The sequence below is a fragment of the Devosia sp. LjRoot3 genome, assembly GCF_964252865.1.
Taxonomy (GTDB): Bacteria; Pseudomonadota; Alphaproteobacteria; order Rhizobiales; family Devosiaceae; genus Devosia.
In genome coordinates this window covers 112,727-332,489 of record NZ_CAXUPK020000002.1, presented here as the reverse complement: position 1 = coordinate 332,489, position 219,763 = coordinate 112,727, and the positions used below count along the sequence as shown (strand labels likewise).

General features: G+C 62.3%; 226 protein-coding genes, 2 tRNA genes, 1 other RNA gene, 2 pseudogenes and 1 riboswitch (1 of these 232 only partly in view). Of the genes and pseudogenes, 114 read left to right on the top strand and 117 right to left on the bottom strand.

All coding sequences use genetic code 11. The annotated features are described in order from the left end of the window. Positions 1 to 122: 122 nt before the first annotated feature. A complete protein-coding gene (locus ACSQ2A_RS08725; RefSeq protein WP_436071883.1) occupies positions 123 to 443 on the top strand; it encodes a putative quinol monooxygenase in 321 nt (106 codons plus the stop codon). 188 nt (positions 444 to 631) lie between these two features. Here the strand turns inward: ACSQ2A_RS08725 and ACSQ2A_RS08720 are convergent, their stop codons facing one another. Continuing rightward, a complete protein-coding gene (locus ACSQ2A_RS08720) occupies positions 632 to 757 on the bottom strand; it encodes a hypothetical protein (RefSeq protein WP_295415574.1) in 126 nt (41 codons plus the stop codon). Positions 758 to 960: 203 nt separating this feature from the next. Here ACSQ2A_RS08720 and ACSQ2A_RS08715 point away from each other — a divergent pair, with 203 nt between their 5' ends. Continuing rightward, a complete protein-coding gene (locus ACSQ2A_RS08715; protein ID WP_436071882.1) occupies positions 961 to 1,911 on the top strand; it encodes a ring-cleaving dioxygenase in 951 nt (316 codons plus the stop codon). 48 nt (positions 1,912 to 1,959) lie between these two features. Here the strand turns inward: ACSQ2A_RS08715 and ACSQ2A_RS08710 are convergent, their stop codons facing one another. Together ACSQ2A_RS08710 and ACSQ2A_RS08705 are read right to left on the bottom strand one after the other, a co-directional pair. Beyond that, a complete protein-coding gene (locus ACSQ2A_RS08710) occupies positions 1,960 to 4,005 on the bottom strand; it encodes a vWA domain-containing protein (protein WP_436071881.1) in 2,046 nt (681 codons plus the stop codon). Further along, on the bottom strand, positions 4,002 to 4,523 hold the full coding sequence (locus ACSQ2A_RS08705) for an RNA polymerase sigma factor (RefSeq protein WP_436072273.1): 522 nt from the start codon (positions 4,521 to 4,523) through the stop codon (positions 4,002 to 4,004). The genes ACSQ2A_RS08710 and ACSQ2A_RS08705 overlap by 4 nt, the downstream gene beginning before the upstream one ends. 140 nt (positions 4,524 to 4,663) lie before the next feature. Here ACSQ2A_RS08705 and ACSQ2A_RS08700 point away from each other — a divergent pair, with 140 nt between their 5' ends. Continuing rightward, positions 4,664 to 4,837: a hypothetical protein gene (locus tag ACSQ2A_RS08700; RefSeq protein WP_436071880.1), complete on the top strand. Its 174-nt coding sequence runs from the start codon at positions 4,664 to 4,666 to the stop codon at positions 4,835 to 4,837. 98 nt (positions 4,838 to 4,935) lie between these two features. Here the strand turns inward: ACSQ2A_RS08700 and mnmA are convergent, their stop codons facing one another. Next, the gene (gene mnmA, locus ACSQ2A_RS08695) at positions 4,936 to 6,087 is read right to left on the bottom strand and encodes a tRNA 2-thiouridine(34) synthase MnmA (RefSeq protein ID WP_295415582.1); all 1,152 of its coding nucleotides are present in this window, start codon (positions 6,085 to 6,087) and stop codon (positions 4,936 to 4,938) included. A 282-nt stretch (positions 6,088 to 6,369) separates the two neighbouring features. Between mnmA and ACSQ2A_RS08690 the strand changes: the two genes are divergently transcribed. The 3 genes from ACSQ2A_RS08690 (at position 6,370) to sciP (ending at position 8,962) form a co-directional block, all read left to right on the top strand. After that, positions 6,370 to 7,788, top strand: a complete 1,419-nt coding sequence (locus tag ACSQ2A_RS08690; RefSeq protein WP_436071879.1) for a flagellar hook-length control protein FliK — start codon at positions 6,370 to 6,372, stop codon at positions 7,786 to 7,788. Between the two features lie 12 nt (positions 7,789 to 7,800). Next, entirely contained in the window at positions 7,801 to 8,496 is a 696-nt protein-coding gene (locus ACSQ2A_RS08685) for a flagellar hook assembly protein FlgD (protein ID WP_295415586.1), read from the top strand. Positions 8,497 to 8,683: 187 nt separating this feature from the next. After that, complete coding sequence (gene sciP, locus ACSQ2A_RS08680; RefSeq protein WP_035085775.1) at positions 8,684 to 8,962, top strand: CtrA inhibitor SciP; 279 nt, start codon at positions 8,684 to 8,686, stop codon at positions 8,960 to 8,962. Between the two features lie 243 nt (positions 8,963 to 9,205). Here sciP and ACSQ2A_RS08675 read toward each other — a convergent pair whose 3' ends face one another. After that, a complete protein-coding gene (locus ACSQ2A_RS08675) occupies positions 9,206 to 9,826 on the bottom strand; it encodes a glutathione S-transferase family protein (RefSeq protein ID WP_436071878.1) in 621 nt (206 codons plus the stop codon). Between the two features lie 150 nt (positions 9,827 to 9,976). On the opposite strand from ACSQ2A_RS08675, the gene fliF reads away from it, so the two are divergent. From fliF to flhA, 6 genes are all read left to right on the top strand, one after another. Next, complete coding sequence (gene fliF, locus ACSQ2A_RS08670; protein ID WP_436071877.1) at positions 9,977 to 11,626, top strand: flagellar basal-body MS-ring/collar protein FliF; 1,650 nt, start codon at positions 9,977 to 9,979, stop codon at positions 11,624 to 11,626. Between the two features lie 6 nt (positions 11,627 to 11,632). After that, a complete protein-coding gene (gene fliG / locus ACSQ2A_RS08665) occupies positions 11,633 to 12,712 on the top strand; it encodes a flagellar motor switch protein FliG (protein ID WP_436071876.1) in 1,080 nt (359 codons plus the stop codon). Positions 12,713 to 12,716: 4 nt separating this feature from the next. After that, the gene (locus ACSQ2A_RS08660) at positions 12,717 to 13,400 is read left to right on the top strand and encodes a hypothetical protein (protein WP_436071875.1); all 684 of its coding nucleotides are present in this window, start codon (positions 12,717 to 12,719) and stop codon (positions 13,398 to 13,400) included. Positions 13,401 to 13,456: 56 nt separating this feature from the next. After that, complete coding sequence (gene fliN, locus ACSQ2A_RS08655) at positions 13,457 to 13,747, top strand: flagellar motor switch protein FliN (protein WP_295416240.1); 291 nt, start codon at positions 13,457 to 13,459, stop codon at positions 13,745 to 13,747. A 20-nt stretch (positions 13,748 to 13,767) separates the two neighbouring features. Then, positions 13,768 to 15,135, top strand: coding sequence for a sigma-54-dependent transcriptional regulator FlbD (gene flbD, locus ACSQ2A_RS08650; RefSeq protein ID WP_436071874.1), 1,368 nt, complete (start codon positions 13,768 to 13,770; stop codon positions 15,133 to 15,135). 92 nt (positions 15,136 to 15,227) lie between these two features. After that, positions 15,228 to 17,381, top strand: coding sequence for a flagellar biosynthesis protein FlhA (gene flhA, locus ACSQ2A_RS08645; protein WP_295415601.1), 2,154 nt, complete (start codon positions 15,228 to 15,230; stop codon positions 17,379 to 17,381). A gap of 61 nt (positions 17,382 to 17,442) precedes the next feature. Here flhA and ACSQ2A_RS08640 read toward each other — a convergent pair whose 3' ends face one another. Beyond that, complete coding sequence (locus ACSQ2A_RS08640) at positions 17,443 to 17,640, bottom strand: DUF2934 domain-containing protein (protein ID WP_295415604.1); 198 nt, start codon at positions 17,638 to 17,640, stop codon at positions 17,443 to 17,445. 80 nt (positions 17,641 to 17,720) lie between these two features. Further along, entirely contained in the window at positions 17,721 to 18,332 is a 612-nt protein-coding gene (locus tag ACSQ2A_RS08635) for a LysE family translocator (protein ID WP_436071873.1), read from the bottom strand. Positions 18,333 to 18,427: 95 nt separating this feature from the next. On the opposite strand from ACSQ2A_RS08635, the gene ACSQ2A_RS08630 reads away from it, so the two are divergent. The 3 genes from ACSQ2A_RS08630 to ACSQ2A_RS08620 all read left to right on the top strand — a co-directional run bounded on the left by ACSQ2A_RS08630 (position 18,428) and on the right by ACSQ2A_RS08620 (position 21,010). Then, positions 18,428 to 19,519 (top strand): zinc-binding metallopeptidase family protein, encoded by a 1,092-nt coding sequence (locus ACSQ2A_RS08630; RefSeq protein ID WP_436071872.1) that lies wholly within the window; start codon positions 18,428 to 18,430, stop codon positions 19,517 to 19,519. Positions 19,520 to 19,560: 41 nt separating this feature from the next. Then, positions 19,561 to 20,019: a GNAT family N-acetyltransferase gene (locus ACSQ2A_RS08625; protein ID WP_436071871.1), complete on the top strand. Its 459-nt coding sequence runs from the start codon at positions 19,561 to 19,563 to the stop codon at positions 20,017 to 20,019. A 403-nt stretch (positions 20,020 to 20,422) separates the two neighbouring features. Beyond that, complete coding sequence (locus ACSQ2A_RS08620) at positions 20,423 to 21,010, top strand: PRC-barrel domain-containing protein (RefSeq protein ID WP_436071870.1); 588 nt, start codon at positions 20,423 to 20,425, stop codon at positions 21,008 to 21,010. 98 nt (positions 21,011 to 21,108) lie between these two features. On the opposite strand, the gene fliJ is transcribed toward ACSQ2A_RS08620, so the two are convergent. Further along, entirely contained in the window at positions 21,109 to 21,522 is a 414-nt protein-coding gene (gene fliJ, locus ACSQ2A_RS08615) for a flagellar export protein FliJ (RefSeq protein ID WP_295415613.1), read from the bottom strand. A 58-nt stretch (positions 21,523 to 21,580) separates the two neighbouring features. Continuing rightward, positions 21,581 to 22,909, bottom strand: coding sequence for a flagellar protein export ATPase FliI (gene fliI, locus ACSQ2A_RS08610; protein ID WP_436071869.1), 1,329 nt, complete (start codon positions 22,907 to 22,909; stop codon positions 21,581 to 21,583). 430 nt (positions 22,910 to 23,339) lie between these two features. Here fliI and ctrA point away from each other — a divergent pair, with 430 nt between their 5' ends. Then, positions 23,340 to 24,047: a response regulator transcription factor CtrA gene (gene ctrA / locus ACSQ2A_RS08605; protein ID WP_035085763.1), complete on the top strand. Its 708-nt coding sequence runs from the start codon at positions 23,340 to 23,342 to the stop codon at positions 24,045 to 24,047. A 60-nt stretch (positions 24,048 to 24,107) separates the two neighbouring features. Here ctrA and ACSQ2A_RS08600 read toward each other — a convergent pair whose 3' ends face one another. Next, complete coding sequence (locus ACSQ2A_RS08600) at positions 24,108 to 24,731, bottom strand: hypothetical protein (RefSeq protein ID WP_436071868.1); 624 nt, start codon at positions 24,729 to 24,731, stop codon at positions 24,108 to 24,110. Between the two features lie 162 nt (positions 24,732 to 24,893). On the opposite strand from ACSQ2A_RS08600, the gene ACSQ2A_RS08595 reads away from it, so the two are divergent. Both ACSQ2A_RS08595 and ACSQ2A_RS08590 read left to right on the top strand, forming a co-directional pair. Then, positions 24,894 to 25,760 (top strand): alpha/beta fold hydrolase, encoded by an 867-nt coding sequence (locus ACSQ2A_RS08595; protein WP_436071867.1) that lies wholly within the window; start codon positions 24,894 to 24,896, stop codon positions 25,758 to 25,760. A gap of 81 nt (positions 25,761 to 25,841) precedes the next feature. Then, positions 25,842 to 27,107 carry an RNA polymerase sigma factor gene (locus ACSQ2A_RS08590; RefSeq protein WP_436071866.1) on the top strand — a complete coding sequence of 422 codons (1,266 nt, stop codon included), beginning with the start codon at positions 25,842 to 25,844 and terminating at the stop codon, positions 27,105 to 27,107. Here the strand turns inward: ACSQ2A_RS08590 and ACSQ2A_RS08585 are convergent. The 3 genes from ACSQ2A_RS08585 to ACSQ2A_RS08575 all read right to left on the bottom strand — a co-directional run bounded on the left by ACSQ2A_RS08585 (position 27,104) and on the right by ACSQ2A_RS08575 (position 28,836). Continuing rightward, positions 27,104 to 27,475: a response regulator gene (locus ACSQ2A_RS08585; RefSeq protein ID WP_295415621.1), complete on the bottom strand. Its 372-nt coding sequence runs from the start codon at positions 27,473 to 27,475 to the stop codon at positions 27,104 to 27,106. The two genes, ACSQ2A_RS08590 and ACSQ2A_RS08585, sit on opposite strands and share 4 nt — an antisense overlap. Before the next feature lie 83 nt (positions 27,476 to 27,558). Then, complete coding sequence (gene chpT / locus ACSQ2A_RS08580) at positions 27,559 to 28,269, bottom strand: histidine phosphotransferase ChpT (RefSeq protein ID WP_295415623.1); 711 nt, start codon at positions 28,267 to 28,269, stop codon at positions 27,559 to 27,561. Positions 28,270 to 28,338: 69 nt separating this feature from the next. Further along, positions 28,339 to 28,836: a YHS domain-containing (seleno)protein gene (locus ACSQ2A_RS08575; protein ID WP_436071865.1), complete on the bottom strand. Its 498-nt coding sequence runs from the start codon at positions 28,834 to 28,836 to the stop codon at positions 28,339 to 28,341. Between the two features lie 97 nt (positions 28,837 to 28,933). On the opposite strand from ACSQ2A_RS08575, the gene ACSQ2A_RS08570 reads away from it, so the two are divergent. Beyond that, positions 28,934 to 29,506 (top strand): DUF1134 domain-containing protein, encoded by a 573-nt coding sequence (locus ACSQ2A_RS08570; RefSeq protein WP_295415627.1) that lies wholly within the window; start codon positions 28,934 to 28,936, stop codon positions 29,504 to 29,506. Between the two features lie 184 nt (positions 29,507 to 29,690). Then, a complete protein-coding gene (locus tag ACSQ2A_RS08565; RefSeq protein ID WP_436071864.1) occupies positions 29,691 to 30,860 on the top strand; it encodes a hypothetical protein in 1,170 nt (389 codons plus the stop codon). Positions 30,861 to 30,877: 17 nt separating this feature from the next. Here ACSQ2A_RS08565 and ACSQ2A_RS08560 read toward each other — a convergent pair whose 3' ends face one another. Then, positions 30,878 to 31,231: a DUF6476 family protein gene (locus ACSQ2A_RS08560; RefSeq protein ID WP_295415631.1), complete on the bottom strand. Its 354-nt coding sequence runs from the start codon at positions 31,229 to 31,231 to the stop codon at positions 30,878 to 30,880. Between ACSQ2A_RS08560 and ACSQ2A_RS08555 the strand changes: the two genes are divergently transcribed. Together ACSQ2A_RS08555 and rpoH are read left to right on the top strand one after the other, a co-directional pair. Beyond that, on the top strand, positions 31,230 to 32,258 hold the full coding sequence (locus ACSQ2A_RS08555) for an RluA family pseudouridine synthase (protein ID WP_436071863.1): 1,029 nt from the start codon (positions 31,230 to 31,232) through the stop codon (positions 32,256 to 32,258). The genes ACSQ2A_RS08560 and ACSQ2A_RS08555 overlap by 2 nt on opposite strands. A 232-nt stretch (positions 32,259 to 32,490) precedes the next feature. Next, complete coding sequence (gene rpoH / locus ACSQ2A_RS08550; RefSeq protein WP_295415635.1) at positions 32,491 to 33,357, top strand: RNA polymerase sigma factor RpoH; 867 nt, start codon at positions 32,491 to 32,493, stop codon at positions 33,355 to 33,357. Positions 33,358 to 33,403: 46 nt separating this feature from the next. On the opposite strand, the gene ACSQ2A_RS08545 is transcribed toward rpoH, so the two are convergent. Then, a complete protein-coding gene (locus ACSQ2A_RS08545; RefSeq protein WP_436071862.1) occupies positions 33,404 to 34,402 on the bottom strand; it encodes a helix-turn-helix transcriptional regulator in 999 nt (332 codons plus the stop codon). Positions 34,403 to 34,619: 217 nt separating this feature from the next. Between ACSQ2A_RS08545 and ACSQ2A_RS08540 the strand changes: the two genes are divergently transcribed. Beyond that, on the top strand, positions 34,620 to 37,172 hold the full coding sequence (locus ACSQ2A_RS08540) for an autotransporter outer membrane beta-barrel domain-containing protein (protein WP_436071861.1): 2,553 nt from the start codon (positions 34,620 to 34,622) through the stop codon (positions 37,170 to 37,172). 3 nt (positions 37,173 to 37,175) lie between these two features. On the opposite strand, the gene ACSQ2A_RS08535 is transcribed toward ACSQ2A_RS08540, so the two are convergent. Further along, positions 37,176 to 37,856 carry a thiamine diphosphokinase gene (locus tag ACSQ2A_RS08535; RefSeq protein ID WP_436071860.1) on the bottom strand — a complete coding sequence of 227 codons (681 nt, stop codon included), beginning with the start codon at positions 37,854 to 37,856 and terminating at the stop codon, positions 37,176 to 37,178. A 33-nt stretch (positions 37,857 to 37,889) separates the two neighbouring features. Continuing rightward, positions 37,890 to 37,991, top strand: a riboswitch (TPP riboswitch). Positions 37,992 to 38,059: 68 nt separating this feature from the next. Here ACSQ2A_RS08535 and thiB point away from each other — a divergent pair. The 3 genes from thiB to ACSQ2A_RS08520 all read left to right on the top strand — a co-directional run bounded on the left by thiB (position 38,060) and on the right by ACSQ2A_RS08520 (position 41,434). Next, a complete protein-coding gene (gene thiB, locus ACSQ2A_RS08530) occupies positions 38,060 to 39,064 on the top strand; it encodes a thiamine ABC transporter substrate binding subunit (RefSeq protein WP_436071859.1) in 1,005 nt (334 codons plus the stop codon). Positions 39,065 to 39,219: 155 nt separating this feature from the next. Continuing rightward, positions 39,220 to 40,809, top strand: coding sequence for a thiamine/thiamine pyrophosphate ABC transporter permease ThiP (locus tag ACSQ2A_RS08525; RefSeq protein WP_436071858.1), 1,590 nt, complete (start codon positions 39,220 to 39,222; stop codon positions 40,807 to 40,809). Continuing rightward, positions 40,796 to 41,434, top strand: coding sequence for an ATP-binding cassette domain-containing protein (locus ACSQ2A_RS08520; protein WP_436071857.1), 639 nt, complete (start codon positions 40,796 to 40,798; stop codon positions 41,432 to 41,434). Before ACSQ2A_RS08525 ends, ACSQ2A_RS08520 begins: the two co-directional genes overlap by 14 nt. On the opposite strand, the gene ACSQ2A_RS08515 is transcribed toward ACSQ2A_RS08520, so the two are convergent. Next, on the bottom strand, positions 41,435 to 43,471 hold the full coding sequence (locus ACSQ2A_RS08515; protein ID WP_436071856.1) for a hypothetical protein: 2,037 nt from the start codon (positions 43,469 to 43,471) through the stop codon (positions 41,435 to 41,437). Positions 43,472 to 43,519: 48 nt separating this feature from the next. Then, positions 43,520 to 44,809, bottom strand: coding sequence for an adenylosuccinate synthase (locus ACSQ2A_RS08510; protein ID WP_436071855.1), 1,290 nt, complete (start codon positions 44,807 to 44,809; stop codon positions 43,520 to 43,522). Between the two features lie 178 nt (positions 44,810 to 44,987). Here ACSQ2A_RS08510 and ACSQ2A_RS08505 point away from each other — a divergent pair, with 178 nt between their 5' ends. Beyond that, on the top strand, positions 44,988 to 45,935 hold the full coding sequence (locus ACSQ2A_RS08505) for a DMT family transporter (protein ID WP_436071854.1): 948 nt from the start codon (positions 44,988 to 44,990) through the stop codon (positions 45,933 to 45,935). A gap of 7 nt (positions 45,936 to 45,942) precedes the next feature. Here ACSQ2A_RS08505 and ACSQ2A_RS08500 read toward each other — a convergent pair whose 3' ends face one another. The 6 genes from ACSQ2A_RS08500 to ACSQ2A_RS08475 form a co-directional block, all read right to left on the bottom strand. Further along, positions 45,943 to 46,872: an aldo/keto reductase gene (locus ACSQ2A_RS08500; protein WP_436071853.1), complete on the bottom strand. Its 930-nt coding sequence runs from the start codon at positions 46,870 to 46,872 to the stop codon at positions 45,943 to 45,945. 135 nt (positions 46,873 to 47,007) lie between these two features. Further along, positions 47,008 to 48,591, bottom strand: a complete 1,584-nt coding sequence (gene serA / locus ACSQ2A_RS08495) for a phosphoglycerate dehydrogenase (RefSeq protein ID WP_295415652.1) — start codon at positions 48,589 to 48,591, stop codon at positions 47,008 to 47,010. Between the two features lie 183 nt (positions 48,592 to 48,774). Further along, on the bottom strand, positions 48,775 to 49,956 hold the full coding sequence (locus ACSQ2A_RS08490) for a phosphoserine transaminase (protein ID WP_436071852.1): 1,182 nt from the start codon (positions 49,954 to 49,956) through the stop codon (positions 48,775 to 48,777). Between the two features lie 158 nt (positions 49,957 to 50,114). Then, positions 50,115 to 50,534, bottom strand: coding sequence for a DUF1284 domain-containing protein (locus ACSQ2A_RS08485; protein WP_436071851.1), 420 nt, complete (start codon positions 50,532 to 50,534; stop codon positions 50,115 to 50,117). After that, on the bottom strand, positions 50,531 to 51,109 hold the full coding sequence (locus ACSQ2A_RS08480) for a biotin transporter BioY (protein ID WP_436071850.1): 579 nt from the start codon (positions 51,107 to 51,109) through the stop codon (positions 50,531 to 50,533). The genes ACSQ2A_RS08485 and ACSQ2A_RS08480 overlap by 4 nt, the downstream gene beginning before the upstream one ends. A 112-nt stretch (positions 51,110 to 51,221) precedes the next feature. Then, positions 51,222 to 51,839 (bottom strand): GntR family transcriptional regulator, encoded by a 618-nt coding sequence (locus tag ACSQ2A_RS08475; RefSeq protein ID WP_295415660.1) that lies wholly within the window; start codon positions 51,837 to 51,839, stop codon positions 51,222 to 51,224. Positions 51,840 to 52,098: 259 nt separating this feature from the next. Here ACSQ2A_RS08475 and ACSQ2A_RS08470 point away from each other — a divergent pair, with 259 nt between their 5' ends. Further along, positions 52,099 to 53,328, top strand: a complete 1,230-nt coding sequence (locus tag ACSQ2A_RS08470; protein ID WP_436071849.1) for a PQQ-dependent sugar dehydrogenase — start codon at positions 52,099 to 52,101, stop codon at positions 53,326 to 53,328. A gap of 48 nt (positions 53,329 to 53,376) precedes the next feature. Here the strand turns inward: ACSQ2A_RS08470 and ACSQ2A_RS08465 are convergent, their stop codons facing one another. Further along, positions 53,377 to 54,555 carry a GAF domain-containing sensor histidine kinase gene (locus tag ACSQ2A_RS08465; protein WP_295415665.1) on the bottom strand — a complete coding sequence of 393 codons (1,179 nt, stop codon included), beginning with the start codon at positions 54,553 to 54,555 and terminating at the stop codon, positions 53,377 to 53,379. 159 nt (positions 54,556 to 54,714) lie between these two features. Here ACSQ2A_RS08465 and ACSQ2A_RS08460 point away from each other — a divergent pair, with 159 nt between their 5' ends. Together ACSQ2A_RS08460 and ACSQ2A_RS08455 are read left to right on the top strand one after the other, a co-directional pair. Next, positions 54,715 to 55,077: a response regulator gene (locus ACSQ2A_RS08460; protein WP_436071848.1), complete on the top strand. Its 363-nt coding sequence runs from the start codon at positions 54,715 to 54,717 to the stop codon at positions 55,075 to 55,077. A 154-nt stretch (positions 55,078 to 55,231) separates the two neighbouring features. After that, positions 55,232 to 55,525 (top strand): hypothetical protein, encoded by a 294-nt coding sequence (locus tag ACSQ2A_RS08455; RefSeq protein ID WP_436071847.1) that lies wholly within the window; start codon positions 55,232 to 55,234, stop codon positions 55,523 to 55,525. A gap of 71 nt (positions 55,526 to 55,596) precedes the next feature. Here ACSQ2A_RS08455 and ACSQ2A_RS08450 read toward each other — a convergent pair whose 3' ends face one another. The 23 genes from ACSQ2A_RS08450 to ruvC all read right to left on the bottom strand — a co-directional run bounded on the left by ACSQ2A_RS08450 (position 55,597) and on the right by ruvC (position 76,529). Continuing rightward, positions 55,597 to 56,145, bottom strand: a complete 549-nt coding sequence (locus tag ACSQ2A_RS08450) for an ATP-dependent Clp protease proteolytic subunit (protein ID WP_436071846.1) — start codon at positions 56,143 to 56,145, stop codon at positions 55,597 to 55,599. 81 nt (positions 56,146 to 56,226) lie between these two features. Continuing rightward, positions 56,227 to 56,931 carry a DnaJ domain-containing protein gene (locus ACSQ2A_RS08445; RefSeq protein ID WP_436071845.1) on the bottom strand — a complete coding sequence of 235 codons (705 nt, stop codon included), beginning with the start codon at positions 56,929 to 56,931 and terminating at the stop codon, positions 56,227 to 56,229. Continuing rightward, on the bottom strand, positions 56,928 to 57,443 hold the full coding sequence (locus tag ACSQ2A_RS08440) for a VWA domain-containing protein (RefSeq protein ID WP_436071844.1): 516 nt from the start codon (positions 57,441 to 57,443) through the stop codon (positions 56,928 to 56,930). Before ACSQ2A_RS08440 ends, ACSQ2A_RS08445 begins: the two co-directional genes overlap by 4 nt. 351 nt (positions 57,444 to 57,794) lie before the next feature. Then, the gene (murB, locus tag ACSQ2A_RS08435; protein ID WP_436071843.1) at positions 57,795 to 58,850 is read right to left on the bottom strand and encodes a UDP-N-acetylmuramate dehydrogenase; all 1,056 of its coding nucleotides are present in this window, start codon (positions 58,848 to 58,850) and stop codon (positions 57,795 to 57,797) included. Between the two features lie 4 nt (positions 58,851 to 58,854). Next, positions 58,855 to 59,838: a D-erythronate dehydrogenase gene (gene denD, locus ACSQ2A_RS08430; protein WP_436071842.1), complete on the bottom strand. Its 984-nt coding sequence runs from the start codon at positions 59,836 to 59,838 to the stop codon at positions 58,855 to 58,857. A gap of 115 nt (positions 59,839 to 59,953) precedes the next feature. Continuing rightward, positions 59,954 to 60,682, bottom strand: a complete 729-nt coding sequence (locus ACSQ2A_RS08425) for an outer membrane protein (protein WP_436071841.1) — start codon at positions 60,680 to 60,682, stop codon at positions 59,954 to 59,956. 103 nt (positions 60,683 to 60,785) lie between these two features. Further along, the gene (gene glmM, locus ACSQ2A_RS08420) at positions 60,786 to 62,129 is read right to left on the bottom strand and encodes a phosphoglucosamine mutase (RefSeq protein ID WP_436071840.1); all 1,344 of its coding nucleotides are present in this window, start codon (positions 62,127 to 62,129) and stop codon (positions 60,786 to 60,788) included. 114 nt (positions 62,130 to 62,243) lie between these two features. Then, positions 62,244 to 64,175 (bottom strand): ATP-dependent zinc metalloprotease FtsH, encoded by a 1,932-nt coding sequence (gene ftsH / locus ACSQ2A_RS08415; protein ID WP_295415686.1) that lies wholly within the window; start codon positions 64,173 to 64,175, stop codon positions 62,244 to 62,246. 627 nt (positions 64,176 to 64,802) lie between these two features. Then, a complete protein-coding gene (gene tilS, locus ACSQ2A_RS08410; protein WP_436071839.1) occupies positions 64,803 to 66,077 on the bottom strand; it encodes a tRNA lysidine(34) synthetase TilS in 1,275 nt (424 codons plus the stop codon). Further along, entirely contained in the window at positions 66,062 to 67,096 is a 1,035-nt protein-coding gene (ybgF, locus tag ACSQ2A_RS08405) for a tol-pal system protein YbgF (RefSeq protein WP_436071838.1), read from the bottom strand. The genes tilS and ybgF overlap by 16 nt, the downstream gene beginning before the upstream one ends. Before the next feature lie 148 nt (positions 67,097 to 67,244). Beyond that, positions 67,245 to 67,745 (bottom strand): peptidoglycan-associated lipoprotein Pal, encoded by a 501-nt coding sequence (gene pal, locus ACSQ2A_RS08400; RefSeq protein WP_436071837.1) that lies wholly within the window; start codon positions 67,743 to 67,745, stop codon positions 67,245 to 67,247. Between the two features lie 229 nt (positions 67,746 to 67,974). Beyond that, a complete protein-coding gene (tolB, locus tag ACSQ2A_RS08395) occupies positions 67,975 to 69,285 on the bottom strand; it encodes a Tol-Pal system beta propeller repeat protein TolB (protein ID WP_295415693.1) in 1,311 nt (436 codons plus the stop codon). Positions 69,286 to 69,349: 64 nt separating this feature from the next. Beyond that, positions 69,350 to 70,540, bottom strand: coding sequence for a hypothetical protein (locus tag ACSQ2A_RS08390; protein WP_436071836.1), 1,191 nt, complete (start codon positions 70,538 to 70,540; stop codon positions 69,350 to 69,352). A 9-nt stretch (positions 70,541 to 70,549) separates the two neighbouring features. Then, positions 70,550 to 70,987, bottom strand: coding sequence for a protein TolR (gene tolR, locus ACSQ2A_RS08385; protein ID WP_436071835.1), 438 nt, complete (start codon positions 70,985 to 70,987; stop codon positions 70,550 to 70,552). 1 nt (position 70,988) lies between these two features. Beyond that, entirely contained in the window at positions 70,989 to 71,690 is a 702-nt protein-coding gene (tolQ, locus tag ACSQ2A_RS08380; protein ID WP_436072272.1) for a protein TolQ, read from the bottom strand. A gap of 196 nt (positions 71,691 to 71,886) precedes the next feature. Beyond that, positions 71,887 to 72,285, bottom strand: a complete 399-nt coding sequence (ybgC, locus tag ACSQ2A_RS08375) for a tol-pal system-associated acyl-CoA thioesterase (protein WP_295415698.1) — start codon at positions 72,283 to 72,285, stop codon at positions 71,887 to 71,889. Beyond that, on the bottom strand, positions 72,282 to 72,779 hold the full coding sequence (locus tag ACSQ2A_RS08370) for an NUDIX hydrolase (protein WP_436071834.1): 498 nt from the start codon (positions 72,777 to 72,779) through the stop codon (positions 72,282 to 72,284). The genes ybgC and ACSQ2A_RS08370 overlap by 4 nt, the downstream gene beginning before the upstream one ends. After that, on the bottom strand, positions 72,776 to 73,630 hold the full coding sequence (locus tag ACSQ2A_RS08365; protein WP_436071833.1) for a metallophosphoesterase: 855 nt from the start codon (positions 73,628 to 73,630) through the stop codon (positions 72,776 to 72,778). The genes ACSQ2A_RS08370 and ACSQ2A_RS08365 overlap by 4 nt, the downstream gene beginning before the upstream one ends. A 2-nt stretch (positions 73,631 to 73,632) precedes the next feature. Then, positions 73,633 to 74,676: a Holliday junction branch migration DNA helicase RuvB gene (gene ruvB / locus ACSQ2A_RS08360; protein WP_295415705.1), complete on the bottom strand. Its 1,044-nt coding sequence runs from the start codon at positions 74,674 to 74,676 to the stop codon at positions 73,633 to 73,635. Continuing rightward, entirely contained in the window at positions 74,673 to 75,074 is a 402-nt protein-coding gene (locus ACSQ2A_RS08355) for a PIN domain-containing protein (protein ID WP_436071832.1), read from the bottom strand. The genes ruvB and ACSQ2A_RS08355 overlap by 4 nt, the downstream gene beginning before the upstream one ends. Then, a complete protein-coding gene (locus tag ACSQ2A_RS08350; protein WP_436071831.1) occupies positions 75,071 to 75,349 on the bottom strand; it encodes an AbrB/MazE/SpoVT family DNA-binding domain-containing protein in 279 nt (92 codons plus the stop codon). Before ACSQ2A_RS08350 ends, ACSQ2A_RS08355 begins: the two co-directional genes overlap by 4 nt. 59 nt (positions 75,350 to 75,408) lie before the next feature. Next, on the bottom strand, positions 75,409 to 76,026 hold the full coding sequence (ruvA, locus tag ACSQ2A_RS08345; RefSeq protein WP_295415712.1) for a Holliday junction branch migration protein RuvA: 618 nt from the start codon (positions 76,024 to 76,026) through the stop codon (positions 75,409 to 75,411). Then, positions 76,023 to 76,529: a crossover junction endodeoxyribonuclease RuvC gene (gene ruvC, locus ACSQ2A_RS08340; protein WP_436071830.1), complete on the bottom strand. Its 507-nt coding sequence runs from the start codon at positions 76,527 to 76,529 to the stop codon at positions 76,023 to 76,025. The genes ruvA and ruvC overlap by 4 nt, the downstream gene beginning before the upstream one ends. A 167-nt stretch (positions 76,530 to 76,696) precedes the next feature. Here ruvC and ACSQ2A_RS08335 point away from each other — a divergent pair, with 167 nt between their 5' ends. Both ACSQ2A_RS08335 and ACSQ2A_RS08330 read left to right on the top strand, forming a co-directional pair. Further along, the gene (locus ACSQ2A_RS08335) at positions 76,697 to 77,440 is read left to right on the top strand and encodes a GGDEF domain-containing protein (protein ID WP_436071829.1); all 744 of its coding nucleotides are present in this window, start codon (positions 76,697 to 76,699) and stop codon (positions 77,438 to 77,440) included. Positions 77,441 to 77,493: 53 nt separating this feature from the next. Then, positions 77,494 to 78,276 (top strand): GGDEF domain-containing protein, encoded by a 783-nt coding sequence (locus ACSQ2A_RS08330; protein ID WP_295415721.1) that lies wholly within the window; start codon positions 77,494 to 77,496, stop codon positions 78,274 to 78,276. Positions 78,277 to 78,547: 271 nt separating this feature from the next. Here ACSQ2A_RS08330 and ACSQ2A_RS08325 read toward each other — a convergent pair whose 3' ends face one another. The 9 genes from ACSQ2A_RS08325 to ACSQ2A_RS08285 form a co-directional block, all read right to left on the bottom strand. Further along, positions 78,548 to 79,294 (bottom strand): YebC/PmpR family DNA-binding transcriptional regulator, encoded by a 747-nt coding sequence (locus tag ACSQ2A_RS08325; RefSeq protein WP_295415723.1) that lies wholly within the window; start codon positions 79,292 to 79,294, stop codon positions 78,548 to 78,550. Between the two features lie 240 nt (positions 79,295 to 79,534). Continuing rightward, positions 79,535 to 80,350: a TIGR00282 family metallophosphoesterase gene (locus tag ACSQ2A_RS08320; protein ID WP_436071828.1), complete on the bottom strand. Its 816-nt coding sequence runs from the start codon at positions 80,348 to 80,350 to the stop codon at positions 79,535 to 79,537. After that, positions 80,347 to 80,934, bottom strand: a complete 588-nt coding sequence (locus ACSQ2A_RS08315) for a 5-formyltetrahydrofolate cyclo-ligase (RefSeq protein ID WP_295415726.1) — start codon at positions 80,932 to 80,934, stop codon at positions 80,347 to 80,349. The genes ACSQ2A_RS08320 and ACSQ2A_RS08315 overlap by 4 nt, the downstream gene beginning before the upstream one ends. Before the next feature lie 29 nt (positions 80,935 to 80,963). Next, positions 80,964 to 81,121: non-coding RNA, 6S RNA (gene ssrS / locus ACSQ2A_RS08310), on the bottom strand. 68 nt (positions 81,122 to 81,189) lie between these two features. Further along, positions 81,190 to 81,663, bottom strand: a complete 474-nt coding sequence (locus tag ACSQ2A_RS08305; RefSeq protein WP_436071827.1) for an SRPBCC domain-containing protein — start codon at positions 81,661 to 81,663, stop codon at positions 81,190 to 81,192. Continuing rightward, positions 81,653 to 81,994 (bottom strand): ArsR/SmtB family transcription factor, encoded by a 342-nt coding sequence (locus ACSQ2A_RS08300; protein WP_436071826.1) that lies wholly within the window; start codon positions 81,992 to 81,994, stop codon positions 81,653 to 81,655. Before ACSQ2A_RS08300 ends, ACSQ2A_RS08305 begins: the two co-directional genes overlap by 11 nt. Beyond that, positions 81,994 to 82,677, bottom strand: a complete 684-nt coding sequence (locus ACSQ2A_RS08295; RefSeq protein WP_436071825.1) for a glutathione S-transferase family protein — start codon at positions 82,675 to 82,677, stop codon at positions 81,994 to 81,996. Before ACSQ2A_RS08295 ends, ACSQ2A_RS08300 begins: the two co-directional genes overlap by 1 nt. Positions 82,678 to 82,760: 83 nt before the next feature. Continuing rightward, positions 82,761 to 83,963 carry a phosphoglycerate kinase gene (locus ACSQ2A_RS08290; RefSeq protein WP_436071824.1) on the bottom strand — a complete coding sequence of 401 codons (1,203 nt, stop codon included), beginning with the start codon at positions 83,961 to 83,963 and terminating at the stop codon, positions 82,761 to 82,763. 83 nt (positions 83,964 to 84,046) lie between these two features. Further along, on the bottom strand, positions 84,047 to 84,337 hold the full coding sequence (locus tag ACSQ2A_RS08285) for a hypothetical protein (protein ID WP_436071823.1): 291 nt from the start codon (positions 84,335 to 84,337) through the stop codon (positions 84,047 to 84,049). Positions 84,338 to 84,462: 125 nt separating this feature from the next. Here ACSQ2A_RS08285 and ACSQ2A_RS08280 point away from each other — a divergent pair, with 125 nt between their 5' ends. Further along, a complete protein-coding gene (locus ACSQ2A_RS08280; RefSeq protein ID WP_436071822.1) occupies positions 84,463 to 85,434 on the top strand; it encodes a MerR family transcriptional regulator in 972 nt (323 codons plus the stop codon). A gap of 101 nt (positions 85,435 to 85,535) precedes the next feature. Here the strand turns inward: ACSQ2A_RS08280 and ACSQ2A_RS08275 are convergent, their stop codons facing one another. From ACSQ2A_RS08275 to tkt, 4 genes are all read right to left on the bottom strand, one after another. Next, positions 85,536 to 86,066, bottom strand: a complete 531-nt coding sequence (locus tag ACSQ2A_RS08275) for a putative glycolipid-binding domain-containing protein (protein WP_436071821.1) — start codon at positions 86,064 to 86,066, stop codon at positions 85,536 to 85,538. 62 nt (positions 86,067 to 86,128) lie between these two features. Continuing rightward, positions 86,129 to 86,677 (bottom strand): hypothetical protein, encoded by a 549-nt coding sequence (locus ACSQ2A_RS08270; RefSeq protein WP_436071820.1) that lies wholly within the window; start codon positions 86,675 to 86,677, stop codon positions 86,129 to 86,131. 133 nt (positions 86,678 to 86,810) lie between these two features. Further along, complete coding sequence (gene gap / locus ACSQ2A_RS08265) at positions 86,811 to 87,818, bottom strand: type I glyceraldehyde-3-phosphate dehydrogenase (RefSeq protein WP_295415745.1); 1,008 nt, start codon at positions 87,816 to 87,818, stop codon at positions 86,811 to 86,813. A gap of 49 nt (positions 87,819 to 87,867) precedes the next feature. Next, positions 87,868 to 89,844 (bottom strand): transketolase, encoded by a 1,977-nt coding sequence (gene tkt / locus ACSQ2A_RS08260; RefSeq protein ID WP_436071819.1) that lies wholly within the window; start codon positions 89,842 to 89,844, stop codon positions 87,868 to 87,870. A gap of 238 nt (positions 89,845 to 90,082) precedes the next feature. Here tkt and ACSQ2A_RS08255 point away from each other — a divergent pair, with 238 nt between their 5' ends. Beyond that, positions 90,083 to 90,370: a DUF4164 family protein gene (locus ACSQ2A_RS08255; RefSeq protein ID WP_295415748.1), complete on the top strand. Its 288-nt coding sequence runs from the start codon at positions 90,083 to 90,085 to the stop codon at positions 90,368 to 90,370. Between the two features lie 3 nt (positions 90,371 to 90,373). Further along, positions 90,374 to 90,748 carry a cell division protein ZapA gene (locus ACSQ2A_RS08250; protein WP_436071818.1) on the top strand — a complete coding sequence of 125 codons (375 nt, stop codon included), beginning with the start codon at positions 90,374 to 90,376 and terminating at the stop codon, positions 90,746 to 90,748. Between the two features lie 115 nt (positions 90,749 to 90,863). Here ACSQ2A_RS08250 and ACSQ2A_RS08245 read toward each other — a convergent pair whose 3' ends face one another. Beyond that, positions 90,864 to 91,694, bottom strand: coding sequence for an aldo/keto reductase (locus tag ACSQ2A_RS08245; protein ID WP_436071817.1), 831 nt, complete (start codon positions 91,692 to 91,694; stop codon positions 90,864 to 90,866). 206 nt (positions 91,695 to 91,900) lie between these two features. Between ACSQ2A_RS08245 and ACSQ2A_RS08240 the strand changes: the two genes are divergently transcribed. The 4 genes from ACSQ2A_RS08240 to ACSQ2A_RS08225 all read left to right on the top strand — a co-directional run bounded on the left by ACSQ2A_RS08240 (position 91,901) and on the right by ACSQ2A_RS08225 (position 95,846). After that, positions 91,901 to 92,929 (top strand): class I fructose-bisphosphate aldolase, encoded by a 1,029-nt coding sequence (locus ACSQ2A_RS08240; RefSeq protein WP_295415752.1) that lies wholly within the window; start codon positions 91,901 to 91,903, stop codon positions 92,927 to 92,929. A gap of 178 nt (positions 92,930 to 93,107) precedes the next feature. Beyond that, a complete protein-coding gene (locus ACSQ2A_RS08235; protein WP_436071816.1) occupies positions 93,108 to 93,713 on the top strand; it encodes a thiamine phosphate synthase in 606 nt (201 codons plus the stop codon). Next, positions 93,710 to 94,918 (top strand): tetratricopeptide repeat protein, encoded by a 1,209-nt coding sequence (locus ACSQ2A_RS08230; RefSeq protein WP_436071815.1) that lies wholly within the window; start codon positions 93,710 to 93,712, stop codon positions 94,916 to 94,918. Before ACSQ2A_RS08235 ends, ACSQ2A_RS08230 begins: the two co-directional genes overlap by 4 nt. A gap of 133 nt (positions 94,919 to 95,051) precedes the next feature. Beyond that, positions 95,052 to 95,846: an inositol monophosphatase family protein gene (locus ACSQ2A_RS08225; protein WP_295415760.1), complete on the top strand. Its 795-nt coding sequence runs from the start codon at positions 95,052 to 95,054 to the stop codon at positions 95,844 to 95,846. Here ACSQ2A_RS08225 and ACSQ2A_RS08220 read toward each other — a convergent pair. Then, the gene (locus ACSQ2A_RS08220; protein ID WP_436071814.1) at positions 95,821 to 96,561 is read right to left on the bottom strand and encodes a DUF1868 domain-containing protein; all 741 of its coding nucleotides are present in this window, start codon (positions 96,559 to 96,561) and stop codon (positions 95,821 to 95,823) included. The two genes, ACSQ2A_RS08225 and ACSQ2A_RS08220, sit on opposite strands and share 26 nt — an antisense overlap. Positions 96,562 to 96,727: 166 nt before the next feature. Here ACSQ2A_RS08220 and ACSQ2A_RS08215 point away from each other — a divergent pair, with 166 nt between their 5' ends. Continuing rightward, the gene (locus ACSQ2A_RS08215) at positions 96,728 to 97,717 is read left to right on the top strand and encodes a flagellar motor protein MotA (RefSeq protein WP_436071813.1); all 990 of its coding nucleotides are present in this window, start codon (positions 96,728 to 96,730) and stop codon (positions 97,715 to 97,717) included. 3 nt (positions 97,718 to 97,720) lie between these two features. Next, entirely contained in the window at positions 97,721 to 98,746 is a 1,026-nt protein-coding gene (locus ACSQ2A_RS08210) for a peptidoglycan -binding protein (protein WP_436071812.1), read from the top strand. 147 nt (positions 98,747 to 98,893) lie between these two features. On the opposite strand, the gene ACSQ2A_RS08205 is transcribed toward ACSQ2A_RS08210, so the two are convergent. Then, positions 98,894 to 100,711 carry an ABC transporter transmembrane domain-containing protein gene (locus ACSQ2A_RS08205; protein WP_436071811.1) on the bottom strand — a complete coding sequence of 606 codons (1,818 nt, stop codon included), beginning with the start codon at positions 100,709 to 100,711 and terminating at the stop codon, positions 98,894 to 98,896. 210 nt (positions 100,712 to 100,921) lie between these two features. On the opposite strand from ACSQ2A_RS08205, the gene rpmE reads away from it, so the two are divergent. Further along, the gene (gene rpmE / locus ACSQ2A_RS08200; RefSeq protein ID WP_035086754.1) at positions 100,922 to 101,143 is read left to right on the top strand and encodes a 50S ribosomal protein L31; all 222 of its coding nucleotides are present in this window, start codon (positions 100,922 to 100,924) and stop codon (positions 101,141 to 101,143) included. Between the two features lie 134 nt (positions 101,144 to 101,277). Further along, positions 101,278 to 101,562, top strand: coding sequence for a YciI family protein (locus ACSQ2A_RS08195; protein WP_436071810.1), 285 nt, complete (start codon positions 101,278 to 101,280; stop codon positions 101,560 to 101,562). A gap of 65 nt (positions 101,563 to 101,627) precedes the next feature. Here the strand turns inward: ACSQ2A_RS08195 and ACSQ2A_RS08190 are convergent, their stop codons facing one another. The 3 genes from ACSQ2A_RS08190 to ACSQ2A_RS08180 all read right to left on the bottom strand — a co-directional run bounded on the left by ACSQ2A_RS08190 (position 101,628) and on the right by ACSQ2A_RS08180 (position 103,858). Then, positions 101,628 to 102,581, bottom strand: a complete 954-nt coding sequence (locus tag ACSQ2A_RS08190) for an acetyl-CoA carboxylase carboxyltransferase subunit alpha (protein WP_436071809.1) — start codon at positions 102,579 to 102,581, stop codon at positions 101,628 to 101,630. Positions 102,582 to 102,737: 156 nt separating this feature from the next. Beyond that, positions 102,738 to 103,643 carry a site-specific tyrosine recombinase XerD gene (locus ACSQ2A_RS08185; protein WP_436071808.1) on the bottom strand — a complete coding sequence of 302 codons (906 nt, stop codon included), beginning with the start codon at positions 103,641 to 103,643 and terminating at the stop codon, positions 102,738 to 102,740. Then, complete coding sequence (locus ACSQ2A_RS08180) at positions 103,640 to 103,858, bottom strand: hypothetical protein (protein WP_436071807.1); 219 nt, start codon at positions 103,856 to 103,858, stop codon at positions 103,640 to 103,642. The genes ACSQ2A_RS08185 and ACSQ2A_RS08180 overlap by 4 nt, the downstream gene beginning before the upstream one ends. 129 nt (positions 103,859 to 103,987) lie before the next feature. Between ACSQ2A_RS08180 and ACSQ2A_RS08175 the strand changes: the two genes are divergently transcribed. Both ACSQ2A_RS08175 and aroB read left to right on the top strand, forming a co-directional pair. After that, the gene (locus ACSQ2A_RS08175; protein WP_295415776.1) at positions 103,988 to 104,563 is read left to right on the top strand and encodes a shikimate kinase; all 576 of its coding nucleotides are present in this window, start codon (positions 103,988 to 103,990) and stop codon (positions 104,561 to 104,563) included. Positions 104,564 to 104,574: 11 nt separating this feature from the next. Next, positions 104,575 to 105,687, top strand: a complete 1,113-nt coding sequence (gene aroB / locus ACSQ2A_RS08170) for a 3-dehydroquinate synthase (protein ID WP_436071806.1) — start codon at positions 104,575 to 104,577, stop codon at positions 105,685 to 105,687. 102 nt (positions 105,688 to 105,789) lie between these two features. Here the strand turns inward: aroB and ACSQ2A_RS08165 are convergent, their stop codons facing one another. Next, entirely contained in the window at positions 105,790 to 106,053 is a 264-nt protein-coding gene (locus tag ACSQ2A_RS08165; RefSeq protein WP_291420770.1) for a BolA family protein, read from the bottom strand. 43 nt (positions 106,054 to 106,096) lie between these two features. Between ACSQ2A_RS08165 and ACSQ2A_RS08160 the strand changes: the two genes are divergently transcribed. The 5 genes from ACSQ2A_RS08160 (at position 106,097) to ACSQ2A_RS08140 (ending at position 111,567) form a co-directional block, all read left to right on the top strand. Beyond that, positions 106,097 to 106,723 (top strand): J domain-containing protein, encoded by a 627-nt coding sequence (locus ACSQ2A_RS08160; RefSeq protein WP_436071805.1) that lies wholly within the window; start codon positions 106,097 to 106,099, stop codon positions 106,721 to 106,723. A gap of 107 nt (positions 106,724 to 106,830) precedes the next feature. Beyond that, positions 106,831 to 107,814, top strand: coding sequence for a cobaltochelatase subunit CobS (cobS, locus tag ACSQ2A_RS08155; RefSeq protein WP_295415782.1), 984 nt, complete (start codon positions 106,831 to 106,833; stop codon positions 107,812 to 107,814). Positions 107,815 to 107,936: 122 nt separating this feature from the next. After that, complete coding sequence (locus ACSQ2A_RS08150; protein WP_436071804.1) at positions 107,937 to 108,689, top strand: class I SAM-dependent methyltransferase; 753 nt, start codon at positions 107,937 to 107,939, stop codon at positions 108,687 to 108,689. A 2-nt stretch (positions 108,690 to 108,691) separates the two neighbouring features. Beyond that, positions 108,692 to 110,578: a cobaltochelatase subunit CobT gene (cobT, locus tag ACSQ2A_RS08145; RefSeq protein WP_295415785.1), complete on the top strand. Its 1,887-nt coding sequence runs from the start codon at positions 108,692 to 108,694 to the stop codon at positions 110,576 to 110,578. Then, the gene (locus ACSQ2A_RS08140) at positions 110,578 to 111,567 is read left to right on the top strand and encodes an esterase-like activity of phytase family protein (protein ID WP_436071803.1); all 990 of its coding nucleotides are present in this window, start codon (positions 110,578 to 110,580) and stop codon (positions 111,565 to 111,567) included. Before cobT ends, ACSQ2A_RS08140 begins: the two co-directional genes overlap by 1 nt. Positions 111,568 to 111,739: 172 nt before the next feature. On the opposite strand, the gene secA is transcribed toward ACSQ2A_RS08140, so the two are convergent. Further along, positions 111,740 to 114,451, bottom strand: coding sequence for a preprotein translocase subunit SecA (gene secA / locus ACSQ2A_RS08135; RefSeq protein ID WP_436071802.1), 2,712 nt, complete (start codon positions 114,449 to 114,451; stop codon positions 111,740 to 111,742). Between the two features lie 431 nt (positions 114,452 to 114,882). Here secA and ACSQ2A_RS08130 point away from each other — a divergent pair, with 431 nt between their 5' ends. Beyond that, positions 114,883 to 115,815, top strand: coding sequence for a peptidylprolyl isomerase (locus ACSQ2A_RS08130; protein ID WP_436071801.1), 933 nt, complete (start codon positions 114,883 to 114,885; stop codon positions 115,813 to 115,815). A gap of 170 nt (positions 115,816 to 115,985) precedes the next feature. Here ACSQ2A_RS08130 and ACSQ2A_RS08125 read toward each other — a convergent pair whose 3' ends face one another. After that, positions 115,986 to 116,627: a TetR/AcrR family transcriptional regulator gene (locus tag ACSQ2A_RS08125; protein ID WP_436071800.1), complete on the bottom strand. Its 642-nt coding sequence runs from the start codon at positions 116,625 to 116,627 to the stop codon at positions 115,986 to 115,988. Between the two features lie 79 nt (positions 116,628 to 116,706). Between ACSQ2A_RS08125 and ACSQ2A_RS08120 the strand changes: the two genes are divergently transcribed. The 4 genes from ACSQ2A_RS08120 (at position 116,707) to mutT (ending at position 119,602) form a co-directional block, all read left to right on the top strand. Beyond that, on the top strand, positions 116,707 to 116,937 hold the full coding sequence (locus ACSQ2A_RS08120) for a hypothetical protein (RefSeq protein ID WP_436071799.1): 231 nt from the start codon (positions 116,707 to 116,709) through the stop codon (positions 116,935 to 116,937). 146 nt (positions 116,938 to 117,083) lie between these two features. Then, positions 117,084 to 118,319 carry a bifunctional glutamate N-acetyltransferase/amino-acid acetyltransferase ArgJ gene (argJ, locus tag ACSQ2A_RS08115; RefSeq protein WP_436071798.1) on the top strand — a complete coding sequence of 412 codons (1,236 nt, stop codon included), beginning with the start codon at positions 117,084 to 117,086 and terminating at the stop codon, positions 118,317 to 118,319. 117 nt (positions 118,320 to 118,436) lie between these two features. Next, complete coding sequence (locus ACSQ2A_RS08110) at positions 118,437 to 119,195, top strand: GNAT family N-acetyltransferase (RefSeq protein ID WP_436071797.1); 759 nt, start codon at positions 118,437 to 118,439, stop codon at positions 119,193 to 119,195. Beyond that, positions 119,192 to 119,602 (top strand): 8-oxo-dGTP diphosphatase MutT, encoded by a 411-nt coding sequence (mutT, locus tag ACSQ2A_RS08105; protein WP_295415801.1) that lies wholly within the window; start codon positions 119,192 to 119,194, stop codon positions 119,600 to 119,602. Before ACSQ2A_RS08110 ends, mutT begins: the two co-directional genes overlap by 4 nt. Before the next feature lie 107 nt (positions 119,603 to 119,709). Here mutT and ACSQ2A_RS08100 read toward each other — a convergent pair whose 3' ends face one another. After that, on the bottom strand, positions 119,710 to 121,188 hold the full coding sequence (locus ACSQ2A_RS08100) for a M48 family metalloprotease (RefSeq protein WP_295415803.1): 1,479 nt from the start codon (positions 121,186 to 121,188) through the stop codon (positions 119,710 to 119,712). Continuing rightward, the gene (locus tag ACSQ2A_RS08095; RefSeq protein WP_436071796.1) at positions 121,185 to 121,985 is read right to left on the bottom strand and encodes a thermonuclease family protein; all 801 of its coding nucleotides are present in this window, start codon (positions 121,983 to 121,985) and stop codon (positions 121,185 to 121,187) included. Before ACSQ2A_RS08095 ends, ACSQ2A_RS08100 begins: the two co-directional genes overlap by 4 nt. Before the next feature lie 144 nt (positions 121,986 to 122,129). Here ACSQ2A_RS08095 and ACSQ2A_RS08090 point away from each other — a divergent pair, with 144 nt between their 5' ends. Further along, positions 122,130 to 122,957, top strand: a complete 828-nt coding sequence (locus ACSQ2A_RS08090; protein WP_436071795.1) for a DUF72 domain-containing protein — start codon at positions 122,130 to 122,132, stop codon at positions 122,955 to 122,957. Positions 122,958 to 123,037: 80 nt separating this feature from the next. Continuing rightward, positions 123,038 to 123,541: a disulfide bond formation protein B gene (locus ACSQ2A_RS08085; protein ID WP_436071794.1), complete on the top strand. Its 504-nt coding sequence runs from the start codon at positions 123,038 to 123,040 to the stop codon at positions 123,539 to 123,541. Between the two features lie 6 nt (positions 123,542 to 123,547). On the opposite strand, the pseudogene ACSQ2A_RS08080 reads toward ACSQ2A_RS08085, so the two are convergent. The 5 genes and pseudogenes from ACSQ2A_RS08080 to ACSQ2A_RS08060 form a co-directional block, all read right to left on the bottom strand. Then, positions 123,548 to 123,763 (bottom strand): annotated as a pseudogene (locus ACSQ2A_RS08080) (type II toxin-antitoxin system RelE/ParE family toxin); the annotation flags it as partial. A gap of 76 nt (positions 123,764 to 123,839) precedes the next feature. Next, positions 123,840 to 124,088 (bottom strand): type II toxin-antitoxin system ParD family antitoxin, encoded by a 249-nt coding sequence (locus ACSQ2A_RS08075; RefSeq protein WP_436071793.1) that lies wholly within the window; start codon positions 124,086 to 124,088, stop codon positions 123,840 to 123,842. A gap of 77 nt (positions 124,089 to 124,165) precedes the next feature. Beyond that, on the bottom strand, positions 124,166 to 124,723 hold the full coding sequence (locus ACSQ2A_RS08070; protein ID WP_295415815.1) for an HNH endonuclease: 558 nt from the start codon (positions 124,721 to 124,723) through the stop codon (positions 124,166 to 124,168). 89 nt (positions 124,724 to 124,812) lie between these two features. Continuing rightward, entirely contained in the window at positions 124,813 to 125,466 is a 654-nt protein-coding gene (locus ACSQ2A_RS08065; RefSeq protein WP_436071792.1) for an alpha/beta hydrolase, read from the bottom strand. After that, positions 125,463 to 126,134 carry a DNA-3-methyladenine glycosylase family protein gene (locus tag ACSQ2A_RS08060; protein WP_436071791.1) on the bottom strand — a complete coding sequence of 224 codons (672 nt, stop codon included), beginning with the start codon at positions 126,132 to 126,134 and terminating at the stop codon, positions 125,463 to 125,465. Before ACSQ2A_RS08060 ends, ACSQ2A_RS08065 begins: the two co-directional genes overlap by 4 nt. Positions 126,135 to 126,138: 4 nt before the next feature. Here ACSQ2A_RS08060 and gluQRS point away from each other — a divergent pair, with 4 nt between their 5' ends. Beyond that, positions 126,139 to 126,987, top strand: coding sequence for a tRNA glutamyl-Q(34) synthetase GluQRS (gene gluQRS, locus ACSQ2A_RS08055; protein WP_436071790.1), 849 nt, complete (start codon positions 126,139 to 126,141; stop codon positions 126,985 to 126,987). On the opposite strand, the gene ACSQ2A_RS08050 is transcribed toward gluQRS, so the two are convergent. After that, entirely contained in the window at positions 126,984 to 127,934 is a 951-nt protein-coding gene (locus ACSQ2A_RS08050) for an NAD-dependent epimerase/dehydratase family protein (RefSeq protein WP_436071789.1), read from the bottom strand. The two genes, gluQRS and ACSQ2A_RS08050, sit on opposite strands and share 4 nt — an antisense overlap. Before the next feature lie 88 nt (positions 127,935 to 128,022). Here ACSQ2A_RS08050 and ACSQ2A_RS08045 point away from each other — a divergent pair, with 88 nt between their 5' ends. The 5 genes from ACSQ2A_RS08045 to ACSQ2A_RS08025 all read left to right on the top strand — a co-directional run bounded on the left by ACSQ2A_RS08045 (position 128,023) and on the right by ACSQ2A_RS08025 (position 130,357). Continuing rightward, a complete protein-coding gene (locus tag ACSQ2A_RS08045; RefSeq protein WP_436071788.1) occupies positions 128,023 to 128,913 on the top strand; it encodes a LysR family transcriptional regulator in 891 nt (296 codons plus the stop codon). Between the two features lie 21 nt (positions 128,914 to 128,934). Beyond that, positions 128,935 to 129,135, top strand: a complete 201-nt coding sequence (locus ACSQ2A_RS08040; RefSeq protein WP_035086799.1) for a twin transmembrane helix small protein — start codon at positions 128,935 to 128,937, stop codon at positions 129,133 to 129,135. 148 nt (positions 129,136 to 129,283) lie between these two features. Beyond that, the gene (locus ACSQ2A_RS08035; protein ID WP_436071787.1) at positions 129,284 to 129,883 is read left to right on the top strand and encodes a rhomboid family intramembrane serine protease; all 600 of its coding nucleotides are present in this window, start codon (positions 129,284 to 129,286) and stop codon (positions 129,881 to 129,883) included. Between the two features lie 77 nt (positions 129,884 to 129,960). Continuing rightward, positions 129,961 to 130,143 (top strand): putative motility protein, encoded by a 183-nt coding sequence (locus tag ACSQ2A_RS08030; protein WP_295415827.1) that lies wholly within the window; start codon positions 129,961 to 129,963, stop codon positions 130,141 to 130,143. A 10-nt stretch (positions 130,144 to 130,153) separates the two neighbouring features. Beyond that, positions 130,154 to 130,357, top strand: a complete 204-nt coding sequence (locus ACSQ2A_RS08025) for a hypothetical protein (protein ID WP_436071786.1) — start codon at positions 130,154 to 130,156, stop codon at positions 130,355 to 130,357. A 117-nt stretch (positions 130,358 to 130,474) separates the two neighbouring features. Here ACSQ2A_RS08025 and ACSQ2A_RS08020 read toward each other — a convergent pair whose 3' ends face one another. Beyond that, positions 130,475 to 131,134, bottom strand: a complete 660-nt coding sequence (locus tag ACSQ2A_RS08020) for a TlpA disulfide reductase family protein (RefSeq protein WP_436071785.1) — start codon at positions 131,132 to 131,134, stop codon at positions 130,475 to 130,477. Between the two features lie 23 nt (positions 131,135 to 131,157). Between ACSQ2A_RS08020 and argH the strand changes: the two genes are divergently transcribed. The 3 genes from argH (at position 131,158) to lysA (ending at position 134,812) form a co-directional block, all read left to right on the top strand. Next, the gene (argH, locus tag ACSQ2A_RS08015) at positions 131,158 to 132,606 is read left to right on the top strand and encodes an argininosuccinate lyase (protein ID WP_436071784.1); all 1,449 of its coding nucleotides are present in this window, start codon (positions 131,158 to 131,160) and stop codon (positions 132,604 to 132,606) included. 143 nt (positions 132,607 to 132,749) lie between these two features. Further along, a complete protein-coding gene (locus tag ACSQ2A_RS08010) occupies positions 132,750 to 133,466 on the top strand; it encodes a gamma-glutamylcyclotransferase (protein ID WP_436071783.1) in 717 nt (238 codons plus the stop codon). An 86-nt stretch (positions 133,467 to 133,552) separates the two neighbouring features. After that, positions 133,553 to 134,812 (top strand): diaminopimelate decarboxylase, encoded by a 1,260-nt coding sequence (lysA, locus tag ACSQ2A_RS08005; protein ID WP_436071782.1) that lies wholly within the window; start codon positions 133,553 to 133,555, stop codon positions 134,810 to 134,812. 202 nt (positions 134,813 to 135,014) lie between these two features. Here lysA and ACSQ2A_RS08000 read toward each other — a convergent pair whose 3' ends face one another. Both ACSQ2A_RS08000 and ACSQ2A_RS07995 read right to left on the bottom strand, forming a co-directional pair. Continuing rightward, a complete protein-coding gene (locus ACSQ2A_RS08000) occupies positions 135,015 to 135,425 on the bottom strand; it encodes a response regulator (protein WP_291420801.1) in 411 nt (136 codons plus the stop codon). A gap of 103 nt (positions 135,426 to 135,528) precedes the next feature. Next, positions 135,529 to 136,545 carry a zinc-ribbon domain-containing protein gene (locus tag ACSQ2A_RS07995; RefSeq protein ID WP_436071781.1) on the bottom strand — a complete coding sequence of 339 codons (1,017 nt, stop codon included), beginning with the start codon at positions 136,543 to 136,545 and terminating at the stop codon, positions 135,529 to 135,531. A 209-nt stretch (positions 136,546 to 136,754) separates the two neighbouring features. Here ACSQ2A_RS07995 and ACSQ2A_RS07990 point away from each other — a divergent pair, with 209 nt between their 5' ends. The 4 genes from ACSQ2A_RS07990 (at position 136,755) to ACSQ2A_RS07975 (ending at position 139,693) form a co-directional block, all read left to right on the top strand. Beyond that, a complete protein-coding gene (locus ACSQ2A_RS07990; protein ID WP_295415842.1) occupies positions 136,755 to 137,417 on the top strand; it encodes a cell division ATP-binding protein FtsE in 663 nt (220 codons plus the stop codon). Beyond that, on the top strand, positions 137,410 to 138,357 hold the full coding sequence (locus tag ACSQ2A_RS07985) for a cell division protein FtsX (RefSeq protein WP_295415845.1): 948 nt from the start codon (positions 137,410 to 137,412) through the stop codon (positions 138,355 to 138,357). The genes ACSQ2A_RS07990 and ACSQ2A_RS07985 overlap by 8 nt, the downstream gene beginning before the upstream one ends. Before the next feature lie 84 nt (positions 138,358 to 138,441). Then, entirely contained in the window at positions 138,442 to 139,242 is an 801-nt protein-coding gene (locus ACSQ2A_RS07980; protein ID WP_436072271.1) for a lysophospholipid acyltransferase family protein, read from the top strand. A 103-nt stretch (positions 139,243 to 139,345) separates the two neighbouring features. Beyond that, entirely contained in the window at positions 139,346 to 139,693 is a 348-nt protein-coding gene (locus ACSQ2A_RS07975) for a hypothetical protein (RefSeq protein WP_436071780.1), read from the top strand. On the opposite strand, the gene ACSQ2A_RS07970 is transcribed toward ACSQ2A_RS07975, so the two are convergent. After that, positions 139,681 to 140,229 carry a gamma-glutamylcyclotransferase gene (locus ACSQ2A_RS07970; protein WP_436071779.1) on the bottom strand — a complete coding sequence of 183 codons (549 nt, stop codon included), beginning with the start codon at positions 140,227 to 140,229 and terminating at the stop codon, positions 139,681 to 139,683. The genes ACSQ2A_RS07975 and ACSQ2A_RS07970 overlap by 13 nt on opposite strands. Positions 140,230 to 140,385: 156 nt before the next feature. Between ACSQ2A_RS07970 and ACSQ2A_RS07965 the strand changes: the two genes are divergently transcribed. Then, the gene (locus ACSQ2A_RS07965; RefSeq protein ID WP_436071778.1) at positions 140,386 to 141,357 is read left to right on the top strand and encodes a DUF2125 domain-containing protein; all 972 of its coding nucleotides are present in this window, start codon (positions 140,386 to 140,388) and stop codon (positions 141,355 to 141,357) included. 51 nt (positions 141,358 to 141,408) lie between these two features. Here the strand turns inward: ACSQ2A_RS07965 and ACSQ2A_RS07960 are convergent, their stop codons facing one another. Continuing rightward, on the bottom strand, positions 141,409 to 142,173 hold the full coding sequence (locus ACSQ2A_RS07960) for an SDR family NAD(P)-dependent oxidoreductase (protein ID WP_436071777.1): 765 nt from the start codon (positions 142,171 to 142,173) through the stop codon (positions 141,409 to 141,411). A 393-nt stretch (positions 142,174 to 142,566) separates the two neighbouring features. Here ACSQ2A_RS07960 and rpmF point away from each other — a divergent pair, with 393 nt between their 5' ends. The 3 genes from rpmF to ACSQ2A_RS07945 all read left to right on the top strand — a co-directional run bounded on the left by rpmF (position 142,567) and on the right by ACSQ2A_RS07945 (position 145,233). Next, a complete protein-coding gene (gene rpmF / locus ACSQ2A_RS07955) occupies positions 142,567 to 142,746 on the top strand; it encodes a 50S ribosomal protein L32 (protein ID WP_061908829.1) in 180 nt (59 codons plus the stop codon). A gap of 130 nt (positions 142,747 to 142,876) precedes the next feature. Then, a complete protein-coding gene (fumC, locus tag ACSQ2A_RS07950; protein ID WP_436071776.1) occupies positions 142,877 to 144,277 on the top strand; it encodes a class II fumarate hydratase in 1,401 nt (466 codons plus the stop codon). 134 nt (positions 144,278 to 144,411) lie between these two features. Then, positions 144,412 to 145,233, top strand: a complete 822-nt coding sequence (locus ACSQ2A_RS07945; protein ID WP_436071775.1) for a sugar phosphate isomerase/epimerase family protein — start codon at positions 144,412 to 144,414, stop codon at positions 145,231 to 145,233. Between the two features lie 114 nt (positions 145,234 to 145,347). Here ACSQ2A_RS07945 and ACSQ2A_RS07940 read toward each other — a convergent pair whose 3' ends face one another. Next, a complete protein-coding gene (locus ACSQ2A_RS07940; protein ID WP_436071774.1) occupies positions 145,348 to 146,232 on the bottom strand; it encodes a sugar phosphate isomerase/epimerase family protein in 885 nt (294 codons plus the stop codon). A gap of 110 nt (positions 146,233 to 146,342) precedes the next feature. Here ACSQ2A_RS07940 and ACSQ2A_RS07935 point away from each other — a divergent pair, with 110 nt between their 5' ends. The 4 genes from ACSQ2A_RS07935 (at position 146,343) to ACSQ2A_RS07920 (ending at position 150,523) form a co-directional block, all read left to right on the top strand. Beyond that, positions 146,343 to 147,827, top strand: a complete 1,485-nt coding sequence (locus tag ACSQ2A_RS07935) for a GMC oxidoreductase (protein WP_436071773.1) — start codon at positions 146,343 to 146,345, stop codon at positions 147,825 to 147,827. 17 nt (positions 147,828 to 147,844) lie between these two features. Beyond that, positions 147,845 to 148,903, top strand: a complete 1,059-nt coding sequence (locus tag ACSQ2A_RS07930; RefSeq protein WP_436071772.1) for a Gfo/Idh/MocA family protein — start codon at positions 147,845 to 147,847, stop codon at positions 148,901 to 148,903. A gap of 212 nt (positions 148,904 to 149,115) precedes the next feature. Beyond that, positions 149,116 to 150,015: a 2-dehydropantoate 2-reductase gene (locus ACSQ2A_RS07925; RefSeq protein WP_436071771.1), complete on the top strand. Its 900-nt coding sequence runs from the start codon at positions 149,116 to 149,118 to the stop codon at positions 150,013 to 150,015. Positions 150,016 to 150,073: 58 nt separating this feature from the next. Then, positions 150,074 to 150,523 carry a hypothetical protein gene (locus ACSQ2A_RS07920; protein ID WP_295415878.1) on the top strand — a complete coding sequence of 150 codons (450 nt, stop codon included), beginning with the start codon at positions 150,074 to 150,076 and terminating at the stop codon, positions 150,521 to 150,523. Between the two features lie 55 nt (positions 150,524 to 150,578). Here the strand turns inward: ACSQ2A_RS07920 and ACSQ2A_RS07915 are convergent, their stop codons facing one another. Both ACSQ2A_RS07915 and gloB read right to left on the bottom strand, forming a co-directional pair. Next, positions 150,579 to 150,830 carry a hypothetical protein gene (locus ACSQ2A_RS07915; protein ID WP_353919556.1) on the bottom strand — a complete coding sequence of 84 codons (252 nt, stop codon included), beginning with the start codon at positions 150,828 to 150,830 and terminating at the stop codon, positions 150,579 to 150,581. Positions 150,831 to 150,971: 141 nt separating this feature from the next. Continuing rightward, positions 150,972 to 151,739, bottom strand: coding sequence for a hydroxyacylglutathione hydrolase (gene gloB / locus ACSQ2A_RS07910; RefSeq protein WP_436071770.1), 768 nt, complete (start codon positions 151,737 to 151,739; stop codon positions 150,972 to 150,974). 84 nt (positions 151,740 to 151,823) lie between these two features. Between gloB and ACSQ2A_RS07905 the strand changes: the two genes are divergently transcribed. From ACSQ2A_RS07905 to ACSQ2A_RS07895, 3 genes are all read left to right on the top strand, one after another. Beyond that, positions 151,824 to 152,555: a class I SAM-dependent methyltransferase gene (locus tag ACSQ2A_RS07905; protein ID WP_436071769.1), complete on the top strand. Its 732-nt coding sequence runs from the start codon at positions 151,824 to 151,826 to the stop codon at positions 152,553 to 152,555. A gap of 73 nt (positions 152,556 to 152,628) precedes the next feature. Beyond that, positions 152,629 to 153,723 carry a histidinol-phosphate transaminase gene (gene hisC, locus ACSQ2A_RS07900; protein WP_436071768.1) on the top strand — a complete coding sequence of 365 codons (1,095 nt, stop codon included), beginning with the start codon at positions 152,629 to 152,631 and terminating at the stop codon, positions 153,721 to 153,723. Beyond that, a complete protein-coding gene (locus ACSQ2A_RS07895) occupies positions 153,720 to 154,691 on the top strand; it encodes a prephenate/arogenate dehydrogenase family protein (protein WP_436071767.1) in 972 nt (323 codons plus the stop codon). The genes hisC and ACSQ2A_RS07895 overlap by 4 nt, the downstream gene beginning before the upstream one ends. A gap of 130 nt (positions 154,692 to 154,821) precedes the next feature. Here ACSQ2A_RS07895 and ACSQ2A_RS07890 read toward each other — a convergent pair whose 3' ends face one another. Beyond that, the gene (locus ACSQ2A_RS07890; protein ID WP_436071766.1) at positions 154,822 to 155,535 is read right to left on the bottom strand and encodes a biosynthetic peptidoglycan transglycosylase; all 714 of its coding nucleotides are present in this window, start codon (positions 155,533 to 155,535) and stop codon (positions 154,822 to 154,824) included. A gap of 84 nt (positions 155,536 to 155,619) precedes the next feature. Between ACSQ2A_RS07890 and ACSQ2A_RS07885 the strand changes: the two genes are divergently transcribed. From ACSQ2A_RS07885 to ACSQ2A_RS07860, 6 genes are all read left to right on the top strand, one after another. Continuing rightward, on the top strand, positions 155,620 to 156,522 hold the full coding sequence (locus tag ACSQ2A_RS07885) for a polyprenyl synthetase family protein (protein WP_436071765.1): 903 nt from the start codon (positions 155,620 to 155,622) through the stop codon (positions 156,520 to 156,522). A 1-nt stretch (position 156,523) separates the two neighbouring features. After that, positions 156,524 to 157,156 (top strand): MOSC domain-containing protein, encoded by a 633-nt coding sequence (locus tag ACSQ2A_RS07880; RefSeq protein ID WP_436071764.1) that lies wholly within the window; start codon positions 156,524 to 156,526, stop codon positions 157,154 to 157,156. A gap of 11 nt (positions 157,157 to 157,167) precedes the next feature. Beyond that, a complete protein-coding gene (locus tag ACSQ2A_RS07875; protein ID WP_436071763.1) occupies positions 157,168 to 157,635 on the top strand; it encodes a YbaK/EbsC family protein in 468 nt (155 codons plus the stop codon). After that, complete coding sequence (locus tag ACSQ2A_RS07870) at positions 157,617 to 158,273, top strand: class I SAM-dependent methyltransferase (RefSeq protein ID WP_436071762.1); 657 nt, start codon at positions 157,617 to 157,619, stop codon at positions 158,271 to 158,273. Before ACSQ2A_RS07875 ends, ACSQ2A_RS07870 begins: the two co-directional genes overlap by 19 nt. Positions 158,274 to 158,380: 107 nt before the next feature. After that, positions 158,381 to 158,815: a PACE efflux transporter gene (locus ACSQ2A_RS07865; protein ID WP_436071761.1), complete on the top strand. Its 435-nt coding sequence runs from the start codon at positions 158,381 to 158,383 to the stop codon at positions 158,813 to 158,815. Between the two features lie 110 nt (positions 158,816 to 158,925). Then, the gene (locus ACSQ2A_RS07860; protein WP_436071760.1) at positions 158,926 to 159,525 is read left to right on the top strand and encodes a glutathione S-transferase N-terminal domain-containing protein; all 600 of its coding nucleotides are present in this window, start codon (positions 158,926 to 158,928) and stop codon (positions 159,523 to 159,525) included. Positions 159,526 to 159,642: 117 nt separating this feature from the next. Here the strand turns inward: ACSQ2A_RS07860 and ispG are convergent, their stop codons facing one another. After that, positions 159,643 to 160,884, bottom strand: a complete 1,242-nt coding sequence (gene ispG / locus ACSQ2A_RS07855; RefSeq protein WP_436071759.1) for a flavodoxin-dependent (E)-4-hydroxy-3-methylbut-2-enyl-diphosphate synthase — start codon at positions 160,882 to 160,884, stop codon at positions 159,643 to 159,645. Between the two features lie 142 nt (positions 160,885 to 161,026). Here ispG and ACSQ2A_RS07850 point away from each other — a divergent pair, with 142 nt between their 5' ends. Together ACSQ2A_RS07850 and ACSQ2A_RS07845 are read left to right on the top strand one after the other, a co-directional pair. Continuing rightward, positions 161,027 to 161,239: a DUF4287 domain-containing protein gene (locus ACSQ2A_RS07850; protein WP_436071758.1), complete on the top strand. Its 213-nt coding sequence runs from the start codon at positions 161,027 to 161,029 to the stop codon at positions 161,237 to 161,239. 63 nt (positions 161,240 to 161,302) lie between these two features. Further along, on the top strand, positions 161,303 to 161,602 hold the full coding sequence (locus tag ACSQ2A_RS07845) for a YkvA family protein (protein WP_436071757.1): 300 nt from the start codon (positions 161,303 to 161,305) through the stop codon (positions 161,600 to 161,602). Positions 161,603 to 161,657: 55 nt separating this feature from the next. On the opposite strand, the gene rcdA is transcribed toward ACSQ2A_RS07845, so the two are convergent. From rcdA to ACSQ2A_RS07830, 3 genes are all read right to left on the bottom strand, one after another. Beyond that, complete coding sequence (gene rcdA / locus ACSQ2A_RS07840; protein ID WP_436071756.1) at positions 161,658 to 162,173, bottom strand: protease adaptor protein RcdA; 516 nt, start codon at positions 162,171 to 162,173, stop codon at positions 161,658 to 161,660. Between the two features lie 336 nt (positions 162,174 to 162,509). Continuing rightward, positions 162,510 to 162,731, bottom strand: coding sequence for a hypothetical protein (locus tag ACSQ2A_RS07835; protein WP_436071755.1), 222 nt, complete (start codon positions 162,729 to 162,731; stop codon positions 162,510 to 162,512). Positions 162,732 to 162,826: 95 nt separating this feature from the next. Then, positions 162,827 to 163,018, bottom strand: coding sequence for a DUF1192 domain-containing protein (locus ACSQ2A_RS07830; protein WP_367178656.1), 192 nt, complete (start codon positions 163,016 to 163,018; stop codon positions 162,827 to 162,829). A gap of 80 nt (positions 163,019 to 163,098) precedes the next feature. On the opposite strand from ACSQ2A_RS07830, the gene ACSQ2A_RS07825 reads away from it, so the two are divergent. From ACSQ2A_RS07825 to ACSQ2A_RS07790, 8 genes and pseudogenes are all read left to right on the top strand, one after another. Continuing rightward, positions 163,099 to 164,133: an NAD(P)H-quinone oxidoreductase gene (locus tag ACSQ2A_RS07825; RefSeq protein WP_436071754.1), complete on the top strand. Its 1,035-nt coding sequence runs from the start codon at positions 163,099 to 163,101 to the stop codon at positions 164,131 to 164,133. 138 nt (positions 164,134 to 164,271) lie between these two features. After that, the gene (locus tag ACSQ2A_RS07820; RefSeq protein WP_295415928.1) at positions 164,272 to 164,994 is read left to right on the top strand and encodes a DUF1013 domain-containing protein; all 723 of its coding nucleotides are present in this window, start codon (positions 164,272 to 164,274) and stop codon (positions 164,992 to 164,994) included. A 209-nt stretch (positions 164,995 to 165,203) separates the two neighbouring features. Further along, positions 165,204 to 165,962: a sulfite exporter TauE/SafE family protein gene (locus ACSQ2A_RS07815; protein WP_436071753.1), complete on the top strand. Its 759-nt coding sequence runs from the start codon at positions 165,204 to 165,206 to the stop codon at positions 165,960 to 165,962. Positions 165,963 to 166,021: 59 nt separating this feature from the next. Next, on the top strand, positions 166,022 to 167,824 hold the full coding sequence (locus ACSQ2A_RS07810) for a M3 family oligoendopeptidase (RefSeq protein WP_436071752.1): 1,803 nt from the start codon (positions 166,022 to 166,024) through the stop codon (positions 167,822 to 167,824). Positions 167,825 to 167,915: 91 nt separating this feature from the next. Continuing rightward, positions 167,916 to 168,029, top strand: a complete 114-nt coding sequence (locus ACSQ2A_RS07805) for an aa3-type cytochrome c oxidase subunit IV (RefSeq protein ID WP_295415937.1) — start codon at positions 167,916 to 167,918, stop codon at positions 168,027 to 168,029. A 57-nt stretch (positions 168,030 to 168,086) separates the two neighbouring features. Next, positions 168,087 to 169,334 (top strand): annotated as a pseudogene (locus ACSQ2A_RS07800) (Re/Si-specific NAD(P)(+) transhydrogenase subunit alpha); the annotation flags it as partial. Positions 169,335 to 169,707: 373 nt separating this feature from the next. Continuing rightward, positions 169,708 to 170,070 carry a proton-translocating transhydrogenase family protein gene (locus ACSQ2A_RS07795; RefSeq protein ID WP_295415939.1) on the top strand — a complete coding sequence of 121 codons (363 nt, stop codon included), beginning with the start codon at positions 169,708 to 169,710 and terminating at the stop codon, positions 170,068 to 170,070. 8 nt (positions 170,071 to 170,078) lie between these two features. Continuing rightward, positions 170,079 to 171,482 carry an NAD(P)(+) transhydrogenase (Re/Si-specific) subunit beta gene (locus ACSQ2A_RS07790; protein WP_436072270.1) on the top strand — a complete coding sequence of 468 codons (1,404 nt, stop codon included), beginning with the start codon at positions 170,079 to 170,081 and terminating at the stop codon, positions 171,480 to 171,482. Positions 171,483 to 171,564: 82 nt separating this feature from the next. On the opposite strand, the gene ACSQ2A_RS07785 is transcribed toward ACSQ2A_RS07790, so the two are convergent. The 5 genes from ACSQ2A_RS07785 to ACSQ2A_RS07765 form a co-directional block, all read right to left on the bottom strand. After that, entirely contained in the window at positions 171,565 to 174,474 is a 2,910-nt protein-coding gene (locus ACSQ2A_RS07785; RefSeq protein ID WP_436071751.1) for an insulinase family protein, read from the bottom strand. Between the two features lie 70 nt (positions 174,475 to 174,544). Then, entirely contained in the window at positions 174,545 to 175,519 is a 975-nt protein-coding gene (locus ACSQ2A_RS07780; protein ID WP_436071750.1) for an aldo/keto reductase, read from the bottom strand. Continuing rightward, positions 175,516 to 177,204: an ABC transporter ATP-binding protein gene (locus ACSQ2A_RS07775; protein WP_436071749.1), complete on the bottom strand. Its 1,689-nt coding sequence runs from the start codon at positions 177,202 to 177,204 to the stop codon at positions 175,516 to 175,518. Before ACSQ2A_RS07775 ends, ACSQ2A_RS07780 begins: the two co-directional genes overlap by 4 nt. Positions 177,205 to 177,304: 100 nt before the next feature. Further along, positions 177,305 to 177,982: a GntR family transcriptional regulator gene (locus ACSQ2A_RS07770; RefSeq protein WP_436071748.1), complete on the bottom strand. Its 678-nt coding sequence runs from the start codon at positions 177,980 to 177,982 to the stop codon at positions 177,305 to 177,307. Positions 177,983 to 178,119: 137 nt separating this feature from the next. Beyond that, on the bottom strand, positions 178,120 to 179,025 hold the full coding sequence (locus ACSQ2A_RS07765; RefSeq protein ID WP_436071747.1) for a LysR family transcriptional regulator: 906 nt from the start codon (positions 179,023 to 179,025) through the stop codon (positions 178,120 to 178,122). A 95-nt stretch (positions 179,026 to 179,120) separates the two neighbouring features. On the opposite strand from ACSQ2A_RS07765, the gene ACSQ2A_RS07760 reads away from it, so the two are divergent. Both ACSQ2A_RS07760 and ACSQ2A_RS07755 read left to right on the top strand, forming a co-directional pair. Continuing rightward, positions 179,121 to 179,744: a class I SAM-dependent methyltransferase gene (locus ACSQ2A_RS07760; RefSeq protein ID WP_436071746.1), complete on the top strand. Its 624-nt coding sequence runs from the start codon at positions 179,121 to 179,123 to the stop codon at positions 179,742 to 179,744. A 90-nt stretch (positions 179,745 to 179,834) separates the two neighbouring features. Then, positions 179,835 to 181,346, top strand: coding sequence for a helicase HerA domain-containing protein (locus tag ACSQ2A_RS07755; protein WP_436071745.1), 1,512 nt, complete (start codon positions 179,835 to 179,837; stop codon positions 181,344 to 181,346). Positions 181,347 to 181,479: 133 nt separating this feature from the next. Here the strand turns inward: ACSQ2A_RS07755 and ACSQ2A_RS07750 are convergent, their stop codons facing one another. Then, a complete protein-coding gene (locus tag ACSQ2A_RS07750; RefSeq protein WP_436071744.1) occupies positions 181,480 to 182,346 on the bottom strand; it encodes an aldose 1-epimerase family protein in 867 nt (288 codons plus the stop codon). Positions 182,347 to 182,549: 203 nt separating this feature from the next. On the opposite strand from ACSQ2A_RS07750, the gene hrpB reads away from it, so the two are divergent. After that, positions 182,550 to 184,994 carry an ATP-dependent helicase HrpB gene (gene hrpB, locus ACSQ2A_RS07745; protein WP_436071743.1) on the top strand — a complete coding sequence of 815 codons (2,445 nt, stop codon included), beginning with the start codon at positions 182,550 to 182,552 and terminating at the stop codon, positions 184,992 to 184,994. A 163-nt stretch (positions 184,995 to 185,157) separates the two neighbouring features. Here the strand turns inward: hrpB and msrB are convergent, their stop codons facing one another. After that, positions 185,158 to 185,559: a peptide-methionine (R)-S-oxide reductase MsrB gene (msrB, locus tag ACSQ2A_RS07740; RefSeq protein ID WP_436071742.1), complete on the bottom strand. Its 402-nt coding sequence runs from the start codon at positions 185,557 to 185,559 to the stop codon at positions 185,158 to 185,160. Between the two features lie 124 nt (positions 185,560 to 185,683). Here msrB and ACSQ2A_RS07735 point away from each other — a divergent pair, with 124 nt between their 5' ends. Beyond that, positions 185,684 to 186,304 carry a pyridoxamine 5'-phosphate oxidase family protein gene (locus tag ACSQ2A_RS07735; RefSeq protein WP_436071741.1) on the top strand — a complete coding sequence of 207 codons (621 nt, stop codon included), beginning with the start codon at positions 185,684 to 185,686 and terminating at the stop codon, positions 186,302 to 186,304. 39 nt (positions 186,305 to 186,343) lie between these two features. On the opposite strand, the gene ACSQ2A_RS07730 is transcribed toward ACSQ2A_RS07735, so the two are convergent. Beyond that, positions 186,344 to 187,609: a hypothetical protein gene (locus ACSQ2A_RS07730; protein WP_436071740.1), complete on the bottom strand. Its 1,266-nt coding sequence runs from the start codon at positions 187,607 to 187,609 to the stop codon at positions 186,344 to 186,346. 329 nt (positions 187,610 to 187,938) lie between these two features. Between ACSQ2A_RS07730 and ACSQ2A_RS07725 the strand changes: the two genes are divergently transcribed. After that, complete coding sequence (locus ACSQ2A_RS07725; protein ID WP_295415972.1) at positions 187,939 to 188,364, top strand: OsmC family peroxiredoxin; 426 nt, start codon at positions 187,939 to 187,941, stop codon at positions 188,362 to 188,364. A 27-nt stretch (positions 188,365 to 188,391) separates the two neighbouring features. On the opposite strand, the gene xth is transcribed toward ACSQ2A_RS07725, so the two are convergent. The 9 genes from xth to cpdR all read right to left on the bottom strand — a co-directional run bounded on the left by xth (position 188,392) and on the right by cpdR (position 196,047). Next, positions 188,392 to 189,159: an exodeoxyribonuclease III gene (gene xth, locus ACSQ2A_RS07720; RefSeq protein WP_436071739.1), complete on the bottom strand. Its 768-nt coding sequence runs from the start codon at positions 189,157 to 189,159 to the stop codon at positions 188,392 to 188,394. Continuing rightward, on the bottom strand, positions 189,156 to 189,800 hold the full coding sequence (locus tag ACSQ2A_RS07715) for an alpha/beta hydrolase family protein (RefSeq protein ID WP_295415976.1): 645 nt from the start codon (positions 189,798 to 189,800) through the stop codon (positions 189,156 to 189,158). Before ACSQ2A_RS07715 ends, xth begins: the two co-directional genes overlap by 4 nt. Then, entirely contained in the window at positions 189,797 to 190,873 is a 1,077-nt protein-coding gene (locus ACSQ2A_RS07710) for a tetratricopeptide repeat protein (protein WP_436071738.1), read from the bottom strand. The genes ACSQ2A_RS07715 and ACSQ2A_RS07710 overlap by 4 nt, the downstream gene beginning before the upstream one ends. Positions 190,874 to 190,879: 6 nt before the next feature. Next, a complete protein-coding gene (locus tag ACSQ2A_RS07705; RefSeq protein ID WP_295415980.1) occupies positions 190,880 to 191,782 on the bottom strand; it encodes a Ku protein in 903 nt (300 codons plus the stop codon). Positions 191,783 to 191,815: 33 nt separating this feature from the next. Further along, on the bottom strand, positions 191,816 to 194,251 hold the full coding sequence (gene ligD / locus ACSQ2A_RS07700; protein ID WP_436071737.1) for a DNA ligase D: 2,436 nt from the start codon (positions 194,249 to 194,251) through the stop codon (positions 191,816 to 191,818). Positions 194,252 to 194,365: 114 nt separating this feature from the next. Beyond that, positions 194,366 to 195,070: a VIT1/CCC1 transporter family protein gene (locus ACSQ2A_RS07695; protein WP_436071736.1), complete on the bottom strand. Its 705-nt coding sequence runs from the start codon at positions 195,068 to 195,070 to the stop codon at positions 194,366 to 194,368. A gap of 278 nt (positions 195,071 to 195,348) precedes the next feature. Next, positions 195,349 to 195,423, bottom strand: a tRNA-Val gene (locus ACSQ2A_RS07690). Between the two features lie 29 nt (positions 195,424 to 195,452). Next, a tRNA-Val gene (locus ACSQ2A_RS07685) sits at positions 195,453 to 195,527 on the bottom strand. Positions 195,528 to 195,687: 160 nt separating this feature from the next. Continuing rightward, a complete protein-coding gene (gene cpdR / locus ACSQ2A_RS07680; RefSeq protein WP_035086991.1) occupies positions 195,688 to 196,047 on the bottom strand; it encodes a cell cycle two-component system response regulator CpdR in 360 nt (119 codons plus the stop codon). A 263-nt stretch (positions 196,048 to 196,310) separates the two neighbouring features. Between cpdR and ACSQ2A_RS07675 the strand changes: the two genes are divergently transcribed. The 5 genes from ACSQ2A_RS07675 to ACSQ2A_RS07655 all read left to right on the top strand — a co-directional run bounded on the left by ACSQ2A_RS07675 (position 196,311) and on the right by ACSQ2A_RS07655 (position 200,525). Continuing rightward, entirely contained in the window at positions 196,311 to 197,153 is an 843-nt protein-coding gene (locus ACSQ2A_RS07675; RefSeq protein ID WP_295414497.1) for an N-formylglutamate amidohydrolase, read from the top strand. A gap of 359 nt (positions 197,154 to 197,512) precedes the next feature. Continuing rightward, complete coding sequence (gene hisN, locus ACSQ2A_RS07670; protein ID WP_436071735.1) at positions 197,513 to 198,307, top strand: histidinol-phosphatase; 795 nt, start codon at positions 197,513 to 197,515, stop codon at positions 198,305 to 198,307. 111 nt (positions 198,308 to 198,418) lie between these two features. Beyond that, positions 198,419 to 199,675 (top strand): TadE/TadG family type IV pilus assembly protein, encoded by a 1,257-nt coding sequence (locus ACSQ2A_RS07665; protein WP_436071734.1) that lies wholly within the window; start codon positions 198,419 to 198,421, stop codon positions 199,673 to 199,675. Then, complete coding sequence (locus ACSQ2A_RS07660; protein ID WP_436071733.1) at positions 199,672 to 200,115, top strand: TadE/TadG family type IV pilus assembly protein; 444 nt, start codon at positions 199,672 to 199,674, stop codon at positions 200,113 to 200,115. The genes ACSQ2A_RS07665 and ACSQ2A_RS07660 overlap by 4 nt, the downstream gene beginning before the upstream one ends. Continuing rightward, on the top strand, positions 200,112 to 200,525 hold the full coding sequence (locus ACSQ2A_RS07655) for a TadE/TadG family type IV pilus assembly protein (RefSeq protein ID WP_436071732.1): 414 nt from the start codon (positions 200,112 to 200,114) through the stop codon (positions 200,523 to 200,525). The genes ACSQ2A_RS07660 and ACSQ2A_RS07655 overlap by 4 nt, the downstream gene beginning before the upstream one ends. A 14-nt stretch (positions 200,526 to 200,539) precedes the next feature. On the opposite strand, the gene ACSQ2A_RS07650 is transcribed toward ACSQ2A_RS07655, so the two are convergent. Next, on the bottom strand, positions 200,540 to 201,514 hold the full coding sequence (locus tag ACSQ2A_RS07650; protein WP_295414505.1) for an alpha/beta fold hydrolase: 975 nt from the start codon (positions 201,512 to 201,514) through the stop codon (positions 200,540 to 200,542). 386 nt (positions 201,515 to 201,900) lie between these two features. On the opposite strand from ACSQ2A_RS07650, the gene ACSQ2A_RS07645 reads away from it, so the two are divergent. From ACSQ2A_RS07645 to ACSQ2A_RS07615, 7 genes are all read left to right on the top strand, one after another. Next, entirely contained in the window at positions 201,901 to 202,356 is a 456-nt protein-coding gene (locus ACSQ2A_RS07645) for an Hsp20 family protein (RefSeq protein WP_295414506.1), read from the top strand. A gap of 704 nt (positions 202,357 to 203,060) precedes the next feature. Further along, a complete protein-coding gene (gltB, locus tag ACSQ2A_RS07640) occupies positions 203,061 to 207,797 on the top strand; it encodes a glutamate synthase large subunit (protein ID WP_436071731.1) in 4,737 nt (1,578 codons plus the stop codon). An 11-nt stretch (positions 207,798 to 207,808) separates the two neighbouring features. Continuing rightward, positions 207,809 to 209,236 carry a glutamate synthase subunit beta gene (locus ACSQ2A_RS07635; protein ID WP_436071730.1) on the top strand — a complete coding sequence of 476 codons (1,428 nt, stop codon included), beginning with the start codon at positions 207,809 to 207,811 and terminating at the stop codon, positions 209,234 to 209,236. A gap of 176 nt (positions 209,237 to 209,412) precedes the next feature. Beyond that, the gene (gene hpt, locus ACSQ2A_RS07630) at positions 209,413 to 209,961 is read left to right on the top strand and encodes a hypoxanthine phosphoribosyltransferase (RefSeq protein WP_436071729.1); all 549 of its coding nucleotides are present in this window, start codon (positions 209,413 to 209,415) and stop codon (positions 209,959 to 209,961) included. Positions 209,962 to 210,039: 78 nt separating this feature from the next. Then, positions 210,040 to 210,432, top strand: a complete 393-nt coding sequence (locus ACSQ2A_RS07625; RefSeq protein ID WP_436071728.1) for a COG4315 family predicted lipoprotein — start codon at positions 210,040 to 210,042, stop codon at positions 210,430 to 210,432. A 13-nt stretch (positions 210,433 to 210,445) separates the two neighbouring features. Continuing rightward, a complete protein-coding gene (locus ACSQ2A_RS07620) occupies positions 210,446 to 210,952 on the top strand; it encodes a sigma-70 family RNA polymerase sigma factor (RefSeq protein ID WP_436071727.1) in 507 nt (168 codons plus the stop codon). Then, positions 210,949 to 211,740, top strand: coding sequence for an anti-sigma factor family protein (locus tag ACSQ2A_RS07615; RefSeq protein WP_436071726.1), 792 nt, complete (start codon positions 210,949 to 210,951; stop codon positions 211,738 to 211,740). The genes ACSQ2A_RS07620 and ACSQ2A_RS07615 overlap by 4 nt, the downstream gene beginning before the upstream one ends. 37 nt (positions 211,741 to 211,777) lie before the next feature. Here ACSQ2A_RS07615 and ACSQ2A_RS07610 read toward each other — a convergent pair whose 3' ends face one another. The 8 genes from ACSQ2A_RS07610 to ACSQ2A_RS07575 form a co-directional block, all read right to left on the bottom strand. Then, positions 211,778 to 212,647: an ABC transporter ATP-binding protein gene (locus tag ACSQ2A_RS07610; RefSeq protein WP_295414519.1), complete on the bottom strand. Its 870-nt coding sequence runs from the start codon at positions 212,645 to 212,647 to the stop codon at positions 211,778 to 211,780. Beyond that, complete coding sequence (locus ACSQ2A_RS07605) at positions 212,644 to 213,486, bottom strand: ATP-binding cassette domain-containing protein (RefSeq protein WP_295414521.1); 843 nt, start codon at positions 213,484 to 213,486, stop codon at positions 212,644 to 212,646. The genes ACSQ2A_RS07610 and ACSQ2A_RS07605 overlap by 4 nt, the downstream gene beginning before the upstream one ends. A gap of 12 nt (positions 213,487 to 213,498) precedes the next feature. After that, positions 213,499 to 214,419, bottom strand: a complete 921-nt coding sequence (locus ACSQ2A_RS07600; protein ID WP_295414523.1) for an ABC transporter permease — start codon at positions 214,417 to 214,419, stop codon at positions 213,499 to 213,501. Next, positions 214,419 to 215,342 carry an ABC transporter permease subunit gene (locus ACSQ2A_RS07595; RefSeq protein ID WP_295414526.1) on the bottom strand — a complete coding sequence of 308 codons (924 nt, stop codon included), beginning with the start codon at positions 215,340 to 215,342 and terminating at the stop codon, positions 214,419 to 214,421. The genes ACSQ2A_RS07600 and ACSQ2A_RS07595 overlap by 1 nt, the downstream gene beginning before the upstream one ends. A 106-nt stretch (positions 215,343 to 215,448) precedes the next feature. After that, entirely contained in the window at positions 215,449 to 217,065 is a 1,617-nt protein-coding gene (locus tag ACSQ2A_RS07590; RefSeq protein ID WP_436071725.1) for a peptide ABC transporter substrate-binding protein, read from the bottom strand. Between the two features lie 325 nt (positions 217,066 to 217,390). After that, on the bottom strand, positions 217,391 to 217,552 hold the full coding sequence (locus ACSQ2A_RS07585) for a hypothetical protein (RefSeq protein WP_295414529.1): 162 nt from the start codon (positions 217,550 to 217,552) through the stop codon (positions 217,391 to 217,393). After that, entirely contained in the window at positions 217,549 to 218,835 is a 1,287-nt protein-coding gene (locus ACSQ2A_RS07580) for an acetyl-CoA C-acetyltransferase (protein WP_436071724.1), read from the bottom strand. The genes ACSQ2A_RS07585 and ACSQ2A_RS07580 overlap by 4 nt, the downstream gene beginning before the upstream one ends. Before the next feature lie 14 nt (positions 218,836 to 218,849). Beyond that, positions 218,850 to 219,763 carry the final stretch of a 3-hydroxyacyl-CoA dehydrogenase NAD-binding domain-containing protein gene (locus ACSQ2A_RS07575; RefSeq protein ID WP_436071723.1) on the bottom strand. 1,048 nt of this gene lie beyond the right edge of the window, so 914 of the gene's 1,962 nt are visible here — the last part of the coding sequence; its start codon lies off the right edge, out of view — the gene reads right to left on this strand; its stop codon occupies positions 218,850 to 218,852.

Below are 219,763 nucleotides of genomic sequence, written 5' to 3'. Positions count from 1 at the left end.
CGCAGATCGGAACATGTTCTGCATTAAACTTGGGGTCCGTCGCGCCCGTCCGAGGACGATTCATCTCCAATGATGTACCTTCCCGCCAAAGGCCGGATTGGGAGTCATACGCGATGAAAATATTGAGCGATTTGCTCCCGGGAACGCCGGTTTCCCTGATTGCCGAATTTACCGCCCTGCCGAACCGTGAAGACGCAATTGCCGAGCTCTTGGCTGACCTTGCGGTAAAGGTGCGCGCCGAGGCGGGCAATGTCGTCTTCGACTGCTATCGACGATTGGAAAACCCCGCGAAATTCGTGGTCTACGAAATCTACCGAGACAAGGCAGCGTTCGAAGTTCACATCGCAGCCAGCTATGGAGCCGAGTTCAACGCCAAGCTGGGAGAGCTGATCGTCGAACCCAACTCCATTCTGACGTTCCTTACGCCGCTCGGCGCAAGCTGAGACATCAAACGGCTTCTAGTCAGGCGCGGGCCGCTGGCGGAAGAGATTCGGACGTGACTTCTCGCTCTTGGCCTTTTCGGCGTCGCGAGCCCGCTCTTCCATTTCAACCGTTTCGTGCGGGCGACCATCTGGTCCCCGCCTGGTCATGGGTTGGTTCTGCTGGCTTTTCGGGTCGGATTTCATCGAGGTCACACCCGTGCGACGCCCAGCATAACCACGGCGAAAAGTATGGCGGCGCCACCTATCCACAATGCCAGGGCGAGCAGCGAAAAGCCTTCAATGAATTCAAGACCGGTTTTGTCATGCTCGTACATGAAAACACTCCTCCTCTTTACTCATAGAACGCGGCGGCCGAGAACGAGTTGCGGGGCCCCTAGAAGTACTAGGACATTTCGGAGAGACCGTTCAATAATCGACACCAGTGCGTTGCAATTGTATCGCTATGAACGACTGGCGGCGTCGCTTACATTCCTACTCGAACACGGCGGAAGACGCCGCGATATTGGGAGTTTTGGAAATGACCCTGGAACTTGGCGGCATCCACCATCTGACGGCCGTGACTGCAGATGCACCGCGCAATCTCAAATTCTACACCGAAACCTTGGGCATGCGCCTCATCAAGAAGACGGTGAACCAGGACGACACGTCGGCCTATCACCTCTTTTACGGTGACGGCGTCGCTTCGCCCGGTGCCGACCTGACCTTCTTCGATTTCCCCACCATGCGCGAACAGCGTGGCAATCACACGGTTGGCCGCACGGGTCTGCGCGTCGATAGCGAGGAAACGCTGCAGTGGTGGAAGGAGCATCTCGAGGCCAACAAGGTTTCAACCAGCGGCATCAAGGAACGCTTCGGGCATGTCTCGATGGACTTTGAGGATTTTGAAGGCCAGCGCTTCCGGTTTGTCGTCGACGGCCGCAACAAGGTGATCCCCTGGGCCAAGTCGCCGGTGCCGGCAGACAAGCAGATTGTCGGCCTTGGCCCGATCACCCTGTCTGTGCCCAAGCTCGAGCCGACCGACGCCATGCTGACCCGCGTGATGAACATGCGGCAGGTGCGGCACTATCCGGCCCGTGAACGCGGCGCCGAAACCTTCGTCTATGAAATGGGTCCGGGCGGCCCGGCCGCGGAACTGCATGTCTCGGTCGATCCGAGCCTGCCGCGGGCTCGCCCCGGTGCCGGTGGCGTCCACCACGTCGCCTTCCGCACGCCGGACGAGAATAGCCTGCGCGAATGGATCGAACGGGTGAACAGTTTTGGCATTCGCTCCTCGGGAGAGGTGGAACGGTTCTACTTCACCTCACTCTACTTCAGGGAGCCGAATGGGGTTCTGTTCGAAATCGCTACCGACGTTCCCGGCTTTGCCGCCGACGAGCCGATGGAAACGCTGGGCGAAAGCCTGTCGCTGCCGCCGTTCCTCGAAAGCCAGCGGGCCCAGATCGAGGCTGGTTTGAAGCCTCTGGTCTAAAGCCGAACTCAGAGGGCCGCCCGGTGTCGCCGGGCGGCCTTCTTTGATTCAGCGGGTGGCGTCGGGTTCGAGCAAGGCGGCGTCCTGAACGAGGCGGATGAACTCGGCGCGGTAGCCACCCTCGTCTTCGCCGCGGCCGGCTTTGGCGAGGGCTTCGATCTCGGCCCAGGTCATGTCCGTGCCATAGACGCTGTCTTTCAGCTTCTGGCCGAAGGCGGCGACGGCGGTGGCGAACTGGGCGTCACTGCCGGCAAGGGTGATATCGTCATAGACGACCTCGGGGGTGACGGGCTGTTCCATAAGCTGGCTGACGCTTTCGCCGGGCAGCTTGTAGCGCATCTTGAGGAAGGCGATTTCTTCGTTGCCGCCAGTGGTGGCCGTGTCGCTGCCATAGCGCAGGGAATCGACCTGACCGGCGCCGACTGGGGTGATTTCATAAAGCGCGGTGACCGTGTGGCCTGCGCCGACATCGCCGGCATCCACCGCGTCATTGTTGAAATCCTCGCGTTCGAGGTGGCGAGTTTCGTAGCCGATGAGGCGATATTCCGACACGAGGGCCGGGTTGAATTCGACCTGGATTTTGACGTCCTGGGCAATGGTGTGGAGCGTGCCGCCCACTTCCTCGACCAACACCTTCTTGGCTTCGGCGAAGTTGGAAATGTAGCTGGCATTGCCGTTGCCGTTCTGGGCCAGCGCCTGCATGGTCGCATCGTCGAGATTGCCGCGGCCGAAGCCGAGCACCGAGAGGCTGATGCCGGACTGGCGCTTCTTGGCGATGAACTGTTTTAGCGCATCGGGATCATCGATACCGACATTGAAGTCACCATCGGTGGCGAGGATGACGCGATTGGTACCGTTCGTCTTGCCCTCTTCGGCGAGGCGATAGGCGAGTTCGATGCCGTCGGCGCCGGCCGTCGAGCCCCCTGCCCCGAGTTCGTCGAGACCCGAAAGGATCTTTGCCTTTTCGCTGGCGGCGGTCGGTTCGAGCACCACGCCTGCCGAACCGGCATAGGCGACGATGGAGACCGTGTCCTTTTCCGAAAGCTGATCGAGCAGCAGCGCGAAGGAGCGTTTCAGCAGCGGCAGCTTGTCGGGCTCGTCCATCGAACCGGAGGTGTCGATGAGGAAGACGAGATTGCTCGGCGCAATGGCTTCGGCGGGCGGTTCATAGCCGCGGATGCCGATGGACAGAATCTGAGTCTTGTCGTTCCACGGCGTCGGGAAGACCCTTAGCGTCGGCTGGAACGGCACCTCGGCGCTGGGCGCGGCCGGGTAGTCATAGGGGAAATAGTTGATCAGCTCCTCGATGCGCACGGCATCGGGCTCGGGGACATAGCCGTCTTCGAGCATGCGGCGGGCATAGGAGTAGCTCGCCGTGTCGACATCGATGGAGAAGGTCGAGACCGGGTCTTCGGCGGCGACCTTCAGGCGCTGTTCGTCAAAGCTGGTGAATTCATCGCCACTCGGGAGTGGCGCCATACGGCCGGCTTCGTCGGCAAAGACGCTCTGCTTGGCGAGGCCACCGACAGGTGCGCCGCCATAAGCTTCGGTCTGGACGGCGGACAGCGAGGGCGAGATCGCCGGAGCGGGCATACTCTGCGGAGCAACCATGCGCATGTCCGGGGCGGCTTCGCTTTCGAGCAGCATGGGTTCGGGCGCCGCCAAGGCATCGCTATCGGCTGCGGCGTCGGCGGATCCCTGCTGCACGGCGATGTCGGCCACCTCTTCGCGGGCGGGCGGTGGCACCGGCTCGGCGGCGGGCGCCGTGATCTGCGGGCGCGGCGGCGCCTGGACCGAGGTCATCGCGGTCGTGGAATAGAGCTGGTAGCCGAGCGGCAGGAGCAGCAGGGCCACGGCGGTCGTGCCGAGCGGAATGCGGATGTCCATGATCGAAAGTCCCTTCAGGATTTCTTTGATGGACATGTGACGGCGGCCGCGATCCGATCCTTGGGTCGAGGTCGCGTTTTTTTTGGTTTCGGCCTCGGCATAGGCGGCGCGTGCGGCGGCAAGCGCGGCGGCCTTGGCAGAGGCACGCGGCGGCGGCACGGGCGACTGGCCCAAATTTTCGAACGGATCGGGGCGGTGATCGGTCATAGGAGCCCCCTCAATGTCTTGCGGGCTTCGTGAACGTGGAAAGAAACGGTGGCCTCCTTGATCCCCATGATCTCGGCGGCCTGGCAGTGGCTCATTTCTTCGGCATAAACGAGCAGCACGGCATCGCGCTGCTTTTCGGGAAGGTTTCGGACGGCGGCCCAAAGCTGGCTGCTGGTCGTCGCGTCTTCCTGGTTTGGCGCTTCTTCGGTCGGCGCGATCTCGGCATAGGCGTCGACATGCGCGCCGCGGCGGCGGCCGGCACGCTGCCAGTCGCGCACCATATTGAGCGTGATGCGATAGACCCAGCTCGAAAAAGCGCTGCGTCCATCGAAAGATTGCAGCGCCGCCCCGAGGCGTACGCAGACATCCTGGGCTATGTCTTCAGCGTCATGCGCATTGCCGCACCAGCGCCAGGCAGTGCGATAAATCCGGTCGTATTGATCCTCGATCAATTCGGCAAAGGCCTCGGCATCGCCATTCTGGGCGCGCCGAACCAGCGCCTCGGTGAAGGCGGCCATTGGATCGGGTATGGATGCGGCAGTCAGTCCCACCAATCGTGCCTGCACAGAAAGCCTCTTTGCAGCTAGTTTAGTCGTAAGACGCCGGTACCGCCGCAATCCTTTGGTCGTCGCCGAAATTTTTCTGTATGGAGACGAGCATGTCCGAAAGCCCCTTCAAGCTGAACCGCACGCGCATCTTCATCCTCGCCATGGGCGCGGTCGTAGTGCTGATTGCCATATCGATGATGATGGGCGGGCTAGGGCAGTATCAGGCGCTGCGGGAAGCGGCCAATGCGGCGAAGGAGCCGACTACGGAGCAGGTGGCGCAGTAACGCGCCGGATGAGGGGGGCGGCGCGAGCTGAGAGCACCCCCTCACCGACTCGGCTGCGCCGAGCCACCTCTCCCCGAGGGGGAGAGGAATAAGACAGACTAAGCCACCAAAGCCTGCGGCACGGCTTCGGCGATAAACCCACCGCCCAGCACTTCCGCTGTTTGGCTGTCGTCGGCGTAGAAGACGCAGGCCTGGCCGGGCGAAATGCCGTATTCGCCAGTGACGAGCGTCACAAAGACCTCGCCGCCCTGCATCTGGATGACGGCGGGCTGCGGGCCGCGGGTCGAGCGGACTTTTACTTCAACCGGGGCGCCATTGCCGGCGCTGGCTTCGGCGAGGGGGATTGCACCAAGCCAATTGACGTCGCGGAGGCGCACCGTGTGCGTCTTGAGCGCTTCGCGCGGGCCGACGATGACGCGGCCGGCGCGATGGTCGAGCTTGACCACATAGAGCGGTTCGCCAGCAGCGACGCCGAGGCCTTTACGCTGGCCGATGGTGTAATTGACGATGCCTTCATGCGTGCCGAGCACGCGACCGTCGAGATGCACGATCTCGCCCTGGGCCAGCGCCTCGGGATGCATCTTGCGGATGATATCGGCATACTTGCCCTGCGGCACGAAGCAGATGTCCTGGCTGTCGTGCTTTTCCGCGATTTCGAGGCCGAACTCGCGGGCAAGCTCACGAACGGCGGGCTTGCTCAGGCCGCCGAGTGGGAAGCGCAGAAAATCGAGCTGCTGCTGGGTGGTCGCGAAGAGAAAATAGGTCTGGTCCCTGTCGCTGTCGACCGGGCGGAAAAGCTGGCGACGACCGTCTTCGAGAAGACGCGTCTGCACATAGTGGCCGGTGGCGAGGACGTCGGCACCGAGGTCGCGGGCGACGGTCATCAGGTCGACGAATTTTACCGACTGGTTGCAGGCAATGCAGGGCACCGGGGTTTCGCCCTGCTGATAGGCATTGGCGAAAGGCTCGATCACCGAGGCTTTGAAGCGCTCTTCATAGTCGAGCACATAATGGGGAATACCGAGCTTGGCAGCGACGCGGCGGGCGTCGTGAATGTCCTGGCCGGCGCAGCATGCGCCCTTCCGATGCGTGGCTTCACCGTGATCGTAAAGCTGCAGGGTGACGCCAATGACTTCATAGCCCTCTCGGGCGAGTACACCGGCAACGACGGAGGAGTCGACGCCCCCGGACATGGCGACAACAACGCGCGTGTCCTCGGGACGCTTGGCGATATCAAGCGAATTCAACATGTCTTTCCAATCCGGATGGGTTCAAGGGCCAACGGATAAGTGTGAGGCCGCGTCATACCGCCATTGCGCAATTCTGGCAATTGCCCCGCCCGGCAGGAATTGCCGGGTTGAGGGCGAAACTGACCCAAAGAGCATTGGCGATCAGACGGACGGCGTGGAGGCAGGCAGGGCGAGTGGCTCCTTAGAAGACTGAAAACAAAGGCATTTCAAAGAGTGGAGGCGAGTTGGCAAGGCTCTTGCTTTGTCCGTCAGGAGTTCTTTCGTGTTCGAAGAGGCGCAATCGTGGCTTCACAACTGGCAAATCTTTTGGTCTCGGCTATCGGCTCCGCCGCAAAGCCGATGCAGCCGCCCGTCAAATCCAACAATGACGACCAGTTCGCGCGCCTTCTCGACGCTCCGGCGACCCCGCCCAAGCGCAATGATGCGCCGGCAGCGCCAAGCAGTGATGCCCAGCCGGCACCGGCCGAGGCTGCGCCCGCCGATAAGCCCGAGACCACGGAAGCCGCTGCAGCGGCTGCGCCGGCCGACGAAAACACCGACAAGGAAGCCGGCGACGAAACCAGCACCACATCGCTGGCCGACTCGCTGCTGGCGGCGCTTGCCGCGCTCGGCCTGACGACCGAAGGCGCGACGGATGGCGAAGCGGGCGAAGGCGATCTTGTCGACCCGGCTGCACTTGAAGATATCAAGGACGCGATCGGCGAACTTTCGCAATTGTTGGGCATGGACGTCGCAACGCTCATGCAGCAGTTGGCCGCGCTCGCCAAGAATGTTGCTGCCGAGGGCGGCGGGGAGGCCGAACTGACGGCCAAGCTCAATGGCTGGCTGGGCGAGCGCCTCCGCGCGGCCGGGCTGACGCTTGACGCCAATGCCGAGGCAAGCCTTGCCAAGCTGATGGACGGGCTCGGCGACTTCGCCAAGGCCATTCCGGCGGAACCGGAGCTGGCTTCGGCCCAGCTCAAGATGCCCGAGCCGGTACTGGCGGCAAAGACCGCAGCCACCGAGCCGAAGCTGGAAGTGAGCGAACCCGAGCTCAAGGTCGAGCCGGAAAGCCTCGAGCGCAAGGCCGAGACCAAATCGGCCGAGCCGGCGGAAGCCAACCAGAACAAGGGCCCGAACAACCAGGCCCAGGCGGCCCGCCCCAATGGCGGCCAGGACAATAATCTCAATCTGACCCCGACCGCGCCCGCCGCGGCGCAGGCCGATGCCCCCCAGCAGCTCGATGCTGCAACGACGCCGCGCGTGGTGCAGACCGGCTACCAGACGAGCCAGCAGCAATTGAACCTGCCGCAGATCGCCTTCGAGCTGTCGCGCCAGGTGACGGATGGCAATACCCGCTTCCAGATCCGGCTCGATCCGGCAGAACTGGGGCGTATCGACGTCAAGCTCGACATCGACAGCAATGGCCAGGTGCATGCGCGGCTGACAGTCGAAAAGGCCGAAACGCTCGACCTGATGCAGCGCGACCAGCGCGCGCTGGAAAAAGCGCTGCAGCAGGCCGGTCTCGATCAGAGCAAAACCAATCTCGAATTCTCGCTCAAGCAAAACCCGTTTGCCGGTGATCAGAACCAGCGTTCGGGCGATGAGCGAAGCGGGTCGGGCCAGGGCCAGGATAGCCAAGAGGAGACAGAAGTCTCCGCCCCCGCCATCACCCTTTATCGCGGCGCGCTCCAGGCGAGCGGCCTCAATATCCTGGCATAAGGACGTTTCACCATGGTCGACGGCGTTTCCGGTTCGTCCTCAGCAAATAACAGCTCGCTCGCCGGCTCCCGCCAGACGATCGCGCAGAATTTCGACACTTTCCTGTCGATCCTGACCACGCAGCTCAAGAACCAGAACCCGCTCGACCCGCTGGATACCAATCAGTTCACCCAGCAACTCGTGCAGTTCACCGGCGTCGAGCAGCAGCTCAAGACCAATACTTTCCTTGAAAGCCTGCTCGCTTCGACCCAGACGGCCGGCCGCATGGACGCGGTGGGCTATATCGGCAAGCAGGTGACGATCACCGGCAAGACCACGCAGCTGAGCGGCACCCATGCCATGTGGGGTTATAAGGCCGAGGCGAACGTCGCCAATGCCAATATCACGATCAAGAACGCTTCGGGCGACGTGGTCTATACGCAAAACGGCTCGCTCAACATGGGCGACGGCGTCTTCACCTGGGATGGCATCTCTACCGACGGCCAGCCGCAGCCTGATGGCCTCTATACAATGACTATCGAAGGCACGAACCTGTCGGGCAAGGCGGTCAAGGTCACGACTTCCGCCATCGGCATTGTCAGCGCCGTCGACTTCTCGAGCGGCCAGCCCATGGTCACCGTCGGCGCCGCAAAGGTACCGCTGAGCGATGTTTCGGAAGTCCGCATTCCCGAAGCGCCATCGACCGGCGACGGCGATACCGACGCATAGTAGGGAAATGCGCGGCGGGTGACGGCGCGGCAACTGCCTCCGCCCGTCACCACATGAAGTCCCCATGACGGATCAATTGATTGATTTTCCGTCGTATTCTTAACCGGTTGTAAGTTTCCCTTTAGCGGTATCTTAAGGTCACCGTCCTACTCTCTTGGTCATATGGTCAGGTTGAGTAGAGAGTAAAATGACCGTACAGATGCGTCCTCGCGTAAAGTACGTTATCGGTCCGGACGGCAGCCCGCTCACCATTGCGGATCTGCCTCCCGCCAATACCCGTCGTTGGGTAATTCGCCGCAAGGCAGAAGTCGTTGCCGCGGTGCGTGGCGGCCTTCTGAGCCTCGAAGAGGCTTGTGAACGCTACACGCTCAGCGTCGACGAATTTCTCAACTGGCAGGCTGCCATCGACAAGCATGGCCTTGCCGGATTGCGGACAACCTGGATTCAGCACTACCGCGAAGGCTGAGTTTCGGGTCAGGACTAATGCGTAGCCCCCACGGCCCGAGGCCCTGGGGGTTTTGCGCGTTTTGGGGTGAGTACCCTGGCTAAGGACCCAAGTGTTTTCCACCCTCACCCCGTCATCCCCGCGAAAAAGCGGAAGTCCGCTTTTCACGGCGAAAGCGGGAATCTCGTTTCAAAACAGGGATTCCCGCTTTCGCGGGAATGACACTGTGGGTTGGGTGACCCTGAGCGCAAAAAAGCCCAAAAACTAGACCATATCGTCGGGCATCCAGCGGGCGCCGGCGGGGCGCTGCTTCAGGCGCTCGTAATAGGCCTGCGCATGCGGCATGGGCTTGTGGTCGAACGGCACGATGAACCAGCGATGGATCGAGAGGCCGAGGACGATATCGGCAATGGAAAAATCGTCGCCGGCAATGAAGGGCCTGCCTCGCGCCAGTTCGGCCTCGAGAATATCCATCTTGGCTGTCCAGCGCGCGGTTGATTCGGCAATTTTTGCCGGGTCGTCATAGCCGGGTGTTTTGCGCACCAGCGCATGCAGGGCATACATCCAGGGCGGATTGAGTTCGGTCGCCTGCCAGCTCATCCATTGCAAGGCCCGCGCGAGCGCGTGATGTTCGGAAAACAGCAGTCCGCCGCGGGTATGGGCGAGATAGGTGATGACCGCATTGCTCTCCCAGAGCACGAACCCATCGTCGTCCACAAAGACCGGTACGCTGCCATTGGGGTTAAGGGCCAGGTATTCCGGCACTTTGGGGTCGCGCAGCGGCAGGCCCCAATCCTCGCGTTCATAGGAAATCCCCAATTCGTCCAGTGCCCACAATACCTTGCGCACATTGATCGAGGTTACGCGGCCGAGCACCCGAACCATTTTTAACTCCAGAATCGACTAGGCAGTTTTTGCCTGATTTTTCGAATTGGTTCGAGTGGTTAAGAGATTGTTTACCATCTGATGGGTAATTTTTGCCCAGCGGTCGACGGGGGCTCCGACGATTGCACTTGACCAAACTCGAGTGGCAGCGTGGAAAGTCTAACTACTCTCATCAACCGCATCGGCATGCCGCGCATCGCCGCCATGGCGACGGTGGCCGTCCTGATCATGGGCTTCTTCGTCTTCCTGATGATGCGGGCCCAGACGCCGAACCTGTCCCCGCTCTATAGCGGGCTCAGCCTCGAAGACTCTTCGGCCATCATCTCCCAGCTCGAAACGGCCAATGTGCCCTACGAACTGCGCGGCGACGGCGACACCATTCTCGTGCCGCGCGACCAGATCACGACGCTGCGCATGAACCTTGCCGGCGAGGGCCTGCCCACGCGCGGCCAGGTCGGCTACGAAATCTTCGACCAGCAATCGACGCTCGGTGCCACGAGCTTTGTCCAGAACATCAATAATGTTCGCGCCCTCGAAGGCGAACTGGCCCGCACTATTTCCTCGCTCTCGCGCATCAAGGGCGCGCGTGTTCACCTCGTCCTGCCCGAGCGCGAACTTTTCCGCCGCGAGCGCAAGGACCCCTCGGCCTCCATCGTTCTTTCCGTGCGCGGCGCGCTCTCGAACGGGGAAATCCGCGCCATCCAGCACCTCGTGGCTTCAGCCATCGAGGGCCTGAGCCCCCAGCGCGTGTCGATCGTCGATGATGCCGGCAATCTTCTTGCCTCCGGAACCGAAGACGATGGTCTCGGCGCCATGTCGGGCCAGGCCGAAGAGCGTTCGCTCGCCTTTGAAAACCGCATCCGCACCCGTGTCGAGGACATGCTGGCCAATGTGGTCGGCGCCGGCCGGGCCCGCGTCGAAATCTCGGCCGAGATGGATTTCAACCGCTCGACCGTGACCGAAGAAACCTTCGACCCCGAAGGTCAGGTCGTCCGTTCGACCCAGACCCGCGAAGCCCAGAACCAGTCCGGCGCTGCTGCGGGCCAAGTGACCGTGGCCAACGAACTGCCGGGCGCCAGCGGCAATGGCGCCAGCAATGGCAATACCGAGCAGGGCAATTCGACCGAGGAAGTCGTCAACTACGAGATTTCCAAGAAAACCCAGACGGCCGTGACCGAAGCCGGCGCCCTCAAGCGCCTGTCGGTGGCTGTGGTTGTCGACGGCACCTATGCCGACGATGGCGCCGGCAACATGACCTATACCGCCCGTTCCGCCGACGAGATCGCCCAGATCCTGACGCTGGTTCGCTCGGCCGTCGGCTACTCGGCCGAACGCGGCGACACGGTTGAAGTCGTCAACATGCAGTTTGCCGAACGTCCGGAACTGGCGCCGCCCGGCACCGACCAGCAGGGTGGCCTTCTCGACTTCACCCGCGACGACCTGATGAACGGCGCGGAAATGGCCGTGACCCTGCTGATCGCGCTGGCCCTCCTGTTCTTCGTGCTGCGTCCGCTGCTGAAGAAGGTGATCAGCCCCGAACCCGAGCCGCTGGCTTTGCCGGCCGCCGTGGAACTGGGCCAGGGCACGACGCTCGACGCGGAAGGCAATGTCATCACCTCGATCGGCGAACCGATGAGCGACGCGGCCCGCGCGGCGCTTGCCAACCACGACTGGATCGAAGACGCCAAGGCCCTCGGCGAGCAGCAGCTTCAGCAGCTGAAGTCCGTCGGGTCCCTGGTCGAAGAAAACCCCAAGCAGGCAGCGCTGATCGTGCGCGGCTGGCTCTCCAACGCAGCGTGATCTGACATGGCCCTAGTCGCTCAAGCCGTTGAAACCCCGGAAGCCCGCTCTGGCGGCCCCCAGCTCAAGATCGGCGGTGCCTCGAACTATCGCGCCCTCAAGGGCGACGAGAAGGCCGCGGCCCTGATGCTGGCGCTCGGCCCCGATCACGGCAAGCCGATCTTTGAAGAACTCGACGAACACGAGATCAAGACGCTCTCGCGCGCCATGGTCAAACTGGGCCCGATCACCCCGGCCATGCTCGACGAGCTGATGGCCGAATTTGTCACCAACATTGCCTCGAACGGCAATGTGGCGGGCAATTCGGACTCGACCGAACGCCTCCTCCTGAGCTTCCTGCCCCAGGATCGCGTCGATGCGATCATGGAAGAAATCCGTGGTCCGGCCGGTCGCAACATGTGGGAAAAGCTCTCCAACGTTCAGGCCGACGTTCTCGCCGCTTACCTCAAGAACGAATATCCGCAGACCGTGGCTGTGATCCTCTCCAAGATCGCGCCGGAACACGCTTCCGACGTGCTCGCTTCGCTGCCCGAGGAACTGGCCATGGAAGTCGTCCAGCGCATGCTCGGCCTCGACGTGGTGCAGAAGGACATTCTCGAAAAGGTCGAGCAGACGCTGCGCACCGAATTCATCTCGACGCTCAATACCTCCAAGCGCCGCGACAGCCATGAACTGATGGCTGAAATCTTCAACACCTTCGATCGCCAGACCGAAGCGCGCTTCATCACGAGCCTTGAAGAAAAGAGCCGCGAAGATGCCGAGCGCATCAAGTCGCTCATGTTCACCTTCGAGGATCTGGCCAAGCTTGACATGTCGGCGATCCAGACCCTGCTCTCTCGCGTCGACAAGCGCGAACTGGCGCTCTGCCTCAAGGGCGCCAACGACGAGATCAAGGATTTCTTCCTGAAAAACATGTCGAGCCGTGCGGCCAAGCTGATGCAGGACGACATGATGGCCATGGGCCCGGTGCGTCTCAAAGACGTGGACGAAGCCCAGGCCCGCATGGTGTCGGTTGCCAAGGACCTTGCAGCGAAGGGGGAAATCCTCATCGTCAAGTCCAAGGGCGACGACCAGATGATCGGTTGACGCCATGGCCGCCCTTGCCCGTTTCACCTTCGATCTCGATCTGGCCGACCACCCGGTCCTGCCCCAGAGCATCATGCCCGAACTGCCGCCCGAGCCTGTCGGCATCGCCGAGGAAGTCGTCGAGCGTCTGGTGCGCGAAGCGCGCGAAGAAGGCTATGCCGAGGGTCTTGTGGCGGGCGAAAGCAACGCCACCTCGATGTCGAGCCAGACCATCGCTGCCGCGGCAGGAACCCTGGCAGCCCATGCCGCAAGCATGACCGCGGCGCTCGATGAGGCACGCGCCGAAAGCCACAAGGAAGCCGTGGGCCTTGCCGTCAGCGTCGGCCGGAAGCTCGCTTTCCATCTCGTCGGCCGCGAGCCGACTGCGGAACTCGAAGCGTTGATCGCCGAATGCATGCCCAGCCTTACCGGCGTACCGCATCTGGTGATCCGCTGCCACGAAGACCTGGCCGACCAGATCCGCGACATCGCGACTGCCCAGATCGCTACCTCGGGCTATGCCGGCCGCCTGGTGGTCATGGGCGAACCCGACATCCGCCTTGGCGACGGCCGGCTCGAATGGGTCGATGGCGGCCTTATCAGAGACGCCGACGGGCTCGACGCCGAGATCGATGAGACAATTGCCGCCTACCTCGCCGCCAAGGCGAACAAGGCTGGATCACATATAGCCAAGGAGAGCGGTGAATGAACCCGACCGATCCTCAGACCGACGCCGCTGAAATGGAAGACTTTGGCGCGGGCGACATGCCCAGCCCCGGGTCCGATAACCGCGCCGAGGCCTATGTCGAGCGTACCGCTGACGACCTCGAAGCCGTGTTCGACGTGCCCGTGCGGGTATCGGTCGTGCTCGGCCGCACCAAGATGCCGGTCGCGAGCCTCTTGAAGCTTAATACCGGCACTGTGGTCGAACTCGACCGCCAGGTCGGTGAAGCCGTCGAAATCTACGTCAACGACCGCCTCGTGGCGCGTGGCGAAATCGTGCTGGTGGAAAACAGGCTCGGCGTCACCATGACCGAGATCATCAAGCCCCAATAAGAAGAACGGGAGTGACTGCTATGCGTCTCCTCATCGTCGGAGCCCTCGAAGGTCAACTGAGCCAGGCCACCAAAATGGCCATGGATGGCGGCGCCAAGGTCGCTCACGCCCCCGGTATCGACATCGCCATGGCCGCGCTTCGCACGGGCCGCGGCGCCGACCTGCTGCTTGTCGACGTGATGATGGACATTGCCGGCCTCATCGCCGCTCTCGAAGCCGAACGCATCGCCATTCCCGTCGTCGCCTGCGGCGTCGAGACCAATGCCGCCGCCGCCGTCAACGCCATCCGCGCCGGCGCCAAGGAATATATCCCCCTGCCCCCCGACGCGACGCTGATCGCCGCCGTCATCCAGGCCGTCTCGCGCGACAGCGAAGACTTCCTGTTCCGCGATCCGGCCATGCAGCGCGTCGTCAAAATGGCCGAGCAGGTCGCGGCCTCCGAGGCCTCCATCCTGATCACCGGCGAAAGCGGCACCGGCAAGGAAGTCGTCGCCCGTTTCGTGCATTCGCGCTCCAAGCGCGCCAACAAGCCCTTCATCTCGGTCAACTGCGCCGCTATTCCCGAAGCCCTGCTGGAATCGGAACTCTTCGGCCACGAGAAGGGTGCCTTCACCGGCGCCATCGCCCGCCGGGTGGGAAAATTCGAGGAAGCGTCAGGCGGCACCCTGCTGCTCGACGAAATTTCGGAAATGGATGTACGCCTGCAGGCAAAGCTGCTGCGCGCCATCCAGGAACGCGTCATCGACCGCGTTGGCGGCACCAAGCCCGTACCGGTCGATATCCGCATTCTCGCCACCTCGAACCGCAACCTGACGGAAGCGGTGCGCGAAGGCTCGTTCCGCGAAGATCTGCTGTTCCGCCTCAACGTCGTAAACCTCAAGCTCCCGGCCCTGCGCGAGCGCCCCGGCGACATCGTGGCCCTGGCCGATCACTTCGTGGCCAAATATGCCAAGGCCAATGGCCTGCCCAAGCGCGAGCTTTCCGAGGATGCCCGCACTGCCCTGCTCCACGCGCCCTGGCCGGGCAACGTCCGTGAACTCGAAAACACGCTGCATCGCGCGGTGCTTCTCGCCACCGGCACCATGATCGGTTCGGAAGCCATCGTGCTGCCCGACGGCATGGGCCTCAACGAAGCCGCCCGCGCAAATTCGCCGGCTCACCTGCTGGCTGAAACCGCCGAAGCCATGTCCCGTGCCCTTGTCGGCCGGACCGTGGCCGATGTGGAGCGCGAGCTGATCCTCGATACCCTCGACCACACCTGGGGCAACCGCACCCATGCGGCCAATATCCTCGGCATTTCGATCCGCACGCTGCGCAACAAGCTCAATCAATATTCCGACGAAGGGCTCGCCATTCCCGAGCCCGGCGAACGGCGGAACGTGGCTTGAGCGCCCGCCTCGATCCCCGCGACCTCTCTTCCCCTTCTCCCATCCTGGGAGAGGGGTTTTCGACTTTGGCCTGAGGCCATAGGACCGGCACGATGACCGATATTTCTTCTTCGCCTTCCCGCTTCGCGTTCAAGCTACCCACGCCCAAATCGGTGATGGACCTGCTGCGTTCGGGCGACATCGCACTCGCCACCGGTGTGATGGGGCTGATCGTCATCCTGATCGTGCCGCTGCCGGCACTGCTGGTCGACGGACTTCTCGCCATCTCGATCGTCTTCTCGGTGATGATCCTGATGACGGCGCTGTTTATTCAGAAGCCGCTGGAATTCTCGTCCTTTCCCACTGTGTTGCTCATCGCCACCATGCTGCGGCTTGGCCTCAACTTGGCGACCACCCGTCTCATCCTCTCGGAAGGCCATAACGGCACCCACGCTGCCGGCCACGTCATCGAGGCCTTCGGCAATTTCGTGACGCGCGGCAACTTCATCATTGGTATCGTGATCTTCATCATCCTCGTGATCGTGAACTTCATCGTCATCACCAAGGGTTCCGGCCGTATCGCCGAAGTCGCGGCGCGCTTCAGCTTGGACGCCATGCCCGGCAAGCAGATGGCCATCGACGCCGACCTTTCGGCAGGCCTGATCGACGAAGACACCGCCAAGAAGCGCCGTGCGGAACTGGAAGGCGAAAGCGCCTTCTTCGGTAACATGGACGGTGCCTCCAAATTCGTGCGCGGCGACGCCATTGCCGGCTTGATCATCACCTTCATCAACGTCTCGGCCGGTATCGCCATCGGCGTGATGCAGGAAGGCCTGACGATCCAGGAAGCAGGCAACGTCTATACGCTCCTGACCATCGGCGACGGCCTTGTCAGCCAGATCCCGGCGCTGATCGTGTCGACCGCAGCCGGTATCCTCGTTTCCAAGTCGGGTGTTGCTGGCGCTGCCGACAAGGCTCTGACCGCCCAGTTTGGTGGTTACCCCAAGGCCCTGGGCATGGCATCGGCCGTGATGGCCGCCCTTGCCCTGCTGCCCGGCATGCCGCTGCTTCCCTTCCTTGCGCTGTCAGGTGGCGTCGGCTACGCCGCCTTCCGCGCCTCGCGCGGCAAGGCCGCCCGTGAAGTGGTCGAGCGTGCCAAGACCGTGGCGGAAGCCGCAGCCAAGGCTCCTGGTGCACCCGGCCAGCCCGGTGCCGCGCCCGCCGGCGAACCGCCGATCAGCGACAGCCTCAAGATCGACGATCTCAAGCTCGAACTCGGCTATGGCCTGCTCGGCCTCGTCAAGGAAGACGAAACGGGCACCGATCGTCTCACGGAGCAAATCAAAGCCCTGCGCCGCCAGCTGGCGCTGGAACTGGGCTTTGTCATGCCGCCGGTCCGCATTCTCGACAACATGCAGCTCGAGCCCAATGACTACAAGGTTCGCATCAAGGAAGTGGAAGCTGCCCACGGCCAGATCCATGCCAACCTGCTGATGGTCATGGACCCCTATGGCAATCCGATCGACCTGCCGGGCCACCAGACGACCGAGCCGACCTTTGGCCTGCCGGCAACCTGGATCGATCCGGCGCTGCGCGACGAAGCCGAACTCCGCGGCCTTTCGATCATCGATCCGTCAACCGTGATCTCGACCCACCTGACCGAAGTGCTCAAGGCCAACGTCGCCGAACTTCTGAGCTATGCCAATGTGCAGACCCTGCTCTCGGGCCTGCCCAAGGATCAGCAGAAGCTGGTGGAAGACATCATTCCGAGCCAGATTTCGGTCTCGGGCGTCCAGCGCGTGCTGCAGGCGCTGCTCACCGAACGCATCTCGATCCGCGACCTCTCGACCATCCTCGAAGGCATTGCCGAAGTGGCAGCGCCCGGCCGCTCGATCCAGGCGATCACCGAGCATGTGCGCAGCCGTCTTGCCCGCCAGATCTGCGCCGCCAATCTCGGCCAGGACGGCAACCTGCCGCTCCTCACGCTCTCCCCACAATGGGAACGCGACTTTGCCGAAGCCATGGTGGGCGAAGGCGAACACCGGCACCTCGCCATGGCACCGAGCCGCTTGCAGCAGTTCATCGTCTCGGTCGGCCAGGCCTTCGAAAAGGCGGCGCAGCAGGGCGAACTGCCGGTGATGATCACCTCGCCATCGATCCGCCCGCATGTGCGCGCCATCATCGAGCGCTTCCGCCCGCAGACGGTGGTGATGAGCCAGAACGAGGTTCACCCCCGCGTCCGCCTCAAGACGGTGGGTGCCATCTAGGCGCTTCCGGCAGGATCAGAACAACGAAAGGGCGAACCACTGGTTCGCCCTTTCTATTTGGTCAGTTCGCGAGATTGCCAGCGGTCAGCGGCGGCAGGTTGATCACCGAGGCTTCGCGGGAGGTATCGACCTCTTCCTCTTCGGCCAGCTCTCGCTCGGCCTGGTACCAGAATTCCTGTTCACGATCCTCAGGCTGGCCGGCCTCGTCCCAAAGCTGGTAGGCGCGATCCCGAACCTTGTATTCCTCGACATGCGGCATGGTGCTCTCCTCGTTACGCATGAATGCAGAACGCGAGCCTGACCTAGCAGTTGCCGACGACGCGGCCGTGACGAGAGATTTTACCGACTGGTCAGTGCCAGTTTGGCGCCGAGTGCCACGAAAGCGGCCGCAAAGGAGCGGCGCATCCAGGTCATGATCGCCGGCTTTGAGATGACATGGCCGCGAATGGCGGCGGCAAAGAGCCCGTAAAGCGCAAAGACCACGAAGGTCATGAGCATGAAGACAAGGCTCAGCTGCAGCATCTGCGGCACCGCGCCCGGCGCATCGGCCGGCACGAATTGCGGCAGGAAGGCGAAGAAGAAGATCGAGAGCTTTGGATTGAGGAGGTTAATCAGCACAACCTCGACGGCCATGTCTTTGAGACTCTTGGGTTCGGCATTGGCCGAGACCGAGAGCGAGCCGGTTTCGCGCAGTGTCGCCCAGGCCATATAGAGGAGATACGCAACACCGAGATATTTGATGATTTCGAAGGCAAGCGCGCTGGCATGGAGAATGGCGGCAAGACCGGTGATGGCGGCGATCATATGCGGCACGATGCCGATGGTGCAGAAGAAGGCCGCCCAGACGCTGGCCTTGCTGCCGCGGCCGAGGCCGGCGGCGATGGTGTAGAGCGCCCCGGCGCCCGGGGAGACGACGACGATCAGGGTCGTGATGAGAAATTCAACGCTCATGGCGGTCCTCCGGGCGGTTTTTCGGACAGTTTCTCTTTTCGCGCGGAACGGCAAGTCCTGCATGACATTATCCCCGTCACCAACAGGGGACCGGCATGCGCCTCTTCGTCTGCGATCATTGCGGCAATACCGTCTATTTCGAGAACAGCCGCTGCGAGCATTGCGGCCACGCGCTGGGCTATCTGCCTGAGGAGAATGCGCTCATTTCGCTCGATGAGGCGGCGGGGAGCTGGCTGGCGCCGGCCTTTCCGGGGCAAGCGTACATCTATTGCGACAATGCCCGGCATGGGGCCTGCAACTGGCTGATTGCGGCCGAAACGGGCGGGCCGGTGCTTTGCGCGGCTTGCCTCCACAACGAAACCATTCCCGCGCTCGACAATCCCGACAATCTGTTGCGCTGGCAGGTTATGGAACGCGCCAAGAAGCGCCTGGTCTATTCGCTATTGCGCCTGGCCTTGCCGCTGAAAGCACGGGACGAGGACCCCGAGCACGGCCTCGCCTTCCGCTTTCTCGCCGATGCCGGCAGCGCCCCGCATGTGATGACGGGGCATGAAAGCGGCGTCATCACCATCGCGCTGGCGGAAGCCGACGACGCCGAGCGGGAGCGCCGCCGCACCGGCATGGGCGAACCCTATCGCACCCTGCTCGGACATTTCCGGCACGAGATCGGGCACCACTATTGGGATCTGCTCGTGGATGGGCAGCCGCCGGAACAGCAGTTTCGCGCCCTTTTCGGCGACGAACGGGCCGATTATGGCGCGGCGCTGCAGGCCTATTACGCCAATGGCGCGCCTGCAGGATGGCCGCAAACCCATATATCGGCCTATGCCACGGCCCATCCCTGGGAGGATTTCGCCGAAACGTTTGCGCACTACCTCCACATCATCGACACGGTGGAGATGGCAGCCGCGTTCGGCGTCAGGGCAAGGCCCCGGACTGGCGACGAGAGCCTGACCATGCCGCCAGTGCACTTCGATCCCTATATGGCGCCGGACATGGCAGGGATCATCGACAACTGGATCCCGCTCGCTTCGCTACTCAACAATCTCAATCGCGCCATGGGACAGACCGATGCCTATCCCTTCGTGCTGACGCCGGCGGTGATCGAAAAGCTGGGTTTTGTGAACGATCTGGTGCACCAAGCGCCAGCATTGGGGCATCTGGCGGCGCTTGAGGTCGAAGGCTGACGGACTTCCAGCATCAGGCGCTTGCTGGTAAACCCTCGTTTATGTCCGACATCATCATTCTTCGCGTCCCCGTTTTTTCGACCCTTTCCAATGCCGCCTTCGCCCTGCGCAAGGAGGTGTTCGTCTGGGAGCAGAAAGTGCCCGAGGAGGAAGAGCTCGATAGCTACGACCTCACCGCGATCCACTATGTCGCTGTGGCCGAGGGCAATGTGGTTGCGACGCTGCGGCTGATCGAGCAGCCCGAGCACATGAAGATCGGCCGGGTGGCCGTGCACCAGGCCTGGCGCGGCAAGGGCGTGGCGCGAAAGCTGATCGAAAAGGCCATGGCGGATGCGCGGGCCAAGGGAAGCGAACGCTTTTACCTTACTGCACAATCGGACAAGCTGGGGCTTTACGAGAAGCTCGGCTTCGTCGCTTTCGGCCCCGAATTCATGGATGGCGGCATGCCACATCGGGCCATGCGCGACTATGACAAGGCCAGCGCAGCCTTAATCGATTAATTCAAATTTAACGCATTAACCCGGCCGAGGGACTCCTGCCCTCAAACCTGCGTTATTGTGGGCTTGTCGCTCATAGAGCGCGTCCTGCCGGGCGGCAACCAGGTGTGGTGCTACTTAAGGCAAGAACGCGAATTCTTGTCTTTTCGCAGGACGCGACCAACCGCCAGGGAGGCGGAAAAGGGCCGGCACCGCCTCGCGCGGGAGCCGGCCTTTTCAATGGTTTCTTAAAGACCGTTCAACGTTTGCGAAGCAAATCGTTCAATGGTTCCACAATTCCTTGGGAAATTGATGGGGAACGCCATGGGGATAGAGGCGTTCATCAATCAACGGGCCACACGGCACTCTACCGGCAAGTTTTGCGCCGCATGGCCCTGTTCAAACAACTGAACCATTGGAGCCTACAATGATCCGCACTCTCTTGACCACCACGACCGTTGCCATGCTCATGGGTACTGCTGCTTTCGCACAGGCGACGCCCGCCCCCGCCCCGACCGATGCTCCGGCGACGACGACTGAAGCCCCCGCCGCCGAAGTTCCGGCTGCACCGCTTGATACGGGCGCTGCGCAGACCACCGATGTCAACGAGCCCTGGGATATGTCGGCCGGCTATGTCGCTGCCGATACGGACAATCTCGGTACGCGCCTGATTGGCCAGCCGGTCTTTTCGACCGCCGGTGACGATGCAGAAGAAATCGGCTCGATCAGCGATCTCGTCTTTTCTGAAGGAGGCCAGATCGAAGCCGTGGTGATCGGCGTCGGTGGTTTCTTGGGCATTGGCGAAAAGAGCGTTGCCGTCGACTTCGACGCGCTTGAATTCACCCTCGCCGCTGACAATACCGAACGCTGGGTGCTGCCGACTACGGCTGAGGCCCTGACCACTGCGCCTGACTTCGTCTGGGCCGAAGATGAGCCGGTTGACGTTCCGGCCGCCGATGGCATGGCTCCGGCCGCGCCTGACGCCATGGCCCCGGCTCCCGTTACTACGCAGTAATATCTCAGGAATCTTTCCTGAGGGCCTTTGCTCACTGGAGGCTCAAGGAAAGGAAAAGGCCCGCTTCGGCGGGCCTTTTTTCATTCTGAATTCTCGATTCAGCGGTTACGAAAACGCTGACGGGCCACTTCGTCGAATTCGGCCTGCTCGATCTTGTTCTGCTCGTCGCGCTCGCGCTGATGTTCGCGTTGGTCCAGCAGTTCGACCTTTTTCAGGTCTTCGAGGGCTTCGGCCAGCTGGTCCTGCGCCGTCTCGAGCTTGCCGCGCATATCGGTGGCGGAGGCCAGGAGATTGTCGCGGCGCTGCAGAGCGGCCTTGGCAAAGGTGGAATAGGCGAAATGGGCCACGTCGGAAATGCCGGTCTTGGTCTGCTCGATCTCGATCTGCTGGTCGAGTTCGGAAGCCATGCGCTCGAAGTCCGCGACCATCATTTCGATCTGCATGACCTGCCGGCGCTTTTCGTCGACATTGAACTTCTTGAGCCGAATGAGGCTCTCACTGCGCGATTTCAAGACCTGTACTCCTTACACATCAAGTCAGTCTCCGAAAGAGGCCCCAAGCACACTCCCGTCAGACCTGCGCATCCGCCTCGGCGATGATCTCCGCAAGGCGTTCATAGCCCTCGGCGATCGTCGACGTTTCCTCCCGCTGCTGGTTCAAGAACCCTTCCAGCTTGGGATTCACCGCGATAGCGCGGTCCACATTCGGATCTGACCCTTTGCGGTAAGCCCCCAGCCGGATCAGTTCCTCCATGTCCGAAAATATGGACATGAGCTCTCGCGCCCTTGCCAGAACCGGCCGAACCTCGGCCGGTACGCACCCTGGCATGGTGCGCGAAATGGACCGGAGCACGTTGACGGCGGGATAACGCCCCCGCTCGGCAATGCCGCGCTCCATCACGATGTGCCCATCGAGAATACCGCGAACGGCATCAGCAATGGGCTCATTGTGATCATCACCTTCCACCAAAACGGTAAATAGTCCGGTAATAGAACCGGTAGAAGGCGTTCCAGGGCCTGCACGTTCGAGCAAACGCGGCAATTCGGTGAAGACGGTCGGTGGATAACCCTTTGCCGTGGGTGGCTCGCCTATGGAAAGACCGATCTCGCGCTGCGCCATGGCAAAGCGGGTGAGCGAGTCCATCATGCACAGGACCCGCAACCCTTCGTCGCGCAGATATTCGGAAAGCGCCAGCGAGATATAGGCGGCCTGCCGGCGCATGAGCGCGGCTTCGTCCGAGGTCGCGACCACGACGATGGCGCGCTTGAGGCCCTCCTCGCCGAGATATTCCTGGATGAACTCGTGCACTTCGCGGCCGCGCTCGCCGATGAGGCCGATGACCGAGACGTCGACATTGGTATTGCGCGCCAGCATCGACATGAGCACGGACTTGCCAACGCCCGAGCCGGCAAAGATGCCCATGCGCTGGCCTTCGCAGAGCGTGGTGAAGGTGTTGAGGGTGCGCACGCCGAGATCAAGGGGATCGCCGACGCGCACGCGATCATGCGCTGCAAGCGGCGACTGGCGCAGCGGATAGGATTTTGCGCCGCGCGCCAGAGGCCCCATGCCGTCAATGGGTTCACCATTGGCATTGATGACGCGGCCGAGCCAGGCCATGGAGGGGTTGACCGAGCCGTCGTGGCGCTTGAACACCGCCTTGCAGCCCATGCGCACGCCACTCAACTCGCCGAAGGGAAGGCAAAGAGCGTGGCCATCGCGAAAGCCGATGATCTCGGCGGCGAGGTGTCCGCCGTCGCTACCCTCGATCATGACGCGACCGCCCACGCGCAGTTCACGCACCGGGCCGACCACCTCGATCAGCAGCCCCTGAACCGATTTGACGCGCCCGAACACCTCGACATCGTCGATGGCATCGATGGCCGATATGAGCGCCTTCATGCTTGGTTCGGGCCTTTTGCTGACACAAATATGGTTTACGTCCCGCCTCCGAATCGGGGCCGGCGCGAATCGCAAGATAACCGAACATTAACTTAAATTCGCTATTGGCTGAGCGTTCGGGCCGCTGGCGTAGATGGCGGAGCTTTGTGCCCAAATCACTCCCACATCACGGAATGCACGAGTCGCCTGAATCGCTTGTAGGCACTTCTTAACGTACTACCTTAAGAAATTTTCATCTATTTTTCTTAACAATTTCAAACACTTAAATTAAAATCACCTTACCAGTGTTTGCGTATTGCCGAAGCGAATTAAACTTTGTTAACTATTTGGGCTTAGGCTTCAGTCATATCCAGTAGGGTTGGAGCGTGGTGGTTGGACTTGTCATCCCATCACGCGGGTTCCAGCAGGAACGAATGACAAGGGGAATATAATGCGGGTACTCCTCATCGAGGACGATAGCGCCACGGCGCAGAGCATCGAACTGATGCTCAAGTCCGAAAGCTTCAACGTCTACACCACCGATCTCGGTGAGGAAGGCGTCGATCTCGGCAAACTTTACGACTACGATATTATCCTGCTGGATCTCAATCTGCCCGATATGAGCGGCTATGAGGTTCTGCGGACATTGCGCGTCGCCAAGGTGCAGACGCCGATCCTTATTCTCTCGGGCCTTGCCGGCATCGAAGACAAGGTCCGTGGTCTCGGCTTTGGTGCCGACGACTACATGACCAAGCCGTTCCACAAGGACGAACTCGTGGCTCGCATCCACGCCATTGTTCGTCGCTCCAAGGGCCATGCCCAGTCGGTCATCTCGACGGGCGACCTCATGGTCAATCTCGACACCAAGACCGTCGAAGTGCAGGGCGCCCGCGTCCATCTAACGGGCAAGGAATACCAGATGCTGGAGCTGCTTTCGCTCCGCAAGGGTACGACGCTCACCAAGGAAATGTTCCTCAACCACCTCTATGGTGGCATGGACGAGCCGGAACTGAAGATCATCGACGTCTTCATCTGCAAGCTGCGCAAGAAGCTCAGCGTTGCCACCGGCGGCAAGAATTACATCGAAACCGTCTGGGGCCGCGGCTATGTGCTGCGCGAGCCCGATGAGGCCGATGTCTATAGCGAAAACGTCGCCTGATCTTCCGGCGATAGAAATGCAAAAGCCCCGCAACCGCTGCGGGGCTTTTTGTTTTTGGGTTTAGTCACCGGTTTCCTGCATGACGGCCATGGCATCCACCGTGCCATCGGCATTGGCGCGGAAGGTCAGTTCCTGCCAGATCTTGCCCGGCGGGGTGGCGGCGTCGGTCAGATTGGTGCTGCGGAACCAGCCATAGTCATCGGGCTGGCCGGTCAAGTAGTTGGCGGCAATGACATCGGCGGGCAGGCCGATGCCCATCATGCCGAGATCGACCTTGAGGTCGGCGGGCCAGGTGCCGCAATTGGCCGAGGCGGGAGCCGGATCACGCACATCGATGGCCACGCCGGTCACCGCACCACCGCCCATTTCACCATCCGAATAGAGCCAGAGCGTTTCCGCATTGCGCGAGAGGCACGCCCAGGTGGTGGCCTCCCCCGCCTCGCCCCAGTTCTGCGCTGCAGCGCCGAGGCTGGCCGCGAGGTCTGCAATTGAGGTTTCTTCGAGAACGACAGGCTGGTCGCCGATGGTGACGTTATAGACCTGTTTGACTTCGCCCCATGGCTCGGGTGAAGCCGGGCCGGAGCGAGACACTGAATCGATCCAGGTATTGGTGATGGGCGAGGCCTCTGCCTTGAGCGAAATGGCGAGGCAGGCAATGAAGACAAGCACGGACGCAGTGCGCATGAAAAGTTTCCCCTCGGAAAGTGTGGGCGTGCCTCTAGCGCTGCCAAGCTGAACCGAAGCTGAGCGGGCCATGCAGAAAAATCGCGGGCCATGTAGAAACCAATGCAACTGGTTCGTCGTCTTATCGAAATGCCCTGAAGGGCCACTATCGAGGAGACGAAAATGCTGCGCCTTGCCCCCATCGCCGCCCTGCTGCTGGCTGTGAGCCCGGCCCTCGCCCAGACCGAACCCGTCGGCAAGACCGTCGAGGTCAATGGCATGGACCTCTACTATGAAGTCTCCGGCTCCGGCGATCCGATCGTCGTGCTGCACGGCGCTTATATGAACATTCCCACCATGGGTGGCATCATTCCGGCGCTGGCGGAAAGCCACACGGTCTATGCCATCGAGTTCCAGGGCCATGGGCGGACGGAGGACATCGACCGGCCCATCACCTATCCCAACCTCTCCAGTGACGTTGCCGCCTTCATGGATGCGGTCGGCTTGGAAAAGGCCGATATCTTTGGCTATTCCATGGGCGCCGCGGCGGGCCTGCGGCTTGCCATCGACCACCCCGAAAAGGTCGACCAGCTCGTCGCCGCCTCGGTCAGCTACGACATGGCGGGCTCGCAGCCAGCTTTTCTCCAGATGATCCCGACCATGACCCCGGAAATGTTCATCGGCTCGCCGATGGAAGACGCCTGGAAACAATATGCACCCAATCCCGAGGGCTTCCGGCCCTTTGTCGAGCGCATGATCGCGCTGGAACATGAACCGCTAGCATGGGGCGATGAGGTCAAGGAATTGAAGGCGCCCGTGCTGATCATTGCCGGCGATGCCGACATGATGACGCTCGAGCATATCGTGAGCATGTTCCGCCTGCTCGGCGGCGGCGAGCCGGGCGACATGGGCCAGCCTCTCGGCGCCTCGCGCCTTGCCATCCTGCCGGCGACCTCGCACACGGCGGTGATCAATCAGGTCGACCTGCTGATGGGCTTTGTCGGACCCTTCCTCAAGGGCGAAACCCCCAAAGGCATGTTCGATCAATGATCACACCTGCCGGTATCGGCCACTCCAGTCTTTTCCTCGCGCCACTTCGCTGGCAACCTTGTCAGCGATTTGGAGGGGTCAATGAGCAATCGCCAAGAAACCGACCGGGCAATTGCCACGGTCTGGCGCGTCGAACAGGCGCGGCTGATCGCGGGCCTTACACGTCTGGTGCGCGACATCTCGCTGGCCGAGGAACTGGCGCAGGACGCCCTGATGGCGGCGCTAAAACATTGGCCGGAAACCGGGGTGCCGCGCAATCCTGGTGCCTGGCTGATGCAGGCGGGCAAGCGCAAGGCCATCGACTATTTCCGCCACCGCAAGATGGCGCAGGGAAAGCTCGAAGAAGTCGGCCGCATCATGGAGGACGAGGTGCCGGACGCCGAAACCGCCATCCATGATAGTATGGACGACGACGTCGGCGACGATCTCCTGCGCCTCATTTTCACATCTTGCCACCCCATCCTGCCTGCCGAAAGCCGCGTCGCCCTGACGCTGCGGCTGATCGGCGGGTTGACGACGGAAGAGATCGCTCGCGCCTTTCTGGCCAATGACACGACCATCGGCCAGCGCATCGTTCGGGCCAAGCGCACTATTGCCGATGCTGGCGTGCCCTTTGAAGTTCCACGCGGCGAGGAGCGGGTCGAGCGGCTGCAATCCGTGCTGGGCGTGCTTTATCTCATCTTCAACGAGGGCTATTCGGCAACGGCCGGCGAGGACTGGATGCGGCCGCAGCTCTGCGAAGAAGCTATGCGCATGGGGCGCATTCTCGCCCGGCTGATGCCCGAGGAATCCGAAGTGCATGGCCTCCTAGCCCTGATGGAAATCCAGCATAGCCGCTTCCACGCCCGCACCAATGCCAAGGGCGAACCGATCCTGCTACCGGACCAGAACCGGGCGCTTTGGGACCAGCTGATGATCCGGCGCGGCCTTGCCGGGCTCGATCGCGTCAATGCGCTCAATGGTGTGGCCGGCCCCTATGCGCTGCAGGCGGCCATCGCGGCCTGTCACGCAAGGGCGCGGAAATCCGCCGATACGGACTGGCGCCGGATCGCTTCACTTTACGCCGTGCTCGTGGAAATCATGCCCTCGCCGGTGGTTGAACTCAACCGGGCCGTAGCTGTGTCCATGGCCGAAGGGCCGGCGGCTGCCCTCCCCCTGGTGGAGGCCATTCGAGAAGGTGGGATGCTCGAGAACTATCACCTGCTCTATGGCGTTCGCGGCGACCTCCTGCGAAAACTCGAGCGGCATACCGAGGCCAATCTCGATTTCCGGCACGCCGCGGAACTGACGCGGAACGAGCGCGAGAAGGCGTATCTGCTGGGCAGGGCGGCGGAAGTCGCCGGCTAGACCGTTTCGAACCGGCTGAGGTCGAATTTTGCTTCGAGGCTCTGCCGGTCGAAAGGCTTCATCATATAGTCGTCGGCGCCTTCCTTGCGGGCCATGGCGATGGCGCCGATGTCGTGCTCGACCGTGCAATAGACGATATGCGGCTTTTCCCCGCCAATGAAGGCGCGCAGCAATTTCAGGAATTCGAGCCCGCTCATGATCGGCATGTTCCAATCGAGCAGGATCGCGTCCGGCATGTCGGCCTTGCACTTCTCGAAGGCTTCCTGGCCGTCCTCGGCTTCTTCGACCGTGAAATCGAGATCCTCGAGAATGCGGCGAGCAACCTTGCGCACGACGGTGGAGTCGTCAACGATCAGGCAAGTGGGCATGGCGGAGCTCCGGGCAGGCAGGCGCTGCCCGGACTATGCGCGGCAAGTGGTTTGGGAATGGTTAGCGAAAAAGAAACTCTTCGCTATTCGCCTGACGTCTCGACCTTGGCTTCCTCGGCGACAACCTCTTCCTTGGCCTTGGGGATGGCCGTGAAGAAGAAGATGTCGGCCTCGATGCCTATATCGATCTCCATATCGGTCATGCGGGCGAGAAGGCCGGTATAGAAGGGCTGGATACCCCGGGCGTCGACCGAACCTTCCTCCGGCATGCCCGAGAGAAGGCCAGCCGAACCCGATGGGATCAGCGTCTTCTGGCGCTTTTCAGGATCGCTCTTGGAGTTGAATTCGAACTTCTCTTCGCCGGCAGGACCTGTGACCTTGACCGTGACGAGGCCACCGCGCGGCACGGAACCCGCTGCGATCAGCAGCATGTTCATGAGGAGCTTGGCCTTGTGCTTGGGCAGCAAGATCAGCGGCACCTGCCAGTCGAGATCTGCCTTTTCGATATCGAAGAGAATGCGTGCAACGCGCTCGCATTCGCGCGTGTCGATATCGGTGCCGGCGGTCGAGGAGGCGCCATAGGCGAGGCGGGCGAATTCGAGTTTTGCCCGGCTCTGCTTGGCGGCGCTGGCGATGAGATCGCGCGCGCCTTCCGACATTTCGGCCTGCGAGGGATCGGCGAGAACTTCGAGCCCGTTGCCGATGGCGCCGATGGGGTTGATCAGGTCATGGCAAACCCGCGAGCACAGCATTGCGGCGAGGTCCGTTGCCTTGAGCTCAATGATATCGGTCATCTTAGGTCTCCATGCCCGCCGAAGCGGTGAATCAGTCTTGGGAAGGATAAAGGGACGCGCGGCCCAGCACTACTGCGTCGATAGCGTTTTGGACAATGCTGGCCAGTTTGCGGCGCCCTGACGGGCGGCAGCATCGGGCGCAAGCAGGAATGCCTCGCGATTGGCTGCCGAATAAAAGAGGAAAAGGCGGTCCTTGAACACGGTGTAGAGGCGCGGATCTGAATCCGAGACAAAGCCGCGCGCCATGCTCATGGCGCCGTGGCCACCATATTGGGGTGCATAGATTTCCGGGTGGCGCTTGAAGATTTCGAAATTGGCTTCATTGGCAAAGTGCCAGGGCGCGCCCATCCAGTAGAATTCGAATTCCGCCTTGCCCTGCTGCGGAGCCTTTTCGGTGAAATAGGAAACCGGGTCCATGCCGCCTATGGCGATGCCGGTGAGTGGATCGGCGGTGATGTAGCTGACGACGGACTGGGCGATCGCGGGGGTAAAATGGGCAGAAAACGGCCCAAAAAGCGGCAGCACCACGGCGAACATGGTTAAGATTTGTTTAGAGGTTTGCTGCATGATCGAAATCCAGGATCGGCACGTCGTCGGCGGTAAATTTGCCGCAAAGACCTTAATGTCTTCGTAACCACGCTGAGCCGCCCAAGGGAGATGATCCATGTTCAAACGCCTGGCCAAAATCGGTGCCCTGTTGCTGGCGCTCGCACTGCCGGCATCTGCACCCGCCCTGGCACAGGGTTCGCTGAGCGACACCTATTCGGGTGAGGAGCTGGTTGAAAGCGGACACCAGTTCTTCGGCTCTGCCAGCCAGGGCCTTGCCTCTGTGGTCGAAAAGGCCGTGAGCCAGTTCGGCCTGCCCAATGGCTATATCCTCGGCGAGGAAGCCGGCGGCGCCCTGTTTGTCGGCGCCAAATATGGCGAGGGCAAACTCTATACCCGCAATGCCGGGGAATATTCGATCTTCTGGCAGGGTCCGAGCATCGGCTTCGACGTTGGCGGCGACGGCTCGAAGGTGATGATGCTGGTCTATAACCTGCAAACCATCCAGGAGATTCTGGGCCGCTATCCCGGCGTCGATGGCTCGGCCTATGTGATCGGTGGCCTGGGCATGACCGTGACCAAGCGCGGCAATGTCGTCGTCGTGCCGATCCGCTCCGGCGTCGGCGCCCGTCTCGGCATCAATGTCGGCTATCTCAACTTCACCAATGAGCCCACCTGGAACCCCTTCTGAGGCCCATGGCTTCGCCGAACAATCTTCACAAGCCGGGGCTTTGTCCCCGGCTTTTTCGTGACTCGTGTCCCGGGGCCGTTAGGGTTAATCTTCTGTGGAGATGGCCAGGGTAAAACCGGGGCGCTAAATCGGAATATGGACGAGCCGGCTGTGCCGGGGCTGCCTTGCGGCCGGAGTATGCGCGATGCTGATCGAGAACATGATGTATTTTGCACTGGGCCTGCTGGTGGCAGGACTGGTTGCGCTGATCATCATGCCGGCCGTGTGGAAGCGGGCGGTACGCCTGACCAAGCGCCGCATCGAGGCCGCAACGCCCATTACCCTCTCCGAATTCCGCGCTGACAAGGATCAATTGCGCGCCGAATTCGCGCTTTCGACGCGCCGGCTCGAAATGAATGTCGAGACGCTGCGCAAGCGCCTTGCCGAGCAATTGAGCGATGTGAACCAGAAGCGCACCGATCTCGGTGCGCTGAAAGCCGAGCGCGAACAGCACATGGCCGTGGTTTCCGAGCTCGAGACAAGGCAGGTCGATCTGCGGGCCCGCGTGCTCGAACTCGAAAAGGAAGGCACGGACCTGGCGCAACGGCTGCGCATGCGCGACCGCGACGTGGAAGTGCGCCAGGACGAGATCGAAAACCTGCGCGGAAGCCTGCGCGAGGGTTTCCCTGAGCCGACCGGCTCGGAAAACCTCAGCGGCGACTATGATCAGGATATCGACCGGCTGACGGCGCTGCTGGCCATCGAGCGCAAGCGCGCAAGTTTCCTTGAAGATCAGGCCCGCAGCCTTATCAACCGGCTGGAAAACTCTGATCGCCGCTCGTCCGAGGCCACGGCCGCCATCGCCCAGATGCGCGATGCCCTTGCCCGGCGCGATGCCCGCGAAGACGAAAACGCCGAGGCGCTCGTCACCGCGGAAGCCCGTATCGCCAGCGCCGAAAACCGACTCAACGCGCTCCTTGCCGAATCCAGCGAAGCCGTTGCCGAAAGCCATGGCCGGGTCGAGCAATTGCTCGCCGACAAGCTCGGTCTTGAAGACGAAGTGGAGCGGCTGCGCTCCAAGGTCGCCAATGTGGAATCCTCGATCCTGGCGGATTGGGAAACCGAGCGCTTCGAAGAGGCGCACTTGCGCGAAAAACTCAATGACATTGCCGCCAGCGTCAGCCGGCTGGTCTATGCCGTCGACCACGATACCCCGCTCAACGACAATCCCGAGGAAAGCCTCTTCGAACGCGTGCAACGCTTTGCCGATGATGGGGAGTCGATGGGGACGCTGGAGCCGCCGACCAGCGATGGCCCGCGCCGGGGTTCGGTGTCGGATCGCCTCGCGGCATTGCGGGAAATTCAGGGGCGGTAACCCGCCCCTCGCCGCATTTACTGCGCCGCGATTTCCGTGCTTTGACGCAATTCGCCGGTCTTGGAATCGAACACGGACAGCATGACCGCGCCGCCAGCGCGGTAGGTGACCTGAATGGTCCCATCCAATGTCACGGCCGAAACGACCTCGGCCCCGGCCGGAACGGCCACGCTTGCGGCAATGGTTGGAGGTGGCGCATCGCGCATGAGGCGATAGACAACCGCCACGCCAATCGCCATAAAGCCCAGCAACATGATGCCCATGGCGAAACCCGCCGAGCGGCGTGCTTTTCCAATAGCGGCGGCAGCCTCGGGCGAGACTTCGGTTTCGGCGGGGGCGGGCTTATTGCCGGACTTGTCAGGATCACTCATGGCGGACGATACCGATCTAGAATTCGAGGGCGAGCCGATCGAGCTTGTCGTCGATGAAGCCAACGCCGGAGGCAGGCTCGATGCCGTGCTCGCTAGAGAACACGACGTCCTGAGCCGCAGCCGGATCAAGGATCTGATCCTTGCTGGCGCCGTCACCATCGACGGTAAGCCCGTCAGCGAACCCAAGTATCGCTTGAAGGCCGGGGAGACAATCGTCCTTCTTGCCCCACCCCCGGAAGATCCGGAGCCGCAGGGCGAGGATATTGCGCTCGACATCCTCTATGAGGATGACGAGCTGATCGTCATCAACAAGCCTGTCGGCATGGTGGTGCACCCTGCCCCCGGCTCGCCCAATGGCACGCTGGTCAATGCGCTGATCTTCCATTGCGGGGAGAGTCTGAAAGGCATTGGCGGGGTGAAGCGCCCCGGCATCGTGCATCGCCTCGATCGCGACACGTCGGGCGTCATGGTGGCGGCCAAGACGGAAAAAACGCACAAACACCTCTCAAAGCAGTTCGCCGATCATGGGCGCACCGGACCGCTTCATCGCGCCTATACCGCCTTTGCCTGGGGGACGACCCAGAGTGCTCTTGGCTCGGTCGATGCACCGCTCGGTCGCGACCCCGGCAATCGCCTGAAGCAGGCCGTGCGCAAGGATGGGCGCGAGGCCATTACCCACTATTCGGTCGAGGCGCGCTATGGTGACCAAGGCTGGGATATTACCCGCATCCAGTGCCAGCTCGAAACCGGCCGCACCCACCAGATCCGCGTGCACATGGCTCATATCGGCCATCCGCTCGTTGCCGACCAGGTCTATGCCTCGGGCTATGTCACCAAGGTCAACCGCCTGCCCGAGGAACTGGCCAATGCCGTTCGCGCGCTCGGGCGCCAGGCGCTGCACGCCGCCGAACTCGGCTTCGAGCATCCGGTAACAGGCGAAGAAATGATGTTCGAGGCAGACCTGCCCGACGATCTGCAGGCGCTGCAGGATGCGCTTGAGCCCTTCGACAAGGCCTTTGCGCGCTGACGGCATCACTCAAGGGTGATCGAACCGAAAGGCCCGCTGGCACGTAGTGTTTGAGGCACATCAAAAATGCCAGCGGGAACCTTATCCAAATTGTAACGTTGGATCGGGTTTCTGCCTCTTAAAATCGACAAACTGCCGCCTATATTAGGCGGTGCGTCTTCGCCTGTGCCGTACGGACAGGGGAAGATTCTTCCGCCCGCGCAATGCGGGGGATACGAAAGGGGGTGCGTCCATGGCCCAAACCAATCTGCCCGTCCTCTCCTCTGAAGGCGGTCTCAGCCGCTATCTGCAGGAAATCCGCAAGTTCCCCATGTTGGAACCGGATGAAGAATACATGCTCGCCAAGCGCTACAAGGAACATGCCGATCCAGGCGCGGCCCAGAAGCTGATCACAAGCCATCTGCGCCTCGTCGCCAAGATCGCCATGGGTTATCGTGGCTATGGCCTGCCGATCTCTGAAGTCATTTCCGAAGGCAATGTCGGCCTCATGCATGCGGTCAAGCGCTTCGAACCCGAAAAGGGTTTCAGGCTTGCGACCTATGCCATGTGGTGGATCCGTGCCGCCATCCAGGAATATGTGCTGCGTTCGTGGAGCCTCGTGAAGATCGGCACCACCGCCGCGCAAAAGCGTCTGTTCTTCAACCTCAGGAAGGTAAAGGGACAGATCGCAGCCCTGGACGATGGCAGCCTCCATCCCGACCAGATCAAGCAGATCGCCACGACGCTCAAGGTGACCGAAGACGACGTTGTGTCGATGAATGCGCGCCTCTCCGGCGACGCTTCGCTCAATTCGCCCATGCGGGCAGACGAAGGCTCATCGGAATGGCAGGATTGGCTGGTCGATGACACGCCGGACCAGGAAACGAGCCTGGGTGAAACCCAGGAATTCGACGAGCGCATGACCCTGCTCAACCAGGCCATGGACGTGCTCAACGAACGCGAACGCGCCATCTTCCAGGCCCGCCGCCTGCAGGATAATCCCGCGACGCTTGAAGAACTGGCCCAGCAATATGACGTCAGCCGCGAGCGCATCCGCCAGATCGAAGTCCGCGCCTTTGAAAAGGTACAGGAAGCCGTGCAGCAAGCTGCGCAGCACTAAGCCCGACCAACATTGATCCGAAGGCCGGCCATTTTGGCCGGCCTTTTCATTTGTGCCTGAGCGATAGCGCTGCGACGCGCGCATCGGTCGGCGTCATGCCATAGGCGCGCCGAAAGCTTCGATTGAGCGACGAGGCTTCGGGAAAACCGCATTCGAGCGCAATACTGACGACGGAGCGCGAGGCCAATCGCGGATCTTCGAGCATCTGCCGTGCCTTGCCGAGGCGGCTACTCCCAACAAAGTCGGAAAAGCTGGTGCCGCGCTGCGCTAGAAGTCGCTGCAGATGGCGTGGCGAAAGGCCGTGTCGCGCCGCGACCCAGTTCAGATTCAGATTGGTGTTGCCGAGATTACCCACGATATCAGCTTCAATCGCGGCAAGACGGGCCGGCGCCACCGCTTCCTGTTCGATATGCCGTGCCAGATCGGGCGCTGTCCCGACGGCCAGTGCCAGCATCTGCAGAAGCTGGCGCGCCACAAACGCCTGCTCCATCGGATCAGCAAGCGGCTCTGCATCGAGCAATTGCCCATAGCGTCGCAAGAGCGACAGCATGGGCGTGTTCTGCCGCAAGACCGTGAGCGGTGCCGCGCCAAGCCCAGGCACAAGGGCCGCGAGATCGCGATGCGGCACACGCAGCGCCCAATTGTGCTGGAAGCTCGGCACGATGATCTGGGATTCGCGCTGATGCGACAGCAGCATTGCCTCGCCGGCCGCTATGACCAGATCGTCTTTGCCTGGGCTTTGCAGGACCATTTTTGCACCCGGCATGACCAGCATGACATGATCCTGATCGTCTTTGAGCAGCTGCCGCGTGCGCCTTGTGACGATAGCCGAAGAGCGGGCGCTGCCCCAACTGGCGCCCTGTACGACGCGCAGCTGTGCCTCGTAGCGAAACGGTGTGTCCTCGTCGGGCAAGTGAACTTCGGTGCGCATCAGTTCGACGAGGAAATCGGCCATGGCCGACGCCCGTCTATCGATAGGCGCGGCGCTGATCGAAAAGCGCAGCGTTGGCGCCGGAGAAGCGAACGATTGCCCCAGTATCGTCATTGCCGAAATGCTCCGCGGAGACCGCGACTATTGGATCACCGCAAGGGCACGTCAAGCCGACAACACCCTGATAAGGCGGCATTTTCGACACATCGGCGGATCCACAACAGGCGATGTCGTATGGCGCCAAGCCATCTGTCGTGCAGCGTCAAGACGAGGCAGGCCGAATGTGATGTCTCTGCGTCAAGCGCCCGGAGCGCGTCCATTCGAGGCATAGATGACCCCAGTACACCCTGCTACACAGCTTTGGCAGAAGACAGCGCTTCAACAGCATAAGGGCCTTATACTACGCTCCATCGCCATCTGCCTCCTGGCGACAACCACACTGGCTATCATCGCGATTCCTGCTTTGGGGCAAACGAGTTGGAGCGGTGCCAACAGCGCCGACTGGAGCGACGCCGGCAACTGGGATAGCGGCGTACCGACCGCAGGCGACGTGACCACCGTCGAGACCAACACGCCCCATGGACCGCAACTCGACGGCATAGTCGGCAATACAGGTGCTGTCAGGATCGGTACCGGCACCGGAAACGGCGTTCTCCAGATTCTTAACGGCGGCACCCTGAACGCGGGCGCGTTGAACCTCGGCTTGGATGTCGGCAGCATTGGCAACCTGCTGATTTCCGGCGCAGGGACCGCATTGACCAGCAGCTCCGGCATGACTGCCGGCGTGACAGGGGAAAGCGCGGTTGCCATCTCGGGCGGGGCGACGGCCGCAATGACCTACCTTGTGGCCGGTCAAGCACTGGGATCGAAGGGCACGATCACGGTGTCGGACACCGGAACCTTGCTGACGACGTCTTTGGGCATTGCGATCGGACAGAATGGCGAAGGTGGACTGCTTGTCCACAACGGCGCACTTCTGGAGGCAAGCCAGATTTCGATCGGACAGGCATCGTCGGGGGTCGGCACGATCGCTGTCAGCGGCAGCGGCTCGACCCTTGCCGCACTCGGCAATCTCGTGGTCGGCGAGGACGGTAGCGGTACGCTGACCGTATGGGATGGTGGTATCGCCGCATCTGCGGCGACAATCCAGATCGCCCAACATGCCACGAGCACAGGCACCATCAATATCGGGTCGGCACTTGGGCAGACTGCACGGGCGGCAGGCACCTTGTCGGCGACTGGCCCCATCCAGTTTGGGGCGGGCAATGGCACGCTAAACTTCAACCACACCGACACCGCCTACAGCCTTATCCGACAAATCCAGGGCAACGGCACCATCAACCATGTCTCTGGCGCCACGACACTCACCGCGGATTCCCAGGGCTTCACCGGCACGACCAATGTGACGGGCGGCAAGCTGATCATCGTCGACAAGCTGGGCGGCACGCTCAATGTGTCAGGCAGCGGCAGCGTTGGGGGTACAGGGCAGCTTGGTACCATCGCAGTCGGAGCAGGCGGCACCGTGGCGCCCGGCAATTCCATCGGAACGGTGCTAGCGACCGATGTCACCTTCAATGCGGGTTCCTTCTACGATGTCGAGGTCGATTCGGCGGGCCAGTCGGACCTCATTATCGCCAATACCGCGACGCTCAACGGCGGCACGGTTCGGGTCTCTGCATCGCCCGACTATCTGGTGGGCAATAGCTACAACATCATCCATGCGTCCATGGGACTGACGGGCACCTTTACCAATGCCACGACGAACCTGGCCTTCATAACACCGGTGCTGAGCTATGACGGGCAAAATGCCTTCGTGACGCTCTTCCAAAGCTCCAACTTCGTCGTGGGCGCGGAGACGCCGAACCAGCAGGCCGTGGCCAAGGCACTCGATACGTTGGCGACCAACAATCCCGTCGTCCAGTCCATGCTCACCCTGACGGTGCCCGCGGCGCGGCAGGCGCTCGACAACCTCTCGGGCGAAGCTCATGCCTCGGTTCGCTCGGTGCTGCTCGAAAAATCCCGCTTGCCACGAGAGGCGGCCTTCGATCGCCTCGCCCATGATGAGGAAGGAATGTGGGCACTGGTCGAGGCCAGCGATGTTTCGCTTGCGTCCGACGGCAATGCTGCAGCGGTCGGGGCCGGCGGCTTCGATCTCGCCGCAGGCGCCGATGCCTATCTTGGCGAATGGCTGGCGGGCCTCCTGGTCCACGGCGGTACAGCGGGGCTCTCCATTCCCGACCGCTCGACCACTGGAACGATCAATACCATTGGGCTTGGTGCCTATGCCGGCACCGAATGGGGCGCCACGGCTCTCGATCTGGGGCTGGATCTCGCCCTGCACAGTATCGATACCCAGCGAAAGTTCGACATGGGGCGGCGCTTCTCCGCCACCCTGACCGGCAATTCTGGCGCGACGACCACGCAGGCCTTCGGACGTCTTTCCCACGATTTCGTTCTGCCCGCCTTCGTGCTGCGTCCCTATGGCGAGGGCGCCTATGTGGTGGCGACCAGCGGCGGTTTTACCGAGGCGGGCGGGCCGGCAGCGTTGAATGTGGCCAATGGGGTGAGCGCGGCGCTGTTCACCACGCTCGGCCTCGATATCGAGCGCGAACTGGTGCTCGAAGACGGCTCGACAGTGAGCTTTGGTGGCGGCCTCGGCTGGCGGCATGCCTTCGCCGATACGCCAAAATCCACCCATGCCTTTGCCAGCGGCGACAATTTTACCGTCGCCGGTGCACCCCTGGCGACTGACGCATTGGTCCTCGAAGCCGGGTTGGGCTGGAAGACGGTCAAGGAGATGGAGTTCGACCTAAGCTATGACGGCATCCTGTCGAATGCCGGCCAGAGCCACGTGTTCAAGGCGACGCTGGCCGGACACTATTGACACTCAAACCGCGCCGATCAGATCCCAGAGGCGTTCCTTTGCGAGAATGAGAAGCCACGGCGTCTCATCCTCGGGGAGGACTTCAACGGGTCCACCCGTCCCCTCGTTCGACGTGCCGATGAGGCCGCCAGGCTCCAGCAGCAGGCCATCCATGGGATAGAAAAGTCCCGTCGAGCTGCGGAAGCGGATGGGCACCAGCGGGTGGATCGAGACGCGCTCGCGCTTGCCCGCTTCAAAGGCAATGGGCCCGGTAACGGCGAGCGCCACATCGACCTCGTCGACCAGCATGAGCCGGCGGCTTGGTGCATATTGCAGCACGGCGCTGAGGGCGGCGAGGGTGTGGTCGAGGCGCTTGCCGGTCATGCCGAGCGCAAGGGTGACAGGCGCCTCGGTTGAATAGAGGGCCTTCTGGAAATCGGTGGTGATTTGTTCGGGGATGTGGATGACGCGCGTGCGGCTTTCCCAGCCGGCGCGGTTCGTCAGCGAATCGAGATCGCCGATGATGGCATCGGGCAAAAGGCCCGCCGCATCGATCGTGTCGGCGCCGCCATCGGCCCCGATCAACACCACCCCTTTTTCGGCCAATTCGCGAAGCAAAGCGCCGTCCACCGTGCCGCCGCCGACAATGGCGAGGGGGCGATCAAAGACCAGCGGCGACCCATTGGGCTCGCGTTCTGAAGTCACTTGCACTGTCACATTTCTCTCAATAAGGTCCGACCCGTCTCGCTGGGGTGTTCCGGATAGCTGCCGGAGCTGAGAGTTACCCATTGAACCTGAACCAGGTCATGCTGGCGGAGGAAGTTCGAGATGGCAAGGGTGCCTTTTCGTGCTCTTCCCATTGACACATACCCTTCTCCCATGGCCGCAACCGTTGAAGGGATGACCAAATGGTCAAGTCCACCTCCATGGCGCTTGCGGTCCTTATTGGATTGTCTGCTGTTTCTGCACATGCGCAGGACGTGCCCACGCTCACCATCTACACCTATGACGGCTTTGCCGCCGAGTGGGGCCCCGGGCCGCAGCTTTCGGCCGCGTTCGAGCCGGTCTGCGGCTGCAAGCTGAACTGGGTCGCTGCCGATAGTTCCATCGGTACGCTGCGCCGCGTGCAGCTCGAAGGCGCGACGACGGAAGCCGATCTCATCGTTGGTCTCGATACCGCCATTGCTGGGGAAGCGCGCGCGACCGGGCTCTTCGCCGACCACGGCCTGACGCTCGATAGGCTGGCGCTGCCCGAAGCCTGGACCGATGCGCAATTCGTGCCGTTCGATTACTCGCACTTTGCCTTCATGTACGACACGGACCGGACGGCAACGCCGCCAAAGTCGTTCGAAGAGCTGATCGCCATGCCGGAAGATTTCAAGATCGTGGTGCAGGATCCGCGTTCGGCGACGCCCGGTCTCGGGCTCGTGCTCTGGATCAAGGCCGCCTATGGCGATCGCGCCTCTGAAATCTGGGCCGGCCTCAAGCCGCACATCCTCACCGTGACGCGCGAATGGAGCGAGAGCTATTCGCTCTTCCTCGATGGCGAAGCCGATATGGCGCTCTCCTACACGACCTCGCCCGGCTATCACATCATCGAAGACAAGGATGAGACCATCAAGGCGGCGCTGTTCGAAGAGGGGCACTATCCGCAGATCGAAGTAGCCGGCGTTTTGAAGTCTTCGGACCAGCAGGAACTGGCCAAGCAATTCCTCGCCTGGTTCGCCTCGCCCGAGGGCCAGAAGATCATCCCGACGACCAACTGGATGTTCCCGGTTGTTGATCTCGGTGCCGATCTCAATCCCGCCTTTGCCACCCTGCCGCAGCCGGAAAAGACCCTGCGCCTGAGCGATGAGGATATTTTGGCTAATTCCTCCGCCTGGATCGACGAGATGCTGGCGGCGGTTCAGTAGGCAAAGATGCAGGCCACAAGCACGATGCAGCACCTCCCCCTTGACGGGGGAGGTTGGGAGGGGGTGGCGGCAAGCACGGCACCATCGTGGCTCCCGTCCCCCTCCCCAGCCCTCCCCGCAAGGGGGAGGGTGCCCGCCGGCGCGTGCGACCAGAAATGCTGACCCTTCCGCCCCGCCGCGCCCGCATTGTCGTTTCAAGCGTTCTCGCCATCGCCATTGCCGGCCTGATCGCGGCAGTGCTCTGGGCGATTCTCGATGCCGCCACCGAACCCAGTTCGGTTTCCCGCGTGGACATCCCTCATCTCCTGCGCATGACCGCCATTCAGGCGGGACTGACGACCGTGCTGTCGCTCACCGTCGGCACTGCGCTGGCCTGGGCGCTGAACCGGTTGCGCTTTCCCGGTCGTGATCTCGTCGTCGGGCTCTTTGCCGCCGCCATCGTCACACCCGGCATGGTTGTGGCCTTTGGCCTCCTCTCCATCTGGGGGCGCAATGGCTGGATCAATCAGACAAGTGAGGCCCTGTTCGGCTTTTCGCTCGGCAATCCCGCCTTCGGGCTTTCGGGCATTCTGCTCGCCCACGTCATTCTCGATGGCGCCTTTGCCGCGCGTATTCTTTTGGCGCGGCTCGATGCCATTCCGGCGACGCGATTGAAGGTCGGGCAATCTCTTGCGCTCTCGGCAACGCAACGCTTTGCCCTCATCGACTGGCCCGCCATGCGTTCGAGCCTGCCGGGGCTTGGCGCCATCATCTTTCTTCTCGCTTTCACCAGCTTTCCCATCGTCCTGCTGCTCGGCGGCGGGCCGGCCAATCAGACGCTGGAAGTCGCCATCTATTCTGCCGTTCGGCTCGATTTCGATCTCGTCGGCGCCGTGCGTCTGGCACTGACCCAGATCGCGGTATGCGCCGTGGTCATCCTGCTGGCCTCGGCCAGCACGCCCGTCGTCAGCGTGCATGGCCGCTCGGTCGCGCCGAGCTGGCGGGATGCGGTCCCGGCGCAGGCGCTGCAATGGTTGGTTCTGTTGCTGGCCACGGTGGGCTTTGCCCTGCCCCTACTCTCGGTGCTGATCGACGGCATTGTCTCCGGTTTTGGCCGGGTTCTGGCGCAATCGACATTCTGGTGGGCGCTGGGAACGAGCCTCCTCATCGGTAGCACTTCGGCCGTACTGACCCTGCTGCTCGCACTTGCTCTGACACTGGGGCGTGCGGCGAGCGCGGCAAGGCCGGTGCGCATTCTGCTCGGCACGCCGAGCTTTGCCTATCTCGCCGTGCCCGCCGTGGTGCTCTCGCTCGGCTTCTTCCTCATCGTGCGCAATCTGGGGGTGGCGCCAGCACAAGCCGCGCCAGTTGTGGTGATCATAGCCAATAGCCTCCTTGCTTTGCCCTTTGCCGTCGCAACGCTCGGCCCGCCGCTCGATGCCATGGTACGCGCGCGCGGAAAACTCATTCGCTCGCTGGGACTTTCCGGCTGGCAGCAGTTCTGGCGGGTCGAATATCCGCTGCTCGGCAAAGACATCGGGCTCATGCTCGCGCTCGCCTTCTGCTTCTCGCTCGGTGATCTTGGGGTGATAGCCCTATTCGGAACGCAGGATTTCCAGACCCTGCCGCTGATGATGTTCCGCGCCCTCGGTGCCTATCGCAGCAATGACGCCGCTGCCATCGCCGCCATTTTGCTGATCGGCACCATTCTCGCCTTTGTCGGCCTGCCGCGCCTCTTTGAAAGGATCGCCCATGCTTCGCGCTGAGCACCTCGCCTTCGCCTATGGAAAAGGGGCGCAGACCTATGACTTCTCCTTCGAGGCCGAGGCTGGCTCCATCACGGCCATTTCCGGGGCGAGCGGCTCGGGCAAGTCGACACTGCTCGACCTCATCGCCGGTTTTTTGACGCCGAAGAGCGGCACGCTGACGCTCGACGGCGTCGACCTGCTGCCGCTGCCACCGGAAACGCGGCCACTGTCGCTGCTGCTGCAATCGGACAATCTTTTCGACCATCTGAGCGCGCGCGAGAACGTCGCCCTTGGCCTGCCAAAGGGCACGGCCAAGGCCGAAGGCCGGCAACGCGTCGAAGAGGTTTTGGCGCGCGTCGGGCTGGAAGGTCTTGCCGATCAGACCGCGGCAACGCTTTCGGGCGGACAAAAGCAGCGCGTGGCTTTGGCTCGCACGCTACTGCGCCACCGCGCCATCCTGCTGCTGGACGAACCTTTTTCAGCGCTCGATGACGACACGCGAAAAGTTATTCGCGCGCTGGTGGGCGAACTGACGCAGAGCGAAGGCTGGCACACCATCCTCGTGAGCCATCACGAGGACGATATAGCGGCGCTTGCAACGCGCCGCTATCGCTTGGCGGAAGGCCGGCTCACGCCGGCCTGATCACTGCGCCCAGGCGGCAAAAACTTCGTTGAACAGTGCCTGCGCATCGGAATCCTTTTCGAGCGTCAGGATGGCGTTGCGGCCCGTGCCATAGACAATGGCAAGATCGAGCCAGCGGCGCGATTCCAGAAGCTGCGAATTGGTCGTCTGATCATCGGGCGAGGCCGACAGTGCGAAGAGGAAGCTATTGCCCATGACGCGGGCCGAGGCGCCGACCAGCGGCGTGCCCGGCACAAGTTCTTCATTCTTGAGCAGCACGCCCGGCAGGCTCGAAATCGCGCCACCGACAAAGGTGTCGTTGACGTCGAAATTGACTTCCATCAGGTGGCTGGCCGGCAGGCTCGGATCGCCATTCTTGCGGATCGTGACTGAGACATTGAGATTGCGCGCCGGAATGCTGGCCTCGCCGATCAGCGTCGGCAGGCCAAGCTCATCCTCACCCTTGGTCCATTCGACCGTGCCCGAGAAGGGCACGGCGCCGGTACGGCCATCAGCCGAAGCCTCGAGCAGCAGCGACTGGCTGCCGGCGAGCACTGCCGGGTCGACACTATTGGCCGGATCATTGGTCGCCGCGATGCTGGTATCGGCGCCCGAAAGGCGCTCCTCGGTCTTGTTCTCTCCCCCATTGATCGAGGGCAGCACGGTCTCGGTGCCGCTCGGCGTCACCGCCTCCGGCGTCGGCTCCAGCCGTTCGTCAAGATCGATACCTTCGATGGCCGTGGTCGGCTCGCTGGTCGTGGTGGTCGCCGTATTGCCCGGGCCGGTCGTGGTGTCAGGCGCGGCCGGCGCATCGAGCGTCGGTGTCGTGGGGGTGGGCGCGTCTGCGGTTTCGGTCACGGCCGCTTCGGTACGACCGAACATCTGGTCGAGATCGACATAGCCCTCGCGCCAGGCCCAGAAGCCTGCGCCACCGGCACCGACGAGGAGAAGAGCAAAGACGATAAGGAAAATCGTCATGCCGGCGCCGGAGCGGCGATCGCTTTCGGCTGTGTCGAAAGCGCTGGGGTCAGCGTTCTCGTCAGCAAGATTTTCTTGAATAGGCGCCCGAGTTTCGCGCTCGGGCAACATTTCAGTCGGCTCGCCGCGGGCTTCGCGATCGAGCGTTTCTATGGCCCGTTCGATGGCGCCTTCGGCTTCACGCGTGTCGTCGGGCTCGACCTCGACTTCCCTAACGCTCGACAGGGCGGTTTCGACCTGCGGTTCGACGACGCTAATTTCGGGCTCGACGACAGTCTGACGGGCCAGTGCAGAAGCCGACCCCATGGAGGGTTCGACACGCGCCATGACCGGCTGCGCGTTAAAACCGCCATTGGCGGCGGTGCTGACAACAGCAGCGGCGTCGCGACGGGGCAGGATGCTCGGGCGCTTGAGCGGAACCGGCGCATTGGCGCTGGGAGAGGGGACCTCTTCCACGGCAACCGGCGCCACCGGCTTGGCAATGGCTTCGTCTTTGACGACGAGCGGAGCCACGACCGGCTCCACCTGGGCACCGCTGACGCTTGCAGCCTGACCGATGATCTCTTCGATCGAGAGCGGGCCTTCGTCGTCTTCGACCGCTTCGGTCGGGACGACATCAGCAGGCAATTCGTCCGATTCAGGCTCTGCTTCGGCTTCAACTACCTGCGGCGCAGGCTGTTCGATCGGCCTGGGCGCCACAACCTGAACAGGTTCGGGAACAACGGGCTGAGGTTCCACCGCCGGCGCGGACTGGATTTCCACCGCGGGCACCGGTTCGGGCGCGCGCGGAGGCGGGGCCGATGGGGCGGGTGCAGCGGCGACCGGTGGACGCGACGCAAACAATGCATCGCGCCCCAAGCTGATCACGGCTTCGCTGGCTTCCTGTTCGACCTGGCGGATACAATCTTCGAGCTGCAGCCGGTGCTGCGTAATCTCGCGAGCAGGCAAAGGGGGCTGGATAGCCCGCAATTGACCGACGAGAGCCGCGCGCGCCTTTTCGTAAACTGCGCGCCGCGCAGCCCCATTGTTCTCCGGCAGCGCCGAGATCGCTCGGCGCAACAGCTCCTTATAGTCCGCCATAGGCTACTGGGTACTCACAATTGCAGCGACGTCTTTTAGCAAAGTTTATCAATCTTGGAACGGGTCAACCACCAAGATGGTATCCGCGCGTTCCGGGCTGGTAGACAGAAGCGCGACCGGGGCCCCGATCAGCTCTTCGATATAGCGAACATACTTCACGGCCTGGGCCGGCAGCTCGGCCCAGGAGCGCGCTCCGGCCGTCGTTTCCGACCAGCCTTCGAGTGTCTCATAGATCGGCTTAACGCGAGCTTGCGCCCCCATTGAGGCAGGCAAATAATCAACCCGTGATCCATCAAGCTCATAGCCGACGCAGACCTTGATCTCTTTCAGACCATCGAGCACGTCGAGTTTAGTCAGCGCGATGCCGGTAATGCCAGAGGTTTTCACCGTCTGACGCACCAACACGGCGTCGAACCAACCGCAGCGGCGGGGGCGACCGGTATTGACGCCGACTTCCTTGCCGACGGTCGCCAGATGCCTGCCGATCTCATCATCGAGTTCGCAGGGGAACGGGCCTTCGCCAACGCGGGTCGTATAGGCCTTGGTGATCCCCAGCACATAGCCAATGGCCGTGGGGCCAAGGCCCGAACCGGCTGCTGCCTGGCCGGCAACGGTATTGGACGAGGTCACGAAGGGATAGGTGCCGTGATCGTTGTCGAGGAGCGCACCCTGTGCGCCTTCGAAAAGAATGCGGGCGCCTTCACGGCGCTTATCGTCGAGCACGCGCCAGACCTGGTCCATGAAGGGCAGGATTTCGCCGGCGATGGAGGTCAACTCGTCATAGATCGTCTGCGCTTCGATCTCGGCAAGGCCGATGCCGCGGCGCAGCGCATTGTGATGGCTGAGGAGACGCTCGATCTTGGGCATGAGCGTATCGGGTTCACTGAGGTCGATGAGACGGATGGCGCGACGGCCAACCTTGTCTTCATAGGCCGGGCCAATGCCGCGGCGCGTCGTCCCGATCTTGAGACCGGAATTGGCGTCTTCGCGGATACCGTCGAGTTCGCGATGCAGCGACAAGATCAGGGGAGCATTGTCGGCGATGCGCAGGATTTCGGGGGTGATCTTCACGCCCTGGCCGCGCAGCTTGGCCATTTCCTGAACGAAGTGATGGGGGTCGACGACCACGCCATTGCCGATGACCGACAGCTTGCCCTGTACCAGGCCCGAGGGCAGCAGCGCGAGCTTGTAGCTCACCCCATCGATGACCAGCGTATGGCCGGCGTTGTGACCACCATGGAAACGCACGACGACGTCGGCGCGCTCCGAGAGCCAATCCACGATCTTGCCCTTGCCCTCGTCGCCCCATTGAGAGCCGACGACAACCACATTCGCCATAGTCCAGTCTTCCTTAGCTGAGGCGCGCCGAAGCCCGGCACGACAAAATCGGGCCGGCCCAAAAGGCTGCACCCTTACCCAAGTTGCGGACATCCGCCCTTTCGACCGCGCCCGTGTCGGGTTTGATTGCAGCCGAATAACTGATAAGTCCGATTGTCCTTACATCACCCAAGCGCCGATGACAAAGCCGCAGACCACCGAAAAGCGCGGCATTTCCGCCGGTATTCTCGATCAGCCCTATCTTTTGCTCGTGCTGGCGCCGCTTTTCTGGGGCGGCAATGTCGTCGCGGCAAAACTGGTCGTGGGCGAAATCAGCCCATTCCTGCTGCTGGCCTGCCGCTGCGTGCTGGCGACACTGTTCATTTTGCCCTTTTCATACAGGCACTTGCGCAACGACTGGGCAGAGGTGAAGCGCACCTGGCCGGTGCTCATGGCTTTCGGCATCGTGGGCTATGCGCTGTTCAATGCCTTTTTGTATATCGGCCTGACCATGACCACCGCGGTCAACTCAGCCATCGAGCAAGCCTCGCTGCCGATGCTGATTCTCGGTGCAAATTTTCTGTTTTTCCGGGTGCGCGCCAATCTCCTGCAAATATCAGGCGTGCTGCTGGCAATCTTTGGCGTAGTCCTGACCGCAACGCATGGCGATCCGTTGCGTCTCCTGCGGATGGACGTCAATCTCGGCGACGGTTTTGTCATTCTCGCCTGCCTCGCCTATACCGGCTACACGCTGGCTCTGCGCTTCCGGCCCAAGGTGCATATGTTCAGCTTCATGGCCGTTTCGTTTTTCGGGGCGGCGACGGCAGCAGTGGCCATGCTGGCGCTGTTCGGCGGCGGGCTGGGTTCGGTCAGCACGCTGGCCCATGTGTCGCCCACCGTTTGGCTGGTGATCGCCTATGTCGCGACCTTCCCCTCGATGTTCAGCCAGATCGCCTATGCGCGCGGCGTGGAACTGGTCGGCGCCAATCGAGCGGCGCCAAGCCACAATCTCATCCCGGTTTTTGGCACGTTAGGCTCGGTGCTGATCCTTGGCGAAAGCCTTGAAGGTTATCATTTTCTCGCCGCCGGCATCATCATCGCGGGGATCATTCTGGCGGAATGGGCGGCGCGCAGGCGCGCCGCCTGAGGTCAATTTACGGCAGCGTGTGGCCGGCGGTGCGGAAGAGGCGATACCACTCTTCGCGCGTCAGTGGTACGGAGGAGCCGGCAGCACATTCGTCGACACGCGACGGCTTTGTCGTGCCGAGAACGACCTGCACATTGGCCGGATGGCGAGTGATCCAGGCGACGGCGATGCCGGTCGGCGTTACGCCGTACTTTTCCGCCAGCTCATCCAGTGCATTGTTGAGTTCCGGGAATTCCTCGCGATCGCCGACAAAGACGCCATCGAAAAAACCCTTCTGGAACGGCGACCAGGCCTGCAGCATCATGCCCTGCACACGCGAATAGTCGAGCAGGCCATTGTCGCGGCTGATCGACTGGTCGAGCCCGTTCATATTGGCCGCCACACCCTGCGCGAACAGGTTGGCATGGGTGATGCTGAGCTGAACCTGGTTGAACAACAGCGGCTGCTTGACCGCAGTCTTCAGCACCTCGATCTGGCCGGGCGTGTGGTTGGAAACACCGAAATGGCGAACCTTGCCGGAGGCGGCGAGCTTGTCGAAGGCCGCGGCGACGTCCTCAGGCTCGACCAGAGTATCGGGCCGATGCAGCAGCAGCACGTCGAGATAGTCGGTGCGGAGCGCGGCGAGGGATTCATCGACCGTTTGCAAAATGTGCTCGGACGAGAAATCGAAAAAGCCCTTGCGGATACCGACCTTGCTCTGGATCAGGATCTTTTCGCGCTCGACGGCGGAAAGCGTGATGGCCTCGCCGAACCGTTCTTCGCAGCGATGGCGCTCGCCGCCATAAATATCGGCATGGTCGAAGACGGTAACGCCGGCATCGACGGCCGCCCCGAACAGGGACTGGATTTCGGCATTGCTCATCTTGGCGATGCGCATGAGCCCAAGCACAACGCTCGACACAGTGAGATCGGTGTGGGGCACCTTGAAGGTCTTCATCGAAACCTCGGAAATTTGGGGATGGCGCCGAAACAACGGCGCAGGGGGAACGCGGCGAAACTAGCCCGTGCTGCCCCCAAAAAGAAAGCCCCACCGGTGCGAACCGGCGGGGCAATTGTCGATAATTTTGCAATCCTAGAAGCGGACGGCCTTGGCCTGCTTGACACCTTCAAGCGCAGCGATCTCAGCCAACTGCTCTTCCGTGAGAGTGCCATCGATGGAGACGAGGGCGATGGCATCGCCCCCCACTTCGGCACGGCCAAGGTTGAAATTGGCGATATTGATGCCCAGCGTGCCGAGCAGCGTACCGAGGCGGCCGATATGGCCCGGCTTGTCCTCATTGGTGACATAAAGCATGGATGGCGACAGCTCGGCTTCCATGTTGATGTCCTTGACCTGGATGATCCGCGACTTGCCATTGGCAAAGATCGTGCCCGCAACGCCGCGCGTCTGGCGCTCGGTGGTGATGGTCAGACGGATATAGCCCTCATAGGCGCCCTGCTGGTCGCGGGTCGTGGTTTCGACGGTGATGCCGCGATCCTTGGCGATCTGCGGGGCCGAGACCATGTTGACGTCACCCAGCGAGGGTTTCAGCACGCCATTGATGGCTGCCGCGATCATCGGCTTGACATTGAGCCCGGCCGGAGTGCCCTCGAACTCGATGTGAATGCCCTTGATACCCGTTTCGGTGAGTTGGCCAGCGAAGGAGCCGAGCGCTTCCGACAGCTTCACCCAGGGGGTGATGATCGGAGCTTCTTCCGCCGAAATCGACGGGAAGTTGAGCGCATTGGTGATTTCGCCGGTCATGAGGTAAGCCGAAATCTGCTCGGCGACCTGCAGGGCGACGTTTTCCTGCGCTTCGGTGGTCGAAGCGCCAAGGTGCGGGGTACAGATGACGTTGGGCAGATCGAACAGCGGATTGTTCTCGGCCGGTTCGACGAGGAACACGTCGAGCGCGGCGCCGGCCACATGGCCCGACTTCAGGGCATTGTAGAGCGCTTCTTCGTCGATAAGACCGCCGCGGGCGCAATTGACGATGCGCACGCCCTTCTTGGTCTTGGCAAGGTTTTCAGCATTGAGAATATTGCGGGTGGCATCGATCAGCGGCGTGTGCAGCGTGATGAAATCGGCGCGGGCGAGCAGGTCATCAAGCTCGACCTTTTCGACGCCCAGCGTCTGGGCGCGTTCGGGGGTCAGGAACGGGTCGAAGGCGATGACCTTCATACGCAGACCAATGGCGCGATCAGCAACGATCGAGCCGATATTGCCGGCACCGATCAGGCCCAAGGTCTTGTTGGTGACTTCGACACCCATGAAGCGGTTCTTTTCCCACTTGCTGGCACGGGTCGAAGCATCGGCCTCCGGCAGCTGGCGGGCGAGCGCAAACATCATGGCGATGGCGTGCTCGGCCGTCGTGATCGAATTGCCGAAGGGCGTGTTCATCACGATGATGCCCTTCTTGGTCGCAGCGGGAATATCGACATTGTCGACACCGATACCGGCGCGGCCGATGACCTTCAGATTGGTCGCGGCGGCGATGATCTTCTCGGTGACCTTCGAAGCCGAGCGGATGGCGAGACCATCATACTGGCCGATGGCTTCAAGGAACTTTTCCTTGTCCTTGCCGAGATCGGGCAGGTAATCCACCTCGACACCATTGTCCTTGAATATCTGGACGGCGGTCGGGCTGAGCTTATCCGAAACGAGTACTTTTGGCATTTTGGGCTTTTCCAATTTGCTTGCAGGATCAGGACTTGGGCCTGTGATCCGCATGAATGGGTGGTTTGCCGAGGGCCCTCTGTTTCGTCGTCACCACCGGGCTTGTCCCGGTGGTCCATGGATTGCCAGGCAAGCCCGGCAATGACGGCAAACTAAGGGCTCGGCGAGTGCCGAATCGAGAACTTAAGCAGCAGCCTTGAGCGCGGCCTTTTCCTGGGCGAAAGCCCAGTCGAGCCACGGGGTCAACGCCGCAAGGTCGGATGCTTCCACCGTCGAGCCAGCCCAGATGCGCAGGCCCGCCGGAGCGTCCTTGTAGGAGCCGAAATCATAGCCAACGCCGAGCTTGTCGAGACGGGCAACGATGGCCTTGGCAAAAGCCGCCTGGCCTTCATCATCGAGCGCCACGATGTCTGGATCAGTGATCGAGAGGCAAACCGAAGTATTCGAACGCTGTTCGGCATTCTTGGCGAGGAAATCGACCCACGCGGTCTTTTCCACCCAGTCAGCCAGCACCTTGAAATTGGCATCGGCACGCGCCTGCATCGCCTGCAAACCGCCAACTTGCAGGCCCCACTGCATGGCATCGATCGCGTCTTCGATGCAGATCATCGAGACGGTATTGATCGTCTCGGCCTTGAAGATGCCTTCGATGAGCTTGCCGCCCTTGGTCATGCGGAAAATCTTCGGCAGCGGACGGTCAGGCTTGAACGTTTCGAGACGTTCAACAGCGCGCGGCGAAAGGATCAGAATGCCGTGTGCAGCTTCACCGCCGAGCGCCTTCTGCCAGGAGAAGGTGACTACGTCGAGTTTGGAAAAATCAAGCTTCTGCGCGAAAGCGGCCGAGGTCGCGTCGCAAATAGTCAGACCTTCGCGGTTCGCCGGGATCCAGTCGGCATTGGGCACGCGCACACCCGAGGTCGTGCCGTTCCAGGTGAAAACCACGTCCCGGTTGAAATCGACCTGGGTGAGGTCCGGCAGTTCGCCATAGGGAGCTTCGAGCACGCGGACGTCAGGCAACTTGAGTTGCTTCTGCACGTCGGTCACCCAGCCGGCACCGAACGATTCCCAGGCGAGCATGTCGACGCCCCGAGCGCCCAGCGCGCTCCAGAGGAACATTTCGACAGCACCCGTGTCGGAAGCGGGGACGATGCCGATGCGATAATCGGCGGGAACTTCGAGGAGTTCGCGGGTCAGGTCGATAGCCTGCTGAATGCGCGCCTTGGCAGGCTTGGCGCGGTGCGAACGACCGGTGAGTGCGCCAGCAAGCGCTTCAACCGTCCAGCCTGGACGTTTGGCACAAGGACCCGACGAAAAATTGGGGTTAGCCGGTTTTACCGCCGGTGCGGTCAGGGGCGTATCAGCCATCTCAAGCGGCCCTCCCAGGCCTATGCGCCTCGCGTTAGGGCGAGGTGTCCTGAGGCCGGAGATACTCCTTAGCCGAAGACGCGTCAATGGGCGACGAGAGTTCAACCCTTGCAAGTTCCGTCAGAAACCGAGTCCTGCCGACTAAAACGGCCAGACGATTAAGTGACCCGGGTTCCGACGAAACCGGACGAAGCGATCGCGCTGCATAACTCGTTCCATTCGCACCCGGAGCAAGCAGCGCGCGTATGCCCCCGGCCAAAGGCCGCTCGCAAGACCCCAAGGCGTTCACCGGTAATCTCCAAGGTGAGCCCCGCCCTTATGGTCGCCTTCACCAGCCGGCCGACATCGTCGGCCGCCGCTCTGTCGCGTTCGATGACGCTCTCGCGCCGGCAATGAGCATCAGCATCGGCCAGCAGAGGCGCGCAGATATCGTCGGGCCCATCGACAATCAGGATGCTTTCGCCCTGCGACAAGCGCCGGGCGATTGCGTCATAATTCTGCGTGAAGCCCGCGGAGTAACCTTTGCCTGCATAGGTCAGCAGGCAAAGGAGATGGTGCGGGCGAAGCCGAACGGTCATTCGGACTTGGGGCTTTTCCGACGGGAGAGAGCGTACAGGAGCGAGGCGCCCAAGGCCGACTTGAGAAGCCCCCCGGCAAGGAACGGCACAACGCCGAAGGTCCAGGCGTCTTGAGGGCCGATGACAACGGCGAGCCACATGCCGCCAAGAACAAGGCAGACGGCATTGCCAAGCGCCATGCTCAGAAAGGCCAGGACGGGGCGCTGGCCGCTCCAGCCGCGTTCAGCAAGCCATCCGGTCAATGCGGCAACGAGCGGGAAGGCGAAAAGATACCCCGCGGTCGGCCCGACAAAATGATGCGCTCCTGCTGCGCCGCCCGAAAGAACAGGCATGCCCAAGGCCGCTTCCACCAGCCAGGCGATTACGGTCAAGGCACCGAGGCGCCAGCCATAGACAGCGCCGATCAAGGTCACGGCGAGCGTCTGCATATTGACCGGCACCGGGACCAGCGGCACCTCAACATAGGAGGCCGCGGCGAGGAAGACGGTGCCCGCAAGCACGGCACCAACCTGCCATAGGAGGGGTTTGTCCTGGATGTTGCCCAGGGCAGACGCGACGGACTTATCAGTGACCATGTGTGGCTCCTTCAAAAATTATAGATAATTTCTCTTACCTATCGCTAAAGGAATCCATAGATAGATCGCCCCTGCAAGGGCGATCTTTATGCGACCACAAATAAGCTGCGAGTTAGCGGGGAGAGCGCCCGCCCAACAATACGTGTCGCCTCAGAATCGCCCCCGCATGCTCCACCTGCCCGGCTCGCAGAGCGACAAGGATCGCGCTGTGATCGCGGTCGGTCGGCGCTTCCCATTCGGCGCTCCAACCCGAGAAGAGGAAGCGAGCGCTTGCCGCCTGCAGGTCATCAATGGCTTTGAGCAGTCGCGGCATCCCGCAGGGCGCCAGGAGTGTCCGATGGAACTTGCGGTTTGCCTGCTCCCAGGCCTGCACATCGGGGGCATTGTCGCCCTCGTTGTTGATTTCTTCGGCCTGGTCGAGAATTGCCCGCGTCAGATGGGGCGCGGCATTTTGCAGTGCCAGGACCTCAAGAGCCGCCCGCATTTCAGCGACTTCCCGCACCTCCGCACGAGAAAAACCTGCCACCCGCACGCCACGCCTTGGCTCGCTCACGGCCAGTCCTTGCGCCTCGAGGCGTCGGAAGGCCTCGCGCACAGGCACGTGGCTTGCTCCGAACTCCTCGGCAACGTGGTCCTGCCTTAGTGGCGTGCCCGGCTCGACGCGCCCGGAGATAATGCGTTCGGCGAGCGTTTTGGCGATCTGGTTGGCGAGAGTGTCGTCTTTGGCCATGTGTTCCGAAGAGGTGAGCTGACATCGCGCGAATGGATGCCGTTTTCTCATACACCGGCCGGAAATCGCATGCACGCCGTGATCTCGTGAGAGGCTTTTGGCGCACCCGGCGGGCCGCTGACACCGGCATGTGATCCTCCCCCATGCAACGCTCGCTCCGAACAGGCCTTCTAGTGACAGGCAATCCTGCCCGACAACCGACGAACGCACCTTGTTTTGCGTCCTGCGTTCGCGCGTCAGCCGTAAAAGGAGACCCCTGATGCGCCCCATACCCTCATTGCTCGCAAGCACGGCCCTCTGTGCCGTGCTGCTCCCCGCCCTGGCCGCAGGCCAGGAGAGCGGCTCTGTTGCAACCCAGGCCCCAAATGCGACCGACCAGCAACCGGCCTTTGAAGGTCAGACACGAGCGCCACAACCAGCGGAAATGCCCAAGGTCGAAACAACGGTGGTCGCCGAGGACCTGCCGCAGCTCTGGTCGCTTGAATTCCTGCCCGATGGCCGCATGCTGGTGACCACCAAGGCTGGCGATATGCATATCGTCACCCCCGAAGGCGAAGCCGGCGCGCCGATCGAAGGACTGCCCGAGGTGGATGATCGCGGTCAGGGCGGACTACTCGACGTCGCCCTGGCACCCGATTTCGAAAATTCGGGCCTCGTCTACTTCTCCTTCTCGGAACCACGCGATGGCGGCAACGGCACTAGTGTCGCTTCCGCCATACTCTCCGCCGACGACGCCAATAGCGGCACGCTCGAAGACCTCAAGGTGATCTTCCAGCAAACCCCGACCTATAACGGCGACAAGCATTTTGGCTCTCGCCTGGTCTTTGCCCCCGATGGCGCCTTGTTCGTCACTGTTGGCGAGCGATCCGATGTCGAAACCCGCAATCAGGCGCAAGATATTTCCAGTGGCCTCGGCAAGGTGTTCCGCATCGACAGCAGCGGCGAGGCCTTGCCGGACAATCCCTTCATCGCAACCGAGAACGCCCTACCCGAAATCTGGAGCCTCGGTCATCGCAACATGCAAGCAGCAACGCTCGACGGCGAAGGCCGCCTCTGGACCGTCGAACACGGCCCCATGGGCGGCGACGAACTCAACAGGCCAGAAGCCGGCACCAATTATGGCTGGCCCGAAGTAACCTATGGGCTCGACTATAGCGGCGAACCGATCGGCGAAGGCATCACGGCCAAGGAAGGCACCACACAACCTGTCTACTACTGGGACCCTGTCATCGCCCCCTCGGGCATGGCCTTCTACGAGGGCAGCGAATTCCCCGAATGGCAGGGAGCCTTCCTCATCGGTGGTCTGGTCGCCGAAGGCGTTGTCGTTGTTCATCTCGATGGCGACAAGGTCGTCTATGAAGAGCGCGTGCCGCTCCAGGCGCGGGTGCGCGATGTCAAAATCGGGCCTGATGGCGCCGTCTATGCCGTAACGGAGAACCCGGACGCCGGGACTTCCACCATAGTTCGTCTGAGCAAGGCGAGTACCTGACAAGGTCATGTGGCGAGGCAGTTTTCGCCTCGCCCCACCGATGTCGACCTAGGGGACCAGCGGCATCCGGAACGTAAAGCGGGTTTCGGCGGCGTCCGAGGTCATCTCGATCGTGCCACCATGAGCCTCGGCGATTTGCGAGGCAATGTAGAGCCCCAATCCCAGGCCCTGCAGGCTCGTTTCGGCGCCACCGCGATGGAACGGCTGGAACAGGCGTTCCATGGCGGAAGCCGGGATTGGCTGTCCACCATTGGCGACCGCAAGCAGGAGATGGCCATCGGCGATTACCGCCTCGACGATGATGGGCTGGTCCTCGGCGCCATGCGTGATCGCATTGCCCATCAGGTTCGAGAACATTTGGCCGATACGGGCTTGATCGACATTGACCCCCTGCGAGAGGTCGAACCGCATTTCTATCTCGCGCTCGGGGTGGCCGGCCTTGATCTCGTTGACGATCTGGGCAAGCAGCGGCTCAAGCCGTTGATCTGCCGTGCGCTGCAAGCCAATGCCGCCACCCAGGCGCCCGCGGGCAAAGTCCATGAGATTGTCGATCAGGCCGCTCATGCGAGCAACGCTTTCCCCCATAAGCCGAAGAATGCGAACCGACTTGGGATCGTCATGCATGGTCGACAGCATCCGCCGCCCACCTTCAAGCCCCGCCAGGGGATTGCGCAGGTCGTGGCCCAAAACGGCAATGAACTGCTCGCGAAGGTCGGACATGGCCAATCCGTCGACCACCTTGGTTTCGGCGACAAGGATCCGGTCCTCGGCGTCGAGATGGTGGGCGATCAGTTCGGCAAAGAGCGTGAACGTGCCGATGATCTGCGGGTTGTTGACCTTGTGTGGATTGGGATCGATGGCGCAAAGCGTTCCGAAGAACCGCCCATCGGGCAGCGTGATCGGCACCGAAATGTAGCTTTGCAGGCCATAGAGTTGCGGTGTGTGGTGGTTCTGATAGGTCGCATCTTCAGCGACATTGTCTATCGCCACCACCTGCCGGTGCTGCCTGATCTCATGGCAGAGCGTTGTTTCGACCTTCAACTCACCACCCGGCGGCAGGCCAAAATGGATGTTGTCGAGAACCTGGCACGCTATCCAGCGGTCCTCGGTAACGCGCGCGACGGCCGCAAAACCCATGCCAGTGGCCCGGCAGGCGACGTCGAGAATCGTAGGCACCGCCGCAATTCTCTGCACGGCATTGATGTCATTCTGAAAATCGTGCGGCATGGTCGCGCTTTGATCGAGATATCAACCCATCGTAATCAGTCCAACCGGGCATGTCATGAACTTCATCGAGATCGCCACGCGATGGATCGTAAGCGCCCGTGCTCCGTTGATGTAGATGTCAGTTCTGCGTCCGCTGGCGCCCATGCTGATGGAAGGTCCATGACAGCCCCAACAATCATTCTCGTGGTTGAGGACGAGCCGCTCGTCAGCATGGCGCTGGTGGACGATCTCGAGGCCACGGGTTTTGTCGTGCTCGAAGCAGCCAATGCAGCGGCGGCTGTCAAACTTCTGGAAAGCCGTAATGATATTCGGCTCATCATCACCGATGTGGACATGCCCGGCTCGATGGATGGTCTGATGCTTGCCGCGGCGGTAGCAGATCGGTGGCCGCCCATTCGGATCATCGTCGTTTCCGGGCACCGCGATGTCGAGATCAGCGACATTCCTACCGGGAGCGCGTTCTATTCCAAGCCCTATCGAACTGCCGAAATCATCGAAACGATGAACCAAATGCTGGGCTAGGCAACCGGCCGGGTCGTTGCCCCCGCACAGTCGGGCCTCGGCACCACGGCGATCACGTTTGCTCGCGTCGATCACTTCATCGGAACACGTGACTCCCCCACCCGTTCCCCCAAAGCCGGGCCTTGAAGTCCGGAGAACAGGAGGAGGAACTCCCATGCCAAACCGCGACGAACAGGATCCCAACCGCAATCGCCAGGGGTCCCAGGGTGGCCAGCAATCTGGCCAGAACCAGCAGGGCCAGCAAGGTGGCCAACAGAACCGCCAGAATACCCAGCGCGATGACGGGGACATGGACCGGGATCGCAACCGCCAAGGCGGTGCCGGTGGACAGCAGTCTGGTGAAAACCAGCAGGGCCGCCAGGGAAGCGACCAGTTCCGCAAGGAACAGGACGATGCTGGCTCCGGTCAGAAGAACCGTCCAGGCCAGGGCAATCCCGACCGCCAATAGCACGGCGAATGGCGGCGGCGGTCCAACCGCCTCCGCCCGAGTGGAAGGATCGGAAATTGGATAGAGACGACCTAGATCTGGATGATCTGCTGCCCTTTTGGCAGCGAAAATTCGCGCACCGCCTCGACAAGTCCGTAGTTCACAGCCTGCACGGGCGAGATGTAGATCTCGCTGTGACGCCGCGCCGCCAGAACTTCCTCGGGAATCCGGCTGCGCTCACGCAGGATGTTGTCCGTGCGATCATCATCCGCCAGCGCCGCATCCAGCGTTGATTGCAGGCGCCGCGCAGTAAGCCCTTCGGACTGGCCCATGGTCGTTGGATGGATCATGAACATGCCGTGGGCCGAGCAATAGCGCTGCTGGGCGGCGAGGAAGACCGATACCGCGATCGAGCTCACAGACCCGGTATTGTAGAGCACCAGGTGCAGCGGCAGCGCCCTTATGTGATTGTAGAGATAGACGCCGTCCGCGACGTAACCACCATTTGAACTGAAGGCCAGGTGAACCAGAGAAACGCCGCTGTTCACCGCGGAGTTCAACGCGCCCGCGAGCCTGCCGACGCCGGCGGGCTCGATCGGGCCGGTAAATCCAAAATACCCGGTTTCGCGAATCTCATCCATCATGGTCCCCTTGTTCATCGAACGGGCAGGACGTCCGTAGGGTTCCTTGGGCACTTTTCTTACAGACCGAGAAGAGAAAGCTCACGGCACCTGTTTGAGCAGAAGGTCGCGCGCCTCGTTGATTTTGGCGGCGAGATAGCTGGAGCCCCCATGGTCAGGATGGACTGCTTTCATCAGATCACGGTGAGCCGCCCTGATTTCGTCACCGCTCGCGCCGGGTTTCAGGCCAAGAATTTCATAGGCTTCGGCCACCGGGTCGCCTCCCGTTTTGGCGCCTGTTTTTTCGTTCGCATCCTGGCTCGCGAAATATTCGCGCCAACCGCCGCGATTGGCATCGAGCCAGCTCTCCAGGAGGCTCAAACTATCGGCATCGCTTCCCACTTCGGCCAGCAGAAGTCTCGTATCCATCTCGCCCAGATCCATCAGATCCATACCGGCAAATTGGCCATTCAGCACGCGGCCGGAGACCGCACCGGTGTCGTGGTCCAGTTCCATGGCGAAGCTATAGCTCTGCACCTTCGAGATATTGCCTGCGTCTGCAGCGGGTCCATCGAAGGAAATTGCCCCGAGCCTGCCAGTTCGCAATACCGCAAAGGCCGCCGCACCGACAAAGAGAGCGAGATCGAAGCGGCGGGCAAAGAGCAAGCCGACGGCAATGAGCGCGCCGAGCCCGCCGACCACCCAGCGCAGGCCACGCATCAATGTCCGCCGGTCAAGCTTGAGCAGGTAATTGACGAGAGCCAGGCTGGCCAAAAGAGCCAGCGCGCCAAGAAAAATATACGTCACGGCGGCAACTGGGCCAACAATGCCTGCGCTTGGCCGCTAGCCTGCAGCTTCAGCATATTCCTGCCCCCACTGGCATAAGCCGCCACCGCCTTGAGCAGGGCCGCCAATTCCTGGGGCGCGGTAGCATCGAACCGGGCATAGGCACCCTTGCTGAGCTTTGCAAAACCGCGAAAAGCAGCCTCGACCAGGGCATCGCGGCCTTCCTGAAAGACGAAGATAGGCAGCCCGAGCAGGCCGAGTTGCCCCGCCTTTTCAGACAGCACATCGACATTTTCCTCGATCGCATCGCCAACAAAGATCACCGCATTGATCCGCCGCTTCGCGTGCTCGGCGCGCGCGTGATCGAAGACTTTGGAAATCTGGGTATTGCCTCCGCGGCAGTCGATGCCGGTCATGAGCTTAGCCAAGGCATCGCCATCGAGTACCCATTTGCTGGCCCGGCATTCGCCAAAGCCGCGAAAATACAGCAGTTGCACCTGCAACGCACTCGGCTTGGGAATGGCGCGAAACATCTCCGCCTGCAGCGAACAGGCGAGGTCCCAGGTCGGCTGGCGGCTCATCGTCGCATCGAGGGCAAACAATAGCCGTCCGTCTTGCGCAGCATTGGGACGCGCCAACGTGCCAACCTTTTTGACGAAAGCCGCAATATCGCCGCTCACCCTGCCCTTGTCGGGCAGTCCAGAGGCTTCTCGTGCGTCGAGGTCTTTTTTCGCCATGAAACTAATATGTGGGGCGGCGATATCAGCCGCAAGGCCCCAACGGCTTGGTCACAAACTCGTAACTCTGTGCCTCGTTACGCCAAAACTCTACCAACTCTCCGACCGGAAGGGCAGATGCGCTTGAGGTGTTCGAGCGTTGCCGGCTTAGAGAAAGACCGGCTCTTCGTGGAGCGCTATGCCGAAACGTGCTTTCACCGTGGCTTTTACATGCGCTGCGAGGGCGGCGATATCGCCGGCATCGGCATCACCGAGATTGACGACCACCAAAGCATGGCGCTCGGAAATACCGGCGCGTCCCATGCGAAACCCCTTGAGGCCGCTCTGCTCGATGAGCCAGCCGGCCGACAGCTTGGTCCGCCCATCCGTTTGCGGGAAATTGGGCGCCGTCGGGAAGGCGGCGAGTACCGGCGCCGCTTCGTCGAGCGTCACGATGGGATTTTGAAAGAATGACCCGGCATTGGGCGTCACGCGCCAATCGGGTAGTTTGGACCCACGCAGGTAAAGGACGCGGTCCATCACGGTCCGAGGATCAAGCGCCGGTTGATCCATCAGTTCAGCGAGCCCTGCAAAACGCAGATTAGGCTTCCAGGGTCGCGGCAACCTCAAACGCAGCGACAGCACCACATAGCGCCCCGCCTCCCTCTTGAAGACGCTATCGCGATAGGCGAAAGCGCAATCAGTGGCCGTGAACGTCTTGAGGGTTTTGTCCAGCGTGTCGAAAGCCACGAGACTGTCGAAGACATCGGCCACTTCGGCACCATAGGCCCCTATATTCTGCACCGGTGCGGCGCCGACAGTACCAGGAATGCCCGCCAGGTTCTCGATGCCACCAAAACCCTGTTCCACCGTCCAGACGACGAAGTCGTGCCAGGTTTCCCCGGCAGCCGCTTCGACCAGAACGTGATCCTCGGTCTGCGCTGTGACAGCACGGCCGGCCGTCGCCACCACGGCCGTGATCCCGACAAAATCTGCGGAAAGCACCACATTGCTGCCGCCGCCAAGGATGCGCAGAGGCAAGCCGCGTTCACGCGCCAGGGCAAAAAGCGGTGGCACCTGATCGGTCGCTTCCAGTATGGCGCCCCAGCGTGATCTGGCCTTGAGCGCCAATGTATTGCGCGCAGACAGATCAAAATCGGGGGTGAGGTTGAGATAGGACGTGGTCATGGCCGGGTTATAGGTGCGGTCTGGCTGGCCTGGCAATGCATCAGCCCAACTGTCCGCCCAACTCATCCTCGATGTGAGCACGGATAATGTCGTCGAAGCGGCGCTCGGCAACAAAGCCGAGGCCTTCGGCACGCTTTGCCGAGAAGGCCTGTGGCCACCCGGCAACGATACGGGCAATGACCGGGTCAGGCTCGTGGCGGATGAGCTTTACCGCCCTGTCCCCGGCAATACGCCGCAAAGCCTCGATTTCGTCCCCTACGGTCGCTGCAAGGCCCGGCATGGTCAGAGAACGGCGTTGTCCGAGACTGGACGTGTCCATCTGGGCTGCGTGGAGCAGGAAGCTCACCGCAGCGCGGGGGCTGGCAAACCAGTGGCGAACATTCGCCTCGACCGGCAAGACCGCTTCGACACCGGCCAGGGGCTCACGAATGATGCCGGAGAAGAAGCCCGACGCGGCCTTGTTGGGTTTTCCTGGGCGAACCACGATGGTCGGCAGACGAATGCCGACCCCATCGACAAAACCGCGGCGGGAATAGTCGGCCAAGAGCAGCTCGCAGATCGCCTTTTGCGTGCCGTAGCTGGTGAGCGGCGTCAGCGGGAATTCATCCGGGATTTCGACCGGGAGGGGCTCGCCGAAAACCGCAATGGAAGAGGTGAAGACAAGACGCGGCGCATAGGGTCCATGCTGACTGGCGAGACGGATCTCTTCCAGCAGGTACCGGGTGCCATCGAGATTGATTCGATAACCCTTCTCGAAATCGGCTTCGGCCTCGCCGGACACGATGGCGGCGAGATGGAAGATGAGATCGGGACGCGAGACGATGAGCTTCTCCGCGGCTTCTGGGGCAGAGAGGTCGAGTGAATGGGTTTCGATCGGAATGGAGGCGGACGGGGTGTCGGGCTTTACGACGTCGGCGAGGACCAGGGTCGAGATATCCCGCCCCCCAACCTGCCCCGCCTTCAGCAGTGCCGCCGTCAGCTTGCGTCCAACCATGCCGGCGGCGCCGATCACCAGAATCTTCAAGACCGTGTCCTCCAATAGCCTCAACCGACGAAATCATTGCGGCAGCCTGTTGTCACCGCAAAAAGAAACGGCGCCCACCCGAAGGTGAGCGCCGCTGCATGAAAGACAGTTGGGATCAGTTGAAGCGGTAGCGCAGCGTGCCGCGCACTTCGTGGACCCAGGCGCCGGCAATCGAATAGGGCTGAGCCGCCGTATTGTTCGCGAGCGAGTCGATATAGAGGCCGCGATAGCCAACATCGGCGACGATGTGGCCGAAGTCATAGCCGACACCGGCCATGCCGGCAGCAGCAAGGCTCGTATTGGTGCCGTGCGTATCGGGATTGCCCGGACCGGTGGTGATGATGTCATTGAAGGCCACACCGGCACCGGCGCCAACATAGCCGAAGGCGCCGCCAGCAGCGCCATAACCCATGTCACCGAAACCGAAGTCGTAATAGGCGTTCGCCAGAACGACGGTGGAACGCAACTGCAGGCTGTGCACACCATTTGCCAGTACAGGCGCCGCTCCGGTGACATTGGCGCGCATATTGTCGTTCGACAGATAGTCGACCGTAGCATCAACACGCAGACCCGTGCCGGTTTCGTAGCCGACACCGGCGCCGACCGAGTAGCCATAGCCATAATCGGTGATGGCGAAGGTGCGCGGGGTGGCGGTGGGGTGGAAAACTTCCTTGGCCCACATCGCGTTACCAGCGGCGCTGCCGCGCAGGTAGAAGCTGCCCGACACGCCATAGTCGACGTCCGGAATTTCGATCACGGGCGGATAATAGGGCATGTCCGCGGCAATTGCCGGGCCTGCCACTGCTGTTCCGGTCAACAGGAACGCAGCAATGAGCTTGCGCATGGGTTCAGTCCTTTAGTTGCCACGACGCTATGTCGGTTCATGGCAAATATCGGACAAACTCGTTAAAGCCCGCTTAACCCTAGATTTTAACCCTAACGAGACCCTAAGCGATCTCGCGAATGGCCGCCTCAACCTGGCCGACGATGCTCTCGACGAGCGCCGCGTCGTCCGCTTCACCCATGACGCGGATCACCGGCTCGGTGCCCGAAGCGCGCACGACGAGACGCCCGGCGCTGCCCAAGGTCGACTCCGCATCGGCAATTGCCTGCTTGACGTGCTTGTGGTCGAGCGGCTTGCCCGACTTGAAACGCACGTTGCGCAGGAGTTGCGGCACCTTGTCAAAGCGGTGGCAGATTTCCGAGATCGGCTTTTCCTGCTGCTTGAGCACCGAGAGCAGCTGCAGGGCCGCGACGAGCCCGTCGCCCGTCGTGGTAAAATCGGAAAGAATGATGTGGCCGGACTGTTCGCCGCCGACATTGAAACCCTTGGAGCGCATGGCTTCGAGCACATAGCGATCGCCCACCTGGGTGCGTTCGAGCGTCAGGCCAAGGCCGGTCAGATAGCGTTCGAGGCCGAGATTGCTCATGATGGTGGCGACGATACCGCCGCCGACGAGCATTTCGCGCTCCATCCAGCTATGGGCGATGACAGCCATGAACTGGTCGCCATCAACCACATTGCCCTTCTCGTCGATGATGATGACGCGATCAGCGTCGCCATCGAGCGCAATGCCGATATCGGCACGCACCTCCTTGACCTTGGCGGCAACGGCCTCGGGAGCGGTGGAGCCAACCTTGTGGTTGATGTTGTAGCCATTGGGCTCGACGCCGATGGTGATAACCTCGGCGCCCAGTTCCCAGAGCGCCACCGGGGCGACCTTGTAGGCGGCGCCATTGGCGCAATCGAGCACCACGCGCAGACCCGAAAGGTCAACGCCGCGCGGCAGGGTGCGCTTGGCATATTCGATATAGCGGGTGCGGGCTTCTTCGTCGCGATAGGCGCGGCCGATTTCCATGCCATGCGCCAGAAGCTTTGACGTGTCGGTCTCGATCAGGCGCTCGATTTCGGCTTCGAGTTCGTCGCTGAGCTTGTAGCCATCGGGACGGAAAAACTTGATGCCATTGTCTTCATAGGGGTTGTGCGAGGCCGAAATCATGACCCCCAGATCGGCGCGCAGCGAACGCGTCAGCATGGCGACGGCCGGGGTCGGCATCGGTCCGAGGAAGTAGACATCCATGCCCACGGCCGTGAAACCGGCACCCAGGGCATTTTCCAGCATATAGCCCGAGCGGCGCGTATCCTTGCCGATAACGACACGGTTGCGGTGCTCGCCACGCACGAATGTCGTGCCGGCGGCCATGCCGACTTTCATCGCGAGATCGGGAGTCAGCTTGTCGCCATTCGCCATGCCCCGAATGCCGTCCGTGCCGAAATATTTGCGGGCCATAGTGCGTTCCCCCGATAACTGGTCTGCTGCATTCAATACCACTTTCGTGGGAAGTAGCGCAGAGATTTGGACAAGAAAAGGGCCACCCTTGGGTGGCCCTTGTATAAACTGGCCTCAGCTTTCCGGCTGGGGCTCCATGCCCGGCTCCGGCGGCGCATCCGGCCGCTTCTTGCCCGACTTGCCGGCGGTCGGCACACCCGTAGCCTTCGGCACAGCCGGACCACCGTCTTCAGGCCGCGTCGGCTGCTTGCCGTCCATGAGCGCACGAAGTTCGTCGCCGGTCAGGGTTTCGAATTCGAGCAGGGCCTGGGCAATGGCTTCCCACTGGTCATTGTAGGTCGTCAGGATGTTGCGGGCCGAGGCTTCGCCATCTTCGATGAGCTTGCGCACTTCCTGGTCGATCAGCTTGGCGGTGTCATCCGACATATGCTGGGACTGGGTGACCGAATGGCCGAGAAACACTTCCTGGTCATTGGACTTGTAGCGCACGCGGCCGAGCTTTTCGCTCATGCCCCATTCCATCACCATCGAGCGAGCCAGAGCCGTCGCCATCTGGATGTCGCCGGAGGCACCCGACGTCACCTTGGCCGGGCCGAACTTGATGATTTCGGCTTCGCGACCACCGAACAGCATGGTGAGACGGGCAAGGGCCTTCTCACGGCTGAACGAGTAGCTATCGGTTTCCGGCAGGGTCATCACCATGCCCAGCGCACGACCGCGCGGGATGATGGTGGCCTTGTGGATCGGGTCGATGCCGGCAACTTTCAGCGCGATGATGGCATGGCCAGCTTCGTGATAGGCGGTCAGCTTCTTTTCGTCGTCGGTCATGGCCATGGTGCGGCGCTCGGCGCCCATCATGATCTTGTCCTTGGCGTCTTCGAATTCCTGATGCGTGACGAAGCGCTTGTTCTTGCGCGCCGCCATCAGGGCAGCTTCGTTGACGAGGTTCATCAGATCGGCACCCGAGAAGCCCGGGGTACCGCGAGCCAGAACCTTGAGGTCGACGTCGGGAGCCAGCGGCACCTTGCGGACGTGAACTTTCAGGACCTTTTCACGACCCGAAACGTCCGGGTTCGGCACGACGACCTGACGGTCGAAACGGCCGGGACGCAGGAGAGCAGGGTCGAGCACGTCTGGGCGGTTGGTTGCGGCAATGAGGATGATACCTTCATTGGCTTCAAAACCGTCCATCTCGACGAGGAGCTGGTTGAGGGTCTGTTCGCGTTCGTCGTTACCGCCGCCGAGACCGGCGCCACGCTGGCGACCGACGGCGTCGATTTCGTCGATGAAGATGATGCACGGGGCATTCTTCTTGGCCTGTTCGAACATGTCACGGACGCGGCTGGCGCCCACACCGACGAACATTTCCACGAAGTCAGAACCGGAAATGGTGAAGAACGGGACATTGGCTTCGCCAGCCACCGAGCGGGCGAGCAGCGTCTTACCGGTACCCGGAGGGCCGACCAGCAGCACGCCGCGCGGAATACGACCACCGAGGCGCTGGAATTTTCCTGGATCGCGCAGGAACTCGACGATTTCTTCCAGGTCCTGCTTGGCTTCGTCGACACCGGCGACGTCTTCAAACGTCACCTTGCCCTGCGTTTCGGTGAGCAGCTTGGCGCGCGATTTGCCAAAGCCCATGGCGCCGCCACGGCCACCGCCCTGCATCTGGCGTATGAAGAAGAACCACACGCCGATGATGACGATGAAGGGCAGCCAGGACGAGAGCAGGATCGACCAGAAGGGGCTCGATTCCGGGGCGCGGGCGGTGATCGACACATCCTGCGCTTCAAGGCGCGAGATCATGTCCGCACCGGCCGGAACGATGGTTTCAAAGCGCGTACCGTCGTTGAGAACGCCGGAAACGACATCATTGGTAATGGTAACGCTGGAAACGCGACCCGCGTCGACGTCGGTCACGAACTGGCTATAGCTCTTTTCGCCCACCGACATGGTGCGCGTAGATGACTGGAAGACCTGGAACAGGCCCATCAGCATAAAGAGAATGACTAGCCAGATGGCAAAGTTGCGGAAATTTCCGTTCATCAATCCTGTCCCGGAGGAAGCCAGCGCGCGACGCGGCAGCATTAGGCCGAATGTAAGACCGTCATTGGGGCGTTACAAGGGCAGTACCTGCGGCGTCCCGGCCTTTACGTCCAGTCATTTTGTCGCGACGGGGTTAACGGGATATGGCCTTACGCGGTTCCGCCGGGGATTACTATCAGGGCACGTAATTTTGCTCCCGCCGGCTGATGCCGCGAGAGTGTTACTGGTGGACGGACCCCGGAGCGGCATTCGCCTCGAAGTTTTTAGTAGATGAAGCGGATACCGCTCCGGGGTGCCCTCTTTTCGGGCGGGAACTATCGGCGACTTTTGATCGCTCGTCGCAAGCGGCCAGCCCCGAACGTGCATGGGAGACGATCCCCTGCCGGGCCCCCTCGCTACTGTCGTCTGCAGACCGTCCGTGCGAGGTTGGATGGGGGTACTATGAGGGCATAATTGGGGACGGGGATAAGATGGATATCTCTTCGATGTCATCCCCGCGAAAGCGGGGATCCCTGTTTCGCGACAGAGAGATTCCCGCTTTCGCGGGAATGACGCGGTGACGGAGCGAAGGCGAGATGGATTGCCCGAACGAGCCCGGCAATGACGATGGAAGGGGGCCAGCGGGCGCTAATCCACCAGCACCCTCACCTGGACCCGCTCATCGAACGACCAGCCACCCAGTGACAGCACCGCCCCGCTCGCATCACGCACGATGGGTGCCGTTCGGATGGCCTCGGCTGGTGTCGTGACCTTGAAGCCCAGAACCTCTTCGAGCCGGTGACGCGGGAAGAAGTCGGTGGCGGAGGCGACAAAGCCGGTTTCGCCAGAAACATTGGTGATCTCGAAACGCTCGTCCCAGACCAGCACGCCGTCCGGCGGCAAGGCCTGATCCTCGGGCAGCGCCCTGCCCGGCTCGCGGGCGATGGTGACAAAACCATCCTTGATGCGGATGACGGTGCCGAGCAGCGTCGTGCCGCGGGGCAGTGTATTGGTGGTGATCTGTTCAAAGAGCCGTTCCACTTGGCCCAGCGCGCGCGGCTTTTGGCGGCCACCAACAACGGCCAGGAGGCGGCTTAGCACCCTCCGGCCGGTTGCCGGGCCCAGCTGTTCGAGCGCGCTCAGCGGCAGCGAGGCGGCTCCAAAACCATCGACCGCAACCAGTTCGGCAAAGGCGGCATCGGCGAGTTGGGCCAGGGCCTGATCGGCCTCGGCCATGCGGGCGGCAAAGCGCGACAGCGCCGCGCCATCGAGCCCTTCCTGCGCCAGGGATGGCAGGAGCCGGCGCCAGCGCACACGTTCATAGGTGTCATCAGCATTGGAAGGATCACGCGCGGGCGTCAGCCCCGCCTCCTCCACGATGGCGCCAAGCGCTGCCGGTTCTACATCGAGCAGCGGCCGGAAAACCCGCACGCCTTCGACTTCGGAAAACGGCACCATGCCCTTGAGGCCATCGAGGCCACTGCCGTGGGCGAGACGCATCAAAATGGTTTCGGCCTGATCGGCGCGATGATGAGCGGTCAACAACACCTTCGCGTTATCCTGAGCCAGGGCCTCGCCAATCAGCCGATAGCGCGCCTGCCGCGCGGCCTCTTGAAGGCCGGTTTCAGGATGACCTTCGCTCCATCTGAGTCCGCGAAATTCGAAGCCGAGTTTTGTCGCCTCGGTCGCGACCATAGCAACCTCATCGGCCGCCTCGGGCCTCAGACCATGATCGAGACTGTAGACAACGATCTTGGGAGGAGTTTCCGCGCCCAAAACCCAGCGATGGGCGAGGAGCATCAGCGCGAGACTGTCGGGACCGCCCGAAACGGCGAGGCCAATGACGGCCTCGCCGGAAATGGGCGCAAACAGATTTGCCAGCGTGGCCCTGTCGGCGAGATCCGGGGTCAGGCTGGCGGGCATTGGGCCTTGGCTTTCTCCTCGGCAAGCCGCGCGACGAAAGCCGGAGGTAAGGTCGTATAGCGCTTGCCGACCTCGCCAAAGGTGCGGCAGGCGGTTTCGCGTTCCCCGGCCCCGGAAAGGGCCATGCCGAGCTTCAGGAGCAGGTCGGGCGCGCGGGCGTGATCGGGGTGTTTTTGGAACGTGTCGAGCAGCACCTCGGCCGCCTGATCGTAGGAGCCCTGCGTGAGGAGGGCCTCGCCGAGGAAATTGGCAGCTTCCGGAACCTGCGGATTGTCGGGATAGAGCGACACGAACTGGTCGAACTGATCGGCGGCAAAGGCATAGTCGCCCGAGGCATAGGCTTCATAGCCGGCGGCAAATTGCGCATCGGCATCCGCATTGCCGGTGGAGACCGTAGCCGGATTGTAGCTGAGATCGATTGGCTGGCCGGTCGTCAGGTCAATGCCGCCCGTTTGGCCGGTGCCAACGAGAGGATCGGACGAACTGCCCAGGTCATCCATGGGCAGGGACGACTGATCGTCAAAAGTCGGATCGAATTCCGCCTCGCCCGGCAGTGGCTTGACGCCCTGTTCGGGAATCTGGGTCAGCGGCACGGCATCTTCGCCGGTCGGGGCCACAGTTTGAGTCTGCGGCGACGCCTCGGGCGGCGTCACGCCACCAGGTTGGGTCGCCGCCTCAGTTTTTCCCCCAGCACCGCCTTCCAGCTGCTGGAAGCGGAACTCATTGTCTTCCTGCATGCGGTTGACGATTTCCTGCATCTGGGTGAGCTGGAACGTCAGGCCTTCAATCTGGCCATTGAGCAGGCGAATCTGCTCTTCGAGCTGCTGCATGCGCACCAGAACCTGGGCCTGATCGGCCTGGGCCACGAGAATGCGTTCGGGCTGGGTGTTGGTGAAGGAGAGACCGCCCAATTCGGCGGGGGGAAGGGTCTGCGCATTGGCGGCAGGCAGGAGCCCCAGGCCGATGGCGAGGGCGCACAAACCGGCGCGCGCCTTTCTGTTGAACGTTCCGAGCTTCACGCCGTTTTCTCCATTGGGTCGATGCGCGACAAGATGGGTATCTTTGGCCTCTGGATAAAGGCCAATTTTGGTCAAAACAAAACACCCGGCCCACTTTCGTGGTACCGGGCGTTCCTTGCCTCCAGTTCTTGCGACTGGAATGAGGTTTCTACTGGACCACCGTGACCGCGCGGCGGTTCTGGCTCCAGCAGGAAATGTCGTTACAGATGGCGACCGGGCGTTCCTTGCCGAAGGACTGGCTGGTAATGCGCTGGCCGTTGACGCCCTTGGAGACGAGATAGTTCACGACCACCGAGGAGCGGCGGGCGCCGAGGGCAATATTATATTCGCGGGTGCCGCGTTCGTCGGCATGGCCTTCGATCAGCACGCGATAGTTCTGGTACTGGTTGAGCCAGGCAGCCTGCTTGTCGAGAGTAGCCATGGCTTCCGGGGTCAGCGAGCTCGAATCGGTGGTGAAGAAGACGCGATCGCCAACGGTGACGATGAATTCCTGCTGGCTGCCCGGAGCACCGCCACCAGGGCCGAGATTACCGGCGCCGGTGAGACCGACGGCATCATTGGAACTGCGCGAACAGGCAGCGACGACGACGACGAAAAACAGCATCGCGGCAGCGCGCAACGCGGTCGAAAATGGTGCGGGAATGGCCACGGGGTAGCTCCAAAAAGGCAACAATCTTAAGTGCAGCATTTACCGCGCTTAATCTTAAAAGCTGGTTCGCTGGGATGGTTAATGTTTGCCTATTCAGGCGCGAATGTGGCGGGAATCCGGGCTTTTTCGTGACGTTGCAGAAGGGCAACAGGACGGACGGCCGATCACGTTAAGGTTAAGCGCCGGGGATTTTGGAGACGAAAAAGGGGGCCGCGGCCCCCTTCCCAAGTCAGCCGCGAAGACCCGACCACGAGGGGTCGGAGGCGTAGCTTTCGGTCGCAACGGTCAGGGGATTGCGACCCCAGATATCGACGCTCATCAGGCGCGGGCCATCATTGCCGCCTGGATCCTGGAAGAACATGATGACACGGCCATTGGGCGCCCAGGTGGGGCCTTCGGCGTGGTAGCTCGAATAGAGGAGGCGCTCCCCCGAGCCATCGGGATTCATGATGCCGATGTGGAACTGGCCGCCGGACTGGCGGGTAAAGGCGATGAGATCGCCCTTGGGGGACCAGACCGGGGTCGAATAGCTGCCCTGGCCGAAGCTGATGCGCTGCGCGTTGCCGCCGCTGGCGCCCATCATGTAGATCTGGGGCGAACCGCCGCGATCGCTTTCAAAGACGATACGGCCGCCATCGGGCGAATAGGACGGGCCCGTGTCGATCGCCGCGCCCGAGGTCAGCTGCACCGGCTGGCCGCCACCCGTGCCCACGGCATAGATATTGGTCGCGCCGCCCTGCTCCACCGAGAAGGCGACGGTGCCGCCATCGGGCGAGAAGCGCGGGGCAAAGGTCATGGCGCCGACATTGGCGAGGCGCTGCTGCTGGCCGGAAGACAGCTGCAGCAGGTAGACCTGCGGGTTGCCATCGGCAAAGTTCATATAGGTGACGAGGTCGCCATTGGGCGCAAAGCGCGGCGTCAGCGCCATGGTGGAGCCGTCGGTCAGGTACTGCACATTGGCGCCGTCCTGATCCATGATGGCGAGGCGACGCGTGCGGTTGGCCTTGGGGCCGCTTTCGGCGGTGTAGATGACGCGGGTATCAAAATAGCCCGTGCCGCCGGCCAACTGCTCATAGATGGCGTCGGAGACGATGTGACCGATGCGGCGCGCCGAATTGGGATCGGTATTGTAGCTCTTGCCCACGACCTGCGCGGCCTGCTGGGTATCCCAGACGCGGACGGAAGACGAAATCTGCCCGCCGCGCTCGACCGAGCCCATGACCAGCGCATCGACATTGGCCGTGCGCCAGACGTTGAAATCGGGCGTGCCGTTGACATCGCCCACCTGGACCGGCAGCGAAGCCGGATCGAGCGGCAGGAACAGGCCGGACCGGCGCAGGTTGTTGCGCACGATATCGGCGATCTCGCGCCCAAAGGTCGGATCGGACGAGGCGAAGTCAGGAATGGCGATCGGCAGGGGCTGGAAATTGGCCCCTTCCACCACGATGCGCAATTGCGCCATGGCCATGGGAGCGGTTGCCAGCAGGGCGCTACCGGCCAGGCCAAGCTTGAGCGCAGAGCGACGGGTAAGAAGCGTCATGTGTTGGTTGTCTCCAATTTCGCCGTTTGGCCGGTTTTTGGCCAGCAACAGGGCAAATTCAAGGTCACGGTTTCAGTTCCATCTCGATCGAGCGCCACTCGCTGTAGGAGTCGGCGGAGAGCATTGTATAGGGGCCGCACTGCACCACGGCGCGTTGCGCAGCGCGGGCGATGGCCTGGCCGGCGGGCGTGGGGTCGGCGGACACGATCTGCGGCGTGCCGTTGACGCTGCCATCCTGGTTCATCGACACGCGCAGGGTCACGTTCATGCCGGAGTTGAAATCGCTCGGCAGCAGGTTCCAGCAGGTCTTGATCCTCGCCCTTAGCCCATCAATGGCATTCTGGCTCAGCCGAGCCGACGTGCCGGTGGTGTCGCCCAGCGTCGGAGAACCGCCCTGCCCGGTCGTGCCGCCGGTCGTGGGGGCATTGTTGATGATCGAGGCGATATCGTCGGCAAGATCAGAATCGAGCTGGGTCGGTCCCGGCTGAGTAGGACGTGGGGTTGGCGTCTGCGACTGGTTCTGCGCGGCAGCAGCGGCAGCCTGGCGCTGACGTTCTTCTTCCTCGCGCTTCTTCCGTTCGGCTTCGGCGGCAGCAAACTGCTGGCGCAGTTGCGCCAGATTGCTCGGACGGGCAGCCGGGGTCGGCGCCGCGACGGCAGGCGTCGTGGGTTCTGGTTCCGGCGTCGGCTCTGGGGTTGGCTCAGGCGTCGGCGCAGGCTCGGGCGTCGGTTCCGGAGCCGGTTCGGGCTCTGGGGTCGGCTCCGGCGTGGGAGCGGGCTGCGGCCGTGTCTGGGGCGTCGGCGGCGTGGGCGTTGGCGTTGGTTCCGGCTGCGGAGTGGGTTCTGGCGCAGGAGCAGGCTCGGGCTCTGGTTCCGGGGCCGGCTCGGGTTCTGGGGTCGGTTCGGGCACCGGCTCAGGCTGCGGCGCAGGTTCGGGCGCTGGGGCCGTCTGGGTCACTGGCTGCGGCGTCGGCACATCGGCCGGCGACGGGGTCGGCTGATCGTCCTCGGTATTGCCGGTGGGCTGGGCGAGTTCAGCCGGATCATCGCTTTCAACGATGGAGGGCGTATCGGTCTCGACGACGGTGCTGTCGAGCTGGCCGGCGCGGATATTGGAATATTCTTCGATCGGGACGAGGTCGACCGAGATCGACGCGGTGACAGGCGTCAGCGGCTCGGTCGATCCCAGATTGATCAGACCAAGCACTATCAGCAACACATGCGCTGAAACTGAAACCGCGACGCCTGTACGCATGCCGGCGGCCTATTGCTCGCGCTCGGTAACGAGCCCGATCTTGGAATAGCCGGCAGCCGAGAGAAGGCCCATGACGCGCATGACGCTGCCATAATTGGCCGTGGTATCGCCGCGCAGGAAAATCCGGTCTTCCGGCGTCGCGAGGCCGGCAACGGTCGTCACCAGATTGGCTTCTTCCACCGGCGTCTCATCGACAAAGATGGCGCCTTCGGGCGTCACGGCCACGGTGATGGGCTGGGTCTGGCTCGGCATGTCGGCAGCGGCCGATTGCGGCAGATCGACCGGCACGCCGGCCGTCATCATTGGCGCGGCGACCATGAAGATGATCAGCAGCACCAGCATCACGTCGACCATCGGCGTGATGTTGATTTCGCTCATCACCGCTTTCCGGCGACCGCGACGACGGCGACCGCCGCCGCCTCCGCCACCTGCTACACCCATGCCCATATCAGCGGCTCCGCGCTTCGAGCTGGCGAGACAGAATGGTCGAGAATTCGTCGGCAAAGCCTTCGAGGCGCCCGATCATCTTGGCCGAGTCGGCAGAAAGCTTGTTGTAGGCGATAACGGCCGGGATAGCGGCAACAAGGCCGATGGCAGTCGCAAAGAGCGCTTCGGCGATCGGGCCGGCCACAACCGCGAGATTGGTGGAGGACGAAGCCGCGATATTGGTGAAGGCGTTCATGATGCCCCAGACCGTGCCGAAAAGGCCGATGAAGGGACCAGCCGAACCGACCGTGGCGAGGAAGCCCAGACGCTTTTCCAGAAACTCGCTTTCGCGCGAAATGGCGACGTCGAGTACCTTGTCGAGGCGCTGCTGCATGCCGACGAAGCTTGCCGCATTCTGCTCGTGACTGCGCTTCCACTCCTTCATGGCGGCGACGAAAACAGCGCCCATGCCACCGGAGGCTTTTTCCGACTGCTGCTTGTAAAGCTCTTCAAGCGACTGACCGGACCAGAAGGTCTTTTCGAAATTGTTCATCTCCGCAGCGACGCGGCGATAGGCAATGGTCTTGTCGACGATGATGGCCCAGCACCAGACGGAGGCACCGAGCAGGCCCAGCATCACCGACTTAACGACGATGTCGGCCGCCCAGAACAGTCCCCAAATGGACAGGTCGGCATGTGGAGCGGCCGCTCCCACTGCATCCATGGCTTCCATGAAGTGATCCTTTCGGCCCGGCCCAAGCGCCCGGCCCCATGCTTTGTGCGATGGGGGCGGAATCTGTCAAAATTAAGAGAAATGCCCTGCAAACCGGGCCTTTCGGCCTAGCCCTTAGCGCAGTGGTCCCTTTGACTCGATTATGGTGACCAAGTGGTTAAGAAAGCGATTCCCGAGACGAACTCGATCAAGTTTCGCCTTGCAGCAAGGCCCGCAGCTCGGCCGGCAGGCGCACCGGGCCACCGGAGGTCTTGATGGCAACGACCAGAACCCGGGCCTTTGTCAGCACGGTCTCTTCACGGATAATTGTCTGGTCGAGCACGAGGCGCACCGGCGTCGCCTCGGCAACTTTAGTCTCAACCGTCAGCAGATCATCGATCTTGGCAGCGCCCAGAAAATCGATCTCCATCTTGCGCACGGCAAAGGCAATGCCTTGTTCGATCAGTTCGAAATGATGGACGCCGAGATCGCGCAGAAATTCGGTCCGACCCCGCTCGAAAAACTTCAAATAGGCCGCATGATAGACATAACCGGAAAAATCGGTGTCTTCGTAATAGATGCGGACGGGAAAGCTATGGGTGCTCATGCGCTGCGCTCGTCATGGACCACATGGGCCTGCGTCTTGGGCAGATCGCGCAGGAATTTTGGCAACCAGCGTGGCAGCAGATTGAATTTTTCCAAGGCGTCGCCGGCGAGCGGCACCCAATGGAATTGCAGGTCGTGCCCCTCGTCCTGCCGTTCGAGCCAGGGTGAATTGCCATTCGGCCCCTGTCCCGGCAGCGTTACGCCATAGAAAAAGCCGAGCTCGTGAAAATCCTCGCCCTCACGGCGATAAAAACTCTCCGACGTCGCAATCATCGGGCCGATTTCGGCCGGCAGGGCGATTTCTTCGGCAATCTCGCGGGTCAGACTGAGCAGGCTGTCCTCGCCCAGTTCGACGCGACCGCCCGGCAGCATGGCGTAGTCGTCGTCATCCTCGCGGCAAATCAGAACATGGCCATCGGCCACGATGATTCCGGCAACACGAAAATTGAAACGACCTTCCTTCATGGGAAAGCTCAGGACGTGGCGAGCGGTCACGCTTGACCTCCAAGCTCGATGAGGACGATTTCGGGCGCCGCATCGAAACGCAGCGGCAGGCCGGAATGGCCAAGGCCCGCGCCAACGATCAGGTGCCTGCTGTTTTCAACGATATGGCCATGAAGATAGCGCCGGCCAAAGTTCGAGGGCACGACGGGGGCAAAACCGAAGAACCGGATCTGGCCACGATGCACATGGCCGGACAGGGTCAGCGCGACGCGCGACGGAACCTCGGGGAAAATGTCGGGTTCGTGGGCCATGAGGATGACGGGAGCGTCGTCCGAGACCTTGGCAAGCGTCGCATCAAGATCGGCCAGCGGCGTGCCGTCGCTGAACTCGGTGCACTGATCGCCCAGCCCCGCCAGCCAGAAGCTTTTGCCGTTCCAGGTTAGCTGGATAGCGTCGTTGACCTGAACCGGGATGCCGACTTTCTCCAGCGCCACCTTGGCGGCTGGTGCGGCCAGGAAACGGTGACGCTTTTTGATAAGCCGAGGATAGTCGTGATTGCCGAGGACGGCATGAACGCCGAGCGGCGCTTGCAGGCGGGCGAGGCCGCGAGCCCAATCATCGTGCGGAACCGGCCGGCTAAAGAGCGGCCCGTCGTCGAAATCGCCCACCAGCAGAATGATATCGGGTTTCAGCGCATTCGTTTTTTTGACAATTGCTTCAAGGGCTTGAAGGCCAATCCACGGCTCGGAAAAATGAAAGTCGCTGAGCATGGCGACGCGCAGCGTCAGGTCCTGCGGCCAATTGTGCAGCTTGGGCGCATAGCGGCGCACGACGATATTGGTGTCATCGATCCAGCTATGGGCACCGAAAAGACCAAAAAGGCGCTGGAGGATTGGCGCCATGCTCAGTCCTCGTCTCCGGCTTCCTCGAAGAGGCTGGCCTGCATGCCCACAAAACCCTGCGGTACGGTTTTATTGAGGTGCTGAAAGGCGATAGCGGTAAGCATGCGGCCGCGCGGCGTGCGCTGTATGAAACCTTGCTGCAGCAAATAGGGCTCGACGATTTCTTCCACGGCGTCGCGCGGTTCGCTGAGCGCGGCGGCGATGGTCTCGATGCCGACCGGACCACCATTGTAGAAATCAGCGATGGTATTGAGGTAGCGGCGGTCCAGCTGATCGAGCCCGCGCGCGTCAACATCGAGGCGCAGAAGCGCCTTATCGGCTAGCACACTGTTAACTTCTGACACCCCATCGACGAGGGCAAAGTCAATGACGCGTCGCAACAGGCGCCCGGCAATGCGCGGCGTGCCCCGCGAGCGCCGCGCAATCTCGAGAGCCCCATCGGCCGACATGGGCATGCCCATCAGCCGCGCGCCACGCGTGACGATCTGCACCAGTTCCTGCGGGGTGTAAAAATTGAGGCGGACGGGAATGCCGAAGCGATCGCGCAGGGGGGTGGTGAGTAGGCCAGCGCGAGTGGTGGCGCCAACCAAGGTGAATTTTGCCAGGTCGATACGGACCGAGCGCGCCGCCGGGCCTTCGCCGATGATGAGGTCGAGCTGGAAATCTTCCATCGCCGGATAGAGGACTTCTTCGATCGCCGGATTGAGGCGATGGATTTCGTCGATGAAGAGAACATCGCGCTCTTCGAGATTGGTCAGGAGCGCGGCAAGATCGCCTGCCTTGGCGATGACCGGACCGGACGTGGCGCGGAAACCGACGCCGAGTTCCTTGGCAATGATCTGGGCCAGCGTGGTTTTGCCCAAGCCCGGCGGGCCGACGAAAAGGACGTGATCGAGCGCCGCGCCGCGCTTCTTGGCAGCCTCGATGAAGACTTCGAGATTAGCCCGCGCGTCGGCCTGGCCGACGAAATCGGAAAAACCGGAGGGGCGCAGCGAGACGTCGAGATTATCGTCGCGGCCAGCGGCGGGGGAGGTGAAGTCGGTCACGCGAGAAGTTCCATTCCGGGGATATGCTTTGATGCCGGAACGTCAAAGGTCTTGGTCGCTACGCATCCCACGTTCCGATTTATTTGCGAGATGAGCAGATCGGCGACGCTGACTTTGTTGCTCACGGGCTTGGTGCCTATAGCTGCTTCGACCAGTTCGCTGCGCTCAACCACGATGTTGACGCTCTCGAGCAGCACATGCAGCACCTCGAATATTCTGTCCGCGGCAAAGCCGTAACGGCGCTGCAGCAGCCAAACCAGTTCAGCAACGACCAGAAGATTCACATAGGCCGGATCGTCGGCCGAGCGCGCGCTGAAGAATGAGACGGCCAGGCGATGCTGTTTCTCGTCGTCCACGACGAAAAGCCGGAGAACGACATTGGTATCGACACCGATCATCGCTGTCCGCGCTCAAAGTCGTCGATGACTGCATCCGCTATAGCATCGTCCATGTCTTCGACACGCAAACCGGCCCCCTTTGGTGGCTTGCCCAGCATGCCTGCGAATTCCTCAATTCGCCTGGTCTTGGGGCGTGCAACCAACTGCCCATTCTCTATCTTCCAGCGGAGCGGCGTGCCTTCGGTGATCCCAAGCGCATCCCGCAATTCCTTGGGGATAGTCGTTTGCCCCTTGTTCGTCACGGTCGACAACAAAATCCTTACCTGCTCACCCATGACAAAATCTCCCGATCTCCTTACTTTTCAAAATAGTAAGGAAAGTAGCTCCCTGCAAGTCACTGGCTCAATTCCCTAAGCCCAAGGCGAATGAGCTTCTCCGTTGCCGTATCTTCACCCTCCTTGGCAACCACTCGCGCGAGAGCGGCCGAGGCCTGGGCGCTGGAATAGCCGAGATTGGTGAGAGCCGAGACGGCGTCGGCGACATTGCTGCGGGCAACGCCCTCGCCCAAGGCCGTCTGCAGGCCCAGCGTGCCGGCGTCGATGCCGCCGATGGCCGGGACCTTGCCCTTAAGCTCGGTGACAATGCGCACGGCGAGTTTGGGGCCGACGCCATTGGCGCGGCCGACCATGGCCTTGTCCTGCAGCGCAATGGCGCTCGAGAGTTCAGCCGGCGAGAGCACAGAGAGAATGGCGAGTGCCACGCGGGCGCCGACGCCCTGCACGGTGGTCAGCAACAGGAACCAGGATTTTTCCGCTTCACTGGCAAAGCCGAAAAGGCGGATGAGATCTTCACGCAGGATCGTCTCGATGAAGACGACGGCGGCCTCGCCAACGCGCGGCAGCGATTGCAGCGTGCGGGTGGAACAATGCACCTCGTAGCAGACGCCGCCGCAATCAATAAGAACCCAGTCGTCACCAAAACTGTCGACCAGGCCCTTGAGCTTGCCGATCATAAAAGCGCTCCCATGCGACGTGCGGAAACCCGATGGTGGGCGTGGCAGATGGCCACGGCAAGAGCGTCCGAGGCGTCGGCACCCTTGAAATTGGCCGTCGGCAAGAGGGTCCGCACCATCAGTTCGACCTGCTTCTTTTCCGCGTGGCCAGTGCCGACCACGGATTTCTTGACGAGATTGGTGGCGTATTCGGCGACATAAAGGCCGTGCTGCGCCGGGGTGACGAGGGCAACACCGCGCGCCTGTCCCAGGATCAGCGCCGAACGGGCGCCGGCATTGACGAAGGTTTCTTCAACCGCCGCCTCCTCGGGATGATACTGGGCCAGCACTTCGGCAAGACCGGCAGCGAGCATGGCGAGGCGATCGGCCAGCATGCCATCGATCGGCGGGGTCACCGTTCCGGCCGCCACAAAGCTCAGGCGATTGTCGAGCGCATCGACAATGCCCCAGCCGCAGCGGCGCAGCCCCGGGTCGATGCCGATGATTCGAACGGTCTTGCTCATGGCGTTCCTTCTAGCAGTTTCCATGAACCTACCAAGACCAAAGTGAACAAAACAGAAACTTCAAGGCGCCAAGAACCTGTGATAGCTCAAAATTTACTCATTGGAGAAACGGGGAATTCAGAAACGGGGCCCTAGGGTCTTTTGAGACGCAGGGACACTGATTCACGATGACGGGGCTAGCAACGGCGCTACCGAAGCAGGCGTGGCTTTGGATTTTCCGCAAGACTTTTCTGATGATGGGGCTGTCGGTCGTTATCTCGGTGATAGCGACCGTCGTGTTCATGGCGACGTTTTCCGCCGGCGTGAACATGCCGGGCCTGCTCATCTCCATCGTCATGCCGATTTGTCTGGGCGGGCCGATGATTTTCACATTCGCCATCGGTACGGAACGCATGCGCTATGCCAATCAGCAATTGGCGCACCTGGCGACGCTTGATGGGCTGACCGGCCTCTTCAACCGCCGCGCCTTTGCATCCGCGGTCGAGAAATACTGCGTCGGGCCGCATCGCCGCGGCGTGCTGCTGGTGATCGATGCCGACCACTTCAAATCCGTTAATGACCGCTTCGGCCACGACCAGGGCGACGAGGCGCTGCGCGATATCGCCCATGCACTGAGCCTCACCATTCCGCTGCCCGGCCTTGTCGGGCGCCTGGGTGGAGAGGAATTCGGCATCTACCTACCGGACATGGATCTTGCCCGCGCCGAAAGCGTGGCGGACGACGTGCGCCGGGCCATTGCCGATATCGACTTCCGGCCCGAGGGCATTTCCTGCCCGCTTTCGGTCAGCATCGGGGGGGCGTCCCACGAAAAGCCCATTGCGTTCAGAGCCCTCTATCGCGAGGCCGACGAGCGTCTCTATAGCGCCAAGCAGAGGGGCCGCGACTGCGTCGCACTGCCCCAGGCGGCCTGACAGCCGCCTTCTTCCTCTTCCTGTTACCAATGCCGAGCCAGGGGGTTGCCAGCATGATGTCACCGCGCGCGGTCAATGGTCTGCAAAGCTGGTCCAGCGTTGCCCGCTGGACGCTGTTTGGCCCTCTGGCCTGCGTCGTCGTCGCGCTGGTCTACAATGCCGTGACCTTTGCCGATCTGGGTCCGGAAGCGCTGCACCGGGCCATGCTCTCGGCCATGGTTCTGCCGGTCCTGCTCGCAGTGCCGCTGTTCTTCTTTCTCTCGATGCGCATTCGCTCGCTGGCCATCATGAACCGGCGGCTGGGCCTTGTGGCGCGCACGGATAGCCTGACCGCCTGCCTCAATCGCGGGGCCTTTACCGCCAAGGTGGAGACCCACCTTTCCAGCAATGTCGGGCCGCAGACGGGCGCGCTGCTGATCATCGATGCCGACAATTTCAAGGCTATCAACGATCTTCACGGCCACGACGCCGGCGACGAGGCCCTGACCATATTGGCGCGGTCCATCCGTTCTGTCCTGCGCGCCGGCGATCTCATCGGGCGCATGGGTGGGGAGGAATTCGGCGTCTTTCTGCCCAGTGTTGATCAAAAGAGCGCCGAGCAGATGGCCGAGCGCGTGCGGCGGGCGGTGCAACTGGCCCAGTTTTCGCCGCGCGGCCAGGCCTATACGCTGACGGTCAGCATTGGCGGCGCGGTCTTTGACGGCATGACCAATTTCACCGAGCTCTTCCATATTGCCGACCAGCGGCTCTATGGCGCCAAGCATTCGGGCCGCAACCAGGCCGCCATCGTGCACACGGTCGATCAACCGCCGGTCGATATCAGGAAATCGGCGTGAAAAAGGGCGGCATGGCCGCCCTTTGTGTTTCAGAACCCCGCCATTCGAGCTGCCACTCGACCATTAGGTCTCGTGGCCTTCTCACCTCCAATCACGCCACTGGCGTGATTGGGCCTTCGGCACGGTTCTAAGTCTCATGGCCTGACTTACTAAAATCGCTCCACCGGAGCGATTTTGCCTGCGGTCGCGAAACCCCGCCATTCGAGCATAGCTCTCATGGCCTGACTTACTAAAATCGCTCCACCGGAGCGATTTTGCCTGCGGCCGTGCGTCAGCCCGCGATCTTGGCTGCGTCTTCTTCGCTGATGTCGAAGTTCGAATAAACGTTCTGCACGTCATCGTCTTCTTCGAGCGTGGCGATCAGCTTCATCAGCGTCGCGCCCTTTTCGGCATCGATCGGGGTCTCGTTCTGCGGCTTCCAGATCGCCTTCACCGCTTCAGCTTCACCCAGCACCTTTTCAAGCGCGGCCGAAACTTCGACCATGGCTTCGAACGAGGTGTAAATGTAGTGGCCTTCTTCGTCGGTTTCGACATCGTCGGCGCCGGCCTCGATGGCGGCTTCCATGACCTTGTCGTCCGAGCCGGCCGAAAGCGGATAGGTGATTTCGCCGACGCGATCGAACATGAAGCCGACCGAACCGGTTTCACCCAGCGCCCCACCGTTCTTCGAGAAGTAGGAGCGCACGTTCGAGGCGGTGCGGTTGCGATTGTCGGTCAGCGCTTCGACGATGACGGCAACGCCACCGGGGCCGTAGCCTTCGTAGCGGATTTCATCATAGTTCTCGCCATCGCTGCCCGAAGCCTTCTTGATGGCGCGATCGATATTGTCCTTGGGCATGGACTGGGCGCGGGCATTGGCGACGGCCAGGCGCAGACGCGCGTTGAAGGCCGGGTCGGGCATGCCCATCTTGGCAGCCACGGTGATTTCGCGGGCCAGCTTGGAGAAGATCTTCGAGCGGACGGCATCGCTCTTGCCCTTGCGGTGCATGATGTTCTTGGCGTGTGAATGGCCTGCCATTCGGTACCTCGGATTTTCTGAATTTTGGCGGTGCTTATAGGGGGCGACGGGAGAAAATGGAAGGGTGCGCGGTTCGGCACTGCCTTCAGTTCTGCGCCCGCTGCCCCACCCCCTCCCGTCCTCCCCCATTAAGGGGGAGGTGAAGGTCAGTGGTCTTGAAGAGATGTTGCCCCATACTCGATGCGGCACCTCCCCCTAGATGGGGGAGGATGGGAGGGGGTGATCGGCACCCACCAAATCTCAAAAATCGGGAAAAGCCTGATTGAGCGTGCCGCCGATCCGCACCGGCAGGACCTTTTTCGCCAGACCCGTGCGCGGATCGGTCTCGACGGCCACGCCGCAGAGCGTTGCCTCGCCCTCGGCCGGGGTGAAGCGCCCATTGGGAATGCCGGTGAGAAAGCGGTTGAGTGGTTCTTCGGCATCCACCCCGATGATGGAGTCAAAATCCCCGCACATGCCCGCATCGGCCATCAGGGCCGTGCCGCCCCTGAGGATGCGATGGTCCGAGGTCGGGATGTGGGTATGGGTGCCGACGACAAGGCTTGCCTTGCCATCGAGGAAAAAACCCATGCCCTGGATTTCCGAGGTCGCCTCGGTGTGGAAATCGACGATGACGGCATCGACCACCTCACCCAGCGGCGCGGCGGCCAGAGCCGCTTCCACGGCGCGGAAAGGATCGTCGACGGGCTGCATGAAGACGCGGCCCAGCGCATTCACCACCAGCACCCGGTGGCCATTGCGGCCCTCCACCATCATGGCGCCGCGGCCCGGCGCGCCGGGAGCGAAATTGATCGGCCGGATCAGCGTATTTTCACGCTCGATATAGCTCAGCGCCTCGCGCTGGTCGAAGGCGTGATCCCCGAGGGTGACGATATCGGCGCCCGCATCGCGCAGGCCCCGGAAATGGGACTCGGTCAGGCCGCGGCCATGGCTGGCGTTTTCGCCATTGATGACGACGAAATCGAAGCCATAGGTGGCGATGATCCCCGGCAGGCGCTCGCTGACGGCATCGCGACCGGACTTGCCGACCACGTCACCCAAAAAGAGAAATTTCATAAGGAAGCCTCGAAGAATTCGACACCGTTTTCGGTGACGACCGCATCGAGCGGAATATCGTGTGGTTCGCGTGGAATATGGTCAAAGCCCTGCGCCGAGAAGGCGAGGCCGACCAGCATCGGCCTTTTGCGCAGCGAGGCAAGGGTCCGGTCATAATAGCCGCCGCCATAGCCGAGCCGCGTGCCGGTTTTGTCAAAGCCCAGGAGCGGCATGAGGATCAGGTCGGGCTCGCAACGGGGCGCCAGATCAGACGGCGCCAGCGTGCCGAAACCGGCCTCGTAGAGCGGCGCATCGCTGCCCCAGATACGAAAATCGAGCGGCTCTTGGGGGCCGGAAACGACCGGGAGGATGACTGTCTGCCCGCCATCCATCAGGCGCACCAGAATGGGCTGGCAATCCACCTCGTCGCGAATGCGCCAATAGCCGGCCACGGCGTCTTCGGGGCCAAAGGCCACCTTGTCGAAGAAGTGGAAGGAGATGGCATTGGAGGCTTCGGTGCGGAATTGCGGAGAAAGAGCCTCGCGGCGCACCCGGGCAGTTTTGCGCAGGAGGGCCTTTTCGGCCTCTATTCCGTCTAACACCATGCGCGCCAATCTCTGGGAAACGTTAGGAATAAGGTGCCGCCCTGGCCGTGGGACGAGCGATCCCGGGAACCTACTTACGTAGGTGGGCGCCGTATGTCCAAGCCCACGGGCCTGGTCAGGGACAGCTCCCTTAGGATCGATTAAGGCCCCGGGGATATGTGTGTCCTCACGCGCCGGGCAGCCCAAGAGATATAGGCGCTTCCCCTGTCCCACGCAAACGGCAACCCACAAGAATGTGTGTGCGCCAATGCGCTTTTATGACGAAGCAACGAGGCTCTCGGCAATGGCCGCCTCCAGCCGGTCAAAACCATGCCCGGTGCCGATCTCCCGCGCCGAGGCGCCGTCGCCACCATCGAGCAGCAGCAGGTGCTCGTCATAGCGCATCAGGCTGCCGCGATTGTGCGGGCGGAAAAGCACTGTGACCAGCGAGGCCGAGAGCGGTTTTCCACCCACGCGCATGGCATAGCTGTAAACCACGCGGGTCGGCGCCGCGATGTCGAGATAGGCGATGTCGACCTCGTGCTCGACGCCCGAGGGATCGGCGAGGCGACTGAAATCATGGCCGCCGGCACGAAAATCGTGGCGCACTTCGCGCTCGGTCCAATCGGGATGGCAGCCGGACCAGAGGTTCTTCAGTTTTGGATCGGACCAGAAGCGGAAGGCATGGGCGGGCGAACCGGGCAGCACCCGGTCAAGCGTGAAACGGGAATGGGTGGGATCAATCGCCATCGGACATATTCTCGGGATTGGCCGCCATGGCGGCAGCGAGGCGATCAAAGCCGGTTTCGAGATGCCGCTGATGCGCATCAAGCCAGCTGCGCAGGCTGTTCAGCCCATCCTGGCGGATGGAAAAGGTGCGCACCCGGCCCTCTTTTGTCGAGGTGATGATGCCGCCATTCTCAAGCACTTTCAGATGCTTCAGGGTGGACGGCAGGCCCAGATCGAAGGGCGCAGCCAGCTCCTTCATCGAGGCGGGCCCCGCCTCCACAAGGCGCGAAACCATGGCTCGCCGATAGGGATCGGCGAGCGCCTGAAAGACGGTATCGAGTTCAGCAGGCATCAAGACCCCGGCAAGAAGCGCGCCGGCATGGCGTCGCGATAAGGGAACATTGTAAAATAAGGCTGCGCCTGAGCAAGCACCGAAGTGACCGAAGGGCGCGCGAGGAGCCGCTCGAAATAGGCGCCGAGCGCCGTGGCGGAGCCGGGAAACGGCTCGACGATGCCGGCAAAGAACAGGCCCGGAAAAGCGGCGCAATCGGCAATGGAAAACTCGCTACCCACGGCCCAGACCCGCCCGCTCATGTGCTCCTCGATCATGCCATAGGCCGTGTGCAGATTTTTGCGGGCCTCGGCGACCCCATGCGGGTCATTGCTGCCCATGGGGCGGATGCGGTCGGTGACGATCTTCTGCAAGGGTTGCTGGACATAGAGGTCAAAGAACCGATCCCAGAGCCGCGCTTCGAGCAGGGTTTCGGCCCGGTCCGGCCAGAGGCGGGCCATGGCTGGATAGCGCCCCGCGAGATATTCGAGAATGATCGTGGTTTCAGCAACATACCGGCCGCTCGCCGCATCGTGAAGCAGCGGGATTTTGCCGACCGCCCAATGATCGGACACGAGCCTTGCCGAAGCAGGATCGGCAAAATCCACGACAACGGCAGAATAGGGAAGCTGCGCTTCCTCGAGCGCAATCATCACCTTGTGGCAGAAGGTAGCGAGGGGGTGGAGATAGAGGGTCAGGGACATAAGAACCGCCAGATAGTTTCCTTATAGAGAAACTATCTGGCGGCTTGATATGATGCAAGAGAAAGTTTCCGATGGCGGAAACTTTACTTCTTGAGCGCCTGCACGCCCGGCAGGGGCTTGCCTTCCATCCATTCAAGGAAGGCGCCGCCGGCCGTGGACACATAGGTCAGGGCATCCTTGACGCCAGCATGGGCAAGAGCGCTGACCGTGTCGCCGCCACCGGCAACCGAGATCAGGTGGCCATCATGGGTGCGCTTGGCGACATGCTTGGCAATTGCCACGGTGCCCGCGTCAAAGGGCTCCATCTCGAAGGCGCCGACCGGGCCGTTCCAGATGACGGTATGGGCGTCGTCGATGGCGCCATTGATGCGCTCGATCGAGGAGGGGCCGATATCGAGGATCATGCCATCGGGATCGACAGCATCGACGCCATAGAGGCGGGTCGGCGAATTGGCCTTGAAATGCCAGGAGACGACGGCATCGACCGGCAGGATGATGGCGCAATTGGCCTTGTCGGCCTTGTCCATGATGCGGCGGGCAGTGTCGGCGAGGTCTTTTTCGCACAGCGATTTACCGACGCCATGGCCCTGGGCGAAGAGGAAGGTATTGGCCATGCCACCGCCGATGACGAGGCCGTCAACCTTGGTAACGAGGTTTTCGAGCAGATCGATCTTGGAGGAAACCTTGGCGCCGCCAACAATAGCGACGACCGGCTTCTTGGGTTTCCCAAGACCCTTTTCCAGCGCTTCGAGCTCGCCCTGCATGGCAAGGCCGGCAGCGGCGGGCAGGAGATGAGCCAGAGCTTCGGTTGAGGCATGGGCGCGGTGCGCGGCCGAGAAGGCGTCGTTGACATAGACATCGCCCAGGCTCGCCATGCGCTTGGCAAGCTCGACGTCATTGGCTTCTTCGCCGGGATGGAATCGGGTGTTTTCGAGCACGAGAACCGAGCCGATCGGCGCCTCGTCGATCGCGGCCTTGGCGGCTGAAACATCGACCCAGTCGGTGGCAACGAAGCCGACCGGGTGACCGGTGACATCGGCAACCGCCGAACAGACCTGTTCGAGCGAGAATTCTGGATCGACCTTCCCTTTGGGCCGACCGAAATGGGAGAGCAGAACGGCCTTGCCGTCATGCTTGACGATTTCGCGGATGGTGGGCAGCAGGCGCTCGATGCGCGTTGCGTCACTCACCTTGCCATCGGCCACGGGAACATTGAGGTCGGCTCTGAGGAGCACGACCTTCTTGCTGAGGTCGAGTTCATCGAGAGTCTTGAATTGCGCGGTCATGGCCAGGCTCCGAAGGCAACGAAACTTGGCCTTGGCCTATCAGGTGTGAACGGATCGGAAAAGCGCCGTGACGAAGATTCTCGTCAGCTCCCAATGAGAACCACGCGCATCTGGTGGCCGATAAGGAAGACAAGCGGGCTCAGCGCGGTCCAGGCAGCAAGGCGCACGAGATCATCGACCATGACATGGCGGGCAAAGCCAAGGCTCGCCCAGGGCGCCGTACCAACCAGCCCGATGATGCGCCGATGGCGCCTGAAGAGATAAGCCAGCACCGCAATGGCAGGTAGCGCCAGGAGGATCAGACTGTCCAAAAACCCGGCCACGAGCCAGACCAATGGCAGCGACGAGTGAAAGCGACGGGTGAGGTGGAACATGGTCCGCTCCGGGCCTTGCTGACATTTCGAAAATAGGCCGATTTGGTGACAGGGCGTTGACGGGGCTTGACCCGGCCCCTGGGTCCGCCCTGATGGATGACGGGGTCAATATCGGAGGTGATTCCTTGACCCGTTCAGACGTTTTCCTCTCCCCGGCTGAAGCCGCCCGCACAGTCGGCATTTCAGCCAAGGCTTTGCGGCTCTACGAGCAGCGCGGTCTCATCACGCCTGTCCGCAGCGCCAATGGCTGGCGCCACTATGGGCCGGAGCAAATGGCCGGGATCAGGCACATTGTGGCCCTGCGCACGCTTGGCTTGAGCCTCGCCCAGATTGCGGCTGTGCTCTCGGGCGAAAGCCATGACCTAGACAAAGCGCTCGCCGAACATCAGACACGCCTTGAGGGCAGCCTTACAGGCCTGCTTGATGCCATTGAGAGAGTACGCGTCTGGCGCAATGATCTGAGCGAGGGACGTGCGCCCGATCTCGCCGATCTCGTGGCCACTCCCCCCGCCCTGTCGCTCCCCCTGCCCTGGCCGTGGAATAGCGAGATCTTTGCATTGCGACGCCTGTCGCCGGTGACCTATCTCGTCGGGCCACTGGGCAGCGGCAAGACGCGGCTCGCCATGGCGATGGCCGAGGCGCTTGGTGGCGGCTTCGTTGGGCTTGATCGCGGCGAACCAGATGAACTGCCGGCAGCCGCTTTGCGTGAACTCGAATGGCTGCTGGAAGATGGGGCCGTTGATAGCCCTGCCCTGCGAGCGGTGCTGGCTGGGATGGTTTCCGAAGAGCGGCCCCGCGTGATCGATCTCGTCGAAGATGGGCTCGATGAAGCAACGCAACTGGCACTTGGCGGCTGGCTGCGGCGGCGGGGCGAGGGCGATGCGCCGCTTGTGGTGATGACGCGAACGAGTGCGGTGTTGGACCTCGATGCGGTGAGTGCCGGACACGCGATCCTTTATTGCCCGGCCAACCACAGTGTTCCCTTTGAGGTTTTGGCCGTGGCGGGTTCGCCGGGCTATGAGAGCGTTGCCAATTGCCTGGGGACGCCGGAGGCGAGAGCGCGGACGGCGGGTATGGTGGCGAGGATGGCGCCCTGAACTCGTCACCCTCGGGCCTGACCCGAGGGCCCTGCACTTGCTGCAGCGTCGCCAAGTAAAGTGTCCTCGGGTCAAGCCCGAGGATGACGGCTGGTGGAGGACTAACCGCGCACAAACAGCCCCGGATAGTCCGTCACCAGCCCATCCGCATCCACCGTCAGAACGGCTTCGAAATCATCCGACTGAAACCGGAAATGCCCCGCGTCGATCCTGGTATAGACCTGCTCGGCGCGGCGGACTTCCATCGTGGTGGCATCGATCCAGACCATGGCAAACTTTTGCGGCTTTCCGTCCTGCCAGTCGCTGCGCCAGATCGGCAGGGAATTGGTCATCGGCGTGGGCCAGATATCGACGTCGACGCAGCCCTTGAGCTCCGAAATCGGCTCGGCGCGATCGTCCGACCAGCCACCTAGCCCATCGCAAAACAGCTCCAGCGCCTTGCCGTCGGCCCGTTCGATTTTGAGCGTACGGGTATGGCCGTTCTCGTCGAGTTTGATGCGATAAAAGAGCCCGAAATCTTCCCCGATGATGGCCCCGCGGATGCGCGTGTCGCGGCCATTGGCGATGACATGGCAGTGTTCCTGCGTCTTGAGGTCAAGGCCACGCCACCGATAGGACTGATTGAGGCTCAAAACGCTTCTCCCGACACGCGTCGCATTTGCAGCAAATGCGCGAGGGGAAAGCAAGCGCGGCGTCAGACCGGTGGAGTGACGCCGTCGCGGATGGTGTGGAAGGTCGGGAGCACCGCGTCGAGCCGATCTGCATCGGTGACGCAGGAAATGGCCGTGCGCCCCTTGGCAGTCTCGACCATGGAGAGCACCAGCCGGACATGCTCGGCATTCTTCTGCTTGGGCTTGCCGATGAATTCGTGGCCCTTGTAGCCGTCGAGCTCAAACGACGAATCCGAGACGAAATCGAAGATCGACGCCATGCCTTCCTTGGCCATGGCGATCCAGCCGGGCGAGCCGATCTGTTCGTTGATCTTTTCGAGCGTCAGCCCCTCATTGCCCGGCACGGACTGGAAGCTGACCTGGCAGAGATACTTTTCGCCGGTCAGCGGCGCCGGATCGTCCGAAGCAGATTTGACACCGAAGGTGACATTGTAGGGCGGCGGGGAATCGGCGGCTTCGACAACAAACGTGTCCGGCAGGGTCACCGCGAGGCCGGTTTCAACGTCTTCGGCGGCGAAGGCCGGAGCTGCAAGGATGGCAGCGACAAGAACCAGGGAGAAAGCAAAACGCATGGCAAGGCCCGGACGTGGATGGTTTTCCCGAAAGGTTATGCCAAGAGCGTGGCGACAAGACGATTGGCCAAATGGTCACAAGAAAAAGGGGCGCTTGCGGCGCCCCTTTTCAATTCCGACTGACAAAAGACGCTTAGAGCGTCTTGCCCAACGCGACGGCCGTGTCGGCCATGCGGTTCGAAAAACCCCATTCGTTGTCGTACCAGGAAAGGACGGAAACGAAATTGCCGTCCATCACCTTGGTCTGGTCGAGGGCCACGGTCGAGGAATGCGGATCGTGGTTGAAGTCGATCGAGACGTTGGGCTGGTCGGTGAAACCGAGCACGTTCTTGAGTTCGCCATTGGCGTACTTCTTGACGGCGGCGTTGATCTCGTCAGCGGTCACATCGCGCTTGGAGATGAACTTGAAGTCGACGCAGGAGACGTTCGGGGTCGGCACGCGGATCGAGACGCCGTCGAGCTTGCCCTTGAGCTCGGGCAGGACGAGGCCGATGGCCTTGGCAGCGCCGGTCGAGGTCGGGATCTGGCTCAGGGCTGCAGCGCGGCCGCGATAGAGATCCTTGTGCATGGTGTCGAGGGTCGGCTGGTCACCGGTATAGGAGTGGATGGTGGTCATCATCCCCTTCTCGATGCCGAATTCCTTGTGCAGCACATAGGCCAGCGGGGCCAAGCAGTTGGTCGTGCACGAGGCGTTGGAGATGACCACGTCTTCCTTGGTCAGGGTCTGGTGGTTGATGCCATAGACAATGGTCTTGTCGGCGCCGTCGCCGGGGGCCGAGATGATCACCTTCTTGGCGCCGGCCTTGAGGTGAGCCGAGGCCTTTTCCTTGGAGGTGAAGATGCCGGTGCATTCAAGCGCGATGTCGACCTTCATGGCGGCATGCGGCAGCTCGGCGGGATCGCGCACGGCGGTCACCTTGATCGGGCCACGGCCGACATCGATGGTGTCGCCGACAACCGTCACCTTGTGCGGGAAACGGCCATGGACGCTATCGAAGCGCAGCAGGTGCGCATTGGTCTCGACCGGGCCGAGATCGTTGATGGCGACGACTTCGATATCCATGCGGCCGGATTCGATGATGGCACGCAGGACATTGCGGCCGATACGGCCAAAACCATTGATGGCGACGCGAACTGCCATGTTTTAACGCTCCTAGAGGGGAGAAAGGAGAAAGGGAGGCGCGGCTCTCTTACAACTGTGCGGTGACGGCTTCAACAACCGCCTTGGACGTAATTCCAAAGTGGGCATAGAGCGCATCGATCGGGCCGGAAGCGCCGAACGAGTGCATGCCGACGAAACGGCCCTTGTCGCCAAGGAGCTTGTTCCAGCTCATTTCGATACCGGCTTCGACGGCAACGCGCGCCTTGGCCTTGCCGAGCACTTCAGCCTTGTAGGCGTCGGACTGCTTGGCAAAGAGTTCCATGGACGGCACGGAGACGACGCGAGCCTTGATGCCCTGCTCGGTGAGTGCCTTCTGGGCCTCGACCGCGATGGCGACTTCCGAACCGGTCGCAAAAATGACGGCATCGGCATCAGAGGGACCGACGAGGGTGTAGGCGCCCTTGGCCGACTTGTTTTCCGACGAGTTTTCGGTGCGAACGGCCGGCAGGTTCTGGCGCGAGAGCGCGAGGATCGACGGAGCCTTTTCCGAGGTCATCGCCAGTTCCCAGCATTCGGCGGTTTCAACCGCATCGGCCGGACGGAAGACCAGCAGGTTCGGGATGGCGCGGAGCGCGGAGAGGTGTTCCACCGGCTGGTGGGTCGGGCCGTCTTCGCCGAGGCCGATGGAGTCGTGGGTCATGACATAGATGACGCGCTGTTCCATCAGGGCCGAGAGGCGGATGGCCGGGCGGGCATAGTCGGTAAAGACCATGAAGGTGCCGCCATAGGGGATGAGACCGCCATGCAGCGCCACGCCATTCATGGCGGCGCCCATTTCGTGCTCGCGAATGCCGTACATCATGTAGCGGCCAAGGCGATTGTCGGCCTGGAACGGCAGCGTCTCGGGCGTGTTGGTCAGGTTCGAGTGGGTCAAGTCGGCAGAACCGGCCAGGGTTTCCGGCACGTTCTTGTTGATGACTTCGAGAGCCATCTGGCTCGACTTGCGCGTTGCGACCTTGGGCTTGTCGGCGACGAGCTTTTCCTTGTAGGCGGCCATCACGGCAGCAAAGTCAGAAGGCAGCTTGCCCGACATGCGGCGGGTGAATTCGGCCTTGTTGGCATTGGCCGCCAGGCGGGCTTCCCATTCGCCGCGCAGGTTTTGGCTGCGGGTCGCGGCAGCGCGCCATGCATCGAGAATGTGCGAGGGAACTTCAAAGGCCGGGTAATCGATGCCCAGCGCAGCCTTGGCGCCGGCCAGTTCTTCAGCGCCGAGCGGAGCGCCGTGCACCTTTTCCGTGCCAGCCTTCTTGGGGGCGCCGAAACCGATGGTGGTTTTCGCCGCGATCAGGGTCGGCTTGTCGGTCGACTTCTTGGCATCGTTGAGCGCCTTTTCGATGGCGTCCTGGTCATGACCGTCGATCTCGATCGTGTTCCAGCCGACTGCCTTGAAGCGGGCGATCTGGTCGGTCGAGTCGGCATTGGAAACCTTGCCGTCGATGGTGATGTTGTTGTTGTCCCAGATCACCACAAGCTTGTTGAGCTTGAGGTGGCCGGCCAGCGAGATCGCTTCCTGGGAAATGCCTTCCATCAGGCAGCCGTCGCCGGCGAGAACCCACGTGTAGTGATCGACGATGTCCGAGCCGAATTCGGCAGCAAGCTTGGCTTCGGCAACGGCAAAGCCGACCGAATTGGCAAGGCCCTGGCCGAGCGGGCCGGTGGTGGTTTCAATGCCTTCGGCATGGCCGAATTCGGGATGGCCGGCGGTTTTCGAACCGAGCTGGCGGAAATTCTTGATGTCCTCGATGCTCATGTCCTTGTAACCGAGCAGATAGAGCGAGGAATAAAGCAGCATCGAGCCGTGGCCGGCCGAGAGGATGAAGCGGTCGCGATCGGCCCAGTGGCTATCGGCGGGATCGAACTTCATCACCTTGGTGAAGAGGACGGTCGCGATATCGGCGCAGCCCATCGGCAGGCCGGGGTGACCGGAATTGGCTTTTTCGACCGCGTCCATGGAAAGGGACCGGATCGCATTGGCCAATTCGTTCTGCTGGGCTGTATTCGTCATTGCTCGTGGCCGCTCTCTGATGCTGAGGAAGGCAAGGAAAAAGGGGACGAGAGGCCTGATGGCACTCCTCCCAAAGGCGGGTTGAGGCATAACAGGTTCGTCTTGCCTGTCAATGTCGCCAAAAGCCCGAGGCGTCCAGTTTTGCTTGTGATTTGCCGGTCTGTGATTGCAATGGGGCCGGGCTTGGGGCAGGGTCGATCGGCTTGAATCGACGTTGCGTTAGGGGTAGTTGCGGCCAATGAGTGACGGACAGCATGAAGATGGCCTCGCCGCAGCGGCAAAGCGGTTCGACGGCGCCATGGCTCGGCTCGACCAGAGTCTTCAGGATATGACCGGTCGCCTGCAGCGGCTGAAGCGCATCGAGGTCGATACGCAGCGCCTGGTGCAGGAGCGCGCGCGGCTCGCAACGGAGCTCGACAAGACCTCCGCTCGCGCCAAGCGTCTCGACGACAGCGCCCACGAAGTTTCCCGCCGCCTTGTTGAGGCCATGGAAACCGTGCGTTCTGTTCTGGCCAAGACGGAGTAGCCGATGCCCGAGGTCAATGTCGAAATTAACGGACGCAAATATCGCATGGCCTGCGAGGAGGGCCAGCAGGGGCACCTCATCGCTCTGGCCGAGCGCTTTAACGCCCAGGTCGAAGGGCTCAAGGGCGCCGTGGGCGAAATCGGCGATAACCGGCTGACGGTGATGGCCGGGATCGCCGTGCTTGATGAATTGACCGAGGCAAATCGGAAGATCGCCGCGCTTGAGGCCGAGGTCGAAACGCTGACCCAGGCCGGGCATCAGATCGCCGACGAGCTGGAAGCGACCGAAAAGGCTTTTGCCGGGAAACTCGATGAGGCGAGCAAGGTGATCGAGTCGATCGCCGGCGTGCTGGACGAGACGGCGACGCTGCAGGGGTAGCGCCGCCGCGCTTATTGCCAGCCACCACGTCATCCCCGCGAAAGCGGGGATCTCTGTTTCAGGAGACAGGATTCCCGCTTGCGCGGGAATGACGCGGCGTTAGAGGCAAGAGAACTCAGAACTGCGCCGTCACCGGGTCCGACCCGATGCGGCCATCGGCAGCATCGAGACCATTGATCGCGGCCTTATCCGCATCGCTCAGCGCAAAATCAAAAACATTGAAATTTTCGACGATGCGGCTCGGGGTTACCGATTTCGGGATGACCACGAGGCCCTCCTCGATGTGCCAGCGGATGATCACCTGGGCCGGGCTCTTGCCGTGGCGCTGGGCGATGCCAGCGATCACCGCATTGTCGAGCATCTTGCCCTGGCCGAGCGGGCTCCAGCTTTCGGTGATGATCTTTTTCGGCTCATAGGCGGCGCGCAGCTTGCGCTGCTGGAAACGCGGATGGAGCTGCACCTGGTTGATGACAGGCAGAACGCCGGTCGCGGTGACGAGGTCGTCGATATAGGTGCCCTCAAAATTCGAGACGCCGATGGAGCGGGCCCTGCCCTCTTCCTGAAGGCGGATCAGCGCCTTCCAGGTCTCCACATACTTGCCGCGAAAGGCCGAGGGCCAGTGGATGAGGTAGAGGTCGACATAGTCGGTACCCAAGCGCTTCAGGCTCGCATCCATGGCGCGCAGCGTCTGGTCAAAACCCTGATCGTCGTTCCAGACCTTGGTGGTGAGAAAAATGTCGCCGCGGGCGACGCCCGACTTGACGATCCCCTGCCCCACGCCCTCTTCGTTCTGATAGACGGCAGCGGTATCGATATGGCGATAGCCGGCCTTCAGCGCGGCATCGACGGCGGTGACGGCGACGTCATTGGGTGTCTGCCAGACGCCGAGCCCGACCTGCGGAATGGAACGGCCATCATGGAAGGTCACGTGCGGTTGCGTGCTCATCTTTTCATCCAATGCTGTGGGAAGTTTAGGCTGAAGGACTCAGCTTGATCGTCGTTTTACGATGAACGCGCCGCCCTGCCAAGTTCCAAAAAATCTACCATACAAGATCATCCTTTCGTCTGATAACCCAAGGTCTAATCGAACTCGCAAAAACGAAAGTCTAATCTCTGGCCATCACATTCCGACAGCAAGGCGCCAGAAATACGATGACCAAGTCGCTCAATGCCATCGCTCAGAAGCTGATGACGCAAGGCCAGGGCATTCTTGCCGCTGACGAATCCGAAGGCACGATTGCCAAGCGCTTCGCCAAGATCAACCTGCCCAATTCGCTCGACCTGCGCCGCGACTACCGCGAGATGCTGTTCCGCTCGACCGACGCGATGCGCAACTATATCTCCGGCGTCATCCTGACCGAAGAGACCCTGGAACAATCGGCCGCCGACGGCACCCCGTTCCGCGCCATTCTCGCCGATGTCGATACCATTCCCGGCATCAAGGTCGACCGCGGTGCCTTCCCCATGCCCGGCGATAGCGGTGAAAAGATCACCGAGGGCCTCGATGGCCTGCGTCAGCGCCTGACGCGCTATGCCGAACTCGGCGCCGGCTTTGCCAAGTGGCGCGCCGTCATCACCATCAATGACGTAGCCCCCACCCGCAACAATATCCGTGCCAATGCCCATGCGCTGGCACGCTATGCCATCCTTTGCCAGGAAGCCGGCATCGTGCCGGTGGTCGAACCCGAAGTCGTCGGCGACGGCGATCCGGGCAATCACTCGCTCGAACGCTGCGCCCAGGTGACCGGCGAAGTCCTGGAAAACGTCTTCAAGGAACTCCGCCTTGCCGGCGTCGATCTCTCGGGCATGCTGCTCAAGCCAAATATGGTGCTGCCGGGCGTCAATTCCCGCGATCGGCCTTCGGTCGAGGAAGTCGCCAAGCGCACGGTGGAAGTCCTCAAGGAACACGTGCCGGCGGCCGTGCCGGGCATCGCCTTCCTGTCCGGCGGCCAGACCGACGAAGAGGCGACGGGGCATCTCTCCGCCATGAACCGCATTCCGTTCAAGCCCTGGCCGATGACCTTCTCCTATGGTCGGGCCCTGCAGAACGTGGCCCTGCGCACCTGGGCCGGTCGCCGCGAGAATTTCCCGGCCGCACAGGCCGCCTTCACCCACCGGGCTCACATGAACTCGCTCGCCGCCCTCGGCGAATGGACCAACGAGCTCGACCGGGCCGCTTAAGTTTCCTCTCTGACGTCCCAACGTCACGACTGGCGCGCTCTTCTCCCGGAGCGCGCCTTTTCTTTTGGGCTTTTGGTGGCTCACATTGCCACCCCTTGCCCCATACCCTATTGGAGGCCCGTCCCTTTCTTGCCAAAATGGCATTTTACGGACACGCAGCGTCTTCTCCGGAATCTCCATGGCCCCTCAGCTCTACCTCATTACCCCAGCCGATCCGGACCTTGCGCAGTTTCCGCGCCAGCTGATGAGCGTGCTGACCGGGCCTGAAGTCGCCGCCCTCCTCGTGCGCCGCGGCGCGCTCGATGATGCTGCCTATGCCGAGCTGGCCGAGCGACTGGTGCAGATCGGCCAGGCGGCCGGTGCCGCGGTGCTGGTCGAGGACGATGTTGCCCTGGCCCAGTCGATCGGCGCCGATGGCGTCCATGTCACGTCAGGCGGCGCCAAGGCCATTCGCGCGGCCACCGAAGCCCTGAAGCCCGACGGCATTGTCGGGGCCGGCAATGTGCGGTCCCGCCACGATGCCATGAGCTTTGGCGAGCTCGATGTCGACTATGTGATGTTTGGCCCGCTCGGCGGCGCCGTCGATCCGCAGGCGGCAGAACTCGCGCAATGGTGGGCCGAGACGTTTGAAGTGCCGGCCGTCCATTCCAATCCGGCCGCCGCACCTGATGCTGCCGACGAGACCGGCGCCGAATTTCTCGCACTCTCCGATTGTGTCTGGGCAAAGGGCGACCCGGCGGCGTCGCTGGCGGCCTTTGCTACAGCGCAGAAGGCCAAAGCATGAACTGGCGCGCGCCGCTGCTGGCGCTCACCCTCGCCACCCTGCCCGCTGCGGCCCTGGCCCAGACCGAGGGGCAGACCCAGGGGCAGACCCAGGGGCAGACCCAATCGCAGGCGCAGACCGACGAAGCCCAATCCATTTCCAACGCCATTTTCGGCTCGGCCGATCCAGCCGACTACGCCTTTGGCGCCTTCCAGCGCGGCTATTTTCTGACCGCGCTCGAGCTCGCTCTGCCCCGCGCCGAGCAGGGCGATGCCGCGGCCCAGACCCTGATCGCCGAAATCTATTCAAAAGGCCTCGGGGTCGCACAGAATGCCGAGCGCGCTGCCGGCTGGTATCAGCTTGCCGCCAAGAACGGCGACAGGCTGGCGATCTTTGAGCTGGGCATGCTCTATCAGGACGGCTCGGGCGTAACGGAGGATCGCAGCCGCGCGGCCGAACTGTTCCGCGAGGCTGCCGACAAGGGCTATGCACCCGCCAAATACAACCTGGCTTTGCTCCACGTAGAAGGCATCTATGCCGATCCGAGCCTGACCACGGCCGCTGCGCTGATGAAGGAAGCGGCCGATGCCGACCTGCCCGAAGCCCAGTATGACTATGGCTCGATGCTCATCGAAGGCGCCGGTGTCGCCCCGGACGCGGTCGAAGGCGCCCGCTATATCGGCCTCGCCGCCGAGCAGGACCTGATCGCCGCCCAGATCGACTATGCGACCCTGCTCTATCTGGGCCAGGGTATTGAACGCGATATCGAAGCGGCCGCCCGCTGGTATGAGGAGGCCGCTCAGGGCGGCAATCCGGTGGCGCAGAACCGCCTGGCAAAACTTGTGGCGGTTGGCGAAGGTACGGCGCTCGACCTCGAAACGGCGGCCATGTGGCGGGCGCTGGCGCGGCGCCAGGGCCTTTCCGATCCCTCGCTCGACCGCTTGCTGGTCTCCATCCCCGCCGACGCCTTGGCGCGGGCCGAAGAACGCGCCCGCTTCTGGCCCTCGACCCCGCCCAGCATCGAGACCATCGCCGAGGTTCCGACGGCACCAAAGGTCTATGGTCCACCCCTGCCGGCGCCGACCGACATGGAAAATGCCCCGAGCCGCGTGGTGCTGCCCAATGGCGTGACCAACGCCAAACCACCCGCTCCGGCGCCTGCTACGCCGGCACCAGAAACCGAAACGACTGAGCCGGCCACCACCGAACCGGCGCAAGACCCTTGAACCCAGCCAAGTTCTGAGGCAAGAAGCCCGCCAAACTTTCAATTGAAGCGGCAGGGCACCGGCCCCACTTGCGCCGCGTCGGGACAAAATCCCGGCGGCGCTGCATGAACCGCTTAAGCCAAGCGAGCAAACAATGGCGCGTTCCGCCCTTCTCACCGTCATGGTCAACGCCGCCATCAAGGCCGGCAAGTCCCTGTCGCGCGATTTCAACGAAGTCGAAAACCTGCAGGTGTCCCGCAAGGGCCCGGCCGATTTCGTGTCGAAGGCCGACCTTCGCGCCGAGCAGATCGTCTTTGACGAATTGCGCAAGGCCCGCCCGACCTACGCATTCCTGATGGAAGAGGGCGGTGAAGTCGCCGGCACCGACGGCCAGCACACCTGGATCGTCGACCCGCTCGACGGCACCACCAATTTCCTCCACTCCATCCCTCTCTTTGCCGTGGCCATCGCGCTGCAGCGCGGCGACGATATCGTCGCCTCGGTCATCTACAATCCGGTGATGGACGAACTCTACACCGCCGAAAAGGGCGGCGGCGCCTGGCTCGCCGACCGCAAGCGCCTGCGCGTCGCCGAGCGCCGCCATCTGTCGGACGCCGTGGTTGCCACCGGCATCAAGACCCAGGGCACCTCCAATGATGGCCTGCAGCTGCGCCAGCTGAGCCATATCAATCCCGCCGTTGCCGGCATCCGCCGCTCGGGCTCGATCGCCGTCGACATGGCCTGGCTGGCGTCAGGCCGCTTCGATGCGCTCTGGGAAGCCGGTTTGAAGCCATGGGACGTGGCCCCGGGCCTGCTGATGGTCAAGGAAGCCGGCGGCCTCGTCACCGACTATGCCGGCCAGCCCGGTTCGGTCTGGAACGGCCAGATCGTCGCCGGCAACGAGACCCTGCACGGGGCCCTCTTCAAGCAGCTTCGCTCGGTTCAGTAACCTTCTGGTCGAGCACCAAGAGCTCGTCGAAGAAGTTCATATCCTCGAAGACACAAAAGGCCGGCGCTCGCAATTCGAGCACCGGGGCCCGCGCCCTGATGTCTTCGGTGACCTCGTCGAGCATCATCGCCCAGGCCGGCAGCCGCTCGTCCGCGATCCAGCGGATCGGATAGGCAAAGGTGATGTGGAACTGGTAGCGCTCGTGGTCGGGATGGCGATAGCCGAAGAGATCGGCAAACCGGTTCCGCCATTCGGCCATCGCCTTGCGGTCGGCCTCTGAAACCCCGTCCACGATCAGCCCCGTGGGCACGGCCTGCACCAGTTCGACGGCAAAATCGGGTCCTTCGGCAAAGCCTTCGAGACGCTGCAACAATAGCGCGGTGACATCCGGCACCGGGGTATCGAGCGGCAGGTTTTCCGGCCAATAGGGCGAGGCACGACGACGGCCCAGCACACCCTGGAAGAGCGTCATATGGAGGCTCTCCGGCGCGGTGAATGCCAGGTTTTGGGCATCGGCCATGCCCAGATAACGCTGCCGCGCATCGAAAAGGGCTTCTTCGGTCGCGGTCTCGGGCTGGAGGTGACAAACCACTGTATTGCCCGGATCGGAGAGGAATGTGCCGGCCTCGTCATAGCGGGTGCCGAGATGGCTTGGCGCATCCGCATTGCTGGAAAGACCGAAGTGAAGGGCGAGCTTTTCGGGGCTGATGGACAAGACTTGTCTCCGGCTGGGCTGAATTGCCTCCGGCTTAGCGGGCCAAGACGAACCCGGCATGACAGCCCAGCGTCGGAAACGTTAACCTTTTCCATTGTCACGCCATTCTGCCGCCTCTACTCTTCGCGCAGTTGATTTGCTGTGCGCGGGGCAAAGGTCAGGCACGATGACGCAAGGTTACGATCCCTATCACCTCGCCAGTCCCACCGTTTACCTCGTCAAGATCGTCATTTTTCTGGTGCTGATCGCCCTCGTGGCGGCGATCCTGTTCACCAATATCGTGACCTTTTTCTGGGCCAACCCGTTCATCAACTCGATGATCTTCTTCGCCCTCTTCATCGGCATCTTCCTCAGTTTCCGGCAGCTGTTCCGCCTCTTCCCAGAGGTGAAATGGGTCAACTCGCTCCAGGACGGCAATTCGGCCCAGGTACGCCCGCCGGTGCTGCTGGCGCCCGTCGCCGGGCTCTTGCGCGAGCGGATTGGCGAGGCGGTCATTACGCCCACCTCCATGCGCTCCATTCTCGATTCGGTGGGCAATCGCCTCGATGAAGCCAAGGACACCTCGCGCTACCTGACGGGCCTTCTGGTCTTCCTCGGCCTCATGGGTACCTTTTACGGCCTTTTGGAAACTGTGGGGTCGGTTGCCGGCGTCATCAATGCGCTCGACGTGACCTCGGCTGACAGCGCCTCGCTCTTTACCAATCTCAAGGAAGGCCTTGCCGCCCCGCTGGCGGGCATGGGCACCGCCTTTTCGTCCTCGCTCTTCGGCCTCGCCGGTTCGCTGATCCTGGGCTTTCTCGACCTGCAGACGAGCCAGGCGCAGAACGCCTTCTATACCGATCTCGAAGACTGGATGACCTCCATGACCGAGCTCGACCATCCGGTCAGCGCCATGCAGGCTAATGCCGGCGGCCCGGACATGCAGGCCATGATCGACAGCATCGGCGCCAGCATGCAGAGCCAGAATTCCTCGCAGAACGCTATCCGCGCCATGGCCGAACTGGCGCGCGGCATCGATGGGTTGGTCAAGCATATCCGCACCGAGCAGGAAGACCTGCGCGCCTATATTACCGAACAGGGCGAGACCAATAGAAAGCTGCGCGACCTCATCGAGGCCATGCTCAACGAGACCGACAATTCCGAGCGCCGGGACTAGGCCATGGCATCGAGCCGCTCACGCCGCAGGGTAGAGGCCAATTACTGGCCGGGCTTCGTCGATGCCCTCTCAAGCCTGCTGCTCGTCATCATCTTCCTCCTGAGCCTGTTCATGCTCACCCAGTTCTTCCTGGGGCAGGAAATCCAGGGGCGAGACACGGCGCTGTCGCGGCTCAATAGCCAGATCGCCGAACTGACCGAACTGCTGCAACTCGAACGCGCCAATTCCGACGATCTCACCGCACAACTGGCGACGCTGACGGCAACCCTGGCAACGGCTGACGCGCAGAACCAGACCCTGACCAGCCAGCTCTCGGGCATCGGTGCCGGGCTTGGCGATCGCGACGACACCATTGCGGGCCTGCAGGAAGACCTGCTGAACTCCGAAAAGCTCTCCGACGAGGCCAATGCGCAGGTGGCGCTGCTCAACCAGCAGCTCGCGGCCCTCCGCACCCAGATTGCCGCATTGGAATCGGCGCTCGAAGCCTCGGAAACCCGCGATACGGAATCGCGCACCCAGATCGCCGATCTCGGCCGTCGCCTCAACCTGGCTCTGGCCCAGCGCGTGCAGGACCTGTCGCGCTACCGCTCCGACTTCTTCGGCCGCCTGCGCGAAATCCTCGAAGGCCGCGCCGATGTCCGCATCGTGGGCGACCGCTTCGTCTTCCAGTCCGAAGTGCTGTTCGACCCCGGTCAGGCCGATATTGCCACCGAAGGCACACCGCAACTCGACGCCCTGGCCGACGCCATCCTGCAGCTCGAAACGGAAATCCCGCCCGATATCAATTGGGTGCTGCGTATCGATGGCCACACGGATAGCCGCCCGATTTCCAATGCGCGCTTCCCGTCCAACTGGGAGCTGTCTGCGGCGCGTGCCATTTCGGTGGCGCAATATCTCGTCAGCAAGGGCGTGGCCCCGGCCCGTCTCGTCGCGGCAGGGTTCGGCGAATTTGCCCCGCTCGATCCGGGCGATACGGAAGAAGCGTTCCGGCGCAATCGACGGATCGAGTTCAAGCTGACAGAGGGGTGATTAGCGACGGCGCTCACGCCGTCAAATCGCTCTAGTGGAGCGATGTGAGCCAATCACGGGTCGAGCCTTGCGAGACCCCAGATCAGCTTCGGCGGACGCAGAGAGATTTCCGCTTTCGCGGAAATGACATCGTGTGTCGGGGCCTCTCTAGTGCGAAACATCCCCGCGGAACTGCAACTTCGCCAGTTCCGCATAGCGTCCGCCCTTGGCAACCAGTTCCTGATGCGTGCCCTGGTCGATGATCCGTCCTGCTTCGAGCACGAGGATCTTGTTGGCATCGCGAATAGTGGCGAGGCGGTGGGCGATGACGAGGGTCGTCCGCCCCTGCATCAGGTGTTCGAGCGCCAGCTGCACCAGCCGCTCGCTCTGCGCGTCAAGCGCTGAAGTCGCCTCGTCGAGCAGCAGGATCGGTGCGTTCTTGAGAATGGCCCGGGCAATGGCGAGGCGCTGTTTCTGGCCGCCCGACAGCATCACGCCGCGTTCGCCCACAATGGTGTCGTAGCCTGCGGGCAGATCGACCACGAAGTCATGCACCAGCGCCGCGCGCGCCGCTGCTTCCACTTCTGCATCGCTGGCGCCGGGCTTGCCGAAGCGGATGTTTTCGGCGATCGAGCCCGCAAAAATCGTTGGCTCCTGCTCGACATAGGCAAAGCGCTGGCGCAGATCGGCCAGACGCGCATGGCGAATATCGACGCCATCGACACGGATGGTGCCGCCGGTGACGTCATAAAAGCGCTGCAGCAGCGAGAGCGTAGTCGACTTGCCCGAGCCAGAGGGACCGACAAGCGCAACGGTCTCGCCCTTGGCAACGTAAAAACTCACATCGTCGAGCACGCGGCCGGGCTGGCTGGGATCATAGCTAAAGCCAACGTGATCGAAGGCCACTGTTCCGAGTGAAGGAACGGGCAGGTCCACCGGATTCTCCGGATCTTCGATCGACGCTTCGGTCGAAAGAATTTCCGTCAACCGCTCGGTCGAGCCGGCGACCGTCTGCAGGGCACCAAGAACTTCCGAGACATTGGTCAGGGCGCCGGAGGCCATGAGGGCATAGACCATGAACTGGGCCAGCTGCCCGGCGGTCACCGAGCCCTCAAAAACGGCGCGGGCGCCCCACCACACGAGGCCCACCAGCGCACAGGTGCCGAGGAAAATGACCAGCGAGACAAGAACGGACCGGGCACCGAGACGGCGGACTTCTGCGCGGTAGCTTTCCTCGCTGCGCCCTTCATAAATGCCGGCCTGCACCTGTTCCTGGGTAAAGGCCTTGACGGTGCGCGTAGCGCCCAGCATCTCGGTCGCCATGGCAGACAGGTCGGCCAGTGCGTCCTGGGTCTTGTGGGACATGCCGCGCAGGCGGCGAGAATAGCCCACCACCGGGATGAGGATCGCGGGGGCCGCGACGACGACCACCAGGGTCAGGACCGGGCTGGTCAACACCATCATGATCAGCGCGCCGACAATCGTCACCATCGAGCGCAGGAAGAGCGAAAAACTCGAGCCCACGGCGCCGCGAATGATGGCCGTATCTGCGTTGAGGCGGCTGGTCAGCTCGCCAACGCGGTTGGAGTCGAAATAGCGCTGGTCAAGTGTCAGAAGATGGGAAAAGGCCGCCTTGCGCAGGTCGGCGACGACGCGTTCGCCAATGACCGAGATGAAATAAAACCGGGCGCCGCTCGCCACCGCCATGACCGCCGCAATGACGATGATGATGAGGCCATATTGGCTCACCTTGTCGAGGTTCTGAGCGACAAAACCCTGATCGACGACACCGCCCAGCATGGCGGGGATGGCGAGCGAGGTGATGGCCGAGGTGAGAAGAAACAGGACCGTGAGGGTCAATCGCACCGGATAGGCGAGCACAAAGGGCAGCAGCTGGCGCAGGGGCGAGAGCCGCTTCGTCTGCAGCTTGGCGGCGGAGATCACCTTTTCGGTGGTGTTTTCCGCCGGGGCGGCTTGATCGGTCATATTGGGGGCCGCATTCCGATTGCGCAAAGCCGCCTCTAGACGGCCGGTTGGATATAGGCTCCCCTCTTAGCGGGAGCAACAGCCGGGAAACGGGTAAAATTGCCGCTCCCCCGCCCTTGCCTATTGGGGTTCCATTATGTAAGAAGCCGCCAACAACAAGTTTCCAGCTCTCCGGGCGCCACGGCGCCCGTTTGATTTGAGGCGAAGACCATGAAGGCCGACATTCATCCTGACTACCACACCATCAACGTCGTGATGACCGATGGCACCAGCTATGTCACCCGTTCCACCTATGGCAAGGAAGGCGACACGCTGCAGCTGGACATCGATCCCAAGACCCATCCCGCCTGGACCGGCGGCACGGGCCAGCTGATGGACCGCGGTGGCCGCGTCAGCCGCTTTAAGGAACGTTTCAAGGGCCTCGGCCTCTAAGAGTGCTTTCAGGAAAAGTGGGCACCACTTTTCCGGTTCGAAAGCGCGACCAGCTGGAACCCAAAGCGGTTCTGGCGACAGAATTCTGAAAAGCCCGGCCTCGCGCCGGGTTTTTTGTTGGAGGTATTTTGCACATGTTTGTCCTCAACGTGACCTATCTGGCCCCGATCGAAGCGGTCGAGCCCCATATCGAGGCGCATATGAAGTGGGTGGCCGACGGCTATGAGCGCGGCTGGTTCCTTGCCTCGGGCCGCAAGAACCCGCGCACTGGCGGCATCATCCTCGCCAAGGGCAATCGCGAAGAGATCGAGGCCTATCTGGCTCAGGACCCATTCGTGACCGGTGGCGTCGCCCAATATGAGGTGACGGAAGCCCTGTTCAGCCGCACGGCCCCGGGCCTCAAAGCGCTGGCCGGCTAACAACAAAAAACGCGGCCTGTTTGCACAAGCCGCGTTCTGATCTCTTCAGTCGAAAAAGACTCGGCCTAGATGTTTGTGCCGATCGCCAGGAACTTTTCGCGGCGGTGTTCGCGCGTTTCCAAGCGCGACTTGGGCGCGAACTCAGCCAAGAAATCGGAAATGGCGACGCGGGTCGAATCCATGACCTGACCGTGGTGGCGATGCGCGCCGCCGGTCGGTTCGGGAATGATGCCGTCAATCACCTTGAAGGAAAGAAGGTCCTGCGCCGTGATCTTCTGGGCCGTGGCCATGTCCTGCGCCTTGGCGGCGTCGCGGAAGAGGATCGAAGCGCCGGCTTCGGGCGAAATCACCGAATAGATGGCGTTTTCGAGCATCAGCACGCGATTGGCCGTGGCAATGGCGATAGCGCCGCCCGAACCACCTTCACCGATGATGATGGCGATGTTGGGCACGCCAAGCTCAAGACCCTTTTCGGTCGAACGGGCAATGGCCTCGGCCTGGCCGCGCTCTTCCGCGCCGATGCCGGGATAGGCACCGGCCGTATCGACGAAGGAAATCACCGGAATATTGAACCGGTCGGCCATGTCCATGATGCGGACGGCCTTGCGATAGCCTTCGGGATTGGCCATGCCGAAATTGTGTTTCAGGCGCGTTTCGGTTGAATTGCCCTTTTCCTGGCCGAGAATGGCCACGGGCAACCCGTTGAAACGACCGAAGCCGGCCTGCAGCGCTGCGTCCTCTCCGAATTTGCGGTCGCCGGCCAGCGGCGTCCATTCGGTGATCAGCGTCGACACATAATCGGAAAAATGCGGACGCTGCGGATGGCGCGCCACCTGGGTCTTCTGCCAGGGCGTGAGCTTTTTGTAGATTTCCACCAGCGCCTCGTCGGCGCGGGCAGAAAGCCGGTTCACTTCCTCGTCAATGGACACGGCCTGATCGGTCGCGGCGAGGGATTTGAGTTCGGCGATCTTTGCTTCGAGATCGGCGACCGGCTTTTCAAAATCGAGATAAGACAGCATCCCACCCGCCAGTAAGGGTCGTTGTTATGGACCCGGATTGTTCTAGGCCACGGCTCTTGCGCCCTAAAGTGGCCGGAAAGTGGCGATGGTTCAATGCCGAGTCAAGTTTCGGAAAGGAAATGCGTGGGATTTCCCCCCGTTCCCACAGGCTCGACCCTATCCACCGGCCAGCGGATGGTGCGTTTCCACCAGATTGCGCAATTTTTCATCCAGCACATGGGTATAAATCTGCGTGGTCGAAATATCGGCATGCCCGAGCAGCATCTGCACGACACGCAGGTCGGCGCCACCCGCGAGAAGGTGGCTCGCAAAGGCATGGCGCAAGACGTGCGGCGCGACGCGGGCCACCGAAATTCCGGCAGCTTTCGCCACCTCTTTGAGGTCCCGCGCAAAAACCTGCCGCTCCAAATGCCCGCTTTCCCCCTTAGCTGGAAAGAGCCATGTGGCATCCTTGGGCAGCGTCTCGGCCCAGGCGCGTACGGCATCACGCGCCCGATCGTTCATCGGTACAACTCGGTCCTTGTTGCCCTTGCCGGTGACAGTAATGAAACTGCCTTCCCGCATCACCGCGTTACGCTTCAAAGCGACGAGTTCAGAGACGCGCAGCCCGGTCGCATAGAGCAGCTCCAAAAGGCAATAGGTTCGCCGTGCAGACTCTTCCTTGGCCGGTTTTGCCGGCTTGCCCGCTTCCTGCTCAGCCGCCATGAGCAAGCGATCGACCTCGGCCACCGACAGCACTTTTGGCAGCGGCCGCCGCGTCTTGGGGCTGGCGACAATCCGCGTTGGATCATCGCCCCGCATCCCGTCGGCACAAAGGAACTTATGAAATTGCCGAATGGCCGAGAGGTGCCGCGCGCTTGAAGAGGCCGAAAGCCCCTCCGCCTTGAGCCCATCGAGATAGGCGTTCACCGTCTCGCGCGGACAGTCGAGCAGGGTCTGCTTCTTGCCCGCAACAAAGCCGGCATAGCTTGTGAGATCGCGCCGATAGGCCGCGATCGTATTGGCCGCGGCGCCCCGCTCGGCGCTCATCATTTCGAGGAAGGCCCCGACGAGGTGGCTCATTGGCCCGGTGTCGCGGCCGGCGTGCTGGTCACATTGGGCGTCGGCATGCCCACCGGTCGGGTCGGCGCCGTTTCGCCCAAAAGCTCGCGCGTCGGGATATTGCGCACCACGTCCTTGGGATTGGGCTCGACGAAGGAGACGAGCGCAAACATCCCCGCATAGACGAGGCCGGCCAGGAACAGGATGGTGATCAGCAGGCGAAAGAGAGTCGGCATGAGCTTTCCGGCGTTTTCGCATCAAACTTTGCCACAGAAAGGTTTCCATCCGGTAGGCAAAATCGCGTTGCGCTTGACAGCTTTGGGCCGTATCGCTTCAACCGGCCTTAAGTTCGGAGGGCGCCTTTCTTGAGCAAAACGGATAGTCCCGCGCGATCGGCGCGCGCCAAGGCCCTCATCGAGCGGCTGGGCGGCAGGCCGCTCATCCTCGTGGGCATGATGGGCGCGGGCAAGACCACGGTCGGCCGCCGCCTCGCCGCACGCCTGGGCCGGCGCTTTCTCGATAGCGACGAGGAAATCGAAAAAGCCGCGCAGATGACCATTCCGGAAATCTTTGCGCAGCGTGGCGAACCCGAATTCCGCGCCGGCGAGATGCGCGTCATTTCCCGGCTCCTGAAGGAAGACGATATCGTGCTGGCAACGGGCGGCGGCGCCTTCGTCAATCCCGAAACCCGCGCTCTGGTGAAATCGGGCGCCATCTCGGTCTGGCTCAAGGCCGACCTCGATGTGCTCTTCGAGCGCGTCTCGCGCCGCTCCAATCGGCCGCTGCTCAAGACCGCCGACCCCAAGGGCACGCTCGAAAAGCTGATCGCGGACCGCTATCCCATCTATGCCGAGGCCGACATCACGGTTTTGAGCCGCGACGTGCCGCAGGACAGCGTGGCCGCCGACGTCATCTCCGCCCTTCTGCACCACCTGCGCTGAAAGTTTTCGCCATGGCCGACATTTCCCACACAGTGCACGTCGCCTTGGGCGAGCGCGCCTATGACATCCTCATCGGCCCCAACCTGATCGATGATGCCGGCGCAATCCTCGCTGAGAAATTTCCCGGCCGCCGCTTTGGTATCGTCACCGACACCGAAGTCGCCAAAGCGCAACTACCGCGTCTCGTGGCGAGCCTCGAATTTTCCGGCCTTACTTTTTCGACCATCACCCTGCCCTCGGGCGAAAGCACCAAGAGCTGGGAACACCTGCAGACGGTAGTAGAGGGCCTTCTCGCCGCAAAGCTCGAACGCAATGACCTCGTCATCGCCCTCGGCGGCGGCGTCATCGGCGATCTCGCCGGCTTTGCCGCCTCGATCACCCGCCGCGGCATGGACTTTGTGCAGATCCCGACTTCGCTCCTGGCGCAGGTGGATTCCTCGGTCGGGGGCAAGACCGGCATCAATTCTCCGCACGGCAAGAATCTCGTCGGCGCCTTCCACCAGCCAAAACTGGTTCTGGCCGATCTCTCGGCGCTCGACACCCTCCCCGCCCGCCAGTTCGCGGCCGGTTACGCCGAGGTGGTCAAATATGGCCTGATAGACGATCCCGATTTCTTCGAATGGTTAGAGGCCAATCACGCCGAAATCTTTGCCGGCGGCCCGGCCCGTGGCGAGGCCATCGCCAGGTGCTGCGCCCACAAGGCCCGCGTCGTCATCGAGGATGAGAAAGAAATCGGCGTCCGGGCCCTGCTCAATCTCGGCCACACTTTTGGGCATGCGCTCGAAAAAGACACCGGCTACTCCGACCGGCTGCTCCATGGCGAAGGCGTTGCTATCGGCATGGTGCTGGCCCACACCTTCTCCAACCGCCTCGGCCTCGCGCCGGGCCAGGATTCCGGCCGCATCTCAGCCCACTTGCGAAAATCGGGGCTGCCCACCACATTGGCTGACATCCCCGGAAGTTTAGGCTCCACCGAAACCCTGATGGCCGCCATCGCGCAGGACAAGAAAGTCTCGCGCGGCGCGCTGACCTTTATTTTGACCCGCGGCATCGGCCAGGCCTTCATCGAAAAAAATGTCGATCCCGCCAAGGTTTCGGCATTTTTGGACGAGATGCGTGGCTAAGACATATCCCATCCACAGTGTCATTCCAGCGAAAGCGGGAATCCCTGTTTGGAAACCGAGATTCCCGCTTTCGCGGGAATGACACCGAGTGTTTGGATAGGCTCAACTGGCCGGCAAAACCTCGATATTGAGCGCATGGACACGGTCTTTCAGTTCCGCGTCCAGCGTTTCGAATACCGCACGGTGTTGCGCCACGCGGCTCAAGCCGTCAAAATCGCGGGTCGCGATTCTGACTCGGAAATGGGTCTCGCCCCCTTCGCGCCATCCGGCGTGGCCTCGATGCTTGTTCGATTCGTCGATCACCTCGAGATGGAGAGGCGAGAACCGCTCGGTGAGCTTTGCTATCATTGTGTCCCTGACGGACATGGGGCGGGCTCCGCTTGAAGATTTGAAGACTTAACTAGGTGCTATGAAACAGCAATCCAAGCTTTTCGATTCAATCCGCATCCGACCGCGCCGGGAAGAAAAGCCCGAGCCGGCCGAATTTTCCTGCGAATGGGAAGGCTGCGATGAGGCCGGCGAATACCGCGCGCCAAAAGGGCCGCGCAGCGAGGGGCAGTATCACCATTTCTGCCTCGAGCACGTTCGCCACTACAACAAGGCCTTCAATTTCTTCGCCGGCATGAGCCAGGAAGAACTGGACGAAGCCCTGACGACCCCGCCCAAGGCGGAGTCGCGCTCGAGCTTTGCGACTGGCAATCCGCAAAATGCACGCGCTGCCGGCCGGACGGCCAGCACCCGCCCCGGCGACAAATATGGCGACCCCTTTGGCGTCTTTGCCCGCTACCGGCACCGCCAGGCCCAGCGCCCCGCCGCCGAGCGCGTAAAGCCGCTCAACGAGAACGATCGGCGTGCTTTCGAGTCCCTGGGCTTTTCCGGCCACGCCAAATCCGACGACATCAAAGCGGCTTACAAGAACCTGGTAAAAATCCACCATCCAGACGTAAACGGCGGCGATCGATCCTCCGAAGAAAAGCTCCGCACCATCATTGCGGCCTATTCACACCTGAAGAAAATGGGCTTCGTCGCCCGCTAGTTGTTCCGTGACAGTTTGGCTACCAGCACGTCAGCAATGCTGCTATAGAGCCACGGGCCAACGCGCCTCCCGCCAAAAGAAAATCTCTTGATCCACGAGCCCTTGCCATGACCGAGTTCACCAATCTGCCCGACACCGATTACAAGGCCCGCGAGCTTTTCGGCATCGATACCGATATGGTGGTCAAGGGCTACAAAGAGCGTACCGACCACGTACCGCCGATCGATCCGGATTATCTGTTCGACCGCAACACCACGCTCGCGATTCTGGCCGGCTTTGCCTACAACCGCCGCGTCATGGTCCAGGGCTATCACGGCACCGGCAAGTCGACCCATATCGAACAGGTCGCGGCGCGCCTCAACTGGCCGCTGGTCCGCGTCAATCTCGATAGCCACGTGTCGCGTATCGACCTCGTCGGCAAGGACGCCATCGTCCTCAAGGACGGCAAGCAGATCACCGAATTCCGCGACGGCATCCTGCCCTGGGCCGTGCAGAACAATATCGCCCTCGTCTTCGACGAATACGACGCCGGCCGCCCGGACGTGATGTTCGTGATCCAGCGCGTTTTGGAACAGTCGGGCCGCCTGACCCTGCTCGACCAGAACCGCGTTATCGTGCCCCACCCCGCCTTCCGCCTGTTCTCGACCACCAATACCATTGGTCTGGGTGACACTTCGGGCCTCTACCACGGCACGCAGCAGATCAACCAGGGCCAGATGGACCGCTGGAGCCTCGTCACGACGCTCAACTACCTGCCGCACGACAAGGAAGTCGGCATTGTTCTGGCCAAGAACAAAGCCTATTCCGACACCGACAAGGGCAAGAAGCTGGTCTCCAACATGGTGCGCCTCGCGGACCTGACCCGCTCGGCCTTCATCAATGGCGATCTGTCGACCGTCATGTCGCCGCGCTCGGTCATCACCTGGGCCGAAAACGCCCAGATCTTTGGTGGCGATGTCGGCTTCTCCTTCCGCCTGACCTTCCTCAACAAGTGCGACGAACTCGAACGCCCCGTGGTTGCCGAGTTCTACCAGCGCGTGTTCGGCGAAGATCTGCCCGAATCCTCGGCCAACCTGGCGGTCACGGCCTGATCAACATCCACCGGGTCATTCCCGCGCAAGCGGGAATCCCCATTCGGATACCAAAACAGGGATTCCCGCTTGCGCGGGAATGACACCGTTAGGGGCGGCCCGGCCGCAACGAGAGAACAGCCATGGCCCAGAACATCTATGATGATGCGGCCTTCTTCGAAGGCTACAGCCAGATTTCCCGCTCGCGGCTGGGCCTTGCAGGCGCGCCCGAATGGCGTGATGTGGAGGCGATGCTTCCCCCGCTCAAGGGCCTCAACGTGTTGGACCTCGGCTGCGGTTTTGGTGCCTTCCCACGCTATGCCGTCGAGCAAGGCGCGGCCCGTGTCCATGGCGTCGATCTCTCGGCAAACATGCTCGCGACGGCGCGCGAGCGGTCCGGCGACATGCCGATCACCTATGAACAGGCCGATCTCGAAACCTACGAGCCGGAGGCTGGCGCCTTCGATCTCGTCTATTCCGCGCTCGCCATTCACTACCTCGCCGATTTCGACCGCTTCTGCGCCATGGCCGCCCGCGCCCTTGGCCCCAAGGGCGGCGATCTCGTCATCACTACCGAGCACCCGATCTGGGCCGCCCGCGCCGAACCTGATTTCCGCACCGATCCCGACGGCACCCGCGTCTTCGCCTTTTACGACTATGGCGTGGAAGGCCCGCGCCGGTCGAACTGGATCACCGAGGGCATCGTCAAATACCATCGAAAACTCTCGACCCTGATCATGACCATGCATCGCCATGGGCTCATGCTGCAGGCGATCGACGAATGGACGGCAACGGACGAGCGGATCGCCGCCAATCCCGCCCTGGTGGACGAGAAGACCCGCCCACAATTACTCCTATTGGCGGCGCATCTGGCGCCCGATACCCACCGGACCTGACCATGGCACAGCCCCCGCGCAGCAAGCCCAACAAGCCCGACCAGACCCAGGCCTTCAAATCGGCCATGGGCGCAACGGTACGCGCCATTGGTGCCAAGGCAGAACTGGAAGTCACCTTCACGGCTGACCGCCCACTGCTGACTTCGGACAAGGCCCGCCTTGCCAACCTGCCGCGCCTCCCCACCAAGCGCGATATCGCCATTGCCCGCGGTCAGGGCGATGCCATGGCTATGCGCCTTGCGAGCCACGACCCCGATACGCACCGCAAGCGCAGTCCAATGGACCCGCAGGCCCGCGCCGCCTTCGACGCGCTGGAACAGGCCCGTGTCGAATCTTTGGGCGTCATCCGCATGCCGGGCATGTCGGGCAATATCCACGAAATGCTGGAAGACCGGCTCTTCCGCGCCAATTTCGCCGAAGTCGACGACAAGAACGAAGCCCCGCTTGCCGAAGCGCTGGGCCTGATGCTGCGCGAAAAGCTTGCCGGCGTCCCCGTGCCGCCCTCGGGCCATGCCCTCGTCGATCTCTGGCGCAAGGAGGTGGAAGCCAAGGCCTCCACGTCCATCGACAAGCTGCTCTCGACCTATGAGAACCAGGAAGATTTCTCCAAGGCCGTCAGGGCCGTGCTGCGCGATCTCAACCTGATCGCCGAAAGCGACATGGAAGATCCGGACGCGTCGGACGAGGACGATGCCAACGACAGCCAGCCCGAACAGGCCCAGGGCTCCGACCAGTCGCCCGAACAGGGCGAAGGCGAGAACGAGCAGGCTGAATCGGAAGAAGATCAGCAGTCCGGCGAAAGCGAAGAAACCGGCGACGTCGAAGGCATGGAAGCCGACATGGCCGATGTCGACGACGATGCCGAGTCCGAAGCTGGCGAAGACGCGCCCATGCCGCCTCCGGCAAAGGACGGCGGCGAGCGGCTGTCCAATCAGTTCCAGTACAAGGTCTTCACCACCAAGTTCGACGAAGTGGTGAAGGCGGCCGAACTCTGCCCGCCCGACGAACTGGACCAGCTGCGCGGTCTCCTCGACAAGCAGCTCGAAAACCTCGCCGGTGCCGTGGCGCGCCTTGCCAACAAGCTGCAGCGCCGCCTGATGGCCAAGCAAAACCGCTCCTGGCAGTTCGACCTCGAAGAGGGCCTGCTCGATACCGCGCGCCTCACCCGCGTCGTGACCGACCCCATGCAGGCCCTGAGCTTCAAGGTCGAGAACGACACCGATTTCCGCGACACCATCGTCACGCTGCTGATCGACAATTCCGGCTCCATGCGCGGCCGCCCGATCACCATTGCGGCCATCTGCGGCGACATTCTCGCCCGCACTCTGGAGCGTTGCGGCGTGAAGGTCGAGATCCTTGGTTTTACGACGCGCGCCTGGAAGGGCGGCAAGTCCAGAGAAGCCTGGCTCGAAGCCAATCGCCCGGCCAATCCCGGCCGCGTCAACGACGTGCGCCACATCATCTACAAGGCCGCCGACGAACCGTGGCGCCATGCGCGCCGGAATCTGGGCCTGATGATGCGCGAAGGCCTCCTCAAGGAAAACATCGACGGCGAGGCGCTCGAATGGGCGCGCAAGCGCCTGATGTCGCGTCCCGAACAGCGCCGTATCCTGATGGTGATTTCGGATGGCGCGCCGGTCGATGACTCCACCCAGTCGGTCAACGCCGGCAATTATCTCGAAGCCCATCTCCGTCAGGTCATCGAGGACATCGAGACCCGCTCGCCGATCCAGCTCGTCGCTGTCGGCATCGGCCACGATGTGACGCGCTACTATCGTCGCGCCGTGACCCTCCTCGATGCCGAGGAGCTGGCCGGTGCCCTCACCGACGAATTGGCGGCGCTCTTCGACGAAGAAATGCCCGGCCCCGCAAGGCGGCGCGGTCGCTGATGTCCCGGCGCTGGGCCCCGATAGCCTGCCTTGCGCTATTGGCCCAGCCAGCTCTGGCGGTCGACGTCACCGTGACGTCGGCCCAGGTCTCGCGCTTCAAGGGCGTCGGCCTCGATGAGCCCGTGGGGAAACTGATCTTCCGCGGCGGTCTTACGCTGCAGTCGCAGGACGACATGTTCGGCGGCCTTTCCAGCGTCACCGTGACCGGCCCCGACCAGAACATCGCCTTCGTCACCGACCGCGGCCAGTTCGTCTCCGGCAAGCTCGCCTATGACCAGAATGATCGCCTGCTGAGCCTGATCGGGGTCACCATGGACCCTATCCAGAATTCCAAGGGCGCGCCCCTGCCCCGCCAATATGCGCGGGATGCCGAGGGCATGGACACGGTGCTCCGCGATGGCGTGCCGGTCGCCGTCCGTGTCAGTTTCGAAAACCTCACTCGCGTCGCCGACTTCGCCATCACCGACGGCCGCCCGGGCGGCCCGGCGCGCGAGATCACCATTCCCGACTGGCTGACGGATTTGCGTTCCAACAAGTCGCTCGAGGCCATCTGCATCGCCCCACCGGCCTCGCCCATCGCCGGCTCGACCCTGCTGCTCACCGAAGAGTCCCTCGACGAAAACGGCAATCACCGCGGCCATTTCCTGGGCCAGAACGACAAGGGCCCGGTGACCTATGTCAATTCGCCCGTGGTCAACCCCACCGACTGCGCCTTCCTGCCCAATGGCGACCTGCTGGTGCTCGAACGCGGCGTCGCCCTCTTCAGCTTCGTCATGAATCTGCGCCGCGTTCCCGCTGCGGAGGTGCGCCCCGGCAATCTCATGCAGGGCGAGCTTTTGCTGTCTGCCGAAGGCGCCGAGATCGACAACATGGAGTCGATCATGGTGCACGTAACGCCGGGCGGCGAGACCCGGATTTTCATGGGCTCGGACAACAATTTCAATGACTGGCAGCGCCACCTGCTGGTGGAGTTTGCGCTGGCGGAATAACCAGCAGCGCCCTCACCCCTCGATCGTCATTGCCGGGCTTGTCCCGGCAATCCATCTCGCCTCCGCATGGGACCACCGGGACAAGCCCGGTGGTGACGACGGCGGTAGGCCACTGGAAACAAAAAGGGCCCCGGAAATCTCCGGAGCCCCAAATTCCAAAAACCCAAAAAGATCAGACAAACGCGCCGTGGCAGTGCTTGACCTTCTTGCCCGAACCGCAGGGGCAAGGTGCATTGCGCGACAGGCCCGCCAGCAGTTTCGGATCGAGCGGAGCCAGCGCGCCGACGTCTGAATCGTCGCCCACCGCATCATTCTCGCCCGTTGTCGGGTCGATATGAGTGGTCGCCAGCAGCGCCGGATCGATCGCCGGGGTCGGCTCGGGCGGGCGCATCTGGATTTCGATATGGCTCATCTGCGTGGTGACAAGCTCGCGCAGATTGCCGAGCAGTGCCTGGAACAGCTCGTAGGCTTCCTGCTTGTACTCGGTCAGCGGATCGCGCTGGGCGATGCCACGCCAGCCGACAACCTTGGAGAGGTGGTCGAGCATGACAAGGTGCTCGCGCCAGAGCCCGTCGATCGACTGGAGCAGGATGGACTTTTCCACCTGCCGCATGATCGCGCCATACTTGTCCGACTTGGCCTCGACAACGCCATCGGCGGCCGCGCGGATACGGTTCTCGACGGTCTCGGCGTCGATGCCCTCTTCCTTGGCCCATTCGCCCACTGGCGCTTCGACATTGAGATAGGTCTTGGCAGCAGCTTCGAGCTGCTCGGTCTTCCACTGCTCGGGGTAAGAGCGCGGCGGAATGGCCTTGGTGACGATATTGTCGACCACATCGTGACGCATCTCGGCGATGGTCTCGCTGACATCCTCTTCATCCATGAATTCGAGACGCTGTTCGAAGATCACCTTGCGCTGATCGTTCATCACGTCGTCGTATTTGAGGATGTTCTTGCGGATGTCGAAGTTGCGCGACTCCACCTTGCCCTGGGCGCGTTCAATGGCCTTGGTCACCCACGGATGCGTGATGCTTTCGCCCTGTTCGAGCCCGAGCTTGCCCAGCATGGAATCCATCGAATCCACCGGGAAGATGCGCATCAGGTCGTCCTGCAGCGACAGGTAGAACTTTGAATGGCCGGGGTCGCCCTGGCGACCGGAACGACCACGCAGCTGGTTGTCGATGCGGCGGCTTTCATGGCGTTCGGTGCCGATCACCATCAGGCCGCCGGCAGCCAGCGCCTTCTTCTTCTCGTCGGCGATCTTGGCCTTGATCTCGGCGATCTTGGCTTCGCGGGCGTCGCCCTCGAGTTCCTTGGCCTCGCGCTCGATGCGCATTTCAAGGTTGCCGCCGAGCTGAATGTCGGTACCGCGACCAGCCATATTGGTCGCAATGGTGATCGCGCCCGGCAGGCCCGCATCGGCAACAATGAAGGCTTCCTGCTCGTGGTGGCGAGCATTGAGCACGTTCATCTGCCCCACATTCTTCTTGCGAAGAATATCGGCCAGCATTTCCGATTTTTCGATCGAGGTCGTACCCACGAGCACCGGCTGGCCGCGCTCCTGGCATTCCTTGATCAATTCCGCGATGGCATCGAACTTTTCGGCTGCCGTACGGTAGATCGCATCGTCTTCGTCGATACGCTGCACCGGCAGGTTGGTCGGAATGGTGACGACGCCGAGGCTATAAATGTCGGCGAATTCTTCTGCTTCCGTCGCCGCCGTACCGGTCATGCCGGCGAGCTTTTCATAGAGGCGGAAATAGTTCTGGAAGGTAATGGAAGCCAGCGTCTGGTTTTCAGACTGAATCTTGACGCCTTCCTTGGCCTCCAGCGCCTGGTGCAGGCCTTCCGAATAACGGCGGCCTGGCATCATGCGGCCGGAGAATTCGTCGATGATAACCACCTCGCCGCCTTCCGGTGTATCGCGGGTGATGTAGTCCTTGTCCTTGCGGAACAGCTTGTGGGCGCGCAGCGCGGAATTGGCGTGGTGCACCAGCGCGACGTTTTCCACGTCATACATGGAATCGCCCTTGAGCAGCCCCGCTTCGGCCAGCGCCGCCTCGAGCTTTTCCACGCCCTGGTCGGTAAAGGTGGCAGCGCGATGCTTTTCGTCGAGTTCGAAATCGCCCTCGCCGATGATCGGCATCAGCGAATTGATCTTGATGTAAAGCTCCGAGCGATCTTCGGACGGGCCGGAAATGATCAGCGGCGTACGCGCTTCGTCGACAAGAATGGAGTCGACTTCGTCGACGATGGCGAAGGAGTGGCCGCGCTGCACCATCTGGGCGCGCGAATACTTCATATTGTCGCGCAGATAGTCGAAGCCGAATTCGTTGTTGGTGCCGTAGGTGATATCAGCACCATAGGAGTCGCGGCGCTGCTGGTCGGTCAGGCCATGCACGATGATGCCGGTGGAAAGACCGAGGAAATTGTAGATCTGCCCCATCCAGCCGGCGTCGCGGCGGGCGAGGTAGTCGTTGACGGTCACGACATGCACGCCTTTGCCGGCGAGCGCATTGAGATAGACGGCGAGGGTTGCAACTAGCGTCTTGCCTTCACCGGTACGCATTTCAGCGATGGCGCGGTCATTGAGCACCATGCCACCGATGAGCTGCACGTCAAAATGGCGCATGCCCAGAACGCGCTTGGACGCTTCACGCACCGTCGCAAAAGCCGGCACGATCAGGTCATCGATCTTGGCGCCCTGTTCGAGCTGGGCCCTGAATTCAACGGTGCGGGCTTTAAGCTCGTCGTCAGTGAGCTTGGCCAGTTCCGGCTCCAGCGCATTGATCGCGGCGACCTTGCCCTGGTAGCGCTTGACCTGCCGATCCGACGGCGATCCGAAAATCCGCCGGGCGAGCGCAGCTAGAGCCATTCGTGTCATCCTTCAAATTCAGTGGCGTGGCGAAAGGGGCGGGCGGCTTGCACTAAAGCGTTTTCAAGAAGAAGTGTTGACCACTTTCGAAAACGCTGGGGCGCCAGCGGCCCATCTCGCCTCGTCACAACTCTGGGAGGCCTTTTGGGCTCCCCGTGTGGATTGATCCGTGGAGGACAAGGGCCCATGCGGCAACCATGCTCCACGCTTTGAAAAAGCGGCTGAGATGTAAGAGTGAGGGGGTGTCTTGTCAATGTTGGCGAAATGGGCGACACCATCAGCCCACGGCGAATGAGGCCTCCCCAAGGGCCCACCGAAACATGCCTGAAACCGGCACAATTTGGCCCCCTTATTGTGTGAGGCACGGCACTTTCCGGGCCCGCCGCCCCGTTTGATCATGCCCGGCCCTCCCGGACCGGCCAAGGAGATCCAGGACGTTCATGATGAAGCTTTCCTCGCGCCTGTTGCGCACCATCTGTCTCGCCGCGCTTCTCGGTGCCGCGCCCACTATCGGCAGCTTCGCCCAGGAAGCGCCGGCGCCGGAAGCAGCACCGGCCGCAGTCGCGCCCGAAACCGTCGTCGCGACCGTGGGTGGTGAGCCGATCACCGAAGCCGATCTCAGCTTTGCCGCCGAAGACCTGGCCCAGGACCTTGCCCAGATGCCGGCCGAAGAGCGCCGCGCTTTCCTGCTGCGCGTCCTCATCGATATGAAGGTGATGGCTGGTGCCGCCAAGGAAGCGGGCATGGACCAGACTGAACTCTTCGCCCAGCGCCTGAAATATCTCGAAGAGCGCGCCCTGCGCCGCGCCTACTTTGCCGACGCCATTGCCGGCCAGGTGACCGAAGAGGCCATCCGCGCCGAGTATGACACCTTCGTCGCCCAGTTCCAGCCGGCCGAAGAAGTCCACGCCCGCCACATCCTGGTCGAGACCAAGGAAGAGGCCGACGCGATCAAGGCCGAGCTTGATGCCGGCGGCGATTTTGCTGCCATCGCCCAGGAAAAGTCGATCGATCCGGGTTCAGGCGCCAATGGCGGCGACCTCGGCTTCTTCGCCAAGGGCATGATGGTCCCCGAATTTGAAACGGCCGCCTTTGCGCTGGCCAATCCGGGCGACGTCTCCGCCCCGGTCCAGTCCCAGTTCGGTTTCCACATCATCAAGCTCGAAGAAAAGCGCCAGTCCGCTCCCCCGGCTTTCGAACAGGTCGCCCCGCAGATCCAGCAGCAGGTGCTGATGCGCGTCTTCAACGAAAAGGTCGAGGAACTGATGTCGGGCGTGACCATCGACGTCACCGATCCCGAGCTGAAGGCCGCCATGGACGCCCAGGACGCCGCTCAGGCCGCGCCCGCCGAAGGCGAAGCTGCACAGCAGTAGTGTTTTGGGTTTTTGAATTTTGGGCCACCCGGTTTCGATCGGGTGGCCTTTTTTTGTTTTGGGGCCGCCGAACGTCATCCTCGGGCTTGACCCGAGGACACATCACTTGATGGATGTCGTGGCAAGTGCAGAGCCCTCGGGTCAAGCCCGAGGGTGACGATCTGAGATCGCTACCCCTTGGCCTTATACCCCGCACACCCCATCAGCACCCCATCGACCACCCCGTCGATAACCTTCATCGCCTCATCGACCCGACCGATCAGCAATTGGTGCCAGGCAAACGACACGATCATGTCGACGATCAACTCGCCATTGACGTCCTCAGCCACCTCGCCGCGCGCCTTGGCCCGTTCCACGATCACTGCCGTCGCCTTCTTGCGCTCGGCCTGATAGGCAAAGAGCACCGCCGCCGCATCCGGATCGCTCTGCGCCTCGGCAATGATCGCCCGATAGACCACACCGCAAAGGCTGTCTTTCCAGAAGCCCAGCAGATGGCTTTCCAGGAGCGCCACGAGGTCGCCGCGCAGCGAGCCGGTATCGGGAAAGCCGCGCGCGTTCTTGAAGCGCTTGTAGACATCGAGCATCAGCGCCGTGCGATTGGGCCACCAGCGATAGATCGTGGGCTTGCCGGCCCGCGCCCGTCGCGCCACCGCTTCGATGGAAAAGCCTCCAATGCCGCTTTCGCGCAGCACGGCCTCAGCCGCATCAAGAATGGCCTCCTGGCTCGCCGGATTACGCCGCGCGCCGATCGAGCGGCGGGCGCCCTCGTCTGTGTCTTCAATGCTCGTTTCCATGCCCGCAATATGGGTCAAAAGAATCCCAAAGAAAAGACTTGAACGAAACGGCTCGTTTCGATACATAACGAAACGTACCGTTTCATTAGAGGTTCACATGCCCTTTTCCGCTCGTGCCCGCATGGCCCTGCTCATGACCTTCGCGGTCTATCCAGTCGTCGTCGTCTACGCCACCATCATCGGCTCTCTCACACCCGGCTGGGAATTCTGGCAGCGCAGCCTGATCCTCGTGCCCTTCATGGCTTCGACCATCGTCTTCTTCATCGTCCCCTTCATCCAGACCCGCTTCGGCGCCTTCATCGCCGGCAAGAAGAAGGCTATGGCCTGACCCCATCTGACGGCCGGAAGAAGACCCCGTGATCCCCGCGCGAGCGGGGATTTCCTTTTAATCGGGAGAAAAAGCGCAACGTCTTGCGCCCGCCACACCTTTGAGGCACACCAAATTCCTCGTTTGCCCGTTCAAGGTTTTGCGCCATGGCTGCCCATCCGGTTTCCCCGCTTGCCCCGAAATCCTATCCGGACCTGCCGGCCATCGATGGCGTGCGCTATGCCACCGCCGAAGCCGGCATCAAGTACAAGAACCGCACTGACGTCCTGCTCATGGCCTTTGACGAAGGCACCACCGCTGCCGGCGTTCTGACCCGCTCAAAGTGTTCGTCGGCCGCCGTCGACTGGTGCCGCGCCAACCTGCCGGGCGGGAAAGCCCGCGGTCTCGTCGTCAATTCGGGCAATGCCAATGCCTTTACCGGTGCCAAGGGCAAGGAAAGCGTGCAATTGACCGCCGACTATGCCGCCAAGGCCCTGGGCTGCTCCACCAGCGAAATCTTCCTCGCTTCGACCGGCGTCATCGGCGAACCGCTGCCGGCCAGCAAATTCGCCGGCGTCCTCGATGAAGCCGCCACGCGCCTCAATGAAACGCCCTGGATCGAGCCCGCCAAGGCGATCATGACCACCGACACGTTCCCGAAATTGGCGGGCGCCGTGCTCGAATTCGACGATGTCGAAGTCAAGATCAACGGTATCGCCAAGGGCTCGGGCATGATTGCCCCCGACATGGCCACCATGCTCTCCTTCGTCGTCACCGACATGCCCATTGCTGCCGATGTGCTGCAGGCCCTCCTCAGCGAGCACGTGCAGAAGAGCTTTAATTCCATCACCGTCGACAGCGACACCTCCACGTCCGACACCCTCCTCGCCTTTGCCACCGGCAAGGCCAAGGTCGAGCCGATCACCAGCCTCTCCGATCCGCGCGCAGCATTCTTCGGCGAAGCCCTGTTCGATGTTCTCTTCGAACTCGCCATCCTGACGGTGCGCGACGGCGAAGGCGCCACCAAGCAGGTCGCCGTCAATGTCGAAGGCGCCACCTCTGACGCCTCGGCCTTCCGCATCGCCAAGGCCATCGCCGACTCGCCACTGGTCAAAACCGCCATTGCCGGCGAAGACGCCAATTGGGGCCGTGTCGTCATGGCTGTGGGCAAGGCCGGCGAACCGGCAGATCGCGATCGCCTCGCCATCCGCTTCGGTGACCTGCTGGTCGCTGAAAACGGCGAACGCGCCGCCGTCTACGACGAAGCCGCCACCTCGGCCTATATGAAGGGTGAAGAACTGGAAGTGACCGTCTCCCTCGGCCTCGGCGAAGGCTCGGCCACGGTCTACACCTGCGACCTCACCCACGGCTACATCACCATCAACGGCGACTATCGGAGCTAAGGGCCAGCCCTCCTCCACCCACAGTGTCATTCCCGCGAAAGCGGGAATCCCTGTTTGGGCACCAGAAACGGAGATCCCCGCTTTCGCGGGGATGACACCGAGTAAAGCAATGACATCATGACCCAACTCACCCTCCCAGACGTCGAAACCGTTGAACGTGCCGGCCTCGAAGCCTGGCCCGGAATCGAAGTCAAATGGGATGGCAATTGGGTCCGACGCGCCTCCGGCGGCTATACCAAGCGCGCCAATTCGGCCCAGTGCTTTGACCCCAATGACGATGTGGATGTCGAAGACCGCATCATCGGCGCCAGCTCCTGGCTGGTCGTGCGCGGCGTCAAACCCGTCTTCCGCATCACCCCCCTCTCGGCCCCCGCGCTCAACGAAGCGCTGGATGATGCCGGCTGGGACGAGATCGACCATTCGCACCTCTATGCCATGCCGCTCGCAGCGCAGGAGCCGGATGCGCAGGGTAAACTCCTGCCGCTCCTCGATCCCGCCTTCCTCGCCGCCCAGCAAAAGCTAAAAGGCTCCGACGAAATCGAGATGGGCCGCATGAAAGCCCTGTTGGCGGTCATGTCCGTACCGGCCACCGGCATTGTGGTCTATCGCGACGGCGAACCGGTCGCCTCCGGCCTCATGGCCATTTCAAATGGCATCGTCATCACCGGCAATGTCATCACCGACCCCAGCCGCCGCCGCCAGGGTCTCGCCGCCGCCATGATGCGCACCGGTCTCAACTGGGCTCACGAGAAGGGCGCCACCATTGCCGCCCTCAACGTCCAGGCCGACAATGACGCGGCCAAGGCGCTCTATTCCGGCCTCGGCTTCACCCACCAATACGACTACCACTATCGCATTCCCGGGGCGCCCAAATGAGCGAACAAAAGCCAATCCTGCTCGTCGTCGCCTGTGCGCTCGTCGACACCGACCGCCGCGTGCTCATTGCCCAGCGTCCCGAGGGCAAGCACATGGCCAATATGTGGGAATTTCCCGGCGGCAAGATCGAGCCCGGCGAAACCCCGGAAGCTGCAATCATTCGCGAACTGCGCGAAGAGCTTGACGTCGAGACCAAGGAAGCCTGCCTCGCCCCGCTCTCCTTCGCCAGCCACACCTATGAGCACATGCACTTGCTTATGCCGCTCTATGTCTGCCGCCGCTGGCAGGGCACGCCCAGGGCCAAGGAGCATCAGGCGCTCAAATGGGTCCGCCCGCAGGCCTTGCGCGACTACGCCATGCCACCCGCGGACGAGCCGCTGATCGCTGCATTGTGTGATTTGCTTTAGGCGCTGAGGCGCCCTACACCACCCACGGCGTCATTCCCGCGAAAGCGGGAATCTCTGTTTCCAGAATAGATTCCCGCTTTCGCGGGAATGACACTGTGAAATGAGGCTTACCGCCCGACGATCTTGTACTTCGCCCCAACCTGCACCGCATCGCCCGGATAAAGGTTGTTGAGGATGAAGAACAGATCGCGACCGCCCGGAATATTGGCCATCTGCGCGGCGAGCTTGTCGGCGGTATCGCCCGCCTTGGCGGTGATGACGCGCATGGACAGCTTGCGGATCTGGTTGAGTTCAGCCGCCTCGGCACGCTTGAAACTCTTTACGGTCGCATCGGCCCCTGCAGCAAAGCGCTGGCTATCCGCCTTGGCCGCAAAAATGAAGCGATAGACCGCACCATCGAGCCGCATGACCGCGACGCGGAAGAACCACTGGTCCGTCTGCGCCAGGCCCGAGGCCATTTCGATGCCATTGTAATTGTGCGAGGTGACCGTCTCGGCCTTGAGCCCGGCGATCCAGCCCGATTTGAGATAGTCGGTCAGCGCCATATTGGCCTGCACATCGGCACTGTCGAAGCGTACGGCCTCGCCATCGCCGGCGACACCCACCACGGCGCTCTGCGCCGTCTGCAGCGCATAGCCCTGCGGCACGGTGAAGGTGAATTTCGAGCCCGAATGGATGAAGCGATTGCCGACAATGGAACCCTGCGAGGGGCTGTCGCCAAAGGCCATGCCCGAGACCGCCGCCATATAGCCATCGCGATCGGTTTCCCCGACGCTCGAGCTGCCGAACATCTGCCGGGCCGTATCGGCCGCCTTCTGGATGCGGGCCGGCGTCGATGGGTGCGAGGACAGGAACCCGTCGTCCCCCGCCTGATCGCCAGCCGAGAAGGCGGCGAACCGGCTCATCACGCCGAGGAAACGCGCCGCGGCCTGCGGATCAAAGCCTGCCTTGCCGGCAAACTTTATGCCTTCCCTGTCCGCTTCCAGCTCCTGGCTCTGCCCAAAGGCGGCCAGCGATTCGCGGGTACGGTTAGCCGTGGCGTCCGTAGAGGTGTCGCCGCCAAAAATGCCAGTAATGACGCGATCGACGATCTGCGTCGTGCGCGTCTTGTCGGTACGCGCACGCGCATGGCGCAGCGTCACGTGGGCAATTTCATGCGCCAGAACGGCCGCCAGCTCGCTCGTATCCGAAGCCAGCGCCAGAATGCCGCGCGTCACATAGATATAGCCGCCCGGTAGCGCAAAGGCATTGACCTCGGACGTGTCGAGGATCGTCACCTGGAACTGCGCATTGGGCTGGTCGGCGGCCGCCAGCAGGCGCCCGACGATGCGCGCCACCATGATCTCGGCTTCGCGGTCGGAATAGACGCCGCCATAGGCGGCGATAATGCGCGGATGCTCGCGCCGGCCGATAACAACGTCATCGGGCTCGGTGCCTTCCGGCACGACCATGGGAGCGGGCGTATCGCCGGTACGGCTCACCGCCACCGACGACCCTGTCAGCGACGAGCAAGCCCCCAGAGCCAGGAGCGAAACGGCCAGAGCGCCGAGGCGCATTGTTTTTTTGGACAGAGAAAGCGCCGTCATCGCGTCGCCAAAACCTCAATCTGTTCGGGATGGGTAATTTCGATGCGCGGACCATCCCGGTCGTCCACCCATCCACGAATGCGCACCAGTGCCCCCTCAAGCACCAGCGGGTCTAGTCCAGCAGTCTCGAAGAGCCGCAAGGCCGGCGCTTCGATCACGGCGGTGAAGTCTTCTTTCCAGAACCGGCCAAAATTGAGGAAAATGCGGGAGCCACTGCGGTCGGCCAGGAGCACCCTGCCTTCCACCAGTTCATAATGTCCCACACGATCCAGCAATTCGCCCGGTCGGTCCGCCGCACGCACGCTGTAATAGGGATTGGCCCAAATGCCAAGCCGATCCGCACGGGCGCGCGCTTCCGCCGCAAAAAGTGGCTCAAGGCATTGCCGGTTATCCGGGAAGGAATAGACCCGCGCCAGCCCCGCACCGACCATGAAGAGCTGCGCCCAGACCTCGCCATTGTCCGTTTCGACGAAGACATGCGCCAGTATCCGCTCGTGCCGGTCGATCTCTTCGCCGCCAAAGCCAAGGCGCACGCTTTTGTTGAGCACGAGATCGGCCAGCGCCTTCTGCGCCTCGGGCGCCAGCGGCCAGGTCTCGAAATCGTCCCGTCCGAGCGGCAGTTTTGGGGCCTGCGTGCCGATCAGGCGCACCTTGCGCCCGTCATTGAGAACGACCGTATCGCCATCGGTCACCTCGACCACCACGCCGCCCGGCGCCATAGACAAGCTCTCGCAGGCCAGCGTGGTGCTGGCCAGCAAGGCAAAGGCAGCCGTCGATATCAACGTGGTCCCGCGCAAGAATCTGTCCCGCAACACTTCGTTCACCATAGGGACGATTAAGGCAAAAAAGCATTACCAGAACCTGACAGAGCGCGATCACGGGCAAGAGAGATTGCCAATTTGATCGCAGACGGCCAAGCTGAAGCCTCAAGGAGAGCGGCAATGAGCAAGACGGGAACAATCCGCACCGGCACTGCAGGCTGGGTTTTCGAACCCTGGCGCGGCACGTTCTTTCCCACTGGCCTCGTCCAGAAGAAAGAACTCAACTATGCCAGCCGCCACCTGACCAGCATCGAGATCAACGCCACCTTTCGCGGCAATCAAAAGCCCGAAAGCTTCGCCAAATGGGCCGGCGAAACGCCGGAGGGCTTTCAGTTCTCGATCAAGGGGCCGCAGCTCGTCACCCATATCAAGCGGCTCAAGAACTGCACTGACGCGCTGGCCGGCTTCTTTGCCTCGGGCCCCCTCGCCCTCGGCGATCGCCTCGGCCCATTCATCTGGCAATTGCCGCCCAACCTGGCCTTTGATCCCCCGAGCTTTTCGGCCTTTCTCGCCCGGCTCCCGCGCGACATCGAGGCGTACCTCGCCCTCGCCAGCAAGTCAGACGGTGCCAAGGCCCCACCCTATCTCGAAGCCAATGGCAACAAGACCTTCCGCCACGCCGTGGAAATGCGCCACGACAGCTTCAACAAGCCCGAAGTCGACGCCCTCCTCCGCGAGCACAATGTCGCCCGCGTGATCGCCGACACCGCGGAGAACCCGCGCTTCGACCTTACCGCCGATTTTGCTTATTGCCGCCTGCAGGGTCCCGCCCGTCCCGGCGCTGCCGGCTATGAAGATTCGGACATGTCCGAACTCGCCAAAACCCTCGCGGGCTGGCGTGACACCGGCGTCGACACCTATGCCTATTTTGTCCACGAGGACAAATTGCACGCACCAGCCAATGCCATGGCCCTTGCGGAGAAACTCGGCATCAAACCTTCCGCCTGATCACGACAACGTGCCCTGCTGGCTTTTGCCACAAAGCGGCGCTAAGCCCCTGCCCCATCAAGCGTCATTCGAGAATTTCCATGGCCATTGCGTCCCGCGCCCCCCTCGACAAGCTCGCCGCCGGCGCCGCTTTCCTCCTCGGCTTTGCCACCATCGCTGCGGCGCTCGGCAGCCAGTATATCGGCGGCCTCTACCCGTGCGAACTCTGCCTCGAACAGCGCATGGCTTACTATTGGGGCCTGCCGCTGCTGGCGCTGATCCTGGTGCTCTGGAACCGCCTCCCCCTGCCGGTCTGGTATCTGGGCATGGTCATCGTCACAGGCATTTTCGCCTGGGGCACCTATATGGGCTCCTACCACGCTGGCGTCGAATGGGGTTTCTGGCCCGGCCCCACCGCCTGCACCGGCGTCGGCGACAGCTTCAGCTTCGACCAGCTCAACAGCATGACTCCAGTCATCGGCTGCGACGTCGTGCAGTTCCGTTTCCTGGGACTTTCGCTCGCGGGGTATAACGCGCTGATTTCGCTGGCGATCGTCGTCCTGCTGATCGGCGCGATTGTGTTTCAGGCGAAGCGTAAGCGCTAACCGGAACTAGTGCGCCAAGATATCCCTATGGTCCCGAGAGTCGTTCAGAACATGGACGACTTGGATTAGGCCGCCACTCGCCAGATAATATATCGAGTAGCCGCGAAAGGGACATCGCCTTAGTGGCCGCGAATAACCTTCCACAACGGGATGACGCCCCGGAAACTCGGCTAGGCGATAACACTGCGCGAGAATTTCACGCACAAAGTTGGCGGCGTTTGGTGGACTATCGAGACCGTGTAGTCCGCGATGCTTTCAAGGTCATATTCCGCACTGGTGGCGATTCTGACCTTGGCACTCATGAGCGCTTTGCCATCGCTTCATACTTCTCGATGAGGCGCTGGGCCACCTCTTCCAGGGGCTTGGTTCGCCCCGCCTCAATATCGGCAAGCCCACGCTCCAGCGCTTCCCGCAGTCGCGACTCGCGCTCCTGCACCAGCCGAACGCCCTCGCGCAGCACTTCGCTCTTCGAATTATACCGACCGTTCTCGACGAGATCGTTCACGACCTTTTCGAGCGTCGCACCCAAATCCGCACTGATCGCCATGTCACCGTCTCCTGCAAAGTTCATCCAATAATAGTTATTGGACAGTCCCGCAGCAAGTCAGGATTGCTACGAACGGGTCACGGCTCGAGCTCGATGTCCCAGTAGAGATAGTCGAGCCAGCTCTTGTGCAGGTGGTTGGGCGGGAAAGCCCGGCCATTGTTGTGCAGGTCATGCACGGTCGGCGCGAACGGGGCCTGATGCGGGAACATCTTGATCTCGCTCGGCATCCGGTTCGCCTTGCGCAGATTGCAAGGCGCACAGGCCGCCACGACATTTTCCCACGTCGTCAAACCGCCCTTCGAACGCGGAATGACGTGATCAAACGTCAGATCATCGCGCGAGCCACAATATTGGCATTGGAAGCGATCGCGGAGGAAAACGTTGAAGCGGGTAAAGGCCGGATGCCGCGCCGGCTTCACATAATCTTTCAGCGAAACCACGCTCGGCAGCCGCATTTCGAAGCTGGGCGAGTGGATCACCGTGTCGTAGTGCGAAACGATGTTCACGCGTTCGAGGAACACCGCCTTGATCGCGTCCTGCCACGACCATAACGACAAGGGATAATAGCTGAGAGGCCGGAAATCGGCGTTCAGCACGAGGGCGGGACAGGCCTCAGGCGACACATGGATGGTCACGAGAGTCTCCCGGAACGGGAATCTGTTAAGTCCATAGCCCCTTTATAGTAAGCCCTTTGTGTCAGGGCTGTGAAGCGGGGATGAAGGACTTATTTCGCCGCGACACGCCCGATAAAATCGGCAGCAAAGCCGAGCCCATCCGGGGCAATTCCATGCCCCACGCCGCGGCTCACATGATATTTGACCTCAAAGCCCGCCTCATCAAGCAAGGTATTGGCCTCGCTCGAAAGATTGGGATCGACGACATCGTCTAGATCGCCATGCACAAGGCAGATCGGCGGCTTTGCGAGCGCCTCGCCGCCAAATCCCTCCGGCGGCAAGAACGCTCCCGAAAAACCGATAACGCCCATGAGCTTTTCGGGCAGCCCCGTGCCCACATGCAGCGCCATCATCGCACCTTGGCTGAACCCTGCCAGGATCGTCCGCTCCGGCGTGATTCCCGTCTGCGCCCAGAGATCGCGCAAGAACCCTTCGAGCACCGGCCGCGCCTCGATCACACCCGTCTGACGGCTCGCCAGCCGATCACCGGCCCAGTCTATGGCAAACCACTGAAACCCGCCCATTTCCGTCCCGATCGGCGCATTGGGCGAGACGAACAGCGCGCCGGGAAGGAGGTGCCGCCAGTGCGGCGCCAGCCCAATGAGATCATTGCCGTCACTGCCATAGCCATGGAGCAGAACCACCGCAGCATCGGGCCCCTGCCCATTGGCTGGCGGCATCATCGGCCCCGAAAGCTTGATCACAGCAAAATCCCTTCCTTGTCGCGCAGAATGGCGAAATAGCGCCAGAACAGCAGCGCCGCGGCCGACCGATGCGGCGACCAACTTTGTGCAAGGCCGATCATCTCCTTGATCGTCGGACGCACGTCAAGGCCAAGCCCATGATGCGCGGCTTTCAGCAAGGCCAGGTCCCCCGCCGGGAAAATGTCGGGATGCGCCGCACAAAAGAGCAGATAGACCTCGGCCGTCCACGGCCCGATCCCCTTTAGCGCCACCAGTGCCTTGATCGCCTCCTCGGCCGGCAGGCCATCGACCTCTGCAAAATTGAGATCCCCCGCCTCAACTGCCTCGGCAATCGTCCGCACCGCCAGAAATTTCCCGCGCGAAAACCCGGCGCTACGCACCGTCTCTTCATCGAGCAAAAGGTAAGATTGAGGCTCCAGCGCCCCCGGCAGTTTTTCAAAGCGACCCCAGATGGCGGCGGCGCTTTGCACCGAAAGCTGCTGGCCGCAGATCACCTTGGCCATGCCGGCAAATCCCTTGGGATTGACCCGCGGCAACACCGCCCCGACGCGCTCCCGCATCGGCAGCAATTGCGGCACCATGGCGATCAGATGGTCGAGATGCACCGCGACGCCTTCGGCCGTATCGATCCGCGGTGACGCCCCCGGCGCAAAAGTGCTAGTCGTCAAAGTCATGTCCAAAAAACCAATTCTTCGTTTCGCCCCGAGCCCCAATGGGCGCCTGCATCTCGGCCACGCGCTTTCCGCACTCGTGACCTGGCAGGCCGCCGAAATTTTCGGCGGCACGGTGCTTTTGCGCATCGAAGACATCGACATCACGCGCTGTAAACCCGAATTTACCGAAGCCATTTTCGAGGACCTGAAATGGCTCGGCCTATCCTGGCCCGAACCGGTCCTCATCCAGTCCGAGCGCTTCGAGATTTATGCAGAAGCCGCCAATCGCCTGCGCCAGCGCGATCTCATCTATCCCTGCTTCTGCTCCCGCTCCGACATTGCATCCAAGGCCGAGGATACCGACCCCGACGGCGCGCCCATCTATCCCGGCACCTGCAAGCACCTCTCCAATGCCGAGCGCATCGAGCGGCTCGAACGCGGCGACCCCGTTCAGTTCCGCCTCCACACCGACCGCGCCATTGAAGAAGCCGGCATGCTGACCTTTACGGTCATCGGCCCAACCCTGCGCGATCGCCCACAAATCCGCTACGCCCGCCCGCAACGCTGGGGCGATGTGGTGCTGCAGCGCAAGGACATCGGCACCAGCTACCACCTCAGCGTCGTCGTCGACGACGCTGACCAGAACGTGACGCACATCACCCGCGGCCGCGACATGGAGGCGGCAACGGATATCCACGTCCTCCTGCAAATGCTGCTGGGTTTTCCGACGCCCATTTACCACTTCCACCGCCTTCTCCTCGGCGACGATGGCCAAAAACTGGCCAAATCCAAAAACAGCAAAACCCTCGCCGATTTGCGCAGCGAGGGTTGGACTGCCGATGATGTGCGAAGGGCTGTGGGTTTCTAGGCCGCGAGCTTCTTCGCCCCCATCAGCTCCTCCACCGTCGCCGCCACCGCCCCCTCAAACGGCGTCCCGAAATCCGCTCCCAAAATCCCATCGAGCCGCGGATCGACCAGCTCCATCTCATTGAGCCACAGATACCGCATGCGGTAGATATCCCGCATGATCGGGTTGAAAAGCCCCACCGCCCGGATCATCCACCATTGCAGCGGCGACACCGCAACCTTGCCCGGCAGCGCCGTCTGGATCGCCCCCATCATCTGCCCATGCGACACCCAGTGCCCGGCAAAATGGAAGTTTTCGTACCTTCCGAGCGCCGCCCGCTTCTCGGCCAGCACTGCAAAGGCATTCGCAAGATCAGGCAGATAGGCCCAGCTATGGCGCAGTTTCAGGTCGCCCATGTGGTAGAGCTTGCCCTTGGCGATATCCATCATCATCGCCGCCTCGAACCACTCCCCGCGATTGCCCGGCCCGAAGAAATCGCCACCGCGCAAAATGATCGTCTGGAATTTCCCCGCCGCCGACGCCTCGCGCAGCAGCGTTTCGAGCCGGATGCGGATCTCCCCTCGCGGCGCCTCCGCGCTCTGCCGCGTCGCGGGCGAAATGGTCCGATCCCCAGCCCGATAGTTATAGATCGTCCCCGGAAACAGCAGCGTCTTGCCGCTATTACCCAGCGCATCAATGACAACCTGCAACTGCTTTTCCGAGCGGCCATTGCCCCACTGATGATAGGGCAGGTGCAGCGCATGCACGACCACATCGGCATCCGCAATCGCCGCCCGCACCACCGCGACATCATCGGCATCGCCGGCCACAAACGCCGTACCGCTGACTGGCTTGCGGTTCGTCCGCCCCAGCCCCGTCACGCTCCAGCCCGCATCGCGAAAAGCAATCATCGCCGCATTGCCGATATGGCCGTTGCTGCCCAAAACCGTCACTTTACCCTTGGCCATTCTGCGTCTCCTTGACTTGCTGGAGACCAAAATGCCCGCTACAGATTTTTATAGCGATTGGCCAAATTTCGAGATTTGATATTCAATTATGAATAGAGAGCCTGACTGGTCCCTCTGGCGCAGCTTTGCCGGTGTCATCGAACACGGCTCGCTTTCCGCCGCCGCCCGCGCCCTCAATTCGAGCCAGCCGACCATCGGCCGCCATATCGAGCTGCTGGAAACCCAGCTCGGCCTTCAGCTCTTCGAGCGCAGCCTTTCGGGCCTCAAGCCAAACAGCACGGCCCTCAAACTCTATGGCCCCATAGCACAGGCGCAAACCGCGCTCGCCGAAGCCAACATGATGGCCGAAGGCGCCCAGGACGACACCGGCGGCACCGTGCGCATCACCGCCAGCGCCATGATCTCAAACTATGTGCTGCCCGAAATCCTCGTGCCGATCCGCGCCCTCCATCCGCGCATCGCTCTCGAAATCGTCCCCTCGGATTCAGCCGAAAACATCCTCATGCGCGAGGCCGATATCGCCATCCGCATGTTCCGCCCCACCCAGCTCGAGCTGGTGACAAAACACCTCGGCGACATCGAACTCGTTCCCGCCGCCCACGAACGCTACCTCGCCCGCCGCGGCCGCCCCACGACGCTTGCCGAACTCTGGCAGCACGACCTTCTCGGCTTTGACCGCTCCAGCGCCATCGTCACCCATGCGCGAAAACTCGGCTTTTCGCTCAATCGCGAAAATTTCGTCATCCGCTCCGACGACCAGCCGCACCTCTGGGAATTGTTGCGCGCCGGCATCGGCATCGGCTTTGCCCAGGCCAATCTCGTGCGCCGCACGCCGGGCCTCGTCGCCCTGCCCATCGACATCGCCATCCCCCCTCTCCCGATCTGGCTGACGACGCACAGGGAATTGTACACCTCCCACCGCATCCGCGCCGTTTATGATGCCTTGGCGAGTGGCCTTCTCGCCTATATTGAAAGCTGAACCGGCAAGGAGGCCAAACCCATGCAAACTCTTCTCAATATCGGCATTGCGCTGGCCCTGCTGTTCGTCATCGTCGTCCTCGGCATGGGCCTGTGGAACATGACCAAGGGTGGCTCGGCCAATACCAGCCAGCGCCTCATGCGCCTGCGCGTCATGGGCCAGGCCGTCGCCATCCTGTTGCTGATCGGCGCCCTGTTCTTCTTCGGCGGCGGCCGCGGCTGATCCCGCCCACCTTGCCGCTCGGCGGCAAAAGTGCTGACGTCTGCCCGGCCCAAGGAGAAAAGCCCTGTTCCTGCCCCTGCATGACGTCAATCCGCATCGCCATGTCAGATTTCCCTACGTCACCTATGGGCTGATCGCGCTCAATATTTTGGTCTTCCTCGTCCAGGCGACACTGCCCCCGGCCGCCTTCGATGAAGCAACGATCTATTTCGGCATGATCCCCATCGTGGTGCGCGATATCTATCCCGCCCCGCTCCCCTGGCTGCCGGACTGGGCAACACTGGTCACCTATGCCTTCCTCCATGCCGATTGGCTGCATCTTCTCTCGAACATGCTGTTCCTCTGGGTTTTTGGCGACAATATCGAAGACGCCATGGGCCATCTGCGCTTCCTCGTCTTCTATCTCGCCTGCGCCGTGCTCGCCGCCCTGGCCCATCTCGCCTTCAACCTCGATGGCAATGGCCCGCTCATCGGCGCCTCCGGGGCCGTGGCCGGCGTCATGGGCGCCTATATTCTCCTCTTCCCCCATGCCCGCGTCTTCGTCCTAGCGCGCATCGTCATCCCCATTCCCCTGCCCGTTCCGGCCTTCTGGATGCTGGGCTTTTGGGTCCTTACCCAGCTCTTCTATCTCGTCATCGGCTCGCAAGAATCCGTCGCCTGGTGGGCCCATATCGGCGGCTTCGCCGCGGGTGTCATACTCGCCGCGCTGATGCGCCGCCGCGACGTCATGCTTTGGGGCGGCCGCTAGAACCAGACGGACAGAGTTTCTTTACCCTGACCTGCTAGGCTTCCACCGTCTCGTAGTATTGCGTAGGGAAGACCAGCATGGATACCGATCTCGCCTCCAGCCTGATGGCGGCCCGCACCGCGCAGACGCAGCAATCGGTCCAGATCGCGATCTTCAAGAAGTCGCACGATATGCAGACCCAGCTTCTCGACATGCTCCTGCAGCCGGCCCAGGCAGCTCTTCCACCGGGCCAGGGCACGCAGGTCGACAAAACCGCCTGAGATTTTCCCGATGAGCAATGCCCTCGGCACCAGCACATCGGTCATGATCAACCGCATCGCCACCCGCGAGGGCGCCTCGCCGAACACCCTGCTTGCGCAAGTCGCAAAAATGCGCGGCGAAATGGCGCTCACGCAAAACAAGGCAGAGCCCGAAGCCCTGCCCGACATTGTGCGCAATCCCGTAAACGGGGCCGAAGTCGACCTCTTGGTCTAAGGCCCCCGGATCGTCACCCTCGGGCTTGACCCGAGGGCTCTGCACTTATTGCGCCATCGCCAAGTGAAGTGTCCTCGGGTCAAGCCCGAGGATGACTTGTGGTGAGCCGACGACCCTCTACCCCCTAAGTCCGATCAGCGCCTCGACCACCGCTTTGCCATCCTTGCTGTGCCATTCCGCTGGCCCTTGCAGCACAGCCAATTCACACCCTTCCGGATCGAGCAGCAGCGTTGCCGGCAAGCCCACGGCCACCGCCTCACGCTTCAGCCGGTCAAAGGCCGCAAAGGTGTTGTCGGCATAAAGCGGCAAGTTCTTGAACTGCCCAGCATTCAGAAATTCCTCGGCCTTGGCCAATCCGCCTTCGCCGATATCGAGATTGATCGGCACCACCTGGAACTTGTCCGAATTGTATTCCGTCGCAATCGCATCGAGCGCCGGCATCTCTTCGCGACAGGGCACGCACCAGCTGGCCCAGAAATTGACCAAGAGCGCCTTGCCCGAAAAATCACCCAGCGTCATTTCCGTGCCATCGGCACTCTTGAACGCCATATCGGCATAGCCGCGCCCCTCGCCGGTCCCATTGACCGCCGCCAATTCACCCACCGCGGCGGCATCCACGATCTGCGCCTGCGCCGTCTGCACGGGGCAGGAGTTGGCCGAGGCGGCATTGCCGAGATAAACCCACGAAGCTATAGCTACGCCCGCAACCGCTACCCCCAGTCCTCCGAGTGCCCAGAAATTGCGGCCTGCTGGCTTGGGTTGGCTGGTGTCCGACATGGGCTACTCCTGAAAGGCAGACGATGAGCAACAAGATGTGGGGTGGACGGTTTGCATCCGGCCCCGACGCCATCATGGAAGAAATCAACGCTTCGATCGGTTTCGACCAGCGCCTGTTCCGCCAGGATATTGCCGGATCAAAGGCCCATGCCACAATGCTCGCCGCAACGGGCATTCTGACGCAGACCGATCGCGACGCTATCCTTTTGGGTCTAGACGAGGTGCTCGCCGAAATCGAGAACGGCTCGTTCAAATTCTCGCGGGCTCTCGAAGACATCCATATGAATGTCGAATCACGCCTGCGCGAAAAGATCGGCGACGCCGCCGGGCGCCTCCATACCGCCCGCTCGCGCAACGATCAGGTCGCGACCGATTTCAAGCTCTATGTCCGCGACACCATCGATCACCTGGTCGCCCAGATCCACACGCTGCAGCTGGCTCTCGTAAAGCGCGCCGAGGAAGAGGCCGAAACCATTCTGCCCGGCTTCACGCACCTGCAAAATGCCCAGCCGGTCACCTTCGGCCATCATCTCCTCGCCTATGTCGAAATGCTCGGCCGCGATGCCGGCCGCCTGACCGATGCCCGCCGTCGCCTCAACGAAAACCCGCTCGGCTCCGCAGCCCTTGCCGGCACGCCCTACCCCATCGACCGCGACATGACGGCCAATGCCCTCGGTTTTGACCGCCCCACCGCCAATTCGCTCGATGCCGTCGCCGACCGCGATTTTATTCTTGAGACGCTGGCCGCCGCCGCGATCTGCGCCATGCACCTCAGCCGTTTCGCGGAAGAGATGGTCATCTGGTCTTCGGCCCAGTTCGGCTTCATCAAACTCTCGGACAAGTTCACCACCGGCTCGTCCATCATGCCGCAGAAGCGCAATCCGGACGCCGCCGAACTGGTCCGCGCAAAAATCGGCCGCATCATGGGCTCGCTCAATTCCCTGCTCGTCGTCATGAAGGGCCTGCCGCTCGCCTATTCCAAGGACATGCAGGAAGACAAGGAAGTCGCCTTCGACGCCCTCGACGCGCTCTCCCTGTCGCTGGCCGCCATGACCGGCATGGTCTCGGACATGCAGCCCAACCGCCAGAAAATGCACGCCTCCGCCTCGGCCGGCTTTTCGACCGCCACCGACGTTGCCGACTGGCTGGTGCGCGAGCTGAACATCCCCTTCCGCGATGCCCACCACATCACCGGCCAGGTCGTCGCCCTCGCCGAGTCCAAGAATTGCGGTCTCGAAGGTCTGACCATCGAGGATTTCAAAGCCGTCGACGAACGCATCGACTCCCGCATCCACAAGGTGCTCACCGTCGAAGCGTCAGTCGCCGCCCGCAAATCCTATGGCGGCACCGCCCCGATCAACGTCCTCGCCCAGGCCGCCCGCTGGAAATCCACCCTCACCGGCGAAGACCACGAGCCCCGCCCGCTCACCGCAAAGAAGCATGGCGGCCATGGCGATGGCGGTGTTGAATAGACGAGTGCACTCGGGCAATCTGAACGCCGAATCCTGAGCGTTCACCGCGTCATCCCCGCGAAAGCGGGGATCTCTCTTCACCGCCAGGGATTCCCGCTTTCGCGGGAATGACGCTGTGGGTGTTGGGAGAAGACGGAGGCCGAATGCTTAAAGACCAGCGACAGATGCGCCTCACCTCGCGCCATGTCGCCTATCTGACGCCCGAAAATCCGTCCGATGTCATGCCGCCTCCTCCCGAGGGCATGACGGAAGCGAGTCTCGCCGACCACCGCGAAACCATCGCAAAATTCTTCGGCCCCGACGATAACGACGAGACCTGGATTTTTGCCTATGGCTCGCTGATCTGGAAGCCGGCCTGCGACTATGTCGAAATCCGCACCGGCCTCCTCCACGGCTGGCATCGCGCCTTTTGCCTGGGCTGGAACAACCGCTTTCGCGGCAGCGACCAGAATCCCGGCCTGATGCTGGCGCTCGACCGCGGCGGCGCCTGCAAGGGTGCGCTCTATCGCCTCCCACCCGGCAAGCGCGATGAGAGCCTCATAAAACTGTTCGAGCGCGAAATGGGCTGGAAGCCCACCGCCTTCCCTCCGCGCATGGTGACAGTCCGCTCCGGCGAGCGCACCATCCGTGCCCTGACCTTCTGTATCGACCGCAATTCCGGCCGCTACATTTCAGGCCTTTCGGAAGACCAGATCGCCGATGTCCTCGCCAAGGCCGTCGGCAGCCGCGGCTCCATGGCCGAATATCTGTTCTCCACCGTCGAACACCTCGAACAGATGGGCCTCCACGACGCCCATCTCTGGCGCCTCCAAAACCTCGTCGCCGAGCGCATCGAAGCCGTTTATGAGACGGATCGATAAGTCTCACTTTTGTTTTCTGGGCCGTTGGCTTACGGAAGCGCTGACTTCACACGCTCCCGGCGAGCGCGGCACACAAGGCACGAAAAATGGTCCACCATTTCCAGCACCGCGACGGCACCCTCTACGCCGAGGACGTCAACCTCAATGACCTGGCTGAAAAGGTCGGCACGCCCTTTTACGTCTATTCTTCGGCGACCCTCCGCCGCCATGTCCGCGTCGTGCGCGAAGCGTTTGAGGGCATCCCGACGCTGATGGCCTATGCCATGAAGGCCAATTCCAATCAGGCCGTTCTCACCCTGATGGCCCATGAAGGCTGCGGCGCCGACGTGGTCTCGGGCGGCGAGCTCCAGCGCGCGCTCGCCGCCGGCATTCCCGCCGAAAAGATCGTCTTCTCCGGCGTCGCCAAGACCGTCGCCGAAATGCGCCAGGGCCTCACCGCCGGCATCAAGTGTTTTAACGTCGAGAGCGAACCCGAACTCGAACGCCTCTCCATGATCGCGTCCGACATGGGCCTCACAGCCCGCGTCTCCGTCCGCGTCAATCCGGATGTCGATGCGCGCACCCATGCGAAAATTTCGACCGGCAAGTCCGAGAACAAGTTCGGCATTCCCTATAAGCGCGCCCGCGACGTCTATCGCCGCATTGCCGAGCTTCCGAACATCGTCGCCGTCGGCGTCGACATGCATATCGGCAGCCAGATCACCGATCTCGAACCTTTTGGGAACGCCTTCGGCCTCATGGCCGAACTGGTAAAGGCCCTGCGCGAAGACGGTCACGACATCCACCATGTCGACGTCGGCGGCGGCCTTGGCATTCCCTATCACCATGACCAGGAAGCCCCGCCGCATCCGGAAGCCTATGCATCAGTCGTCCGCGACAAGATCGGCCAATTGGGCTGCACCCTCGTCATCGAGCCTGGCCGCCTGCTCGTCGGCAATGCCGGTATCCTCGTCACCAAGGTCGAATATGTGAAGGAAGGCTCGTCCAACTTCATCATCGTCGACGCGGCCATGAACGACCTGATCCGCCCAACGCTCTACGAAGCCCATCACGACGTCGAACTGGTCAACCAGTCCAACCTCCCCCCGATCACCGGCGACATCGTCGGCCCCGTCTGCGAAACCGGCGACTACCTCGCCAAGGGCCGCACGATTCCGGGCGTAAAAGAGGGCGACCTGCTCTCGATCATGAGCGCGGGCGCCTATGGCGCCGTCATGGCCTCGACCTACAATTCGCGCCCGCTGATCCCCGAAGTTTTGGTCGACGGCCCCCGCTGGCACGTCATCCGCCCGCGCAAATCGATTGAAGAATTGCTGGCGCTGGATTCGGTGCCGGACTGGGTGTGAGGTAAGGCCCCCACCTAGCCTCCTCCAACCACGACGTCATTCCCGCGAAAGCGGGAATCTCATCTTCGGCCCCAAAAACAGAGATCCCCGCTTTCGCGGGGATGACACAGTGGATTTGGCTCGATAGTGCCGCCAACTCGATGCAACACCTCCCCCTTGATGGGGGAGGATGGGAGGGGGTGACGGCGAACGCCGATGCCCCCTACTCTTCCCTCGCCTGCCGCGCCAGCGACAGCACCTCAACCGGCCGCCCCTCGAGCGCGTCTTCCACCTTGGCCAACAGTTCCGCCAGCGTAAACGGCTTCACGATCACATCGTAAACCAGCGCCTCGAGCCCATGCGCGCGCTCGCGCTGGTCGGCAAAGCCGGTCATCAGCACGATCGTAACGTCCGGAAAAGCCGAGCCCACCTGCAGGGCCAGCGCGATCCCGTCCATCACCGGCATCTTGATATCGGAGAGCAGCAGGTCGAACTTGCCGCCCTCTGCCTCCATGGTCTCGGCGGCTAGCCCGCCATCTTCCTCGGCCACGACCTCATGGCCTTTCATGGTGAGCGCGGTCACCACGAATGCGCGAACGGATGGGTCGTCTTCAGCGACAAGAATGCGGGCCATAGGCAGTCTCCGGGCGGCGGGTCGGGGCCTTGCGGCAGCAACCGGACCTGTCAGGGGCAAAGGTGACAGGCCACACGCTCACTTCAATATAGGAACGATCCCATCAGTGGTGAACAGCGGGCGCGGCAGCTTCAACAGAAGGTTCCGCCGGATGTCCGGCTTCCGCGCTCGGCGCAGCTTCGTCGCCATGGCCTTCTGCAACGGCATTGTCTTCGGCTGCACCATGTCCCTCAGCTTCGCCATGGGCTGGCGGCGCTTCGGCGGCCGGCGCATTGCCGGTCGAAGCCGCGGCCGGTTCGCTCGTGTTGGTAGCGGCACGGCCGCCTGCAAAGGTCAGGCGCACCTTGACCGCCTCTGCCGGCGGCAGCGGCAGGCGCGTATCGAGCGTCGCCCGTTCGCCGGCCATCAGGTCGCGAATGCGCGGCGTCACGCTCCACTCATAGATCGTGTGGCCCGTCGTATCGAGAAGGCTCACCAGCACCGGCGGCACCGTCACGGGATTGGGCATCAGCCCAACGAGCTGGGCCGAAACCACAAGCACTTCCTTGCCTTCCGAGAGACCCCGCGTCGATTGCAGATGCGAAAGCTCAAGCCCCACCACATTTACGCCGAGCCCAACGGCCTCATAAATCCCAGCCAGATCCGGATTGCGCTCAACAATCTGCACGCGCCCGAAATAGGCAATGCCCAGAATGCCGGCCAAACCGACCGCACCGACCACCCGCGCATAGCGCCGCATGCGCGCCAGCGGCAGGCGCGACACCATGGCGGTCTGCCGGCGCGACAGCGCCTTCTGCCGGGCTCGCATCTCGGCAGCCGTCTCGCGCTTCTTGGCAGGGCGCGGCTCCACCGGTTCGACCGGTCGGGCCTCGACATCGACAATGGTTTTTTCCTCGGCCTCGATGGCAGCGTCGAGCGCCTCTTCGGCCATGGATTCAAACAGCCGGTCCGATTCGGGATCGGGTTTCGGCACCAGCTTCAGGTCCGGCTTGGGATCGGGCAGGGCCGACTGCTGCCAGGATTGGTGGCACGAGGCGCACTGCACCTTGCGGCCAACCGATCCGATGGCCTCATAGGTCACCTGGTACTTGGTCTGGCAATTGGGGCAGGTAATGATCATCGAGCCGGCAGCCGTTTCGGGTGTTGCCTGACCCTATCCCTGCTTGGGTTAATACTCCTCAAACCCATGAGAAATCACAATTGTGCCGCTTTCCCCCCGGCATAGCGGGCATCCATGCCGCGAACACACGTCGGCGCTGCTATGATGCGGCCCACTCGTGATTCGCTTTTTGCGTTGAGACTACCGGACGAGCTGGGGAGCACCCGTTCTTGATCGATTTTTCCGATGTCGGCCTGCGCTATGGCAATGGTCCTGAAATCCTCAGCGATCTCACCTTTTCCATCGAGCCCGGCTCCTTCCACTTCCTCACCGGCCCCTCCGGCTCGGGCAAGACCAGCCTCCTGCGTCTGCTGTTGCTCTCGCTCAAACCGAGCCGCGGCAAGGTGACGATGTTCAATGAGGATGTGGGCAAGCTCGATCAGGATAGCCTGCTGCAATTGCGCCGCCATATCGGCATCGTCTTCCAGGAATTCCGCCTCCTCGACCACCTGACGACCTTCGAAAATGTCGCCCTGCCTCTGCGCGTCCTCGGCCAGCCGGAAAGCGAATATCGCCCCAATGTCACCGAGCTGCTCGAATGGGTCGGCCTCGGCGAACGCATGCACGCGTTGCCGACGGTTCTTTCCGGCGGCGAAAAGCAGCGTGCCGCCATTGCCCGCGCCGTCATCGCCCGCCCCAAAATTCTCCTTGCCGACGAGCCGACCGGCAATGTCGACCCGGACCTGTCGAGCCGCCTCGTCCATCTCTTTGCCGAGCTCAACCGCACTTTGGGCATGACCATCATTCTCGCCACGCACGAATTGCCGCTGCTCGATCGCTTCTCCTATCCGCGCATGGTGCTCAACAAAGGGGCTCTGACCATCCATGACTAGGAGCCTCCTCTCCCGCCTGCCCCATTGGCTGCCCATTCCGCGTCGTGGCGGCGGCGCCCCCATCGTGCCCGAGCATTCCGTTGCCGGCCGCACGCTGCTCCTTCTCATCACCATCATGAGCTTCCTCTCCGCCGTGACTCTTGGCGGCGTCGTGCTGGTGCAGAAATCAGCCATCGCATGGTCGGCCGATGTCGGCCGCGAAATGACCATCCAGATCCGCCCCGTCGAGGGCGAGGTGATGGACAGCAATCTGCGCACCGCAGTCTCGCTCGCCGAAGCCACCCCCGGCGTTGCCGGCGCCCGCGCCCTCACCATCGAGGAAAGCCAGGCCCTGCTCGAACCCTGGCTTGGCGCCGGACTCGATCTCTCTGCCATTGAAATTCCGCGCCTCGTCGTCGTGCAATTGGCCGATCCGGTCGATGCCGATATCGAGCAGCTGCAGCGCAATCTCGGGGCGATCAAGGGCGCGAGCCTCGATACCCACGCCGCCTGGCGACAACAGCTCAACACCATGGCCGGCACGGTGGTCGTCTCCGGCCTGCTTGTGCTCGGCCTGATCGGCGTCGCCACGGTCCTTGCCATCATTTTTGCCACCCGTGGCGCCATGGCGTCAAACCGCGAAATCGTCGACGTGCTCCATTTTATCGGGGCATCCAACAAGTTCATTGCCGGCGAATTCCAGGGGCGGTTCCTCTCCATTGGCCTCCAGGGCGGGCTTCTCGGCTCGCTCCTCGCGGCCCTCTTCTTCCTCCTGATCGGCACCGCCGCCGGCTCAGTCCTCCCCACCGAAGCCACCGCCCAGGTCGGCTATGTCTTTGGCAGCTTCGTGCTCGGGCTCGATGGCATCATCTTCATTGCGTTGGTCGTCCCGGTCATCGCGGCCCTGACCGCCATCACCTCGCGGCTCACCGTCCGGCGTTACCTCAGCGAAGCATCTTGAGGTAACCCATCTCGCCATTCCGCGTTCTCCGCTTTATTGAAGAAGCAAGCCCCAAGGGCAGGAGGACAAACAGTCTTGAAAACCGTGATCCAGGCGATCCGCACGGCGCTTTTCTACGCCATCTTCATTGGCCAGACGGCTGTCATCGCTGTCATCATCGGCGTCATCGCGCTCTTTGCCGGCCGCACGCCCTTCACCTGGGCCCTGGCGAAATACTGGTGCTGGTCGAACGTGCAGTTCCTGCGCTTCATCACGGGCGTGCGCACCGAGATATCAGGCACCGAAAACATCCCGCCCGGCGGCTGCATCATCGCCTCAAAGCACCAGTCCGACTGGGACGTCTTTGCGATTTTCCCGCATACCGGCCGCCCCGCCTACATCGTCAAGAAGGAACTGATGAACATCCCCTTCTTCGGCTGGGCCGCGCGTTCGCTCGATTGCATCGAGATCGACCGCAAGAAGGGCGCCGAAGCCATTCCCGAAATGATGCGTCAGGCCCATGCCGCCCTTGATCGCGGCTGCCGCATCGTCATCTTCCCCGAAGGCACCCGCAAGGCGGCGCTCGCCCCCGCCGATTATCGCCAGGGCATTGTCCGCCTCTATAGCGAACTTAACGTACCCGTCGTGCCCGTGGCGCTCAATTCCGGCCTCTTCTGGGGCCGCAATTCCCTCATCATCTGGCCCGGCACTGCCCGCGGCGAATTGCTCCCCGCCATCGAACCGGGCCTTGCCCCCGATGTCTTCGCCGAACGCCTCAAGCGCGCCATCGAAACCGGCTCCGACGCCCTGAGCCTGGCCGCCGTCGATTCGGGCCTTTCCCGCCCCATCGACCCCGCTCTGGCCGAACGCATCGCGGCGGCGCGGCAACGCGCCCCCTCATCTTGACGCAACAAAGCCACAAAGCACCACATCTAGTGGGCACATGACGCGACTTGACTGATTCGCGGTATTTGTTCTAGTTTTGTTCTACTCACACGGGGGAACAGGGATGCTTTCGTGGATTGACGCTGGCTTGGAGCCGGCAACGCGACAGAAGCGGATCAACCAGTGGCTCGGCCTGTCCGGCCGTACCTATCACCTGGCGTCCGAAAACCTGCGTGACTTCATTCTCGAAGGCGCCGATCTCTATCTCATCGCCCGTGGCAATACTGTTCTCTGGGTCGGCTGCGGCCTCGACCTCGTGGCCGAACCCGCGATCCGCCTCAAATTCCGCAAGGCCCTCAGCCGCGCCGATGGCGTCTTCCGCCTGCCGCGCCCGGACGTGGATGGCGAACGCCTCTCCATCATTGCCGATCTCGAAGGCGCCGTACCCGCCCCCTTCGATCAGGCCGCCTGACTCTCGGCCTCGAGCTTTCGCGCCAGATCCATCAGCACCCGGTCGCGAATGCCGAGGCTTTCGAGATGCCGCGCCGTATTGACCACATAGTCGATATTGCGCCCCGAAATCCCAACGCCCGCCCGCACCATGGCCAATTGCTCGTCAAGCGTCAGATGCCCGGCAAATTGCTCATGCCGCTCGTCGACCACAAAGGTCAGCGCCGACACCTTTCGTCCATCATCAAGCGCCACCGGCCGCATCACGTCGCGATAGACCATGGTCACCTGCTCGCGCGCTTCAAGATAAGCGCGCACCGACGGCCATTCCGCTGAGGTCACTTCAAACACCATGCCCCGCACCGAGCCACCGCGCGTCAGCCCGAAGACCAGCCCCGGCTGTTCCACCGTGCCGCGATGGTGGTGCGAAATGATCGAGAGCGAGCGATGCGCGCCCTTGAGCCGCCCAAGATGCGTCGAGACGAACGGAAATCCCGGATTCCAGATCAGCGATCCGTAGCCAAAGACCCAGTGATTTTCCGGTTTCTCGTCCAACATGTCCTACCCGCCCATTCGGGGCCGTGCATCTTGCACAAACCCTAAGCCCAGCCTCGCCATGGCCACAACCACAGCTTAGGCAAAACTTGTATGAACAAAGGCTGAGTGGTGCGACCCGCTTTTGCCAATGCCCCGTCCAAGGTTAAAACCGTTCCCATGAAGAAACGAATCATCATTCTGGGCGCCGTCGTGCTGCTCGTCATTCTCGGCGCCAGCGCTGCCTGGTTCTATGCCTCAGGCATCGTGCGGCAGGAGGTTGAACGCCTCGCCTTCGCCGATGGTGAAACGAGCCCGCAATTGACCTGCGCCAGCCTCGGCATCGGCGGCTTCCCCTTCGCCTTCGATATCGAGTGCACCGATGCCGTGGTGGTCTCGGGCGATCTCATGGCCGAAATCCCGGGCCTGCGCGTCAGCGTCATGGTCTATGACTTCACCCACGCGATTGCCTCGGCCAGGGGCCCGGCCCAGCTGTCCGACGCCTTTACCGGCCAGCGCTCTTCCGTTTCCTGGACTGGCCTCAATGCCAGCCTCCGTATCAAGGACAATCGCATCGCCCGCCTCTCGGTCGTCGGCGACGAGCTTTCCTGGAACGACCTTCTTCTCGGCGACACCATGCTGGCCAAGGCTTCGCATGCCGAGGCACATCTGCTCGACATTCCCGAAGCCCATGACCCCGAGCGTAACCTTGCGTCCCTGGCGCTCTATCTCAAGGCAGACGCCCTCGACCTGCCTGAAGCGACCCTCGCCAACACGGCGCTCGAAATCGAAGCCGAGGCCACCGGTATCCCCGACGACCTCAACGCCATTGGCGCAACGCCCATCCTGCCCACCTGGCAACAGGCCGGCGGCCAGCTCAAGATCGTCGGCATTCGCATGAGCGACGACAATGCCGACCTCAACGCCTCCGGTGACCTCACCCTCGATGCCCAGGGTTTCCCCAACGGCACCATCGCCATCGATTCCATGGGTGTCGCCGAACGGATCGGTCCCCTGATCGAAGAACCCTGGCGCACCCTGGTCCTCGGCGTCCCGCAAGAAAACGGCCGCCACACCAATCAGCTCAATTTCCGCGGCGGCACGCTGTCCTCGGGATTGGTCCCGATCACCGCCCTGCCGCCATTGTTCTAAAGCTTCGGCTTCGGGGGGCGCGACGCCGGCGCCGCGCTCCCCTTTTGCACCTTACATATGCGTGCCGCCATCGATCCGCAGTTCGGTGCCGGTGACAAAGGCACCGTCATCGGAAGCGAGCATGGCGATCACGCCGGCAACGCTGCTCGGATTGGCAAAGCCCTCCCCAATGGCGGGAGACATCTTGGCAAACAGCGAAAAATCCGCATCCGCCGGAATGCCAGGGGTATTGGTCATGCCCGAGGCAATGCTGCCCGGGGCCACAGCCACGGCACGCAGGCCTTGCTTGGCATATTCAGACGCAATCGTATGGGTAAACGACTGGATCCCGCCCTTGGAAGCCGCATAGGCCGCCATATAGGGATGGGCGAAGCTCGCCGAGGTCGAGCTGAAATTGACCACGACGCCGCGGCCCGAAGCGAGCAGCAACGGCAGGCATTCGCGCGTCACAAGGAACGTGCCGGTCAGGTTGATCGCCAGCACCCTGTTCCAGAATTCGAGGCTCGTCTTGTGCGTATGCTCCGAGCGCAGGATGCCGGCTGCATTGACCAGCACATCGAGGCGACCTGCCTTTGCAATGGTGCCGCCGATCTTGTCCTGCACTGCCGCTTCATCGCTGATATCGGCAGTGATGAGCGTCAGCCGGTCGGCAGCACCGGCCTCGCGTGCCCGCTCTTCGGTCACCTTGAGCCCGGCTTCCGACACATCGAGCGCCAGAACCTGCCCGCCTTCCGCCAGCAGTCGTTCGACAGTCGCCTGCCCGATCCCCGAACCGGCTCCGGTCACGAGGATGATACGATCTTCAAATCTATTCATTAGTCACAGTTCCACATTGCCGGCCTGCCTCAGGGCACGAACCGGCGCATCATTGCTGAGCCGCAACGGGTGTCGCGGCGTTTGGGAGATGATTTTGGGAAGCTGCGTTAACTGGCGATCCAGCAGAGGATCCCGACCACGTAAAAGCTGCCCGCCGAGAGCGAGAAGATTTGGGCCGATGATCGCGAGCGGATAGACATGACCGCTGCTCTATCGCCGCGCATCGCTTCGTGTCAATGATGCCTTGGAGATCGGTGCAAAGAGCATCTGGAATCCCCAAAGCCCTTGTTGCCAAGCGCGCGCAACTGCTCTATAGAGCCCGACAATCCCAACAGAGACGCGTCTCTGGGCCGCTTTCGGCGGCGCAACGATTTTGAATTCGGAGTACCGACCATGGCAGTGCCAAAACGAAAGACCTCGCCGATGAAGCGCGGCTTCCGCCGCTCGGCCGACGCGATTGCGAACCCCACCTATGTCGAAGACAAGGATTCGGGCGAGCTGCGTCGTCCGCATCACGTCGACCTCAAGACCGGCATGTATCGCGGCCGGCAGATTCTCGCCGTCAAGAGCTAAGCCGAAAGGCTAGCGGCGCTGATGCGCGCGACCTGATATTTCAGCGGCCGATCCTTTCTGAGGGTCGGCCGTTTTGTTTTTCGTCATGAATTCCGCCGACAAGAGCGGCCAACTATTCGGAGAGCCAGAAATGACCATGCGTATTGAATCGGACACGATGGGCACCATCAACGTGCCGACCGACAAATATTACGGTGCTCAGACGGCTCGCAGCCTCGCCAATTTCGACATTGGCGGGGAAAAGATGCCCAAGGAAATCATCACCGCCTTTGCCATTCTCAAGAAGGCCGCGGCGATCACCAATACCAAGCTTGGCCTGCTCGACCCCGCGCTGCGCGACCTCATCGTTGCCGCAGCCGATGAAGTCATCGAGGGCAAGCTCGACAACCATTTCCCGCTCGTCGTCTGGCAGACCGGTTCCGGCACCCAGTCGAACATGAACGTCAACGAGGTCATCTCCAACCGCGCCATCGAAATGGCCGGCGGCACCATGGGTTCGAAAAAGCCCGTGCACCCCAATGACCACGTCAACATGAGCCAGTCGTCCAACGACACCTATCCCACGGCCATGCACATCGCCGCCGTCGAAGCGGTCGTGAACTACCTCTTCCCGCGTGTGAAGATTCTGCGCGACACGCTCGATGCCAAGGCCGAAGAATTCATGGATGTGGTCAAGATCGGCCGCACCCATCTCCAGGACGCGACACCCCTGACGCTCGGCCAGGAAATGAGCGGTTGGGTCGCCCAGATCGACCTCGCGGTGAAAGCCATTGAAGTCACCCTGCCCCAGCTGCGCGAACTCGCCCTTGGCGGCACTGCCGTCGGCACCGGCCTCAACGCCCACCCCGACTACGCCGTCGCCGTCGCTGCTGAAATCTCCACGCTTTCGGGCCACGAATTCATTACTGCCCCCAACAAGTACGCCGTCATGGCCGGCCACGACGCCTTTGTCGGCACCTCGGGCGCGCTCAAGCAGCTCGCCGTTGCCTTCATGAAGATCGCCAATGACGTGCGCTGGCTCGCCTCCGGCCCCCGCTCGGGTCTCGGCGAACTGACCATTCCGGAAAACGAACCCGGCTCCTCGATCATGCCGGGCAAGGTCAATCCGACCCAGTCCGAAGCCATGACCATGGTCGTCGCCCATGTCATGGGCAATGACGCCGCCATCGGCTTTGCTGCCAGCCAGGGCAATTTCGAGCTCAACGTCTTCAAGCCCGTCATCGCCTACAATTTCCTGCAGTCGGTGCGCCTCCTCGCCGACGCCGCAAAATCGTTCAACGACAATTGCGCCATCGGCATCCAGCCCGACCGCAAGCGCATCAAGCAGCTCGTCGATCAGTCGCTGATGCTGGTCACCGCGCTCAACCGCAAGATCGGCTACGACAACGCTGCCAAGATCGCGAAAACCGCGCACAAGAATGGCTCGACCCTGCGCGAAACTGCCATCGAGCTGGGCCTGCTCACCGGCGAAGAATTCGACGCCGAAGTGAAGCCCGAACAGATGGTCGGCCCACTGACCATCAAGAAGTAATTTTTGCGACTGGCCTCGAAGATGCCGCCCCTCACCGGGCGGCATTTTTGTTTGTGGGCTGGGACATTTCGCGCCTTGGCCCCAGCGACGGCGCTGGTCTAGCATCGCCTCAACAAGAGAGGTGAATATCCGTCATGACCAATTCCAACGCCCGGCCCATGGCCAAAACGAGCCTGAAATGGTCGATGATCGAGGAAGACCTCTCCATCCTCGAAAAATTCAAGCTGATCGCCGACCTCGGCTTTGACGGCGTGGAACTGGATTCGCCCAACGACCTGAACCAGGCCGAAATCCTCGCCGCCCGCGACGCGACCGGCCTCGCCATTCCCGGCGTCGTCAATTCCGCCCACTGGAAAACGCCGCTCACCGATCCCGACCCGGCCGTGCGCGAAGCCTGCGTCGCCGCCAGTATCGAAGCCATGAAGCAGGCCAAGAGCTATGGCGCCGAAACCATGCTGCTGGTCCCCGGCGTCGTCAACGCCACAACCTCCTATGCCACCGCCTATGACCGCGCCGTCGAAGGCATCGATCGCCTCCTGCCGCACGCCGAAGACATCGGCATCTCCATCGCGCTCGAAAACGTCTGGAACAATTTTCTCCTGAGCCCCCTCGAAGCCGCCCACCTCATCGACGGCTTCGATAACGCCCGTCTCGGCTGGTATTTCGACGTGGGCAATGTCATGCGCTATGGCAGCCCCACGGACTGGATCGAAGCCCTCGGCACCCGCATCTTCCGCATCGACATCAAGGAATACAGCCTCACCCGCATGAACGCCGAAGGCCCCTGGAAGGGTTTTGAGGTCGAGCTGGGCGAAGGCGACATCGACTGGGCCGGCGTCAACCGCGCGCTCTCGAAGTCAGGCTACAACGGCTGGGTCTCCGCCGAAGTCCCCGGCGGCAACCACCAGCGCCTCGCCGATATCAAGGCGCGGTTGGATCGGATCGTCGGGCTGTAGTCAGCCGTCACCCCGACCACCGGCCGTCATCCTCGGGCCTGACCCGAGGACACTGCACTTTACGGCAAGTATAGAACCCTCGGGCCAAGCCCGAGGGTGACGCGCGTGGGGAACTCAGTCCCCAATCTCAGCCAGCATCCGCCGGATATTATTGAGCCCCACCTCGCACCCGAAAGCACTCGGCTCCGCCCCCTCGTACTCCAGCGACAAGAACCCATCAAAACCCGAAGCCACGACGCTCTCGAGCAGCGCCTTGGTGTCGAGATCGCCATAGCCAAACACCGACCCGCGGATAAATTCCCCGCCCGCCGTCTTCAGCCAGCCCGGCCCCGGCTCGGACCTGCGCGTATAAAAATCCTTCACATGCACAAAGCTCGCATGCGGCAGCGTGCGCCGCGTCGCGACATAGGGATTGTCGTCGACGCAGAGGAAATTACCCACGTCCACCGTCAGCTTGAAGTTCGGATGACCCACCGCGTGATGCAGCCGCAACAGCCGCTCCGCGCCATTCATGAAGAAGCCATGGTCCTCGACACTGGTGACGACGCCATGCTGCGCCCCAAACTCCGCCACCTCCCGGCAACCCTCGACGATGACAGCAAACGCCTCCTCGATTTCACCCGCATCGTTCGGCCGCAGCGCCCACGGCACGACATCATGGCGCAAAAAGCCCGCGCCAAACCGCGCGCAAAGTTCGACATGGCGCTTTACAAGATCGATCTGCGCCCGCCTTTCGTCCCCACTGAGAAAACTCGCCCCAAGGCAAAACCCCGAAATCGGCACGCCCGTCCGCGCCATGGCAGCCTCCAGGCGCTTGAGCACCTCTTCGTCCGCGCTCAGGTCATATCCGGCATCCGACCCTGCTCCAGCAAAGGAAAAGGTCGCGATCTCGATATGCTCCGCGCCATGCTCACGCAGCCAGTCGAACAGCGTTTCCAGCGTCATCCGGCCATCGGTCAGCATGGGGCGGAAGCTATAGGACGACAGGCCGATCTTCATTTTCGGAGCTCCAGACAAGAGAATTTTTTGCAACGTCGCATTCTGACTTTACATACCAATTAGAACCATTGATACCAATTGCATACCAGCACTTTGAATGGAAAATCGCGATGGCTTCCCCCACAACTGATGTCGTGATCATTGGCAGCGGCCCGACCGGCAGCGCCTACGCACGCGTGATCCGCCGCGATTGGCCGGAAGCCCGTATCGTGATGGTGGAAGCAGGCCCGCAGATCCTGCCTGAAGTCGGCGCTCATCTCGACAACGTCCTCGATCTCGAAAAGCGCGCCGAGCTTGAAACTCTCGCCCAGGGCGGCGATCGTTCCCCGCGCCTGTCGATCAGCAAGGAAGAGTGGGAAGCCCGCCGCGCCGGTGGCTTCGATGCCTCTTTCCTCCGCCGCTCGGGCCTCTACATCGCCAATGAAAGCGACCCCTCCGAAAATCTCTTTGCCGGTTTTTCGGCGGCCAATGTCGGCGGCATGGGCACAAAGTGGTCGACCGGCACCCCGACCCCGTCCGAGGCCGAGCGCGTCCCCTTCATTCCCGCCGACGAATTCGAAGCGGCCCTCGGCATTGCCGAAGGCCTCTTAGGCACCAACAAGGACCCGCGCGCCGGCGATACCACAGCCATTGCCTTGCGCGAAAAGCTCAGCGAGGCATTCAATGCCGGCCGTAGCCCCGACCGCACCGTCCGCGCCATGCCGCTGGCCGCCACGCCCGGCCCGGAAGGCCTCCGCTACCACGGCACCGATGTCGTCCTCGGCCCGCTGGTCAACGAGCCCGCTGAAACCTTCCAGATTCTCTCCGAGACCATCTGCCGCCGCGTCGTCCATGAAAATGGCCGCGCCATTGGCGTCGAGCTTGTCCGCGCGGGCGAAACCGAGACCTCGTTCCTCGCCGCCGGCACCGTCGTTCTCGCCTGCGATTCCCTGCATACGCCGCAATTGCTCTTTGCCTCCGGCATCCGCCCCGAGGCTCTGGGACGCCACCTCAACGACCACTTCATCATTTCCCAGATGGCCGAAATGCGCAGCGACCCGCCGATGCGCGCCATGAACTGGATTCCGGCCACCAATGAATTTCCCTTCTCGGTGACCATCCACGCCACCACCCTCTCCTCGATCGAAAAGACGTCCGACTTCACCGGCCAGCCCGTCGGCATGGGGGTCTTCTGCCCCACCGACATCGATCCCGAAAACCGCGTCCTCTTCGACGAGACCAAGCTCGATTGGCGCGGCCTGCCTTCCATTTCGATCAAGTGGAAGCCGTCCGAAGCCGACAAGGCGCGCGTCGAAGAGGCCAAGGCCGTCGCCCTCCGCGTCGCCGATATCATCGGCCGCCCGGCGCCGGGCTTTGCCACCATCATGCAGCCTGTGGGCAGTTCCCTGCACTATCAGGGCACGATCCGCATGGGCGAAAAGGACGATGGCACCAGCGTCTGCGACCGCAACAGCCGCGTCTGGGGTTTTGACAATCTCTATGTCGCCGGCAACGGCGTCATCCCCACCGTGACCGCCACCAATCCCACGCTTTATTCGACTGCCCTCGCCACCTTCGGCGCGCGGCAGATCGCCAAAGAGCGCCGCACTGTTTGACGCAGGAGCCCAAAAGAATGACCGACAAAAAACTAAAAGTCCTGGTCGTCGGCCTTGGCCAGATGGGCCGCAGCCACGCCATCGCCTATCACACCCATCCTGGCTTCGAGATCGTCGGCCTCGTCAACCGCTCGACCCCAACCCTGCCGGCCGAGCTGACCGGCTACCCCATCCGCAACGACTATGCGGCCGCCCTCGCCGAGTTCAAGCCCGACGTCGTCGCCATCGCCACCCACACCAATACCCATGCCGACTATGCCGTGGCCGCGCTTGAAGCAGGCGCCCATGTCTTCGTCGAAAAGCCCCTCGCCGCCACCGTCGCCGATGCCCAGCGCGTCGTCGATACGGCCGTGGCGAACGACCGCAAGGTGGTCATCGGCTATATCCTCCGCCACCACCCCTCCTGGACAAAACTGATCGAGGAATCGCGAAACCTCGGCGGCCCCTATGTCTTCCGCATGAACCTCAATCAGCAGTCCTCCGGCCCCGCCTGGGACATTCACCGCTCGATCATGCAGACCACTTCGCCCATCGTCGATTGCGGCGTGCACTATGTCGACGTCATGTGCCAGATCACCGATGCCAAGCCGGTGGAAGTGCGCGGCATGGGCGTCAACCTCGCCAAGGGCCTGCCCCAGGGCATGTACAATTACGGCCACTTCCAGGTGCTGTTCGACGACGGCAGCGTCGGCTGGTATGAAGCCGGCTGGGGCCCGATGATGTCGGAAACCGCCTTCTTCGTGAAAGACGTGATCTCGCCCAATGGCTCTGTCTCCATCGTCATGGACCAGGGCGCGGCCTCGGCCGATATCAACGCCCACACCCAGACCTCGCGCATCCTCGTCCATCACGGCGCGCTCGATGCCAACAACAAGCCGGCCCGCCCCGACGACTGGCTCGACATGCACGGCGAACCCGACCACCAGGGCCTTTGCGATCGCGAGCAGGATTTTGTTTATCGCGCCATCACCGAGAACTTTGATCTCACCCGCCACATGAACGACGCCGTCACCTCGCTCCACATCTGCCTCGCGGCAGACGAAAGCGTACGGACCGGGTTGGCGGTGAAACTCTAAAGCGCATTTGGGCGCGTCAGCCTCGGCCAACCACTGAACGTCATCCTCGGGCTCGACCCGAGGACACTTCACTTGAAAACGACACAGCAAGTACAAAGCCCTCGGGTCGAGCCCGAGGGTGACGATCTCCAGCGGAATGCGCATTGCAGTGTCACCTGTGGCAAGCATACTGATAGCTATCTCGCCACCACCGCCCGCCTCCGGAGCCTCCCATGACCACGATCGCCCTCATCGGACCCGGCGCCATTGGCGGCACGGTGGCAGCCTGGCTCGCCCAGGACCCATCCATTGAGGTCACTGTCTGCGCGCGAACCCCCTTCGAAGACCTGCAGGTCGAAACACCCCAGGGACTGATCACGGCAAAGCCAAGGATCATCACCAGCCCGGCCGATGGCACGCCCGTCGATTGGGTCCTCATCGCCACAAAAACCTATGACGCCGACGCGACAAAACCCTGGCTCGACCATCTCTTGGCCGACCACACCCGCGTCGCCATCATCCAGAACGGGGTCGAGCACGAGCGCCTGTTCGCGCACGTCGTGCCCGCCGCCCGCATCGTCCCGGTCATCATCAATCTGCCCGCCGCCCGCAGCGCCCCCGGCCGGATCGTCCAGCACCGCCATGGCATCATCTCCGTGCCTGCCGGCCAGAACGGCGAGGATTTTTCCGCCCTCTTTGCCAAAACCGAGATCGAAGCAGCGGCCCATGCCGATTTCATCTCCGAGGCCTGGCTGAAACTCACCGGCAACTCCATCGCCATCGTGCCCTCCCTGACCCTCCGCGCCACCGGCCCCGTCTGGAACCCCGACCTCGAAACCATAGTTCGCGGCGTCGTCGAGGAATGCGCCGCGGTCGGGCGCGCCGAAGGCGCAACCATCCCCGACGACTTCGTCGAACAGGCCATCAGCAATTCGCGCAATATGCCGGAAGGCAGCTCGGGCGGCTCGCTCCATGCCGATCGCCTCGCCGGTCACCCCATGGAAGTCGACGCCCGCAATGGGGTCATCGTCCGCCTCGGCCAGAAGCACGGCATCCCCACGCCGATGAACAGGATACTGGTTACCCTCCTCGCCGCTTCCGGCACGCCGTGGATCGAAAAAGCACCAAGCTAAGCGCTCTTCCGCCCGCCTTATTCCTCTGGCATCTTCGCCGCATCAACCGGAGGCCTTCATGACGGAAACCGTCGTCCTGCCCACTCATCACGCACCGCGCCGCGGCAAGACCTTCATTGTGCCGCTGCTGGTCGTCCCCTTCGTGCTCTACAATATCGCCGTCTTCGTCTTCTTCGGCGGCAATCCGGTCAATTGGGGCGCAGGCCTGTTCTCCATCCCCATGCCCTCAGGCATGCCCTGGGCTATCACGGCCGGCGATCTCCTGCTCGTGGTCGGCATTCTGGCGCTGTTCTTCGAAGTGCTGAAATCGACCCAGACGGCGCGCAATTCCATCGTCGAGCACATGCTTTCCATGCTGCTCTTCGTGGTCTTCCTCATCGAATTCCTGCTGGTCGGCGCCGCTTCGAGCTCCGTCTTCTTCCTGCTGATGGTCATGAGCCTGATCGACGTCGTCGCCGGCTTCACCGTCTCCATCACCAGCGCCAGCCGCGACGTCTCGATGAGTTGACGGCCAGAAAAGCAAAATCCCCGCTCATCGTGGCGGGGATTTCTTTTTGTACCGATCAGACGACGACCGTCTTGCGGTAGCCTTCGGGCATCCGCTTCACGGCAACCCCGGCGCCCTGCCGATAGGCCCCCACGGCCCGGTCCACACTCGCCGTCCGGCGCTCGCGCTGGCTCGGCAGGTGTTCCCGCGCGGCGATGAGTTGGCTCACGAACGCAGCGGTCGGTGCGCTCCAGGCGAGCGAGGGTCGCGGGCCCGCTACCGTGACCGGTACGGGAAGCTGCGTCCGCTGTGTTTCAATCTCGCTCATTCTGGTCCCTCGCCTGTGTCATTGAGGGCCAGTTGTTCCACTTTGAAACGGATCAACCGGCCCCTGCACGTTAAGGTGCAAGGCGCGTGCCAGACGTTAACAGTCTGTTAACGATTTGGGATCCTGAAAAGCGCTCTGTTCTCAGAAATTATCCTTGCCCTTGCGAATGGCCGCAAAGACCTCAGCGGGCTCTTTCCCAATGAGCCCAAAGTGCCGCGCCAGCTCCGGCGCATCAGCGCGCAGGAACGGGTTGGCGCGCTTATCCTCGCCCAGCTCGAACGGAATCGTCGCCCGCCCCGCCAGCCGCAGCGCCTTCACTTCCGCCGCCCGCGTCTGCAGTGCCAGGTTGTCGGGATCGACGCTCAACGCGAACCGCGCATTGCTCTCGGTATATTCGTGCCCGCAATAGACCAGCGTCTCATCCGGCAGCGCCCGCAGCCGCTCCAGCCCCGCCCACATCGGCCCCGGCGTGCCCTCAAACATTCGTCCAACCCCGAGCGAGAACAGCGCATCCGCCGAGAAAAGATGTTTGTTTTCAGCATCATGATAGACGATATGCCCCAGCGTATGGCCGGGTGTTTCGATGATGTCGAACGCGGTCTCGCCCAACATGACCCGGTCGCCGTCGCCCACCAGTTCATCGAGCCCCTCGATCTTGTCCGCCTCGGCCCGCGGCCCCACGACCCGGCTGCCAAAGGCCGCCTTCAATTCCCCAATCCCTTCGACATGATCGAGGTGATGATGGGTGATGAAAATATCGCTCAACTGCCAGCCGCGCATCTGCAAGGCATTGCGGATCGCCGCCGCTTCCGGCGCATCGAGCGCCGCCGTGCGGCCCGTCGCCTCGTCATGGATCAGATAGCCGAAATTGTCCTGGCGAGCGGGAAAAACGTCAACGATCACGGCCATCTAAAACTCCTCTTCATAGGTCGCGACAGGCTAGGACCGACACCTTGCGATGACAACCCAGCCAGCTTTGGCTAGACTTGATTCATGACCAGCGATGTCACCCGCCTGATCTCCTATTACAAGTCTCCGCTCGGGCGGATCACCCGCGCTTTGGTGCGCGAGCAGATCATTGCTCTCTCCGGCGATCTCAAGGGCCGGCGCGTGCTGGGCCTTGGTTTTTCAACGCCTTACCTGCGCTTCGCGCTCGAACCGGCCGAGCGCGTCCTCGCCGTCATGCCCGAGCGCCAGGGCGCCTCTGCCTGGCCGCGCGAGGGCCCGTCGCATACCGTCCTCTGCGATCCCCTCGAAATGCCGCTGGCGGATGCCTCCATCGACATAACCATCGCCGTCCATGCCCTCGAGCATGTCGCCGACGCCGAGGAGTTGATGCGCGAACTCTGGCGCATCACCGCGCCCAACGGCCATCTGGTTCTGGTCGTGCCGCGTCGCCGCGGCATCTGGGCCCAGCGCGATGCAACACCCTTCGGCCAGGGTAATCCCTATTCCGGCGGGCAATTGGAAAAACTCCTCCGCGACCATAGCTTCGTGCCCGAAGCCTGGCGCGATGGCCTGTTCTTGCCGCCGATCCAGTCCTCTCTCGTCCTGCGCTCCGCCCGTTTCTTCGAACGCGTCGGCCGACTTTTCGGCCCGCCAATGAGCGGGGTCATCTGCGTAAGGGCCCGCAAGGAAGCTTTCCCCGCCGTGCCCCGCCGCAAGCGTGCCGAACGCTATGTGCGCCTGCCGGGCCTTTCGGCGGCAACCGCCCGCTCAAGCTGAGAGAGCCTTTGCCTTTATTCCCCGCTTTGCATATGGTCCGCGCGGCCTTTCCTGCCTGTCATAAAAGTGCGTCATGACCGCTCCCACTCGCCCCACTCCGCAGCCCGGAATTTTGGATATCGCGCCCTATCTGCCGGGCAAATCCGGCGCGCCGGGCAGCAAGGCGATAAAACTCTCGGCCAATGAATCCCCGCTCGGCGCCAGCCCCAAGGCCGTGGCTGCCTTTGCGAGCGCTGCCCAGCACCTCGAAATCTACCCCGAAGGTTCCTCGCGCCTGCTGCGCGAAGCCCTCGGCGAAGTGCATGGCGTCGATCCCGCCCGCATCATTTGTGGCAATGGCTCGGACGACCTGCTGCATCTCCTCGCCCAGACCTATCTCGGCGAGGGCGACGAGGCGGTGATGAACCGCTACGGGTTCTCGGTCTATCCGATCATCACGATGGCGGCCGGCGCAAAGATCGTCATGGTCGACGAGACCGATTACACCGCTGATGTCGACGCGCTCCTCGCCGCCGTCACCGAGCGGACCAAGGTGATCTGGCTCGCCAATCCCAATAACCCCACCGGCACCTATCTCAGCGATGCCGAAGTGCGGCGCCTCCATGCCGGCCTGCGCCCCGACATCCTGCTCGTCATCGACAGCGCCTATGCCGAATATGTCACCGCTGCGGATTATTCCGTCGGCCTCGACCTCGTCGGCGAAGCCGAAAACGTCGTCATGGTCCGCACCTTCTCCAAAATGGGCCTTGCCGCCGCCCGCATCGGCTGGATGGTCGCCCCCGATCATGTGACCGACGCGATCCACCGCATTCGCGGCCCCTTCAACGTCAACCTGCCCGCTCAATTGGCCGGTGCCGCCGCAACGCGCGACGTCGAATTCAACGCCAAGCTGCGCGAGCACAATGCCACGTGGCGCGAATGGCTGACGGCCGAACTCAGCGGCAACGCCATGCGCGTGCTGCCGAGCCAGGCCAATTTCATTCTCGTACTCTTTCCCGACGCCGAAACCGCTGCCCGCGCCTTCGACACCCTGATGGAGGGCGGCTATATCGTGCGCGAAGTCGGCAAGTCCTACGGGATCCCGACGGGTCTGCGCATCTCCATCGGCTCCGAAGACGCCATGCGCGGCGTCGCAAAAATCCTCAAATCCATGGTGATCTCCCAATGAGCACCCATTTTCGCAAGCTCGCCCTGATCGGCATCGGCCTCATCGGTTCGTCCATCGCCCTCGCCGCCCGTCGCCAGGGTCTCGTGGATGTCATCTCCATCTCGACGCGCCGCCAGGAAACACTGGATGAAGCGCGCGAACTCGGGCTGGGCGACATCTACACCCTCGACGCCGCCGAAGCCGTGCGCGGCGCCGACCTCGTCATTCTCTGCGCACCCGTCGGCGCCTATGACGCGCTGGCAAAAGCCATTGCCCCTGCCCTCGAACCGGGCGCCATCGTCTCCGACGTCGGCTCGGTCAAGGAGCACGTCGTCAAGGTCGTCGCCCCACACCTGCCGGCCAATGTGCATTTCATCCCCGGCCACCCGATTGCCGGCACCGAGCACTCCGGCCCCTCCGCCGGTTTCCCTGAGCTTTTTGCCGGTCGCTGGTGCGTCCTCACCCCCGGCTCCGAAGTACCCGCTGCGCAAACTGAAAAGCTCGCCGGCTTCTGGGCGGCCGTGGGTTCGCAGGTCGAGATCATGGACGCGGCGCACCACGACATGGTGCTGGCCATCACCAGCCATATTCCGCACCTCGTCGCCTACAATATCGTGGGCACCGTCGCCGATCTCGAAACCGCCACCCAGTCCGAAGTCATCAAGTTTTCGGCCTCCGGCTTCCGCGATTTCACCCGCATCGCCGCTTCCGACCCGGTCATGTGGCGCGACGTTTTTCTCACCAATCGCGACGCGGTTCTCGAAATGCTCGGCCGCTTCCTCGAGGATCTTTCGGTGCTGCAGCGCGCCGTGCGCACCGGCGACGGCGACTCGCTCGAAGCCATGTTCACCCGCACCCGCGCCATCCGCCGCTCGATCATCAATGCCGGCCAGGAAACCGCCGCGCCTGACTTCGGTCGCCCGCACGAAACCCCGCCGACGCCCGAAACGGCCATCGTCCGCGAACATGGCGGCGGCGACGACGCTTAGTCAGTCCCGAATTCCTCAGCTGTCGTCACCACCGGGCTTGTCCCGGTGGTCCACGCCATCCGCAGGATGGCAGGCCTCGGCGAGATGGATTGCCGGGACAAGCCGGCAATGACGACGGAATAGGCGGACCCTAGAGGTCTAGTCGCCCGCCCTTTCCGACGCACGCCGCCCGCTCCCCATAGGTGCGCGCCCGCTCCTCGACGATTCCGGCAACCCTGAGCAGCCCGGCATTGGGCCGCGCTGGATTCCTCACGATCGGATTGGGCAGCGTCACCGCCAACAAACTGGCCGTGCGCCAATCAAGATTCTGCGGCTCCCGCCCGAAAGCGCGCTCGCTCCCGGCGGCCACGCCGAACTCACCCTGCGGCCCCCATTCGGCAATGTTGAGATAGATCTCCATGATCCGCTTCTTGGGCAGGATCAGGTCGACATAGACCGCCAGCGGCACTTCCAGCGCTTTTCGAATTGGGTCGGGATCGTTCCAGAGAAAGAGGTTCCGCGCCACCTGCATGGTCAGCGTAGAGGCACCACGCGTCGGCTCGCCGGCAATGAAATTATCGATCTCGGCCTGCAGGGCACCGACATCAACGCCCCAATGACGGCAGAATTGCCCATCTTCCGACAGGATGATGGAAGCCTTCAACCGATCCGAAATATCGTCGATATCGCGCCACGTCCGGACCACCGGCCGACCGGTGAGATAGCGCTCCAGCATCGGCACTGAAATGGGGGCAACGACCAGATAAACTGGCGTCAGCACCAGCGGAATGGCGACCAGCACCGCAATGACGGTGCCAAGAAAGCGTAGTGCCCGCCAAATACCCTTGGATGCTTTTCGTGCCATGGCATGGTGATAGCGGCAGAAGGCGTGACGGCCAAGGCCGGAAGTCCCCTTGAAGCCTTCATGCCAACGGGTTAGCAACGAGCCATGTACGACTTTTCCGCCGACAGTGCCGATTGCGCCCGCGCCGTTGAGGCCGGTCTTTCCGATTTTCTTACCGGCGCACGGCTCTCCGGCCCCGGCCCGGCGGCCGACCGCGTCGTCGCCGCCATGCGCCATGGCGCGCTCGAAGGCGGCAAGCGCCTGCGACCCCTGCTTGTGCGTCAGGCCGCTGCCATTTTCTCGCTACCGCCGTCGGCATCGCTGCTGACCGGCCTCGCCGTCGAAATGGTACATTGCTATTCGCTGATCCACGACGACCTGCCGGCCATGGACGACGACGACCTGCGCCGCGGCCGCCCCACCGTCCACAAGGCCTTCGACGAAGCCTCAGCCATTCTCGCTGGCGACGCGCTCCTCACCCACGCCTTCGCCGTCCTCGGCGACGCTTCCTGCCATGCCGATCCCGCAGTCCGCATCCGCCTCGTCACCGAACTGGCCCTGGGCAGCGGCGCCGGCGGCATGGTCGGCGGCCAGATGCGCGATATCGAAGGCGAAAAGGGCGGCTTCTCTGAGGGCGAAATCTCCATCATGCAGGCGATGAAGACAGGCGCCCTGATCCGCGCCAGCGTCCGCATGGGCGCCATTCTCGGCGGTGCCGATCCGCGCGCCCTCTCGGCCATGACTGCCTATGCCGAAGCCGCCGGCCGCGCCTTCCAGCTCGCCGACGACATTCTTGACGTCACCGCCACCCCCGAAGCCATGGGCAAGGCCACCGGCAAGGACGCCGAAGCCGGCAAGCAGACCCTCGTCTCAAAACTCGGCGTCGATGGCGCGCGAAAAGTGCTCAACGACACGGTCAACGAAGCTATCCTGGCGCTGCGCACTTTTGGCCCCAAGGCCGACGGCCTCCGCGCCACGGCAAAATACTTTGCAAGCCGGGAGAAATAGCATGGCTAAGCTCCTCGCTGTCTGCACCGGCAAGGCCGAACACATCGAGGGCTATAGCCCGCTCACCGGCATCAACAAGCGCGCCGTTTCCGGCCCCGTCGCTATCGGCCCGCAAGGCATTGCCGAAGACGCGATTTTGGATCGCCAGCACCACGGCGGCTCCGATCAGGCCATCTACGTCTACTTCCAGGGCGACTATGATTGGTGGGCCCAGGAAGGCGTCGCCTCCACACCCGGCCTCTTCGGCGAGAACCTCGTCGTCCAAGGCCCCGTCAGCGCCGATACCGCCATTGGTGACCGCTACCAGATCGGCGATTGCCTGCTCGAAGTCACTTATCACCGCACCCCATGCATGACCTTTGCCGCCAAGATGGGCGACAAATTCTGGGTGAAACGCTTCCACCGCGCCAACCGCCCCGGCGCCTATTGCCGCGTGCTGACCCCCGGCGCAATTGAGACCGGCATGGACATCACCGTGACGCCCTATGCAGGCGAACGCGTGACGGTCTCCGAACTGATGTCCTTCGATACCTCAAAGGACCTGCCGCTCGATTTCATGCGCCGCGCGGTGACGACACCGATCCGTGAAAAGACCCGCTTCAAATACGAAACCCGCCTCGCCGACCTTTTTTGAGCCATTTGCCGATGAGCCTTGATTCCGTCCGCTCCGACCTTTCCGCCCGCGCGCCTGACCTCTTTGTCGAGGTCACCGATAATTCCACCGCCACCGTGCAGCTTGCCGCCGAAGTACACGGCGTCGAGCCCGGCCAGATTGCCAAAACCCTCTGCATCCGCATCCGCGATGAGGAAGTGCTGCTGGTCACCCGCGGCGATGCGCGCCTCGACAACCAGAAATCCAAAAGTGCCTTTGGCGGCCGTCCGCGTATGCTCGGCGCCGAAGATGTGCTGCGGCTCACCAGCCATCAGGTCGGCGGCGTCTGCCCCTTCGGCCTCCCCGCCCCGCTGCCAATCTACCTCGACGCTTCGCTCAGGATTTACGACCTCGTCATCCCGGCCGGCGGCGATACGCACGCCTCCGTAAAACTGAGCGTCGACCGCCTCGCCGAACTCTGCGGCAACAAATGGGTGGATGCTTGCCAGCTTCCGGAGTGAGCCTGTCCCCGGAAGATTTCATCCGCCAGCGCTTTGCGTTGGCGCCGCTCCCCTTCCGCCCTGACATTTCGCTCTATCGCCCTACCCCCCAAAGCGGGCTGATTGGCTTTCTGGCCCAGCAAGGCCGCGCCGATGAGCCGCCCTATTGGGCCTACGCCTGGGCTGGCGGCGCCGTGCTGGCGCTCTATCTGCAGAACCATCCAGAAATCGTCACTGGCAAAACCGTGCTCGACTTTGGCGCCGGTTCCGGCCTTGTCGGCATCGCCGCAGCGCGGGCCGGTGCCACAAAAATCTGGGCCATTGAGCCCGATCCCAATGCCCACGCCGCCATGATGCTCAATGCCGAAGCAAATGGCACTGCCATGGCCTCCTGGACCGACCCCACCCTCCCCGAGGTCGACCTCATCCTTGCCGGCGACGTCTTCTACGACACCTCAGTCACCCGCCACACTCTCCCCATCCTCGCTGCCGCCGCTACGCACACAAAAATCCTCGTCGGCGATCCTTTCCGCCGCGACCTGCCGCTCGACCACTTGGACCTCATCGCCGAATACACCGTACCCGACATGGGCGGCGGCGCGCCGGTTCGGGCTGGTGTCTTCGCTCTGCGTCGGGGGAATATCGGAAATGCCCCATAGCGCTTGCCCGAAAATCGGGAAAATCCTATATCCACAGCCAAGCGAGGACGACCTCCCCCACTAAGGGTTCAGCGCTCGGGACGGCCCGGAACCACAGGGGATTTCCCATGCGGACCACCGCCGACCGTATTCGCCACGCTGTCAGTTTCGAAGTCATCGGCATCATTATCGCAACGCCGCTCGCGGCCTTTGCATTCCATCTGCCGGGCGGTGACTCCGCCGTGATCGTCGTGGCCAGCGCCACCGTCGCCATGCTCTGGAACTATGTCTACAACCTCGGCTTCGACCACGCGATGCAGCGCCTCGCCGGCGGCACCGCCAAGACGACACGCATCCGCGTCGCCCATGCCGTGCTGTTCGAGCTTGGCCTCCTGATGATCATGCTGCCGCTCGTTGCCTGGTATCTGCAGATTTCCATCTGGCAGGCCCTGGTCATGGATATCGCGCTCGCCCTCTTCTACATGGGCTACGCTTTCGTCTTTAACTGGGCCTATGACCGCGTCTTCCCGCTGCCCGAGTGGCAGGAAGCCAAGGCGAGCTAAGCCGAACACGACGATTTGCCCCTTGTGCATCTGGAAACGCCGCGCGCGCTGGCATAGCTTGCGCGCGCTCGCCCTCCGGGGCGGAGCACGACGACACATTCAGGTAAATTATGAAGCTTTTCTATTCTCCCGGCGCCTGTTCGCTCGCGAGCCACATTATCCTTGAAGAAATCGGCCTGCCCTACGAGACCGAAGCGGTCCACCTCGGCACCAAGAAGACCGCTACGGAGGCCGACTATCTCGCCATCAATCCGCGCGGCGCCGTCCCGGCCCTCGAAGTCGCGCCGGGCGAAGTCATCACCCAGGGCCCGGCAATCCTGCAATATATCGGCGAAAAGTCCGATATCGCCGCCTTCAAGCCGGCCCATGGCACCATCGAGCGCGCACGCCTCCAGGAAGCCCTCGGCTTCATGGGCGATGTGCACAAGGCCTTTGGCGGCCTCTTCAAGCCGAACCTGAGCGATGAAGATCGCAAGGGCGTCGTTGCCGAGATCACCCGCCGCCTGACCCAGCTTGAAGCCATGCTGACCGACCGCAGCCCCTTCATGCTCGGCGCCTTTTCCCAGGCCGACGCCTATGCCTTCACCGTTGTCGGCTGGGGTCGCCAGCTGATCGATCTCGCCGCCTTCCCGCGCCTCAGCAAGCTGATGGAAGCCGTTGGCGCCCGCCCGGCCACCCAGGCTGCCATGAAGGCCGAAGGCCTCGCCTGAAACGACAAGGGGCACCTTTGGTGCCCCTTTTTCATCCCAGATCTCCGGTAAACTTCAGCACGCCGAGCACGATGATCAGCACGGCCAGCCAGAACAGGCGACGTGTATTGCGCTCGTTCATTCCGCGGCGTTCTGCCGTCCGGTGCCGAACTTGCGTTCGATATAGTCGGCCACCATCACCTTGAACTGATCGGCCACATCGGCCCCGCGCAGCGTCGCTACCTTCTGACCATCAACAAACACCGGAGCGGCCGGGGTTTCACCCGTGCCCGGCAGCGAAATGCCGATATTGGCATGCTTGCTTTCGCCCGGCCCGTTGACGATGCAACCCATCACCGCCACCGACAGGGTTTCGACGCCCGGATAACGCTCGCGCCATTCCGGCATCGAGACGTGGAGATGGTCCTGAATTTCCTTGGCCAGCGTCTGGAAGGTGCTCGACGTGGTGCGCCCACAACCCGGGCAAGCCGCCACCACCGGCAGGAACTGCCGGAAGCCCATGGTCTGCAGGAGTTCCTGCGCGACCTTCACTTCGGTCGTGCGATCGCCACCCGGCTCCGGCGTCAGCGAAATACGGATCGTGTCGCCAATGCCCTGCTGCAGCAGGATGCCCAAGGCCGCCGACGAAGCAACAATGCCCTTCGAACCCATGCCGGCCTCGGTCAAGCCCAGATGCAGCGCATAGTCACAGCGCGCGGCAAGGTCCTGATAAACGGCAATAAGATGCTGCACATCCGACACTTTGGTCGAGAGCAGGATCTGGTCGCGACGCATGCCCAGCTCTTCCGCACGCGCAGCGGAAAGCAGCGCCGACTGAATAATGGCCTCGCGCTGCACCGCCGCCGCCGAAATCGGCGCTTCCGAAACCGCGTTCTCGTCCATCAGCTTGGTAAGCAGCTCTTCGTCGAGCGAACCCCAATTGACCCCGATACGCACCGGCTTGTTGTAGCGATTGGCAATTTCGATCAGCGTCGCGAACTGGGTATCGCGCTTGGCCTTGAACCCGACATTACCCGGATTGATGCGATACTTTGCCAGCGCCTCGGCACAGGCCGGATGGTCGGTAAGCAGCTTATGGCCGATATAATGAAAGTCGCCGACGAGCGGCACGTCATAGCCCATGAAGGCCAGACGATCGCGAATGATCGGCACGGCGGCGGCGCTCTCGTCGCGATCGACGGTGATGCGCACGATCTCCGAACCGGCGCGTGCCAGTTGCATGACCTGCTTCACGGTCGCGTCGATATCGGCCGTATCGGTATTGGTCATGGATTGGACGACGACGGGCGCACCGCCCCCGACCATCACACCACCGACATTGACCCCGACTGACTGCCTACGCGGCGCTGGACCGGCCATTTTCATCCTCATTCACGCGTGCCTTCGAGATAGGCCTTCCCATCTGCGCGCGCAACTGGACAATAGCGTGACGGGTTGACCCAGCCGAGCCGTCGAAATCGACGAGACCCATTCGTCGCGGTGTCGAACAGGAGCAAAAGCCATGACCTTCGCCGCCTATCTCAGCAATATCGAGAAGCAGACGGGCGTCAGCCCCGACGAATTCATCCGCCTCGCCACCGAAAAGGGTTTTACGAAAGCCGGCACCAAGGCCACCGCAATCACCGATTGGCTCAAGGCCGACTACGGGCTCGGACACGGCCACGCCATGGCCGTCTACAAGCCCCTCAAGGAGCAGGGCGGCCTGACGAATTAAGCCGACGCAGAGATGTGATCGGACCACTCTTGAACCAGATGCCGCCAGGACCATTTATTGGTAATGATGAACATGCTCCTCCCCCGCCTCATTCTCTTTCGCAAGGAAGTCGTGCAGCTCTGGAAGGCCTTCTGGGCCGCCGAGACTCCACTCTACCTGAAGGCGGCGACGCTGTTCGTTGCCTTCTATCTCTTCAATCCGTTCGACATCCTGCCCGATTTCATCCCGATCCTGGGCTGGGTCGATGACATCATCCTCGTGCCCCTGATGGTGAGCTGGATTGTGTCCCGCCTGCCCATCCCGGCCCGCGTCTATGCCGGCAAATACGGCAAGACGGTCGATGGCAAAGCGCGGCGCATGTAATCGCTGTAGCTGAAATGAAAAAGGCGCCCAATGGGCGCCTTTGATTTGTCTGGGGCTATTCCGACCGTTTGAACGCGGCGTGTAGCCGCGAAAACTGGTCGGCAATGCCATTGGCCTGGCCGGCAGAGACTTCGGGCAATTTGCCGCGCTCAAGCAGGTCGAGCTGCGTAACGCGATCAAACAGCCGATCGCCCTGATCGATAAACCCGCGCAGCTTTTCCGGCAGGTGGTCATAGCCCGGCCCGCCACGCTCAGAAGGCGTTGCAGAAAACTGCACCTTTTCCTTTTCGGTGCGCGCATTCTCGCGCGAAATCTCGCCTTCATTGACCGCCCGCTGCAGCAGCAACCAGGAGGCAATCTGCATCAGGCGCGTCGTGAGGCGCATGGATTCGGTGGCGTAGAGGAACGAGGCCTCGCGCGGCAGCAGCCGGCTGTCCTCGCGTCCTTCCTGGTCGAGATAGGCAGCAACGGCTTCGATCAGGCCCATGCCTTCGCGATAGAGCTGGTCAAAGCCCCCCGATGCCGCAATGCGCGGGCCCAGGGCAACTGCCGAACTGCTCGTCTCGCTCATATCCGCCACGGTCCATCCCAGCTTCGAGGGGTTTTCGGAGGGATGAAGAATCCCGCCTCTCATTTCCCCGCCATGCTAGGCGGAAATGAGGCTAGCGTCATCCCACGAGCGCAACTAGCCTCAACAAGTCGTTGCAGGGCGGGAGTTTATCTTCGCTGGGAAAGGACGCCAGAAAAAGAAAAGAGCCGTGAATCACGGCTCTCGAAGTTAACAGGGAGGCGTCAAACAGAGGGAAAACCGCTCTGAAAAATTCAGAAAAATCTGAATAACTTCACCTTAACCGCAAAGTCTTAATTGTGCGTTAACAGGAGTCGATTTCTTAACCCTGACGAAAACTCAACGCCGGTGGAACGGCGGCTGCCAATAGCGCGCCACCTGCACCTGCCACATGAATGTCTGGATCGGCTCCTCGCGCCAGGCCTGGTCGGCGAGGTTTTCGGGCGCCGGCACATTGAGCGGGCTGCCATCTTCGACGCCGGCCAGTCGCAGCGCATAGACCAGCGCCGAAGTGCCCGCGGCAAAAACCAGGGCAAGCAATACCAGAAGATTCCAAGACATGACGGCGACTCCTTGCCTGCAAGGAGTGTTAACCCGGCGCCTCACCGCCTCGAACCTTTAGTCCTTCTTAACCTTAATCCCAGGGACTTTATCGATCAGAACTTGAACACCGCATCGGCAGCCTTTCGCGTGCTGCCGCGCGCATCGATTGCCGCCTTGAGACGCAGGATTTCCCCTTCGAGCAGCGCGATTCTCTGTTCGAGTTCCGACACGGAAAGCGTATCGAGAACCATGCCGACATCATGCGCAACCGGCTTTTTTCGGCGCTGTTCTTCGTCATCCATCATGGCGGCCTCCCAAAACTTTGCCCTGTAAGATTACCTTGCCACCCTTGCCGGGCAAGCCCGCTTTACGCCAGCATGGGAGCATGACCGAGCAAATCACCCTCCCCCCGACCATGTCGGCCATCCATATTGCAACGCCCGGCGCCCCCGATGCGCTCCAGGCGACGTCGCTACCCCTGCCCGAAGTAAAGCCGGGCGAGGTGCTGATCCGCGTCGCCGCCGCCGGCGTCAATGGACCGGACCTGGCGCAGCGGCGCGGCCACTACGATCCGCCGCCCGGCGCCTCACCCCTGCCCGGTCTCGAAGTGGCGGGTGTGGTTGTCGCTTCGGGCGCGGGCAGCAATCGCCACCGCATCGGCGCGCGCGTCATGGCGCTGACCAATGGCGGCGGCTATTCTGAATATGTCGCGGTGCCCGAGGGCCAGGTCCTGCCCGTTCCCTATGGCTGGAGCTTTGCCGAAGCGGCGAGCCTGCCCGAAACCTGGTTCACGGTGACACAGACACTCGTCATGCGCGCCGGCCTGACCCCCGGCATGACCGTCCTCGTCCACGGCGCCTCCGGCGGCATCGGCGGCGCAGCCATCCAGATCGCGACGCTCCTCGGCGGCAAGGCCATCGGCGTCACGTCGAGCCCTGAGAAATCAGCCTATGCAAAATCGCTCGGCGCCATCGCCACAATCGACCGCAGCGAGGATATTGCCGAACGCGTCCTCGCACTGACGGAAGGCAAAGGCGCCGACCGCGTCGTCGACCTCGTCGGTGGAGACATGGCCGCGGTCAACGTCGCTGCCTCCGCCCGCTCCGGCCATATCGTTCTGATCTCGACGCTCGAAGGTGGCACGGCCCAGGTGCCGCTGCGCCAGATGATGGCCAAGGGCATCACCATGTCCGGCTCGACCCTGCGCCCGCAGTCGTCCGAGACCAAAGCCGCCATTGCCGAGCGCATCGCCTTTTCGCTGCTGCTGCATCTTTCCCTGCCCACTTGGGTAAAGCCCAAGATTTCCACCTTCGCGCTTGAAGATGCCGCCCGCGCGCATGAGCAAATGGAAGCGCGAAATCATATCGGCAAGCTGGTTCTCTTGACCTCCTTCGGCAGAGCCCAAGAAAATTTGCGCTAATAAATGGTTATGGCCTGACTTCAGCGTTGCGGAAACCGGGCCAAAACTCTATATTGTGAGCAGTTCCCCCTCAGCATTTGGCTTTTGAGGCGGAGCGGTCCGGAGGAAAACCGGCCGCGCCAGCAGGAGAGTTTTACCATGTCCCAGCCCCTACTTATGCCCAAGGCAACCGCTGTCTGGCTCGTGGACAACACGGCTTTGTCCTTCGACCAGATCGCTGCCTTCTGCACGCTGCATCCGCTCGAAGTGCAGGGCATTGCCGATGGCGACGTCGCCTCCGGCATCATGGGTGTCAATCCGATCCAGAACGGTCAGCTGACCCGCGAAGAAATCGAGAAGGCCGAGGCTGATCCCAACTATCGCCTGAAACTTTCCGATCCAAAAGTTCGCGTCGCTGCCGTCAAGCGCAAGGGCCCGCGCTATACCCCGATCTCGCGCCGTAACGAGCGCCCCAATGCCATCAAGTGGCTGGTGCGCAATCATCCCGAACTCAAGGACGCGCAGATCATGCGCCTCGTGGGCACCACCAAGTCCACCATCGAGTCGGTGCGTGAAAACAGCCACTGGAATGCGGCCAACCTTGCCGCCATGGATCCGGTGACCCTGGGCCTCTGCAGCCAGATCGAGCTCGACCTCGAGGTCAAGCGCGCCAGTAAGGATGCCGGCATTCCCAACGAAGTGTCTGAAGGCACGACACTGCTCACCGCCGAGGAAGCTCTGGCCCGCGCCACCGCCCGCCAGGAAGAATATGGCAGCGAAGAGGGCGAAGGCGACGGCCGCCGCACTCAAGCCAACGAAGACATCGACGCAGACTCGGTCTTCGCCAAGCTCAAGTCGCTCAAGTCCGACGCCGACGAATAAGCTTTTCGGTACTCTCGAAATTGAAATCCCCGCCCTCGTGGCGGGGATTTTTGTTTGCGGGGCCTGATCGCACCCGGCAACTCGATGTCACCCCGGCAAAGGATGAACTGAACAAGCCGATACCAAAGCGCCGGGATGGGAAGCCCGGTTGACAAACCAACCATACAAGAGTGCTCATACCCACCCTGCCCGCCGGATTCGCCTTTCCCATGATCGACCCCATCTTCGTTGCCGTCGCCGTCTTTGCGGTGCTGATCGTCGGCCTGTCCAAAGCCGGCTTCCTGGGGGGACTAGGCGTCGTCGGCGTGCCGCTCCTGGCCCTCGTCATGCCCGCCCGCGACGCTGCCGGCATGATGCTGCCGGTGCTGCTCTGCATGGATGCGGTGGCGGTCTGGATGTATCGCAAGGAATTCGACCGCAGCATTCTCAAGATCATGCTGCCCGGCGCCGCCGTCGGCACGCTGCTCGGCTGGGCCCTCTGGGCCTTTGTCAGCGACGCCGTGGTGCTGCTGATGGTCGGCATCGTAACGCTGCTCTTTGTCATCGACGCCATGCTGCCGCTGCGCAAGAAACTCGAGGGCCTGCCGCCCTCAAAGCCGTGGGGCGCCTTCTGGGGCAGCATTGCCGGCTTCACCAGCTTCATTTCCCACACCGGCGGCCCACCGTTCCAGATCTACGTCCTGCCCAAAAAGCTGCCGCCCGCCGTCTATGCCGGCACGACCTCGGTGTTCTTCGCCGTGGTCAACACAGCCAAGCTCGTCCCCTATTTCTTCCTCGGCCAGCTCTCGGTGAGCAATCTCAGCCATTCGGCCATGCTCGCTCCGGTGGGCATTGTCGGGGTGCTGCTCGGCGTCTGGCTCGTGCGACGCATCTCGGTGAAACTCTTCTACCAGATCGCCTATTGGCTGGTTCTGGTGCTGGCACTCTACCTCGTGTGGCGCGGCGTCACGGGCGTTTTTCTGACCTAGCTTCGAGACATGCACCTCGCTAAGGTCCACCGCACTTAAGACTATTCGGGAGTTTATCCATGAGCGCTGTCGCACAAAAGGGTCACAACCAGTTCGGCAATCTGCCCACCTGGGACCTCAATGATCTCTATCCCGGCAAGGACAGCGCCGAATTCAAGGCTGCGCTCGAAGAGTCGAAGCGCCTCGCCGCCAAATTCGAGAGCGACTACAAGGGCAAGCTCGCCGACCTCACCAAGTCCGGTGGCCTTATCCAGGCGATCAGGGATAGCGAAGTTCTGGGCGATATCACTGGCCGCATCGGCTCCTTCGCCTTCCTCCAATATGCGCAGCGCTCGACCGATCCCGACCGCGCCAAATTCATGGGCGACACCAATGAAGCGCTGACCACGCTCTCCACCCGCGTGCTGTTCTTCGAACTCGAACTCAACCGCGTTGACGATGCCGAACTCGACGACGCCATTGCGCGCGACCCCGAACTCGCCCGCTACAAGACCTGGTTCGCCGAACTGCGGAAAGCAAAACCCTACCAGCTCGACGACAAGCTCGAAGAGCTGTTCCACGACAAGTCCGTCACCGCCTTCTCCGCCTGGAACCGGCTCTTTGACGAGACCATGTCGAGCCTCGAATTCGAGGTCGATGGCGAGGTGCTGAACCTTGAATCGACCCTGCACCTCCTGTCCGAGAAGGACGAGAAGAAGCGAGAAAGCGCCTTCAACGCGCTCGCCAAAACTTTCAAGACCAATGGCCGGCTCTTCACCCACATCACCAATGTGCTGGCCAAGGACAAGGAAATTTCCGACCGCTGGCGCGGCTACGAAGACATTGCGGATAGCCGCCATATGGCCAATTCGGTCGAACGCGAAGTCGTCGACGCCCTGCAGTCGGCCGTGGAAGCCGCCTATCCGCGCCTGTCGCACCGCTACTACAAGATGAAGGCCAAGTGGTTCGGCAAGGAAAAGCTGAACGCCTGGGACCGCAATGCCCCGCTGCCAACCAGCGACGAGCGCATCTGGGATTGGGACACGGCCGTCACCACCGTGCTCGACGCCTATGGCCGCTTCTCGCCTGATCTGGCAGACGTCGCAAAACCCTTCTTCAATTCAGGCTGGATCGACGCGCCCACCGGCGAAGGCAAACTTTCCGGCGCCTTCGCGCACCCGACCGTCCCCAGCGCCCATCCCTACCTGATGCTCAACTATCTCGGCCGCACCCGCGATATCATGACCCTCGCCCATGAGCTGGGCCATGGCGTGCATCAGCGCCTCGCCGCCGCGCAGGGCCCGATCCTCGCCAATACCCCGCTTACCCTGGCCGAAACTGCCTCGGTCTTCGGCGAAATGCTGACCTTTAGGGCGCTCCTCGACAAGACCACCGACCCCAAGCAGCGCTTTGCCCTGCTCTCGTCCAAGGTAGAGGACATGCTCAACACCGTGGTTCGCCAGATCGCCTTCTACACCTTCGAGCGCCGGGTCCACACCGCGCGTCGCCAGGGCGAATTGCGCACCGAGGAAATCAACCAGATCTGGCTCGACGTTCAGTCCGAGTCACTCGGCGACGGGATCATCCAGAACGAAGGTTATGACATCTTCTGGACCTATATCCCGCACTTCATCCATTCGCCCTTCTACGTCTATGCCTATGCTTTCGGTGATTGCCTTGTGAACTCGCTCTACGCACAGTATGAGAAGTCGAGTGAAGGCTTTGCGGAGCGCTATTTCGAGCTCCTGAAGGCCGGGGGAAGCAAGCATCATTCCGAACTTCTGGCGCCCTTTGGGCTCGATGCCAAGGACCCCAACTTCTGGTCGCTCGGCCTTTCGATGATCGAAGGGCTGATCGACGAACTTGAGGCGACTTCGCCCTGAGTGCACTAGAATAGAAGACGACTATACTTTCGAGGACGAGATGGCCGCAAAGCACGCCCAACACCACTCCGAGCCGGTACTGGAATCCGCAATGGATTACACCGAACACGAAAAGACCTATAACGGCTTCATTGCCGCGGTGAAGTGGTCGGTCATCGGCACGGCCGCCCTGCTGATCATTCTGTTCTTCGTGGTCCAGCCCTAAAACACCTTTAGCAGGCAAGAGCTGCCTGCCCGCCGGCAGGCGGGTAGGAGAGTTCTCATGAAAATTGCGGTTCTGCGGGAAACCGTGGCAGGCGAACATCGCGTCGCCGCCACGCCCGAAACCGTCGCCAAGCTGATCGGGCTTGGCGCAGATATCAGTGTCGAAAAGGGCGCGGGTCAGGGTTCTCGCATCAGCGACGCCCAGTTCGCCGAAGCCGGCGCCAGTATCGCCGCTTCCGCGGCCGAAGCGGTCAAGGGCGCAGACATCGTCCTCGCCGTGCGCCGCCCCGCCGCCAAGGCGCTCGCCGGCACCAATCCCGGCGCTCTCCTCATCGCCGCGCTCGACCCCTACGGCAATGAGAGCGAAGTCGCCGCCCTCGCCAAATCAGGCGTCACCGCCATTGCCATGGAATTCATGCCGCGCATCACCCGTGCGCAGGTGATGGATATTCTTTCCTCCCAGGCCAATCTCGCCGGCTACCAGGCCGTCATCGAAGCAGCTGCCCATTTCGGCCGCGCCCTCCCGATGATGATGACTGCCGCCGGCACCGTGCGCCCGGCCAAGACCTTCGTCATGGGCGCCGGCGTCGCCGGTCTCCAGGCCATCGCCACCGCTCGTCGTCTGGGCGCAGTAGTCTCGGCAACCGACGTGCGCGCCGCAGCCGGCGAACAGGTTGAATCGCTCGGCGCCAAATTTGTCATGACCGATGCGTTGAAAGACGCCTCGGGCACTGGTGGCTATGCCCGCGAACTGACCCTGGTCGAGAGCCAAGCCCAGGCCGAGCTCGTCGCCGGCCATATCGCCAAGCAAGATATCGTCGTCACCACCGCCCTCATCCCCGGCCGCCCGGCACCAAAACTCGTCACCCGGGCGATGGTCGAGAGCATGGCCCCCGGCTCGGTCATCGTCGACCTCGCCGCCGAACGCGGCGGCAATGTCGAACTGACCCGTCCCGACGAGGTTGTCGACCACAATGGCGTAACCATCATCGGCTTCACCAATCTCGCCAGCCGCATCCCCACCACCGCCAGCCAGCTCTATGCGAAAAACCTTCTCTCCTTCCTCGAAACCCTGATCGACAAGAAGGACAAAAAGCTCGCGATCAACTGGGACGACGATCTGGTCAAAGCCACCGTCCTCACCCGCGATGGCACCGTAGTGCACCCCAACTTTGCCGCCGCAGCGGCCCCGGCTGTTGCCGCACCGGTCGCCGTGCCAAAGGCCGCGCCCAAGACGCCAAGCAGCAAGGTCGAAGCCAAGGCCGCGCCAGCCAAGACCGGCGCCGCCCGCAAGGCTCCAGCCAAGCCCGCCGAGCATCAGGTCGACCACAGCGCCTCGATCGCCAAGCCGGCGCCAAAAACCGGCACGAAGAAACCGGCCACCAAGCCGGCCGAACATGTCGAAGATCACGCCCCTGCCAAGGCACCAGCCACCAAAACGGTGACAGCGAAAAAACCCGCCGCCAAGAAGGCAGCAGCGCCCGCCGCCGCCGAACCCGACCACAGCGCCGCGGCCCCACCGGCAGCACCGAAACCGCGCGCTACCAAAAAGCCGGCCACCAAACCGGCAGAACACGTAGAAGACCATTCCGCCGCAGCGCAAAAACCTGCGGCCAAGAAGCCGGCGACAAAAAAACCGGCCGTGAAGAAGACTGCCGCACCGGAGGGGGGCCAGTAAAATGGAAGCAACTGCAAACACGGTCGCCGATGCCGCGACTGCCCTGGCCCATGGGGCCATTGGCGGGGCCATCGACCCCTTCATCTTCCGCCTCGCCATTTTCGTGCTGGCGATCTTCGTTGGCTATTTCGTGGTCTGGAGCGTCACCCCTGCTCTCCACACGCCACTGATGAGCGTCACCAACGCCATTTCCTCGGTGATCGTCGTCGGCGCCCTGCTCGCCGTCGGCGTGCAACTCGCCAATGACGCCAGCTGGATCAGCAAGGTCTTTGGCTTCATCGCCCTCGTCTTCGCCTCCGTGAACATTTTTGGTGGCTTCCTCGTGACCCAGCGCATGCTGGCCATGTACAAGAAGAAGGGCTGAGCGAAATGATCGACGCCAATATCGCCGCCCTCTTCTATCTCGTTGCGGGCGTGCTCTTCATCCTGGCGCTGCGCGGGCTTTCGAGCCCCCGTTCCGCCCGCCAGGGCAATCTCTACGGCATGGTCGGCATGGCCATCGCCGTGGTCACCACGCTCCTCGTCGCGGCCCCCAGTGATTGGGTGAGCTGGCTGCTGATCATCGGCGGCCTTGGCCTCGGTGGCGGCATCGGCGCCTATGTCGCCCGCGAAGTGAAGATGACCGACATGCCCCAGCTTGTCGCCGCTTTCCACTCGCTGGTCGGCCTCGCCGCCGTCTTCGTCGCAGCCGCCGCGCTCTACGCCCCCGAAGCCTTCGGCATCGGCGTGCCCGGCGATATCCACGCCCAGGCGCTTATCGAAATGTCGATCGGCGTCGCTATCGGCGCCTTCACCTTCACCGGCTCGGTCATCGCCTTTGCCAAGCTCAACGGCAATATGAGTGGCAAGCCAATCATACTGCCGGCCCGCCACCTGATCCACATCGTCCTCGGCATCGTGCTGCTGGCGCTGGTCTGGGCCTTCACGGTCACGGCCGAACCCTGGCTGTTCTGGGCCATCACCGTGCTCGCCCTCGTCCTCGGCGGCCTGATGATCATCCCGATCGGCGGCGCCGACATGCCCGTCGTCGTCTCCATGCTCAATTCCTATTCGGGTTGGGCCGCAGCCGGCATCGGTTTCACCTTGGGCAATACGGCCCTGATCATCACCGGCGCCCTTGTCGGTTCCTCGGGCGCGATCCTCTCGTACATCATGTGCAAGGCGATGAACCGTAGCTTCATCTCGGTCATCCTCGGCGGCTTTGGTGGTGACACTTCATCCGCTACCGGCGGCGCCGAAGAAGACCGCCCCGTAAAACAGGGCGCAGCCGAAGACGCTGCCTTCCTCATGAAGAATGCCGGCAAGGTCATCATCGTGCCCGGCTATGGCATGGCCGTGGCTCAGGCCCAGCACGCCCTGCGTGAAATGGCCGATCAGCTCAAGGCGGCAGGCGTCGAAGTCAAATACGCTATCCACCCCGTTGCCGGCCGCATGCCGGGCCACATGAACGTGCTGCTCGCCGAAGCCAATGTGCCCTATGACGAAGTGTTCGAACTGGAAGACATCAATTCCGAATTCGCCCAGTCCGACGTCGCCTTCGTCATCGGCGCCAATGACGTGACCAACCCCGCCGCCAAGACCGACAAGACCTCGCCGATCTACGGCATGCCGGTCCTCAACGTCGAAGACGCCGGCACAGTGCTCTTCATCAAGCGCGGCATGGCCGCCGGCTATGCCGGCGTCCAGAACGAACTCTTCTTCCGCGACAACACGATGATGCTTTTTGGCGATGCCAAAAAGGTCACCGAAGACATCGTGAAGAGCCTCGGCCACTAAAACATTGTGGGCGCCCAAGGCGCCCCATCTCATCCACTGTGTGATCCCCGCGAAAGCGGGGATCTTTGTTTGGCGCGTTGCCTCACATCACCTTGCTGACTTCCATCAGCCCCGGCCGCTGATCATTCGCCGCCTTGATAGCCGTCTCGCCACCCAGCACCACCACATGGCCCTTCTCGGCCAGCACATCGAGCGCATCGGCCAGCGCCGAAAAGTCCTTCTGGCTGGCGCCAAGGATTTCATCCCGGCGCTGCTGGCGGATGGCATCAGTCGTGCCGGTAAGTATCCGCCACATGGCAGAATAGCCCTTGGAATCGACGAATTCCGGCCGGTCAGCATCGCCAATAACGCCGATGATCGAGCGCGTCAGATCGGTCTCGCCAATCCCCGCCCGCAGCGCCTTGGCCGCACCGTCATAGACATCGAGCGTCTTGAGCAGGTTCGGGTCGCGATAGGATAGGAACGAGAAATTGCCCGATGACAGGTCAAACCGGCTCGACCCACCATAGGCCCCGCCCTGTACGCGCACCTTGTCCCAGAGATAGGTCGTGTTGAGGAAGCGCAGCACCACGGCCGAAGCCGCCGAGGCTTCATAACCCAGCGCCTTCAGGTTCGCGCCCTTGCCGACATAATTGACCTGCGCCGGAATGACCAAGCCCTCGGACTTCGGCTCCGCCGCAAAGCCCCAGTCATGCGTCACCGCATCGCTCTGCGGCAGCCCCTCGACGAAGCTCGCCAGCACACCGCGCGTCTCGGTAAAGAGGCTCGCGTCGGCCGTCAGGTTGACCACCATGCCCTTGCGATTGAAGAGGACATCGCGGATGCGCCGGAACGTGGCTTCCACCCCAGCCCAATCGCTATCAATGCGCTTCACCAGATCGCGCAGGAAGTTGAGATAGCTGACGCCACCCAATTGCTCAGCCGCCCAGCTTGCCTCGGTCAGGCCGGCCTTGAGGCGCGTATCGACAATGGAGTTGCCGGCCGGGATCATACGGGCCTCAAAACCCGCCTTTTCCTCCAGCGCCATCTGACGAATGCGCTCCTTGTTGTCGAGCCGCGCATCGAGCAACACCTCGCCCATGATGTCGAGCATGTCGCCAAACTTGGCCGGCACCGATTTCCCCGACAGGAAGAACCAGGCCGCCGTCTCGTCATTGTCGAGCCGCGTCGCAAGGCTGCGATGCTGGGAAATGCCGCCCGTCGTGCGCCCAATGCGCTGCGTCAGGCTGACAAAATCCTCCTTGCTCGTGCCGGTCTGCAACAGCGCCCGACCGAACAACGGCAGATAGGGCAGCAGCGCCGGCTCCAAGACCTTCAGGTCAAAGCCGAGATCGAGATACAGGATCCCCAGCGTCGGCAGATCGTGATGCATCAGCCGCGCACCATGGAGATTGCTCTCATCAGTCGGCAGCGTACGGATCGAGCGGTCGAGATCGCCCAGCGTCAGCGTCGGAATCTTTGCCAGGTCTTCCGGCTTGTCGACCTCTTCCTGCAGCGCCTTCAGCTTCTCGGTCTGCGCAATCGTCGCCTTCAGCGCCGCGTCGTCCATGCCAGCACGAACCGCGGCGAGCTTGTCGTCTTCTTGCCTCTTTTCGCGCGCACCCAGCTCCGGATCAGCTTCGATCTTCGAGGTGATGCGATGCGTGTTGTCGAGGAACAGGCGACGGATTTCCTTCTCGAAATGCCCCTGCCCGGCCTTTTCCTTCAGCGCCGTCAGCGCCGCTTCAAAAGTCAGCGGCTCCAGCGGATCGCCGCCATGCAGCCACGAGCCAAGCGCGGTGAACATATAGCTCATACCCCGCGGCTGGCCGCCGGTGTTCTGCTCGCGCAGATGGAATTCAAACGTGTTGAGCGCCGCCTCGCGCTGCTCGTCGGAAAAGCCGGTTTCGGCGAGTTCCGCCAGCGTATCGAGCACCAGCTTTTCGACCTTTTCGGCGTCCGCCGGATCGATCCCCTTCAACCCGAACCCAGCCATGGGCTGGCGCAGCCAGGTGGAAATGCCACCGCCCAGCATGCTCTCGCCAATCCCGCTCTCGGTCAGCTTCTTGCGCAGCGGCGCCGCCGCATTGCCGGCCAGCAGATAGCTCAGCAGGCCGTGGCTCAGCGTTTCCTCACGGCCGCTTGGCGGATCGATCATCCAGTTGACGCTCGCCATGCCGTCACGACGCTTTTCCGCGTCGACCGTCCCGGCATAGGCCCCGCTCACCTGCCGCGGTGCATTCCAGCGCGGCTGCAACGCAATATCGGCGTCCACGGGCGCCGCATCGAATTGGCTGAAAACCTCGTCCAGAATTTCGAGCCGCTTCTCCGGCGCGTCATCGCCCGAAAAAACCACGCGGGCATTGGAGGGGTGGTAGAACTTGGTGTGAAAGCGCTTGAACTGCTCATAGGTCAGCGCTGGGATATCCTTGGGGTCGCCACCCGAGGAGAGTCCATAAATCGTATCGGGATAAAGCGCCCGCTGCGTCTGGTCGTGCATCACCGAGTCGGGCGAGGAAAACACGCCCTTCATCTCGTTGAAGACAACGCCCTTGTAAACGAGCGGCGCATCGAGGCTATCCAGCTCATAGTGCCAGCCCTCCTGCGCAAACGTGTCTTCCGTAAGAAGCGGGAAAAACACGGCGTCGAGATAGACATCCACAAGGTTGTAAAAATCCTTGAGATTGGCGCTCGCCACCGGATAGGCCGTCTTGTCCGGAAAGGTCATGGCGTTGAGGAAAGTGTGCATGGAGCCCTTGAGCAGCTCCACGAACGGCTTCTTCACAGGATATTTTCTGCTGCCGCACAGCACCGAATGCTCGAGAATATGCGCAATGCCGGTCGAGTCATCGGGCGGCGTCTTCAGCGTCACGCCAAAAACCTTGTTCTCGTCGTCATTGACAAGGCTCAGCACCTCCGCCCCGGTCTTCTTGTGCCGAAAGAGCTGCGCCTGCGAATTGATCTCGGCAATGGACTCGTCGCGCACAAGCTCGAAAGCGGGATGGATAGACATGATACTGGCTCGTCTTGTTGTTTTGTGAAGCTAACCTAGGTGCGGCGGTACGGTTCCGCTAGGGCCGGGCCTACACCCCGCCGCGGATCTCGGGCTTCACTTCTTTCTGATACCACTCGCCGAGCTGGTTCATCAGCGCCGGGAACAGGTTCTTGCGCTCGGTGGCAGCAACATTGTCGGCGATCTGCTCGGGCTTCGACACGCCGGCAATGATGGTGGAAACCTGCGGATGATCGAGAATCCAGCGCAGCGCAAACTGGCTCATCGGCACGCCCTCGGGCGCCAGCCCCTTCAATTCCTGCACCAGCTCGACACCCCTCTCGAACTTGATGCCCGAAAAGGTTTCGCCCACCGAGAAGGCCTGGCCATCGCGATTGTAATTGCGATGGTCGGTTTCCTCGAACGTCGACGTCTTGTCATACTTGCCGCTCAGGAGCCCACTCGCAAGCGGCAGGCGCACGATGATGCCGACATCCTTTTCCGCCGCCAGCGGCAGCAGCTTTTCCGCCGCATCCTGGCGCAGCAGGTTGAAAATGATCTGCAGCGTCGCGCAGCCCGGCTGTTCGAGGCAAATCATCGCCTCTTCGATGGTCTCGACGCTGGCGCCCCAATGGCGCACCAGCCCTTCGGCCTTGAACTCGTCCATCCAGCCAAAGATCGCGCCGTCGCGCAGCACCTCGGTCGGCACGCAGTGAAGCTGCGCCAGGTCGAGCGAGGCAACGCCAAGCCGCTGCGCCGAACCGACAAGGCTCTCGCGCACCCGGTCCTTGCTATACTTGTTGGGAAAGAGCGCCGCCGAACGGCCAAGCTTGGTTGCAACCTTCACGCCAAATGCCTTGGCATGGGCGCCAATCCGGCGCTCGGAAAGCCCGCCGCCATAAACATCGGCCGTATCCCAGAAATTGATCCCGGCGCCATTGGCTGCATCGAGAATGGCTGAAGCCGCCTCGTCCTCGACCGGCCCAAAATCGCCGCCCAATTGCCAGCAGCCAAGGCCGATCTCGCTGACCTCAAAACCCGTCTTGCCCAAGCGCCGCGTCTTCATTCCAGGCTCTCCGTATCCTTGTCCGCCGGTTCCGTACCCAGCGTGATAATCTGATCATCCGGCCCGATCACGCTGCGTCTATGCGTAATGGCGAGGATGGTCACCCCATCCAGCCCCCGCAATTCGCGCATGATCTGTCCCTCGGTTGTCTCATCGAGGGCCGAACTCGCTTCGTCGAGGAACAATACTTTGGGCCTCGCGTAAAGTGCACGCGCTATCGACACGCGCTGCCTTTCCCCACCCGAAAGTTTTAGGCCGCGCTCGCCCACCGTGGTTTCAAAACCTTCCGGTAGGTTTTCGATAAAGCCAAGGATCGAGGCACTGGCCGCTGCCTGCCGCATGCGCTCCATATCGAATGGCCGCCCAAGCACGATATTGGCGGCAATGGAATCGTTGAGCAGCATCACATCCTGCGGCACAACGCCCACGGCATCATACCAGTCAGACCGATCAATCTGCGCGAGATCGACACCATCGACGAGAATGCGCCCCTCCGTCGGCTCCAGCGATTTGAGCGCCAGCCGGAACAGCGTCGTCTTGCCCACCCCGGTCGGCCCCGTGATGAAGGCAATGCGTCCGGGCGACACGGAAAAGGACACGGCTTCGAGCGTCTGCCGGTCACCATAGCGGAAGCCGACCCCGTCAAAACTAATCTGCCCCGTGACCGATGTCAGATGGCGATCACCATGGCTCGCCCGATCGTCCGGCGCCTGCCACATCTCAGCAAAAGGCTTGAAGCGCGAGATCGACCGCATCACCTCGTCGATCGCCGTGCCGATCATTTCGAACGGCCGGTTGAGCTGCACCAGCACGAGGTTGATCAGCACGATATCGCCCAGCGTCATCAGCCCCTCGGCAAAGCGCGGCAAGAGGATCACATAGGTCACCGCCAGCTGCACGGCGAGCGCCAGACCAAACAACCCCGACAGCGCAATGCGCCGCCAAGACCAGCCGACCCAGGATGCGCGCGCCAACTCCGCCTTTTCGGCAAACTTCTCGCTGATCCAGCGATCCCCGTTGAAGTAGCGGATCGTCTCCATCGCATTGACGGAATTGCCGACAAAACGCGCATTGTCCTGATTCGCTTCGATCGCCTTGTCGAGCAGCGGCCGCGTCCATTGATTGGCGAAATAGGTCAGCGTGATGAAGCAGAGCCCATAGATCACCACGATGACGACAATCTCGCCGCTGATCGCCGTGCCAAGCAGAGCTATGGAAAGGGCGATCTGTGCCACGCCGGGCACAAACACCATCAGCGCCAGTTGCACCAGCGATTGCACGGCCCCTTCGCCCTGCGCCCGCGCCGTCTGGATCGCCACCGGATTGTGCTCGATGAAGAAGGTGCCGGGCTTTTTGAGAAGCTTTGAAAAAAACTCCGTCGCCGCGCTGAATTTCAGGTTTTCCGAGGTCATGAACGACATGAAACCCGAGGCATAGCCAAACAGCGTCTCAAAGCCCCGCATCACCGCATAGCCGACAAAAGCCGTAGCAATACCGGCCGCGACATTGCCGGCGGCCAGCTCGTCGACCAGCCGCGAAAACACATAGGGCGTCGCGATGGAAAGAACCGAGGAGGCGAGCGTGACCACCGTGATGCCGGCCAGCATCAGGCGCGAGTCTTTCCAAAAATGGCGCAAAATAGCCCGCAGGGCGGGCAAGGCCGTCGTCCAGTCCGTTCGGGTCATGGGCGTTCCGCTCGTCTGCCGGGGCGTTCAGAAGGACGCGTAACCTGACGAGGCGAGCGCCTCGGGTCAACCCGCTGCGAGCAGAAAGGGGACGCGCAGCCTATTCAAAATAGTCAGGAAAATCCGAGATCGTCTGGTTGAGCAGCAGTTCGGCCCGGGCCAGATGCGCCCGCATCGCCGTCTCGGCAGCCATCGGATCGGCCTTGGCCACCGCCTCTACAATCTGCTTGTGCTCAGCAATCGCCCGCTGCGTCGAAGAGACGCCGAGCGTCAGATAGCGCACGCGATCAAGCTGCATCTTGTGATCGTCGATGAGCTGCCAAGCATATTCGACACCCGCCAGACGCGCGAGAGTCCGGTGGAACAGCTCGTCGAGCGTATGAAAGCGCCGGGAGTCACCGGCATCGGACGCCGCTTCCTGGTCGGCGATCAGTTTTGTCAGCACGTTTGCCGCATCATCGCTCGGCTGCCCGGCAACCCGGCGGATGATTTCCACCTCGATGCTTTCGCGAATGAAGCGTGATTGCCGCACCCCGACCGGCGAAATCTTCTTCACCACCGTCGCCCGCTTGGGACGGATCAAAAGCAGACCCTGCTGGGCCAATCGAATAAAGGCTTCACGCACCGGCTGGCGCGACACGCCATAGCGGCCGGCAATATCGCTTTCGGAAATCACATCGCCAGGCTTGAGCGCCATGGTGATGATATCATCGCGCAGCGCATCGACGACGCGCATGGCGATGGTTTCCTTGGTATTTTCCAATGCCGCTGCGGCCATGGCTCACCGATTCCTTGATTGCCGACCATGGGCCGAAATGGCGGCCGTGGCTCTATGCCCCCGCCGACTTCCACAGTTTTCTGGGCTTTTGGCATCTTCCCCATCCTTCCATACAAGAATGGCATTCGCGCCCCATGTCAATTCGCCGGTTGCGACACCGCAGCCAGCGCCTCGGCGAGGAGGTCGAACACGACCCTTATGCGCCGCGCCGTCCGCAATTCGCGATGCGTCGCAAGCCATGTCGGCACCGGCACGCCGACAAAGGCGGGCCAGGCCTCTTCTACCTCAGGTGTGCGCTCGGCCACCGCCTCCATCATCAGGCCCAATAGCATGCCGCGCCGCACCCAATCCCAGGCGACGAGGCCACTATTGGTCAGCAGCGGAAAATTCGCCGCCGTCAGCGACAGGCCATTGCGCTGCAATTCGGCGAGGATGATCTCGACACTATCGGAAAAGCCGACAAACTCGGCCCGGCTCAAGCCGGCCTGATCGACCGGCCGTCCTATCCTGTCGAGCAGTTCCGGCGTGCCATAGATTTTGGCCACCGTATCCGGCAGCCGCCGCGCAATAAGCTCCGCCTCCTGCGGCGGCACATGCCGAATGGCAATGTCTGCCTTGCGCCGGATCAGGTCCTCCACCGAATTGGAAGCGACCACGTCCACAACAATGCCCGGCGCCATCTGCCGCAATTTGACGAGAACAGGCGGTAAAAGATATTGCGCATAGACATCGCTGGCGGTGATGCGAACCAGCCCCTCCACCGACTGCGACTGCCGCGACGCCACCAGCGCGATCGTGTCCGATGCCTCGCCCATGGCCCTGAGCGGGGCAACCAGTTCCCGCCCCGCCTGAGTCAGCACCAGCCCGCGCCCGACGCGCTCGAACAGCGTCACGCCCAGGCTTTTCTCCAGCGCCGCCACCTGCCGCCCCAGCGTCGGCTGGGTCAGCCCCAGCTTTCTCGCCGCGCCCGAAAGCGACCCCGCCTCCACAGTGGCGAGAAGCGCACGCATCTGATTCCAGTCGAGGTCGCGGCGATCATCCATGCATCCATGTATATGATCTGTGCCTGTTTCTGCAATTTTGTTGACCCGCGCAAAGCTCTATTTTCCTTGCGATGGAACAGTGGAGGAGAACCGGCATGAGCGGACAACAAGCGTTCTGGAATCGCATGGCCGACCGCTACGCCGCCCAGCCGGTCGCCGACGAAACCGCCTATCAGACCAAGCTCGCCGCCACCCGGCGCCTCTTGCGCCCCGATATGGAGCTCTTCGAATTCGGCTGCGGCACCGGCTCCACCGCCCTGATCCACGCCGCCAATGTCCGCCACATCCGCGCCGTCGATTTTTCCGAACGCATGATCGAGATCGCGCAGGGCAAAGCCGAAAAGGCCGGCACAAAAAACGTAACCTTCGAAGTCGGCTCCATCGAAAACGTCGACCTCGCCCCCGAAAGCCTCGACATGGTGCTCGGCATGTCCATCCTGCACCTGCTCAAAAACAAGGAGGCCGCCATTGCCAAGATCTTTCGGGCCCTGAAACCCGGCGGCTATTTCCTCACCAGCACGGCCTGCCTCGGCGACATGATGCCCTTCATCCGCTTCGTCGCGCCCCTTGGCAACCGGCTTGGTTTCCTGCCCCATCTCGATGTCATGACGCAAAACCAGTTGCGCTCCGCCATGGAGACTGCCGGCTTTGCCGTCGAGCACGAATGGCTGCCGCAGAAGAAGGCCGCCGTCTTCATGATCGCCCGCAAGCCGGCCTAAAACCCCAAGACTCTGTGAATTGAACTGCCGCTTTGCCGAATCGGCGCCGCGGCGTGCTAAAGGTCCCTCCACGCGTGTGCTGGAGTTGAGATGCAGGTTGCAATCGACATGGGCGAGAGCCGGGGTACCGGCACTGCCCACATGGACCTTGAGGAATTGCTGGCCACCCGTCTCCTGGTCCAGGGCAATTCCGGTTCCGGCAAATCCCACCTTCTGCGGCGCCTCCTCGAACAATCCGCCCCCTGGGTGCAGCAATGCGTCATCGACCCCGAGGGCGATTTCGTCACGCTCGCTGATAAGTTCGGCCATCTCGTCGTCGACGCCACCCGCACCGAAGCCGAACTGACCCGCATAGCCACCCGCGTGCGCCAGCATCGCGTCTCGGTCGTCGTCAATCTCGAAGGGCTCGATGCCGAGCAGCAGATGCGCGCCGCCGCCGCCTTCCTTGGTGGCATGTTCGATGCCGATCGCGATTTCTGGTACCCCGTCCTCGTCGTCGTCGACGAAGCCCAACTCTTTGCCCCCGCCGCTGCCGGCGAAGTGTCGGACGAAGCCCGAAAAGTTTCCCTCGGCGCCATGACCAACCTTATGTGCCGCGGCCGCAAGCGCGGCCTTGCCGGCGTCATCGCCACCCAACGCCTCGCCAAACTGGCGAAAAACGTCGCGGCCGAAGCGTCAAACTTCCTGATGGGTCGCACCTTCCTCGACATCGACATGGCCCGCGCCGCCGACCTCCTCGGCATGGACCGCCGCCAGGCCGAACAATTTCGCGATCTGGCGCGTGGACACTTCGTCGCCCTTGGCCCGGCCGTCTCGCGTCGTCCGCTGCCCATCGTCATCGGCCCCGTCGAAACCTCGGCCCGTTCCACGAGCCCCAAACTGACTCCGCTCCCCGAAGCCCCGGTCGATGCCGCCGACCTGATCTTCACCATGGACCCGGATGAGATCGCCCGCCCGGTCGTGCGCCGCCCCGCGCCGCCCCCGCCCCCCTCGACCAACGAACTCCTCGCCCAGGTCGCCCGTGCCCGCGCCGAGCGCGAACCGGAGCCGACCTCGCTCTTCCCCGAAATCGACGAAGCCGAGCGCGAAGAGACCATCAAGTCGGTCATGATCGAATTGATGAGCGACCCCGATGCCGGTTTCCGCAATACCGCGCAGCTCTATCAGGATTTTCTGGTGCGCTGCCGCATTCGCCGCGTGCCCGGCGAACCGCCGGCCCTGCCCGCCTTCAAGCGCCTCCTCGCCGTCGCGCGCGTCGCACCCGACGAAGAAACCGCCTCATCCGACGGCTGGCAGCAGGCCCTCACGCTCTCGGAAACGCTCACCGACGACGTACAGGGCGTCTTCCTGGTCCTCGCGCAAGCCGCCCTCACCGGCGGCCCCTGCCCCTCGGACGCAACCATCGCCCGCCTCTACGGCACGCACTCGACTAGCCGCGCCCGTCGCCTTCTCACCTGGTTTGAAGAGCGCGGCCTGATCGTCATCCGCACCGACTTCCGCAACCAGCGCATCGCCGCCTTCCCCGATCTCGGCGTCGAAACAGCCCCCGGCGATCCCAATGGCCCGGACGTTCTGGCCGACGAGCGCGGCGCGGCCGAGTAACTCCGCCTCCAACCCCATCCACGGTGTCATTCCCGCGAAAGCGGGAATCCCTGTTTCCCAACGAAAATCCCCGCTTTCGCGGGGATCTGAGAATTTTGAAATGCTGGGTGCGGGGGTAGGCGCAGCCTCTGGCCTACCCCACCAACTCCGCCCTGAACGAATATTTCGCTACCGCCCCCGGCCCCAGCAGAGCGGTGTACGGCCGCTGATCCAGCGCATCCGTGCCCCCGACTTCCGCCGCCGTCCCGTGCCATGGCTCGAGGCACACAAATCCCGCCCCCGGCTTGGTCCAGAGCGCAAAGTTGGGCAGGTTTTCCCAGGTGAAGTTAATGCTCGGGCCGTTCTCGGCCCCATAGACCAGCCCTGCCCCGGCTCCATCCGGAAAGATCATCGCATCCTTCTCGAAATCGGCATGGTTCAGCGCCAGCGCACCAGCCACGAAGGGCGAGGCCAGCGGCTCGGGATTGACCAAACCTCCCGATAGGCGGAACAGCGCCGGCTCCCCGCCATTTTCGAGTATCACGCTGTGCTTCTGTCCCTCGCCGCCCGGCAGCGGCCAGGCGAAAGCTGGATGAAAACCCACCCCATAGGGCATGATCACGGAATCCCTATTGGTGACGGTCGCGGTAACGATCACCGCCCGCCCTTCCAGCCGATGCTCAACATCGAGCTGGAAATCGAACGGGAACATGGCCCGGCTCGCTTCCGAGGCTTCGAGCCGGTAGATGCAGTGCTCGCGCCACTCTTCCACGAGCGTAAAGGCACTGCGCCGGGCAAAGCCGTGCTGGCCCATCTGGTAGCGTTTGTCTTCGACACTGACCACGTCCATGGGGGCGCGACCCACCATGGGGAACAGAACCGGCGACCGGCCGGTCCAAAAAGTGGCATCTCCGCTCCACAGCCAGTTTCGACCATCCCGGGTCGATAGCGACTGCATTTCGGCTCCCAGAGCCGCCACGTCTACGGTCAGGTCGCTATTGCTGATTCGAGTGAGTTGCATGTGCGTCCTCCAGGCAATCTCTCTTTAGGCGGGGCAGCGGACCCTAGCCTTGTTGAATAATCAAGGAAACCACCTGAAATGCCTTCACCAAAAGCGATGGGATCACTTTTGCAATGTGAAGGCGCGGCAAAAACCTGGCCACAGGCAATCGCTTGAGTGATTAGCAGGTCGCGAGTAAGCAGCGGGTAAAGGACGCGTTCACAATGACAATGCCGCCGCTGCCCATCGATGCCGCCCTGCCGGCTTTGGCCGATGCCCTTGCCCGGGGCAGCAGCGCCGTGCTCGTCGCCCAGCCTGGCGCCGGCAAGACCACCCGCGTACCCCTCGCCTTGCTCGACGCCCCCTGGCGCAATGACGGCCGCATCATCGTCCTCGAACCCCGCCGCCTCGCTGCCCGCGCCGCTGCAAGACAAATGGCAAAGCTCCTCGGCGAGGAGGTCGGTGAGACCGTCGGCTTCCGCGTGCGCATGGAGTCAAAGGTCTCGGCAAAGACGCGGATCGAAGTCGTCACCGAAGGCGTGTTTACGCGCATGCTGCAGGACGACCCCGAGCTTTCAGGCGTCGCCGCCGTCCTCTTCGACGAATTCCACGAACGCAGCCTCGACGCCGATCTCGGCCTTGCCCTCGCGCTCGATGCCCGCGCCCTGCGTCCGGACCTGAAACTTCTCGTCATGTCGGCCACCATCGACGGCATCAGCGTCGCCAAACTCCTCGACGGAGCGCCCGTCATCGACAGCCCCGGCCGCACCTTTCCGGTGGACACCATCTATGCCGAACCCGACCCTCTGGAGCGCCTCGAAGACCAAGTCACAAAGGCGGTCCTCAAAGCCATGCGCGAGCATGAAGGCTCTGCCCTCGTCTTCCTCCCTGGCCAGGGCGAAATCACCCGCACCGCCGAACGTCTTTCCACGCGCCTGCCGCCCAACACCGACCTCGCCCCGCTCTACGGTCAGCTCACCCCCGCCGAGCAGGACGCCGCCATCCAGCCCTCGCCTGCCGGCCGCCGCAAGATCGTCCTCGCCACCTCCATCGCCGAAACCTCGCTGACCATCGAAGGCGTTCGTATCGTCGTCGATTCCGGTTTCCGCCGCGTCCCGGTCTATGAGCCAGCCACGGGCCTGACCACCCTCGCCACCGTTCGTGTCTCCCGCGCCGGCGCCGACCAGCGCCGCGGCCGCGCCGGCCGCACCTCGCCCGGCGTCGCCATCCGCCTCTGGAACCTCGGCCAGACCGCAGCCCTCGAAGCCTTCGAGACCCCCGAAATCCTCTCCGCCGACCTCTCCGGCCTCATCCTCGACCTCGCCGCCTGGGGCGTCAGCGACCCCAAAAATCTCGCCTTCCTCGATCCGCCGCCCGCCCCCGCCTGGGCCGAAGCCAAGGCGCTCCTCACCCGCCTCGACGCCATCGATGACGAAGGCCGCCTCACACAGGCCGGCAAAGCCCTCGCCAAACTCCCGCTCCATCCGCGCCTCGCCCACATGGTCGTTACTGGCGCCGAAGACGGCGACGCTGAAACCGCGGCCGAACTCGCCGTCCTCATCGGCGAACGCGGCCTCGGCGGAGACGACACCGACCTCGCCCGCCGCCTCGACCGTTTTCGGACAGACCGCTCCCCCCGCGCACAGGACGCCCGCGTCATGGCAAAACGCTGGAGCAAACTCGCGGGTGGGCAAAACGACGAAGCCCGCGACCCCGGTCACCACCTCGCCCGCGCCTTCCCCGATCGCGTTGCCCAACCCGCCGGCCCACGCGGCCGTTTTCGTCTGGCCAATGGCCGTCAGGCCCAGGTCGATGAAACCCACTCCCTCGCCGGCGCCAGCTTCCTCGTCATCGCCGATATCACCGGCAGCGCCACCCAAGGCCGCATCCGCTCCGCCGCCGCCCTCGACCCCGCCGATCTCGAAACCCTCTTCGGCAATCACATCGTGAGCGAAACCACGCTCACCTTCGACCCCGCCTCCGGCTCCGTTAGGGCCCGCCGCCAGCGCCGCCTCGACACCCTGCGCCTCGCCGACGAACCCATCCCCGTCACCGACCTCGAACGCGCCGCCGAACTCCTCGCCGAAGCAGCCCTAAAACGCCCGGAAACCCTGCCCTGGAGCAAGGACCAAAAAGCCCTCCGCGCCCGCGCCACCTTCCTGCGCCAAACTCTTGGGGAGGATTGGCCCGACCTCTCCGACACTGCCCTCGCCGCCGACCCGGACTGGCTCGTGCCCCACATCACCGGCGAAACCCGTCTCTCGAGCATCTCCGCCGATCACCTCGGCCAAGCCCTCGATACGCTCCTGCCCTGGGCCAAAAAGCAGGAAATCGACCGCCTGCTCCCCAGCCACTTTTCCGCCCCTTCCGGTAGTCACCTCCCCATCGACTACGCCGCCGAAAACGGCCCGGCCCTCGAAATCCGCGTGCAGGAACTTTTCGGCCTCGACCGCCACCCCAGTATCGCGAACGGCCGCATTCCCCTGCTGCTGGTCCTGCTCTCCCCCGCCCATCGCCCCATCCAAACGACCCGCGACCTCCCCGGCTTCTGGCGCGGCAGCTGGAAAGACGTCGCCAAGGATTTGAAGGGTCGCTACCCCCGCCACCCCTGGCCCGACGATCCAATTGCGGCCCCGGCCACCAGCCGCGCGAAACCAAGAGGCACTTAAGATCCCACCCACCCACAGCGTCATTCCCGCGAAAGCGGGAATCTCTCTTCGCTGGAGCAGCGCCTGAAACGGAGATTCCCGCTTGCGCGGGAATGACACCGAGTATGTGGCTGGCGTCTATGAAAGCAAAAAACCCGCGGCTCGCACCGCGGGTTTTGTCTACTTAGGCCGCCGTAAAATTCAGCGCCACGCCATTGATGCAATAGCGCAGCCCCGTCGGCGGCGGACCATCGGGGAACACATGCCCCAGATGGCTGCCGCAGGTGGCGCAGTGCACTTCCTCGCGCACCATGCCATGGCTGCGGTCGACCGTGCTTTCAACAGCACCCGGCAGCGGGTCATTAAAACTCGGCCAGCCGGTACCGCTTTCAAATTTCAGCGTCGACCCAAACAGCGGCGTATCGCAGCCGGCGCAGGCAAAAGTGCCCTGACGGGTCTCGTGCAGCAGCGCGCAACTGCCGGGCCGTTCAGTGCCGTGCTGGCGCATGATGTAATACTGTTCAGGCGTCAAACGCTCCCGCCATTCAGCGTCGGTCCGGGTCACGGGATAGGCATGGGCATCCATGGCTTAACTCCTTTGTCGCACTGTCATTCGCTGGAGATATAGGTTTAGTTACACCCATCCACCAGCGCCAGATTCATCACGCCGCGCTGACCAGCCCGCCAGCACCGTTCTGAAAGAGGTCTTCATGTCCCAGCACATCGTCTCGTCCATTGCTGAGCTCGAAGCCCTTTACCTGCCCGCCCCCGTCGCCGCCTCGACCGTGAAGGTCGCCCGCGCCATGACGCCGGAATATCGCCGCCTCATTGAAGCGAGCCCCTTTGCCGCCCTCGCCACCGTCGGGCCCGAAGGCATCGACTGCTCGCCCCGCGGCGACAAAGCCGGCTTCGTCCGCATTCACGACGACAAAACCCTGATGATGCCCGACCGCCGCGGCAATAACCGCATCGATTCCCTCCGCAACATCGTCCGCGATCCCCGCTGCGCCTTTTTGTTCCTCCTCCCCGGCTCCGGCACCACCATGCGCGTCAATGGCCGCGCCCATCTGTCGGTCGATCCCGCGCTGCTCGAGAGCTTTGCGGTCGACGAAAAGGCCCCGCGCTCGGTCATCGTCCTCGAAATCGACGAGCTCTATTTCCAGTGCGCCCGCGCCATCGTCCGCTCCGAACTCTGGAACCCCGCCCGCCACATCGACCCGGCAACCCTACCATCGCCCGGCCAGATCCTCGCCGCCATGAGCGAAAACACCGTCGGCGGCGAACCCTATGACAAGGCCTGGCCCGAGCGCGCCAAGGCCACCATGTGGTAAGAGGTCAAGGGGACTGACCCCGGACAATTTCGCGCGGCCCTAGTCTTCCGCCCCGTCAAATTTGTAAAGCGCCTGCCCGCCAAGCAGCGGCGCCTCGCCCTTGTGCCAGAGATGCGCGTCGCACAGGCGATCGATCCGAGCCGCAAAATCGTCGGCCAGGGCAACGCTTTCGGGCGTGGGCGGTCCGGCCCGCAGCATCCCTGCCAACATCTCGCGCAATCCGGCTGCATGCAGCATCTCGGCGAGTATGGGCAGATCGTCCAGGCTCGGATTGGCTATGGCGCTGGCCGTATCCTCATGCACGGCACCAGCGAGCGCCAGCCAGCGGTCCCAGTCGGAGAATTCGGACGAAAGCAGGTCTGGCGGATTTGCCGGCAATTCCCCTTCGCCCTGCAGATAGGGCCAAAGCGCGTCGACGGCGACAATCCAGTCCAAAATGTCGCCGACATTCTCCCGCCCCACCCGGTTGATGCCGAAAGTAGTGCTGCCGAACTGGCTGCGAATGGCGTCGGCATCGAACCCCTGCGTCTCAAACGCCTCGAGCGTCGCCAGCCAACCCGCGTCCAGTGGACCCGTGAGCGACAGGTCGCCGTCGAAGCGCTTGAGCAGCAGCTTGGCCACGGCGGCGGATTCGCCAAAGGCACCGGTCTGGTTGAGGAACGTCGTGATCAGCGAGATTTCTGGCTGCCTGGCAGAGGCCCAGGCGACGAGGCCCGAGGCTTCGCGCCAGGATTGTGCCTCGGCATCCTGCCGGGCCGTGCTGCGCGCCAGAATGGGATTGCCGTTGAGGCCGGGTATCCAGCCCCAGATGGAAACGAGATTGTCCTCCTCCTCGGCGCTCATGCCTTTGACATGGTCTGACCATGCCATTGTATCTTCCTGCGCGGCGGCAAAGCCAGCACCGAGCCAATCAAGACCCTGGCCGGCGGCAAATGCGCCCAATTCGGCTTTGACAGTGTCGGGCTGGTCGAAGCTGACCGTCACCATCATCTGGCCGAGCGGGATGCGGTTTCCCTCGGGCAGCGCGGCAATCGCGGCCATTGCGGCCTCGGCCTCGCCAGCCAGCAGCAAGGCGCGCGTGGCGGACGGCATGGCCGTATCGACCATGGCGGCCACGGCCTCGGGTGAGAGGTCGGCGGTGCCGCTATGCACAAGCCAGGCCATTTGGAGGTCGGATGCGCCATGCATGCGCGCCTCGACAGCCCCGGACAGCAGGCGGTCCATTTCTGCATCGCTGAGGTCGCCATAGCGGGAAAGCAGGTAGATGGCCCGGGTACCGAAGCGTCGCGCCTGCAGGGGCGGCAAAACCTCCGTCCCGCAAGAACCGTTGCGGCCAGGGACTGGATGATGGGTGCGCAATCGTCCTGCGCCAGTGCCGGCATGCTCGAAAGAGAGCCGAACAGAACCCCGCCCACCAGGATCACACGCGCAACCACAGACCGGGCCATGCCAACCTCCGCTCGCAGCAGAAGCACACTATAGCCGCTCCCGCGGAAGCCTCCAACCGGTCGCCTCGCGGCGGCCCCAGAGGTTGAGCAACTGGCCACACACCGATTGAAACTTCAGTTTCATCACCGCAACTGCTAGGCTTTGCCTTGCCATGAAGCGCATGGATGCAACCTCAGGAGAGCACAATGAAGCGCACGGCTACCGCCAACTGGACCGGAACGCTGACGGAAGGTACTGGCACCCTCGATGTCCCGAGCGGCGCGTTCGCGACGCTGCCCTATACCTATAAGGGGCGGTTCGTCGATGACAGCGGCCGGTCGGGCACCAGTCCCGAGGAGCTGATTGCGGCGGCGCATTCTGGGTGCTTCGCGATGCAACTGGGGCATTTCCTGGCCGAGAATGGCACCCCGGCGACCAATCTCAAGGTCGAGGCGGCGGTCACGCTCGTCCCCGGCACCGGCATCACCGGCAGCGCGCTGACCCTGGTCGGCACCGTGCCGGGCATCGACAATGCCACCTTCCAAGAACTGGCGGAGAAGGCCAAGGCCAATTGCCCGGTGTCCAAGGCCCTGGGCGCTATCAGCATCACGCTCGAGGCGAAGCTCGCCTAAGTCTGGCCCATCAAGCGCCCGTGCTGTCTACAGAGTTATCCAGACGGGCGCATGATCGCTTGCGCCCTCCTCTCCGCGCACGAGCTTGTCGACGCCTGCATTCTTGAGCTTTCTGGCCAAAGCACGGCTCAAGAGCAGGTGGTCGAGGCGCAAGCCCGCGTCGCGCTGCCAGCGGCTGCGCATATAGTCCCAGAAGGTATAGACGGTCGCATCGGGAAATTTCCGCCGGATCGCATCAGTCCAGCCCTGTTCCAGCAAGCGCTGGAACAGGGCGCGGCTCTCCGGCTGAACGAGAGCATTGTCCTTGTAGGATGTCGTCTCGTAGATGTCCCGGGGTTCAGGGACGATATTGAAATCACCGGCCAGCACGATCGGCAGATCGCTCGACCAGAGCTCTTGCGCGTGCTCAAGCAAACGCTGTGTCCAGGCCAGCTTGTAGTCGAATTTCGGCCCAGGCCTGGGATTGCCATTGGGCGCATAGAGGCAGCCGATGATCACGCCATTGCAGGCCGCCTCGATATAGCGGGCCTGGCGGTCGTCAGGTGCCCCCGGCAGGCTGTCGCGGGTCAGCACCGGGGGACTGCCACGGGTGAGGATGGCAACGCCATTCCAACCCGGTTCGCCCTTCCAGACCGCGTGATACCCGGCATCAGCAAGGGCCGTTGCCGGAAATTGCCGATCCGCGGCCTTGAGTTCTTGCAGGCAAACAATGTCAGGCGCGGCATCGGCGAGCCAGGCCATCAGGTTGGGCAGGCGCCTGTTGATGCCGTTGATGTTGAAGGTCGCGATCTTCACGGCGCGATGCGCTGCACCCAGCCCGAAACGTGCTCCGCCACGCTTTGCAGGTGGCCGGCCGTGGTGAAACCGGAGATCGCCTTGCGCGGCTTGAGGTCGTGATCGCCGTCTTCGAGCCAGAACAGCTCAATTTCATCGGAGAGGCCGAACTCCCCAACTTCATAGCGGTCGCCAAACTCGTCGCGCGTACCCTGGCAGATCAGCGTCGGGGTTTTGAGGCCGATAAGGTGGGCAGTGCGCAATTGCTGCGGCCGGCCGGGCGGATGAAACGGATAGCCAAGACACAATAGCCCCGCAATGCGGTTGGCCTCGAACAGGGCATCCGCCACCATGCTGGCGACGCGTCCGCCCATGGACTTGCCGCCGATAACAAGCGGGCCATTGGTCGGCCCGAGGTCGTCCACCGCGGCAAGGTATTCGGGCATGACGGTCTCCGCCTTGGGCGGGGGCTTCTTGCCGGCCGAGGTCCTGCGGCTCGCCATGTAGCCGAACTCGAAGCGCGCCACCCGAAAACCCTGTGCGGCCAAAACCTTGGTGGTCGCGTTCATCGAAGCGGAGTCCATCGGGGCGCCGGCGCCATGCGCCAGCAGCAGGGTGACGCGGGCGTCCTCGGGTCCGTCGAACAGAAACTGCGTACTCATCCAGCCTGGCTCCGGGACATCTGGGACACAAGGGCAATGCCGGCACGCGCCCGCCGGGCCCAATCCGAGCTGTCATCAAGCTCCAGATAGCGACGCCAGCCTGCAACAGCCTCGTCGAGATTGCCCATCTCGTAGTCGAGGGCCGCCAGATTGTAGATGGCATCGGCGTAAAGCGGGTCGACAGCGATGGCGCGCTGCAAATGCCTGCGTGCCGCTTCCGGGCGCCCGAGCTCGCGCAGCACACCGGCGCAGTTGAACCAGGATTCGACAAAGGCCGGATCGCGTTTCAGGCTGGTGGCGTAGGCAAGCTGCGCGGCGTTGAGATCACCCAGTTCGCGCAGGCAATTGCCCTGGTTGAAGGGGGCAGTGGCGTCGCTCGGATCGACCGCGGCACAATGGCCATAGAGCACCGCCGCCTCGGCAAAGAGGCCCGCCTGCTCGGCCGTTTCGGCATGGACAAAATAGTCTTCGGCGGCGTCCGCCTGATCATCGAGCGGCAGCAGGCGCTGGCCGTCGAGTTCGGCGAGAGAAAATGCATCTTCCGCAACGATCCTGTCGCCGCTCGCCTGCAGCGTCAGCGCCGTCAGGGAGCCGACGGGCCCCACGCCGTGCAGGGATTTGGCGATGTCGTGCCAGGCGGCTCCGGATTTTTCCAACCCGGCATATTTCCTCGCCAATATGAGATCGCGAAAGGAAAAGGGCTCGGCGTCGTGCTCAAATGCATCGAACAGAACGAGCAGATCGAGGGTTTTGGAGCCAAGGCCCGACTGGTCCAGAAGCGCCTGACGCGCCATCCCTCCGGGAGCCGGCTTGGGGAGCAGACCCATCAGGCGCATCAGCCCATTTTCGCTGCGCACGCTGCCAACGCTGGCGCGAGCCTGCTCAAATCGGCTTTCGATCGCGGCGGGGTCGAGGCGGGAGAGCAGAGAGCGGCAGAAAACGGCCATGGTTGTGCCGCGCGGCAGGCCACGGTGCAAGCGTCCACGGCCCTCTTCTATGCGCCGCGCCGCCGACCTCAGCGGGAAAGCCCTGAGCGCCCCGACGACGCCTATGCTGGCCCCGCTGAACTCCATGCCGGACTACGCCTTCTTTCGCGGTGCCGCCTTGGGCTTGGCCGACTTGCTGGCCTCAAGGGCTGCCTTGAGCGAGACGGTCGTGGCCGATTCCTTGGCCGCGGCCGGCGCCTTGGCGCGACTCTTGGCAGCCGGCTTGGCTTCGCCGAGGCTCGCCTTGAGCGCGTCCATCAGGTTGATGACATTGCCGCGTTCGGGCGCAGCAGCCACGATCGGCCTGTGCCCCTTGAGCTTTTCCTTGATCATCGCCATCAGGGCGATTTCGTAGCGATCCTCATAGGCCTTGGGGTCGAAGGAGGTCACCTTCTGCTCGATCAGCTTTTCGGCCAGGTCGAGCATTTCCGTGTCCGGATTGCCCTTTGGAATATTGTCGAAATATTCGGTCGTGCCGCGCACTTCGTTGGGATTGCGCAGGGTGGTGATGAACATGCCGTTTTCGCGGGCGCCGATGGTCACGACGCGCTCGCGGCTCGACAGGACGAGCCGGGCAATGGCCACCTTGCCGCTGCGCCGCATGGCCTCGCGCAGCACGACAAAGGTTTCCTCCGCCATGGCGCCATCGGGCGCCAGATAGTAGGGCGCATCCTGATAGAGAACATCGATCTCGTCCTCATCGACAAAGGCTTCGATATTGAGCGTATGGCTGGATTCGATGCGGACGGCCTCGAGGTCGGTGTCCTCGATGATCACATATTGCTTGGGCTCATATTCGTAGCCCTTCACCAGATCGGCGCGCTCGACCAGACCCAGTTCGGGATCGACCGGCTTCATATTGATCCGGTTATGCGTGTCCTTGTGGAGCTGGTTGAAGCTGATGCGCTCCGACGTGCTGGTCGCGGGATACATTTTTACCGCGCATGACACCAGGCTCAGCCGCAGATGTCCCTTCCAACTGGCCCGTGGAGCCATGGTCGCCTCCTACTCAAACACAATCACCAGTAACTATGCCGGGAGGTCTCGCGAAGACTCGTTAATGTCTGCCCACGGGTCGCCGGACATCGTTAATAATCTCGGAAGCGTAGAGTAATTGAGGTCCTGCGCTGAGTCGATAGACTCAAGGTCTCGCCACTCTATTGGGGTCGATGCGGGCAGATGCGTACGCGCCCGCAACGAGTAGGCGGCCACCGCCGTCGCGCTGCGCGCATTGCGAAAATAGTCGATGAAGATGCGGCGCTTGCGGTTTTGGGCGCCCATGACAGTGACGAACGTATCGGGTCCGGTGGCCGCCAGGGCTTCGGCAATGCGGGCGCTGGCCGCATGCGCAGCCTTCCAGTTGAGCTTGCGCGTCGTCGGCACGACAATGTGGACGCCTTTGCCGCCGGAGGTTTTGACAAAGGGCACGAGGCCCATACCCAGCAGTTCATCGCGCAGATGCACGGCGGCATTGACGACATCGCGCCAGGCGACGCCTTCGCCGGGGTCGAGATCGAAGATGATGCGGTCGGGCTTGTCGAGGTGATCCAGATGCGTGCCCCAGCTGTGGAACTCGACCGCACCGAACTGTGCAAGCGCCAGATAGGCCTTGGTGTCGGTGACAGCGATAAAGGTCTTCTTCTCCCCCTCGGAATTGGCGGTCTCGATCTTGGCAATGCTTTCGGGCATGCCGGTAAAGGGGTGGCGCTGAAAGAAGCAGTCAGCCGACTTGCCCGTGGGGCAGCGGAACAGCGACACGGGCCGGCCAAGGAGATGGGGCAGCATGAAATCGCCGACGCTGGCATAGTAGACGGCAATGTCGAGCTTGCTGGGGCCGTTCTTGCCAAAGAGCCGGCGCGTTGGATTGGTGACCCAGATGCTGGCGAGGTCAGCATCGGTCACCAGCCGCTTGCGTTGTCCCTTGGCGCCGCTTGAAAGGCTGGCCTCGCGCAGGCCCCTGAAGACGGCATGGCGCAACATGCCGTCGCTGGTGACAACAGCATATTGGATGCGCGCGGTGATGAGGGGTTTGACCGGGATCACCTCCTTGGGGAAACCCTCCAGCCGGTCGCCACCTTCGAGGGCCCGAAGGCGCTCGAGCAGGCCTGCCATATCCGCGGCATCAAACCCGGTGCCGACCTTGCCGCGATAGATGAGATCGTCTCCCACCCATTCGGCAACGGCGATCGCCCCGATCCCGCCGGCATTGGGCGAGGCGGTGTAGCCGGCGATGACAAAGTGGCCGGTTTTCGGCGCCTTGATCTTGAGCCAGGTGCCGGATCGGCTGCCGCTATAGATACCGTCGGCGCGCTTGGAGACGAGGCCCTCAAGTCCACGGTCGATAGCCTGTTCGAAAAGGGCCCCGCCCTGCCCCTCGACATGATCACTGAACTGAATAGCTGAAGAAGCCCCTTCCAGAAGGGTCTTGAGCAGCGCCTTCCTGTCCCGAAGGGCGACGCCACGCAGATCCCAGCCGTCGAGGTACAAGAGGTCGAAGGCAAAAAACAGCAGGTTGCGCGGCCGGCCTTCCGAAAGCTCCTCCTGCAACCGCCCAAAGCTGCTGACGCCCTGGGCATCGAGCACGACGATCTCGCCATCGATCACCGCCTGACGGCACGGCAGGGTCGCGAACACCTCCGGCAGGTCGCCATAGCGCCGCGTCCAATCAAGGCCGCCGCGGGTGATGAAGCGTGCCGCCTTGTTGTCGAGGCGGGCAAGGGTGCGATAGCCGTCGAACTTGATCTCATGCAGCCAGGTACTGGTCTGCGTGTCCGCTGGCGGCGCGGCAGTCGCGGTCGCAAGCTGAAGCGGTGTCTTGTCGGGCATGGCCGATGCCACCGCACCCCTAAGCTTGTCCGGTTTCAACGTCGCGCGGCGTTTCCGCGGCGGCGGAGCCGGTGGCTCCAGCAATTCCTCAATGCGCCGGCCGGTCTTGACGCTTTCGGGCCGGGCCTGAAGGATGTCGTTCTCAATATCCATGGCCTGGTCGTGTTCCTTGAACAGCAGCCAGTTGACCTTCCCCTTGTCCTCGGGACGGTTCTTGAGTTGGGTCAGCATCCAGCCGCCACTGAGCTTTTCGCCGGCCAGCCGAAATTTGAAGGCGCCCTTGGCAATATCGGCCTCCGGGTCCCCCATGGGCGCCCAGGTGCCCCTGTCCCAGACGATCATCGGCCCGCCGCCATATTCGCCGGCCGGGATGAGGCCCTCAAAATCCAGATAGTCGACCGGATGATCCTCGGTGGCCACCGCAAGCCGCTTATCCGCCGGATTGAGCGAGGGCCCCTTGGGCACAGCCCAGCTCTTGAGCACGCCCCCCAGTTCGAGGCGGAGATCATAGTGATCGGCGGTGGCGTGATGCTTGTGAACAACGAAGCGAAACCCATCCTCGCCATCCATCCCGGACGGTTCGGTCGTGCGCGTAAAATCACGCTTGTCACGATAGGTTTTGAGACGATCCTCAGCCATGTGCCGATGATAGGCGCAAAAAAATGAAGGCGGAACTAGCGGGCGACGACGTCCTGTCGCGGGCGTCGAGTCATAGATCGGACCCTGGCCTGGCCGCCAGCGCGCCAATGCCAGCTAGAAGGCAAATTTCCCGACGAGGTAGCTTGCACCGACCGTCCCGGCGGCGATGACGAGCGTGCGCAACAAAGTCCGGTTGAGGTCCTGCCGTCCGGCACGGGCGGCCAGTATCGATGTCAAAACCAGCGAAACGGCAACCGCTGCAAGCACCAGCCCGGTGTCGACATGGATTGGCACCATAATGGTGACCAAGAGGGGAATGGACGCACCGATCGCGTAGGAAATCGCCGTACCCAGGCTGGCCTGAACAATATCGCGCCGCGAAACAACGCTGATGATGCCATGCTCGCTCTCCAATTGCGCCTTGAGCGGAGAGCGTTTCATCAGCTGCGCAGTAACCTCCCGCGCCAGGTCGGCGGGCAATCCCTTTTGCTTGTAGTAGTCCAGCAGCTCGTCAAATTCGACATCTGGCTGGCGCTTGATCTCCAGCCGCTCTTCTTCGATGAGGCTTAATTGCGCCTCGCGCTCCGATGCCGTTTCCGCCCATTTTGCGCCACCGGCGGTGAACATTCCCGAGACCATCGCGGCCATTCCCGCGAGCGCCAGCGTCGCATCGTCGGCACCGGCACCGGCGAACCCTTCCAAAATGCCGGCAGTGGCTATTATGCCGTCATTGGCCGCCAAGGCCCAGGCGCGGTGCGCGCCGGGGTCGGCGAATAGCAACCGGAGCCTTGCAAGCCAGGCAACCGCAATATGGTTCAAGATTGTCCCCACCTCGCCGAGCCAATGCATGCCCGCCCCAGAATTCCCGGACTGCTGCCATCATCGCAGAGAGCGACCTCTTCGGCCATATCCCGGTATCTTGCTCGGACCACACCCTTCAGCCAGCGCCTGCAGCGCTCGCCATTTGGGGGACACACGGACCTGGCCGCGTATCGCCGGCCCAAACGCTTCGCCCGACGGGAGCACGCTTCAGCTGCAAAGAAAATCTCAGCCCAAGTCGGTGCGTGAGCCCAAAATACCCAGAAATGTCTAGAAAATGGTGGGTGCGACAGGGATTGAACCTGTGACCCCTGCCGTGTGAAGGCAGTGCTCTCCCGCTGAGCTACGCACCCGCTGCCCTTGGCAGGGAAGAAAGAAGAGATGGTGGGCGTAACAAGGATCGAACTTGTGACCCCTACGATGTCAACGTAGTGCTCTCCCGCTGAGCTATACGCCCATCTCTCCGGGCCGGTTCAGCATTCGCCGTTCCGGTGGCGCGGATAAACCATGAAGCGACCAAAGGGTCAAGAGGCTCATTTCCGCGCCTGTGGATTTCTTCGTCACGCATGCCTCGCAAAAGTGGAAACCGGTTTTGCGGCAAAGGCATGCGCAGGCAATCATGCAGCCAGGAGCCGCTCCACTTCCGACACCAGATCCTTGAGGTGGAAGGGTTTGGACAGGACCGAGGCATCCTTGGGCGCGTCGCTGTCGGGGTTGAGCGCCACGGCGGCAAAGCCGGTGATGAACATGACCTTCAAATCCGGATCGAGTTCCGTCGCGCGGCGCGCCAGTTCGATTCCATCCATTTCCGGCATCACGATATCCGAAAGCAGCAGCGAAAACGGCTCCTCGCGTAAGCGCTCATAGGCGGAAAGCCCGTTGTCGAACGACACCACCTCATAGCCCGCATTCTTGAGCGCGCGCGTGAGAAACTGGCGCATGTCGTTATCGTCTTCGGCGAGCAGAATTCGCTTCATCAAAAACCTTCTTTCGGGGCCAGTCCGGCAGTGAGTCGTATTGAGTCGTATTGAGTCGATGTTTAATTCAGATTTGCCGCAACGCAAACGGCCTCGCGCCGCCAGGGCGTCTTTTTGCAATCAACTGGACAAGTTGACCGTGTCGCGCGACACTTGGGTGACAGCAAATCACTCGACCGCGCGCCCAGCGCGGCCCCCGTGGAGGCAGCGTGCGATCCGACTATTGGGATCAACCGGCATTCGAAACCATACGGCCCCGCCGCATGGTCGCACCGCTCGTGTTCAATTCGCCCCATTCCGGCCGGAGCTATCCCGACCGCTTCCTTGCCATGACCCGGCTCGACCATCTGTCGATCCGCCAGTCCGAGGACGCCTTTGTCGATGAACTCTTTGCGCGCGCGCCGCATCTGGGCGCGCCGCTCTTGAGGGCGCATTTCCCGCGCGCCTATCTCGACGTCAATCGCGAACCCTGGGAACTCGATCCCACCATGTTCGTCGACCCCCTGTCCGATCGGTTCAACACCACATCGCCCCGCGTTGCCGCCGGTCTTGGCACGCTCGCCCGCGTCGTCGCCGAAAACAAGCCGATCTACCGCGAAAAGCTCACCTTCGAGGATGCGCGCATGCGCATCGAGGGCATCTACCATCCCTATCACGCCGCCCTCCAAAACCTGCTCACCGAAGCCGCCACCAGTTTTGGCGTTGCCGTGCTCATCGATTGCCACTCCATGCCGCGGCTCGGGCGCCATGGCGAGCGGGCAACCCCCGACATCGTCCTCGGCGACCGCTATGGCACCACTTGCTCGCCGGCCCTGGTCGATCTCGTTGAAACCGGCTTCATCGCCGCCGGGCTGAAAGTGGCGCGCAATCGCCCCTATGCCGGCGGCTTCTGCACCCGCGCCTATGGCCGCCCGCAGCACGGCGTCCATGCCCTGCAGATCGAGGTCAGCCGGCATCTTTATATGAATGAAGCGACGCTCGAAAAGAATGCGGGCTTCGAACCTCTGCGCCAGCTCGTCGATGGCATGATCCACGCCCTGATCGGGCTGGACCTCCTGGCGCTCGCAGCACCCGCCGCCGCGCCCGAACGCGCCGCCGCGGAATAGCGCTTTCGAAAAGGAAATCCCTTCACAAACAAGGGCCGCCCCGAAAGGCGGCCCAGTCAAGGGAGGAACGATGCGCTTCGACCAGACGCAGAGTGGCTATGCCGGTCAAAATGCACATCATGCCCCTCTGGCTTGAACCCATTTTCACTCCCATACAAGGCTCATCGCGTCCTCTGCTGCGGTTCGAAAGCGCTTGTTGCAAAAATGAATCATGACGGTTCGACGAAATTTCGGCCCCGCAACGCGCCCGGTGCCTGCCCTGGAAAGCATAAAGGTCTGACACGGGCCGGCATTTGTCCGCTTGCCCCGCGCCGCGGCGCCTCCTAAACCTCCTCAGCCCGCTGCTGGAGGATTTTTTCATGTCCACGACCATCGACTTTGCCCGTATCGAAGCGACCCTGCTCGCCGCCGCCGATGCCGCAGCGGCCCATACCCTCCCCCTGTTCCGCTCCGGCCTTGCCGTCGACAACAAGCTGACATCAGGCTTTGATCCGGTCACCGAGGCCGACAAGGGGGCCGAAAAGGTCATCCGCGCCATCATCGCCGACGCTTTCCCGGACCACGCCGTGATCGGCGAGGAATGGGGCACAACCGGGGAAAGCCGTTATACCTGGATCATCGATCCGGTGGACGGCACCCGTGCCTTCATTTCCGGCGCCCCGGTCTGGGGTACGCTGATCGGCTTTGCCGTCGATGGCGTTGCCAAGGCCGGCATCATGAGCCAGCCCTTTATCGGCGAGGCCTTTGTCGCCGTGCCCGGCCATTCGCGCTATGAGCGCGGCGGCCTCACCCAGCCCAATCGCGTGAGCGGCCTCACTGACCTCGCACCGGCCCGCGTCTTCACCACCACGCCAAAACTCTTCAACACGCCGGATCTCCTGGCCAAGTGGCACGCCGTCGAAGCATCCACCCGCCTCCAGCGTTTCGGCATGGATTGCTACGGCTACGCCCTGCTCGCGGCCGGCCATGCCGACCTCGTCATCGAGCCCTATCTCAACACCTATGACATCGCCGCCCTCGTGCCGATCATCCGCGAAGCGGGCGGCGCCATTGCCTGCTGGGACGGTTCGGAGCCGACCGGCGGCGGCAATGTCGTCGCGGCGGCGAGCCAGGAACTGCTCGACAAAACGCTCGATCTGATCGCCACCGCCTGAAACGACCCGTAAAGTCTTCAGGGTGCACTAAAATTTAACGCTGGCGCGACATGTTGCGGTACGTACATCCCCTTTTGTCAGCGCCCCATGCACCACAGAGCAGCAGCACGTATGTTTGGCGATTCCTCCGGGAGCGTCGCCATCATTTTCGGGCTGCTCTTGCCCTGCCTTCTGGGCTTTGCCGCGCTCGCCATCGAGGTCGGCTATTGGTACAGCGAGAAAAACAAACTCCAGATCGCTGCCGATACGGCCGCCTATAGCGCGCTGGTTGCCTATGGCATCGATGCGGATCTGGACAAGGCCATTGCCGTAGGCATCGCCCAGGCCAGGGCCTCCGGATTTTCCGGATCAAACGACCAGATCGAAATCCTCATTCCGTCTCAGGACGAAGCGCTCGGGCCGAACTCATCCCGCGCCAACCTGTCTGTAAACACCAAGCTTTTCCTCTCGAGCCTGTTCCTCGATACCGGCACGGTCGATATCGGCGTGAACGCCTTTGCCAGCATGGACGAAGTGCTCGAAGCCTTGCCCTGCATGCTGGCGCTCAAGCCGAACCAGTCGCGCTCCATTGTCCTTGCCGCCAGCGTCCAGGCCAATATGGATTGCGTGGTCGCGACCAATTCGGCGAGCAATGACGCAATCTGGGCGGAAGGCTCGGCCAGCCTCACCGCCACCTGCGCCAGGACGCCAGGCACCATCGGCACCAATGGCGGCGCCTGGGTCAACCTGACCGAGTGCGAGGATGGCCACGACCGCGAGACTTCCACCGACCCCATGGCCTCGACCCCGTTCTGGGGCAGCTCGGCCATTCCCGACACCGGCTTTTTCGTTGACCAGTCGATATCGCAAGGCCGCTATGGCGCAGGCATGCCCGGCGACAATATCCTCAAGCCAGGCAAATACGGCAAGCAGGTGGAAATCGATGGCACGGTCACCCTGCTTCCGGGCATCTACTATTTCACTGCAGGCTTCCGGGCCGCGCCGGGAAGCCGGATCATCGGCGATGGCGTCACCATCTATCTCGACCAGAGCAAGGTGCTCGACATCGCCCAGAACGTCGCCTGGGATCTGAAAGCCCCGACCAGTGGCCCCAGCCAGGGCATGGCCATCATGGGCGACCCATCCAAATCCGGCGGCTCGGTGCGCCTTATCGGCGTCCTCGGCAATGTCGAAGGCGGCATCTACTTTCCCAATCAGACCCTTCTTACCGAAAGCGGCCCGAACCTGGCCTCGGCACGCTGCACCCGGATCGTTGCGAGCACCATCGACATTCGCGGCAGCGGCACCATCAACAATGATTGCTCATCGACAACGAGCGGCAGAGGCGGCGGAACCGGCCGCGTCCGCCTCGCCAAGGGGTCGGCATGATCGTCCGGGCCAGGTCATTCCTGCGCTCTTGCTGGCACGATTGCCGCGCCAATGCGGCCGTCGAATTTGCCCTGCTGGCGCCTTTCCTGCTCCTGCTTATTGCCGGCACCATCGATCTTGGCCTCGGCTTTCAGGCAAAGGTGAAACTGCAATCGGCCCTCAATTCGGGCATGCAGCATGTCATGCAGACCCAGGGCACCGATATCGCCACCTCCCGGCAGGTCATCGCCTATGGCCTCGGGGCCAACAGCGCGGCCGATATCGAGATGGAAACCTTCTGCGGCTGCGCCAGCAAGAAGGCCGGATGCCAGGCCAGTTGCGCTTCCGGGCTTGATCGTTTTGCCAGCGGCAGTGTCTTCCTGCCCTATAGGACCGCCATCTTCGCCCAGGACATGACCATCAGCGCCAATTTCGAGCTCTATCTGGGTGAGGTGGAATGAAGAGACGCCCGGACAAGAGCCTCGCAGACTTCCTGCGGCAAGAGCGTGGCAGCGCGGCCGTCGAGTTTGCCATCGTCATCCCGGTCTTCCTGGTCTGCATCATGGCTCTGTTCCAGGTCGGGTTTGGCGTCTATGCCCATTCGACGATCTCGCGTCTGGCCGAGGACGGCCTGCGTCACCTGCTCTTCCAGCCCGACGACGAAAGCGGCGCACGGGACGCTATTTTCGCGGCCATGAGCCATACGGCGCTCGATCCCGCTCAGCTGACCATTTCCATGCAGAACCAGACCGAGCCCTATGATCACATAGAGCTCCGGCTCGACTATCTTTTCCAGGTGCTCGGCCCCTTCCCGCTGCCCGAAAGGGTGCCCCTTCACGCCGTAGCCATGGTTCCGCTGGCGGGTGATTGACAGCGCATGCCGCTCTAGCGCGTCTGATTGGTGATGAAGGCGTCGAACGCCGCCAGCACTTGACCGCGGATCGGATCGGTCTCGATGAACAGCTCGTGCTTGGCCCCGGCAATGACCACATGCCGCCCATTGCGCAACCTGAGACCCAATTGCTCCAGCGCCGGCGTCGACACGATCGTATCGCGCGCTGCCGCCAGCACCAGCAACGGAATCTGCAGCCGCCCGGCAAAATCCTCGCGATTGGCTTCCACCATCGCCTTCATCGAGGCCGCCAGCCACCGAAAGCTCGGCGAGCCGATATAGAGCCCGTCATCGGCCCTGATGGTTTCCACCATGCGCATATAGCGCAGCATGTCCGAAGTCAGAGGATTGTCGAGAAAACTCGCTTCGCTCGGCCGCCGGTCTCCCTTGCGCTTGAGCGGCACCGCGCCCAGTCCCAGAAAACTCAGCGTTTCGGCAAAGGCGCCAAAGCCGCCAATGCTGTGCTCCATGCCATGCAGGCACACCATGGGCGCCGAGAGAAAGACACGGTCGAACATCATCCGGTCGCGCGTCGTTGCATAGAGCGAAGCAAGCCCCCCCATGGAATGACCCACGAGATAGAAAGGCGGCGGACAATCGGGCAGCAGGATTTCGGCATGAAATGTTCTGAGATCAGTCCAATAGTCGTCGAACCGATCCACATAACCCACGGTGCGATTGCCGATCAGCCGGTCCGAACCGCCCTGCCCGCGCCAGTCAAAGGTCGCGACGGCAAAGCCGCGCGCCTGAAAGTCCGCGATCGTCTCAAAATACTTCTCGATATATTCCGTGCGCCCCTGCACGAGGCACACCGTGCCCCGATGCGGCCCGGCCGATCTGGGCCAGATGGCATAGCGCAGTTTCACCCGGTCAGGCGTCGTCACATAGCCGACCCGCACGCCAGCCGGCACGGGATTGGACGGAACAATGGCAAGCTTCGGGCCAGTGGGATCAACCAATGCGGTCAAGACGCGCCTCCACGATTTTGCCATGAGGATAGCCTCGTGAAGTAAAGAAAGGCCAGCATTCCGGGCTGAGGAATGCTGGCCTTTTTCATGGGCGGGCCCGTGCGGGGGGCGGATGACGGGTCCCGCCTGACAAGGCAGCGGCGGCGGCCTTGTCCTCACGTTATCGGCCATGACGCCTGAACAGGCCCGGACCACACCATTCATATTCGGTTCATTTTGGTCCCGTTGCGGCCACCCCTTGAAGCCGCAAAACCCCACCCTAAATATGATTGGTCCGCCGGAAAGCCGGGGACACCGGCCCTGCCGACAGGACGCTCGCCACATCTGGGAGCACCGCGGGAGGCACCGTAATTTCAATCCACGTTGCTCAACTGGAGAATGTGAAAATGCAGACCATCGACTTTTCCCCCTTCTATCGCTCCACCGTCGGTTTCGACCGCCTGTTCAACCGCCTCGACACCTTGGGCACCCAGGAAACCAAGTCCTACCCGCCCTATAATATCGAGCGCACCGGCGAAGACACCTATCGCATCTCCATCGCCGTGGCCGGCTTCTCCAATGGCGACATCGCCATCGAGACCAAGGAAAACAGCCTCGTCGTGAAGGGCGCCAAGCCCGCCGAGACCGCCGACACCAAGCGCGAATTCCTCCATCGCGGCATTGCCGAGCGCGCCTTCGAGCTGCGCTTCCAGCTTGCCGACTATGTCGAAGTCCAGGGCGCCGCTCTCGAGAATGGCCTCCTCCATCTCGAACTGAAGCGCGAACTGCCCGAAAGCAAGAAACCGCGCACCATCGCGATCAATGGCGGAACCGCCACCATCGAGGACAAGTCGGTCAACTAATCTCGATCCTCCTCCCGGAGACGATGAAGGCGCGGTCCCAATGGGGCCGCGCTTTTTGTTTGCGGCCCCGGTCGCGAGACCGTTCAGACTTCGTTGCCGGCGGGCTCCATCTGTCCTCGTCTGGCACAGGGCGAACCGCCTTTTCCCCAAGAACTCCTATTGCACCCACACACCGAAAATAGGACAATCGCCTACATAGGACCCGAAAGTAGGACTTTCGCACAAAATTCGCGCACACTGCTCACAATTTGAGCATTTCGACGCCAGAAGTCCTACAACTCCTATGCCACAAAACAGGCATTCCTATTTTTTTCGCACCAAGTCCAACCTTACCGCTTGTACCTAGTTTTGAATTATGCAAATGTGGAGCTGTTAGGGCAGTGCTTCTGTCCTATCTGACGCGTCGCCCCGCTCTCCGCGGCAAGCAGCGCACGCTGGTTCGGCTGGACCGCTAGACGATAGCGGAAACGAACAGGCGGAGCTAAGATAGCTCGAATATGAGCGGCCATTTGGATGCAGCGCCGCTCCCCACGCATGGATGCACTTGTTCATCCGAGCCGTACCGAACGTACGACCCGATTGAGAAGTGCGCCCACTGAGGACCAAGACTGCATCCAGCGGGCCGGCACCGGCACCATCAGGATGCACACGACATAGCGAACCAAGCCCGGCAACGGGTACGATCAGACAGCGAGGATTAAGATATGGCCCCCCAGCAGAACGGACAATTTTCTCCGGTTGCAGCGAAAGCCAATACTCGCAAAACCCTGATCCTCGATGGCAAGCGCGTCCATAGCCGCCCGGAAGCCCAGGGTCTTTACGATCCCATGCAGGAACATGACGCCTGCGGCATCGGCATGATCGCCAACATCAAGAACAAGCCCAGCCACGAAGTGGTCGAAAAGGGTCTCGAAATCCTCGAGAACCTCGAGCACCGCGGTGCCGTGGGTGCCGATCCCCTGATGGGCGACGGCGCCGGCATCCTGGTGCAGACCCCGCACGCCTTCTTCCAGAAGGTGCTGCCCTTCGCCCTGCCCGAAAAGCACCACTACGCCGTGGTGATGGTCTTCTACCCCAACATCGTCGCGCTGCGCGATCGTTGCGCCGCTTCCGTCCGCGCCTGCCTCGAAAAGGAGGGCGTCACCCTCCTCGGCGAGCGCGTCGTCCCCACCGACAACAAGAAGCTCTCCACCGGCGTCATTGCCACCCAGCCGATCATCGAGCAGATGGTCATCGCCCGCCCCGAAGGCCTGACCCTCGACGAGTTCGAGCGCAAGCTGCTCATCGTGCGCAAGGTGATCTCCAACACCGTCTATGCCGAGGTTCCCGAGAGCAACGGCGACAACGGCTTCTATGTCGTCTCCATGTCGGCGCGCACGCTCGTCTACAAGGGCATGTTCCTCGCCGACCAGCTCGGCGCCTTCTATCCCGACCTCCACGACGAAGACTTCGAAAGCGCCATCGCCCTCGTGCACCAGCGCTTCTCGACCAACACTTTCCCAAGCTGGAAGCTGGCTCACCCCTACCGCATGACGACGCACAATGGTGAAATCAACACCATCCGCGGCAACGTCAACTGGATGGCAGCCCGCCAGGCTTCCGTGCACTCGAAGTATTTCGGCGACGACATCTCAAAAATCTGGCCGATCTCCTACGAGGGCCAGTCGGATACGGCTTGCTTTGACAACGCGCTCGAATTCCTCGTGCGCGGCGGCTATCCGCTGCCCCACGCAGCCATGATGCTGATCCCGGAAGCCTGGGCCGGCAATCCGCTGATGGATGAAAAGCGCCGCGCCTTCTACCAGTACCATGCTTCCCTCATGGAACCCTGGGATGGCCCCGCCGCCATGTCCCTTTCCGACGGCCGCTATGTCGTCGCGACGCTCGACCGCAACGGCCTCCGTCCGGCGCGCTACCTCGTCACCAAGGAAGGCCACGTGGTCCTCGCCTCGGAATCGGGCGTTCTTACAATTCCCGACGAGGACATCGTCGAGCGCTGGCGCCTGCAGCCGGGCCGCATGCTGCTCATCGATCTTGAGCAGGGCCGCATCATCTCCGATGAAGAGATCAAGGCGACCCTCGCGACCGCCAATCCCTATGCCGATTGGCTCGCCCGCACCCAGATCGTCTTGGAAGACCTGCCCGCCGTTGCCCCCAAGGCGCCGGAACCGACCGAGGCCCTCCTCGATCGTATGCAGGCCTTTGGCTATACCCAGGAAGACATCAAGCTCCTGATGGCGCCCATGGCCACCACCGGCCAGGAAGCCGTCGGCTCGATGGGCACGGACACGCCGATCTCGGCGCTCTCCAACAAGTCCAAGCTCCTCTATACCTATTTCAAGCAGAACTTCGCGCAGGTCACGAACCCGCCCATCGATCCGATCCGCGAGGAATCGGTGATGAGCCTCGTCTCCTTCATCGGTCCGCGTCCCAACCTCTTCGATCTCGAAGGTCTGTCCACGGTCAAGCGCCTCGAAGTGCGCCAGCCGATCCTGACCAACGAGGATCTCGAAAAGATCCGCGGCATCGGCGAGATCGAGACCAACCAGTTCAAGACCAAGACGCTCGACATCACCTACCCCGCCGCAAACGGCGCGGCAGGCATGGAAGCGGCCATTGACGCCCTTTGCCAGGCAGCGGAAGCCGCCGTGCGCGGCGAATACAACATCATCATCCTCTCCGATCGCCTGATCGCAGCGGATCGTCTTGATATCCCGACGCTGCTGGCGCTCGCCGCCGTGCACCACCACCTCATCCGCAAGGGGCTGCGCACCTCGACGGGTCTTGTGGTCGAAACCGGCGAAGCCCGCGAAATCCACCACTTCGCCATGCTGGCCGGCTACGGCGCCGAAGCCATCAACCCCTACCTCGCCTTCGAAGCGCTGCAGGCCCTCCACGCCGAAGGCAACTATCCCGAAGAAGTCTCGGCCGACGAAGTCGTCTACCGCTACATTAAGTCGGTCGGTAAGGGCCTCCTCAAGGTCATGTCCAAGATGGGCATTTCGACCTACCAGTCCTATTGCGGCGCCCAGATTTTCGACGCGGTCGGCCTAAACTCCGAATTTGTGAAGAAGTACTTCTTCGGCACCGCGACCTCGATCGAAGGCGTTGGCCTCGGCGAAGTCGCCGAGGAAACCGTACGCCGTCACGCCGAGGCTTTTGGTGACGATGCCGTCCTCAAGAAGTCGCTCGATGTCGGTGGCGAATATGCCTATCGCATCCGCGGCGAAAAGCATGCCTGGAGCCCGGATGTCGTCGCCGACCTCCAGCACGCCGTTCGCACTTTTGAAGAAAGCCCCGAAACCGCGCAGGACCGCTACAACAGCTTTGCCGAGCGCGTGAACTCGGGCGAAAACGGCTATCTCGCCATTCGCCACCTCTTCGACATCAAGCCGCTGGGCCCTGAAGTCCCGCTCGAAGAAGTCGAAAGCGCCGCCACAATCGTCAAGCGCTTCGTCACCGGCGCCATGTCCTTCGGCTCGATCAGCCGCGAGGCCCATACGACCCTGGCCATCGCCATGAACCGGATCGGCGGCAAGTCGAACACCGGCGAAGGCGGCGAAGAGCCCGATCGCTACAAGCCCCTGGCCGACGGTTCGCAGAACCCTCTGCGCTCCGCCATCAAGCAGGTTGCATCAGGCCGTTTCGGCGTCACGACCGAATATCTCGTCAATTCCGACCAGATCCAGATCAAGGTCGCCCAGGGTGCCAAGCCCGGCGAAGGCGGTCAGCTGCCCGGCCACAAGGTCGACTGGGTCGTCGCCAAGACGCGCCACTCGACCCCCGGCGTGGGCCTCATCTCCCCGCCGCCGCACCACGACATCTATTCGATCGAAGATCTCGCCCAGCTCATTTACGATCTCAAGAACGTCAATGAAGCTGCCGACATCTCCGTAAAACTAGTCTCGGAAATGGGCGTCGGCACGGTTGCGGCCGGCGTTGCCAAGGCACGCGCCGACCACATCACCATCTCCGGCTACGATGGCGGCACGGGCGCTTCGCCCCTGACCTCGCTCAAGCATGCCGGCGGCCCCTGGGAAATCGGCCTTGCCGAAACCCATCAAACCTTGGTCCTCAACCGCCTGCGCAGCCGTGTAAAGCTGCAGGTCGATGGCGGTCTCAAGACCGGTCGTGACGTTCTCATCGGAGCCCTGCTCGGCGCCGACGAATTCGGCTTCTCGACCGCGCCGCTGATCGCGGCCGGCTGCATCATGATGCGCAAGTGCCACCTCAACACCTGCCCGGTTGGCGTCGCCACCCAGGACCCGGTGCTGCGCAAGCGCTTCAAGGGCACGCCCGAACACGTCATCAACTACTTCTTCTTCATCGCCGAGGAACTGCGTGGCTTGATGGCATCCATGGGTGCCCGCACGCTCAACGAACTGGTCGGCCGTTCCGACCTCCTCGATCAGCGCCGCGCCGAAGGCCAGTGGAAGAGCGAAGGCATTGATCTGAGCAAGGTCTTCTACAAGCCCGAGCCGATTGGGGGCGATACGCTCTATCACTCGGAACTGCAGAACCATCACCTCGAAGCCGTGCTCGACCGCAAGCTGGTGGAACTCGCCAAGCCCGCTCTCGAAGAGGGCAAGCCAGTGCAGATCGAATTGCCGATCCGCAGCCGCGACCGCTCGGCCGGTGCCATGCTCTCTGGCGCCCTCGCCAAGAAGTATGGCCATGAAGGCCTGCCCGAAGACACCGTCTCGATCACCCTCCGTGGTACGGCAGGCCAGGCTTTTGGCGCTTTCCTCGCCAAGGGCATTTCCATAGACATGATCGGCGACGCCAATGACTATGTCGGCAAGGGGCTCTCGGGTGGCCGCATCGTCGTGCGTCCGTCCGACAAGGTGTCCTTCGATCCGACCAAGTCGATCATCGTCGGCAATACCGTTCTCTACGGCGCCATCAAGGGCGAGGCCTATTTCCGCGGCATCGCCGGCGAACGCTTCGCCGTGCGTAACTCGGGTGCCATCGCCGTTGTCGAAGGCACGGGTGACCACGGCTGCGAATACATGACTGGCGGCCTCGTCGTCGTCATCGGCCAGACCGGTCGCAACTTCGCAGCCGGCATGTCAGGTGGCGTGGCCTATGTCCTCGACGAGGACGAGACCTTCCGGTCGCGCTGCAACCTCGCCATGGTCGATCTCGAACCGGTGCAGGAAGAAGAAGAACTGATGCAAAAGCTCCACCACCATGGTGGAGACCTGGAATGGCATGGCCGTGTCGACATCTCTGGTGACATGACCAAGCACGACGACGAGCGCCTGCATCAGCTGATTTCGAACCACCTGCACTATACCGGTTCGACCAAGGCCAAGCAGATCCTCGACAACTGGGTCGAGATGCGCCCGAAATTCGTAAAAGTCATGCCGGTTGAATATCGCCGCGCCATCCTGGAGATGGAACGCAAGCGCTCGTCTGGCGCACACGTGGCTGCTGAGTAAGGAGAGAGCAAATGGGTAAGGTAACAGGCTTTCTCGAGATCGAACGCGAAGAACCGCGCTACGAACCGGCTTCCGACCGCATCCGTCACTTCGGTGAATTCACCATTCCGATGACGGAAGGCCGGATCGTCGACCAGGCGGCGCGCTGCATGGATTGCGGCATTCCGTTCTGCCATGGCGATACCGGCTGCCCGGTCCACAACCAGATCCCGGACTGGAACGACCTCGTCTACAACAACGATTGGGAAGAGGCGGCGCGCAACCTCCACTCGACCAACAATTTCCCTGAGTTCACCGGCCGCATCTGCCCCGCCCCCTGCGAGGAAGCTTGCACGCTGAACCTGGAAGACGTCCCGGTCGCCATCAAGACGGTCGAACAGGCCATCGCCGACAAGGCGATCCGTTCCGGCTGGATCAAGCCACAGCTGCCTGCGATCAAGACCGGCAAGAAGGTCGCCGTCGTGGGCTCCGGCCCGGCCGGCATGGCCGCGGCCCAGCAGCTGGCCCGCGCCGGTCATGAGGTTCACCTCTTCGAGCGTGAACCCAAGGCAGGCGGCCTCCTCCGCTATGGCATTCCCGACTTCAAGATGGAAAAGGAACACATCGACTTCCGCACCACACAGATGGAAGCCGAAGGTGTCACCTTCCACTATGGCGCCAATATCGGCGTCAACGTGCCGCTCTCCGATCTCCAGCGCGATCATGATGCCGTGCTGCTCTGCGGCGGCTCCGAACGTCCGCGTGAAGTCGACGTCGAAGGCCAGCAGTTCAACGGCGTTCACTACGCCATGCCCTTCCTCGTGCAGCAGAACCGTCGCGTCGGCTACGAAGACGTTTCCCACGAAGTCCAGCTCACCGCCGCCGGCAAGCATGTCGTCGTCGTTGGTGGTGGCGATACGGCCTCCGACTGCGTCGGCACCTCGTTCCGTCAGGGCGCCATCGCCGTGACCCAGCTCGACGTCCGCCCGATGCCGCCGGAACTGGAAAACAAGCTGACCAACTGGCCCAACTGGGCGGTCAAGATGCGCACCTCGTCCTCCCAGGCCGAAGGCGCCATCCGCGAGTTCTCCGCCGGCACCATGAAGATCATCGGCAATGCCGCCGGCGACGTCATCGGCGTCGAATGCGCCCGCGTCGATCGCAAGCGCCAGCCGATCCCCGGTTCGGAATTCATCATCAAGGCCGACCTCGTGCTCCTCGCCATCGGCTTTGCCGGCCCGGTGCACGACGGCATGCTGGCCGAACTCGGCGCCGACTACGACAAGCGCGGCAACCTCTTTGCCGACACCATGACTTACCGCACGACCAAGCCCAAGGTTTACGCCGCCGGCGACATGCGTCGTGGTCAGTCCCTGGTCGTCTGGGCCATCCGCGAAGGTCGCCAGGCCGCCCGCTCGATCGATTTCGATCTGATGGGCAAGACGGATCTGCCGAGGTAGTCACACCCACCATAGCGCGTCACCCTCGGGCTCGACCCGAGGGCTCTGCAATGAAAAACCCGGCGCCCTCGGATCACCTCCGGGGGCGTCCCCGTTCTGTGACCTATTCCGCCAGCCGCTACCCTCGATGCCAACAGTCTGCTAACAGTCTCGCGCTCGCGCTACTCGGACTCGCCATGACCCAAAAGCCCTACATCGTCGACGAACTGATCTCCGCCAAGGCCATCGCCGCCCGCGTCGAAGCCCTCGCAAAAGAGATCTCAACCCACTTCGCCGACACCGATAAACTCGTCGTCGTCGGGCTCCTGCGCGGCTCCTTCATCTTCATCGCCGACCTCGTCCGCGAACTCGACCTGCCCGTCGAAGTCGATTTCCTCGAAGCCTCTTCCTATGGAAATTCCATGGAATCGAGCCGGGAAGTGCGCATCCTCAAGGACTTGCGCGGCGAGATCGCCGGCCGCGATGTCCTTGTTGTAGAAGACATTATCGACACCGGACACACCCTCAAGCACGTCCTCGAAATCCTCGAAACCCGCCATCCCCGCCGCATGGAAGTCTGCGCCCTGCTCAGTAAACCGAGCCGCCGCGAGACCGACATCGAGGCCAAATGGCTGGGCTTTGAAATCCCCGACCGCTTCGTCGTCGGCTACGGCATCGACTACGCCCAGCGCAACCGCAACCTCCCCCATATCGGCGCCGTCCACTTCACCGAAGAAAATTCCTGAAGCCGCGGGACTAAATCTCTCCCCCCGGTGTTTGTCTCTATGCAGGCGCATCAAGCGCCTGCTGCGAGGAGACCAAACATGATGCTTCGTTCGCTTCTAGTCGGCGCAACCGCGCTGGCACTCATCGTCGCGCCGGCCTTTGCGGTCGACTATCTCGGCGGCGCCGTCAAATCCACTGACATCGGCGGCAAGATGGTGCTGACCGATGCCAATGGCATGACGCTCTACATCTTCGACAAGGACACGGCCGGCGTCACCAATTGTTACGACGACTGCGCCGTAAAGTGGCCGCCGCTCTTTGCCGATGCTGCGGCAACACCCGAGGGAGACTTTACCCTAGTCGAGCGCACCGACGGCACCAAAATGTGGGCCTATAAATCCATGCCGCTTTACTACTGGTACGAGGACAAGGCCCCCGGCGACATCTCGGGTGACGGCGTCGGCGACGTCTGGCATCTTGCCATCGAATAGAACCGAGGCCTGATTGATCGATATCCTGCACGAGATCGAGGCCGCGGTGCCGGCACTCAGGCGTTATGCGCGCGCGCTGACGCGTGACCTCGATCGTGCAGATGACCTCGTTCAGGACTGTCTCGAACGCGCCATCGCCAGACGCAGCCTTTTCCGGCCCAAGGGCCCCGTTCGCGCCTGGCTTTTCACCATTCTCGTCAACCTGCACCGCAACAACCTGCGCGGTGCGCGGCGGCGAGGCGATGTGGTAGATATCGAATCCATTCCCGAGCCATCCGTGCCGCCGCCGCAGCCCGGCCATCTGGCGCTGGCCGAACTTGACCGCGCCATTGGCACCCTGCCGCTCGAACAGAAGGAGGCCCTGCTGCTGGTAACTCTCGAAGGTCTTCCCTATGCCGAGGCAGCAACCATCCTCGACATTCCGCTCGGCACGCTGATGAGCCGGCTGGGCCGCGCCCGCGCTGCGCTCAGGACGCTCACCGGCATTCCCTCCGAACCGCATTTGAGAACCGTCAAATGAGCGATGTGACCCGCGACCAGCTGATGGCCCATGCCGATGGCTCCCTCTCTGCAGAAGAGAGCGCGGCAATGGATGCCTGGCTCGCCGAGCGCCCGGAGGCTGCCGCCGAGGTCGCCCGCATGCAGCGCCAGACGGACGCCATTCGCACCCTCTATGCGCCCGTTGCAGCCGAGCCGATACCGCCGCGCCTGTCGGTCGAGCGGTTGCGCCAGTCCGGCGAAAAGCGCCGCGGCCGCCTGTGGATCAAGGCTGCTGCCGCCGTCTTCCTGATCGGTCTTGGCCTTGGCGCGGGCTGGCTGCTGCGCGGCCAGATGCAGACGTCAGGCATTGCCGATCGCCTCATCGCCGACGCCGTCAGCGCCCACACCGTCTATGTGCTGGAAAACCGCCACGCCGTGGAAGTGAATGGCGCCGATAGCGAGCACCTGTCCTCCTGGCTCTCCAACCGGCTACAGACAACACTCGCCATGCCCGACCTCAGCGCCTCGGGCCTCAACTTCCTCGGGGGGCGCCTGCTGCCCGCCCCCAATGTGCCCGGCGGACGCGCCGCCCAGCTCATGTATGAGGACGCGGCCGGCGCCCGTTTGACGCTTTACGTGACGCCCTCGCCCGGCCCCGATACGCCAAGCTACGAACTGGCCAATCTCGGCCTCGATACGGCGCTCTTCTGGGCCGATGCCGCAATCAGCTGCACCATCACCGCCCCCTATCCGGCCGAAAAGCTGCAATCCATTGCCCGCACGGTCTTTTCGCAGCTCAATCCGACCTTGACGGACTACCGCACCTGAAAAGCAAAAGGCCGGGTCACCCCGGCCTTTTCGTTTCCTATGCCGCCTTGGCAGCAGCCTTGCGCAGGCGTCGCCGCTCTTCGCGGCGTTCCATTTCCACCTTGGGATCGGGCACCGGCACCGAAGCGATCAGGCGCTTGGTATAATCGTGGTGCGGGTCCATGGTCACCTGCTCGGCCTCGCCGATCTCAACGACTTCGCCGAAATAGAGCACCATGATGCGCTGGGCGATGTGCCGGACGACGGCGATGTCGTGCGAGATGAACAGCAGCGAAATGCCCAGTTCCTTCTGCAGGTCCATCAGCAGGTTGACCACCTGCGCGCGGATCGACACGTCGAGCGCCGACACGGCCTCGTCGCAGATGATCAGCTTGGGATTGGTGATCAACGCCCGCGCAATGCCGATACGCTGGCACTGCCCGCCCGAAAATTCGTGCGGATACTTGTTGATCATGGTGGGCAGGAGGCCAACCTTCTGCATCATCTCGGCGACCCGAACCGCCCGCTCGGCCTTGCCGATATTGGGCATATGGATCTTGAGCGGCTCGGCAATGATGTCGCCGGCCGTCATGCGCGGATTGAGCGAAGCCAGCGGATCCTGAAAGATCATCTGGATATCCTTGCGCAGGTCCAGAAGCTCGTTCGAGTTCATCTTCTGGATATCGCGCCCGAGCCACACAGCTTCGCCCGCGGTCGCCGGAAGCAGCCGGATAATCGCACGCGACAGCGTGGACTTGCCACAACCGCTCTCGCCCACAATGCCCAGCGTCTCGCCCTGGTAGAGGTCGAAGGACACGCCCTTGACTGCACGCAGGATCTTCTTGCCGCCAAAAAGACCATTCGAGCCGAGGGTGAATTCCACGGCCAGGTCACGGACTTTGAGAATGGGTTCTCTTGTCTCGATCATGCTTCACCCTTTGCGGCCATGAATTCGTAGGAAACGGTCGAGAGGCGGTCCACCTTCTTGTCGAGGCGCGGCACCGCCGCGAGCAACCCTTGCGTATAGGGATGTTCGGGCTTGTCGAAGATGTCGGCGGTCTTGCGATATTCCATCACGCGTCCGTCGAACATCACGAGCGTGTCTTCGCAGGTGCCCGCCACAATCCCGAGATCGTGGGTGATGAGGATGATCGCGGTGTTGAAATCTTCCTGCAGGTCGACGAGCAGATCGATGATCTCAGCCTGAACGGTCACGTCGAGTGCCGTCGTCGGTTCGTCGGCTATAAGAAGTTCGGGGCTGCAGAGCAGCGCCATGGCGATCATCACGCGCTGGCGCATACCGCCCGAAAACTCGTGCGGATACATGTGCACGCGGTTTTTCGCATCGGGAATGCGCACCGCGTCGAGCATGCGGATGCTCTCCGCCAGGGCGGCGCTGTTGCTCATGCCACGGTGCAGTTCCAGCACTTCCGTCATCTGGCGCGAAATGCGCAGATACGGATTGAGCGAGGTCATCGGGTCCTGGAAAATGATCCCGATGCGCTCGGCGCGATAGGACCTCAACTCCCTGGTCGGAAGGTTGAGGATTTCCTTGCCGTCGAACATGACCGAGCCCGAGGCCCGGCCATTCTTGGGCAAGAGCCCCATCAGCGCGAAAGCACCCTGGGTCTTGCCCGAGCCGCTTTCGCCCACGATGGCGAGCGTCTTGCCCTTTTCGAGCGTGTAGCTGAGATCCTTCACGGCATGGACGGGGCCGTCATGCGTGAGGAAGTCGATCTTGAGATTTTTGACTTCTAGCAGTGCCATGTCTGTGCCTCCTTACCGGTCTTTCGGGTCAAGCGCGTCGCGCAGACCGTCGCCGATATAGGTGAGGCAGAGCAGCAGCGTGACGAGCACGGCTGCCGGTCCCAACAGCATCCAGGGCAGCACTTCCGCCACCGGCGCACCGGCGGAGATCAGCGTACCCAGGGACGTCTGCGGTTCCTGCACACCAAGACCGAGATAGGAAAGGAAGCTTTCCGCGATGATGATCTCGGGGATTGTCAAAGTGGCATAGATCACGACGGGCCCTGAGAGATTGGGCACGATGTGGCGCATAATGATGGCAAAGGGCTTTGCACCGCTGGCCCGCGCCGCTTCGATGAATTCCTTCTCCTTGATGGAGAGGGTCTGCCCACGCACGATACGCGCCATGGTCAGCCATTCGATGGCGCCGATACCGACGAAGAGCAGCACCGGATTGCGCCCGAACATCACCACGAGAATGATGACGAAGAGGATGTAGGGCAGAGCATACATCACGTCGACGAAGCGCATCATTAGCGAGTCGACACGACCGCCAAAATAGCCCGATACGGCGCCATAGACGACGCCAATGGTGACCGAAACCACGGTGGCCACCGCCGCCACGATCAGGCTCATCTGCGTGCCCTGCAGGACGCGGGCAAGCATGTCGCGACCGTTCTGGTCAGTGCCAAGGTAGTGGCCCTTGTCGAAATCAGGCGGCTTGCGGATGGAGGTCCAGTCGACTTCCGAATAGCCCCACGGCACGAAATAGGGGCCGATGAAAGCAACGAGGATGATCAGGACGACAATCCCGATCGAAACGACCGCGGCCTTGTTCTTGGAGAGGCGTCTCAAGGCGTCCTGGGTCAGCGAACGGCCCTTGGGCGCGTCGAGAACGGCCAGCTTGTTGGCGTAGTCCGTCAGGACCTGGTCTTTACCGGTAAGGCCGGGCATCAGCGATACCTCACCTTGGGATCGAGCCAGGCATAGACGAGGTCGACGAGGAGATTGAGGGCGAGAATGATAAACATGTAGAGGATCGTCGTGCCGAGCACGATGCCATAGTCGCGGTTGAGCGCGGCGGTCACGAAGTACTTGCCGATACCGGGAAGGCCAAAGATCTGCTCAACGGCCAGCGAGCCGGTGAGGAGATAGGAAAGGCCTGGTCCGAGATAGGAAACAACGGGCAGGAGCGCGGGCTTGATAGCGTGACGCGCCAGAACCAGCCGTTCGCCAAGCCCCTTGGCGCGCGCGGTGCGCACATAGTTGGACCCCAGGACTTCGATCATCGAGCCGCGCATGAGCCGGCTGATACGCGCCGCATGCGGCCAGGCGAGCACTGTCACCGGCAGGATCAGATGGGCAATCGACCCGGAAACCCAGCCACCCGCCGGCAGCCAGCGCAGATGCACGGCAAAGCCGAGCTGCAGCAGGGCGGCATTGAGGAAGTTGGGAATGACCACGCCGATCATCACGATCAGCACCAGCACGTAATCGGGCCACTTGTTCTGGTTCACCGCTGCAATGATGCCGGCGACGATACCGATGGCCGTGGCAATCACGAAGGCATAGAGCGCCAGGGTCAGCGTGAAGGGGAAGCCGATGCGGATCAGGTCCGCCACGCGGAAACCGTCGATCACCATCGAGGGACCCAGATCCCCCTGCAGCAGCCGCCCCACATAGATGAAGTACTGCATGATCAGTGGCTGATCGAGATTGTAATGGGCGCGCAGGTTGGCCAGCACGGTCGGCGGCAGGGCGCGTTCGCCATCGAAGGGGCCACCGGGCGCCAGGCGAAGAATGAAGAAACAGACTGTAACGGCGATCAGTGCAATCGGAATAGCCGAAAGCACGCGCCGGAAGGCATAGGCCAACATGTGTTAGGACTCCTAGGCCGAAGCGCCGGAAACGGAAAGGCCGGAGGGCGCTATACGGCAAAAGAACCGTGGGGGCTCAGGGCCCCCACGATCTCATTCTATCCGCTTATTCCGACTTCGAGAGCCAGCGGGTACGGAAGATGTTCTTGGCGTTCTCTTCGAAGCCCGAGATCTTCGGCGACACGACGTCCTTGGACACGTACCAGTAGATCGGGATCGCAGCGAATTCGTCCATGGCGATCTTTTCGGCCTGGGCGAGGAGTTCGCCGCGGGCAGCCAGATCGAGTTCGGTCGAAGCCTGGGTCATCAGGCCATCGAACTCTTCGTTCGAATAACGGCCGTAGTTGTTGCCCCAGTTCATCGTACCGGCCTGGTCAACGCCGGTCTTCAGCAGGTCGAGCGTGTTGGACGGATCCGAGTAGTCGAGCAGCCAGCCGGCACGGCCGACCTGGAAGTCACCGGCGCGCAGTGCGTCATAGTGCACGGCGGTTTCGGCGTTGAACAGCTCAACCTTCACACCAAGCGGTTCCCACATGGCGGCAATCGCCACGGCGATACGCTGGTGGTTGTCGTTGGTGTTGTAGCGCAGCTGCAGGGTCAGTGGCTTGTCCGGGCCATAACCGGCTTCGGTCATGAGTTCCTTGGCATGGGCAACACGGTCTTCATAGGGAACGGAAGCCCATTCCGGCGCATAGGCGCTGTCGACATAGTTGTTGGTACCGGGCGGGACCCAGCCATAGGCCGGCAGTTCGCCGGTGCCGAGGATATCGGGCCCGATGACTTCACGCACGATGGTGGTCGAGAGCGCTTCGCGGATACGAATATCGGCGAGCGGCTGACCTTCTTCCTGGTTCATCACGTAGTAGTAGACGCCGAGGAACGGCACCACGTGAGCTTCGCCCGGCAGGTTGTCCTGCAGCCACTGATACTGGTCAGCGGGGAAGTCGGTCAGGATGTCGAATTCACCCGCGCGGTAGCGGTTGAGCGCTGCGGCCTGGTCTTCGAGCACGTGGTAGAAGACTTCGTCGATCTTGACGTTGGCGGCATCGTAATAGTCAGCGTTCTTTTCCGAACGGACATAGGAGCCCGGCAGCCATTCCTTGATCAGGTACGGGCCGTTGCCGACGATGTTTTCCACCTTGGTCCACTCGTCGCCGAGCTTTTCAACCAGATGCTTCGGAACCGGATAAGCGGTGTAGTGGGTCAGCGCGTCGAGGAAGAACGGGGTCGGCGCTTCGAGGGTGATTTCGAGCGTCGTGTCGTCGATGGCCTTGACGCCGAGTTCGTTGAGATCGGTGATCTCGCCGGCATTGATGGCGGCCGAGTTCTTGATCGGGAACTGCAGGTAAGCGTAGTCGGCAGCAGTCTTGGGATCAAACAGGCGCTGGAAGGCGAAGACGAAGTCGCCGGCGGTCACCGGAGTGCCATCGGACCACTGAATGCCATCACGCAGCTTGAAGGTGTAGACCGTACCGTCTTCCGAAATTTCCCAGCTTTCGGCCTGGCCCGGAATGGCTTCAGCCTTGGCGTTCTCCGTAAGAAGACCCTCGATATAGTCGCCGATAACGCGGTTTTCCCAGTCGCCGGAGGCCTTGTGCGGATCCAGCGTACCCGGATCGCCACCATTGTGGAGCTGCAGCGTCACGGCGGAAGCCGCCGTCGACATCATCAGCGCCATGGCGCCGGCAGTCGCAATCGCCTTAAAGGCTGTGGTGAACTTCATTCTCGTCCCATCTCCTTGTGGAATTCTTGAGCTTGTTGACCCGCATGTTTGCCCATGCGGCCCCACCCCTTACGCAAAGGGTTTGTCCCTTCGGTCAAGATTGCTGGACGGTATCTTGCAAAAGCGTCCACTGACAAGCAAAACATTGACCTAAGCGTAAACGTGCGACCTTTTGTTAACATCTCGGAAGGGATGGCAAGGCTTTCCACTTCACATTTGTTTGGCAGCAGCACTTTCCCCAAACCAGCCGCCAAACGAAAAAGCACCGCTGCGTGGGACGCAGCGATGCCTGTGAATTGTTCGTGGGGCGAATTGGCGCAGGCCGTCAGCCCATAAGGCCGGCTTGCTGGACGAAATAAATAACCAGCGCCAGACCCAGCAACACCGCAAAGGGCAGCCAGTTCGGCATCGGCCCTCTTGGCGGCTTGGGCTGTGGCGGTTCGGGCTTTTTCGGGGGGACCCGGAATTTTACGACATTGTCACTCATGCCGCACTTTCTACCAGCGCCGCGACGCCCATGCCACCCGCCGTGCACACCGAAATCAGCGCTCTTTTGTTTGCCTGTTCGGACAGCAGTTTTGCGGTCACGCCCAGGATGCGCGCGCCGGTCGCAGCGAAGGGGTGTCCATAGGCAAGGCTCGAGCCCTTCACATTGATCTTGGCGGGATCGATCTCGCCCAAGACGGCATCGCGCCCCAAGACGTCCTTGCAGTAGGTCGGATCCTTCCACGCCTTCAGCGTGCACAACACCTGCGCCGCAAAAGCCTCGTGCAGCTCAAAGTAGTCGATATCGGCAAAGCCGAGCCCGGCGCGCTGAAGCATTTCCGACACTGCAATAGTCGGCGCCATGAGCAGACCTTCGCCATGCGCAAAATCATTGCCCGCGACACGCCCCACCGTCAGATAGGCGAGGATCGGCAACCCGCGCGCCTTGGCCCATTCTTCGCTCGCCAGCAGCACACTCGAAGCGCCATCGGTCAGCGGCGTCGAATTGCCTGCCGTCAGCGTGCCATGGCCCGAAGACTTGTCGAAAGCGGGCTTGAGCGTCGACATCTTGTCGAGATTGCTGTCGGCACGAACATTGTTGTCCCGAACCAGCCCCGCGCACTGGACGAGCAGGTCATCATGGAAACCCTCGTCATAGGCTTTTGCCGCATTCTGATGGCTCGCCACCGCCAGCTCGTCCTGCGCCCGGCGCGAAATGCCCCATTCGCGGGCCATCAATTCGCAATGCTGGCCCATGGACATGCCAGTGCGCGGCTCATTGACCGAGGGAGCGACCGGCGTCAGCTCACCAAAGGAAAAGCCCTTGGTGAAAGCCTTGATCTTTTGACCTGTCGTCTTGGCCGCATTGGCGTTGAGCAAACGGTGTTGGAATTTCGGGCCAAAGACGATGGGACTATCCGAAACCGTATCGGACCCCGCGGCAATGCCGCTATCGATCTGCCCCGAAGCAATCTTGCCGGCCAGCACCAAGGCCGCCTGCAGGCTCGTGCCGCACGCAATCTGCAGCGTCGTCCCCGGCGTGCGCGGCGAGAAACCGGCATCGAGCAGGGCTTCGCGGGCAATGTTGAAATCACGCGAATGGTTGATCACCGCCCCGGCAATCACCTCATCCACTTTTTCTCCCTTGAGCCCATACTTGTCGGCAAGACCGCCAAGGGTCGTCGCCAGCATGGAGAGATTGGTTTCATCCGCATAGGCAGTGCCACCGCGGGCAAAGGGAATGCGAGCCGAGCCGACAATGGCAACGCGCTTGAGTTCAGTCATTCTTTTGCTCCCCCTTAGGCCCGACCATCTGCACGGGCGCGCATCGGCCCGCCGAGGAATGGCGCAAAGCCCGTGCCCATGATGACGCCGATATCGGCAAGATCGGCATTGGCGACGACGCCCTCGCCCACGACGATCTCCGTCGTATCGACCAGCGGCTTTACCAGCTCACGCCCGAGCGCCACGAGATCGGCATGGGGCGGCGTCGAGCCCTTCACGGCCTTGCCATTCTCCCACTTGTAAAAGCCTTCATTGGTCTTGCGGCCCAATTTGCCCTCGGCAATCAACCGCGCAAACTTGCTGTCCGACGGCACGGCATGACCCAATTCGGTCGCCACCGACTTGCCAACATCGAGCCCCACCGTATCCATCAGTTCGATCGGCCCCATGGGCATCCCAAAGGCCACTGCCGCCGCATCAAGCAATTCCTTGCTCTCGCCGCGCTCGACCCGCTCCACAGCGCCCAGCATATAGGGCATGAGCACGCGATTGACCAAAAAGCCCGGCGCCGATTTCACCACCACCGGCGACTTGCCAATGGCCAGCGCAAAACTCGCGCCCTTGCCGATGGCTTCATCCGAATTGAACTTCGACTTGATCACCTCAACCAGCGGCAACTGCGCCACCGGGTTGAAGAAGTGCAGGCCAATCAACCGCCCCGGCTCCTTCAGTGCCTCGGCAATGCGTTCCAGCTCGATGGAAGACGTATTGGTCGCAAGGATCGCGCCCGGCTTGAGCTTGCCCTCCACGCCGGAGAAAATCGACTGCTTCACTTCGAGCTTTTCGACCACTGCCTCGATAATCACATCGGCCCGCGGCACACCATTGCCCTGCGGGTCCGGCGTCAGCCGCAGCATGGCGGCATCGACTTCGTGCTTCTTCTTGTAGCGCTTCTGGAACAGCTTTTTGGCCCGATCGAGCGCCGGCT

What these genes read in the sequence shown, in the direction of transcription:
- ACSQ2A_RS08720 (WP_295415574.1), bottom strand. Translation starts at nt 757, where the DNA reads ATGTACGAGCATGACAAAACCGGTCTTGAATTCATTGAAGGCTTTTCG.
- ACSQ2A_RS08715 (WP_436071882.1), top strand. Translation starts at nt 961, where the DNA reads ATGACCCTGGAACTTGGCGGCATCCACCATCTGACGGCCGTGACTGCA.
- ACSQ2A_RS08710 (WP_436071881.1), bottom strand. Translation starts at nt 4,005, where the DNA reads ATGACCGATCACCGCCCCGATCCGTTCGAAAATTTGGGCCAGTCGCCC.
- ACSQ2A_RS08705 (WP_436072273.1), bottom strand. Translation starts at nt 4,523, where the DNA reads ATGGCCGCCTTCACCGAGGCGCTGGTTCGGCGCGCCCAGAATGGCGAT.
- ACSQ2A_RS08700 (WP_436071880.1), top strand. Translation starts at nt 4,664, where the DNA reads ATGTCCGAAAGCCCCTTCAAGCTGAACCGCACGCGCATCTTCATCCTC.
- mnmA (WP_295415582.1), bottom strand. Translation starts at nt 6,087, where the DNA reads ATGTTGAATTCGCTTGATATCGCCAAGCGTCCCGAGGACACGCGCGTT.
- ACSQ2A_RS08685 (WP_295415586.1), top strand. Translation starts at nt 7,801, where the DNA reads ATGGTCGACGGCGTTTCCGGTTCGTCCTCAGCAAATAACAGCTCGCTC.
- sciP (WP_035085775.1), top strand. Translation starts at nt 8,684, where the DNA reads ATGACCGTACAGATGCGTCCTCGCGTAAAGTACGTTATCGGTCCGGAC.
- ACSQ2A_RS08675 (WP_436071878.1), bottom strand. Translation starts at nt 9,826, where the DNA reads ATGGTTCGGGTGCTCGGCCGCGTAACCTCGATCAATGTGCGCAAGGTA.
- fliG (WP_436071876.1), top strand. Translation starts at nt 11,633, where the DNA reads ATGGCCCTAGTCGCTCAAGCCGTTGAAACCCCGGAAGCCCGCTCTGGC.
- ACSQ2A_RS08660 (WP_436071875.1), top strand. Translation starts at nt 12,717, where the DNA reads ATGGCCGCCCTTGCCCGTTTCACCTTCGATCTCGATCTGGCCGACCAC.
- fliN (WP_295416240.1), top strand. Translation starts at nt 13,457, where the DNA reads ATGCCCAGCCCCGGGTCCGATAACCGCGCCGAGGCCTATGTCGAGCGT.
- flbD (WP_436071874.1), top strand. Translation starts at nt 13,768, where the DNA reads ATGCGTCTCCTCATCGTCGGAGCCCTCGAAGGTCAACTGAGCCAGGCC.
- flhA (WP_295415601.1), top strand. Translation starts at nt 15,228, where the DNA reads ATGACCGATATTTCTTCTTCGCCTTCCCGCTTCGCGTTCAAGCTACCC.
- ACSQ2A_RS08640 (WP_295415604.1), bottom strand. Translation starts at nt 17,640, where the DNA reads ATGCCGCATGTCGAGGAATACAAGGTTCGGGATCGCGCCTACCAGCTT.
- ACSQ2A_RS08635 (WP_436071873.1), bottom strand. Translation starts at nt 18,332, where the DNA reads ATGAGCGTTGAATTTCTCATCACGACCCTGATCGTCGTCGTCTCCCCG.
- ACSQ2A_RS08630 (WP_436071872.1), top strand. Translation starts at nt 18,428, where the DNA reads ATGCGCCTCTTCGTCTGCGATCATTGCGGCAATACCGTCTATTTCGAG.
- ACSQ2A_RS08625 (WP_436071871.1), top strand. Translation starts at nt 19,561, where the DNA reads ATGTCCGACATCATCATTCTTCGCGTCCCCGTTTTTTCGACCCTTTCC.
- ACSQ2A_RS08620 (WP_436071870.1), top strand. Translation starts at nt 20,423, where the DNA reads ATGATCCGCACTCTCTTGACCACCACGACCGTTGCCATGCTCATGGGT.
- fliI (WP_436071869.1), bottom strand. Translation starts at nt 22,909, where the DNA reads ATGAAGGCGCTCATATCGGCCATCGATGCCATCGACGATGTCGAGGTG.
- ctrA (WP_035085763.1), top strand. Translation starts at nt 23,340, where the DNA reads ATGCGGGTACTCCTCATCGAGGACGATAGCGCCACGGCGCAGAGCATC.
- ACSQ2A_RS08600 (WP_436071868.1), bottom strand. Translation starts at nt 24,731, where the DNA reads ATGCGCACTGCGTCCGTGCTTGTCTTCATTGCCTGCCTCGCCATTTCG.
- ACSQ2A_RS08595 (WP_436071867.1), top strand. Translation starts at nt 24,894, where the DNA reads ATGCTGCGCCTTGCCCCCATCGCCGCCCTGCTGCTGGCTGTGAGCCCG.
- ACSQ2A_RS08590 (WP_436071866.1), top strand. Translation starts at nt 25,842, where the DNA reads ATGAGCAATCGCCAAGAAACCGACCGGGCAATTGCCACGGTCTGGCGC.
- ACSQ2A_RS08585 (WP_295415621.1), bottom strand. Translation starts at nt 27,475, where the DNA reads ATGCCCACTTGCCTGATCGTTGACGACTCCACCGTCGTGCGCAAGGTT.
- chpT (WP_295415623.1), bottom strand. Translation starts at nt 28,269, where the DNA reads ATGACCGATATCATTGAGCTCAAGGCAACGGACCTCGCCGCAATGCTG.
- ACSQ2A_RS08575 (WP_436071865.1), bottom strand. Translation starts at nt 28,836, where the DNA reads ATGCAGCAAACCTCTAAACAAATCTTAACCATGTTCGCCGTGGTGCTG.
- ACSQ2A_RS08570 (WP_295415627.1), top strand. Translation starts at nt 28,934, where the DNA reads ATGTTCAAACGCCTGGCCAAAATCGGTGCCCTGTTGCTGGCGCTCGCA.
- ACSQ2A_RS08565 (WP_436071864.1), top strand. Translation starts at nt 29,691, where the DNA reads ATGCTGATCGAGAACATGATGTATTTTGCACTGGGCCTGCTGGTGGCA.
- ACSQ2A_RS08555 (WP_436071863.1), top strand. Translation starts at nt 31,230, where the DNA reads ATGGCGGACGATACCGATCTAGAATTCGAGGGCGAGCCGATCGAGCTT.
- ACSQ2A_RS08560 (WP_295415631.1), bottom strand. Translation starts at nt 31,231, where the DNA reads ATGAGTGATCCTGACAAGTCCGGCAATAAGCCCGCCCCCGCCGAAACC.
- rpoH (WP_295415635.1), top strand. Translation starts at nt 32,491, where the DNA reads ATGGCCCAAACCAATCTGCCCGTCCTCTCCTCTGAAGGCGGTCTCAGC.
- ACSQ2A_RS08545 (WP_436071862.1), bottom strand. Translation starts at nt 34,402, where the DNA reads ATGACGATACTGGGGCAATCGTTCGCTTCTCCGGCGCCAACGCTGCGC.
- ACSQ2A_RS08540 (WP_436071861.1), top strand. Translation starts at nt 34,620, where the DNA reads ATGACCCCAGTACACCCTGCTACACAGCTTTGGCAGAAGACAGCGCTT.
- thiB (WP_436071859.1), top strand. Translation starts at nt 38,060, where the DNA reads ATGGTCAAGTCCACCTCCATGGCGCTTGCGGTCCTTATTGGATTGTCT.
- ACSQ2A_RS08525 (WP_436071858.1), top strand. Translation starts at nt 39,220, where the DNA reads ATGCTGACCCTTCCGCCCCGCCGCGCCCGCATTGTCGTTTCAAGCGTT.
- ACSQ2A_RS08520 (WP_436071857.1), top strand. Translation starts at nt 40,796, where the DNA reads ATGCTTCGCGCTGAGCACCTCGCCTTCGCCTATGGAAAAGGGGCGCAG.
- ACSQ2A_RS08515 (WP_436071856.1), bottom strand. Translation starts at nt 43,471, where the DNA reads ATGGCGGACTATAAGGAGCTGTTGCGCCGAGCGATCTCGGCGCTGCCG.
- ACSQ2A_RS08510 (WP_436071855.1), bottom strand. Translation starts at nt 44,809, where the DNA reads ATGGCGAATGTGGTTGTCGTCGGCTCTCAATGGGGCGACGAGGGCAAG.
- ACSQ2A_RS08505 (WP_436071854.1), top strand. Translation starts at nt 44,988, where the DNA reads ATGACAAAGCCGCAGACCACCGAAAAGCGCGGCATTTCCGCCGGTATT.
- ACSQ2A_RS08500 (WP_436071853.1), bottom strand. Translation starts at nt 46,872, where the DNA reads ATGAAGACCTTCAAGGTGCCCCACACCGATCTCACTGTGTCGAGCGTT.
- serA (WP_295415652.1), bottom strand. Translation starts at nt 48,591, where the DNA reads ATGCCAAAAGTACTCGTTTCGGATAAGCTCAGCCCGACCGCCGTCCAG.
- ACSQ2A_RS08490 (WP_436071852.1), bottom strand. Translation starts at nt 49,956, where the DNA reads ATGGCTGATACGCCCCTGACCGCACCGGCGGTAAAACCGGCTAACCCC.
- ACSQ2A_RS08485 (WP_436071851.1), bottom strand. Translation starts at nt 50,534, where the DNA reads ATGACCGTTCGGCTTCGCCCGCACCATCTCCTTTGCCTGCTGACCTAT.
- ACSQ2A_RS08480 (WP_436071850.1), bottom strand. Translation starts at nt 51,109, where the DNA reads ATGGTCACTGATAAGTCCGTCGCGTCTGCCCTGGGCAACATCCAGGAC.
- ACSQ2A_RS08475 (WP_295415660.1), bottom strand. Translation starts at nt 51,839, where the DNA reads ATGGCCAAAGACGACACTCTCGCCAACCAGATCGCCAAAACGCTCGCC.
- ACSQ2A_RS08470 (WP_436071849.1), top strand. Translation starts at nt 52,099, where the DNA reads ATGCGCCCCATACCCTCATTGCTCGCAAGCACGGCCCTCTGTGCCGTG.
- ACSQ2A_RS08465 (WP_295415665.1), bottom strand. Translation starts at nt 54,555, where the DNA reads ATGCCGCACGATTTTCAGAATGACATCAATGCCGTGCAGAGAATTGCG.
- ACSQ2A_RS08460 (WP_436071848.1), top strand. Translation starts at nt 54,715, where the DNA reads ATGACAGCCCCAACAATCATTCTCGTGGTTGAGGACGAGCCGCTCGTC.
- ACSQ2A_RS08455 (WP_436071847.1), top strand. Translation starts at nt 55,232, where the DNA reads ATGCCAAACCGCGACGAACAGGATCCCAACCGCAATCGCCAGGGGTCC.
- ACSQ2A_RS08450 (WP_436071846.1), bottom strand. Translation starts at nt 56,145, where the DNA reads ATGGATGAGATTCGCGAAACCGGGTATTTTGGATTTACCGGCCCGATC.
- ACSQ2A_RS08440 (WP_436071844.1), bottom strand. Translation starts at nt 57,443, where the DNA reads ATGTTTCGCGCCATTCCCAAGCCGAGTGCGTTGCAGGTGCAACTGCTG.
- ACSQ2A_RS08425 (WP_436071841.1), bottom strand. Translation starts at nt 60,682, where the DNA reads ATGCGCAAGCTCATTGCTGCGTTCCTGTTGACCGGAACAGCAGTGGCA.
- glmM (WP_436071840.1), bottom strand. Translation starts at nt 62,129, where the DNA reads ATGGCCCGCAAATATTTCGGCACGGACGGCATTCGGGGCATGGCGAAT.
- ftsH (WP_295415686.1), bottom strand. Translation starts at nt 64,175, where the DNA reads ATGAACGGAAATTTCCGCAACTTTGCCATCTGGCTAGTCATTCTCTTT.
- tilS (WP_436071839.1), bottom strand. Translation starts at nt 66,077, where the DNA reads ATGCCCGCCAGCCTGACCCCGGATCTCGCCGACAGGGCCACGCTGGCA.
- tolB (WP_295415693.1), bottom strand. Translation starts at nt 69,285, where the DNA reads ATGACGCTTCTTACCCGTCGCTCTGCGCTCAAGCTTGGCCTGGCCGGT.
- ACSQ2A_RS08390 (WP_436071836.1), bottom strand. Translation starts at nt 70,540, where the DNA reads ATGCGTACAGGCGTCGCGGTTTCAGTTTCAGCGCATGTGTTGCTGATA.
- tolR (WP_436071835.1), bottom strand. Translation starts at nt 70,987, where the DNA reads ATGGGCATGGGTGTAGCAGGTGGCGGAGGCGGCGGCGGTCGCCGTCGT.
- tolQ (WP_436072272.1), bottom strand. Translation starts at nt 71,690, where the DNA reads ATGGATGCAGTGGGAGCGGCCGCTCCACATGCCGACCTGTCCATTTGG.
- ybgC (WP_295415698.1), bottom strand. Translation starts at nt 72,285, where the DNA reads ATGAGCACCCATAGCTTTCCCGTCCGCATCTATTACGAAGACACCGAT.
- ACSQ2A_RS08365 (WP_436071833.1), bottom strand. Translation starts at nt 73,630, where the DNA reads ATGGCGCCAATCCTCCAGCGCCTTTTTGGTCTTTTCGGTGCCCATAGC.
- ACSQ2A_RS08355 (WP_436071832.1), bottom strand. Translation starts at nt 75,074, where the DNA reads ATGATCGGTGTCGATACCAATGTCGTTCTCCGGCTTTTCGTCGTGGAC.
- ACSQ2A_RS08350 (WP_436071831.1), bottom strand. Translation starts at nt 75,349, where the DNA reads ATGGGTGAGCAGGTAAGGATTTTGTTGTCGACCGTGACGAACAAGGGG.
- ruvA (WP_295415712.1), bottom strand. Translation starts at nt 76,026, where the DNA reads ATGATCGGCAAGCTCAAGGGCCTGGTCGACAGTTTTGGTGACGACTGG.
- ruvC (WP_436071830.1), bottom strand. Translation starts at nt 76,529, where the DNA reads ATGAGCAAGACCGTTCGAATCATCGGCATCGACCCGGGGCTGCGCCGC.
- ACSQ2A_RS08335 (WP_436071829.1), top strand. Translation starts at nt 76,697, where the DNA reads ATGACGGGGCTAGCAACGGCGCTACCGAAGCAGGCGTGGCTTTGGATT.
- ACSQ2A_RS08330 (WP_295415721.1), top strand. Translation starts at nt 77,494, where the DNA reads ATGATGTCACCGCGCGCGGTCAATGGTCTGCAAAGCTGGTCCAGCGTT.
- ACSQ2A_RS08325 (WP_295415723.1), bottom strand. Translation starts at nt 79,294, where the DNA reads ATGGCAGGCCATTCACACGCCAAGAACATCATGCACCGCAAGGGCAAG.
- ACSQ2A_RS08320 (WP_436071828.1), bottom strand. Translation starts at nt 80,350, where the DNA reads ATGAAATTTCTCTTTTTGGGTGACGTGGTCGGCAAGTCCGGTCGCGAT.
- ACSQ2A_RS08315 (WP_295415726.1), bottom strand. Translation starts at nt 80,934, where the DNA reads ATGGTGTTAGACGGAATAGAGGCCGAAAAGGCCCTCCTGCGCAAAACT.
- ACSQ2A_RS08305 (WP_436071827.1), bottom strand. Translation starts at nt 81,663, where the DNA reads ATGGCGATTGATCCCACCCATTCCCGTTTCACGCTTGACCGGGTGCTG.
- ACSQ2A_RS08300 (WP_436071826.1), bottom strand. Translation starts at nt 81,994, where the DNA reads ATGCCTGCTGAACTCGATACCGTCTTTCAGGCGCTCGCCGATCCCTAT.
- ACSQ2A_RS08295 (WP_436071825.1), bottom strand. Translation starts at nt 82,677, where the DNA reads ATGTCCCTGACCCTCTATCTCCACCCCCTCGCTACCTTCTGCCACAAG.
- ACSQ2A_RS08290 (WP_436071824.1), bottom strand. Translation starts at nt 83,963, where the DNA reads ATGACCGCGCAATTCAAGACTCTCGATGAACTCGACCTCAGCAAGAAG.
- ACSQ2A_RS08285 (WP_436071823.1), bottom strand. Translation starts at nt 84,337, where the DNA reads ATGTTCCACCTCACCCGTCGCTTTCACTCGTCGCTGCCATTGGTCTGG.
- ACSQ2A_RS08270 (WP_436071820.1), bottom strand. Translation starts at nt 86,677, where the DNA reads ATGCGTTTTGCTTTCTCCCTGGTTCTTGTCGCTGCCATCCTTGCAGCT.
- gap (WP_295415745.1), bottom strand. Translation starts at nt 87,818, where the DNA reads ATGGCAGTTCGCGTCGCCATCAATGGTTTTGGCCGTATCGGCCGCAAT.
- tkt (WP_436071819.1), bottom strand. Translation starts at nt 89,844, where the DNA reads ATGACGAATACAGCCCAGCAGAACGAATTGGCCAATGCGATCCGGTCC.
- ACSQ2A_RS08255 (WP_295415748.1), top strand. Translation starts at nt 90,083, where the DNA reads ATGAGTGACGGACAGCATGAAGATGGCCTCGCCGCAGCGGCAAAGCGG.
- ACSQ2A_RS08250 (WP_436071818.1), top strand. Translation starts at nt 90,374, where the DNA reads ATGCCCGAGGTCAATGTCGAAATTAACGGACGCAAATATCGCATGGCC.
- ACSQ2A_RS08245 (WP_436071817.1), bottom strand. Translation starts at nt 91,694, where the DNA reads ATGAGCACGCAACCGCACGTGACCTTCCATGATGGCCGTTCCATTCCG.
- ACSQ2A_RS08240 (WP_295415752.1), top strand. Translation starts at nt 91,901, where the DNA reads ATGACCAAGTCGCTCAATGCCATCGCTCAGAAGCTGATGACGCAAGGC.
- ACSQ2A_RS08235 (WP_436071816.1), top strand. Translation starts at nt 93,108, where the DNA reads ATGGCCCCTCAGCTCTACCTCATTACCCCAGCCGATCCGGACCTTGCG.
- ACSQ2A_RS08230 (WP_436071815.1), top strand. Translation starts at nt 93,710, where the DNA reads ATGAACTGGCGCGCGCCGCTGCTGGCGCTCACCCTCGCCACCCTGCCC.
- ACSQ2A_RS08225 (WP_295415760.1), top strand. Translation starts at nt 95,052, where the DNA reads ATGGCGCGTTCCGCCCTTCTCACCGTCATGGTCAACGCCGCCATCAAG.
- ACSQ2A_RS08215 (WP_436071813.1), top strand. Translation starts at nt 96,728, where the DNA reads ATGACGCAAGGTTACGATCCCTATCACCTCGCCAGTCCCACCGTTTAC.
- ACSQ2A_RS08210 (WP_436071812.1), top strand. Translation starts at nt 97,721, where the DNA reads ATGGCATCGAGCCGCTCACGCCGCAGGGTAGAGGCCAATTACTGGCCG.
- ACSQ2A_RS08205 (WP_436071811.1), bottom strand. Translation starts at nt 100,711, where the DNA reads ATGACCGATCAAGCCGCCCCGGCGGAAAACACCACCGAAAAGGTGATC.
- rpmE (WP_035086754.1), top strand. Translation starts at nt 100,922, where the DNA reads ATGAAGGCCGACATTCATCCTGACTACCACACCATCAACGTCGTGATG.
- ACSQ2A_RS08195 (WP_436071810.1), top strand. Translation starts at nt 101,278, where the DNA reads ATGTTTGTCCTCAACGTGACCTATCTGGCCCCGATCGAAGCGGTCGAG.
- ACSQ2A_RS08190 (WP_436071809.1), bottom strand. Translation starts at nt 102,581, where the DNA reads ATGCTGTCTTATCTCGATTTTGAAAAGCCGGTCGCCGATCTCGAAGCA.
- ACSQ2A_RS08185 (WP_436071808.1), bottom strand. Translation starts at nt 103,643, where the DNA reads ATGAGCCACCTCGTCGGGGCCTTCCTCGAAATGATGAGCGCCGAGCGG.
- ACSQ2A_RS08180 (WP_436071807.1), bottom strand. Translation starts at nt 103,858, where the DNA reads ATGCCGACTCTCTTTCGCCTGCTGATCACCATCCTGTTCCTGGCCGGC.
- aroB (WP_436071806.1), top strand. Translation starts at nt 104,575, where the DNA reads ATGGCCGACATTTCCCACACAGTGCACGTCGCCTTGGGCGAGCGCGCC.
- ACSQ2A_RS08165 (WP_291420770.1), bottom strand. Translation starts at nt 106,053, where the DNA reads ATGTCCGTCAGGGACACAATGATAGCAAAGCTCACCGAGCGGTTCTCG.
- ACSQ2A_RS08160 (WP_436071805.1), top strand. Translation starts at nt 106,097, where the DNA reads ATGAAACAGCAATCCAAGCTTTTCGATTCAATCCGCATCCGACCGCGC.
- cobS (WP_295415782.1), top strand. Translation starts at nt 106,831, where the DNA reads ATGACCGAGTTCACCAATCTGCCCGACACCGATTACAAGGCCCGCGAG.
- ACSQ2A_RS08150 (WP_436071804.1), top strand. Translation starts at nt 107,937, where the DNA reads ATGGCCCAGAACATCTATGATGATGCGGCCTTCTTCGAAGGCTACAGC.
- cobT (WP_295415785.1), top strand. Translation starts at nt 108,692, where the DNA reads ATGGCACAGCCCCCGCGCAGCAAGCCCAACAAGCCCGACCAGACCCAG.
- ACSQ2A_RS08140 (WP_436071803.1), top strand. Translation starts at nt 110,578, where the DNA reads ATGTCCCGGCGCTGGGCCCCGATAGCCTGCCTTGCGCTATTGGCCCAG.
- secA (WP_436071802.1), bottom strand. Translation starts at nt 114,451, where the DNA reads ATGACACGAATGGCTCTAGCTGCGCTCGCCCGGCGGATTTTCGGATCG.
- ACSQ2A_RS08130 (WP_436071801.1), top strand. Translation starts at nt 114,883, where the DNA reads ATGATGAAGCTTTCCTCGCGCCTGTTGCGCACCATCTGTCTCGCCGCG.
- ACSQ2A_RS08120 (WP_436071799.1), top strand. Translation starts at nt 116,707, where the DNA reads ATGCCCTTTTCCGCTCGTGCCCGCATGGCCCTGCTCATGACCTTCGCG.
- argJ (WP_436071798.1), top strand. Translation starts at nt 117,084, where the DNA reads ATGGCTGCCCATCCGGTTTCCCCGCTTGCCCCGAAATCCTATCCGGAC.
- ACSQ2A_RS08110 (WP_436071797.1), top strand. Translation starts at nt 118,437, where the DNA reads ATGACCCAACTCACCCTCCCAGACGTCGAAACCGTTGAACGTGCCGGC.
- mutT (WP_295415801.1), top strand. Translation starts at nt 119,192, where the DNA reads ATGAGCGAACAAAAGCCAATCCTGCTCGTCGTCGCCTGTGCGCTCGTC.
- ACSQ2A_RS08100 (WP_295415803.1), bottom strand. Translation starts at nt 121,188, where the DNA reads ATGACGGCGCTTTCTCTGTCCAAAAAAACAATGCGCCTCGGCGCTCTG.
- ACSQ2A_RS08090 (WP_436071795.1), top strand. Translation starts at nt 122,130, where the DNA reads ATGAGCAAGACGGGAACAATCCGCACCGGCACTGCAGGCTGGGTTTTC.
- ACSQ2A_RS08085 (WP_436071794.1), top strand. Translation starts at nt 123,038, where the DNA reads ATGGCCATTGCGTCCCGCGCCCCCCTCGACAAGCTCGCCGCCGGCGCC.
- ACSQ2A_RS08075 (WP_436071793.1), bottom strand. Translation starts at nt 124,088, where the DNA reads ATGGCGATCAGTGCGGATTTGGGTGCGACGCTCGAAAAGGTCGTGAAC.
- gluQRS (WP_436071790.1), top strand. Translation starts at nt 126,139, where the DNA reads ATGTCCAAAAAACCAATTCTTCGTTTCGCCCCGAGCCCCAATGGGCGC.
- ACSQ2A_RS08050 (WP_436071789.1), bottom strand. Translation starts at nt 127,934, where the DNA reads ATGGCCAAGGGTAAAGTGACGGTTTTGGGCAGCAACGGCCATATCGGC.
- ACSQ2A_RS08045 (WP_436071788.1), top strand. Translation starts at nt 128,023, where the DNA reads ATGAATAGAGAGCCTGACTGGTCCCTCTGGCGCAGCTTTGCCGGTGTC.
- ACSQ2A_RS08040 (WP_035086799.1), top strand. Translation starts at nt 128,935, where the DNA reads ATGCAAACTCTTCTCAATATCGGCATTGCGCTGGCCCTGCTGTTCGTC.
- ACSQ2A_RS08030 (WP_295415827.1), top strand. Translation starts at nt 129,961, where the DNA reads ATGGATACCGATCTCGCCTCCAGCCTGATGGCGGCCCGCACCGCGCAG.
- ACSQ2A_RS08025 (WP_436071786.1), top strand. Translation starts at nt 130,154, where the DNA reads ATGAGCAATGCCCTCGGCACCAGCACATCGGTCATGATCAACCGCATC.
- ACSQ2A_RS08020 (WP_436071785.1), bottom strand. Translation starts at nt 131,134, where the DNA reads ATGTCGGACACCAGCCAACCCAAGCCAGCAGGCCGCAATTTCTGGGCA.
- argH (WP_436071784.1), top strand. Translation starts at nt 131,158, where the DNA reads ATGAGCAACAAGATGTGGGGTGGACGGTTTGCATCCGGCCCCGACGCC.
- ACSQ2A_RS08010 (WP_436071783.1), top strand. Translation starts at nt 132,750, where the DNA reads ATGCTTAAAGACCAGCGACAGATGCGCCTCACCTCGCGCCATGTCGCC.
- lysA (WP_436071782.1), top strand. Translation starts at nt 133,553, where the DNA reads ATGGTCCACCATTTCCAGCACCGCGACGGCACCCTCTACGCCGAGGAC.
- ACSQ2A_RS08000 (WP_291420801.1), bottom strand. Translation starts at nt 135,425, where the DNA reads ATGGCCCGCATTCTTGTCGCTGAAGACGACCCATCCGTTCGCGCATTC.
- ACSQ2A_RS07995 (WP_436071781.1), bottom strand. Translation starts at nt 136,545, where the DNA reads ATGATCATTACCTGCCCCAATTGCCAGACCAAGTACCAGGTGACCTAT.
- ACSQ2A_RS07985 (WP_295415845.1), top strand. Translation starts at nt 137,410, where the DNA reads ATGACTAGGAGCCTCCTCTCCCGCCTGCCCCATTGGCTGCCCATTCCG.
- ACSQ2A_RS07975 (WP_436071780.1), top strand. Translation starts at nt 139,346, where the DNA reads ATGCTTTCGTGGATTGACGCTGGCTTGGAGCCGGCAACGCGACAGAAG.
- ACSQ2A_RS07970 (WP_436071779.1), bottom strand. Translation starts at nt 140,229, where the DNA reads ATGTTGGACGAGAAACCGGAAAATCACTGGGTCTTTGGCTACGGATCG.
- ACSQ2A_RS07965 (WP_436071778.1), top strand. Translation starts at nt 140,386, where the DNA reads ATGAAGAAACGAATCATCATTCTGGGCGCCGTCGTGCTGCTCGTCATT.
- ACSQ2A_RS07960 (WP_436071777.1), bottom strand. Translation starts at nt 142,173, where the DNA reads ATGAATAGATTTGAAGATCGTATCATCCTCGTGACCGGAGCCGGTTCG.
- rpmF (WP_061908829.1), top strand. Translation starts at nt 142,567, where the DNA reads ATGGCAGTGCCAAAACGAAAGACCTCGCCGATGAAGCGCGGCTTCCGC.
- fumC (WP_436071776.1), top strand. Translation starts at nt 142,877, where the DNA reads ATGACCATGCGTATTGAATCGGACACGATGGGCACCATCAACGTGCCG.
- ACSQ2A_RS07945 (WP_436071775.1), top strand. Translation starts at nt 144,412, where the DNA reads ATGACCAATTCCAACGCCCGGCCCATGGCCAAAACGAGCCTGAAATGG.
- ACSQ2A_RS07940 (WP_436071774.1), bottom strand. Translation starts at nt 146,232, where the DNA reads ATGAAGATCGGCCTGTCGTCCTATAGCTTCCGCCCCATGCTGACCGAT.
- ACSQ2A_RS07935 (WP_436071773.1), top strand. Translation starts at nt 146,343, where the DNA reads ATGGCTTCCCCCACAACTGATGTCGTGATCATTGGCAGCGGCCCGACC.
- ACSQ2A_RS07930 (WP_436071772.1), top strand. Translation starts at nt 147,845, where the DNA reads ATGACCGACAAAAAACTAAAAGTCCTGGTCGTCGGCCTTGGCCAGATG.
- ACSQ2A_RS07925 (WP_436071771.1), top strand. Translation starts at nt 149,116, where the DNA reads ATGACCACGATCGCCCTCATCGGACCCGGCGCCATTGGCGGCACGGTG.
- ACSQ2A_RS07920 (WP_295415878.1), top strand. Translation starts at nt 150,074, where the DNA reads ATGACGGAAACCGTCGTCCTGCCCACTCATCACGCACCGCGCCGCGGC.
- ACSQ2A_RS07915 (WP_353919556.1), bottom strand. Translation starts at nt 150,830, where the DNA reads ATGAGCGAGATTGAAACACAGCGGACGCAGCTTCCCGTACCGGTCACG.
- gloB (WP_436071770.1), bottom strand. Translation starts at nt 151,739, where the DNA reads ATGGCCGTGATCGTTGACGTTTTTCCCGCTCGCCAGGACAATTTCGGC.
- ACSQ2A_RS07905 (WP_436071769.1), top strand. Translation starts at nt 151,824, where the DNA reads ATGACCAGCGATGTCACCCGCCTGATCTCCTATTACAAGTCTCCGCTC.
- hisC (WP_436071768.1), top strand. Translation starts at nt 152,629, where the DNA reads ATGACCGCTCCCACTCGCCCCACTCCGCAGCCCGGAATTTTGGATATC.
- ACSQ2A_RS07895 (WP_436071767.1), top strand. Translation starts at nt 153,720, where the DNA reads ATGAGCACCCATTTTCGCAAGCTCGCCCTGATCGGCATCGGCCTCATC.
- ACSQ2A_RS07890 (WP_436071766.1), bottom strand. Translation starts at nt 155,535, where the DNA reads ATGGCACGAAAAGCATCCAAGGGTATTTGGCGGGCACTACGCTTTCTT.
- ACSQ2A_RS07885 (WP_436071765.1), top strand. Translation starts at nt 155,620, where the DNA reads ATGTACGACTTTTCCGCCGACAGTGCCGATTGCGCCCGCGCCGTTGAG.
- ACSQ2A_RS07880 (WP_436071764.1), top strand. Translation starts at nt 156,524, where the DNA reads ATGGCTAAGCTCCTCGCTGTCTGCACCGGCAAGGCCGAACACATCGAG.
- ACSQ2A_RS07875 (WP_436071763.1), top strand. Translation starts at nt 157,168, where the DNA reads ATGAGCCTTGATTCCGTCCGCTCCGACCTTTCCGCCCGCGCGCCTGAC.
- ACSQ2A_RS07865 (WP_436071761.1), top strand. Translation starts at nt 158,381, where the DNA reads ATGCGGACCACCGCCGACCGTATTCGCCACGCTGTCAGTTTCGAAGTC.
- ACSQ2A_RS07860 (WP_436071760.1), top strand. Translation starts at nt 158,926, where the DNA reads ATGAAGCTTTTCTATTCTCCCGGCGCCTGTTCGCTCGCGAGCCACATT.
- ispG (WP_436071759.1), bottom strand. Translation starts at nt 160,884, where the DNA reads ATGGCCGGTCCAGCGCCGCGTAGGCAGTCAGTCGGGGTCAATGTCGGT.
- ACSQ2A_RS07850 (WP_436071758.1), top strand. Translation starts at nt 161,027, where the DNA reads ATGACCTTCGCCGCCTATCTCAGCAATATCGAGAAGCAGACGGGCGTC.
- ACSQ2A_RS07845 (WP_436071757.1), top strand. Translation starts at nt 161,303, where the DNA reads ATGATGAACATGCTCCTCCCCCGCCTCATTCTCTTTCGCAAGGAAGTC.
- rcdA (WP_436071756.1), bottom strand. Translation starts at nt 162,173, where the DNA reads ATGAGCGAGACGAGCAGTTCGGCAGTTGCCCTGGGCCCGCGCATTGCG.
- ACSQ2A_RS07835 (WP_436071755.1), bottom strand. Translation starts at nt 162,731, where the DNA reads ATGTCTTGGAATCTTCTGGTATTGCTTGCCCTGGTTTTTGCCGCGGGC.
- ACSQ2A_RS07830 (WP_367178656.1), bottom strand. Translation starts at nt 163,018, where the DNA reads ATGATGGATGACGAAGAACAGCGCCGAAAAAAGCCGGTTGCGCATGAT.
- ACSQ2A_RS07825 (WP_436071754.1), top strand. Translation starts at nt 163,099, where the DNA reads ATGACCGAGCAAATCACCCTCCCCCCGACCATGTCGGCCATCCATATT.
- ACSQ2A_RS07820 (WP_295415928.1), top strand. Translation starts at nt 164,272, where the DNA reads ATGTCCCAGCCCCTACTTATGCCCAAGGCAACCGCTGTCTGGCTCGTG.
- ACSQ2A_RS07815 (WP_436071753.1), top strand. Translation starts at nt 165,204, where the DNA reads ATGATCGACCCCATCTTCGTTGCCGTCGCCGTCTTTGCGGTGCTGATC.
- ACSQ2A_RS07810 (WP_436071752.1), top strand. Translation starts at nt 166,022, where the DNA reads ATGAGCGCTGTCGCACAAAAGGGTCACAACCAGTTCGGCAATCTGCCC.
- ACSQ2A_RS07805 (WP_295415937.1), top strand. Translation starts at nt 167,916, where the DNA reads ATGGATTACACCGAACACGAAAAGACCTATAACGGCTTCATTGCCGCG.
- ACSQ2A_RS07795 (WP_295415939.1), top strand. Translation starts at nt 169,708, where the DNA reads ATGGAAGCAACTGCAAACACGGTCGCCGATGCCGCGACTGCCCTGGCC.
- ACSQ2A_RS07785 (WP_436071751.1), bottom strand. Translation starts at nt 174,474, where the DNA reads ATGTCTATCCATCCCGCTTTCGAGCTTGTGCGCGACGAGTCCATTGCC.
- ACSQ2A_RS07780 (WP_436071750.1), bottom strand. Translation starts at nt 175,519, where the DNA reads ATGAAGACGCGGCGCTTGGGCAAGACGGGTTTTGAGGTCAGCGAGATC.
- ACSQ2A_RS07775 (WP_436071749.1), bottom strand. Translation starts at nt 177,204, where the DNA reads ATGACCCGAACGGACTGGACGACGGCCTTGCCCGCCCTGCGGGCTATT.
- ACSQ2A_RS07770 (WP_436071748.1), bottom strand. Translation starts at nt 177,982, where the DNA reads ATGGCCGCAGCGGCATTGGAAAATACCAAGGAAACCATCGCCATGCGC.
- ACSQ2A_RS07765 (WP_436071747.1), bottom strand. Translation starts at nt 179,025, where the DNA reads ATGGATGATCGCCGCGACCTCGACTGGAATCAGATGCGTGCGCTTCTC.
- ACSQ2A_RS07760 (WP_436071746.1), top strand. Translation starts at nt 179,121, where the DNA reads ATGAGCGGACAACAAGCGTTCTGGAATCGCATGGCCGACCGCTACGCC.
- ACSQ2A_RS07755 (WP_436071745.1), top strand. Translation starts at nt 179,835, where the DNA reads ATGCAGGTTGCAATCGACATGGGCGAGAGCCGGGGTACCGGCACTGCC.
- ACSQ2A_RS07750 (WP_436071744.1), bottom strand. Translation starts at nt 182,346, where the DNA reads ATGCAACTCACTCGAATCAGCAATAGCGACCTGACCGTAGACGTGGCG.
- hrpB (WP_436071743.1), top strand. Translation starts at nt 182,550, where the DNA reads ATGACAATGCCGCCGCTGCCCATCGATGCCGCCCTGCCGGCTTTGGCC.
- msrB (WP_436071742.1), bottom strand. Translation starts at nt 185,559, where the DNA reads ATGGATGCCCATGCCTATCCCGTGACCCGGACCGACGCTGAATGGCGG.
- ACSQ2A_RS07735 (WP_436071741.1), top strand. Translation starts at nt 185,684, where the DNA reads ATGTCCCAGCACATCGTCTCGTCCATTGCTGAGCTCGAAGCCCTTTAC.
- ACSQ2A_RS07725 (WP_295415972.1), top strand. Translation starts at nt 187,939, where the DNA reads ATGAAGCGCACGGCTACCGCCAACTGGACCGGAACGCTGACGGAAGGT.
- ACSQ2A_RS07715 (WP_295415976.1), bottom strand. Translation starts at nt 189,800, where the DNA reads ATGAGTACGCAGTTTCTGTTCGACGGACCCGAGGACGCCCGCGTCACC.
- ACSQ2A_RS07710 (WP_436071738.1), bottom strand. Translation starts at nt 190,873, where the DNA reads ATGGAGTTCAGCGGGGCCAGCATAGGCGTCGTCGGGGCGCTCAGGGCT.
- ACSQ2A_RS07705 (WP_295415980.1), bottom strand. Translation starts at nt 191,782, where the DNA reads ATGGCTCCACGGGCCAGTTGGAAGGGACATCTGCGGCTGAGCCTGGTG.
- ligD (WP_436071737.1), bottom strand. Translation starts at nt 194,251, where the DNA reads ATGGCTGAGGATCGTCTCAAAACCTATCGTGACAAGCGTGATTTTACG.
- cpdR (WP_035086991.1), bottom strand. Translation starts at nt 196,047, where the DNA reads ATGAAGCGAATTCTGCTCGCCGAAGACGATAACGACATGCGCCAGTTT.
- ACSQ2A_RS07675 (WP_295414497.1), top strand. Translation starts at nt 196,311, where the DNA reads ATGGTCGCACCGCTCGTGTTCAATTCGCCCCATTCCGGCCGGAGCTAT.
- hisN (WP_436071735.1), top strand. Translation starts at nt 197,513, where the DNA reads ATGTCCACGACCATCGACTTTGCCCGTATCGAAGCGACCCTGCTCGCC.
- ACSQ2A_RS07665 (WP_436071734.1), top strand. Translation starts at nt 198,419, where the DNA reads ATGTTTGGCGATTCCTCCGGGAGCGTCGCCATCATTTTCGGGCTGCTC.
- ACSQ2A_RS07660 (WP_436071733.1), top strand. Translation starts at nt 199,672, where the DNA reads ATGATCGTCCGGGCCAGGTCATTCCTGCGCTCTTGCTGGCACGATTGC.
- ACSQ2A_RS07655 (WP_436071732.1), top strand. Translation starts at nt 200,112, where the DNA reads ATGAAGAGACGCCCGGACAAGAGCCTCGCAGACTTCCTGCGGCAAGAG.
- ACSQ2A_RS07645 (WP_295414506.1), top strand. Translation starts at nt 201,901, where the DNA reads ATGCAGACCATCGACTTTTCCCCCTTCTATCGCTCCACCGTCGGTTTC.
- gltB (WP_436071731.1), top strand. Translation starts at nt 203,061, where the DNA reads ATGGCCCCCCAGCAGAACGGACAATTTTCTCCGGTTGCAGCGAAAGCC.
- ACSQ2A_RS07635 (WP_436071730.1), top strand. Translation starts at nt 207,809, where the DNA reads ATGGGTAAGGTAACAGGCTTTCTCGAGATCGAACGCGAAGAACCGCGC.
- hpt (WP_436071729.1), top strand. Translation starts at nt 209,413, where the DNA reads ATGACCCAAAAGCCCTACATCGTCGACGAACTGATCTCCGCCAAGGCC.
- ACSQ2A_RS07625 (WP_436071728.1), top strand. Translation starts at nt 210,040, where the DNA reads ATGATGCTTCGTTCGCTTCTAGTCGGCGCAACCGCGCTGGCACTCATC.
- ACSQ2A_RS07615 (WP_436071726.1), top strand. Translation starts at nt 210,949, where the DNA reads ATGAGCGATGTGACCCGCGACCAGCTGATGGCCCATGCCGATGGCTCC.
- ACSQ2A_RS07610 (WP_295414519.1), bottom strand. Translation starts at nt 212,647, where the DNA reads ATGATCGAGACAAGAGAACCCATTCTCAAAGTCCGTGACCTGGCCGTG.
- ACSQ2A_RS07605 (WP_295414521.1), bottom strand. Translation starts at nt 213,486, where the DNA reads ATGGCACTGCTAGAAGTCAAAAATCTCAAGATCGACTTCCTCACGCAT.
- ACSQ2A_RS07600 (WP_295414523.1), bottom strand. Translation starts at nt 214,419, where the DNA reads ATGCCCGGCCTTACCGGTAAAGACCAGGTCCTGACGGACTACGCCAAC.
- ACSQ2A_RS07595 (WP_295414526.1), bottom strand. Translation starts at nt 215,342, where the DNA reads ATGTTGGCCTATGCCTTCCGGCGCGTGCTTTCGGCTATTCCGATTGCA.
- ACSQ2A_RS07590 (WP_436071725.1), bottom strand. Translation starts at nt 217,065, where the DNA reads ATGAAGTTCACCACAGCCTTTAAGGCGATTGCGACTGCCGGCGCCATG.
- ACSQ2A_RS07585 (WP_295414529.1), bottom strand. Translation starts at nt 217,552, where the DNA reads ATGAGTGACAATGTCGTAAAATTCCGGGTCCCCCCGAAAAAGCCCGAA.
- ACSQ2A_RS07580 (WP_436071724.1), bottom strand. Translation starts at nt 218,835, where the DNA reads ATGACTGAACTCAAGCGCGTTGCCATTGTCGGCTCGGCTCGCATTCCC.